225 protein-coding genes, 7 tRNA genes and 2 pseudogenes (2 of these 234 cut by a window edge) are annotated in these 230686 nt (G+C 37.4%); 100 read left to right on the top strand and 134 right to left on the bottom strand.

The window, feature by feature from the left end; translation table 11 throughout:
- From ACZZZC_RS17630 to ACZZZC_RS17660, 7 genes are all read right to left on the bottom strand, one after another.
- On the bottom strand, positions 1-958 hold the 5' portion of the coding sequence (locus ACZZZC_RS17630; protein WP_463487785.1) for a hypothetical protein. It extends 515 nt beyond the left edge of the window; 958 of the gene's 1473 nt are visible here — the first part of the coding sequence; its start codon is at positions 956-958; its stop codon lies off the left edge, out of view.
- A 17-nt stretch (positions 959-975) separates the two neighbouring features.
- A complete protein-coding gene (locus tag ACZZZC_RS17635; protein WP_463487786.1) occupies positions 976-3792 on the bottom strand; it encodes a TonB-dependent receptor in 2817 nt (938 codons plus the stop codon).
- Between the two features lie 331 nt (positions 3793-4123).
- Positions 4124-4831 carry an HAD hydrolase-like protein gene (locus ACZZZC_RS17640; protein WP_463487787.1) on the bottom strand — a complete coding sequence of 236 codons (708 nt, stop codon included), beginning with the start codon at positions 4829-4831 and terminating at the stop codon, positions 4124-4126.
- 118 nt (positions 4832-4949) lie between these two features.
- Complete coding sequence (locus ACZZZC_RS17645; protein WP_463483356.1) at positions 4950-5531, bottom strand: helix-turn-helix domain-containing protein; 582 nt, start codon at positions 5529-5531, stop codon at positions 4950-4952.
- 263 nt (positions 5532-5794) lie between these two features.
- Positions 5795-6376, bottom strand: coding sequence for a peroxiredoxin-like family protein (locus ACZZZC_RS17650; protein WP_463483357.1), 582 nt, complete (start codon positions 6374-6376; stop codon positions 5795-5797).
- Positions 6377-6427: 51 nt separating this feature from the next.
- Positions 6428-6661: a hypothetical protein gene (locus ACZZZC_RS17655; protein ID WP_463483358.1), complete on the bottom strand. Its 234-nt coding sequence runs from the start codon at positions 6659-6661 to the stop codon at positions 6428-6430.
- A gap of 327 nt (positions 6662-6988) precedes the next feature.
- Positions 6989-7582, bottom strand: a complete 594-nt coding sequence (locus tag ACZZZC_RS17660) for a sigma-70 family RNA polymerase sigma factor (RefSeq protein WP_463483359.1) — start codon at positions 7580-7582, stop codon at positions 6989-6991.
- A 127-nt stretch (positions 7583-7709) separates the two neighbouring features.
- Here ACZZZC_RS17660 and ACZZZC_RS17665 point away from each other — a divergent pair, with 127 nt between their 5' ends.
- The 3 genes from ACZZZC_RS17665 to ACZZZC_RS17675 are packed head-to-tail and all read left to right on the top strand — an operon-like array spanning position 7710 to position 9982.
- On the top strand, positions 7710-8462 hold the full coding sequence (locus ACZZZC_RS17665) for a DUF1223 domain-containing protein (protein ID WP_463483360.1): 753 nt from the start codon (positions 7710-7712) through the stop codon (positions 8460-8462).
- Positions 8463-8505: 43 nt separating this feature from the next.
- A complete protein-coding gene (locus tag ACZZZC_RS17670; RefSeq protein ID WP_463487788.1) occupies positions 8506-9207 on the top strand; it encodes a cytochrome b/b6 domain-containing protein in 702 nt (233 codons plus the stop codon).
- Entirely contained in the window at positions 9191-9982 is a 792-nt protein-coding gene (locus tag ACZZZC_RS17675) for a molybdopterin-dependent oxidoreductase (RefSeq protein ID WP_463483362.1), read from the top strand. The genes ACZZZC_RS17670 and ACZZZC_RS17675 overlap by 17 nt, the downstream gene beginning before the upstream one ends.
- Before the next feature lie 31 nt (positions 9983-10013).
- Here the strand turns inward: ACZZZC_RS17675 and msrA are convergent, their stop codons facing one another.
- The 6 genes and pseudogenes from msrA to ACZZZC_RS17705 all read right to left on the bottom strand — a co-directional run bounded on the left by msrA (position 10014) and on the right by ACZZZC_RS17705 (position 14262).
- Complete coding sequence (gene msrA / locus ACZZZC_RS17680; RefSeq protein ID WP_463483363.1) at positions 10014-10679, bottom strand: peptide-methionine (S)-S-oxide reductase MsrA; 666 nt, start codon at positions 10677-10679, stop codon at positions 10014-10016.
- A 7-nt stretch (positions 10680-10686) separates the two neighbouring features.
- Positions 10687-11187 (bottom strand): annotated as a pseudogene (msrB, locus tag ACZZZC_RS17685) (peptide-methionine (R)-S-oxide reductase MsrB).
- A 546-nt stretch (positions 11188-11733) separates the two neighbouring features.
- Positions 11734-11931 carry a hypothetical protein gene (locus ACZZZC_RS17690; RefSeq protein WP_463483364.1) on the bottom strand — a complete coding sequence of 66 codons (198 nt, stop codon included), beginning with the start codon at positions 11929-11931 and terminating at the stop codon, positions 11734-11736.
- Positions 11932-12273: 342 nt separating this feature from the next.
- Positions 12274-12867, bottom strand: a complete 594-nt coding sequence (locus tag ACZZZC_RS17695) for an RNA polymerase sigma factor (RefSeq protein WP_463483365.1) — start codon at positions 12865-12867, stop codon at positions 12274-12276.
- Positions 12868-13006: 139 nt separating this feature from the next.
- The gene (locus ACZZZC_RS17700; protein ID WP_463483366.1) at positions 13007-13591 is read right to left on the bottom strand and encodes a fasciclin domain-containing protein; all 585 of its coding nucleotides are present in this window, start codon (positions 13589-13591) and stop codon (positions 13007-13009) included.
- A gap of 128 nt (positions 13592-13719) precedes the next feature.
- Positions 13720-14262: a DoxX family membrane protein gene (locus ACZZZC_RS17705; protein WP_463483367.1), complete on the bottom strand. Its 543-nt coding sequence runs from the start codon at positions 14260-14262 to the stop codon at positions 13720-13722.
- Positions 14263-14687: 425 nt separating this feature from the next.
- Here ACZZZC_RS17705 and ACZZZC_RS17710 point away from each other — a divergent pair, with 425 nt between their 5' ends.
- From ACZZZC_RS17710 to ACZZZC_RS17735, 6 genes are all read left to right on the top strand, one after another.
- Positions 14688-15089, top strand: coding sequence for a hypothetical protein (locus ACZZZC_RS17710; RefSeq protein WP_463483368.1), 402 nt, complete (start codon positions 14688-14690; stop codon positions 15087-15089).
- Between the two features lie 456 nt (positions 15090-15545).
- The gene (locus ACZZZC_RS17715; RefSeq protein ID WP_463483369.1) at positions 15546-15932 is read left to right on the top strand and encodes a LytR/AlgR family response regulator transcription factor; all 387 of its coding nucleotides are present in this window, start codon (positions 15546-15548) and stop codon (positions 15930-15932) included.
- A gap of 128 nt (positions 15933-16060) precedes the next feature.
- Positions 16061-16633 carry a hypothetical protein gene (locus tag ACZZZC_RS17720; RefSeq protein ID WP_463483370.1) on the top strand — a complete coding sequence of 191 codons (573 nt, stop codon included), beginning with the start codon at positions 16061-16063 and terminating at the stop codon, positions 16631-16633.
- Positions 16634-16707: 74 nt separating this feature from the next.
- Positions 16708-16899, top strand: coding sequence for a hypothetical protein (locus ACZZZC_RS17725; RefSeq protein WP_463483371.1), 192 nt, complete (start codon positions 16708-16710; stop codon positions 16897-16899).
- On the top strand, positions 16896-17525 hold the full coding sequence (locus ACZZZC_RS17730) for a mechanosensitive ion channel family protein (RefSeq protein WP_463483372.1): 630 nt from the start codon (positions 16896-16898) through the stop codon (positions 17523-17525). The genes ACZZZC_RS17725 and ACZZZC_RS17730 overlap by 4 nt, the downstream gene beginning before the upstream one ends.
- 59 nt (positions 17526-17584) lie before the next feature.
- On the top strand, positions 17585-18814 hold the full coding sequence (locus tag ACZZZC_RS17735) for a cation:proton antiporter (protein ID WP_463483373.1): 1230 nt from the start codon (positions 17585-17587) through the stop codon (positions 18812-18814).
- Positions 18815-18999: 185 nt separating this feature from the next.
- On the opposite strand, the gene ACZZZC_RS17740 is transcribed toward ACZZZC_RS17735, so the two are convergent.
- A complete protein-coding gene (locus ACZZZC_RS17740) occupies positions 19000-19233 on the bottom strand; it encodes a hypothetical protein (protein ID WP_463483374.1) in 234 nt (77 codons plus the stop codon).
- Between the two features lie 130 nt (positions 19234-19363).
- Here ACZZZC_RS17740 and ACZZZC_RS17745 point away from each other — a divergent pair, with 130 nt between their 5' ends.
- Positions 19364-20482, top strand: coding sequence for a cation:proton antiporter (locus tag ACZZZC_RS17745; protein WP_463483375.1), 1119 nt, complete (start codon positions 19364-19366; stop codon positions 20480-20482).
- A gap of 372 nt (positions 20483-20854) precedes the next feature.
- Here the strand turns inward: ACZZZC_RS17745 and ACZZZC_RS17750 are convergent, their stop codons facing one another.
- From ACZZZC_RS17750 to ACZZZC_RS17765, 4 genes are all read right to left on the bottom strand, one after another.
- A complete protein-coding gene (locus tag ACZZZC_RS17750; protein WP_463486280.1) occupies positions 20855-21265 on the bottom strand; it encodes a TolC family protein in 411 nt (136 codons plus the stop codon).
- A gap of 280 nt (positions 21266-21545) precedes the next feature.
- Positions 21546-22919 (bottom strand): PAS domain-containing protein, encoded by a 1374-nt coding sequence (locus ACZZZC_RS17755; protein WP_463483376.1) that lies wholly within the window; start codon positions 22917-22919, stop codon positions 21546-21548.
- Between the two features lie 414 nt (positions 22920-23333).
- Positions 23334-23413, bottom strand: a tRNA-Leu gene (locus ACZZZC_RS17760).
- 80 nt (positions 23414-23493) lie between these two features.
- Entirely contained in the window at positions 23494-23799 is a 306-nt protein-coding gene (locus tag ACZZZC_RS17765; protein ID WP_463483377.1) for a DUF3817 domain-containing protein, read from the bottom strand.
- 221 nt (positions 23800-24020) lie between these two features.
- Here ACZZZC_RS17765 and ACZZZC_RS17770 point away from each other — a divergent pair, with 221 nt between their 5' ends.
- Positions 24021-25178 (top strand): pepsin/retropepsin-like aspartic protease family protein, encoded by a 1158-nt coding sequence (locus ACZZZC_RS17770; RefSeq protein ID WP_463483378.1) that lies wholly within the window; start codon positions 24021-24023, stop codon positions 25176-25178.
- 512 nt (positions 25179-25690) lie between these two features.
- Positions 25691-26302: a GIN domain-containing protein gene (locus tag ACZZZC_RS17775; protein ID WP_463483379.1), complete on the top strand. Its 612-nt coding sequence runs from the start codon at positions 25691-25693 to the stop codon at positions 26300-26302.
- Between the two features lie 137 nt (positions 26303-26439).
- On the opposite strand, the gene ACZZZC_RS17780 is transcribed toward ACZZZC_RS17775, so the two are convergent.
- The gene (locus ACZZZC_RS17780; RefSeq protein WP_463483380.1) at positions 26440-26709 is read right to left on the bottom strand and encodes a DUF3072 domain-containing protein; all 270 of its coding nucleotides are present in this window, start codon (positions 26707-26709) and stop codon (positions 26440-26442) included.
- Positions 26710-27123: 414 nt separating this feature from the next.
- On the opposite strand from ACZZZC_RS17780, the gene ACZZZC_RS17785 reads away from it, so the two are divergent.
- The gene (locus ACZZZC_RS17785; protein ID WP_463483381.1) at positions 27124-28281 is read left to right on the top strand and encodes an alpha/beta hydrolase-fold protein; all 1158 of its coding nucleotides are present in this window, start codon (positions 27124-27126) and stop codon (positions 28279-28281) included.
- Between the two features lie 39 nt (positions 28282-28320).
- Here the strand turns inward: ACZZZC_RS17785 and hscB are convergent, their stop codons facing one another.
- The 25 genes from hscB to ACZZZC_RS17910 all read right to left on the bottom strand — a co-directional run bounded on the left by hscB (position 28321) and on the right by ACZZZC_RS17910 (position 53483).
- On the bottom strand, positions 28321-28860 hold the full coding sequence (gene hscB, locus ACZZZC_RS17790) for a Fe-S protein assembly co-chaperone HscB (RefSeq protein WP_463483382.1): 540 nt from the start codon (positions 28858-28860) through the stop codon (positions 28321-28323).
- A 75-nt stretch (positions 28861-28935) separates the two neighbouring features.
- Positions 28936-30324: an RIP metalloprotease RseP gene (gene rseP / locus ACZZZC_RS17795; RefSeq protein ID WP_463483383.1), complete on the bottom strand. Its 1389-nt coding sequence runs from the start codon at positions 30322-30324 to the stop codon at positions 28936-28938.
- A 29-nt stretch (positions 30325-30353) separates the two neighbouring features.
- The gene (locus tag ACZZZC_RS17800) at positions 30354-31514 is read right to left on the bottom strand and encodes a 1-deoxy-D-xylulose-5-phosphate reductoisomerase (protein WP_463483384.1); all 1161 of its coding nucleotides are present in this window, start codon (positions 31512-31514) and stop codon (positions 30354-30356) included.
- Positions 31515-31823: 309 nt separating this feature from the next.
- The gene (locus tag ACZZZC_RS17805) at positions 31824-33326 is read right to left on the bottom strand and encodes a GH3 auxin-responsive promoter family protein (RefSeq protein WP_463483385.1); all 1503 of its coding nucleotides are present in this window, start codon (positions 33324-33326) and stop codon (positions 31824-31826) included.
- A gap of 114 nt (positions 33327-33440) precedes the next feature.
- Positions 33441-34229, bottom strand: a complete 789-nt coding sequence (locus ACZZZC_RS17810; protein ID WP_265797878.1) for a hypothetical protein — start codon at positions 34227-34229, stop codon at positions 33441-33443.
- Positions 34226-35194 (bottom strand): glycosyltransferase family 2 protein, encoded by a 969-nt coding sequence (locus ACZZZC_RS17815; protein ID WP_463483386.1) that lies wholly within the window; start codon positions 35192-35194, stop codon positions 34226-34228. The genes ACZZZC_RS17810 and ACZZZC_RS17815 overlap by 4 nt, the downstream gene beginning before the upstream one ends.
- Before the next feature lie 72 nt (positions 35195-35266).
- Entirely contained in the window at positions 35267-36217 is a 951-nt protein-coding gene (locus ACZZZC_RS17820) for a glycosyltransferase family 2 protein (RefSeq protein ID WP_463487789.1), read from the bottom strand.
- 117 nt (positions 36218-36334) lie between these two features.
- Positions 36335-36940, bottom strand: coding sequence for a DUF4199 domain-containing protein (locus tag ACZZZC_RS17825; protein WP_463487790.1), 606 nt, complete (start codon positions 36938-36940; stop codon positions 36335-36337).
- A 13-nt stretch (positions 36941-36953) separates the two neighbouring features.
- Positions 36954-37622, bottom strand: a complete 669-nt coding sequence (locus ACZZZC_RS17830) for a hypothetical protein (RefSeq protein WP_463487791.1) — start codon at positions 37620-37622, stop codon at positions 36954-36956.
- Positions 37623-37743: 121 nt separating this feature from the next.
- Complete coding sequence (locus tag ACZZZC_RS17835) at positions 37744-39000, bottom strand: dihydroorotase (protein WP_463487792.1); 1257 nt, start codon at positions 38998-39000, stop codon at positions 37744-37746.
- Positions 38997-41036, bottom strand: a complete 2040-nt coding sequence (locus ACZZZC_RS17840; protein WP_463487793.1) for a vWA domain-containing protein — start codon at positions 41034-41036, stop codon at positions 38997-38999. Before ACZZZC_RS17840 ends, ACZZZC_RS17835 begins: the two co-directional genes overlap by 4 nt.
- Before the next feature lie 60 nt (positions 41037-41096).
- Positions 41097-41501: a hypothetical protein gene (locus ACZZZC_RS17845; RefSeq protein WP_463487794.1), complete on the bottom strand. Its 405-nt coding sequence runs from the start codon at positions 41499-41501 to the stop codon at positions 41097-41099.
- Between the two features lie 108 nt (positions 41502-41609).
- Positions 41610-42614: a TerC family protein gene (locus tag ACZZZC_RS17850; RefSeq protein ID WP_056849598.1), complete on the bottom strand. Its 1005-nt coding sequence runs from the start codon at positions 42612-42614 to the stop codon at positions 41610-41612.
- A gap of 15 nt (positions 42615-42629) precedes the next feature.
- On the bottom strand, positions 42630-44138 hold the full coding sequence (locus tag ACZZZC_RS17855) for a protein kinase domain-containing protein (RefSeq protein WP_463487795.1): 1509 nt from the start codon (positions 44136-44138) through the stop codon (positions 42630-42632).
- Between the two features lie 9 nt (positions 44139-44147).
- Positions 44148-45578 (bottom strand): PP2C family serine/threonine-protein phosphatase, encoded by a 1431-nt coding sequence (locus ACZZZC_RS17860; protein ID WP_463487796.1) that lies wholly within the window; start codon positions 45576-45578, stop codon positions 44148-44150.
- Positions 45579-45580: 2 nt separating this feature from the next.
- Complete coding sequence (locus ACZZZC_RS17865) at positions 45581-46633, bottom strand: TerY-C metal binding domain-containing protein (RefSeq protein ID WP_463487797.1); 1053 nt, start codon at positions 46631-46633, stop codon at positions 45581-45583.
- Positions 46634-46886: 253 nt separating this feature from the next.
- Complete coding sequence (locus ACZZZC_RS17870) at positions 46887-47372, bottom strand: hypothetical protein (protein ID WP_463487798.1); 486 nt, start codon at positions 47370-47372, stop codon at positions 46887-46889.
- Positions 47373-48008 (bottom strand): vWA domain-containing protein, encoded by a 636-nt coding sequence (locus ACZZZC_RS17875; RefSeq protein ID WP_463487799.1) that lies wholly within the window; start codon positions 48006-48008, stop codon positions 47373-47375.
- A 9-nt stretch (positions 48009-48017) separates the two neighbouring features.
- Positions 48018-48656 carry a vWA domain-containing protein gene (locus tag ACZZZC_RS17880; protein ID WP_463483397.1) on the bottom strand — a complete coding sequence of 213 codons (639 nt, stop codon included), beginning with the start codon at positions 48654-48656 and terminating at the stop codon, positions 48018-48020.
- Between the two features lie 6 nt (positions 48657-48662).
- Positions 48663-49094 carry a hypothetical protein gene (locus tag ACZZZC_RS17885; RefSeq protein ID WP_463487800.1) on the bottom strand — a complete coding sequence of 144 codons (432 nt, stop codon included), beginning with the start codon at positions 49092-49094 and terminating at the stop codon, positions 48663-48665.
- A complete protein-coding gene (locus tag ACZZZC_RS17890; RefSeq protein ID WP_463483399.1) occupies positions 49094-49753 on the bottom strand; it encodes a TerD family protein in 660 nt (219 codons plus the stop codon). The genes ACZZZC_RS17885 and ACZZZC_RS17890 overlap by 1 nt, the downstream gene beginning before the upstream one ends.
- A 14-nt stretch (positions 49754-49767) precedes the next feature.
- Entirely contained in the window at positions 49768-50319 is a 552-nt protein-coding gene (locus ACZZZC_RS17895; RefSeq protein WP_463483400.1) for a TerD family protein, read from the bottom strand.
- Between the two features lie 57 nt (positions 50320-50376).
- Entirely contained in the window at positions 50377-51042 is a 666-nt protein-coding gene (locus ACZZZC_RS17900) for a TerD family protein (protein ID WP_463487801.1), read from the bottom strand.
- Positions 51043-51058: 16 nt separating this feature from the next.
- Positions 51059-51634: a TerD family protein gene (locus ACZZZC_RS17905; RefSeq protein ID WP_463483402.1), complete on the bottom strand. Its 576-nt coding sequence runs from the start codon at positions 51632-51634 to the stop codon at positions 51059-51061.
- 283 nt (positions 51635-51917) lie between these two features.
- Entirely contained in the window at positions 51918-53483 is a 1566-nt protein-coding gene (locus tag ACZZZC_RS17910) for a L,D-transpeptidase family protein (RefSeq protein WP_463487802.1), read from the bottom strand.
- A 279-nt stretch (positions 53484-53762) separates the two neighbouring features.
- On the opposite strand from ACZZZC_RS17910, the gene hisG reads away from it, so the two are divergent.
- The 9 genes from hisG to ACZZZC_RS17955 all read left to right on the top strand — a co-directional run bounded on the left by hisG (position 53763) and on the right by ACZZZC_RS17955 (position 62755).
- A complete protein-coding gene (gene hisG / locus ACZZZC_RS17915) occupies positions 53763-54614 on the top strand; it encodes an ATP phosphoribosyltransferase (protein ID WP_463487803.1) in 852 nt (283 codons plus the stop codon).
- 59 nt (positions 54615-54673) lie between these two features.
- Positions 54674-55960, top strand: a complete 1287-nt coding sequence (gene hisD, locus ACZZZC_RS17920; RefSeq protein WP_463487804.1) for a histidinol dehydrogenase — start codon at positions 54674-54676, stop codon at positions 55958-55960.
- A gap of 206 nt (positions 55961-56166) precedes the next feature.
- Positions 56167-57207 carry a histidinol-phosphate transaminase gene (hisC, locus tag ACZZZC_RS17925; RefSeq protein ID WP_463487805.1) on the top strand — a complete coding sequence of 347 codons (1041 nt, stop codon included), beginning with the start codon at positions 56167-56169 and terminating at the stop codon, positions 57205-57207.
- Between the two features lie 4 nt (positions 57208-57211).
- Positions 57212-58345 carry a bifunctional histidinol-phosphatase/imidazoleglycerol-phosphate dehydratase HisB gene (gene hisB, locus ACZZZC_RS17930; protein WP_463483407.1) on the top strand — a complete coding sequence of 378 codons (1134 nt, stop codon included), beginning with the start codon at positions 57212-57214 and terminating at the stop codon, positions 58343-58345.
- Positions 58346-58572: 227 nt separating this feature from the next.
- A complete protein-coding gene (hisH, locus tag ACZZZC_RS17935) occupies positions 58573-59163 on the top strand; it encodes an imidazole glycerol phosphate synthase subunit HisH (protein ID WP_463487806.1) in 591 nt (196 codons plus the stop codon).
- 48 nt (positions 59164-59211) lie between these two features.
- Entirely contained in the window at positions 59212-59961 is a 750-nt protein-coding gene (hisA, locus tag ACZZZC_RS17940; protein ID WP_463483409.1) for a 1-(5-phosphoribosyl)-5-[(5-phosphoribosylamino)methylideneamino]imidazole-4-carboxamide isomerase, read from the top strand.
- 311 nt (positions 59962-60272) lie between these two features.
- On the top strand, positions 60273-61028 hold the full coding sequence (gene hisF / locus ACZZZC_RS17945; protein ID WP_463483410.1) for an imidazole glycerol phosphate synthase subunit HisF: 756 nt from the start codon (positions 60273-60275) through the stop codon (positions 61026-61028).
- Between the two features lie 149 nt (positions 61029-61177).
- The gene (gene hisIE, locus ACZZZC_RS17950; protein WP_463483411.1) at positions 61178-61765 is read left to right on the top strand and encodes a bifunctional phosphoribosyl-AMP cyclohydrolase/phosphoribosyl-ATP diphosphatase HisIE; all 588 of its coding nucleotides are present in this window, start codon (positions 61178-61180) and stop codon (positions 61763-61765) included.
- Between the two features lie 69 nt (positions 61766-61834).
- The gene (locus tag ACZZZC_RS17955) at positions 61835-62755 is read left to right on the top strand and encodes a WD40 repeat domain-containing protein (protein WP_463483412.1); all 921 of its coding nucleotides are present in this window, start codon (positions 61835-61837) and stop codon (positions 62753-62755) included.
- Positions 62756-62759: 4 nt separating this feature from the next.
- On the opposite strand, the gene ACZZZC_RS17960 is transcribed toward ACZZZC_RS17955, so the two are convergent.
- From ACZZZC_RS17960 to ACZZZC_RS17980, 5 genes are all read right to left on the bottom strand, one after another.
- The gene (locus ACZZZC_RS17960) at positions 62760-63218 is read right to left on the bottom strand and encodes a hypothetical protein (RefSeq protein WP_463483413.1); all 459 of its coding nucleotides are present in this window, start codon (positions 63216-63218) and stop codon (positions 62760-62762) included.
- Positions 63215-63421, bottom strand: a complete 207-nt coding sequence (locus tag ACZZZC_RS17965; RefSeq protein ID WP_463483414.1) for a hypothetical protein — start codon at positions 63419-63421, stop codon at positions 63215-63217. Before ACZZZC_RS17965 ends, ACZZZC_RS17960 begins: the two co-directional genes overlap by 4 nt.
- Before the next feature lie 69 nt (positions 63422-63490).
- Complete coding sequence (locus tag ACZZZC_RS17970) at positions 63491-69379, bottom strand: alpha-2-macroglobulin family protein (protein ID WP_463487807.1); 5889 nt, start codon at positions 69377-69379, stop codon at positions 63491-63493.
- A 102-nt stretch (positions 69380-69481) separates the two neighbouring features.
- Positions 69482-70198, bottom strand: coding sequence for a carboxypeptidase-like regulatory domain-containing protein (locus ACZZZC_RS17975; protein ID WP_463487808.1), 717 nt, complete (start codon positions 70196-70198; stop codon positions 69482-69484).
- Between the two features lie 34 nt (positions 70199-70232).
- Positions 70233-71018, bottom strand: a complete 786-nt coding sequence (locus tag ACZZZC_RS17980) for a C40 family peptidase (protein ID WP_463487809.1) — start codon at positions 71016-71018, stop codon at positions 70233-70235.
- A gap of 110 nt (positions 71019-71128) precedes the next feature.
- On the opposite strand from ACZZZC_RS17980, the gene ACZZZC_RS17985 reads away from it, so the two are divergent.
- Both ACZZZC_RS17985 and ACZZZC_RS17990 read left to right on the top strand, forming a co-directional pair.
- A complete protein-coding gene (locus tag ACZZZC_RS17985) occupies positions 71129-71578 on the top strand; it encodes a universal stress protein (protein WP_265797912.1) in 450 nt (149 codons plus the stop codon).
- Positions 71579-71592: 14 nt separating this feature from the next.
- Complete coding sequence (locus tag ACZZZC_RS17990; protein ID WP_463487810.1) at positions 71593-72846, top strand: serine hydrolase domain-containing protein; 1254 nt, start codon at positions 71593-71595, stop codon at positions 72844-72846.
- A 93-nt stretch (positions 72847-72939) separates the two neighbouring features.
- Here the strand turns inward: ACZZZC_RS17990 and ACZZZC_RS17995 are convergent, their stop codons facing one another.
- Positions 72940-73290 (bottom strand): 4Fe-4S dicluster domain-containing protein, encoded by a 351-nt coding sequence (locus ACZZZC_RS17995; RefSeq protein WP_056849573.1) that lies wholly within the window; start codon positions 73288-73290, stop codon positions 72940-72942.
- A gap of 78 nt (positions 73291-73368) precedes the next feature.
- On the opposite strand from ACZZZC_RS17995, the gene ACZZZC_RS18000 reads away from it, so the two are divergent.
- The 6 genes from ACZZZC_RS18000 to dnaJ all read left to right on the top strand — a co-directional run bounded on the left by ACZZZC_RS18000 (position 73369) and on the right by dnaJ (position 79403).
- Entirely contained in the window at positions 73369-74385 is a 1017-nt protein-coding gene (locus ACZZZC_RS18000; protein WP_463483419.1) for an acyl-CoA reductase, read from the top strand.
- 66 nt (positions 74386-74451) lie between these two features.
- A complete protein-coding gene (locus ACZZZC_RS18005; RefSeq protein ID WP_463483420.1) occupies positions 74452-76362 on the top strand; it encodes a gliding motility-associated C-terminal domain-containing protein in 1911 nt (636 codons plus the stop codon).
- 51 nt (positions 76363-76413) lie between these two features.
- A complete protein-coding gene (locus tag ACZZZC_RS18010) occupies positions 76414-76617 on the top strand; it encodes a hypothetical protein (RefSeq protein WP_057932355.1) in 204 nt (67 codons plus the stop codon).
- A 1-nt stretch (position 76618) separates the two neighbouring features.
- Positions 76619-77302 carry a cell division ATP-binding protein FtsE gene (locus ACZZZC_RS18015; RefSeq protein ID WP_056849569.1) on the top strand — a complete coding sequence of 228 codons (684 nt, stop codon included), beginning with the start codon at positions 76619-76621 and terminating at the stop codon, positions 77300-77302.
- 275 nt (positions 77303-77577) lie between these two features.
- Positions 77578-78159: a nucleotide exchange factor GrpE gene (locus tag ACZZZC_RS18020; RefSeq protein WP_056849568.1), complete on the top strand. Its 582-nt coding sequence runs from the start codon at positions 77578-77580 to the stop codon at positions 78157-78159.
- 83 nt (positions 78160-78242) lie between these two features.
- A complete protein-coding gene (gene dnaJ / locus ACZZZC_RS18025) occupies positions 78243-79403 on the top strand; it encodes a molecular chaperone DnaJ (RefSeq protein WP_463483421.1) in 1161 nt (386 codons plus the stop codon).
- Between the two features lie 71 nt (positions 79404-79474).
- Here the strand turns inward: dnaJ and ACZZZC_RS18030 are convergent, their stop codons facing one another.
- A complete protein-coding gene (locus ACZZZC_RS18030) occupies positions 79475-80425 on the bottom strand; it encodes a DUF3829 domain-containing protein (protein WP_463483422.1) in 951 nt (316 codons plus the stop codon).
- A gap of 204 nt (positions 80426-80629) precedes the next feature.
- On the opposite strand from ACZZZC_RS18030, the gene ACZZZC_RS18035 reads away from it, so the two are divergent.
- Positions 80630-81202: a 2'-5' RNA ligase family protein gene (locus tag ACZZZC_RS18035; RefSeq protein ID WP_463483423.1), complete on the top strand. Its 573-nt coding sequence runs from the start codon at positions 80630-80632 to the stop codon at positions 81200-81202.
- Here the strand turns inward: ACZZZC_RS18035 and tamL are convergent, their stop codons facing one another.
- Complete coding sequence (tamL, locus tag ACZZZC_RS18040) at positions 81203-83617, bottom strand: translocation and assembly module lipoprotein TamL (protein WP_463483424.1); 2415 nt, start codon at positions 83615-83617, stop codon at positions 81203-81205.
- Between tamL and ACZZZC_RS18045 the strand changes: the two genes are divergently transcribed.
- The 3 genes from ACZZZC_RS18045 (at position 83608) to ACZZZC_RS18055 (ending at position 84702) form a co-directional block, all read left to right on the top strand.
- A complete protein-coding gene (locus tag ACZZZC_RS18045) occupies positions 83608-84354 on the top strand; it encodes a TrmH family RNA methyltransferase (protein WP_463483425.1) in 747 nt (248 codons plus the stop codon). The two genes, tamL and ACZZZC_RS18045, sit on opposite strands and share 10 nt — an antisense overlap.
- A 69-nt stretch (positions 84355-84423) precedes the next feature.
- A tRNA-Cys gene (locus tag ACZZZC_RS18050) sits at positions 84424-84497 on the top strand.
- A gap of 34 nt (positions 84498-84531) precedes the next feature.
- Complete coding sequence (locus tag ACZZZC_RS18055) at positions 84532-84702, top strand: hypothetical protein (RefSeq protein WP_010602219.1); 171 nt, start codon at positions 84532-84534, stop codon at positions 84700-84702.
- 78 nt (positions 84703-84780) lie between these two features.
- Here ACZZZC_RS18055 and xerA read toward each other — a convergent pair whose 3' ends face one another.
- Positions 84781-85605, bottom strand: coding sequence for a site-specific tyrosine recombinase/integron integrase (xerA, locus tag ACZZZC_RS18060; RefSeq protein WP_463483426.1), 825 nt, complete (start codon positions 85603-85605; stop codon positions 84781-84783).
- Between the two features lie 210 nt (positions 85606-85815).
- Between xerA and ACZZZC_RS18065 the strand changes: the two genes are divergently transcribed.
- The 6 genes and pseudogenes from ACZZZC_RS18065 to ACZZZC_RS18090 all read left to right on the top strand — a co-directional run bounded on the left by ACZZZC_RS18065 (position 85816) and on the right by ACZZZC_RS18090 (position 90268).
- Positions 85816-86313: a hypothetical protein gene (locus ACZZZC_RS18065; protein ID WP_463483427.1), complete on the top strand. Its 498-nt coding sequence runs from the start codon at positions 85816-85818 to the stop codon at positions 86311-86313.
- A 190-nt stretch (positions 86314-86503) separates the two neighbouring features.
- Positions 86504-87067 (top strand): hypothetical protein, encoded by a 564-nt coding sequence (locus tag ACZZZC_RS18070; RefSeq protein WP_463483428.1) that lies wholly within the window; start codon positions 86504-86506, stop codon positions 87065-87067.
- A gap of 221 nt (positions 87068-87288) precedes the next feature.
- Complete coding sequence (locus ACZZZC_RS18075) at positions 87289-88017, top strand: hypothetical protein (RefSeq protein ID WP_463487811.1); 729 nt, start codon at positions 87289-87291, stop codon at positions 88015-88017.
- Between the two features lie 230 nt (positions 88018-88247).
- Positions 88248-88961 (top strand): hypothetical protein, encoded by a 714-nt coding sequence (locus ACZZZC_RS18080; protein WP_463487812.1) that lies wholly within the window; start codon positions 88248-88250, stop codon positions 88959-88961.
- Positions 88927-89351 (top strand): annotated as a pseudogene (locus ACZZZC_RS18085) (STM3941 family protein). Before ACZZZC_RS18080 ends, ACZZZC_RS18085 begins: the two are co-directional and overlap by 35 nt.
- Before the next feature lie 260 nt (positions 89352-89611).
- Positions 89612-90268 carry a hypothetical protein gene (locus ACZZZC_RS18090; RefSeq protein ID WP_463487813.1) on the top strand — a complete coding sequence of 219 codons (657 nt, stop codon included), beginning with the start codon at positions 89612-89614 and terminating at the stop codon, positions 90266-90268.
- A 137-nt stretch (positions 90269-90405) separates the two neighbouring features.
- On the opposite strand, the gene ACZZZC_RS18095 is transcribed toward ACZZZC_RS18090, so the two are convergent.
- The gene (locus ACZZZC_RS18095) at positions 90406-90765 is read right to left on the bottom strand and encodes a winged helix-turn-helix transcriptional regulator (protein WP_463487814.1); all 360 of its coding nucleotides are present in this window, start codon (positions 90763-90765) and stop codon (positions 90406-90408) included.
- Between the two features lie 125 nt (positions 90766-90890).
- On the opposite strand from ACZZZC_RS18095, the gene ACZZZC_RS18100 reads away from it, so the two are divergent.
- The 8 genes from ACZZZC_RS18100 (at position 90891) to ACZZZC_RS18135 (ending at position 98227) form a co-directional block, all read left to right on the top strand.
- Positions 90891-91682, top strand: a complete 792-nt coding sequence (locus tag ACZZZC_RS18100) for an SDR family oxidoreductase (RefSeq protein WP_463487815.1) — start codon at positions 90891-90893, stop codon at positions 91680-91682.
- 20 nt (positions 91683-91702) lie between these two features.
- The gene (locus ACZZZC_RS18105; protein WP_463487816.1) at positions 91703-92020 is read left to right on the top strand and encodes a nuclear transport factor 2 family protein; all 318 of its coding nucleotides are present in this window, start codon (positions 91703-91705) and stop codon (positions 92018-92020) included.
- A 204-nt stretch (positions 92021-92224) separates the two neighbouring features.
- The gene (locus ACZZZC_RS18110) at positions 92225-93247 is read left to right on the top strand and encodes a hypothetical protein (RefSeq protein WP_463487817.1); all 1023 of its coding nucleotides are present in this window, start codon (positions 92225-92227) and stop codon (positions 93245-93247) included.
- A 186-nt stretch (positions 93248-93433) separates the two neighbouring features.
- A complete protein-coding gene (locus ACZZZC_RS18115) occupies positions 93434-94147 on the top strand; it encodes a hypothetical protein (protein ID WP_463487818.1) in 714 nt (237 codons plus the stop codon).
- Between the two features lie 95 nt (positions 94148-94242).
- On the top strand, positions 94243-95724 hold the full coding sequence (locus ACZZZC_RS18120) for a hypothetical protein (RefSeq protein WP_463487819.1): 1482 nt from the start codon (positions 94243-94245) through the stop codon (positions 95722-95724).
- A gap of 259 nt (positions 95725-95983) precedes the next feature.
- Positions 95984-97012, top strand: a complete 1029-nt coding sequence (locus ACZZZC_RS18125) for a hypothetical protein (protein ID WP_463487820.1) — start codon at positions 95984-95986, stop codon at positions 97010-97012.
- A gap of 136 nt (positions 97013-97148) precedes the next feature.
- Positions 97149-97715 carry a DUF6620 family protein gene (locus ACZZZC_RS18130; RefSeq protein ID WP_463487821.1) on the top strand — a complete coding sequence of 189 codons (567 nt, stop codon included), beginning with the start codon at positions 97149-97151 and terminating at the stop codon, positions 97713-97715.
- A 149-nt stretch (positions 97716-97864) separates the two neighbouring features.
- Complete coding sequence (locus ACZZZC_RS18135; protein WP_463487822.1) at positions 97865-98227, top strand: DUF2200 domain-containing protein; 363 nt, start codon at positions 97865-97867, stop codon at positions 98225-98227.
- Positions 98228-98250: 23 nt separating this feature from the next.
- On the opposite strand, the gene ACZZZC_RS18140 is transcribed toward ACZZZC_RS18135, so the two are convergent.
- From ACZZZC_RS18140 to nudK, 4 genes are all read right to left on the bottom strand, one after another.
- A complete protein-coding gene (locus ACZZZC_RS18140) occupies positions 98251-99282 on the bottom strand; it encodes a quinone-dependent dihydroorotate dehydrogenase (protein ID WP_463487823.1) in 1032 nt (343 codons plus the stop codon).
- A 179-nt stretch (positions 99283-99461) separates the two neighbouring features.
- Entirely contained in the window at positions 99462-100112 is a 651-nt protein-coding gene (locus ACZZZC_RS18145; RefSeq protein ID WP_463487824.1) for an NAD(P)-dependent oxidoreductase, read from the bottom strand.
- 150 nt (positions 100113-100262) lie between these two features.
- A complete protein-coding gene (locus ACZZZC_RS18150; protein ID WP_056849551.1) occupies positions 100263-100673 on the bottom strand; it encodes an Rrf2 family transcriptional regulator in 411 nt (136 codons plus the stop codon).
- A gap of 127 nt (positions 100674-100800) precedes the next feature.
- A complete protein-coding gene (nudK, locus tag ACZZZC_RS18155; protein WP_463487825.1) occupies positions 100801-101385 on the bottom strand; it encodes a GDP-mannose pyrophosphatase NudK in 585 nt (194 codons plus the stop codon).
- A 240-nt stretch (positions 101386-101625) separates the two neighbouring features.
- Here nudK and ACZZZC_RS18160 point away from each other — a divergent pair, with 240 nt between their 5' ends.
- The 6 genes from ACZZZC_RS18160 to ACZZZC_RS18185 all read left to right on the top strand — a co-directional run bounded on the left by ACZZZC_RS18160 (position 101626) and on the right by ACZZZC_RS18185 (position 109450).
- Positions 101626-103533 carry an ABC-F family ATP-binding cassette domain-containing protein gene (locus ACZZZC_RS18160; RefSeq protein WP_463487826.1) on the top strand — a complete coding sequence of 636 codons (1908 nt, stop codon included), beginning with the start codon at positions 101626-101628 and terminating at the stop codon, positions 103531-103533.
- Between the two features lie 224 nt (positions 103534-103757).
- Positions 103758-105035: a type IX secretion system plug protein gene (locus ACZZZC_RS18165; protein ID WP_463487827.1), complete on the top strand. Its 1278-nt coding sequence runs from the start codon at positions 103758-103760 to the stop codon at positions 105033-105035.
- 140 nt (positions 105036-105175) lie between these two features.
- The gene (locus ACZZZC_RS18170; RefSeq protein ID WP_463487828.1) at positions 105176-106141 is read left to right on the top strand and encodes a formylglycine-generating enzyme family protein; all 966 of its coding nucleotides are present in this window, start codon (positions 105176-105178) and stop codon (positions 106139-106141) included.
- 35 nt (positions 106142-106176) lie between these two features.
- Positions 106177-107496, top strand: a complete 1320-nt coding sequence (locus ACZZZC_RS18175) for a Gfo/Idh/MocA family oxidoreductase (RefSeq protein ID WP_463487829.1) — start codon at positions 106177-106179, stop codon at positions 107494-107496.
- Between the two features lie 68 nt (positions 107497-107564).
- Positions 107565-108497, top strand: a complete 933-nt coding sequence (locus ACZZZC_RS18180) for an FAD:protein FMN transferase (RefSeq protein WP_463487830.1) — start codon at positions 107565-107567, stop codon at positions 108495-108497.
- 26 nt (positions 108498-108523) lie between these two features.
- On the top strand, positions 108524-109450 hold the full coding sequence (locus tag ACZZZC_RS18185; RefSeq protein WP_463487831.1) for a hydroxypyruvate isomerase family protein: 927 nt from the start codon (positions 108524-108526) through the stop codon (positions 109448-109450).
- A 60-nt stretch (positions 109451-109510) separates the two neighbouring features.
- On the opposite strand, the gene ACZZZC_RS18190 is transcribed toward ACZZZC_RS18185, so the two are convergent.
- A complete protein-coding gene (locus ACZZZC_RS18190) occupies positions 109511-111001 on the bottom strand; it encodes an alpha-amylase (protein ID WP_463487832.1) in 1491 nt (496 codons plus the stop codon).
- Positions 111002-111358: 357 nt separating this feature from the next.
- Between ACZZZC_RS18190 and ACZZZC_RS18195 the strand changes: the two genes are divergently transcribed.
- The gene (locus ACZZZC_RS18195; protein WP_463487833.1) at positions 111359-111880 is read left to right on the top strand and encodes an acyl-CoA thioesterase; all 522 of its coding nucleotides are present in this window, start codon (positions 111359-111361) and stop codon (positions 111878-111880) included.
- Between the two features lie 69 nt (positions 111881-111949).
- Entirely contained in the window at positions 111950-113140 is a 1191-nt protein-coding gene (locus ACZZZC_RS18200) for a cation:proton antiporter domain-containing protein (protein WP_463487834.1), read from the top strand.
- Here the strand turns inward: ACZZZC_RS18200 and ACZZZC_RS18205 are convergent.
- From ACZZZC_RS18205 to holA, 4 genes are all read right to left on the bottom strand, one after another.
- The gene (locus ACZZZC_RS18205) at positions 113130-113729 is read right to left on the bottom strand and encodes a hypothetical protein (RefSeq protein ID WP_463487835.1); all 600 of its coding nucleotides are present in this window, start codon (positions 113727-113729) and stop codon (positions 113130-113132) included. The genes ACZZZC_RS18200 and ACZZZC_RS18205 overlap by 11 nt on opposite strands.
- 47 nt (positions 113730-113776) lie before the next feature.
- The gene (locus ACZZZC_RS18210; RefSeq protein ID WP_265797946.1) at positions 113777-114181 is read right to left on the bottom strand and encodes an EVE domain-containing protein; all 405 of its coding nucleotides are present in this window, start codon (positions 114179-114181) and stop codon (positions 113777-113779) included.
- 130 nt (positions 114182-114311) lie between these two features.
- Positions 114312-114671, bottom strand: coding sequence for a VOC family protein (locus ACZZZC_RS18215; protein ID WP_463487836.1), 360 nt, complete (start codon positions 114669-114671; stop codon positions 114312-114314).
- 84 nt (positions 114672-114755) lie between these two features.
- Complete coding sequence (holA, locus tag ACZZZC_RS18220; RefSeq protein WP_463487837.1) at positions 114756-115778, bottom strand: DNA polymerase III subunit delta; 1023 nt, start codon at positions 115776-115778, stop codon at positions 114756-114758.
- Between the two features lie 124 nt (positions 115779-115902).
- On the opposite strand from holA, the gene ACZZZC_RS18225 reads away from it, so the two are divergent.
- Entirely contained in the window at positions 115903-116361 is a 459-nt protein-coding gene (locus ACZZZC_RS18225) for a type I restriction enzyme HsdR N-terminal domain-containing protein (protein WP_463487838.1), read from the top strand.
- 268 nt (positions 116362-116629) lie between these two features.
- Here the strand turns inward: ACZZZC_RS18225 and ACZZZC_RS18230 are convergent, their stop codons facing one another.
- The 7 genes from ACZZZC_RS18230 to ACZZZC_RS18260 all read right to left on the bottom strand — a co-directional run bounded on the left by ACZZZC_RS18230 (position 116630) and on the right by ACZZZC_RS18260 (position 128350).
- On the bottom strand, positions 116630-117820 hold the full coding sequence (locus ACZZZC_RS18230) for a Gfo/Idh/MocA family protein (RefSeq protein WP_463487839.1): 1191 nt from the start codon (positions 117818-117820) through the stop codon (positions 116630-116632).
- Positions 117821-119185: a 3-keto-disaccharide hydrolase gene (locus tag ACZZZC_RS18235; protein WP_463487840.1), complete on the bottom strand. Its 1365-nt coding sequence runs from the start codon at positions 119183-119185 to the stop codon at positions 117821-117823.
- A 107-nt stretch (positions 119186-119292) separates the two neighbouring features.
- Positions 119293-120648 (bottom strand): Gfo/Idh/MocA family protein, encoded by a 1356-nt coding sequence (locus tag ACZZZC_RS18240; RefSeq protein ID WP_463487841.1) that lies wholly within the window; start codon positions 120646-120648, stop codon positions 119293-119295.
- 15 nt (positions 120649-120663) lie between these two features.
- Positions 120664-121527 carry a sugar phosphate isomerase/epimerase family protein gene (locus ACZZZC_RS18245; RefSeq protein ID WP_463487842.1) on the bottom strand — a complete coding sequence of 288 codons (864 nt, stop codon included), beginning with the start codon at positions 121525-121527 and terminating at the stop codon, positions 120664-120666.
- A gap of 1062 nt (positions 121528-122589) precedes the next feature.
- Entirely contained in the window at positions 122590-125280 is a 2691-nt protein-coding gene (locus ACZZZC_RS18250; protein ID WP_463487843.1) for a valine--tRNA ligase, read from the bottom strand.
- A gap of 435 nt (positions 125281-125715) precedes the next feature.
- The gene (locus ACZZZC_RS18255; RefSeq protein ID WP_463483486.1) at positions 125716-126348 is read right to left on the bottom strand and encodes a Uma2 family endonuclease; all 633 of its coding nucleotides are present in this window, start codon (positions 126346-126348) and stop codon (positions 125716-125718) included.
- A 28-nt stretch (positions 126349-126376) separates the two neighbouring features.
- Positions 126377-128350, bottom strand: a complete 1974-nt coding sequence (locus ACZZZC_RS18260; RefSeq protein WP_463483487.1) for a heavy metal translocating P-type ATPase — start codon at positions 128348-128350, stop codon at positions 126377-126379.
- Positions 128351-128923: 573 nt separating this feature from the next.
- On the opposite strand from ACZZZC_RS18260, the gene ACZZZC_RS18265 reads away from it, so the two are divergent.
- From ACZZZC_RS18265 to ACZZZC_RS18275, 3 genes are all read left to right on the top strand, one after another.
- Positions 128924-130960, top strand: coding sequence for a M13 family metallopeptidase (locus ACZZZC_RS18265; protein WP_463483488.1), 2037 nt, complete (start codon positions 128924-128926; stop codon positions 130958-130960).
- Positions 130961-131229: 269 nt separating this feature from the next.
- Entirely contained in the window at positions 131230-132006 is a 777-nt protein-coding gene (locus ACZZZC_RS18270; RefSeq protein WP_463483489.1) for a DUF2625 family protein, read from the top strand.
- A 66-nt stretch (positions 132007-132072) separates the two neighbouring features.
- Entirely contained in the window at positions 132073-132672 is a 600-nt protein-coding gene (locus tag ACZZZC_RS18275; protein ID WP_463483490.1) for a hypothetical protein, read from the top strand.
- A 4-nt stretch (positions 132673-132676) separates the two neighbouring features.
- Here ACZZZC_RS18275 and ACZZZC_RS18280 read toward each other — a convergent pair whose 3' ends face one another.
- The gene (locus ACZZZC_RS18280) at positions 132677-133015 is read right to left on the bottom strand and encodes an MmcQ/YjbR family DNA-binding protein (RefSeq protein WP_463483491.1); all 339 of its coding nucleotides are present in this window, start codon (positions 133013-133015) and stop codon (positions 132677-132679) included.
- A gap of 113 nt (positions 133016-133128) precedes the next feature.
- Here ACZZZC_RS18280 and mnmC2 point away from each other — a divergent pair, with 113 nt between their 5' ends.
- The 8 genes from mnmC2 (at position 133129) to ACZZZC_RS18320 (ending at position 138688) form a co-directional block, all read left to right on the top strand.
- Entirely contained in the window at positions 133129-133803 is a 675-nt protein-coding gene (gene mnmC2 / locus ACZZZC_RS18285) for a tRNA (5-methylaminomethyl-2-thiouridine)(34)-methyltransferase MnmC2 (protein WP_463487844.1), read from the top strand.
- A gap of 119 nt (positions 133804-133922) precedes the next feature.
- Positions 133923-134870 (top strand): aldo/keto reductase, encoded by a 948-nt coding sequence (locus ACZZZC_RS18290; protein WP_463483493.1) that lies wholly within the window; start codon positions 133923-133925, stop codon positions 134868-134870.
- Between the two features lie 81 nt (positions 134871-134951).
- Entirely contained in the window at positions 134952-136061 is a 1110-nt protein-coding gene (locus ACZZZC_RS18295; protein ID WP_463483494.1) for an AI-2E family transporter, read from the top strand.
- Positions 136062-136064: 3 nt separating this feature from the next.
- Positions 136065-136361, top strand: coding sequence for a hypothetical protein (locus ACZZZC_RS18300; RefSeq protein WP_265797966.1), 297 nt, complete (start codon positions 136065-136067; stop codon positions 136359-136361).
- Positions 136362-136396: 35 nt separating this feature from the next.
- Entirely contained in the window at positions 136397-136846 is a 450-nt protein-coding gene (locus ACZZZC_RS18305; RefSeq protein WP_463483495.1) for a DoxX family protein, read from the top strand.
- 10 nt (positions 136847-136856) lie between these two features.
- Positions 136857-137663 carry a nucleoside triphosphate pyrophosphohydrolase gene (mazG, locus tag ACZZZC_RS18310; protein ID WP_463483496.1) on the top strand — a complete coding sequence of 269 codons (807 nt, stop codon included), beginning with the start codon at positions 136857-136859 and terminating at the stop codon, positions 137661-137663.
- 1 nt (position 137664) lies between these two features.
- Positions 137665-138060 carry a hypothetical protein gene (locus ACZZZC_RS18315; RefSeq protein ID WP_463483497.1) on the top strand — a complete coding sequence of 132 codons (396 nt, stop codon included), beginning with the start codon at positions 137665-137667 and terminating at the stop codon, positions 138058-138060.
- 37 nt (positions 138061-138097) lie between these two features.
- A complete protein-coding gene (locus ACZZZC_RS18320; RefSeq protein WP_463483498.1) occupies positions 138098-138688 on the top strand; it encodes a hypothetical protein in 591 nt (196 codons plus the stop codon).
- 134 nt (positions 138689-138822) lie between these two features.
- Here ACZZZC_RS18320 and ACZZZC_RS18325 read toward each other — a convergent pair whose 3' ends face one another.
- On the bottom strand, positions 138823-139197 hold the full coding sequence (locus ACZZZC_RS18325; RefSeq protein ID WP_463483499.1) for a YchJ family protein: 375 nt from the start codon (positions 139195-139197) through the stop codon (positions 138823-138825).
- A 78-nt stretch (positions 139198-139275) separates the two neighbouring features.
- Here ACZZZC_RS18325 and ACZZZC_RS18330 point away from each other — a divergent pair, with 78 nt between their 5' ends.
- Entirely contained in the window at positions 139276-140076 is an 801-nt protein-coding gene (locus tag ACZZZC_RS18330; RefSeq protein WP_463483500.1) for a tRNA pseudouridine synthase A, read from the top strand.
- Positions 140077-140130: 54 nt separating this feature from the next.
- Complete coding sequence (locus tag ACZZZC_RS18335) at positions 140131-140541, top strand: hypothetical protein (RefSeq protein WP_463483501.1); 411 nt, start codon at positions 140131-140133, stop codon at positions 140539-140541.
- 80 nt (positions 140542-140621) lie between these two features.
- On the opposite strand, the gene gyrB is transcribed toward ACZZZC_RS18335, so the two are convergent.
- Positions 140622-142580, bottom strand: coding sequence for a DNA topoisomerase (ATP-hydrolyzing) subunit B (gyrB, locus tag ACZZZC_RS18340; protein WP_463487845.1), 1959 nt, complete (start codon positions 142578-142580; stop codon positions 140622-140624).
- Between the two features lie 950 nt (positions 142581-143530).
- Here gyrB and ACZZZC_RS18345 point away from each other — a divergent pair.
- The 3 genes from ACZZZC_RS18345 (at position 143531) to ACZZZC_RS18355 (ending at position 145687) form a co-directional block, all read left to right on the top strand.
- Positions 143531-144130: an OmpH/Skp family outer membrane protein gene (locus tag ACZZZC_RS18345; protein WP_463483502.1), complete on the top strand. Its 600-nt coding sequence runs from the start codon at positions 143531-143533 to the stop codon at positions 144128-144130.
- 65 nt (positions 144131-144195) lie between these two features.
- On the top strand, positions 144196-144672 hold the full coding sequence (locus ACZZZC_RS18350) for a nucleoside deaminase (protein WP_463483503.1): 477 nt from the start codon (positions 144196-144198) through the stop codon (positions 144670-144672).
- Between the two features lie 244 nt (positions 144673-144916).
- On the top strand, positions 144917-145687 hold the full coding sequence (locus tag ACZZZC_RS18355; protein WP_463483504.1) for an EcsC family protein: 771 nt from the start codon (positions 144917-144919) through the stop codon (positions 145685-145687).
- On the opposite strand, the gene ACZZZC_RS18360 is transcribed toward ACZZZC_RS18355, so the two are convergent.
- Complete coding sequence (locus tag ACZZZC_RS18360; protein WP_463483505.1) at positions 145684-146085, bottom strand: RNA-binding S4 domain-containing protein; 402 nt, start codon at positions 146083-146085, stop codon at positions 145684-145686. The genes ACZZZC_RS18355 and ACZZZC_RS18360 overlap by 4 nt on opposite strands.
- Positions 146086-146272: 187 nt before the next feature.
- On the opposite strand from ACZZZC_RS18360, the gene ACZZZC_RS18365 reads away from it, so the two are divergent.
- Complete coding sequence (locus ACZZZC_RS18365) at positions 146273-147091, top strand: 2,3,4,5-tetrahydropyridine-2,6-dicarboxylate N-succinyltransferase (RefSeq protein ID WP_056849511.1); 819 nt, start codon at positions 146273-146275, stop codon at positions 147089-147091.
- Between the two features lie 32 nt (positions 147092-147123).
- A complete protein-coding gene (locus ACZZZC_RS18370) occupies positions 147124-148311 on the top strand; it encodes a glycosyltransferase family 4 protein (RefSeq protein ID WP_463483506.1) in 1188 nt (395 codons plus the stop codon).
- On the opposite strand, the gene ACZZZC_RS18375 is transcribed toward ACZZZC_RS18370, so the two are convergent.
- Entirely contained in the window at positions 148312-148878 is a 567-nt protein-coding gene (locus tag ACZZZC_RS18375; RefSeq protein WP_463483507.1) for a DUF4136 domain-containing protein, read from the bottom strand. It lies immediately after the preceding gene.
- Positions 148879-149074: 196 nt separating this feature from the next.
- On the opposite strand from ACZZZC_RS18375, the gene ACZZZC_RS18380 reads away from it, so the two are divergent.
- The 4 genes from ACZZZC_RS18380 (at position 149075) to miaA (ending at position 152882) form a co-directional block, all read left to right on the top strand.
- A complete protein-coding gene (locus tag ACZZZC_RS18380; protein ID WP_463483508.1) occupies positions 149075-149641 on the top strand; it encodes an L-threonylcarbamoyladenylate synthase in 567 nt (188 codons plus the stop codon).
- A gap of 110 nt (positions 149642-149751) precedes the next feature.
- The gene (locus ACZZZC_RS18385; protein ID WP_463487846.1) at positions 149752-151158 is read left to right on the top strand and encodes a CCA tRNA nucleotidyltransferase; all 1407 of its coding nucleotides are present in this window, start codon (positions 149752-149754) and stop codon (positions 151156-151158) included.
- 98 nt (positions 151159-151256) lie between these two features.
- Complete coding sequence (locus ACZZZC_RS18390) at positions 151257-151901, top strand: IS1096 element passenger TnpR family protein (RefSeq protein WP_265797982.1); 645 nt, start codon at positions 151257-151259, stop codon at positions 151899-151901.
- A 75-nt stretch (positions 151902-151976) separates the two neighbouring features.
- On the top strand, positions 151977-152882 hold the full coding sequence (gene miaA / locus ACZZZC_RS18395; protein ID WP_463487847.1) for a tRNA (adenosine(37)-N6)-dimethylallyltransferase MiaA: 906 nt from the start codon (positions 151977-151979) through the stop codon (positions 152880-152882).
- Between the two features lie 46 nt (positions 152883-152928).
- Here the strand turns inward: miaA and ACZZZC_RS18400 are convergent, their stop codons facing one another.
- From ACZZZC_RS18400 to rpsU, 22 genes are all read right to left on the bottom strand, one after another.
- Positions 152929-154203 (bottom strand): SGNH/GDSL hydrolase family protein, encoded by a 1275-nt coding sequence (locus ACZZZC_RS18400; RefSeq protein WP_463487848.1) that lies wholly within the window; start codon positions 154201-154203, stop codon positions 152929-152931.
- 11 nt (positions 154204-154214) lie between these two features.
- Positions 154215-155438, bottom strand: coding sequence for an OmpP1/FadL family transporter (locus ACZZZC_RS18405; protein WP_463487849.1), 1224 nt, complete (start codon positions 155436-155438; stop codon positions 154215-154217).
- Positions 155439-155528: 90 nt separating this feature from the next.
- Complete coding sequence (locus ACZZZC_RS18410; RefSeq protein WP_056849503.1) at positions 155529-155840, bottom strand: DUF3467 domain-containing protein; 312 nt, start codon at positions 155838-155840, stop codon at positions 155529-155531.
- A gap of 134 nt (positions 155841-155974) precedes the next feature.
- Positions 155975-160261 carry a DNA-directed RNA polymerase subunit beta' gene (rpoC, locus tag ACZZZC_RS18415; protein WP_056850016.1) on the bottom strand — a complete coding sequence of 1429 codons (4287 nt, stop codon included), beginning with the start codon at positions 160259-160261 and terminating at the stop codon, positions 155975-155977.
- 91 nt (positions 160262-160352) lie between these two features.
- Complete coding sequence (gene rpoB, locus ACZZZC_RS18420; RefSeq protein ID WP_056849502.1) at positions 160353-164156, bottom strand: DNA-directed RNA polymerase subunit beta; 3804 nt, start codon at positions 164154-164156, stop codon at positions 160353-160355.
- Between the two features lie 157 nt (positions 164157-164313).
- Positions 164314-164691, bottom strand: coding sequence for a 50S ribosomal protein L7/L12 (gene rplL, locus ACZZZC_RS18425; RefSeq protein WP_029279312.1), 378 nt, complete (start codon positions 164689-164691; stop codon positions 164314-164316).
- Positions 164692-164755: 64 nt separating this feature from the next.
- Positions 164756-165277: a 50S ribosomal protein L10 gene (rplJ, locus tag ACZZZC_RS18430; RefSeq protein WP_056849501.1), complete on the bottom strand. Its 522-nt coding sequence runs from the start codon at positions 165275-165277 to the stop codon at positions 164756-164758.
- 2 nt (positions 165278-165279) lie between these two features.
- A complete protein-coding gene (gene rplA / locus ACZZZC_RS18435; RefSeq protein WP_025143259.1) occupies positions 165280-165978 on the bottom strand; it encodes a 50S ribosomal protein L1 in 699 nt (232 codons plus the stop codon).
- Between the two features lie 20 nt (positions 165979-165998).
- Positions 165999-166442: a 50S ribosomal protein L11 gene (gene rplK / locus ACZZZC_RS18440; protein WP_010601094.1), complete on the bottom strand. Its 444-nt coding sequence runs from the start codon at positions 166440-166442 to the stop codon at positions 165999-166001.
- A 165-nt stretch (positions 166443-166607) separates the two neighbouring features.
- Positions 166608-167237, bottom strand: a complete 630-nt coding sequence (locus ACZZZC_RS18445; protein WP_463483513.1) for a hypothetical protein — start codon at positions 167235-167237, stop codon at positions 166608-166610.
- Positions 167238-167239: 2 nt separating this feature from the next.
- Positions 167240-168346: a SprT-like domain-containing protein gene (locus tag ACZZZC_RS18450; protein WP_463487850.1), complete on the bottom strand. Its 1107-nt coding sequence runs from the start codon at positions 168344-168346 to the stop codon at positions 167240-167242.
- A gap of 412 nt (positions 168347-168758) precedes the next feature.
- Positions 168759-169298, bottom strand: coding sequence for a transcription termination/antitermination protein NusG (gene nusG / locus ACZZZC_RS18455; RefSeq protein WP_029283241.1), 540 nt, complete (start codon positions 169296-169298; stop codon positions 168759-168761).
- 9 nt (positions 169299-169307) lie between these two features.
- Entirely contained in the window at positions 169308-169505 is a 198-nt protein-coding gene (gene secE, locus ACZZZC_RS18460) for a preprotein translocase subunit SecE (protein ID WP_025143264.1), read from the bottom strand.
- Between the two features lie 92 nt (positions 169506-169597).
- Positions 169598-169671 (bottom strand) — tRNA-Trp (locus tag ACZZZC_RS18465).
- 61 nt (positions 169672-169732) lie between these two features.
- On the bottom strand, positions 169733-170920 hold the full coding sequence (gene tuf / locus ACZZZC_RS18470; RefSeq protein WP_056849498.1) for an elongation factor Tu: 1188 nt from the start codon (positions 170918-170920) through the stop codon (positions 169733-169735).
- A 120-nt stretch (positions 170921-171040) separates the two neighbouring features.
- Positions 171041-171112, bottom strand: a tRNA-Thr gene (locus tag ACZZZC_RS18475).
- 76 nt (positions 171113-171188) lie between these two features.
- Positions 171189-171264: transfer RNA gene (locus tag ACZZZC_RS18480), tRNA-Gly, on the bottom strand.
- 88 nt (positions 171265-171352) lie between these two features.
- Positions 171353-171435: transfer RNA gene (locus tag ACZZZC_RS18485), tRNA-Tyr, on the bottom strand.
- 37 nt (positions 171436-171472) lie between these two features.
- Positions 171473-171545 (bottom strand) — tRNA-Thr (locus ACZZZC_RS18490).
- Positions 171546-171775: 230 nt separating this feature from the next.
- A complete protein-coding gene (hpf, locus tag ACZZZC_RS18495; RefSeq protein WP_056849497.1) occupies positions 171776-172123 on the bottom strand; it encodes a ribosome hibernation-promoting factor, HPF/YfiA family in 348 nt (115 codons plus the stop codon).
- Between the two features lie 14 nt (positions 172124-172137).
- Positions 172138-173022 (bottom strand): tyrosine-type recombinase/integrase, encoded by an 885-nt coding sequence (locus ACZZZC_RS18500; RefSeq protein WP_463483515.1) that lies wholly within the window; start codon positions 173020-173022, stop codon positions 172138-172140.
- A 158-nt stretch (positions 173023-173180) separates the two neighbouring features.
- The gene (rpsU, locus tag ACZZZC_RS18505) at positions 173181-173375 is read right to left on the bottom strand and encodes a 30S ribosomal protein S21 (protein WP_010601088.1); all 195 of its coding nucleotides are present in this window, start codon (positions 173373-173375) and stop codon (positions 173181-173183) included.
- Positions 173376-173540: 165 nt separating this feature from the next.
- Here rpsU and ACZZZC_RS18510 point away from each other — a divergent pair, with 165 nt between their 5' ends.
- The gene (locus ACZZZC_RS18510) at positions 173541-173915 is read left to right on the top strand and encodes a hypothetical protein (protein ID WP_463483516.1); all 375 of its coding nucleotides are present in this window, start codon (positions 173541-173543) and stop codon (positions 173913-173915) included.
- 97 nt (positions 173916-174012) lie between these two features.
- Here ACZZZC_RS18510 and ACZZZC_RS18515 read toward each other — a convergent pair whose 3' ends face one another.
- The 3 genes from ACZZZC_RS18515 to ACZZZC_RS18525 form a co-directional block, all read right to left on the bottom strand.
- Complete coding sequence (locus ACZZZC_RS18515; protein WP_463483517.1) at positions 174013-174189, bottom strand: DUF6496 domain-containing protein; 177 nt, start codon at positions 174187-174189, stop codon at positions 174013-174015.
- A 198-nt stretch (positions 174190-174387) separates the two neighbouring features.
- Complete coding sequence (locus ACZZZC_RS18520; protein ID WP_265797991.1) at positions 174388-175539, bottom strand: acyl-CoA dehydrogenase; 1152 nt, start codon at positions 175537-175539, stop codon at positions 174388-174390.
- A 370-nt stretch (positions 175540-175909) separates the two neighbouring features.
- Positions 175910-176809: a ComEA family DNA-binding protein gene (locus tag ACZZZC_RS18525; protein WP_463483518.1), complete on the bottom strand. Its 900-nt coding sequence runs from the start codon at positions 176807-176809 to the stop codon at positions 175910-175912.
- A 92-nt stretch (positions 176810-176901) separates the two neighbouring features.
- Between ACZZZC_RS18525 and ACZZZC_RS18530 the strand changes: the two genes are divergently transcribed.
- Positions 176902-178653 carry a lysophospholipid acyltransferase family protein gene (locus tag ACZZZC_RS18530; RefSeq protein WP_265797993.1) on the top strand — a complete coding sequence of 584 codons (1752 nt, stop codon included), beginning with the start codon at positions 176902-176904 and terminating at the stop codon, positions 178651-178653.
- Between the two features lie 178 nt (positions 178654-178831).
- On the opposite strand, the gene ACZZZC_RS18535 is transcribed toward ACZZZC_RS18530, so the two are convergent.
- Positions 178832-178954, bottom strand: coding sequence for a hypothetical protein (locus tag ACZZZC_RS18535; protein ID WP_463483519.1), 123 nt, complete (start codon positions 178952-178954; stop codon positions 178832-178834).
- Positions 178955-179575: 621 nt separating this feature from the next.
- On the opposite strand from ACZZZC_RS18535, the gene ACZZZC_RS18540 reads away from it, so the two are divergent.
- Both ACZZZC_RS18540 and ACZZZC_RS18545 read left to right on the top strand, forming a co-directional pair.
- On the top strand, positions 179576-180706 hold the full coding sequence (locus ACZZZC_RS18540; RefSeq protein ID WP_463483520.1) for a hypothetical protein: 1131 nt from the start codon (positions 179576-179578) through the stop codon (positions 180704-180706).
- A 125-nt stretch (positions 180707-180831) separates the two neighbouring features.
- Entirely contained in the window at positions 180832-181107 is a 276-nt protein-coding gene (locus tag ACZZZC_RS18545; protein ID WP_265797995.1) for a hypothetical protein, read from the top strand.
- 26 nt (positions 181108-181133) lie between these two features.
- Here ACZZZC_RS18545 and ACZZZC_RS18550 read toward each other — a convergent pair whose 3' ends face one another.
- Complete coding sequence (locus ACZZZC_RS18550) at positions 181134-181346, bottom strand: hypothetical protein (RefSeq protein ID WP_463487851.1); 213 nt, start codon at positions 181344-181346, stop codon at positions 181134-181136.
- 60 nt (positions 181347-181406) lie between these two features.
- Here ACZZZC_RS18550 and ACZZZC_RS18555 point away from each other — a divergent pair, with 60 nt between their 5' ends.
- Entirely contained in the window at positions 181407-181715 is a 309-nt protein-coding gene (locus tag ACZZZC_RS18555) for a hypothetical protein (RefSeq protein ID WP_463483522.1), read from the top strand.
- A 56-nt stretch (positions 181716-181771) separates the two neighbouring features.
- Here ACZZZC_RS18555 and ACZZZC_RS18560 read toward each other — a convergent pair whose 3' ends face one another.
- The 7 genes from ACZZZC_RS18560 to pheT form a co-directional block, all read right to left on the bottom strand.
- Positions 181772-183226, bottom strand: coding sequence for a hypothetical protein (locus ACZZZC_RS18560; protein WP_463483523.1), 1455 nt, complete (start codon positions 183224-183226; stop codon positions 181772-181774).
- Positions 183227-183310: 84 nt separating this feature from the next.
- On the bottom strand, positions 183311-186067 hold the full coding sequence (locus ACZZZC_RS18565; RefSeq protein WP_463483524.1) for a TonB-dependent receptor: 2757 nt from the start codon (positions 186065-186067) through the stop codon (positions 183311-183313).
- A gap of 150 nt (positions 186068-186217) precedes the next feature.
- Positions 186218-186733 (bottom strand): Mpo1 family 2-hydroxy fatty acid dioxygenase, encoded by a 516-nt coding sequence (locus ACZZZC_RS18570; RefSeq protein WP_463486281.1) that lies wholly within the window; start codon positions 186731-186733, stop codon positions 186218-186220.
- 671 nt (positions 186734-187404) lie between these two features.
- Complete coding sequence (gene rny, locus ACZZZC_RS18575; RefSeq protein WP_056849484.1) at positions 187405-188976, bottom strand: ribonuclease Y; 1572 nt, start codon at positions 188974-188976, stop codon at positions 187405-187407.
- Positions 188977-189272: 296 nt separating this feature from the next.
- Positions 189273-189563, bottom strand: coding sequence for a cell division protein ZapA (locus tag ACZZZC_RS18580; RefSeq protein ID WP_056849483.1), 291 nt, complete (start codon positions 189561-189563; stop codon positions 189273-189275).
- A gap of 33 nt (positions 189564-189596) precedes the next feature.
- Positions 189597-189887, bottom strand: coding sequence for a hypothetical protein (locus ACZZZC_RS18585; RefSeq protein WP_463487852.1), 291 nt, complete (start codon positions 189885-189887; stop codon positions 189597-189599).
- A 31-nt stretch (positions 189888-189918) separates the two neighbouring features.
- Positions 189919-192318: a phenylalanine--tRNA ligase subunit beta gene (gene pheT, locus ACZZZC_RS18590; protein WP_463487853.1), complete on the bottom strand. Its 2400-nt coding sequence runs from the start codon at positions 192316-192318 to the stop codon at positions 189919-189921.
- A gap of 164 nt (positions 192319-192482) precedes the next feature.
- Between pheT and ACZZZC_RS18595 the strand changes: the two genes are divergently transcribed.
- Together ACZZZC_RS18595 and ACZZZC_RS18600 are read left to right on the top strand one after the other, a co-directional pair.
- Positions 192483-192794: a nucleotidyltransferase family protein gene (locus tag ACZZZC_RS18595; RefSeq protein ID WP_463487854.1), complete on the top strand. Its 312-nt coding sequence runs from the start codon at positions 192483-192485 to the stop codon at positions 192792-192794.
- Positions 192781-193113 carry a HepT-like ribonuclease domain-containing protein gene (locus tag ACZZZC_RS18600; RefSeq protein WP_463487855.1) on the top strand — a complete coding sequence of 111 codons (333 nt, stop codon included), beginning with the start codon at positions 192781-192783 and terminating at the stop codon, positions 193111-193113. Before ACZZZC_RS18595 ends, ACZZZC_RS18600 begins: the two co-directional genes overlap by 14 nt.
- 7 nt (positions 193114-193120) lie before the next feature.
- Here ACZZZC_RS18600 and ACZZZC_RS18605 read toward each other — a convergent pair whose 3' ends face one another.
- From ACZZZC_RS18605 to rpsT, 8 genes are all read right to left on the bottom strand, one after another.
- Positions 193121-193315, bottom strand: a complete 195-nt coding sequence (locus ACZZZC_RS18605) for a hypothetical protein (protein ID WP_463487856.1) — start codon at positions 193313-193315, stop codon at positions 193121-193123.
- A gap of 3 nt (positions 193316-193318) precedes the next feature.
- Positions 193319-193507, bottom strand: coding sequence for a hypothetical protein (locus tag ACZZZC_RS18610; RefSeq protein ID WP_463487857.1), 189 nt, complete (start codon positions 193505-193507; stop codon positions 193319-193321).
- A 1-nt stretch (position 193508) separates the two neighbouring features.
- Entirely contained in the window at positions 193509-194903 is a 1395-nt protein-coding gene (locus tag ACZZZC_RS18615) for a radical SAM protein (protein WP_463487858.1), read from the bottom strand.
- Complete coding sequence (locus tag ACZZZC_RS18620; protein WP_463487859.1) at positions 194896-195300, bottom strand: prolipoprotein diacylglyceryl transferase family protein; 405 nt, start codon at positions 195298-195300, stop codon at positions 194896-194898. The genes ACZZZC_RS18615 and ACZZZC_RS18620 overlap by 8 nt, the downstream gene beginning before the upstream one ends.
- The gene (locus ACZZZC_RS18625) at positions 195269-195667 is read right to left on the bottom strand and encodes a hypothetical protein (RefSeq protein WP_463487860.1); all 399 of its coding nucleotides are present in this window, start codon (positions 195665-195667) and stop codon (positions 195269-195271) included. Before ACZZZC_RS18625 ends, ACZZZC_RS18620 begins: the two co-directional genes overlap by 32 nt.
- A gap of 10 nt (positions 195668-195677) precedes the next feature.
- Positions 195678-196514, bottom strand: a complete 837-nt coding sequence (locus ACZZZC_RS18630; protein ID WP_463487861.1) for an endonuclease/exonuclease/phosphatase family protein — start codon at positions 196512-196514, stop codon at positions 195678-195680.
- 1131 nt (positions 196515-197645) lie between these two features.
- On the bottom strand, positions 197646-198344 hold the full coding sequence (gene radC, locus ACZZZC_RS18635) for a RadC family protein (protein ID WP_463487862.1): 699 nt from the start codon (positions 198342-198344) through the stop codon (positions 197646-197648).
- 73 nt (positions 198345-198417) lie between these two features.
- Complete coding sequence (rpsT, locus tag ACZZZC_RS18640) at positions 198418-198672, bottom strand: 30S ribosomal protein S20 (protein WP_010603296.1); 255 nt, start codon at positions 198670-198672, stop codon at positions 198418-198420.
- Positions 198673-198915: 243 nt separating this feature from the next.
- Here rpsT and purN point away from each other — a divergent pair, with 243 nt between their 5' ends.
- A complete protein-coding gene (gene purN, locus ACZZZC_RS18645) occupies positions 198916-199494 on the top strand; it encodes a phosphoribosylglycinamide formyltransferase (protein WP_463487863.1) in 579 nt (192 codons plus the stop codon).
- A 335-nt stretch (positions 199495-199829) separates the two neighbouring features.
- Here purN and ACZZZC_RS18650 read toward each other — a convergent pair whose 3' ends face one another.
- On the bottom strand, positions 199830-200663 hold the full coding sequence (locus ACZZZC_RS18650; RefSeq protein ID WP_463487864.1) for a LytTR family transcriptional regulator DNA-binding domain-containing protein: 834 nt from the start codon (positions 200661-200663) through the stop codon (positions 199830-199832).
- A gap of 210 nt (positions 200664-200873) precedes the next feature.
- Between ACZZZC_RS18650 and ACZZZC_RS18655 the strand changes: the two genes are divergently transcribed.
- From ACZZZC_RS18655 to ACZZZC_RS18670, 4 genes are all read left to right on the top strand, one after another.
- Positions 200874-201254 (top strand): hypothetical protein, encoded by a 381-nt coding sequence (locus ACZZZC_RS18655; RefSeq protein ID WP_463487865.1) that lies wholly within the window; start codon positions 200874-200876, stop codon positions 201252-201254.
- Positions 201255-201376: 122 nt separating this feature from the next.
- Positions 201377-201955: a Crp/Fnr family transcriptional regulator gene (locus ACZZZC_RS18660; RefSeq protein ID WP_463487866.1), complete on the top strand. Its 579-nt coding sequence runs from the start codon at positions 201377-201379 to the stop codon at positions 201953-201955.
- Positions 201956-202071: 116 nt separating this feature from the next.
- Positions 202072-202521 (top strand): MauE/DoxX family redox-associated membrane protein, encoded by a 450-nt coding sequence (locus ACZZZC_RS18665; protein ID WP_463487867.1) that lies wholly within the window; start codon positions 202072-202074, stop codon positions 202519-202521.
- A gap of 101 nt (positions 202522-202622) precedes the next feature.
- Positions 202623-202919 (top strand): hypothetical protein, encoded by a 297-nt coding sequence (locus ACZZZC_RS18670; RefSeq protein ID WP_463487868.1) that lies wholly within the window; start codon positions 202623-202625, stop codon positions 202917-202919.
- 46 nt (positions 202920-202965) lie between these two features.
- On the opposite strand, the gene ACZZZC_RS18675 is transcribed toward ACZZZC_RS18670, so the two are convergent.
- The 3 genes from ACZZZC_RS18675 to ACZZZC_RS18685 all read right to left on the bottom strand — a co-directional run bounded on the left by ACZZZC_RS18675 (position 202966) and on the right by ACZZZC_RS18685 (position 208688).
- The gene (locus ACZZZC_RS18675; protein ID WP_463487869.1) at positions 202966-204330 is read right to left on the bottom strand and encodes a RagB/SusD family nutrient uptake outer membrane protein; all 1365 of its coding nucleotides are present in this window, start codon (positions 204328-204330) and stop codon (positions 202966-202968) included.
- A gap of 106 nt (positions 204331-204436) precedes the next feature.
- The gene (locus ACZZZC_RS18680) at positions 204437-207625 is read right to left on the bottom strand and encodes a SusC/RagA family TonB-linked outer membrane protein (RefSeq protein WP_463487870.1); all 3189 of its coding nucleotides are present in this window, start codon (positions 207623-207625) and stop codon (positions 204437-204439) included.
- Positions 207609-208688, bottom strand: a complete 1080-nt coding sequence (locus ACZZZC_RS18685; protein ID WP_463487871.1) for a TlpA family protein disulfide reductase — start codon at positions 208686-208688, stop codon at positions 207609-207611. The genes ACZZZC_RS18680 and ACZZZC_RS18685 overlap by 17 nt, the downstream gene beginning before the upstream one ends.
- 368 nt (positions 208689-209056) lie before the next feature.
- On the opposite strand from ACZZZC_RS18685, the gene ACZZZC_RS18690 reads away from it, so the two are divergent.
- The 3 genes from ACZZZC_RS18690 to ACZZZC_RS18700 all read left to right on the top strand — a co-directional run bounded on the left by ACZZZC_RS18690 (position 209057) and on the right by ACZZZC_RS18700 (position 212799).
- Positions 209057-209227 carry a hypothetical protein gene (locus ACZZZC_RS18690; RefSeq protein WP_463487872.1) on the top strand — a complete coding sequence of 57 codons (171 nt, stop codon included), beginning with the start codon at positions 209057-209059 and terminating at the stop codon, positions 209225-209227.
- A gap of 353 nt (positions 209228-209580) precedes the next feature.
- Entirely contained in the window at positions 209581-210096 is a 516-nt protein-coding gene (locus ACZZZC_RS18695) for a helix-turn-helix domain-containing protein (RefSeq protein ID WP_463487873.1), read from the top strand.
- Between the two features lie 537 nt (positions 210097-210633).
- Positions 210634-212799: an SIR2 family protein gene (locus tag ACZZZC_RS18700; RefSeq protein ID WP_463487874.1), complete on the top strand. Its 2166-nt coding sequence runs from the start codon at positions 210634-210636 to the stop codon at positions 212797-212799.
- 86 nt (positions 212800-212885) lie between these two features.
- On the opposite strand, the gene istB is transcribed toward ACZZZC_RS18700, so the two are convergent.
- Together istB and istA are read right to left on the bottom strand one after the other, a co-directional pair.
- The gene (gene istB, locus ACZZZC_RS18705; RefSeq protein ID WP_463487538.1) at positions 212886-213611 is read right to left on the bottom strand and encodes an IS21-like element helper ATPase IstB; all 726 of its coding nucleotides are present in this window, start codon (positions 213609-213611) and stop codon (positions 212886-212888) included.
- An 18-nt stretch (positions 213612-213629) separates the two neighbouring features.
- Positions 213630-215204 carry an IS21 family transposase gene (istA, locus tag ACZZZC_RS18710; RefSeq protein WP_463487875.1) on the bottom strand — a complete coding sequence of 525 codons (1575 nt, stop codon included), beginning with the start codon at positions 215202-215204 and terminating at the stop codon, positions 213630-213632.
- 406 nt (positions 215205-215610) lie between these two features.
- On the opposite strand from istA, the gene ACZZZC_RS18715 reads away from it, so the two are divergent.
- The 3 genes from ACZZZC_RS18715 to ACZZZC_RS18725 are packed head-to-tail and all read left to right on the top strand — an operon-like array spanning position 215611 to position 219052.
- On the top strand, positions 215611-216261 hold the full coding sequence (locus tag ACZZZC_RS18715) for a hypothetical protein (protein ID WP_463487876.1): 651 nt from the start codon (positions 215611-215613) through the stop codon (positions 216259-216261).
- A 35-nt stretch (positions 216262-216296) separates the two neighbouring features.
- The gene (locus ACZZZC_RS18720) at positions 216297-218099 is read left to right on the top strand and encodes an ATP-binding protein (protein WP_463487877.1); all 1803 of its coding nucleotides are present in this window, start codon (positions 216297-216299) and stop codon (positions 218097-218099) included.
- On the top strand, positions 218099-219052 hold the full coding sequence (locus ACZZZC_RS18725) for a hypothetical protein (RefSeq protein WP_463487878.1): 954 nt from the start codon (positions 218099-218101) through the stop codon (positions 219050-219052). Before ACZZZC_RS18720 ends, ACZZZC_RS18725 begins: the two co-directional genes overlap by 1 nt.
- A 444-nt stretch (positions 219053-219496) precedes the next feature.
- Here the strand turns inward: ACZZZC_RS18725 and ACZZZC_RS18730 are convergent, their stop codons facing one another.
- Positions 219497-219814: a DUF5763 domain-containing protein gene (locus ACZZZC_RS18730; protein ID WP_463488244.1), complete on the bottom strand. Its 318-nt coding sequence runs from the start codon at positions 219812-219814 to the stop codon at positions 219497-219499.
- Positions 219815-220379: 565 nt separating this feature from the next.
- Here ACZZZC_RS18730 and ACZZZC_RS18735 point away from each other — a divergent pair.
- Together ACZZZC_RS18735 and ACZZZC_RS18740 are read left to right on the top strand one after the other, a co-directional pair.
- Positions 220380-220919: a hypothetical protein gene (locus ACZZZC_RS18735; protein ID WP_463487879.1), complete on the top strand. Its 540-nt coding sequence runs from the start codon at positions 220380-220382 to the stop codon at positions 220917-220919.
- A gap of 134 nt (positions 220920-221053) precedes the next feature.
- Positions 221054-222487, top strand: a complete 1434-nt coding sequence (locus ACZZZC_RS18740; protein WP_463487880.1) for a DNA/RNA non-specific endonuclease — start codon at positions 221054-221056, stop codon at positions 222485-222487.
- A 160-nt stretch (positions 222488-222647) separates the two neighbouring features.
- On the opposite strand, the gene ACZZZC_RS18745 is transcribed toward ACZZZC_RS18740, so the two are convergent.
- The 7 genes from ACZZZC_RS18745 to ACZZZC_RS18775 all read right to left on the bottom strand — a co-directional run bounded on the left by ACZZZC_RS18745 (position 222648) and on the right by ACZZZC_RS18775 (position 227787).
- Entirely contained in the window at positions 222648-223352 is a 705-nt protein-coding gene (locus ACZZZC_RS18745) for an SOS response-associated peptidase (RefSeq protein WP_463487881.1), read from the bottom strand.
- A gap of 141 nt (positions 223353-223493) precedes the next feature.
- Positions 223494-224738 (bottom strand): Y-family DNA polymerase, encoded by a 1245-nt coding sequence (locus ACZZZC_RS18750; protein WP_463487882.1) that lies wholly within the window; start codon positions 224736-224738, stop codon positions 223494-223496.
- Positions 224716-225159 carry a LexA family protein gene (locus ACZZZC_RS18755; RefSeq protein ID WP_056849455.1) on the bottom strand — a complete coding sequence of 148 codons (444 nt, stop codon included), beginning with the start codon at positions 225157-225159 and terminating at the stop codon, positions 224716-224718. The genes ACZZZC_RS18750 and ACZZZC_RS18755 overlap by 23 nt, the downstream gene beginning before the upstream one ends.
- A gap of 218 nt (positions 225160-225377) precedes the next feature.
- Positions 225378-225551, bottom strand: a complete 174-nt coding sequence (locus tag ACZZZC_RS18760; protein WP_463487883.1) for a hypothetical protein — start codon at positions 225549-225551, stop codon at positions 225378-225380.
- Complete coding sequence (locus ACZZZC_RS18765; RefSeq protein ID WP_463487884.1) at positions 225544-225756, bottom strand: hypothetical protein; 213 nt, start codon at positions 225754-225756, stop codon at positions 225544-225546. The genes ACZZZC_RS18760 and ACZZZC_RS18765 overlap by 8 nt, the downstream gene beginning before the upstream one ends.
- Positions 225757-226630: 874 nt before the next feature.
- Positions 226631-227032: a DUF5675 family protein gene (locus ACZZZC_RS18770; protein ID WP_463487885.1), complete on the bottom strand. Its 402-nt coding sequence runs from the start codon at positions 227030-227032 to the stop codon at positions 226631-226633.
- Positions 227032-227787, bottom strand: coding sequence for a hypothetical protein (locus ACZZZC_RS18775; protein ID WP_463487886.1), 756 nt, complete (start codon positions 227785-227787; stop codon positions 227032-227034). Before ACZZZC_RS18775 ends, ACZZZC_RS18770 begins: the two co-directional genes overlap by 1 nt.
- Positions 227788-228078: 291 nt before the next feature.
- Between ACZZZC_RS18775 and ACZZZC_RS18780 the strand changes: the two genes are divergently transcribed.
- Positions 228079-228297: a hypothetical protein gene (locus tag ACZZZC_RS18780; RefSeq protein WP_463487887.1), complete on the top strand. Its 219-nt coding sequence runs from the start codon at positions 228079-228081 to the stop codon at positions 228295-228297.
- Positions 228298-228499: 202 nt separating this feature from the next.
- Here ACZZZC_RS18780 and ACZZZC_RS18785 read toward each other — a convergent pair whose 3' ends face one another.
- The 3 genes from ACZZZC_RS18785 to ACZZZC_RS18795 all read right to left on the bottom strand — a co-directional run.
- Positions 228500-229429 (bottom strand): hypothetical protein, encoded by a 930-nt coding sequence (locus tag ACZZZC_RS18785; RefSeq protein WP_463487888.1) that lies wholly within the window; start codon positions 229427-229429, stop codon positions 228500-228502.
- Positions 229430-229651, bottom strand: a complete 222-nt coding sequence (locus ACZZZC_RS18790) for a hypothetical protein (protein ID WP_463487889.1) — start codon at positions 229649-229651, stop codon at positions 229430-229432. It abuts the gene before it with no gap.
- 556 nt (positions 229652-230207) lie between these two features.
- Positions 230208-230686, bottom strand: the end of a protein-coding gene (locus ACZZZC_RS18795; protein ID WP_463487890.1) for a DNA/RNA helicase domain-containing protein. Its footprint extends 1705 nt past the window's final position; only the last 479 of its 2184 coding nucleotides appear in the window; its start codon lies beyond the right edge, outside the window; the stop codon is at positions 230208-230210.

The following is a 230686-nucleotide window of genomic DNA, read 5'->3' on the forward strand; positions in this document are numbered from 1 at the left end:
TCGGGGTGAAGTAGCTGCTAAAATGATAGTCATCATAATTTAAACCATTGGATGCATGAAGGTTTCTTACTGCAGCATGGAAGTTAGCCTGATTTGAATTATTCTCATAAATAAGCTCGAAGTATTTATTAAAAGACTCCATCAGCTCGGCATGTCCGTTGACAAGCATCCCAGACTGAACCCAGTCCTTCCCTGTCGGAATCCCGGTTGTTGCATGATCATCCACATTCCCAGTTGTACTGAAAACCGAATTTAAAACATCGACACCGTCTCCGGCATAATGACTAACGGTCATATATTTTGCATGCATCTGCTGATAAGCTTCAGGTCCCCAGCTAACCTTTCGCATCCTCAGATAATCTTTAACTTTTTTTGTAGGATCGCTCGTACAAGGATCTTCCATAAAGCCATTAATATAATTAAACACACTTTCTGAAACATCGAACTGGTAAACAAAATCAACTTTTACCTGGTTGAGCGCTGCTTTAACAATAGAATAAATTAATTTTTCCGAGCTCTCCCCACCATGATCGTTTCCTTTTACAAATCCATAAGATGCATCTGTTGGGTTAAAGCCGACATAAGAATTGAAGCCGATTTTATACATGGCAAACTTTACACGTACATCAGTTGCTGGATGGGCACTCTTATAGGCGATTGCCCTGTTCAACAGATCTCCATATTTAAAAATCGGGCTATTTTTGGTGTCCCCAACGTTTCGGGAATAGGCTTTAACCCTTACCAAACGGCCATCATAATTAAAGGTTGTTTCTTCGGAAACTGAGGCTAGTCCCAGCGCTGAACGATTGGCTGCCATGGCATATTGGCCTGATTTAATGACCATGGTTTCTGATTCTTTTTTTTCGCTGACCGGGCTAAGAGAAATGAGCTCATTTTCCTTGCAAGAACAGATTACGAATACAGACAGAATGATTATTGAAATATATAATTTTTTCATTTTTAAGGCTCTCAATATTAAAAACTCCAGTTTAAACCAACCCTGCCCCTTGCTGAATAATATTCAACCTGCTCGGGTCTGCTCTTAACGCCATGATAGTATCTAAGCGGCGCATTTGTCAGGTTATTGGCATCCACCAAAAGCGTGATGTTTTTGGGGAAATTATAAGACATATTCACATCTAAGTGAAAATCCTTATCCTGGTAACGATCTGCGCCGTTGTTATCCCTAATTTCCACCAGAAAAGCCTGGCGATAATTGGCAGCTATACGAAATGAAAAGCGGTCTTTTTCATAAAATATCGCTGCATTTACAATATTGGGCGATTGATTTAATAAGCCAATCTTTTCACCTGGCCTGTCATCAAGTGTTGTTTCAGACTTTGTGTAAGTATAATTAAGGTTAAGACCTAAACCACTTAAAATTCCTGGCAAAAAAGTAAACTTCTGGTTGTAGGCCAATTCAATACCATATAGCTTGGCATTTTCAGCATTCAGTGGCTGCGAAACCTGGTAATTGGCCGTTACCCCTTCAATGTTCTGGCTCTGGGTAAACGATTGAGAATACACTGCATCTTTAATACTTTTGTAGAACAATCCACCCGTTAGGTAGCTGGTTCCATTAAGATAATAACTCCCGATCAAATCATAATTCCAAGAAAACGTTGGACGTAAATCTGGATTTCCAAGTGCTATTGTGAGCGTATTAGGATTTACACGCGTCGTCGGACTAATCTCATTAAAAGCAGCTCTTGCAAAAGTTCTGGTTACAGCTGCCCTGATGTCGGCCTTTTCATTAGGTTTATAGATGAAGTGAAGCATTGGAAGTGCAGCAGGAACATTTTTGCTACCCGATACTGGACTTACTTTTTTAGTGATATCATTGTAGCTATAGCTGTCGGTTTTGTTTGACGTATATTCATACCTTAAGCCACCCACCATTTTGATTTCTGTATTCAGGTCCCATTCTCCCATAACATACCCGGCCCCAACTTTTTCAACAGCATCGTAATTACCGGCTGCATAAGAAGAATTAGTGGCATCGTTTGCAGTATAGGTAAGATTTTGGGCAACCGAAGGGATGCTGTAAGGATTAATAAATGAGCCAACTGTTGGATAATCAAACTTCAGGTTATCATAAGCATTATTAAGCTCTGGAAACCAATTTTTGGTTGGAAACTGCTCTCTTTCCCATAACGGAAGATAGGCTTTAGCTGCAGTGGTTTTGTAAACCCAGGTTTGATACCTGTAATCATATTTACTGCTTTTATACCTGAATTTACCGCCAAACTTCACAAGCAGATTACTCGTTGCCTGGTATTTGAAATCGAGGGCAGCAACCTTGTCGCTTTCGGTAATATTTCGGATTGATGTAACAAATCTATCTAAATAATAGTTATCAGGATTGTAAGGAGTAGTAGCAGAAAAATGGGGCTGGATGTTTTCCGGATCATCCCCTTGGTACCCTTGAGGACCATCACCTTTCAAAAACTTATAGTCCTTACCGCTAATATTTACCAGATTATCATATTTTACCGATTGTACCCAGTTTCCATAGTAATAGCCTCGATTTTCTTTGGTTGCCGAAGATGGTCCTTTATAGCCGGCCCATGATTTATACCATGCCAGTCGAGCATTCATGCTCAGTTTCGAGCTTAATGCAGATTCAATACCTGTTTCACCTCCATAATTTTTAAAATAATAATCCACAACATTCCATCTCAGTACAGCGTTGTTTGTTGCCCGATCAAAATAGTGCATCGTTTTACGGTTCCTTTCATTGTCAAGCAGTTCAGTGTAATATCCTCGGGCGTACCACTTTGTTCCCGGTGCAAGGGCATAGTCCAGAGAGGCATTCAATGTTTTGTTGGTCCTGGTTCCCTGATAATTTCTCACATCAAGGGTTGTTACATTATGAAGTTGATTACCATAAATTACCTCGTAATCATCTGTAGCATAAGTACGTTGATTAATACTCCCAAGAACTAAAAATCCAAGTTTGTTATTGAGCAGGCGATCCCCATATAATACGCTTCCATTATATCCAAACTTGTCATTTGGACGTTCCGCATACGGAATAGCACCCATTACACGAAAAGTTCTTTTTTCCGGAGATGTCCTGGTGATGAAATTGATAGTTCCACCGATTGCATCCCCTTCATAATCAGGTGTTATTGCCTTAACTACCTGTATATATTGAATCAGCTCTGCAGGGAGGATATCCATTGGAACAGTCCTATTACCAAGAAGATCTCCTGATGTTTTCGCAGCAGGCATACGGTCGCCGTTTATGGTTGTTGAGCTCCATTGCGAAGGTGTACCACGCACAGTGACGTATCTGCCCTCGCCCTGATCTCGGTCTATGCTTACTCCAGCAATTCGTTGTACCGCTTCAGCTGCATTAATGTCAGGCAGCTTGCCAATCGCATCGGCACTGGCAACATCCATTATGGCGGTAGCATTTCTTCTCATTGCAACTGCTTTTCGTTCTCCGGCGCTGTACATCCCCTTAACCACAACCTGTTGCAGGTCATTTCCAGAACTTAGTTTGATATTTCCAAGTAGGGATACTTTATTGTTAATGATGCTGACGGTTGTATCTTTCGTACCATAGCCGACCATGGAGATGGATACTTTATAATCTCCTGCTGGAAGAGAAATCGAGAATGAGCCATCAAGACTTGAAATGGTTTTTGATTTTGTGTTCTGAATATTAATCGTTGCATATGGTAGCGGTCCGGACTGATCGCTAACCGTTCCTCTTAATGTCCCTTGTGCAAAAGCCATGGTAAAGTTTGCACATACGAAAGCGATGATAATGTATAAGTTTTTCATGATTCTTAGATTTTACAACGTCTATTAATCATTGAAATAATCTCATGAATTCCAAGCCCGTTATAGTTCTGTTTGATCAGGGCTGTTTTTTCTTGTGTTAAGGGAATGTTTTCCATAACTTTGTTGAATGATTGTGATTTAAATTGATTGGACTCGATTTTTATTTCAGTTTGATAATGGAGATGTTCAAGCATCTCCATTTCTGTTTTATTGTATGTTAGAAAGATCTATTAAGATATTAGCGCACAACTAATGTTTAGCAAAACTAAACTTTGTTCATTAAGAGCATCTCTGACTTATGTTAAGTTTTGATTAAATAAGATCAGGCAATTCAATGAAAGTGAAGACCTGAATAGGAATCTATAACAGGCAAAAGATCAATCAAATTATTTATTACAGCGTGTGGATTTGCAGTTTTAAGCTGCGAGGCAGTATGGGCACCGGTGGTTATTCCGATACTCAGACCACACCCAGCATTCTGCCCCTCATTAATATCCACAATCGAATCGCCTACTTTGGCAACCTCTCCGCTATCTTTCACATTAAATGCTTGCATGGCAAACTTGATCATATCTGGATCAGGGCGGTTTCTACTTACATCCGAGGCTGTTACGAGTGCGTCAAATTCAATTCCAATCTTCCAGTTTAGTTTCTCCAAGATCGAGCATGCCGTTTTCCGATCGTAGCCTGTGTTTAGTACGGTAATAATTTTTCTTTCCTTAAGTGCTAAGAAGATATGCGTTGCATTAGGTTGGGGCAAAATGTCTGCTGTGTCATACGCCTTAGTTAAAGCAATAATGAAATGATCATAAATTTGAGTGACAAGCCCTTCGTCATGCGTGTTTGAAAAGTGAGAAAGAATGGAGCGGATAGCTTCCTTTTTTTCTTTTCCAGCACCTTGTTCCAACACCTGGTTTAAAGAGAATTCGAAACCTGTGGCATTGATAGATGTTTGTAGAGTTTTGTAAACGAGGTTATCTTCGTTTACTGTGGTGCCTGCCATATCGAAGACTACCATTCTTATTTTTTGCTCTGACATATTCAATAATTAAACTGAATGAATACACTTAAACTTTGAATAAGCATAAACATTGTTTAGCAAAACTAAACAATGTTTATAATCAATAAAACTTCTCTACATTAAGTTTTTGTTAAGTTTAAGAATTCTCTGTCTCAAAAAAATAAATTACAAGCATTATAGCAGTTTTTTTTCCTGTATTGGTCGGGGTATGAGAAATCCGACCATCAAATAAGAGAGAATCTCCTGCGGACAGTTGATAAAAATTGTTGCCTATATTATAGGATACATCACCACTGATGACATATTTATATTCGAAAGCTTGAGTTTCTACCATCGGCCTGCTTGCATTTGGTTCAAGCTCTAACAGTACAATATCTACAGTACCATTTTTAACGGATTGTGTAAAGATGCGCTGATAGGAAAAACCTAGTGCATCCTCTTTTTCAAATCTTTCGTATTCCGCAGATTTTTTAACGATGACAACGGTTGAATCATCAGTGTTCTTGAAGTCCTTGAAAAACACATTAAGGTCAATGTTTAGCGCTTTGATAATGTCGATAAGGACAATTAAAGATGGGATTGTTCTTGAATTTTCAATCTGAGATATAAGTCCTTTGCTTACATTAGCCTTATCAGCCAGCTCTTGCACTGTGATGTTTTGCTCACGTCTTTTCTCTTTAATCCTGTTGCTTATTTTTACTAAAGTATCTTGCTTCATATTTAGTTCACCTCAAATTGATTTTGTAACGTTCATCACAAACAAAGGTAAGTATACAAAGTTAAGTAATTATAAACACGAAAATATATGTGGTATTTTAAGAATCTTGAAACATTGAGTTAATATTAAATAATTGATAATGAGTTATCAAAGAAGTGATTATTTTGATTGATCTGAAAAAAGCTTAATGTAATTCTACGATAAAAAAAGACTTATTCGTTTTTCGCCTAACCTCGACCGGTTATTGCTCAAAACACACCAACTTAAAGCTCTTTCGTCAAAGTATTTACGGAAGCTCTTTTCTGATAATTTGGATCGAAATGCACAAACTTTATCCTTCCTGAACGATTAATGATGTAAGTTGCTGGTACTGGAAGCGTATGGCGTGTATTGCCATTATTGACTTCCAAATCAATCCCATAACCTTTATATTTTGAAAAAGTCGCATCATCCATCATGAAATTTACACCGTAAGCTTTCATAATATCATCATCCTTATCCTGTATAATGGAGAAACCTGCACTGGTTTTTTTTATTGTTTTTGAAATGTTTTCATTGGTTTCTGGGGTTACGCCAATCACATAAGCATCTTTGCTTGTAAGTAGCTGCAGGGAATCCTGAAGTTCTTTAATATGCTTGTTACAATACGGGCACCATTGGCCGCGGTAGAAAAAAAGCACTACAGATTTATGTTGTTTTAACAACGCTTGTAAACTGATCTTTTTTCCATTTTGGTCCGTCCCACTAAAAGCCGGGGCATTCGCTCCCACAACTAACCCCTTTTGAGCGTTTGCATTTAAAATTACTGCAACAAACAAGGCAATAAATAATATAATTCTTTTCATAATATTACAAATTTTGGCAGGAGAATTTAGAAAATTCCCCTGCCTGTTTTTTTACATTTTACTTTTCGACATTTTGTCTTTTGCTATTTTAGATTTCTCCATCTTGGCTTTTTTGGTCGAATCTGCCTTCATCTTCGACATTTTGCTTTTTTCCATCTTATCCATTTTCTTCTTGCCCATTTTATCCTGTTGAGGACTGTTTGCAAAGCTCGATGCAGAAAGACTTAGAGTTACCAACGCAGCAAGAACAATTTTAGCTGCAGATTTTAAGAATTGATTTTTCATGTTTTTGTGTTTTTGTTTCCCTTTTTGTCGCAACCTATTTGAAAACCTTACAATCAAAATCAATTTTTATTCATTTCTTTTTCGATTCTTTGTTTTAAGCTCCATTTGAAATCTTCGTCAAGCTTTAACTCTTCATTTTTGAAACCAACAAATAAGCGATTAATAAGTATGCTTTGTTGCTGAAAGGTCCTGCAAACGGAACAACCTGCAAGGTGTATTTTTAGTTGCAAGACCTCAGAGGCAGTAATCTTCGCTAATGTTTTTTTCTCTATCAGGAAAGTTGCCTGCCTGCAATTGTATATTATCTTCTTTAAAGCTCCGGTCATATCAATTCCAATTTTTTTGAAGGCAAGCCCTCAGGTTTAGTTTTGTGCGATGCATGATAACCCAAAAATTAGCATCGGTAAGTTTTAACTCAAGGCAAATTTTTTCAGAGGTACAATCATCCATGTGTTTCATCGAAAATACAGAAAACCATAACAGCGGCAGTTTTTTTAAGCAGCCTGTTAAAATATTCCCCAGTTCTTTGGTAAGCAACGGATTATCTGGTTCTAAGCCAAATGCCTGGGGTGCATGTACAGCATTCCAATGCCCGTTTGTTGCATTAAAAAAATCTATCTGTTCAGATTCTGACTGCCTAACTTCCTTCAACCCTTTTGATGCTTGTTTCCTGTAAAAATCAGCTATCTTATTTTTAAGGATTGCCGAAAGCCAGGTTTTTTCACTGCTGTTTCCTTTAAAACGATCCAATTGTTGTAGTGCAGCTAAAAAAGTATCCTGCACTAAATCTCTTGCTACTTCTTCATCTCTTAATCTCGACATGCCAAAGCGATAAAGGTAGTCAGCATATTTTTCAACCCAGGTTACCGGGTCGGGATGAAGTTGATTGGTTGCCATTAAACCTTGCTTTTCTTCATTCATCTTTTTACGTACATTGTATAAATATAGTGCTAACCGTTTAGTCGGCAGCAAATTAAATTCCTTACAAATTATTTTATTTTTTGTAAGGAATAATTTAAACCAACGACTAAGCCTTTAAATGATTGCCATGGTTAGAAAGATAGTATTTGTGTTGTTCGCATTATCTGCGATAAGCTTAGCTTTCACTTTAAAACGAAAGAAACCTGCAGCGCCAGGTTTTGCAGTGATCGAACTATTTACTTCAGAAGGCTGCTCAAGTTGTCCACCTGCTGATGCGCTAATAGCGAGAATAGAAAAAGAAAATAAGGATAAACCTGTTTACATTCTTGCTTACCATGTAGATTATTGGGATAGATTAGGCTGGAAAGATAGCTTTAGCAGTGCCAGAAACTCGAAAAGGCAGCATGAGTATGCCAACTGGCTGCGTCTTAATAATGTTTATACACCTCAAATCGTTGTAAACGGAAGCGAGGAATTTATTGGCTCTGAGGAAAAAAGCCTTCGAAATGCGATTCAGAATGCTTTATCACAAACAAGCCAGAATCATTTGGAAGTTACCATTGAAAAACAGAGTCACACGGATATTTCTTTGAGTTATCAAACCGGCAACCAGATACAGAACAATAACCTGATTATAGCAATGGTAAGTCCAAACGCAACAAACAAAATCGAACGTGGGGAAAACAAAGGCAAAACACTTCACCATGTACAAATTGTAAAAGACTTTAAAACCGTTAACCTTAATGGTAAAGAGAATGGGTTGATCAATTTGATTTTAGGAAGTACAAAAAACGAATTGGAGATAATTGCCTTACTGCAAAATAGTAGAAGCGGACAAATAACTGCAGTTACAAAACTGCTCATCAAACCGCACAGCTAGTGGGTTTCAGACAAATGATTGCATTAATGTTATATAAAGTCTAATGAAAGAAATAAAAGAAAAACACGCCTTTTTGATGCGATGGACACACTGGGTAAATTTCCCTGTACTTGCAATTATGATTTGGAGTGGAATGTTTATTTATTGGGCAAATGATGCTTACGGAATCTCCATTTTTGGCATTACATACATTAAATTTTTTCCGGAGTGGTTTTATAATTACTTCCATATACCACAACGTCTTGCCGAAGGAATGGCTTACCATTTCTTATTTATGTGGTTCTTTTTTATAAATGGATTGCTTTACATCGTCTACACTATTGTTTCTGGTGCCTGGCGGGAACTTATCCCTCAAAAAAACACATTTAAGGAAGCGTGGTTGGTTTTACTTCACGATTTACATATCAAAAAAACCATTCCTCCACAGAAAAAATATAATGCTGCTCAACGAATTGCCTACACAGCGATTATATTAATGGGTTTTGGGTCTATCGTCACCGGACTTGCCATTTACAAACCAGTCCAATTTTATTGGCTTTGCTGGCTTTGTGGCGGTTATCATTTTGCCCGGATCATTCATTTTGCACTCACTATTGGGTACGTACTTTTCTTTGTGATACATATTGTCCAGGTTGCACTTGCGGGGTGGAATAATTTTAGGTCGGTTGTATCAGGCTTCGAGGTCATAGAAAATAAAGAGAAAGTTAAAGAAGAAAAATTATCAGAACATGGAACAGCCGACTAAAAAGAAAGTAAAAGCACCGCTCAGTATCGAACAGAAAATAAAACGCCGCAATCTTATCTCTTTCGGTGTATTTTTCACCTTGGGTGGTGGTGCGGTTGCAGGTTGGAGGTGGTTGCTCCATTCACCTGAAGAGACGGCTGGAATTACCGGCGGCGCAAAACAACCTTTAAGAAGGGCATTAAATAAAACGGAACTATTTTTTCGAAACTTCTTTAGCAACAACCACCTGGTTAAAACCTACGACAAAGAACGTGCAGCAAAAACCGTTCGCGTAAATAGCTTGATTGGTATTGAAGATGATGAGGATTTTGATGAGAAAAACTGGAAACTTAAAGTCAGAACCGGGGCAACCGACTTGTTACACATCGGCATTGAAGAGATAAAAGCTCTACCAAAAACGGAAATAGTTTTCGATTTTAAATGCGTAGAAGGCTGGGACCAAATTCAACATTGGGGCGGTGTTAAACTCAGTGATTTCTTGTCGCATTTTAAACTTGATAAGTTATCAGAAAAAAATTATATGGGGCTTGAAACCCCAAATGGCGAATACTATGTTGGTCTGGAAAGAGACAGTGTTTTGCATCCGCAAACCATTTTGGCCTACGAAATGAACGGTGAGCCAATTACAAACCAGCACGGAGCACCGCTTAGGCTCATTATTCCTGTTAAATATGGCATTAAAAACCTAAAACGGATTGGGCTGATGTCTTTCAGCGACCAGCGCCCAAAAGACTACTGGGCAGAACAAGGCTATGACTATTATTCTGGCCTGTAAAAAAGGCGAATAAAAAAATCCCGATTTCTCGTCAGCTTTGGTCCTTGAACTCCGGTTTAATCAGTGCATTCATGCTTTTCCTGAGCTTTAGTACCTTGGGTCTGGAAACACTTTGAATATAACCACTATTAGGATTTAGCTTGTAATAGTTCTGATGGTAGTTTTCTGCCGGATAGAATACTTTGAAAGGTACCACCTGGGTAACGATTTTATCGCTATAATGATGAGCAGAATTTATCCTTGTCATTACCTGTTCCAATGTTTTTCTTTCTTCAGAATTTCTGTAGAATGCAACCGAACGGTAATCCGCTCCTTCATCGGGACCCTGACGATTTAGCGTGGTTGGATCATGAGCATAAAAAAATGCCTCTGAAAGCTGGGCATAGCTGATTACCGTAGGATCATAATAAACCTCAACAGATTCCGCATGCCCTGTATTATCCGAACATACCTCTTCGTAGGTAGGGTTTTTTACCGTCCCCCCAGAATATCCCGAAACAACCCTATCCACTCCTTTCAGTTCGCTCATACCCTCGGCCAATGCCCAGAAACATCCACCGGCGAAAGTTGCCACCTTCTGATTTGGCTTTGGGCTGGGTAAGTCCGCAAAGCGCTGCTGATTCTTTTCTGTCGTTACATCCATGCATGACGAAAGGAAAACCAGTCCAACCAGCCATATTTTAAATATTTTCATCATTATCAATTTATTTAGATGGAATGAACTTTAGCGCATAAGAATTCATACAATACCGCTGACCTGTCGGTTCGGGTCCGTCATCAAATACATGTCCCAGATGCAGCCCTGTGCTTGCCTCGACAACTTCATCTCTTAGCATTCCATCTTAGGTATCACGGACAATTTTAATAGCAGTGGGATCAATTGGCTTAAAAAAACTAGGCCAGCCCGTGCCTGATTCAAACTTAGTATCAGAGCTGAAGAGTGGTTTTCCCGTAGCGGCACTTACATAAATCCCTTTTTTGTGGTTGTTCCAAAACGGGTTTTTGTATGGCGTTTCGGTTGCACTGTTAACCATAATATCATAAGCCCGTGCAGAGAGTACCTGCTTCCAATAAGCTGCTGTTTTTGCCTGTGGATATTTTTTGATATCTCTTGAGGTTGTATGGTTATCTGATGGGTTGTTCTGCCCACAGGCATTTAATGCCAGTCCTAGAAACAGTATGCTTAATAATTTTAAATTTCTCATATCTCGATTAGTCGTTAAAAAACTTAAATCCTTACAAAAGCCCAGGAGATATTTTTATCTAAAAGGCTGATATAATTTAATTTACGAATAAAGCACCATGCTGGTTCTTCATAGGATTGTAAGTATAAACCCTACTCAAGCCCCCCAGCCGGCAGAAAATAGAATACTGGGTAAAAGAGACTAAACAGGCTTTTACAATAAAGGCTGAGCTGGCTTAACTCTTATGTGAAATAAAGCATTAGATTTCCGAAAATTCTGAAAAGCCATGAGGTTTCGCTCCGAAAAAAGTGGCAATAGAGTAAGACCAGTGTCGACCACAGGGGTGTACTACATAAGAGAATTAATAAAAAGGCCATTTGAAACAAAATTTAATCTGTAATTGAATAAACCTATTTCCAAAGAGATTGTAATCCCTAAGATAAATAACGTTTTGAATGTTTCATTACTAATCGACCGCCTGAGAAACAGTTTTGTTCCGAAAATATGGCCTAAAAAAAGGGCTTCGGATAAAACCGCAAGCCCTCTTAAACATAAATTGATTTAAGACTACATTTTACTCATCGTATCTTTCATCATGGTGTCTGTCATCATGGTATCCTTCATCATCGTATCGGTCATCATCTTGTCGGTTGAAGCATCAACCATGGTAGTGTCGGTACCCGCATCAGCTTTTTTTTCTGAACAGGCGGCAAATGTCAAAGATAGTGTCAGGGCTAAAAAGCCTAATTTGAATGCATTTTTCATTTTGTTTTGTTTTGAAGTTTTACACTGATTAATTATGGGTTAATACGGCGTATAATTAAAAGGTAACCTATTTACAACCAGTAGGTTTACTAATACTCTCTAGTGATGTTTGATTCTAGATTTAACTAGCAGTATCCTATCGTCTCGAAATTTAGAAGCAATTTTTTTCTTAGAATTGACCAGCTTATGCTTTTCAAGAAAGGCTACGCAAAGATATTCTGGTTTCTATTGAGCGGTTAATTCCTACCAAATGATTTGGTCAATCTTCGCGAAGCTTACGGTCTACTCATACAAATCCGGGAAGAACAGAGAAAGCATTTAAGAATAACTTATTCTTGTCAACTAACTAGCCAATGAAAAGAAGCCCCTTAGAATCAATATGGCCTGTCTGATAGATGTTTTGACACTGCCAAGGGGCATATTTAGTTCTTCAGCAATCTCCAGGTGGGTATAGCCCCGATAGTAGCAGAGTTCGAGTATCGTTCGATGCTTCTCATTAAGTCCAAGCACCAGTTTTTTTAGCCCGATGGTATCCGTATTTACACTATGGCTAAAACTTTCCAGTTCATAATGATGGCCATCAATTTCGACGGTAGACTTGCTCTGCTTGCTTGATTTCAATCTAAGATAATCAAAGGCGGTGTTTCTGGTAATATTGAGCATCCAGGTGAATAACCGAGCTTTTCTTTCATCGTATAAAGGTAAATATCTTTTGATCTTTAAAAAAACTTCCTGTAATAAATCCTCTGCGGTTTCCTGTTGATTTAGAATTTTCATCAATACACCCATGAGGTTCGGCGCATACATTTCATAAAGTTGACTGAACGATCCTTCCCTGTTATCGAGTATGTTGCCCACTAATAGTTGCTCAGGTGTTTTGCATTTTAATTGTAAACGTTTGGCATTCGAAGATTGAGTAAGTATAAATGCATGCATAGGCTTGTTTTGATTTGGTAACACTGTCCCTGTCTCTTTGTTTTAGTTATTCCTCGGAGCTATGAATCATTTGTTCGGAAGCAAAATAGAAAAGCCGCTTCAGCTATGGAGCGGCTTTTACCAAATCCTATTTATAACCTTATTTTGGCATTAATACAGTATCGATTACATGTATTACTCCATTTTTCTGATTTACATCAGCAATGGTCACTGTGCTCATTCCACCTTTTTCATCTTTCAGAACCAGTTTTTTGCCTTCCATCCATGCCCAAAGCTTTCCACCTTGAACAGTTACCAGTTCCGCTTTTCCATTCCCTTTTTTAATCGCGGCTGCAATTGCTTTGCTGTCCATTTTACCGGAAACAACATGGTAAGTTAAAATTTTGGTTAAAGTAGCTTTGTTAGCCGGTTTAACTAAATTCTCTACGGTACCTTTTGGTAATTTACTGAAAGCTGCATTGGTTGGTGCAAACACTGTAAAAGGCCCTTTACCCTTTAAGGTTTCTACAAGACCTGCAGCCTTTACAGCTGCTACCAGTGTAGTGTGGTCTTTTGAGTTTACAGCATTATCGATAATATCTTTTGTTGGATACATTTTAGCACCACCAACCATTTTGGTGCCATCCATTTTAGAACCAGACATTTTATCTTGGGCCTGTACTGTTGTATTTACTGATAATGCGATAGCTACTAAGGCAAAAGCAGTTAAAAAAGTTTTTTTCATGGTATTTATTTTCGTTGTACAGTCATGTACGTAAATAAAGCGACCAGTGGTTTTTCTTTACGCAATAACTTTTTGTTAAGGAATACTGCTTCGTATATTTAACTGTAATCAGACAGGTTGGAGTCTTATTAAATATGTTCCAATCTCAGGATACGTCTGATCCTACCAAATCGTTTTTCTAATTTTGCCGATTTTTCTTCTGTTACAGGGCTGGTTATAATTTTACCACCCCTTAAAGTAGCACCAATTACAATGCCCGCCGATATAAGAACAAAGTTTTTTATAATATATTGACCCAACAGGGTAGGTACAAGCAGGGAATGATTAAAGGTTTCCTTGGGAAAGAATAAAAGGGGTAAGAAAGTACCCGCCATCTGTAGATAAAGTAAAATGAGGGTCAGCCTGAGCCAGGCTTTAGATATCAGCCCTAATCCAATGATACATTCCCATATCGCTAAAACCGGCATCGATATTTCGGGATTAACTGATCCAAAGGTTAATTTTAATATGGTACGACCGGCAATCTCTTCTGCAGAACTCACGCCTGGAAAGAACTTAAGTATTCCAAACCATATAAATATAATACCCAGACAAACCCGAAGAATATTCATGCCATTTCTTGCTTTCCAAGCTACAATTCTATTTTCTGTTAATGACTTGAATCCAAACATATCTATCTATTTATTCAAAATTTACATACGTGTATTACATACCGATAGTTTAGTCCCATAAGTTGTTTTATTTTTGAATAGTCCAGATTGTAAGAGTAAATCTTGAATTTTGCACAAACTAACAGGTCATAATCAATTGCAGATGAAAACCCCATAAAACTGAAAATGGATCTGAGTGGTCTGTGGCTAGCATATACTCCAAGAAGTTGCTGAACTCTGAATAAACGGTAATATCCACTCAAGTAAAGATATGGTTTGGTAAAACTTTTCTCTTACCGAGGCAACAATCTCCAGAAATACCAAAAGAATGCTTAGCAGGGATCAACCCCAACAGCAAGACAGCAAAGAGTTTTGAAGCTATTGGTTGGTAGGGTTTGGATTTCCCTATTTTATTTTTTGTATCTTGTCACTTACCGGTAACAGGAATGAGAAAAAAGACAAAAGAAAGATTTTTGAGAAGTTGTTTGCTGATTCTTATGCAAGCAGTATTTACCTGTGTCATTATTTTATCTTCCTCTGCTTTTAAACTTGTAATTCCATCATCCTCCATCTCGTGGGAAAAATCCAGATCTGAAACAGCCCATCATCTGGTTAAGCACTTAACTGCGAATGAAAAGATAGACTTCGCTCTTTCTAATGCGGAGCCGAGGCAAAAAAAGTACCGGAAAAAATTTCAGATGGGAGGAGATTCTTATATTGATTTCATAGCACAGGAAACATTTATCTTCAAGCTGGCAACCCAGTTTGCAGAACTTGCAATTACCTACCACACGCCAGATGTAACAAGCGCTTTGGCGTTATTCATTTACCGATTGGCTACCTTTTGATTTTTATAAACTAAGCACTTACTGTGTGCAGTCTTTAGTGATCATCGCTGAGGTTAAATTAGCTGTCGGGATTTGTCTACAGATAGATCAACAGCCTTTCCTCTGAATTTTCTTAACCCAGGAAAAGCCGAAACCTATAGCTTTCATTTTTGCCAGAATTTTGGTTTGATCATAGATTAAGACCTTAAATCCATTCTGCTATTTTACAAAAAGCGTAGATAAGATGTATTTACAATCCAAAAAAAGCTAGCTGATCAATTTAATTAATAGAAGGATCCACAATGGAATTAGCCTCCTATCAAAACATTGTTGTCTGGAATTGGGCCGGAGCATATTTCTGGCCCTTTTTCTTTTTGATTTGAATAATCGATTACAATCATATTAACCAGCAGAAAGCCAAATCACTTAGATCAAAAAAATATTAAACAAAATAAAAATAAATATACTTACCTCAAAATGAAATCAGCATCCCAATATAAATGTGTAATCATTGATGATGATGACAATGGCACCGAGCTCTTAAAAGAATATCTTCAGGCAGTACCCAAACTATCCCTTCTTGAAAGCTTTTTAGATCCGACAGCGGCTGTTCGAGCAATTAAAAATAATCAAGGGGTAGACTTTTTATTTCTCGATATTAACATGGAAATTTCCGGGCTTGATATCGCCAGAATTCTGAGGGATGATGTCCGCTTTATTGTATTTGTGACTGGGCATCCCGAACATGCACTCGATGCTTTCTCGGTAAACGCTGACCGATATCTGGTCAAACCAGTCAGCTTTCAAAAATTCGTAAAAACAGTTAATGAATTAGAATCTAAAATGACCAGAACAAACTGCTAACTTGTTTGTCTTCATACAACCTTAGGCTTAAAAAGAGACCGATTATTTTCTGGTATTCCCCTCTGCTATAAATTGGATTCAAATAATCCGGAAACGTCTTGGCCTTATACACATACAAACATCAAACGATGCGTAACACTAAACCAATAGATAGTCAGCAATCAACCCAATTGGGTACGCCGGTGGTTTACCGAAAGACCTTTCTTATTACGATCCTGATTTTCCTTGCCCTTATTTCCGGTCTTTGGATATGGAAAGCCGTAGAAAACAGGAGTATGCAATCTGAAAATGATAGGACCAATAGGCTTTTGAGAAGAAAAGTTTCGGTGCAAATGGATGCGAATTTAAAAGCACAACTTATATTGTTAGCTAAACCACTCGCCTGGGCCATTCGGGATAAAATGATCTCAGGGAACCGGCAGGCCATCAGTGTTTATATGAATCAGATGGTGAGAGAAAAAAACTTTGAGGAAATCTCTATTGTCGATCAACGCAACATGATTTTCCTCTCTACTGATAAAAAGGAAGAAGGAAAACCTTATTCAATTTTTTACAACAGCACTTTCTTACGAAGTGACAGTACCAGGATTTATTCACAGCGAGGCAGGTCGCTGGTGCTTACAACGCCTATATTAGGCCTGAATAAACGCCTTGGGACATTGTCAATCAGCTATCACATGCCAGCCTACACTGTCGATTAATTCATTGATCATGTACATTTCAAGGCTAATAAGTAATAAGGCAATTTCTATCAAAAATCCCCAACCCGAAACAAATGGATAAATCACTACACAAACCATCATTTAAATTAAATGAGCTACAGGCAACAGCAATATGCGGCAACGACATCAGCTCTTCCTGTCTGTATGTTGCAGCACTGACCATTTCCTACGCTGGTCAATATGCCTGGATTTCGCTGATCGTTGTGGGCCTTGTGCTCTATCTTTTTCGAAAGATAAAGCAGTGACCTCTATTCTTGCCGGAGCGGGAATCATTGGTCTGGCACTGGCGTTTGCCTTTCAGGATATTGCCTCTAACTTTATTTCCGGCATATTTCTTTCGGTGAGGAAACCCTTGTATGTTGGAGATATTGTCAAAATAAAGGATTACATGGGGAAAGTGGAAGAAATTAACCTTCGTGATACCGTCATCAAGACCTATCAGGGACAAATGGTCATCATCCCCAACAAAGATGTTTTTCAAAACCCTATCGAAAACTATACGTTATTGGGTAAAAGGCGCTTAGATCTGAATGTTGGAATCTCTTATGGTGAAGACCTGGAAAGCGTTAAATCACTAACCATCCAGGCAGTAAAAGATATAGAAGGACTGGTTGAAGAAGAGGAAGTGATCATGTTTTATACCGGTTTTGGTGACAGTTCGATTAACTATGTGATCCGGCTTTGGATAAATGTGCATGATAATGTTAATATTCTTGAAGTGCAAAGTCAATGTATCCTCAGAATCAAAAAGGTATATGATGAACATAATATTATGATTCCATTCCCTAGCCGAACACTTGACTTCGGAATCAAGGGAGGTATGTCATTAAGCGAGATGCAAGAAAAACATAGAAATGAATCGAAGTCATGATCTTGATTCGACGGGTGTCTTCAGTCGCCATTTTTTATCTATCAGTTAATTAAACGAAAATGAGCCAATATCTTTTACTGATGCTGATTGCCGGACTTGCAAGCATAGGTATGGCGTTTATCCCCAGCCTTGCCCGCAAAGTGAGGATGTCCTACTCTATCGTTTATGTTGCAATAGGAGCACTGTTATACCTGATATGGCCGAAAATCCTCCCCTCGCCCTTGCCGCAAAAAGACAATGCGCTGGTGGTTCACCTCACCGAGCTTATTGTCATCATTTCGCTGATGGGTACTGGAATTAAGATCGATCGAAGTTTTTCTTTCAGGAAATGGTCCACTCCACTCCGGCTGATCTTAATTGCTATGGTCTTATCGATCGTGATATCGGCATTGCTTGGCATTTTTGTTTTAGGGATGAGTGTTGCAGCTGCATTGCTACTAGCTGCAGTATTGGCGCCAACAGATCCGGTTCTAGCCGCTGATGTACAGGTTGGACCGCCAAACGAGCGTGGAAAGTCCGAACCCCGGTTTGCACTCACTTCAGAAGCGGGACTCAACGACGGACTGGCATTCCCATTTACCTGGCTAGCGATTGTTGTTGCATCTGAAGGCATCACTACGTCTTCAATATGGCACTGGGGCTGGTTTTACCTTGTTTACAAGATTGCCGCAGGACTGATTGTTGGCTGGCTTTGTGGCAAACTGGTGGGCTACCTGGTTTTCTCCATATCTGAAAAATACCGCTTATTAAAACCTTCTGATGGGTTTTTGGCCATTTCGCTTACGCTTGTTACCTACGCAACGGCTGAATCACTTCATGCGTATGGCTTCATTGCGGTCTTTATCGCCGGGTTAACTTTGCGGCATTATGAAAAAACTCATGATTATCATCGGCAGCTTCACTCTTTTACCGATCAGATGGAAAGGATGTTACTTGCTGTGCTCCTGATTTTTTTTGGAGGGGCACTGGTAGGTGGTATACTGGCTCCATTGACCTTTAAAATGGCGATGGTCTCGCTTGCATTTGTGATGCTGGTACGCCCTGTCACCGCCTATTTGTCCCTGTTAGGAAATCCAACCCCCTTAAAAGAAAAGCTCGCCATTAGTTTTTTCGGCATCAGAGGAATGGGATCTATATATTATCTGGCGTTTGCATTTGGTGAAGTCAAATTCGACCAACAGGAAGAGCTCTGGGCAATCGCAGCCTTCACCATTCTGATTTCTATTGTGCTCCATGGCATGAGTGCAACCCCTGTAATGGGAAAACTCAGCAGTAACCGGGATAAATAGAATCATTTCCGATTTAAATACCATTTCATATGCTCTTTTTTCTTAAAATAAAAATGAATAATGGTAATACAGCGGCTAAAAAATGTTTTAAGTGCTCATTAACGTGCAAGATTATTTTTTCTCTTAGGTTCAGCTTTTACGCAGCTAGACACCTTGGTGAGCGATTTACGGCATCAAGCATCTTTTCAAAAGCGGGTATTCGTTTGCGCACAAAGCTGTAGCATGATATGGTTAAATTCCATGTTGACCAATCGGTCCTGCTTACCATAATCGCAGATGGGATAAGCGCATTCAGTGAAGATTTCCTCAACACTTTTTACCCTCATAATAATCCTCAAGCGTTTCTCATCATCATAAATTTCTCCTTCGGGATGATTTTCGCTCCTGGTACGGGAAATAAAGTAAGTCTGAATTAACATCACAATTCAAATTCAAATTAGCAAAAGGCTTTAATTGACTATATTCGGGCTATTCAATCATCACGTTCTCGAAAAAGACCATTTAAGCAGAAGTGGTATGGAATTAAGAAAATCAAATTACTAATCTAGAATGAATACCCAGGAGATCATAGCCATCACGATTGTACTAGCCGCCATATTTGCATATATTAACCATCGCTTTATTAAATGGCCACCCACCATTGGCATCATGGCACTCTCACTCATCTCCTCAATTTTATTGGTGACGATTGGAAATTCAAAATCATTGCTATCAGAAAAAGCAATCTCATTAGCAACATCCCTGGATTTTCAGGATGTACTGATGAATTTTATGCTAAGCTTTCTACTCTTTGCCGGGGCGATCCATATTGATGCAAGCAAATTGAGAGCCGAACGCTTGCCGGTACTGGTATTAGCTACTGTGGGAATACTGATATCAACTTTTGTAGTTGGGGTTTTGGTTTGGCTGTTGTTTGGCTGGTTTAACATGCCAATCCCGCTGATTCATTGCCTGCTTTTCGGAGCGCTTATTTCCCCTACCGATCCGATCGCGGTGCTTGGCATCCTTAAAAAAGCAAATATTCCGCCAAGCCTGGAGCTTAAAATTTCCGGAGAATCATTATTCAATGACGGGGTTGCGGTAGTGGTGTTTGTAAGCTTGGCTGAAATTGCCCGCTCAACCAGTGGCGACTTTTCAATTATATCCATCGGTAAATTGTTCCTGGTCGAAGCGCTGGGCGGCATTTTTTTCGGTCTCCTGCTGGGTTATATCGGATACTGGGCCTTAAGAAGTATTGATGACTACAAGGTGGAAGTATTAATAACACTTGCTATTGTTTCCGGCGGATACTTTTTAGCGGGCAGACTTCATGTATCAGGTCCACTGGCTATGGTTATTGCGGGAATTTTTACAGGAAATAAATCCAGAAGAGAGGGCATGTCCGACCTGACCAGAGACTATCTGGGCAAATTCTGGGAGATGGTTGATGAAATCCTCAACGCTGTACTGTTTTTATTTATTGGTGTAGAAATGCTCATCATCAAGATCGATCCGACAGTATTCTACATCGGAATAATCAGTATAGCGATCGTACTATTCGCCAGATGGGTCTCGGTTTACCTACCGGTTTCACTAATGCGTTTTAAAGTCAGGTTTGAAAAACATGCAGTGAAGATCATGACCTGGGGAAAAGAAGTAATTCTAATTGATGATCACGATCTGTCGTAAGCCATGGTTTAATATTAAAGTCCTAATGATATTACTGATGATTAGATTATAAGATCAGTTATATAATATCTAATTTAAATTTTACCGTTTATTATTGAATTTAAGACTGCAGTTTCCGTACATCGACGAAACTGATGAAAAGTTTGATTGCTCGTCTGAATAACAACATCATCTGACTAGTTCAGATACTCTGCTATAAAACCTCAACCAAAAGATTTGCGAGGGTATTTTAACAACCATCTCCATACAGGAGCAAGCCGCGGTTTGCTTTTGAAATCATTCAGGCATATGATCAAAAAAGAGCGACCAGCTTCTTTAAGTAATCATTTGATGAAAAGGCAAAAACCCGCGACTTGCTTTTTTTAGCCACCCTTATCCACCCAATGACCGGTATAAGCCGATCAAGGCAGCATAAGAAGCCTGTTTAAGGTCTACCTGCTCCATTTCAGCATTTAACACACTGCCTTGCGCAACAATAACTTCTAGAAAACTGGCATAACCTGCCAGGTATAGATCATTTGCCGTGGAAACCGCATTCTTTAATTCTGCGACTTCCGTCGTTTTATAATCATATGCCTGTTTATAATTCTCCAGTGCAGAAAGCTGCATGGTTACTTCCTGGTATCCATTAATTAAGCTTTGCTGATACTGGTAAAATGCCGTTAGCTGAGTAGCATTAGCAACCAGATTGGCATTTTTCAAACTTGCCCGATTTAAAATCGGAGCCGTTAAGCCGCCTAAAAAACCTGCAGCCAGTGAGTAACAGAATTGAAACTTAAGGATTGTTTATTGGTGAGAAGGGATCTACGAAGGATGCCTGTGATCAATAACGCAAGTTGTTGAATCATTCTAATTACTTGCCTATGATGCCGAGAGTATTATTCATTATTACCGTACCCAATATCTGATGTTAGTTTCGATATTCCGTCTCGTACTGGTAAGATCTTCATTTTTAAGAATAGCAGCAAATCCTGAGGCGATGAATTAATGATAGGAAATAGTAGGGCGCATAGGCATGAACTGTCATACCTTCCTTAACTGCGGTCACGAAAGCATTTCCATATTATTGATCTAATTTATCACCTGCGATTATTTTATTAAACCCGATGATATGAGAAGCCAGACCATTTGCATCATACATCGGTTTCCCATACGCCTTTAACCAATGGATGGAACCATCTCGCCATCTAACCTGATATTGGGCCTGATAAATTCCATGTAGGGAAACAGCTTCGTCAACAGCACGCTTGATCTTTTCCCGGAATTCGGGCAATATTGCTTCAAAAAGATCCTTATAGCTGAACGGCTCAAATTCGCCGTAACCATAGTTTTTTTTCATCTGCACATTGGCCTCCATCTGCCCAGAGGCAAATTCAACAATTGTATATCCCAGGCCAGTATCTTCAATAGCATTGAGCAGCACTTCGTTGGCCTGTTCGCTTATTTTTTTTGAGAAAATCTGGCTAGTGACATCATCGAGAAGAAAAATAATGTTATCAGGCTCATCACCCATCCTGCCAACAGGCTGCAGGGAGAGGTTTGCATAGATATACTTTGGCCCATCCTGAAAGTTTATCAGCACACTTGCTTCCTCAACATGATAAGATTCGCGTGATAAATAAACTCTTTTTAGCAAAGTCCCGAAATCTTCATTATTTACGCTCGTGATGAGTTCATCAAGATATTTTCCCGATAGGTTTACTTTCCCGAAGTAATCCTTAATCCTATGGTTTGACTGCCAGATCCTTTTTTCTGCCCCTGAACAGATGCCCATAGCTACAGGTGCTTGCTGAAAGATCATCTCAAAACTATCCAGTACGTTTTCCAGTACACTATTTGCATTGGTCACTGCCTCCTGATAATCCATCAGATTGGACATTTTTTCAATTACTTTTTCATTTTCTGATATCAGCTTGACATTTTGCAAACGTGTCTGTGCATCTTCGGATACAGCAATCCATAGGTTCATGCGATCGGTCAAATCTTTTACAAATTTGACCAACAGCGACTCCCGTTTCAAATATGAACCAGATGATTGGTTACTCATCAACCACAGCGAGCCGATATTGTAGCCATCTTCTGTAACAATGGGTAGGCCAGCACAGTAATCTATGCTTTCCCCGAAGATTGCTGAAAACGCTGCAGTATGTTGATCATCCTCAATAATAGTTACTTCATCAGGCTTCAATAGTTCGCCAAGCAAACCCTTGGTTCTAGGCACTAATCTTTTACAAACCGTACCGAATGTGGCTTTAATATATATCTTTTCATGATCTATTAAAGTAATTGCGCAAACTGGCATTTCAAATGTTTCACAAGCGAGTTCTGCAAAATATTCAAGGTTATGTTCAGAAGGGCTGCAGGTGATTCTATATCGGTTTAACGTGGCTAATCTTGCGGCCTCATCATAACCCAGCCTTTGTTCATGTATTTTCATTCAATTATCGGATCACTAAACGAATATTATTTAATTTCAATCGGAGAGTGCGAAATTTATTCATTACTGAAAATAAATCTAGTGTATTTTTCCATGAATATGATTGCTTTTAAAAAACTTTTATTTACACTTTTATTCCATTGGATCATTAACGAACTATAAATAAAATCCCAAACAAAGATGAACCTATTGACCGAAGTCTACCAAACCTCAATAAAATTTATCATAAAGGTAATATCACACAGAAGCATATTCTAATGCGGGGGGGGGCAAAGATAACCTGTTCTGGGGTGACGATATGTTTAGAACCGCTTTTATCGACCCAACATTCAATGATAACATCTTGAAAGTCAAGCAAAAAGGGTTGCTTGTTAATGAGCAACCCTTTAAGGTTTTGGGCTTGAGCCCGGTTAGTACCCAGCGCCGGAGTCGAACCGGCACGGTTTCCCACAGGTGTTTGAGACCAGCGCGTCTACCAATTCCGCCAGCTGGGCATGTGTTGGACGGGGTTGCAAATGTAGAGAACGAAAGTTAAAATGCAAAAAATAATTTAAAATAATTTGTAATGCATTTATTATCGGGCACTTGCATTCTCCGGCCTTTCATCTTTTAGCTTCCTATCTACAATAAACGGTGCAAAAGGCAACAATGAAGCTACAAAAATAAGTAGCGCTTTACCAAATTTCCATTTTTGTTCCTGCCAGGCAAGAACCAATGTAGCAGCATACAGTACAAACAACAAACCATGAGCCCAGCCCGTATATTTAACATATAGTGGCAAATCGGCAAAATACTTTAGTGGCATCGCAACGAAAAGCAAAAGCAAATAGGAAATTCCCTCTGCTACTGCCACCTTTCGGAAAATGGATAGTGAACTCATAAAATCTGATTTTGAGTCGAAAGTAACCCAAAGGAATGCACAAACAAAAAGTAAAAAATGATTTTACACTTTGATGTTGCAATAGAACACTATCCCCTCACCTCTGCCAAATAGATGGAAATCAATTTTTACTTTCAGCCCAATGTATTATTGGTGAAATCAATCAACATAAAGAAAACATTTCAATAATTATTTTCATCTTTAGGGCTGAACTATTTTAAATGAAAGCGCTCATCACTATACTATTATGTGCTTTGTCTTTGTATGTACAAGCGCAAACTAAAATTCCGGTAATTAAAGCTGGAAGCAAGTCTGCCAAAATTTATGAAGAGGGTAATTCAGTTTCATCATGGGGAATAGATCCTAAAACCTCTCCCGATATTTATACCACTAATAAGATTACCAAACGAAAGAAAGTTACTTTCAAAACCGATATAGATTCCGTTACCTTGTGGGTTAAGCCTGGCGAGCAAATAGATTTCATCGTATTGCTGAACGGTAAAGACTCTTGCTTAACAAGGATTAAATCTCCTGCAATCAAAAATTTTAGCAATCTGAAGCCAGAATTGCATGACTCCATTCCTTTCCGCCTTAATCAATACAATACCAATCTGATTGCTGTTTTCTTCAACCACCAGGATTCGCTTCAAATGAATTTCGATACTGGAGCAACGGAGATGTCATTAACTACCGATGCACTTACAAAAAAAGCAAAGTCCAATCCTGAATTATATTCTCGCCTATTGGACATAAAACTGGGAAACCGAACTTATCAAAGCAAAGTTTATGATACGCAGGTTGTGGGTCATGAGGCTGATGGCTTATTGGGCTGGGACATTTTCGACGGAATGGTGGTGGAACTCAATTATGATAAAAAGCTGATGGTTATTCATTCTAAAATGCCGAATAACATCATCAATAATCCCAAAACCTCCAGATTTAAGATCAAATACATCAACAACAAACCTTTTATCGAAGGATTCATCTTTCACGATAAGCAAGCTTATAAAAACTGGTTTCTCTTTGATACGGGTTATCAGCGAACAGCCATGTTGGATAACAACTTGCTCAAAACAGATAAATTTCCAACGGAAAAGATGGAAGTAATTAAAAAGGTAATGATGCGTGGAACCCAAAACAATGAAATTCCTGTGATTACGGCGAAACTTCAAAAGCTTAAACTTGGAAAATCTGTTCTTGAAAACATACCTGCGCAACTTTTAGGATCAGCTAAACCCATGCCTGGGATAAATATTCACATCCTGGGTTCTGATATCTTGAAACGTTTCAATACTTATATTGATTTGCAAAAGGATCTAATTTACTTAATGCCTAATCAATTGTACGGCATGAACTATGCTGATCAGAACAAAAGCTAGTTCTTCTAACCTAGCCCCCACAAATCATCTCGTTCTTCCTTCCGGTTCTTGTTTTTAAAAGACGTATCGCTGCCGAACGGCAACCCGCTGACCACGTTTTCCCTACCTGCTTGCCGCTTTTTTCACAAGCTTCCTTACCAGCTAAGATTACCTACAACCATAGCATCCCTATTGCATCCCTAAGGCAGGATGAAGGCATGACAAAGGCAGGATAAAGGCATTTTAAGGCATAGATAAAAATGTTAAACTGAAAACTGAAAACTCATAAGCCAGAAGAACCCGCTCGAAAATCTCTTTTTAACAAACAATTATATCTATTAAAGGAGAAAGCCTCATTACGCCGATCATATTCTAAAACTAAAGGCCCATACCAACACTTTTTCGTCGACAAATTACAGGCGTTGGTCTGATGCTTTCTTTGGCTGGTATAAAAGCCCATTTTCAACTGAAACGTTTCCTGGGTGACCACGTCTTATTATCAGAAAACATTAAGAAACTTAAAATATAAAGTCATGAAAAATTTAACAAAAGCATTATTCGCAGTAGCATTAACAGCAGTAGTATTTACCTCTTCAGCAATGAGCAGCGCTGCTTCAGAACCAGTAATTAAAGAAACTACAGCTACCGTAACTCCAGGCTTTAACAGAATTTGGGTTAGCGGCAACGTTAAACTGGTTTTAACAAAAGGAAAAACTCAGCACATTTCAGGTGCCGAAAATTTCGACGCCAGCAAAACTTCAGTGAACAGTGATGGAAAAACCTTATTTATCAATTCGATGGAGCATAACCTCGTAACCATCAATATCACCATGCAGGATTTGGAAAGAATTGAAGCTTACGGACAATCTATCGTGGTAACCAGCAACAATTTCGATGTTAAAAACCTACAGTTATTTTTGCACCAAAGTGCAACAGCAAAAATTAAAACTACCGCAGCCAGCTTGTACACCGTAGTGAATGAAGATGCGGTATTAAAACTAAACGGAAAAGCAGAGGAAAGCACCTTAATTGCAAGCAACATGAAAAATGTAAGCACTAAAGATTTTGCTACTCTAAAATCAGCTACCTACCATTCAAAAGCAATGATGGAAGCAGAACAAAATGCACTTGCATTAGCCAAGTAATCAAAGAATCCTAATAACACCTAAAAAAATGCCCCATGAAGTAAATACTTCATGGGGCATTTCTTTTAAAATATAACTTAGGTAAACTAGTTGAAAATCGGATGTAACCGCATCATGATCATGACAACAATCGGATCCTATTGATTAGATTCCAATCCTCTACCTGTTTTGTGTTGCAGTTCATCGATCCTTTTTGATGCTTCTGACTTAGACAAAGTTTCATCAAAAGATTCACCAGCTTCATCAGACAGGGTTTTTAGATACGACTGCTGTGCACCAGTCATCGGCTCATCTCCTGTTGTCCAGTCATCAGGATTTTTCACTGTATTGGAGCCTGTTAAACCATTGTGTTGATCATTGGCAGAATTTTCATTCTGAGGAGTTTGTTTTTCTTCGTTAGTATTCATGACATGATTGTTTTAATGTTCAATTTCAACACTAAAACAAGAGGCAATGTTTTGTTTATTCCGATAACGAATCGGAATACTGATATACAACTAACAAATAAAATCAGGCGCCTGAAGTATCCGCTTAGTATCCGGTTCCCCGGCCGCCCCTTGGACTAAATTTGCTTTGAAATGCCGGACATGTTCTTTGCGAACAAGCTGAGAATAAAGTTAAAAGTATTAAGACAGTGAAAATGTAAGCGAGCTTCATGGGATCTTTTTCTTACAAATTTCAGCTTCTGCTTTCATTACTGAAATAGTCTTTTATGGCTACAGAAAAAAATCTTCTGTTAACAAAATCGGTAACATTCTCAATGCAATATTTTCTTATTTGAGCTTATAATATTACCTTGATGCTGCTATATAAATCTTCCAATGAAAAATTTCATCCTCGCCTTTTTACTCATCGCTTCTTTTAGATTATCTGCCCAGGAAAACTTAAATTTTGGCAAACAGAAGGAACTTGTCTCACCAGAAATTCATACTGATAAAAGTGTAACTTTCCGATTGTACGCACCACAGGCAAATAAAGTAGAACTGCAAGGCGATATGCTTAATCAAACTGGAAATGCACAAATGCAAAAACAAGGCGACGGCATCTGGACTTACACCACTGCTCCATTAAAATCGGAATTATATAGTTATTCATTCGTGTTAGATGGTGTAAAAACCAGAGATCCGAGCAATGTGTACCAGATCAGAGATGTAGCTTCGGTAGTAAATGTGTTTTTAGTGGGCAATGGAAAAGCAGATCATTATGCAGTGACTGATGTTCCCCACGGCACCCTGGCTAAACGATGGTATAACTCGCCAGGAAACAATATGAACAGAAGATTAACGGTTTACACTCCACCTGGCTACGAAAGTGGAAAACAAAAATACCCTGTTTTGTACTTGCTTCACGGCATGGGTGGCGATGAGGAGGCCTGGGCAGCACTCGGACGTACGGCTCAGATTTTGGATAACCTGATTGTCAAAGGAACCGCCAAACCAATGATTGTGGTAATGCCGAATGGCAATGTGGCACAACAGGCAGCGCCAGGTGAAGATGTAAAAGGACTTTATAAACCCACCATGCAACTTCCACATACGATGGATGGAAAAATGGAAGAAACCTTTGGCGATATCATTAAATTCATAGAAAGCAATTATCGGGTAAATGCCAATAAATCGCAAAGAGCCATTGCTGGTCTTTCTATGGGTGGCTTCCATTCCTTACATATCTCCAGGTTTTATCCCAAAACATTCGATTATGTCGGGCTATTCTCTCCCGCTATTATGCCCTTCGGAAAAACCAATTCTCCGGTATACGAAAATATAGATGCCACCTTAAAAAACCAGTTTAGCAATGGCTTAAAACTATATTGGATAGGGATTGGTAAAACAGATTTCCTTTACAAAACCGTTTCCGATTACCGCAATAAACTAGATAGTAATCAGATGAAATATACTTATGTCGAAAGTGAAGGTGGGCATACCTGGGCAAACTGGAGAGATTACCTCGTTCTTTTTGTACCGCAGCTGTTTAAATAACAAAAAACATCTCCAGGAACGGAACTAACAATCAAGCAATTAGTTTTTCGGTAAACGCTCCCTGATTCTGGATATATATTTCTGACGATAAAAGATGTCTTTGATAGCGGGTAGTAAACTTTCTGCATTAGCAGGACTTTCATCAAACTGTTTAACCAGTTTATCCAGCTCGTTTTCGAGCTGCTGCTCAATAACATCTACCTCGCCCCGCACCTGCGATAATTTGTCGGCATCAGGCTCAAATTCCAGATCCATCAGCGCTTCATTCACCTCCATCATTTCCATCAAAAAACTTTGAGGTAATTGATATCCTTCATCAGTTTCTACAATTCCTTTAAGTTCCAACACATATTTCAATCTTCTTTTAGCATTGCTCAAAGTTTGGTAAGCTTTATTGTTCAGAGTGGATAAAGTCAAAACCTCCTCTTGTTTTTCAGCGCTTTCATTCGCGTAAAAATCTGGATGGTATTGCTTGCTCAAAGCATAAAATTTAGCTTTTACCTGCTGCTGATCGGGATTGAACTGCACAGGCAATTCATAGAACTCGAAATAATTAGGCTGTTGCGTTTGCTCACTCATAATAGGATATAATTAAAAAGCCGCAGATGCAGCTCGAAATCAAACTGCATCTGCGGCAATATTATTAATTTGATTTTACTTCCCGAAAGATTTTAAAATATCATTACCAAAAGCAAACACCATTAAACAAATGAGGATTACAAAGCCTACAATCTGTGCTTTCTCCAAAACCTTTTCGCTTACTGGTTTGCGTTGTACCATTTCAATAAGTAAAAACACTACGTGGCCTCCATCTAAGCCTGGGATAGGTAATAAGTTCATAAAGGCCAGTGCCATGGAAATTAATCCGGTAAGCGTCCAGAATTTTACCCAATCGAAGGTTGAACCATAAACTTTGGCAATGCCAATCGGACTGCTGATGTTACGGGCGCTTAATTTGCCAGTGATCATCTTCCCAATGCCTTTCGCATTATCTAAAAAGGTACTGTAAGCCATTGTTGCACCAATAGGTAGCGATTCGGCAAAGCCAAAACTTACATGCGCAGTTTCTGGCATTTTAAATCTCGGCCCAATTCCAATTGTTCCGTCTTTACTAACATTCACATCGAAATTGATTTCCTTTCCGGCTCTAAGCGCAGCAATATTTATCGTTTTACCCTTGTTTGCAAAAACCTCATCTTTAAACTGATCAAAGAAGGTAACCGGTTTTCCGTTAACAGCTAAAATGCTATCTCCTTTTTTAATCCCAGCGGCATATGCCGGATAAACTGGTTTTGTATAGGGCCTTTTGAACAGTTTATCGAAAAACGATTGTTTGTCGGCTTTTTCATCTGGTTCCAAAACGGTTTCCACTCTTGCCATTCGGTAACGTGGGGCAATAAAGTTTTCTTTATCGTTTTTAGAAAGTTTGTTTAAAATAGTATCCGGAACAGAAATATAAAGCGTTTGATTGCCACGCAAAATGGTCAGCTGTGCTCCATCAAACAATACTTTACTAGAAATGGCGTCTTCAAATTTTATCAGCTTACTTCCATTGATGGCCAGAATTCTGTCTCCATTTTTAAGCCCGATTCCTTTTCCTATCGAACCTACAGAGATTCCATCTGTTAACTTTCCATTTACGGTATAGGTTTGTCCATATTTAAAGGTAAGCATCCAGAAAATAATTACACCTACAACTATATTGACAATAATACCGCCAAGCATCACAATTAAACGCTGCCAGGCTGGTTTCGAACGAAATTCCCAGGGTTGGGCAGGCTGAGCCATTTGCTCGGTGTCCATACTTTCGTCAATCATCCCCGCAATTTTCACGTAGCCACCTAATGGCAACCATCCCACACCATATTCAACATCTCCTTTTTTGAAGCTGAAAAGTTTAAAACCCCATGCATCAAAAAATAAATAAAACTTTTCTACTTTAATGCCAAATGCTCTTGCTGCAAGAAAATGCCCTAATTCGTGTAGTATTACCAATAAAGACAATCCGAGCAACAGCTGCCCCGCCATAATCAATCCATTCATATTTGCTTATAAAATTTTTATGTTAGATGTTAAACTTTACTTTTTGTTACTAATTCGCTGGCGAAGATACGGCTATGTTTGTCAGTTTCTAAATAATCGCTCAATTGTGGCTTCTCAATGAAACTAATCTCTTGCATACACTGCTCAATTACTTCGCTCATTTGCAGGAAACCAATTTTATCCTTTAAAAAAGCTTCAACTACAACTTCATTGGCCGCATTTAAAATACATGGCATGTTTCCTCCCTTCCTCAAAGATTGAAATGCCAGTTTTAAGTTTCTAAAGGTTTCCATATCTGCCTGCTGGAAACTAAAATTTGGATAATCCAGAAAGTTAAAACGTTTAAAATCGTTTTTTAGCCTGTCGGGATAATTTAAAGCATACTGAATAGGCAATTTCATATCCGGAACGCCCATCTGTGCCTTCATTGATCCGTCAGTAAATTGAACAATGGAATGAATAATCGACTGCGGATGCACAATCACGTCTATTTGATCTACTTCAAGATTAAACAACCACTTTGCTTCAATTACCTCCAATCCTTTATTCATCAGCGAGGCCGAGTCGATGGTTATTTTCGCACCCATTACCCAATTGGGATGTTTTAAGGCTTGCTCTTTTTTTACTGAAGATAAAAATTGCTGGTCTTTACCCAGAAAAGGACCTCCGGATGCAGTAAGATAAATTTTTTCGATTTCATTCTGCTCCTCACCTACCAGACACTGAAATATGGCGGAATGCTCCGAATCAACCGGAAGGATTTTAACCCGGTATTCCTTTGCTAAATTTGTGATATACTCTCCAGCGACAACAAGGGTTTCCTTATTGGCAAGGGCAATATTTTTTCCTGCTTTTATTGCGGCAATAGTTGGCTTCAAGCCCACTGAACCCATCAATGCAGTAAGCACAATATCGCTTTTTGGAAAAGCAGCAACTTCTGACAATGCTTCCTCGCCTGCTAAAACTTCGATGTTAAAAGACGATAATGAATCCTTTACGTACAAATATTGGCTTTCATCACAAATCACAACGGTTTCGGGCTTAAATTCCCGTGCCTGCTGGATAAGCAACTCAGCATTTTTAAGCGCAGACAATACAGAAACCTTAAATATTTCAGGATGATCCCGAACAACTTCGAGTGCCTGTGTGCCTATACTTCCTGTAGAACCTAAGATGGTTATGTTTTTCAAATTTTATTCTTTTATTCAATTCTTCTTTGGACAGGTATAATCCAATATACCTTCCGCCCAGCATTGCCTGAGTACTGTATCTTCGTTCACCTCAATCCGGCCTAACAAATTTTTGGGAATGCAGTACCCCAGCTTCAGCACAAACTTTAATACAAAAATTTTCAGCCGGTGTTTTTTGTTTCTTTTTTGACATCAAAAAGAAAGAAGCCCGTCCGGCTAGGACAAAGTAAATATCACGCCATCGCTAGAAGCCCTTTATCAGGAAAGGACAAATGAGATTGCCACGTCGTGCCTCCTCGCAATGACGATCTACTTAATAATGTATCCCATCAACTCATCAGCCAACTTCCTATCATTACTCAATCTTGGCACTTTGTTCTGTCCGCCCAATTTACCTTGGCTTTTCATATAATTTACAAAAGCATCTTTTTGCAAAGTACGTATAATTAACGGCTGAAGGATATTCCCTTCAATGAGGTCAAAGTAGTAAATATTTTTCTTTTGCAAAGCCTGATCAACTTTTTTGCTAAACGAGATCATATCTTTTGGAAGCGATGAAAACTCCACAAACCACTCATGATAAGGAAGTTCACCAGCCTTCGGATTAACCTGAGGCGCCACTGTAAATTCCGTAATCTCCACTTTTTCTTCGTTTGCCACAGTTAACAAGGCATGCTCTACCTCTTCTCCAATTACATGTTCGCCAAAAGCGGAAATAAAATGTTTAATACGCCCTGTAACGACAATTTTGTATGGATTTTTGGAAACAAACTTAATGGTATCGCCAATGCTGTATCCCCATAAACCTGCGTTTGTATTGAGTACGAGCGCATAATTGGTTTCTAACTCAACTTGGCCAAGCGATAAACGAGTAGGTTTTTCGTTGTGATATTCATCCGCTGGAATAAACTCATAAAAAATCCCGGCATCAGCCAATAACAGCAAACCTTTATCTTTTTGCGAATCCTGATAAGCAATAAAACCCTCAGATGCGGGGTAAGTTTCAATCGAGTCGATTCTCTTGCCGATGCTTTGTTCTATTTTCGCCCGATAAGGTTCGAAGTTCACTCCGCCATAAATAAACAAGCTGAAGTTCTTAAAGATGTCGGCAATTTTCTTTCCTCCGCTCTTTTCTGATAGTTTATCGAAATACATCTGCACCCAAGGTGGAATACCAGAAATTAAAGTCATGTCTTCGCTGATGGTTTCATCTACTATGGCATCTACTTTTTGCTCCCAATCTTCGATAATGTTGGTTTCATAAGAAGGCAATCGGTTTTTCTGCAGATAGCCAGGAACATGGTGCGCCACAATGCCTGACAAACGACCAACGTTGATTCCGTTTTTCAGCGTCAGCACAGGACTCCCTTGTAAAAAAATCATTTTTCCGTTTACAAAATCTGTTTTACCAGTTTCATGAATATAAGTAAGTATGGCATTCCGAGCAGCTTTGATATGCTCAGGCATCGATTCCTTAGAAAGCGGAATATATTTTACGCCAGAAGTTGTTCCTGATGTTTTGGCAAAGTAAAGCGGCTTTCCTGTCCAAAGCACATCACTTTCGCCTGCAACAACCCGATCTACATATCCTTTTAAAGCTTCGTAATCGCGAATGGGAACATTTTCTTTAAAATCCTGATAGTTTTTTATCTCCGCAAAGCGATGGTCGTTCCCGAAAGCGGTATTTTCCGCCGTTCTGATAAGATTTTGAAGAATTTTATCTTGTGCCTCAACGGCATTCTTTTTCCACTTATTAATTTGCCATACTGCAAATGCTGCAAAAGGTTTACTTAACGCCGCTTTTAACCCCATATCTCCAAACCCTTAAACGGGCTTCTCCTTTCTAATGTTAATATTCAGTTCGTTAATAATAAAAAGCATAAAATTTACTCTGTTTTTAACGCTCCCATTTTGGAGAGCTGAGACCTAAACGATATTGTGTAAAATATCTGGATGTTCATCGCCCTTATACTCTCCTGCAATTTTACGGTAGGCTACTGTTAATGCCACACTCGATAACGGAACAATAATAAATGAGCTTAAAATATTTACGGCGAAGGCTACAAATGGCCAGTGTAACATGTTAAACACCAAATAAATTAAATAACCCCCACCTAAAACCAGTAGCAATAAAAGAATTTTAGTGAAATTTCCTTTGGTAATGGCAAGACTTAGTTTAATAGATTCGAAAGGCGCTACATTTTTATCGATGATGAAAAACGGAAAAAAAGAAATCCTAAGCCAGGTGATAAATATGGCCACTATACCTACCGAGATGGCAACGTTTTTAATCACATCTAAACTTAAACCTGTGTAGATAAACGGAAACGCAACTAAGATAACCACCAGATAAACACCTAAAATACAACCAACAAAATAGAGTGTAGCGATAAGAAAGCGAATAATTTGCTGCCGTGTTGGAAGTGTATCTACAATTTTGACATCATTTTCCTCATCATCCATTAAATGAAAAATGTATTTGAATAGCGATAAATTGATGGTAAAATAAAGAAAGACAAAGATAATGGCCATTACAGCACTCAACGCTTTGCTTACATCTTTAATAAAAAATGCCATTAAGCTGGATGCGCTTGCAGTGATAAACATCAGAAAGCAGAGCGTAGCGATAGAAAAATAGTGTTTTCTGGTAATGCCCCATGCTTTTTGAATAACATCGTTAACGGCAAAAGTGCTTTCTTTTAGATAATTGATCATTGTTGTTTGAATACCACTCGTTTAAATAAATCCTGTATAAATCCTAAACCATAGGCGGTTAGTTGGATGAACGAAGATATAATGCTCAAAAATGCAACTTTTAACGATTTATTTACAGCCCAGGAATGAAAAAATATCAACATAAAGTACACCAAAAGCAGAAAGTTACAAACATAGGCTAATGGCGGATAGATGAAGTTACATAAAATGGTAAAGCCAAGGCCTACGGTAAATACTGCCGGAAAAAAGTGGACCAATTTGAGCTCTTTTGGGAAGTGTTTATAAATATTAATCCTTGCCCGCCCGAAAAAGTGCAATTGTTTATAAAACTGGCTAAAACTAGTTCTGCGTTTGTGGAATACTTTAGCCTCTGGAATTAATCCGATTTTAAAGCCAGCTTCATGGATCCTGATGCTATACTCGATATCTTCCCCTAACCGGGTCAAAATGAAACCACCAACTTTTTCCCAGGCCTGGCGGGAAACACCCATATTAAAACTTCGGGGATGAAATTGGCCAACATGTTTTTTGTTACCTCGAATTCCACCGGTTGTGAAAGGCGATGTCATGGCATAGCTAATGGCTTTTTGTACTGGAGTAAAGCTTTCATGTGCAGCATCCGGACCACCGTAGGCATCTAAGTCGTGCTCGTAAAGATAGTTTCTCACAATTTCCAAATAATCTGGCGGAACCAGAATATCAGAATCGAATATGATGAAATAATCTCCTGAAGCCCGCTCAAAAGCATAATTCCGGGCAAAACCTTGCCCTGCGTTTTCTTTGAAATAATATTTTATATCGAGTTTTTCCGCATAAGAATCTACAATTGTCTTCGCATCATTTTTAGAACCATCTTCAATCACCAAAACTTCAAACTGTAAAAAAGTTTGTTTAGTTAAGGTGTACAAAAGTTCGTCGATTTCTTGCGGACGATTATAAAGCGGAATGATTATAGAGAAAAACATGTAAAAAGGTTGAAGGTTGAAGGTATAAAGGTTGAAGGTTATGGCGGCTAACGCCCTCCGCCTTCTTCCCTTCTACTTTAATTCCTTTTCTATTAAATATTGATTTCTTTCTGGTGCGTTCCGAGATAAAAGTTCGGCAATAAAGCCTGCTAAAAACATCTGCGAACCCACCACTATTGCCACCAATGATAAATAAAATAACGGCTGCTGAGTTACATCGCGATAGGCTAAGCCTTTCCAAATGAGAATCTGCTTTTCTACAAGTACATAAAGTGACATGACAATTCCTAAAAAGAAACTCAATACTCCTAATGAACCGAAAAAGTGCATAGGCCTTTTACCAAATTTACCAACAAAGAAAATAGAAAGTAAATCTAAGAAACCATTAATAAATCTGCTAAAGCCAAATTTAGTTGTTCCGTATTTTCGAGCACGATGCTCTACAACTTGTTCTGAAATCTTATTAAACCCTGCCCATTTCGCTATTACCGGGATATAGCGGTGCATTTCTCCATACACTTCAATGGTTTTAACCACATCGCTCCGGTATGCTTTTAACCCACAGTTGAAATCGTTTAATTCAATTCCACTCATTTTACGTGTGGCTGCATTAAATAATTTAGTCGGCACTGTTTTAGTGATGGGATCGTAACGCTTTTTCTTCCAGCCAGAGATCAAATCAAGTTTCTCTTCTTTAATTCGACGGTATAATTCTGGAATTTCATCTGGACTATCTTGTAAGTCGGCATCCATTGTAATCACCACATCGCCTTGAGTAGCCTCAAAGCCAACATTTAATGCCGCAGATTTACCGTAATTTCTTCTGAATTTGATACCCTTAATAGCTGGATTTTGTATTCTAAGTGTTTCGATAACTTCCCATGATCGATCAGTACTTCCATCATCAACTAAAACAATTTCATAGCTGAAATTATTTTCAACCATCACTTTATCAATCCAGGCCGTTAATTCGGGCAGCGATTCATCTTCGTTAAATAAGGGTACTACAACTGATATATCCATTGTTAAGCATAAACCTCGCAGGTTTTAAAAACCTGCGAGGTTTGTTTAAAGTAAAACGTGCAAATTTCATCAAATTAAATGATAAAACCTGCACGTTCGAAATTTTGTAGATAGAAATTAGATTTCTGAGTTGAAATCTTCGAATCTTAATGGTTTTTCTCGTTTAAATATTGCTGCAAAAATCAATGCAAAAACAAATATTATTGAAATCGCGATTGTAATATTCTTAAAAACAGACTGTGGTGTAAGCTCATTTTGCTTGGCGAATTGCTCATCCATCTTTTTACCCTCTTCATCTAACTTTTCTTGTTCAGTGCCCTGATTTTTCATAAATATCAGAGTTGTATCCTTTATATGCTCCTGCATCTTTTCGGTAGCACTAGGATCGATTACTTTGGTATAAAGTAAATTCAAAGAGAAGGAAGCAAGCCATCCTACTAAAAAAACAATGAAAATTGATTTTAAAGCTTGCTTGAAAGTCCAATATCCGCCTATATTTTTACGGAGATTTTTTAACACAAAGACAGACAAAACAATTGGACCTACAATTAAAAATACTAATGGATAGATAATAACCATTGTCCAAAAAGAATTTGCGGTTTGCATTAAGAATAGTAATGCAATTCCTAAAACAAACATTGCTAAACCTAATATTAAACCACTTTTAAATATTTCTTCGTAAACTTTAGGCTGTGCATCGTTTGAAATTATCTGCTTTTCCATCTCAAGATTTAATTTAGTTATTAATGGTTGTAATCAATATATAAGTAGCCGAATCGAACGATTTGTTACTGCTAAATTGAATTAATTCTTTTGTTGTGGTTGCACTGCCTTCTACATCAAGAAAAAAAGCCATAAAAGGAACAAATAATTCTTGCATTTCTTCGCTAATGTTAAGCGTTGGAGCAGTTTTACAAATCTCTTCCACGCTGCTCTCAGCTAACTGCTGATTGCTAATCATTTCTTCGTAAATTTCAAATTCATCTTGAAATTCATCATCTTCAACCAGTAAAAACTCTTTTAAGAAATCGCCCAACTCTGGCTCAATATCTTCATCTTTACATTCTTTGATGTATAAAAGAAGGTTTAAAAGCTCCGTTCCTCTATCAATTGTTTCTTCCTCTATATTAGCCCATTCATCGCTTTCTAAGTAATCATCTTCTAATTTTTGAACATCGCTGCTAAAGAAATTAACCATCAATAAATCGAAAAATACCTCACGCAATTCTTCAAATTTTGGATGCGAATCGAACACTTCGTCAAAAGCAACAACTTTGTCCATGAACTTCACATCCAGTTCGAAAGCCGCAATGAGTTCTGTTTCGAAACCCTCTACGTTGATAGCCGCGACTTCAGCATATTTATTTAACGATGCGACAAGCGCCTTTTTTACTCTGTTATCCATATTTTAAAATTTAAATGAGCAAAGATGAAAGAACAATGATTAAAGCTAGTAAGCCTAATAAAATTTTCTCCTTGCTTAATCTTCACCAATGCCCCTTAGTTTGTTCTTTGTTCCTTATTCTTTAATCCTTAAACAATTGTTGATTATTATAAACTAATGTTACTTTTCCGGTTAGCTCTGTTCCTAAAAGTGGACTATTAGCAGATTTTGAATAGTTATTTGCCGCATTATATAGCCATTTTTCATTCGGATTATAAACCGTAAAATTAGCTACAACACCTTCTTCAATTACAGGAATATTTAAATTTAGCAATTTACGTGGGTTAATCGCCAATTTCTCCGCAATTAAGCTGGCGTCCAATCCTGCCTTTAACAATAATGGAAGAACGGTTTGCAACGCAATGATACCGTAATGTGCAATTTCAAACTCTACATTTTTAAATTCAATTTCCTCAGGACGATGTTGCGAAGTGATGGCATCAATTGTACCATCTTTCAAACCTGCGATAAGTGCTTTTACATCAGCTTTGCTACGTAATGGCGGTTTCACCTTGTAATTGCTATCGAAATCTGTCAGCAAATCTTCCGTAAAAACCAAATGGTGTGCTGTAACATCGCATGAAATTTGAACGCCATCTTTTTTCGCCTTGCGTATTAAAGCAACTGAACCAGCCGTAGAAATATTGCTGATGTGAATTTTTGTTTCATTGTACTGCGCTAAAAAAATATCGCGGGCAATATGCATTTCCTCGGCCAAAGCTGGCAAGCCTTTCATGCCTAAAAGAACCGAATTTTTACTCTCATTAATTTGCGATTTGCCTGCAATCGATTTATTTTCCGGGTAAACCATCAGCAAAGCATCAAAACCCTTGGCATATTGTAAAGCACGACTCATAAAACCATCGTCTTGCAGCGCTTTGTCGCCATCGGAAAAAGCGACAGAACCGGCCTGCTGCATATCAAACAGTTCTGCCAATTCTTTAGCCTCCCGATTTTGACTGATGGCTCCTACCGGATATACATCAACCAGATTATTTTTTGCTTTGTTGATGATATATTCTACCTGCGATTTTGATTGAATAACCGGATCGGTTTGCGGCAAAAGTGCCAAACCAGTAAAACCACCAGCCCTTGCAGTAGCAGTTAGAGTTTGAATATCTTCTTTAGTTTCGAAACCAGGATCGCCGGCAGCGCAATTTAAATCGAAAAAACCGGGAGTTAAGAAAGAACCTTCAGCATCAAAAACGTTTTCTTCTTTTTCTGGTGATAGTTTTCCTATGCTTTGAATTTTACCATCAATTACCCGAACATCGCATTGCTGCTTATTAAAACTACTTTGCGGATCGGCAATGGTTACATTTTTAACTAGGAGATTCATATTGTTTTTTTAGGGTTGTTAAAAAATCGAATGAGCAGAATTTCAGCAGCAATAAAAATCAGCGACAAAATTAGACAAAGTTTCCATAAAGTTTGTCCGATTTTATTAGCACCTGCAATTAATTTTACCGCATCTTTATCAGCATCAAATACTTTCAAATTACTTTCAGCCGCAAGATTATCCAATTCTGTTTTACTCAAATAATGCATATCAGATTCCGTTCTACCGCTATTAAAAGCATAAACAGAAATCAGGGAGTCGCCCAAGGCAAGGTTATAAAAGCCCGCACTTTTTATTTGATCGGCGACATAAATAAGCGTTTTGCCATTAATCTGACGGATTTCAGGGATTGCCTCGAAGTTTTTAGCGCTTAGCTTTAAGGTTTGATTTTTACCCAAATTAATTTTCTTGCTGGCCAATGCATTATCGTTTCCAAGATTATAATACAGTGCTGTTTCATTGCCAGCGTTTAAAGCCAAACGGTACATTAAAGGAACAAAAACCGGGTGCCGAGCTAAATTCCCATCAACAGAGTTGAGACCCGTTGCCGATAAATAAACGGCGCCATTACCCACGCCGTATTTAGCGAAGAAAAGTTTCCCACCCGGAAAGGTTAGGATATTTTCCTTGTTAGCCGAATTACTTTCTACAAAAGAAAAATATCGTTGAGCTACTGGCAAATCGAGATTTTTAGGAATGTCTTCGAAAACAGTTTTAAAAATCGGGTTCTGTAAATCAATCTGATCTACTTTAGTTTCCGTAGTATTTAAATTCTGAACAATGGGTAACGACAATCCACTTAAAAAAGCATTGTAGGTTTGTATATTGGCATCTAAATCCGGGAAAATTGCAATGGCTCCCCCTGCGTTCAAATAAGTCTTTAACTGTTGTGCCAAGCCACTAGATGGATTTTTCAATCCGTTAAGTACAATTAAACCGTAATTAGCAAAACCACCGTAATTAATATTGTTTTCTCCATTCTCAGTGAGTTTGTAATAATTGTCTGCAGCAAAAAGCGCTTTGATATAATTTCCTGCGGTCGCTCCATTAATACTCAACACAGGTAAACTTTCATCAACCTTAAAGCTGAAAGATAGCGTATCATCAAACGTAACCGGGAAATCTTTAATGGCTATTTGCCCCTTTTGCCAGCCTGCTTTCAAGCCGGAAAAGCTCAAAGTATCCGTTTTAGTTTTTCCTGCTGGAATAGTCATTGCACTTAAACCTTTCTGCTGGTTGTTAATGCTTAGTTTCAAAGGAATATTTTTCGCCTCCTCATCAGAATAATTTTTTAATTGAACAACAAGTTTCTCACTTGCACCCGGCTGGTGGTTAGGAGAAAGTGTCCACACACTATCCACAGCAACATTTGGTAAACCAGTAGCATTCAACTTTATGAAAGCATATTGGATGTCTTTCTTTGTTGATAATGTTGGTCCTTTAGCAATATTTTTCTGAAAATCTGAGATAATAAAACTGTATTTGTTGACTGAGCCAGTTAAAACATTGCCTTGCCGGTTTAATATCTGCTGAAGATTTCTATTTGCAGCCGAAATTTGAACATCGTCAAGTGCTTTTAAAAACTCATCTGCATTTAATAATCTTTGATGTTTTCCCTCAAAATCATTTGTGAGAAGTTGAAAACGATCATTTACCCCGAAGCCTTTGATTAACTCTTTTGCTCTCCGTTTCGCCTCATCCAATAGATTGCCATCTTTATTAATGGCCTCCATACTATAAGAATTATCGATATAAATGCTAATTGAGTTGTTCTGGTTGGTAGTTTTTTGACCTTTGAGCGGGATATAAGGTTGCGCAAATGCAAGTACAAGGAAGATTAATGCTAAAATCCTCGAAAATAAAATCAGTAAATTTTTAAGCTTTTCTCGTGATGAATTTTGTTGCTCAACTTCTTTTAAAAGCTGAACATTAGAGAAATAAACTTTTTTAAATTTTCGGAAATTGAATAAATGAATGATGACCGGAATTGCAACCGATAATAGTGCGAAAAGAAAGCCCGGATAAAGGAAATTCATTAAAAACCAAAGATAGAAAAATTATGGAAAGAGGCGAACTTCAATTATAATAAACTAGTTCTAATACGCAAACCCCGGAAATTCAATATTTACGATTTTCCACTGATCATTATGCAGTGCAAAGTACAGCTTAAACGGACCGCTTACAATTTTTGATTGTTTCTGAATCACATCTCTATAACCGGCCACACCTTCTACAAAACCCATTCCTTTCCCATCGGCTAACAACTCAAAATTAACATCAATAATATCATATCTACCACCAACATATTCATCAGATTTACCAAAAATTCCTTTCAGCCGGCTAACAATAATTCCTTTGCCAATCACTTTATTACCAGGTAAAATAAAGAAATCGTTAAGCTCTTCAGTAATCGATTTAGACTGTTTAAACCATGAGTTTATGAATCTAATGGCACTATTAACGATGTCGGCTTGATGATTAAAGGTAATATTATCTTGCATGGTAATCTCTCGAAAAGTAATCGACCGGTAAAAACCGGTCGATTAAAAACTTGGCGAAGTTAACTATTCTTTAGTGTTTCTCTAATTTAATAGCGGCAATAGTTGCTTCTACGCTACCTTTTCCTCTTCTTCCTTCTCTGGAAACATGACCGATAAAATTACCGATATGATTAACACACCTCCAATAACAATCAGCGAATAAACTGAATCGATGTGGAAGAATGGAGCAATAATCATCTTGATCCCAATAAAAGACAGGATAATTGCCAATCCGTATTTTAATTTACTGAACAAATGAATGAAGTTATCCAATAAGAAAAACAAAGCACGTAAGCCCAAAATGGCAAAAATATTTGAAGTATAAAGGATAAAAGGATCTTTAGAAATCGCAAAAATAGCAGGGATAGAATCGACTGCGAAAAGCAAGTCGGTAAATTCGATTACCGCGACAACAACCAATAATGGCGTGGCTAATTTCACCCCATTTTCCATGGTAAAAAACTTGTCTCCGTCGTATTTATCGCTTACTCTGAAAAACTTCCTCACTAATCTTGCTCCGCGGGTGTTATTATAGTCTTCATCATCGTTGTCATCATCAGCCGACCACGACTTAATTCCGGCATACACCAGGAATAAACCGAACAGCGTCATAATGATATTGATGTCGTATTTGAATCCAGCCACACCAAACAGACTCAAAATTTTATTTAAGTAGGTTAATTCAATGAAAAAGGCGCCAGAAAAAATAAAAATCGCCCTCAAAACCAAGGCACCAATAATTCCCCAAAATAGCACTTTGTGCTTGTTTTCATTGGCAACATCAAAAAACTTGAAAACCAGAATAAAAACGAAAAGGTTATCTACAGAAAGTGCTTTCTCTATCCAGTAAGCTGATTGAAACTGGGTGAATTTATCAAAACCCAACTCATAATAAACAGCACCACTAAAAATCATTGAAAGAGAAATCCAAACGATTGACCAAGTGATGGCTTCTTTATTGGATATGGTGTGGCTTTTTTTGTTGAAGAGACCTAAGTCAATGATCAGCATTATAACAACCACTACTGCAAAGCCTGCAATTAAAAGTGGGTGATCAAACATGTTATTATTCATTATAGTTATTTTGGTTTATTTGTTTGCAAGCGTTATTAAAATTACCCTTCCACCATCCTCTTTAGATAGTAAAAGCTTCTTTCCATTTGTTAGTTCGACCATCGAACCGATAGGAATTTCCTTTTCTTCAGTTTTATCTACCAAAGATGTGAGTTTTTGGTTAACTAACACCCATTTTCCTTCGTGAAAAGTAAAATAACCCACTGGTATTTTTTGTTCGTCTGTTAGTTTTTCATTTCGAACCACATTTCTGTTTACATGCCACTGAAACAAGTATTGATTATTGTACACCATCAATCTGTGGTTTTCAGGTTTCCAAACTGAGGGCTGAAATTGATAATATAAATCCAATATGGGCAAAGTTCCTTTATGGCTGGTACCGCAAAACGGACATTTTGGGATAGAGGTATTGTCGAAAACATACCATTTCTGATCGCAATAAATATTGCTGCATTGCTGCATTAAATCTGTAGTTTTAAGCAAAGCGATTTCCCACTCCTCTGCAGTTGGGCGCTGCATAGGATTGTGCAAACCATCAATAAAAGCCTTATCAAAAAGTGCTTTTAAGTATGGCCCGGTAATGGTATAAGGTATTTTATTTACGTCAGCCCAATAAGTATCCCATTTGGAAACCTGATTCATTTTTGGACGATTTGATGAATCTGTTGGATGTTCTACAAACAATGCCTTCTCTCCCATACTCAACAAATCGTCCTTTTCGGTGTCCAGATCATGAACCTTGCCGCCTTTTAAGGGATGCCGATGCAGCAAATACATATAAATTAAACAAGCTAAAGCGTGTAAGTCTGTTAACCGGTTTGGTAATTTCCTGGCGGGATCGTTTTTTTCCAGATGTTTAGTAGCCAAAACTTCCGGAGCGATGAAATCTGCAGTTCCAATTACTTCGGCTTGGAATATGCCAGGAACAACTAAACCATCTAAATCAATCATACAGGCAGAACCCGTTGAAGGATCTATTAATACGTTGTTGTATGATAAATCGGAGTGAGAAAGTCCCATTTGGTGCATTTTTTTTACCCCACGGGATAAATTAACGCCAATTTGAAAATAGTTAAGCCATCGGCCTAATTCATTTTGATCTAAACTTAAGGGGAACTGCCTATTTCTAAACTTGGCTGCGGCAAACCATTTTCCAATTTTTTCTTCCCCTTTAATTAAATCGCTTGAGGTATAACCTTTGGAAAAGAAAAATTTAGAATTGTAAATCGGAACAATAATTCCAATGCGATCATGAGTTTCGATGATATCAGTTGGCCAACGATAAATTTCTTCTAAATAATACTTTCCAGCCTCTTTGGTTTCTATCTGATTGAGGTATTTAGTAACTATTTTGGTCAGCCTTTCTTTTTGATTGAAATCTTGTTTCTCTTTAAAAATCGCAACAACGTACTTTCTATCCGGGCTAAAATAAACATTCTTTGCAGTTCCACTTTTCGGATCGCCATTATCTACATATTGATAAGATTTGCCTGTAAGGGAAGATTTAACGGTAATTGTAGACATAGTTTCTCTCTAAAAAATAACAGCTAAAGTTCGATCATCGTGATTACCGGGACTCCAAAAATCCATCCATGCAGATAGCTGATCAGCAATTTTTTCATTATCAGACTGGAAATTGACTCCCGCACCATCTTCATTGTTGCCCTTCAAATCTTCTACAAATGTTTTCCAATTTTCTAGCTTTTCCAGATTGGCTTCCACAACAAATTTTGCATCATAAATTCCATCGGTCATGAGCATAAGATAAGAGAAATCTTCGATTAATGTAAAGCCAAAACGAGTAGAAAATTTTTCACTCGTAAAAATTTCCGGCATGGTGATAAATCTTGTTCCTCCACCAAATTCGCCAACATCGAGCCAATTCATTAACTTGAGGTCGGTTAAATCTTTGTTCAATAAACCTATCGGACAATCGCCTACGCCAAATGTTAATATGGCATAACCGAAATCGTATTTTTTAAAAAGTGCAAAAATCAAGGTACTGTGAAAATCTTTTAACGGCCTTTCTGTTTTTGTAGCGAACTCTTCTATTTTATAATGGGCGAATTGAGCTGCCTTTGATAGGTTATTATAAACGAAATGGCTAATCTTTTTTTGTGCATCCTCTCCTATTTTATGATGATAATCGAAAAGAATCTGATCAAAACCCCTAAGTTTCTCTTCATTTAAATGATCGGAAAAATATTCGATTACAGCGTCACAGGCAATTTTCGATCCTTGGCGAGCTAATTTTGCACTTCCAGCACCATCAGCAACACAAACTATACTCCAGCCGTTTTCGTCAAAGTTCTTGAAAGCATAATCATCATCTCTAAATGAACCCACGTTGGCATGGCTTCTTCCACGTTTTGAAGCCACAACAATATGTTTATCGCCTATCGGCTGAAAATCATTTGTATTATCCTCTTTCCAATAATTAGCAACTTTCCAATCTTCATCTTTGCCCTCATTACTGGCAATATTTTTCCATAAAGATTTTGGATTGGCATTCACAACTAAAGAAAGCATTTTTTCATGTGCCTCGGTATCTAAATCTTCCCCTAAAACATTAAACTTCATTTTAATTTTGAAATCGCCACTTAAGCTCGGGTCGCCTTCAATTACATTTAAAGTTGGGTTGAAAGTTAAACCATATTGCTCCAATCCCTCAAATTCAACATTTGTGATATCACTGAAACCTAACTTTTCAAACTGTAGGTTTGCATAATAGGGTTTCCCAACGGTTGCATTTGGAATGACAATTTGCTTGGCTAAAATATCTTCGATTTTGTTTTTCAAAATCCATTTATCTACCATAATTTGTTGCTTTTTTTTAATCAATTTTACGGCATCAATATTAAATGTTTCGTTAACATATTTTTCAAAAATATGCTGCCTTGCGGCTGAAACCTCAATGTTTTTGCTCTTGAGCAGATTTTGTATGTATTGTTTAGTTTCGAGCATGATTAACCCTGTGCTCTTCCTACATCAAAGCCACCTTCTCCATATCCATAACTACCAAAATTACCACACCAAGGGCAAGTACTCATGGGTTCGTTGCCGATACAATGTATTTTTTGGCATACACAAACTGCCAATCCAAACTGATTGCCACAACATGGACAAGCGGGTGCTCCAATCAACTCTTCGCTATTCACTTTCTGCTGTACGGCACTTTCATCGCAGTACTCATAGTAAGAATTATCTACTTGAAAGCCGCCCACCAACCGATAAGCTTGTGTTTGTAAATTCAGACCTTCAAATCCCGATTCATTCATTACCTTTCGGTATTTCATTAAGTAAGGACGTTTGGTATTTTGGCATTTGGCCGATAACACTACATAATTGTTATCGATATATTGCGTATTTGCTGGTGCTTTTGAAATATCGATTTTTGAAAGGGTATCACCATCCATCTTAGCCAGTTCAAAGCCCGATTTATTATTTTCTACACTGATACTACTCGTTTTAATGGAATCTGTTACCCATTTGAAAAACTTGTTGTAATCTTCGCCAGTGGCATTTTTAAAATGTAGTACATTTTCTGTTAGTTCGGATAGCACTCGGGTGTCCGTACTATCGCCAAAAGAAATAGCCACCATATTTGCAGTACGTTGCCAGTTTTGCTTCCACTCAGAAATTGCTGTTTTAGTATCATCAGTGGGTACACCATCGGTAAACAAAAATACGATAGGTTTCCAATCCCCCTTTTGTTCCATGGTGGTTTTTACAATATCTTTTCGCATCTGGTACATTAAATGCCCTAGGCCCTTACTTAATGAAGTGCCCCCACCAATTGGAAATTTTGGTGGGTAAAAACTCACCACCTCCTGCAATGGCACTAACGTTTTTGCCTGGCCTGCGAAAACAATAATCGAGATCCATACGGTTTCAATGGCATAAGGATCAGTTTTTATAGCTTTTATGATAGTCGCCATACCTTCTTCAACCTGCTGGATTTGGTCTCCAACCATCGATTCGGAAATATCTATTAAAAAATAAATGGGTAATCTTCTCATATTAAAAATAGTTGTTTAATAGCAAAAGTATAATCAGTAATACAATCTGAGTCATATCAACCGCCAAGCCTTGCCCTACTTGAAATGGTTTTATTAAAGTTTTTAGAAAATTAAGAACAGGCTGAAAAAATACCTTGAAAAAAATTAAATGCACTTTTATATCTGGTATTTAGCTTATCCTTATGGGGTAACAATTTTGAATATAAAAACAGGCCAACTATTAATACATTTAGAAAAATCCTGAAGGCTAAAATCATACAAAAATGGATTTCCGAATTTCTCCAGCAATGATTTTGTAGCTATCCTTTACACGTTCGTTATAGCTGGAACAGCCATAAATGAGTATATTTTTGCTATCTCCTAAATGGTTGATGGAAAAGTAAGTAACCACATCATTATGAACTTCCTTCATTTCTCCGGTTTTGGTTTTGCGATCAAAAACATCTACAAATCCGACGCTTAAGTACAAACAGTTGCCCGCCAAACGGGTAGCCAATAAACTAAATTTCGCATGATGACTATTTCTCAAAGTACGTTCAATGTGATGCAGATTTAATTTATCAACGCTAAAAGTTTCGTAGCAATTTACTATTCCATCTAAAGTCCCATCTTGAAAAGGATCAAGCGGTTCGTTGTAGCTGTATTGCGCAGGAACATTGTGGTCTTCTCCACCAGAGGATATTTTAACAATAAAACCAATGATGGTAATTGCTAAACTGATTATGCCAAGTACGTCCATTTAGATTACCATTGTTATTTCGCTTGGTGGGGGCGGTAGTGCTACACTTTCTCCCGTTCCCTGGCTTTTGTTACCTTGTTCGATGGTTTCTGAAACCCATTTAAAAAACTGCTTCAGTGTAGAACTGTCGGCAGTATCCAAATGAACAACATCAGGTGTGAGTTCTTTTAGAAGTGCATCATTTGCAGAATGTCCGGCAGCACAGCCAACAATTGCGCCGAAGTTTAATGATTTTATTTTTGGCACCATTTCACGATACAACTGCAAATCGCTAGGTTTTCCATCAGTGAAGAGAAATAAAAGCGGCTTCCAATCTCCCTTTTGCGTAGCATTCCCTTTGATCAGATCATTTTGAACTTTCTCATATAACATATCCAAAGCCTGGCCTGTATGGGTTGGGCCACTTTGCGGACAAGTAATTTCAGGAAGCTGAAAAGATGCTAATTCGGTTAAAGAAACGATTTCTTTCACCTCACGATCGAAAGTGATCATCGAAATCCAAAGCGAATCCAGTGCCTGTGCATCGGTCCTCAAAGTATTAATCATCCCACTTAAGGCGTTGTTCAAAGCCTGTATCGGCTCTCCATACATGGATCCTGAAGTATCAATTAGAAAGTAAACAGGTAGTCTTCTCATAATTTTCTGTTAAACAACGATATTCAACTCAGATGGTGGCGGAGGAAGTTCTTTCAGCAAACTAATTTCCTTCCCTGCATCTTCAACTTTTGTAGAAGTTACACCAATTGAAGCCGTTACCCATTGAAAGAACTTGCCAATACTCGCAGAATCTGCTGTATCTAAACTTACAACATTATCTGTAATTTGTTTAAGCACAGCGGTATCTGCCCCTGATCCTGCTGCACAGGCAACAGTGAAAGCGACTTTTTGCTTCTTAAATTCAGCCAAACCGGGCAACCAATCATCGGTTGGTACGCCATCGGTCATGATAAAAACTAATGGCTTCCAATCTCCTTTTTGTTCGGTTGTAGTTTTGGCTACTTCATTTTCAATTCTGTTGGAAACCAATCGTAAAGCTTCGCCTAAAGCCGTAACTCCAGTAGCTTTTAAATCGACCATTTGGAAAGATGCCAAATCGGTGAGCGGAATGATTTGTTGCGCAACACTATCAAAGGTGATCACACTTAAAAAAGCGGTTTCAATGGCTTGAGGATTTTGTCTTAAGGAACTAATCATCACCTGAACTCCATTTTTAACGGCTTCTATAGGCTCTCCACTCATCGAACCTGATGTATCTAGCAGCAGGTAAACGGGTAATCTTCTCATATAAAATTATTGAGGAATATTGTAAGTGTTGGCGGTTTCGTTGTTATTATTTGGCACATTGTAAGTGCTACCATTATTATTTTGTCCAGGAATATTGTAACCAGTTCCTGTACCATAAGTAGGATCGTTTTGATTTATATGCGAAATAATTTCGGCAGTATAATCTTTGCCTCCACTTAAAATAGTATAAATATTTTGTATAGTATAAACCGGACCCCATGGAATTCCCCACCATCCTAAGAAAAAGTTGGTAAACAAATGCCCCAAACCAGGTACCACCCTACTTTTACCGGGATGGATAAAATGGAAATCAGATGGATTATTGAATGTCATCACCACTACTGAGATGCAATATTTATACATTACAAATTTTCCGCCCTGTGCTACCAAACTTCTAATTTGATCGCCAGATAAGCCTTCTATATTTTTAATGTTCATTACAAATAAGATTTAATAATTAAATGGATGGTTTGCCCTAAAAATGTATCAGGTGTTGGATCGCCAATGGCGTCGAATTTCCATTCATCATTACGTTTGTACAATTTGCCCAAAATCAGCGCTTTTTTACCTGCATAACTTTGTTCGGCAGAAACGTTGTAAGACGCAAAAACTTCTTTCACCTGTGTCGGTGTACCTTCATACATTCTAATTTTTGAATATGGAATTTGAGAGAAATCCTCTTTCCCAACATTATTCAAAAAGAAAAATATTTTAGAAACTTTTGGGTCAATTTTAGCTAAATCGACTGTGATAATCTCATTATCCAATCCATCATCGCCACCAGAATCTCCTTGCAAGTCATCGCCAGTATGCCTCAAAGCACCATCCAACGAAACCAATTTCCCTTTTGGCAAACCAAATTGCTGTAAAAAATCAATATTGTACAGCGGCGAGTAGATATGATCACACAAATTGTTGTTTTCATCGATTAGAATGCAACTTAAATCTAAATCTACGCTTTGTTTATTGGTAGATAAGCCGAGAAATCCTTTTGTTTCTATTGCTCCCCAGTTAACGCCTACACAAAAACTGGTGAGTTTCGCACCGGTTTCTTTACGTAAATCAATTTTCTGCCCTTTTGATAAATTAATAGCCATCCTTTAGTTTAGTTTTAGTTATACTTATTCAAGAAAAATTCAAGCCCATCTTTCATCCCGGCACCTACGGCCTCAAATTTCCATTCGTTATTTCGTTTATAAATCCTTCCAAATTCTACCGCTGTTTCAATTGAAAAATCTTCTTCCAACTCATATTTAAGTATCTCGGTTTTGGTACCATCGAATATTCGGATATAAGAATTTCTGATTTGCCCAAAATTTTGTCGCCTGTTTTCAGCATCGTGAATGGTTACCACGATACAGATTTCAGCAGCAGTTGCTGCAATTTTTGAGAGGTCGACTTTTATTTGTTCATCATCACCATCGCCATCACCAGTTAAATTATCACCAGTGTGTTCAACCGCCCCATCTGGCGTTTTCAAATTATTGTAGAATACGAAATGCGCATCGGATAATAATCTCTTATTTTCACCTAATACGAAAATCGAAGTATCTAAATCGAAGCTAGTACCAGTTGATGAACTATTGGTATCCCAGCCTAATCCGACTGTAAATTGTGGAGCACTAATTGATTCTCTTTGCCCCTTTTGCAGGTTAATTGCCATATTTGGTTGTATTTTAGCTTGAAGTTATCTTTGCTGAATTTGTGTTATAAAATCTATTTAGTTCGCGTATTTTTTTAAAACTTCCAAAAAGCTATCTGTTGGATGAGGCTCTCCAATGGCTCGGAATTTCCAGCCATCATCTTTACGATAGGCCTCAGCAAAAACCATTGTACACATACCATTTAACGAAGCATCGCCAGAAAGGCTGTATCTCGTAATTTCTTTCCCTTTTGCATCAACCGCTCTGATAAAGGCATTTTCAACCATGCTAAAATGTTGGTTGTTCTGCCTCCCTTGATAAATCGAAACCACAAAAACAATCTTTTGATAAATGGGATTCAAGGCATCTAGTTTAACAATAATCTGTTCATCATCGCCATCGCCCGCTCCTGTTCTGTTATCACCAGTTAGCCAAATATTACCCGATGGATGTCTCATGGAGTTAAAGAAAATAACATCTCCTTCGAAAAGACCAACCTGACGGCCGTTTTGGTTAACGGTTCTGCCCAAATTCATGATCTTATCGTTTCCATCGAGCAGAAAAGCAATGGCGTCTAAATCGAACTCTTCCTCCTTAGGACCAAAAAGTTTCCCTAAAAAGCCTGTGTTTTTTTGTCGGACATCCCACCCCAAGCCCATCGTCACTTTTGATAAATCGAAAGATTCCCCTTTATCATTTTTTCGGAGATCAATAGTTTGACCTTTTACTAAGTTAATAGCCATACAGAGCGTTGTTAATTTATTTTATAATTTGACCTTTGAAATATTTTGATAAAAAGAAAGATAAATCTTCACGATACCCGATTCCTGAAGCTTCGAATTTCCATTTACCTTCACGTTTATAAAGTCTGCCAAATTCTACACCAGTTTCAATAGAAAAATCTTCGCCCAACTCATATTTTGCCACTTCTTCACCGGTGCTATCATCAACTATTCGGATATATGAATTTCTAACTTGCCCATAATTTTGTTTCCGCGTAATGGCATCATGGATGGTTACTACAAAAAGAATCTCCTGGATATTGGTATCAACCTTCGACAAATCAACCTGAATACTTTCATCATCGCCTGTAGCGCTATTTCCTCCTGTCGGATCATCGCCTGTATGGTGTAAGGCATGATCAGGTGAATCTGTATTGCCATAGAAAATGAAGTACTCCTCCACAGGAATTAGTCTGTTTCCATCAATCATAAAAGCCGAAGCATCCAAATCGAAATCATAGCCAGTACCTTCATTTGGATCCCAGCCTAAACCAACAGTAATTTTAGATAATCCGATATCAATTTTTTGTCCTTTTTGTAAATTAATAGCCATTGTTAAATTTAGTTTTTGATGTTTTATGTTGTAAAAAATGAGATGTACGCGAAACTCAGCTACATAAAAATGCAGCGAGACGCTGAAAAGATCGAATCGGATTAAAGCCGACGCAAACAATCGTAATAAAATAAATAGGGATAGAATTGGTTACAGCGACAAGGGTTGAGCGCTAATTTTTACATCCTGTAACTGGGTTTATCTGTTTAAATGTTTCCTAACAAATATATTATTTTGGATTTTAATTGCAAATTTCCTACTCAAAAATGTTGTAAATTTTGGGCTACAATCCATACTTTTTCATGGCTACCCAAAGCTTTTCGTCCATTTGATAAACATCAGGGCGATATTCTATTTTATTGTTCTGAGCCCAGGCTGTGAAATAAGTAATAATTAATGGTACTGGTTTTTTTGGACCAAACCAAGCTGGTTTAAGTTTAAATGCTTTCGTGGTATCGGCTTTCGCTGCCATGCGCTTTTTGTACCATTTGTTATGCGTACTGTCAACCGGTGGCAAATCTACCTCTGCCCTAAGTTTATCATAGGTGTAACCATCGCCAACCAATTTTTCGGCAAACTCAAGTGGCTTTTCTACACGAACGCAACCATGGCTAATTGCTCTATTTGTTAGGTTAAAACCGTTCTTGTTATTTGTATCGTGAAGATAGATGCTGGAGCTATTATCGAATATAAACTTAAATTTCCCTAAAGCATTACCACCGCCTGAACCTTGCTTAAACTTAAAAGGAAGTTTATCGCGTGAGTACCTGCTCCAGTTTATCGTATCCGGCTCTCCGATAAGTTTATCTTTATAATAAACGTTAATGTTGCTGTTTGATAGATAGTAGGGATCCTTTCTGGCCATCCAATAAATTTCGCTTTGCGCAATACTAACGGGAATATTCCAAACCGGGTTGGCCTGTATAGAATTAATTTTACTAAACAACAATGGGGTTTCATGGTTTTTAGGCTTATCATCTAAATTTCCAGATTTGACAAATGCCTTCAACTTATCGTCGTAACCACTTTCGCGTTTACCACCCACACAAACTTTCATCGATATTACCGTATCTTGCTTATCAAACCAGGTAAGTTTAAAATCAGGAATGTTTACTTGGACATAATTGTCGCCGGTCTCAGGCATTTTCCAACGAAAACGCTCCATATTTAAGAGCAAAATACGTTTTTCATCCAATGCATCGGCCTTTAAGTATGCCTCTTGTAAAGCTTTATATTGAGCTGATTTCGGCTGAACTATACGTAAGGTATCAATTAAACTTTCAGAAGCCAGGAGCTTTGTCATCCCCAAACTATCTGGCCGCTTTACTTTAATATAATATCTGGAGAAGATATTGCGAGGGTTTACAACACCGTATTTTAAATAATTATTGTAATTAAGGTAGGCATTAGCGGATAATAATTCCAGCTTTGCAATTACCGGATAAGTTTCCTCAACATTTTTAAATTTGTTTGCCGCTAACTCAGCTAGTAAACCTTTTATTTCTTCAGTTTTAAATATTTTCGGATTAAACCCATGCACTTTACTATTTTCTAAATACGCAACTAGTGAATCTAATTCCCCATCGATGTAGAATTTTGTCACCAATTTTGGCTCATTAGTCGTGGAAGTATAATAAGCTTTAATAGTTTTAGGGTTTACAAATGATTCTGATAAACTATTCATAGTGGAAACAAACACGCTATCGAAAGCAACAGTATCAAAATCTTTATAAATCTTATTTTTAAAATGTTCCGATAGCACTTTGCCAATCGCTGGTGGCTGTTTAAACCATCCACAGGCAGCAATACAAATAATTATAGGGATAAAAAGAAAGCGAAAGTTTTTCAAAGCGTCGAGTTTTTAGTGTAATAAGTGAGCAACAGCAATTATAAAAATGCAAATGAGGCAAATTAAGTGCCATTATTTTTTGATTTACCGATGCAAACGTTATATTTGCCAATGCATATCAGCTAAAGTATTGATACTGGCAGAAATAAATATATGAATTTAACTTTGAACCATCACTTACATTTACACCATCGCCGATAGGCGATATGATATGTTTGTTTTGTACTTCAAAACTTTTTTTCCGTAAAATTATTTCTTGTTCATTCTATATTCAATACTTTGAAAACACTAAAAATTGCTATCCAAAAATCGGGTAGGTTAAACGAAAAATCCGTAGAAATATTAAAAAATTGTGGTCTTTCTTTCGAAAACTACAAGAGTTCATTAATATCGACTGTTCAAAATTTTCCATTGGAAATTCTTTTTCTCCGCGATGATGATATTCCAGAATACGTTCAGGATGGCATTGCCGATTTAGGTATTGTTGGCGAAAATGTGATCACTGAAACTCAGGCTAAAGTTGAGTATTTACAAAAGCTTGGCTTTGGAAAATGCACCCTAAAAATTGCAGTTCAAACTGGTAGCCAAATTCAAAATTTGGATGATTTAAATGGCAAAGCCATCGCTACTTCTTACCCGGTAATTCTTGAAAAATTCTTAACAGAAAAAGGAATAAAATCTGATATCAGAACCATTTCTGGTTCGGTAGAAATTGGCCCGGGTTTAGGCTTGAGCGATGCCATTTTTGACATCGTTTCTACTGGCGGAACGCTTAAAAGTAATGGACTAAAACCATTCGCAGATGTGATGCAATCCGAGGCAATTTTAATTGGAAATAAATCGATTTTAGATAACCCAGAAGTTGCAGAATTGCTGCAAAGAATCCGTTCGGTTTTAAGCGCAAAATCTAACAAATATGTGGTGCTTAATGTATCGAAAGACAACCTGCAAAAAGTTGTCGATTTATTGCCAGGTGTTAAAAGCCCGACAATAGTTCCCTTGTTCGAACCCAACTGGGTTGCTGTTCATTCTGTAATTGCGGAAGAAGATTTCTGGGACAAAATCAATAGCCTAAAAGTTGCTGGAGCGGAGGGAATTTTAGTGATGCCAATTGAAAAAATTATCACTTAAAATAGCACAAAAACCTCTAAATACCTATTAACTATTAGTTAATTTAAAATCATAACACCTTGAAAGTCTACAATTATAAAGATTTATCTACATCAAAGATCAAGGAATTGTGTTCGAGACAAATTGAAGACGATAAATTGGTTGAAGAACGCGTTGCAGATATCATTAAAACAGTTAAAAGTGATGGCGATAAAGCACTCTTTAATTTCGCCAAAGCATTTGATAAAGTAGAATTAGAAAAGCTTTATTTAGATGCAGAAGAATTGAAAGTCATTGCATCAACCATTCCTGCGGATGCGAAACAAGCAATTGAAACAGCTTATCATAACATCAAAACTTTTCATCAATCTCAACTAAAAACTGAAGATAGAATTGAAACCATGCCTGGTGTGATTTGCTGGCGAGAATCCAGGGCGATTGAAAAGGTAGGCCTGTACATTCCAGGCGGCACTGCTGTTTTACCAAGCACTTTCTTGATGTTGGCTACACCTGCAATAATTGCTGGCAGTAAAGAGATCATAGTGTGCTCACCCCCACAAAGCGACGGCAAAACTAATTGTTACCTCGCCTATTGTGCTGTGCTTCTAGGTATCGAGAAAATCTATCTCATTGGCGGTGCTCAAGCTATTGCCGCAATGGCTTTCGGAACGGAAACTGTGCCCCAAGTTTATAAGATCTTTGGTCCAGGAAACCGCTATGTTACAACAGCAAAAACGATGGTTCAAAATAAGGTTGCAATAGACATGCCCGCAGGCCCATCAGAGGTTTTAGTGATTGCTGATGATACTGCCAATCCGTCATTTGTTGCCGCTGACTTGCTAGCTCAAGCAGAACACGGAGTTGATAGTCAATCAATTTTGGTTTCTACCTCAAGTGAGTTCATAGATGATACTCTTCAAGAACTTCAAAAACAGTTATCTGATTTACCTAGAAAGGATATTGCAGCGAAAGCTATTGAAAATTCTTACGTTGTTTTAGTCGATCATTTAGATGCTGCAATGGAATTTTCTAACGAATATGCGCCGGAACACTTGATTTTGGCTACAAGCAATTTTGAGAACCTTATTCCATTGATAATCAATGCTGGTTCGGTATTTTTAGGAAACTTTACTCCAGAAAGTGCTGGTGATTATGCATCAGGAACAAATCATACTTTACCTACAAGTGGCTTTGCTAAAGCTTATTCGGGTGTGTCAACTGATGCTTTTCTTAAAAAGATAACTTTTCAGCATTTGTCGGTAAATGGATTAGAGAACATTGGAAATACTGTTGAAACACTTGCAGCTGCCGAAGGCTTGCAGGCACATAAGAATGCGATTACAATAAGATTAAAGAACAAGGATTAAAAAACAAAGATTTAAAGCAAAAAGTAGAACTAAGGCTTAAACACAAAGTCACTCATTTTTGCTGATGGTTCCTTTATCTATCACACACAATAAGATTAAATAACAAGGATTAAAAAACAAAGATTTAAAGCAAAAGTAGAACTAAGGCTTACACACCAAGTCATTCATCTTTACTCCTTGTTCCTTTACTATCACACAGAAATAACATGGACATTAACGAATTAGTAAGAGAAAATATAAAAAACCTTAAACCATATTCTACTGCCAGAGATGAGTTTAAAGGACAAGCATCCGTATTTTTGGATGCCAATGAGAATAGCTATGGTTCTCCCCTACCCGCAAATTATAATCGCTACCCAGATCCACTACAATTGGATTTAAAAGATGCCATTAGTAAGATAAAAGGCGTGCCTATTGATAATACCTTCTTAGGCAATGGAAGTGATGAAGCGATAGATTTGCTTTTCCGAGCGTTTTGTAACCCAGGAAAAGACAACGTAATCGTTCTTCCACCAACGTATGGCATGTATGAAGTTTCGGCAAATATAAATGATGTAGAAATTCGCAAAGTCAGCTTGCTGCCAAATTTCCAATTAGACATGGAAAAGATTGCAGAAACGATTGATAAAAACACGAAATTAATCTTCATTTGTTCGCCAAATAATCCGACAGGAAATTCGATAAACCGCGAGGATATTGAAACAATTTTAGCCAACTTTAAAGGCATCGTTGTGGTTGATGAAGCCTACATAAATTATGCTCGACAAAAGACCTTTATTCAAGAGCTAACCGAGTATGCAAATCTGGTAGTTTTACAAACTTTCTCGAAGGCTTGGGGGCTTGCAGCTTTGCGTTTGGGAATGGCGTTTTCATCGCGAAAAGTGATTGATGTTTTGAACAAAATTAAGCCTCCTTACAACATCAATCAGGCCACACAAGATTTAGCTTTTGAGGCGTTAAAAAATATTGCGCAAGTTAACGATTGGATCAAAGAATCTGTCGCCGAAAGAGACCGAATTTCCTCTGATTTGAATACGTTAGATATTGTTAAAAAAGTCTATCCATCTGATGCAAATTTTATACTAGTTGAAGTGACGGACGCAACTGAAATTTATGATAGTTTGGTTGATGAAGGCATCATCGTTCGCGACCGTTCGAAAGTAACTTTGTGCGAAGGTTGTTTACGAATTACCGTTGGAACAAGAGAAGAAAATGATAAACTATTATCCATTTTGAAAACGAAATAAAAAGATGAAGAAAGTATTATTTATAGATCGCGACGGAACCTTAAATATTGAACCGGAAGATGAGCAGGTAGATAATTTTGCGAAGCTGAAATTTTATCCACGGTCGTTGTACTACCTATCCAAAATTGCAGCAGAGATGGATTATGAATTGGTGATGGTAACGAATCAGGATGGATTGGGAACACCATCAAATCCAGAAGAAAATTTTTGGCCAATCCATAATTTCATGCTGGATACTTTTGCAGGAGAAGGAGTAAATTTTAGCGAAATTATTATTGATAGAACTTTTGCAAAGGATAATGCCCCTACCCGCAAACCCGGTACGGCTTTACTTACTAAGTATTTAAATGGCGATTACGATTTGCAACACTCATACGTAATTGGTGATAGGTTGAATGATGTGGTACTGGCCAAAAATTTAGGAGCGAAAGCTATTTTTCTACGCCAGAATGATGCACTCGGGTCTACAGAAGCTTTAGATAAACATGAAACCTTGCTTGACATCATCATCCTGGAAACGCAAAAATGGGAGGATATTTACAATCTTTTAAAAGCAGGAAGCAGAAAAATTAACCACGTTCGCAAAACCAACGAAACCGATATTACCATTAATTTGGATTTGGATGGCACTGGGAAAGCTAAAATTGAAACAGGTTTAAACTTTTTCGATCACATGCTGGATCAAATAGCCCGGCATGGTAGTGTTGATTTGGAGGTTATTGCCAAGGGCGATTTACACATTGATGAACACCACACCATTGAAGATACAGGAATAGCACTTGGTGAAGCTTTTGCTCAAGGATTAGGCAATAAATTGGGCATCGAGCGCTATGGTTTCTGCCTCCCGATGGATGATTGCTTGGCCCAGGTTGCCATTGATTTTGGTGGCCGCGACTGGATTGTTTGGGATGCTGAATTCAAACGTGAAAAAGTTGGCGATATGCCGACGGAGATGTTTTACCACTTCTTCAAATCTTTTAGCGATGCTGCGAAATGTAATTTAAACATAAAAGCAGAGGGCGAAAACGAACATCACAAAATTGAAGCTATATTTAAAGCGTTTGCAAAAGCAATTAAAATGGCGGTTAAACGTGATGCAGAAAAGATGGTGTTGCCAAGTACAAAGGGAGTTTTGTAAGGTAGAGGGCTGAAAGTTGGAAGGTTGAAGGTTAATGCACAAACTTCAAATTATAACCCTGATAGCAGCGAACACGTATCTCGATTTTTCATCGGGAGAAACGAATAGCTCCAAAGGAGTGCCTTTGGCACAGGACTACGGCACCAATGAAATACTGACATTCGTTTTCAAATTTTATAAAAAAGTGTCTTGTCTTGATACTCGATACTAAATACTTGATACTAATTATGATTGGAATAGTGAACTACGGAGCGGGGAATATTTTTTCTTTAACCGCAGCTTTAGAAAGGCAAAACATCACTTACGGAATGGTAAATACGGAGACTGATTTAGACAAATACAGTCACATTATCATCCCTGGAGTTGGCCATGCGGGTGCAGCAATGAAAAAACTGGAACAAACCGGTTTAGTTGGTGCCATCAAAGCCTTAAAAAAACCTGTACTTGGCATTTGTGTAGGCATGCAACTCATTACCGAACATTCGGAAGAAGGAGATGCTGAACTATTGGATATTGTACCGGTGAAGACTAAAAAGTTTGATAAGGCATTGCAAATCAAGATTCCACATATGGGCTGGAACGATGTTGAGCATAAAAACAATTCATTGTTTGAGGGTGTTGAAGATAATGCACAATTTTACTTTGTTCATTCGTACTTTATTGAATATAACCCTACTTTTGACATCGCCTCTGCCAACTATGGACTAAAATTTTCGGCAGCAGTACAAAAAGATAACTTTTACGGCGTTCAGTTCCACCCGGAGAAATCGGGAAAAGCTGGCGAACAGATATTAAAAAATTTTTCAAACTTAAGTTGAGGAATGGCTTTAGATAACTTTTCACTTTCAACTTTTAACTAAAAAAAAATGTATATAATTCCTGCAATTGATATTTTGGACGGAAAAGTAGTCCGCCTGCGAGAAGGCGATTACAATCAGAAAACCGAGTATGATGTTTCTATTGCCGATATGATAGAAAAATATCGTTCGAATGGAACTGATTTTATCCATATCATTGATTTGAATGGTGCAAAAGGCGATTTCAGCAACCAGAAATCACTTTTCGAAATCATTAAAAAAACCGAAATGAAAGTCCAGTACGGCGGTGGAATCCGTACAATTGAGCAGGTAACTAATTTGCTCGATGCAGGAATTCACCGTGTGATTGTAGGTACGCAAGCGATTACCAATCCTGATTTCTTGCAGGAATTGAGCGAAGCTTTTGCCAAAAAAGACAACTATGCAAACCGTATTGTGATCGCCATTGATGTTTTGGACGAAGTAATTAAATATTCTGGTTGGATGGAAAGCTCGCCAATTAAATTAATGGATTATGTTGATAAATGTTTGGCTTTAGGCTTCTTCCGTTTTTTATGTACAGACATTAGCAAAGACGGGAAATTAGGTGGAGCAGCAGTAGATTTATATAAAAAATTGCTTGATCATTCGCCAATGATTAAATTAATCGCATCTGGCGGTGTAAGTTCGATGGAAGATATCCATGAATTAGCGAAATATCCTATTAGAAGTGTAGTGGTTGGAAAGGCGATTTACGAGGATAGAATTACCATTGAGCAGATCAAAGATTGGAATTTGAAGATGTTGAGTAGTATATAAGTGAATGAACTCAAAGAAGCTGTTAATAATTGGGTTAATATTAATACCTATTAGCTTCGTAATGTTTCTATGGGGAATGCACATGTTTACCTATGTAGGTAATTATACAAAGTTTATGGGAGTTAGTGGACTCTGGTGCTTCCTTCTCTGTATACCGACTTTTATAATTGCCTTAGTTTTAGTAACAATTGCATCTAGAAGAAAAGATAAAATTTAACAAACTCATCATTGCGAGGCACGAAGCAATCTTACAACGATAGCTAGGTGCTTTAAGATTGCTTCGTACCTCGCAATGACGAAAATATAAAACAATGCTTTCAAAAAGAATAATCCCTTGTCTTGATGTAAAAGACGGTCGCACAGTTAAAGGTGTCAACTTTGTTGATTTACGCGACGCTGGTGACCCGGTAGAACTTGCGGCTCAATATGCGCAGCAAGGTGCTGACGAGTTGGTGTTTTTAGATATCACTGCCACTCATGAACGTCGTAAAACGATGATTGAGATGGTGAAATCGGTTGCCAGACAATTGAACATTCCTTTTACAATTGGCGGCGGAATTACTGAAATTGCCGATGCAGAAGCTTTATTAAATGCTGGCGCTGATAAAATCAGTATTAACTCTGCAGCAGTAAAAGACCCACAGTTAATAGAAGATTTAGCCAAAACTTTCGGGGTTCAATTTGTAGTTTTAGCAGTTGATACCAAACATATTGATGGCAAAAACATTGTTCATTTAAATGGAGGAAGATTGATAACCGAACTAGAAACTGAAGCCTGGATTAAAAGAGCTGAAGATTTGGGTGCCGGAGAAATTCTTTTAACCTCAATGGACCATGACGGTACAAAAGCTGGGTTTGACTGCAACTTGTTAAGCAAGATAAACCAGATGATTAACATTCCAATCATTGCATCTGGCGGAGCAGGAAAAACGGAACATTTTACAGAAGTTTTCCAAAAAGCTGGAGTTGATGCTGCTTTAGCTGCATCAGTATTTCATTATGGGGAGATTTTAATCCCAGATTTGAAACAAGAATTAAAGAGGAACGGAATTCCTGTTAGGATATAAAAAATTAACTCGTCATTGCGAAGTTTTTGTCATTCTGAGTGCAACGAAGAATCTCGATGGAGATAATACAAATCCTGAGATTCCTCCTATCGTCGGAATGACAAAAGAGGATTGCTTCGTACCTCGCAATGACGGAACTAGAAAACACAATGAATATAGATTTTAATAAAAGCGACGGCTTAGTTCCAGTAGTGATACAAGATGAGCAAACATTAGAAGTGCTAATGTTGGGTTACATGAATGCCGAAGCATTTGAAAAAACACAAGCTGAAGGTAAGGTAACTTTCTATTCTCGCTCTAAAAACCGCTTGTGGACCAAGGGCGAAGAAAGTGGCAATTTTCTTTTCGTAAAATCTATTCACATCGATTGCGATAATGATACAATATTAATCAAGGCCAATCCGGTTGGTCCAACTTGCCATACAGGCAGTAGAAGCTGCTTTAAAACAGATTACAATCAGAACTTCATTTTCGAGTTGGAGAATATTATCAATGATAGATATGAAAACCCTGTTGAAGGCTCATACATCAATAAAATGCGCAGCAAAGGCTTGAACAAAATAGCGCAAAAGGTTGGCGAGGAAGGTGTAGAAACTGTTATCGCGGCATTGGCAGAAACTGAAGAGGATTTGATTGGCGAAGCAGCTGACTTACTTTTCCACCTGACTTTTTTATTGAAGGAAAAAGGTTTATCGATTAAAGATATTGCTAAGAAATTAGAAAGTAGACATAAATAGATGTGAGATGTGAGTATTGAGATGTGAGACAATCGCAATTCGCAATACTCATTACGCAATACGAATAAAATGCTCAAACACCTACACACTTTTCCTGGCCATCAAAATCCGGTTTATGCTTTAGCAAATGCTGATGAGAATGGTATTTTCTATAGTGCTGGAAATGACAAAGGAGTTGTAGAATGGTCGTTAGATAGCATGGCTTTCGTAAAGGTAAAAACGCCTGTACAAAGTTCGGTTTACAGTTTGCTTAGCTATAATAATTTGTTATTCATTGGCGAAAGAAGTGGGGCATTTAGTGTTTATGATTTAACTAAACAGGAAATCATCAAGAGAGTAAATGCGCATTTAAAACCAATTTTTGATATCCAAATAGCCAAAAGCAAAAACGAATTATTAACTACAGGTGAAGATGGTTCGGTTGCAGTTTGGTCGCTAAATGATTATTCGGAAATTTATCGGTTTCACGTCGCTTACGATACAGTTAGGTGCATTGCTATTTCTCCTGATGAAACTGAAATCGCCTTTGGCTGTAAAGACCACCTAATAAGAATTTACAATTTGGCGGACTACAGTTTAAAACAAGCTTTGGAAGGTCATTCATTACCCGTTACCTCTTTAGCTTATCATCCTACTGGAAAATACTTAATTTCAGGAAGCAGAGATGCGCAACTAAAAATATGGAATTGCTCCCAAAGGGATGCCTATGGCACTAATTACGAATTGGTACAAACTATTCCAGCGCACATGTTTACGATTTACAACATTGTCTTTCATCCAACCCTACCCTATTTTGCAACGAGCAGTCAGGATAAAAGCATTAAACTTTGGGATGCTGAAAACTTTAAGCTTTACAAAATTTTAAGTTTGGAAAAAGGAGAATTTGGTCATACCCATTCCATCAATAAGATCATTTGGAGTAAGGATGGAAAGTATCTAATTTCTACGGGAGATGACAGAAAAGTGATGGTTTGGGAAATGGAAGGTTAGGTTTCTAACTTTTTCGTTTTTTCTCAAGATCAGAAACATCAGCAATATCGATCTTTCTACCACTTGATTTTTTATTCTTGATTAGTTCATCAAGACCAATATAATAAACGCTTGTGCCTTCGTCTAATTGTATTTCTAATTTTTCCGAATAGGCCTCCTCAAATTCTACTCCATCAATACTTGTTAAAATATCTATTCTTAATGGTGGATAACCTATTTGATTTATTAAATTTGGTTTAGAAAAATCTTCATGCGTAAATCCTAAAGAAGCAAACCCAAAATCATTTATTACAGAGACCATTTTTAGGGAATTATCTTCCGATATATTTATCCAAACATCTAAATCACCAGTAAACCTTGGCTTACCATGAAAAGCCATCGCATACCCACCAACTACTAAATATTGTACATTATACTGGGTTAGCAATTTTAGGAAATCTTCAAAATCATCTGAAAGTATCATTTTTTTAATACAATTTTTTTAAACTTAGTTTTATCCATTCGCTGACCAGGCTTTAACGCTTGCTGGATTAAATAAGTAACGGCACTAACTCTTTCTACTGGTGTTTTGGTAAGCCAATAGTTTAGATCTTCAAAAGATTGGTCATGTTCGTGCATATTAAATTTATTCACTACCATTGCCATTTTTCTCACTTTTGGTTCCATATTATTAAATTTCTTGCTTAACAAATATAAAGAAAAATCGTGTTAAATAATTTGCAACCGCAATGCTCCCTAATTTATCTCCACCTTCTTCAGCCCTTCTCTTCCGTAAAAAACTGGAAAATACATCATCTCTGCTTTTGCTGGATTTAACACATAAGAACCAGAATATCTTGGCATTAAATCTATGGTAAAAGTATATTTACCTTGTTTAAGTTTGGTGCAGAAAATTGAAGTTTTGTTTTTGAAATATTCACGATGCGTTTCTATCCCCCAAAAATTCTGAACTTTATTTTCGTAACTGCAACCCGCCGGAATAGGAATTTCAATCATCACATAATCGGCATCTGCTTTTACCTCAACTTCTACCTTTAAGGTAGTTATTTCTCCAGCCTTTAAATTGCTTACTGCATTTCCTTTTTGTAAGAGCGTGCTACGAACTACAAAATCCTTTTCAACTTTTTTCGGATTAACATTTTGAAATTGCTGATAAGCCGTAAAATACACTGCAGAATTACCTTTCTTTTCCACTTTTAAATCAGTAGGATTTTCGATTACTTTATCGAAGGGAAATTGGGCAATTACTTGTTCGTTAACCCTAATTGAAACAGGTTCTTTCTTCTCGTTTGTTTTAAGGAAAGCAGGCAAAATCGTTTCCAAAATCATAGAAGCTTCATAAGTATTTCGCCATTGACCATCTTTACGTTGCTCTAAAAAGTAAAGCGCTATTTTTTCCAATTCATTTTCGTAACCGCCTGCATTTTTTAAAATCCGATAAGCCAATAAAGTATTTTGAATGCTATTATCCCAAAAACGGATGCTTTCTTCTCCCCAATAAATACTACCAAACATGGTTTGTTTTTTAAACTTGGTTAACACACTTAAATCTATTTTCAAACCTGCCATCTGCCTCAATTCCATCATCTCTAATACCTCAAAAGTAGATGCTTTTGTTTCTCTCTGTTTCGCAGCTAAAAGCGTTGGAGACAAACCTGCATCACGTTTTTTTTCTTTCTCCTCAAATGCCAACACCCAATCTTTAATGTAATTTTTGCCATCCAGCAAGTGCAAAAGTTTAATTACCTGGATATCGTTATAAGTTGGTTCATCTGTTAATTTACCAACTAAATAGCGTTGCAATAACGCTTTGTTTAAATCGACAGTGTAGCCATCCTTTTCAGCTTGTAATAACGCCTCAACTACATGCAAGCTAATCCACATTTGCTCTTCGCTATCTTGCCACCAGCCCCAAGTTCCTTGCGGTTTTCTATTTTGCTGTAGTTTTTTAAGGATGAAAGTGATGTCTTTTTCGTGAGTAAATTTTTGATCTAAGTATTTGCGAACTCGTTTTTCTAACAATAACGATTTCAATTTAGAAGCCAATTGCTCATTACACAAATACTCGTAATTGCGCAGTTTGGTCATCTCATCTAACAAAGTTGGAAATACTGATGCTTCCGCTCGAAGCGTTATTTTACCTAAATTTTTATCAAATGCATAATTGATAATGGTATCTCTGAGCAAAGCTGAAAAATAGCCTTTGGTTTCTTTTACGCCAGCTTCAAATACCGGAATTTTTCGGCGCTCGCCATCAAAGTAGCCATTCTCCTGCGCCAAGGTATATTCAAAATTTAAGCTGTCTTTAGAATTTACGGTAATACCCAAAGTATCAATCAGTGAATTTTTAAAGTTAACCGTAGAATTTCGAAGTTCCTTTCCGTTGTATAAAAATTTACGAATGCCAGTTTCTTCCAGCGGTGTGTAATTCATCAATTTTCCAATAACATTAATGCTATCGCCAACAACGGCAAAAAGTGGCGAGACAAAATTGGCACTTAAAGATTTAAATGATTTAATACTTCCTTCTGTATAACCCGTTTGTTTATTGCCATTCATCGCGATTACACGTGTTTTCCATTTGGTAATATCATCTGGAAATTTCACGGTAAACTTGGCCACACCATTTTCATCTGTAATTAATTTAGGTTGCCAAAAGCCCTCATCATTAAAATTTGTACGCATGGTTTGTTGTTGCGAAACCACTTCTCCAGCGAGATTAGTTGCTAAATTTCCCTTTTTACTTTTGACGATAATTACCCCGTTTGCTGCTTGCGAACCATATATAGCTGTGGCACTTGCATCTTTTAAAATTGTAACATCTTTTACCAAATCCTTATCTAAACTACTGATATCGCCGTCAAAAGGCACTCCATCTAAAATAATTAATGGTTTTTTGTTGGGAGATAAAGTTGATGAACCTCTTACCATTACAACCTGCTCAAGTAAAACGCCAGCAGATTTACCTTGCAAGGCATAATCGAGCTGATTAGAACTTATAGACATAGTTGCACTAGCCATCATATTTTGTTTTCTAACCGCTCCGTAACCAACCACTTCAACCCCTCTTAAATTGTTATCAATTGTATCGAGTAAAATATCTCCAACTGAGCCATTTACTATATCAAATACTTTATCGTAGTATCTTGTGGTTGATATTTTTATAGCTCCTTTTTCTGGTGTTTTAAAACTAAAATATCCTTTAGCATCGCTAATGGTTTTTACATCTAAACCAACAACCTGCACCACAATACCCGCTATTGGTTTATTCGTTAGGCTCGATAAAATTCTACCTTTCACCGTGTTTTTCAATTCATTTTTATCGAAGATATAGGAGTTGAAAAATAACTTGATTTTTTCAGTAAGATCAGCGCCTCCCTCTCCACTATAATGTCCTATTTTTGGTGTCGATTTTATAGTGCTATCCAATTTTTGGCTAAAATCATCAGGGTGTACAACCTTAAAATTGTTCCATTTGTAATAATTTGCACCATATGGCTTCACGTTGATATCATCTGTAATAAAATAACTATTATCTTTTAATAAAAACAGAATTTTGTATCTACCACTTTCTAAAACATCAGTATTGATTTCCCCTTTATAAATACGCAAAAAATTGGCTTGGTCAGGTTTAAAAAGGATTAAATTTTTGATGTAGGGAATGTGATTGGTAAATGCGGTATCAATATCGTACCTCAACTTGCCTGTATCTTTTTGTCCGATTAAACTTGCATTGTAGAAAAGTTGTGTGGTTCTACTTCGCAAATCCATAAAATCTAGCCAAATTTTATCAATTTCATTCTTCTTTAAGGCGTATTCATTAGCAATATTGGTATTTCCACTACTCGCACCACCATATAATTTAGTATCAAATGCATATTTAGTCGTATTTGATTTCTGTTTAATTAAGCCCGGCTCAAAAGTGTAGGTATAACCAGCTTCTTTTGTGAAATTCTGATGCCATTTTTCATTGTTAAACTCTAAAACATTTTCTCTTATCGGGCCAATTATAAGTTCTTTTTCAGTTCGGTTATTTGGGTTGATTAATAGACGAGTATCAGATGTTACTGCCGAAATGGTTGTTTTATTTAGGTTAAAGTTATTGGCAACTTTAATCATGTAATTATCCAGTTCCTGGCTTTCTTGTGCTGTAAGCGTAGTTGGTTTGCTTACCGTTACCAATTTATTAGTGGTATCTGCCAAAATGCTAAAAATTGTTTTTTTACCTGCCGTGATATTGTAATTATTTACAGTTATTAATTTATCTGCAGTGCGGATTTTAAAATTGTGATAACCAGGTTTTACCACAAAAGAGTAACGTTGCAATTGTTGCGCCTGATTAAAAAACACAGGCACATTATCGATATAAACAATGTTGGCAGGCAAAATTGCACCATCTAAAACCACAAAAGGAGCAACTTGTGTAGTGGTGTCATTAGTAGTTTCAATTACATTATAAATTGGTTTGGGATGCATAAACCTGAAATACTCAATGGTATCTAACCCTAAACTTTTGCTCCATTTTGTCCAGGTAAGCTGATCTAACTTTGCGCTAACGCTCCCGCTAGCTTCATCGGCCTCTATTTTAATTTTATTGGTTTTGTGCGCTAAGTATTTTCTACCCAAATAAGGCAACCTCACATCAGGAACATCCGTAAATTTTGCAGTAAATGCTTGTGCAGTCACATCCGTTTCTGGAACCGGTTTATGGTTAATATCTGTAACCTGAACCAACATATTCACTTTTTGCCCAGGATAAACCATGTCTGGCGCAATCAGTTTTAGGTTCAACTGGTAAGGATTATAAAATGCACTTACCTCGCTGGTCTCTTCATCGCCATCCCAAAAATAATTGATGCGAATATGGCTGGCTTTTTTACTATCGTTTTTGATCAGTGTATCCAAATTGTTGGTATATCCTCTTAAAAAAACCTTGTTATCTGCAAAAATGGTATACCAAAAAGGCACTTTATGCTCATTTATAACCACCACACGCAAACTATCTTTATTTTGCATGGCGTTAATTTGCAATTCTGGATTTAATTTAGTGATATCAATTGTGGCCGTATCTTTTGGGGTTTCAACTTCAACGTATTCGGCTCGATAATCAATTTTAGTGATGTAAGGCAAAGTAATATTTTGAGAATTGATCACCACATCATCTTCAGTATAACTAATCATTTTAGCCGACTGTGTTTCGCTTTTATTGTTTACCACATAAGAAATTGCCAAACTATCTTTCCTAAATTCAGATTTTATCTCAACAGCTTTAACAGACTTTTCTGCTTTTTTCCAATCGTTATAGGTTAAAGATTTTGATGCCGTCCTCACTTCGTTATTGCTGTTTAAAAACTTAGCATTTAAGTTAAAACTCAAGTTAGCTCTCGGAAAAATATCAGCAGGTAAAACAAGTTTAGTTTCGCCAACGGGATCTAAGGTGATGTTTTTTTGCCAAAGTGTATCGGGCACAAAAACCTTTTTATCCGTATAATAATTGACGTAACTAGTGGTTAATATAAGTTCTACCCTGCCATCAGGAACGGCCAATTCATTTTCATCTGTCGCTTTAAAATAAACGGTTATTAAACTGTCTTTTGTTTGCTCATTTCTATCTGTTCGTAACGCAAAATCAAGCGATTTAAGTTCATAGTCTTCATAACGGAAATTATTGCTGATGCGGAATGCTTTCTTCGGCTTTTTAGATTTTTCTTCCAAACTAATGCCATAATTCCTATCCAATTTTAAGTTTAAAGTATCAGCAAGCACAAAACTATATTCGTAACCTCCACTTTTATAAGGGTTTATTGTAGCTAAGTTTTTTTTTACATCGTCAACCTGCAAAATTACTTCTGCAGGCCTGTTTTGGATATTTCCGCCTTTGGCATTAATAATAAAAGCTTTAAATTTTACGGTGTCAAGCGGCTTGTACATAGGCTTGCTAAACACCATATAACCTGCATATAAAGGCTCAACGCCACGTTTCTTTTTAAAAACAGTTTTAAACGGTTGCCAAAAATATTTTACTGGAAACGAATAAGCTATTTTTTTAAAGAATGGCCAGTCTTCCCTATCGTCATTATAGTAATTTCTATCATCAACATCGTACTCAAAGAAATTACTTATACCTTCATGTACAACCCTAATAATACCTTCTTCCTTTGGTTTACCTTTTTCCTTGCTGTGTGTACTTCTGTATAATTTCGTTTTACTATCGTAAACTGCTCGTTTTTTACCATCAATTTCTACAAAAGCATTGGCAATTAGATTTCCTTTTACGTCTGTTATGTAAAACTGAAAATCCTTTTCATTATTAATAAATTGGAGTAAAACATTGTTTTCGCTATGCAAACTCGAATTAATAGCGGCTCCGCTGGCATCTACAAGCAAGTAATTCCCATAAGGTAAATCTGCTTTTTTATAGTCTTTATCATAATCAGAACTGATTAAGGTATGGTAAAAACTATCGTTTGTTTTTTCCTTGCTTAAGACACTAACTACCTCAGCATCATTAATTTTATAAACAAAGGTAGCATAGCTGGCTTGCTTGCTTTTGGATAGTTTGTTTTGACTGAAACTCGGAGTAAAGAAAACTAGAAAACTGATGAGCGTAAAAAGTAACTTCATAAAAATGATTTAGAATTGATTTCAAATTCTTTATAAAAAACACGGAATAATAGCGGGATATTTTATTCTTATCAGGGATGATAAGCAATGGAACTTGATTATTTAACCATTGAGCATGCTCTTGAATCGATTTAAGATAGTTGGAGTTTTAATTACTCCGAAACCACCTAATATAGCATATTTCATCTTCAGGACTACAGTGATATTTTCAGTTTTTTTAAGATTTACTTTGAAACTTCGGCTTTCAAATCCTACTGCGGTAAACTCTAACACCAAATTATTTTTGAAGTCATTTTTATTTACTTTCAATTCGAAATTACCTTCTTTATCGGCAACCGTAGCAATGGTCGTTCCTTTTACTCTAACACTGCCACCAACAAGAGGCAAACTTTCATCACTATCAATAACTCGTCCTTTTATCGTGATAAGCTCTTTTGCAGATAGCGCTGTTCTTTTTTCTGTTTTGTATTTCTTCTCGTCAGTTTGATATGTAGCATAAGATTTACCAATCGCATTGCCCAGTTTCGGAAAACTTAAAAACGCCATTAGAGATGCGGCAATCAAACTCGGCTTAAATTGCCTGATAGAAAAGTTTGCTTTCAAATCAATCAACCGATTAATTTGCTCAGGATTAAACCTTCCGCAACCTGTATTTTGATTGTTGGTAAACCACGATTTTAAATCGCTATCAGAAAATTGTGTAAAATCGGTAACCGACTTCTGGCATGAACCGCAAAATCGCCCAGACCGATCAGCCTGCATGTTCAACCATTTCTCATTACAAGGATTGTTAATTAAAATTGTAAACGGTGCTGCCATAAAATCAGTTTACACCATGATGCAACTTTATTATTTATTCCACAAACCTTTTAATAATTCGCAACTTATGGCTGTAAACTCCTAATTCTCTATTAAAAATCCCCTGATCATCAATTGGATCAATTTTAACTTTTGCTGATGAGTGGATAATTTCATTCGGACTCAGCATAATACCAACGTGTGTAATTTTACCCTCAGCATTATCAAAGAAAGCTACATCACCAGGTTTAACTTCCGCTAAAAATCCAACTAATTCGCCTTGTTCTGCTTGCTGTGAGGCATCTCGGTTTAACTTAATATTTAACAGTTTAAAAACAGTTTGTACAAATCCCGAACAATCAAAGCCGAAAAGGTTACGTCCACCCCATAAATAAGGGATATTCTGGAAAAATTTAGCTGTGGATTCGATTTCAGTTTTAAAATCTGTCTTCGACTTATCATGAGGTTCAAAGTTAACCTTGAACTTTTCTTCGCCGGCAAAACAATAGCCATTTGCCAAATACGGGATATTACTCGCCGGACTTAAATGATAAACACTACCATCGGCAGCTGTTAAAACATTATTGAAACTTAAAGGAGCCAATAATTCACAACTATTCATTTCTACAAATTGTGCATGCGAAATTGCAGCCAATTGTCTAAAATCCATCCAGCCTTCGTAGCCATCGTAGCCATTTTTTACCAGCCACCATCTATCATCTTTTCCAATAACCTCTACGTGATCGCCGAATAACAACTGCGAAACTATTTCTGCTCTATCTGATGGTTCAGCCCTTAAAGGAGCTACTGCAATTCTACAAATACCGTATTGATTTTCCATTTAATTCTGCTCGTTGAATTGGAAGTAAAACTAACAATTTACAATCAATGCCTAACATTTTGAATTCAAATTTGTTATTTTTATGATGTTCACATTTAAATCTGCTCGTTATGAATTTTAAGAAGATATTAATTGCTGTAGATAATAGCACTTGTTCGGAAAAAGCTGCAAAAGCAGGATATGACATGGCTGAAAAGTTTGGTGCTGAGGTTGCATTGGTAAACATTATTGAGCCGATCCCTGCCAATGTAAACCCCGATTTAACGCTAGCGCCCGTTTTTTTAGAAACTTACGATAACAGCGAAGAAAACAGCCATATCTTACTGAAAGAGATGGAAACCAAATTCGGTAATGGGATAAAAACAACTTATTTGAGTGTGGTAGATACCGCCGCTCACGGCATTATTCAACAATCTGATGAGTGGGGATCTGATTTAATTGTGATAGGAACCTACGGCAGAACTGGCTTGTATCACTTTTTAATGGGAAGTGTTGCGGAACATGTGGCAAGAAAATCTGCTTGTCCGGTATTAATTATTCCTAATAAATGCGACATTTAGGAAGACACTTTATTATGATTAAATTTTTGCACGTTCCGGTTCTTTTCCTGTTGCTTACGTTCAATAGTTCGTATGCACAACTAAATGAGGTTAAAACTTCCCTATCATCAAAAGAACTTTCTAAAATTGATAGTCTTTTCAAACAATATCTTGATAGCGGATGGATTAAAGGCATCACTGCAAACATTGCTGTTGACGGAAAAACAGTGTATAACAAGGCTTATGGAAATCAGCTGAATCGTCCGTTTAAAACAGATGATATTTTGAGAATTGCCTCGCAAACTAAGGCCATAACCTGTGTAGCAGTGATGATACTTTTTGAAGAGGGAAAATTTACGCTAGATAATCCCATTTCTAAATTTATTCCGGCATTTAAAAATCCGAAAGTGCTTGATAAGTACAATAAAAAAGATGGTAGCTATACCACCGTGCCAGCCAAACGCGAAATAACCATTCGGGATTTACTTACACACACTTCAGGTTTAGGATATGCGCAAATAGGATCGCCAGAGATGAACGCCATATATGCTAAAGCTGGTATTGAGGCTGGCTTTGTGATTAATAAAAAACTTTTGGAAACCGAGATAAATAAATTAGGGAAGCTGCCACTAGCCTTGCAGCCCGGCGAAAAGTGGCAATACAGTCTCGCTATGGATGTTTTAGGGAGATTGGTAGAAGTAACTTCAGGTTTAAGTCTGGATCAATTTTTTAGAGAAAGAATCTTCCGCCCTTTGGAAATGAAAGATACCTACTTTGCGTTGCCCAACGAAAAACAAGAACGATTAGCAACGGTTTACACCGAAGATGAAACTACAAAAACTGTAAAACCTTGGGTAGATGGTGCGTTTCCAGGTGCAACCGTTAATTATCCGATCAATAACAACGGCTATTTTGCTGGCGGTGCCGGTTTGGTTTCTACTTCAAAAGATTACGGTTTATTTCTCCAAATGCTGTTAAATAATGGTGAATTAAATGGAAAAAGAATATTGTCTAAACGAAGTGTAGATTTGATGACCACAAACCAAATTGGCAATATTCCATTTGGCGATAATTATTTTGGTTTAGGTTTTGAAGTGATATCAGATAAAGGAAGTAAAAAACTCGGCCAAAGCGCCGGTTCATATGGCTGGGGAGGCTTTTTTGGATCCAACTTTTGGGTAGATCCGAAAAAGAAAATTGTTGCTCAAATTTATGTTCAACAATGGCCACTTTCTCACGGCAAGTTGAGCGAGCAATTTAAATCGCTTGTTTATCAGGCTACTCGATAATTATTGGCACAAAAAAATCCCGAATTTCATCGGGATTTATATTCATCTTAAACTTTAAATTTTGTGGAAATTTAAAACCTTATAGTCACAATCTTAATTCTCCTGGTGTAACCAGGCTTTTTTCGCAAGTAACTCTTCTTCCGTTTCGCGAATATCCTCATCGTCTACGCAACAATCTACCGGACAAACCGCAGCACATTGTGGCTCATCATGAAAGCCTTTACACTCCGTACATTTATCAGATACAATGTAATAAACTTCATCAGAAACAGCTTCTTGCGAAGAATCAGCTTCGATTTGTTGATTACCAAAATCGATGATACCATTTAGATTTGTACCATCAGAAAAACGCCATGCAGTACCGGCATCGTAAATTGCGTTATTAGGACATTCTGGTTCGCATGCCCCACAATTTATACACTCATCTGTTATTTTAATTGCCATGTTTTCGTCTAATTCTTTTGCTTAGTTTACCTTTGCGATGCAAATATAGCACTTAATCACTTAATAATAATTCTAAATATGTCAGGTTTAACTAAAGAAAAAGTAATAATTGCCTTCAAAAAATTAGGAATAAAGCTTACAAACCCTACTGACATACTAGGAAATGCAATTTACGCTGCAGAAAATAGCAATGCCTGGTTTACCGCAGAAAATATAAAAAAGTCTTTATCCTCATTTGCAGAGATGTTAAATGAAGCTGATGTTGACGAATGGTTCAAAACGATCAGCTTCAGTTCTTCACCAAAAAAGATTGGTTTAATCCTGGCAGGGAACATTCCTATGGTTGGTTTTCACGATGTTTTGAGTGTAATTGCAACAGGAAATATTGCACTAATTAAGCTTTCTTCATCTGATGATAAATTAATTAAAGCTGTTATTGCTGAGTTGATAAACATTGAACCGGCATTGGCAAGTAAAATTGTATATGTAGAACGATTAAAAGACTTCGATTCAGTTATCGCTACTGGAAGTAATAATTCATCGCGGTATTTTGATTATTATTTTGGCAAGGTGCCAAACATCATCAGAAAAAACAGAAATAGCGTTGCTGTAATTAATGGCACTGAGACAAAGGAAGATATCGAAAATCTGGGCAATGATATTTTCGACTACTTTGGTTTAGGCTGTAGAAATGTTTCAAAAATATATCTTCCTAAAGGCTACGATATTGCTAACTTTTATGAAGGCATTGAAAGCTTCCAACCCATTATTAATCATTTTAAATATAATAATAACTACGATTACAATAAATCTATCTATTTGGTAAATGCGGCAAAACATTACGATAATGGATTCCTATTATTAAAACAGGACGAAAGTTTGGCATCGCCTTTGGCTGTTATTTTTTATGAAGAATATGAAAATATTCAAGAAGTAGAAGAAAAATTAAGTTTGCATGCAGATAACATTCAATGTGTAGTTACAAAGGAAAGTTTGACTATTAACACATTCCCATTTGGAGAAAGTCAGCACCCTAAGCTCTGGGATTATGCTGATAATGTAAATACCGTCGAATTTCTGAATACTTTGGCCTAACGCTTTTCTTGTAGGCCTATTTTTCAGTAAATTATTCACATATTCGTTTAACGCTCATTACTAGCCATGCTAAAACCAAATAAAATAATCTTAATTCTGCTTCTATTTCTTAGTGGGATTAAATTATTTGGGCAAGAGTGTACAGGGGCATTGGGCGACCCCGTGATTAACTTCGACTTTGGGCGTGGCTCATCGCTTTTCGGGCCATCGTTAGGAGGCATTACCAACTATAAATTTGTTGCTGGTACTCCCTCCGATGGAGATTATACCATTTCTAAAAACACCTTCGGTATGCTCAATCAAACGAGTGGTTGGCACCAAATTACCAATCATACACCTAACGATCCGGATGGTTATATGATGATTGTTAATGCCTCTACGAACCCGGGTATTTTTTATCAGACTAATTTACCCTCATTATGCTCAGGTACAACATATGAATTTGCCGCCTGGGCAATCAATATTTTAAACTATTCAGGAAAAAAGCCAAATCTTACTTTTCAAATTGAGACCAAAATGGGTCAGATTTTGAAAACCTATATTACTGGCGATATCTTAGATGGCCCTATCCCTCAATGGATTAAATATTCTACTACATTCACAGTAGGAACAGAAACTGATCTTGTGCTTAAAATCATCAACTCTGGTCCGGGTGGTGTTGGAAACGACTTGGCTTTTGATGACATTACTTTTAGAGCATGTGGTCCTGTAATTACTCAGAAGATAGACAATAGCGAAAATGTAAATGCTAATTTATGCGAAGGACAAAGTGCTAATTATCAGTTGGAGGCCAATGTCTCTAATGATGTTTATGTTAACCCAAGATATCAGTGGCAATTGAACACTGGAAGCGGATGGAACGATATCGCAGGTCAAATAGCCACTACATACACAGCCATTTTCAATAATGCAACCTCAGGCATTTATCAATATCGTTTAGTTGCTGCAGAAGCCGACAATATAAATTCAGTAATTTGCAGGGTTGCATCTCAGCCTGTTACGATTAATGTTACCGCCTACCCGATAGCAAAGGCAGAAAATTCAGGCCCTGTTTGTATCGGCGAAACTATCCAGTTAAATGCATCTGGCGGAACGTCCTACAGCTGGAAAGGACCAAATTTTTCTTCAACTGATAAAAACCCAACCATTTCAAACGCCACCAAAGCAATGTCCGGAGATTACGTGGTAACCGTATCCACCAATGGTTGTACAAACACAGCCACAACGTCCGTTTCTGTGCTTGATCAACTATCAGTTTCTACCAACATTACAGAAGCTACCCTTTGCGAGGGAAATTCGGTCGCACTTTTAGCTTCGGGGGGAACAGCCTATAAGTGGACTCCAATAGCTGGACTCTCTGATCCAACCATTCCAAACCCCATTGCCTCTCCCAACGACAACACCGTTTACCGTGTTGAGGTTTCAAACGGCGGATGTGTAGATTATGCCGACATCAGCATTTCGGTAATAAAAAAGGCTGTTGCCGATGCCGGAAAAGATGTAAAAATCCTTACCGGACAGTCAACTAAACTTAACGGAAAGATTACAGGTGATTATGACTATTTTTACTGGACACCAAGTGATTACTTAGACGACCCACTAAGTTTAAGTCCAACAGCAACGCCTCCAACTGATATTACTTACACCTTAACCGCTGTACCTAAGTTTGGTTGCTCAACCGGGAGTGACGATGTATCGATAAAAGTTTATCCAAAAATCGTAATCTCCAATACCTTTTCGCCAAATGGCGATGGAATAAATGATATTTGGGAGATTCCAGCTGCTTACGCCTTTCCGAATCCTGTTGTCAAAATTATTAATAGAAACGGACAATTGGTTTACCAGAGCACCGGCCCTTTTAAACCCTGGGATGGGAAATTGAATGGAAAAGATCTTCCCTCTGCTGTTTATTATTACACCATCTACTTTAATAGTGACTTCCAAACCTTTAGCGGCTGGATCAATCTGATTAGATAAAAAGCCATTCTTGCTTTCGCTTATCGTTTTGAAATGCTATTTTTGAGCACAATGTATATCGTTAAAGTTAAAGGCATCGCCAAAATTCCAGATTACGTACAATTACGAGATGATAAGTTTACCTTATTGGCTTACTTTAGGGTAGATCGGCCAGATAAATCTTTGGAAAAACTGGGTTTGGGCGACAAACAAGAGTACATTATGGAAATGGTTAAAGATTTGCCTTTTGGGCAAATTGCTAAATTAGAAATATAAAATGGCAGGACACGCAGTAATTCATTTAAGCAATGTTGATGTTTTTCAACAGAAACACTTAGTACTCTCAAACGTAAATTTACATATCGAAAAAGATGAATTTATTTTCTTAATCGGTCAAACAGGTTCGGGTAAAAGTAGCTTACTGAAAATTTTATATGGCGATTTACACATTGGCAACGGCGAGGGAAATATTGCTGGTTTCGATTTAAAAAATTTAAAAGAAAGCCAAGTGCCGTTTTTACGCAGAAAATTGGGCGTAGTTTTTCAAGATTTTCAGTTGTTAACGGATAGAACCATAGAAAAGAATCTGGAGTTTGTTTTAAAAGCCACAGGTTGGAATGATCAAAAACTGATTGACGAGCGTATTAAAGATGTTTTGGATAAAGTGGGTTTACGTTCGAAGATCAAGAAAATGCCACACGAAATTTCTGGAGGCGAACAGCAACGTATTGTAATTGCAAGGGCTTTACTTAACGACCCGGAAATTATTTTGGCCGATGAGCCAACTGGAAATTTAGACCCAGAAACTTCAGAAGAAATTGTAACACTTTTAAAGCAAATTAGCCAGGGCGGAACTGCTGTTTTAATGGCTACCCACGATTACCATATTATCCGCACTTTTCCATCCCGTATAATTAAATGCGAAAATGGAGTGGTGCTCGAAGGCGCACAAATAGCCTAATGATTTTAGAGTTTAGATTTACGATTTTTGATCCGGCACCTGCCGTAAGAATTTTATGTTTGGTTATTTCAAAATCAAACCTATTAAAACCGTCGTTTGGAATCACAAACTTAAGTCCATCCATTTTGATTTCTGCCAAATCGTAAATCAAAAATCTACAATCGTATTTCTTCTGTCAATCTGTTCAGATAAAGCCACATAAATCTGACAGCTTGGCTGATTTACGTTTATGGCAAAATAGTTGAGATTATCACAAAAAAATTCAGCCTAGTATTATGTTTAATAAGAAGAAAAATAACGATAAAGAAGAAAATATAATGAATCCTGAAAATTCATCAGAAAATGCTGCTGAGAATGCAGAAAATACTGATGCCACTATAAAAGAAACTGAACAAGCGCCAGAATTATCTGTAGAAGAAAAATTGCAAGCTGAGGTTCAACAACTTAACGATAAATACTTGCGTTTATATGCGGAGTTTGATAATTACAAACGCCGTACTCAAAAAGAACGCGTTGAGTTGCTACAAACTGCTGGTAAAGATGTAATCGTATCATTATTACCTGTTTTGGATGATTTTGATCGGGCATTAAAAGCCATGGAAACTGCTGCTGATGTTGCACCAGTGAAAGAAGGAATTCTATTAGTGAGCACTAAATTGAAAAATACACTATCACAAAAAGGTTTAAAAGATGTAGAAAGCATCAATCAACCATTTGATACAGATTTTCATGAGGCAATTACCAATATTCCTGCACCTACCGAAGATTTAAAGGGAAAAGTGATTGATGAAGTTGAAAAAGGTTATACATTAAATGATAATGTAATTCGCTTCGCTAAAGTTGTAGTTGGAGCGTAAATTAATTATTGAATGTTTGAAGGATTGAATGATTATACATTCTATCACTCGATCATTCAAAATTCAATCATTTTAAAAAGAAGATGAGTAAAAGAGATTATTACGACGTGTTAGGCGTTAGCAAAAGTTCGGCTGCCGACGAGATAAAGAAAGCCTATCGCAAGATGGCCATTAAGTATCACCCAGATAAAAACCCTGGTGATAAAGCTGCTGAAGATAAGTTTAAAGAAGCAGCCGAAGCTTACGAAGTGCTAAGTAGCCCGGAAAAAAAGCAACGCTACGATCAGTTCGGGCATGCGGGTGTTGGTGGTGCCAGTGGCGGTGGTTATGGTGGTGGCGGAATGAACATGGATGACATCTTCAGTAATTTTGGAGATGTTTTTGGTGGTCATAATCCTTTCGAAAGCTTTTTTGGCGGTGGTGGCGGTGGCCAGCAACGTGGCCGCAGGGTAGCTAAAGGCTCTAACCTGCGTATTAAAGTTAAGTTAACACTTGAAGAGATTGCCCATGGTGCAGAGAAAAAAATCAAGGTTAACAAATTAATTGTTTGTAAAACTTGTGATGGCTCTGGAGCAAAAGACAAATCATCCGTAAGTACTTGCGGTACTTGTGGAGGTAGCGGACAAGTGCGTAGGGTAACCAATACCATTTTGGGCCAAATGCAAACCGCTTCTACCTGCCCTACTTGTAATGGTAGCGGTCAACAAATTACTGCAAAATGTAATGTTTGCCATGGCGATGGCGTTGTACGTGGCGAAGAAACCATCACCATCAACATTCCTGCGGGTGTAAGCGAAGGCATGCAGTTAAGCATGAGTGGAAAAGGTAATGCAGCACCAAATGGCGGTATCCCTGGAGATTTGATTATTTTAATTGAAGAAATTCCTCACGAAACATTAAAACGCGAAGGTAATAACATAGTTTACGATTTACATTTAAGTTTTGTTGATGCTGCTTTGGGCATGAGCCTTGAAGTGCCAACAATTGATGGAAAAGCGAAAATTAAAATCGAACCTGGAACGCAGAGCGGAAAATTGTTACGCTTAAAAGGAAAAGGTTTACCAGAAGTAAACTCTTACCACAGAGGCGACGAAATTATTCACATCAACATTTGGACACCTAAAGCTTTAAGTAGCGACGAACGCAGTGCACTTGAGAAATTACGTGAATCTCCAAATTTTAAGCCGCAACCAGGTAAAAACGATAAAAGTTTCTTCGAAAGAATGAAAGAATATTTTGAGTAATTAATTATCGATAGAACATAAAAAAAACCGATGGCTCTCGCTATCGGTTTTTTCATTTTCAGGCACTCCAACTAGTCAACAAAACTGTTGTAACTAGTGCGCATATATTCGTGCTTTCTAATTAAATTTTCTGTATCATTTTCTGTTATTTTACCAGATGTTGCAGCATCCCTCATCACCTTTTTGGTTTCTATTAAAAACTCTTTAAAGCTTTCGTTAAAACGCCTGAAAGAATCATCCTTACCTGGATACTTAGCTGCATTTGGAGCATCCATTTCTGTATGTTTTTTGTTTTGTGCTTCCAATGCGGTGTACGCAGTCTTTATTTTAGCTTCATCAGCTTTATAATTTTTCGTTTCCAAAATTAGTTTATTAAAATCAGCTACCGCTTTACGGTCATCTTTCATCGCAAAAATATATTCTTTAAGGGGATGCGTTTTCAAAATAATTCGTTCTGCATCATCACCAATTACTTCTAATTTCGTTAATAATTGATCATCATATTTGTAATAAGTTTTACTCATTGCATAAATGGAATCAACAAGCGCTTTGCCTTTTATACCTTTATCATCTTTGAAATCTTCGGCTTTAATATAATCGTCAAGCGACTTATACGTATTTTTCATTTTTTCAAATGATTCATTTAGTGCCAATACATTATCCTTAAAAAACTTCTGATCTTCACCGCTTAAAACTTTTGGTGGAGTTTCAGGTTTCATGGTTGATTTGCTAAAATGCGGAACGGAAAAAGGTGTTATAATACCTATAAACGCATATTGATTATTAGGTTGTTCCAGTCCTCTGGCAATGCGCTGCACATTGCTCTCCATGCTTTTCAAATAGGTATTGTTTTTATCTGTGTAGGCAACTAAAACGTTGTTATATTCTACTATTTGATTGGCCTCATCATTACTGGCCTCGGCATATTCGGTTTTAGCATTTCCATCTTTTTTATCGCCGCCTTTACATGCAGAGAATGAAATCGCTGTTGCGACAATTAATAGTTTGATAGGTAGTTTCATCTTTAGCTTTTGGTTATATCTGATTTATTAATTAAATGGCAGTTGTTTTTAAATAAATGCTTAACAATAATAGCTTCGGGATGTTTGTTGAAACAAATGCTTTGTTTGAGGGATGACTAATCAAAACTAAATTTTATTCGCCTTTAAACGAAATTTATTTTCACTTTAAAATTATTTTTACTAATTATTTTAGTAATTTTAATTATGAAAAATTTGTTTTTGGTATGTTTGATCCCTCCGAAAGACATTGTGGACGATATTGATAATTTGAGAAATTTTATATCTGAAAAGTTTAAAGTTTTCGAATCTCTTAAACGCCCTGTACACCTTACTTTATATGATCCGGTTAAGATAACCTCACTTTCGCAAGAGGATTTTTTTTTCAGCGCACTAAATAATGCTGCCTATTCCGAGTCGTTTGAGCAAATTTTATTGAATTTCAATTCCTTTCCAGAGCATACATTTTACATAGATGCACAACAAAATCAAGGCATTATGAATTTGAAGAAACAAATAGATGAAGAACTTAAGCCGATGAAATTAATTGAAAAAAATAGGCCGAAATTTAATCCACACGTAACATTAGCCTTTCGAGACCTAAAGCCAGAAGTTTGCCGGGAACTTATTACTGAGTTTAAGGATCGTAAGTTTAAAAGGAAATTTTTAGTTTCAGCCTTTTCAGTTTATAAACATGATGGCAAAAGATGGCAGGCCTTTAAAGAAATTCCATTTAAATCTCCATCAGAAAAGCCGAAACCACTAACACTTTTTGGTTGATTAAAAAGGCATACCGATACCAAAATTATACTGAACAAATCGATAGGTATCTGGAGCATGCGTTAAGTTATATTGTTCTTTAAACGCTTTTGATCCCGAAAACATTTTGCCGATTACCCATTGATCGCTACTCCCAAATTGTGGATCTTTTAATTTCAAACCTACATCAAACCTGAAAACAAAATACTGAACATCGTAACGCAAACCAAAACCAGTACCGATAGCCACTTGTTTAGCCAGTCTACTCAATTTAAAAACGGTTAGTTCATCTAATTCGGTAACCTGCTGACTGATTGATTCCCCTAAACGAACATTCCAGATATTACCAGCATCTAGAAATGCTGCTCCTCTTAAGGTTGCTCCAAAAAACTTTTTTGCCAGTGTAAAACGATATTCAAAATTGGTTTCAAGGCGCATTGTTCCCAATTGATCTAAGCCAAATAACGCCTTTCTTAATGTCTCTGAACCAATAACTTCCCTGTTGTAATTACCTGGTCCAACAGTTCTAGCCTGCCAAGCCCTTAAACCACTAGATCCACCGGCAAAAAACTGTTTCTCAAACGGAATACCTGTTAAAATAGAATTCCCGTAAGAGTAGGCAATTCCAGTATTTAGGCGAGCAATAAACTGCCTTTCTCCTCCCAAATGTTTATACCATCTTAAATCTACCTCTGGCCTAACATATTGGTTAAAAGGCAGACCGAGAATACGTGCAGGATTGTCATTGGCCGGATCGCTATCCGATCCGCCAAGCTTGGAAATGCCTTGCAAAAGGTTTCCAGCAATATCAATATTTGCCCTTAAATAAAAGAATGTTCGCAATTGATTTAACTTATCTGCATTTAAGGTATAACTGTACTTCATCCCTAAAGTTAAATCCTGACGCCTTAACAATGTTGCATAATAAAGGTTATTTGCCACTTCATTTACATCCAAACTATCACTTAAATTACCAAAACGATATTCGAAATTTAAAGGCGTAAAGGAATGCAGCTTTGATTTTGTTTCAAACCAATCGTAGGTGATCGAGTTGATAAAAATATTTCGAACGGAGACATCTTTCTGCAAGGCATAAATATAACTGGACGAAAATGTAGTATGCGGCATACCATTTCCTCCCAATACCGGATTGTAAAACGGAATAATTAGGCGTGGAACGGTAATACTTGCACTAACCGAGAAATCGCGTTGATAAATATCTCTAAATGGAGATGTTCCATTGCCTATCCGAGATTGTAACCCACCTTTTACCTGAAACTCAAATCGCTCTGCGCCCCTAAATAAATTGTTGTTGGTATAAGTATTACTGATATTAATGCCCACTGTACCACCATTAAAAGGCACTTCACCCTCTATCCTATTGCTCATCACCTTTTGGGGCGTAACCATGATAATTGGATTTATTTTATTGCCCGTGCTATCGCGATTGAAATAATCAATTTTAACATTTTTGAAAATATTCAATTCGTACAAACGATCGTAGGTTAAATTTTCATTTCTAATATCGTAGAGTTCGCCCTGTTTTAAGAAATCATAGCGAAGAATAGGGTTTTTCCTATATCTTTTCGATAAATCGGTAAATGAAACACCGCCAGCGGTATCTCTGTTTACATAATTACGCAACGAATCTGGAAAACCATCCGGACTAGGTGCAATAATCATATAGGTTGTGCCGATTTTGTACTGTTTGTGCGGCCCCGTCGCCGGGTTGGTAATATTTAAACGCAAATTTACTTTTTGCGGCTGTTCGGTTTCAATCACATCGAAATTTACATAAGGACGTAAGAAATAGAAGTAGCCATTTTCTTTCATCACCCGGTAAATCTGTTCACGCTCATACGTTAACGAATCTACATCATAGCGCATACCTGGATGTAAACGCGTAAAACTCGATTTATTTCTATCATAAACATCCTTAACTGATTTACTAAAGATGGAGTCGCTCAGTTTTGCTACATACGATGCCTTACCCTGGTTTGCCTTAAAATCAATTTCTGCTTTCTTATTTTCTACTTTAATTTCAGCGGCAACCTTTGCATCGAAATAACCTTTACCCGTTAAAAATTTCTGAATCTGATTTCTTGATATTTCTACCAGTGCACTATCCAAAATTGCCGGAGGCGTACCAAAAGGTTTGATGTTATTGGTTTTATAACGGCCATCTTTAGTATTAAACAAATTGTATAACGGTACGTTTATGCTAAAAGCCGATGGCGGACGAATATCTTTTTGAACATAATTATAAGCCTGCTCCTCAAATTGCGCATCTACACTATCAATTGTAACCTTTTTCACAATTGATTGATAATCGGGAATATACTTTGTAGAAGAACAGCTCTGAATTAAAACAATAATAAATAGTAATATTGCAGTGCTTTTCAGTTTTATATTTATCAAGTATTGGTATGCTTTCAAAGTCTCAAATTAGTTTTATAAAGTCATTGCATCAAAAAAAATATCGTAAAGAGCACGGTTTATTTTTGGTTGAAGGCATAAAATCGATTCAAGAATTTACCCATTCGAGCTACCAAATCCACAGCATATTTTACAACAGCGAACAATCCAATTTGTTACCCAAATTGCCTGCAAATATAAACTTATTTGAAGTAAACAACGTTGAATTAGGTAAGATTAGTACTTTGCAAACGCCACAAGGTTTTTTGGCGATTTTACATATGCCGAAAGACCGAAAAATAAATCCAAAATCGTTGCAAAATCAATTTACATTGATGTTGGATGGTGTTCAAGACCCAGGCAATATGGGCACCATTATTAGAACAGCAGATTGGTTCGGCTTTGATAAGATTATCTGCTCTGAAGATACCGTAGAGGCTTATAACCCTAAAACTGTACAAGCCACGATGGGCTCTTTGGCCCGGGTTGAAATTTATTACGAACACCTACCATTATTTTTAGAATCCAACAATTTGCCAGTTTTTGGTGCGTTGCTGGATGGCGAATCTATTTACAAAACCAATTGGGGCAACGAAGGCTTAATTGTGTTAGGCAATGAAGGGAAAGGAATTTCTAGTGAGGTGATTAGTAAAATAAATAAGCCAGTAACCATACCGCGAATTGGAGCAGCCGAATCTTTAAATGTAGCAGTAAGTGCAGCAATTTTTTGCGCTGAATTAGTGCGGGTTAAAAATTAGACTGATAATAATTAAGATATTATTTGCGCACTAATTAATAATTGCTATTTTTGCAACCTTGAATTTCAAGGTCGAGTGGCCGAGTGGCTAGGCAGAGGTCTGCAAAACCTTCTACAGCGGTTCGAATCCGCTCTCGACCTCCATTTGTACAAATAAAATAATTAAAAGGTTATTACCATGGCAGTTACCAGATTAAAAAGAAAAGACAGAAGGAATAAAAATACAGCTCACCAAGAGGTAGCATTTTTAAAAAGAGCAACTAACATTGAGTTAGGAAGTCGCTCTGCTCAACCTAAAAACGATCAATTAGCTAAAAACAACGCTGTTTTAGCTGGTTTAGCAAAATAGTTTTTAGCGAGTTTTCTCGAAAACATTTAAAGCATCCTTCTGATCAAAGGATGCTTTTTTTATGCACTATAAATTTTGTTAAAAATCAAGTGGGCTTTGAACCCTCTGCTTTGCAACATCGGTAATGTGGGTATAAATTTGCGTCGTATTTAAACTATTATGACCGAGAAGTTGTTGGATATATCTAATATCCGTTCCATTTTCTAACAAATGCGTAGCGAAACTATGGCGTAAAATGTGTGGAGAAACTTTCTTTGTAATTTTTGCTTTTGCTGCAGCTTCTTTCAAAACTATTTGCACACTTCGAGGCGAATATTGTAAACCAGATTGCCCTTCGAATAAATACAGCTTTGGGCGACATAATTTGAAATAATCCCTCAACAATGGCAGCACAGTTTGTGGCAGCATCACCTGCCGATCTTTCTTACCCTTTGCCTGATAGATATTAATTACCCCATTTTTTGAATCAATATTATTGATTTCTAAATTAATTAATTCGCTCAATCTTAAGCCACAACCATATAATAAACTTAAAATCGCCTTATGTTTCAGATTCTCAACTACGCCAAGTATTTTCTTCACTTCATCTTTATTGAGGTACTTGGGTAATTTTTGTTCAGTTCTTTTAGGAAACAGGTAATCTATTTTCAGAGATCGCTCAAAAACCATTTTGTAGAATAACTTTAAACTCCCAATTAAATGTTTTTGATAAGCCGCCGAAATATTCTTTTCTGTAATCGTTTTGTACAAATACTTTTCAATTATGTTTTCATCGACGTTCTCTACACCGATTTGGCTATTTTCTTTAAAAAAAACAGACAAGGCCGCACGGTAAGATTTGATAGTAGAAGCGCCATACCTGGCAATTTCCATTTTTTGCTTGAAAATTTCTGAATATTTCATATTAGGCTATAAGTGCGTAACATTCGTAAATCCAAAAAATATGATTTCAAACAATAGGGCTAATACATTGAAGATAAACAAAATGCAAGCTAGAAAAAATTTTTAGTAATCTTATTTGCGAATGTTATTTAATGCGGCTTTGCGAAATGCGTAAATTTAGATGTTGTGTGCTATTTTATTCCGACCATTATGTAAACGCAATAGAAAAAAATGAAATTAGTAGACGGCAATACAATAATTTATAGAAACACGCCAATGTTTGGTTATTTTCTATTTTGGACATTGACGTTCTTTTGTTTATTCGTCGGCTCAACACTTTGGGCAACTATGATATGGGTAGAAAGCTATTATTATATTCATACAGAGGACATTTTTTTTAGTGTGGGTCTTGCTTTTTTAGGACTCATATTTCTGATAGGAACATATAAATGCACAAAAAATTTAGTTTATATTTATAAAGAGAAGCCAATATTTACCCTTAATAAAATTGGAATAAAGTATTATGTCGACCGATTGATCAATTGGACTGAAATCGAGAAAATTATTTTGCAAAAAGACTTTGATGTAAAATATTTGACAATCTGTTCAATTGACAAGACACAAATAAGTTATCAATTGGATGCTACACAAACTACAGAGTTTAACAATCTACAGAATTTTAAAACTTGTTTAAATAAATTCCCAGTGAAGGTTGAAATTGATGAGTGAGGATGATAAAAACAGCACACAACAGGGTTTTGCGTCAGGCGGGCTGAAGTGCAAAATTCAATAGCAGTTTTTCAATTAAACATCAGTAATAAAACCAGTATTTGTGCTTCGATTTCCCGCCCGAACGCAAAGCCCCGAAACGTTGGCGGTAATTTTATAGAACGACACCACAGAACTAAAACGACAAAATATGGACATTAAAGAATTTAAGGAAAATTGGGGTCTGACAGCAATTCCAACTGAATTAGAGAAACTAATTTACTTTCAGACAAATATCTCTTCTTTTGAAAATTACTCACAAGGTTTTGGAGTATTAATTGACAACAAAACTGGTCTTGAAAGTTGGAGTGAAGACGTATCATTTTTAGAAAAATTATTTCCTTTTGCACAAGCAAATGGTTCGGGTTCTTTTTATGCAATTTGGAATGACGGAACGACTAAACCTATCAACGAAATGCCGATTGTAGTGTTTGGAGATGAAGGCGGTGTGCATATTATAGCTAAAAATATTTTGGAACTTCTTCATTTAATAACATTTGACACAGAAATTTCAGTTGATTTTGAAGAAATCTATTTTTATAAAGACGAAGACGATTATGAAGAAAGCGAAGATTTGAATGAATTTTTAATGTGGCTAAAAGGAGATTATGGTTTAGACCAAATTAAAGAGCCTTCTGAAATTATTGGCTCTGCACAAGAAAAATATAAAGAAGCGTTTGACAAATGGTTTGGACAATATTTTGACGCTGAATAAACAAAAACTACCGCCAATAAGGGTTTTGCAATAGTGGGGCGAAACTGTCACAAAGTGATGCCTTTGGCCCAAGTTCAACAGTTGTTCTTCAGTCCAACTTTTGTACAAAATTGAAGATTTCCCGATGTAAAATCGGGACAAGTAGTGCTTCTATTGCCCCACCATCGCAAAGCCCCGAAACGTTGCCTGCCATTTTACAGAACCACCAAACACAACAAGAAATGAAAATAGAACTTTACCCAACTTTTGACAGCGTTTTTACTGACGGACAATTAAAAGGAATATTTTATCCTTTATGTGGAATCGAACTGAATGACGAAAAAAACACAAAACTATTTTTCGTTTCATCAAATGGAATTTGGACAAACGAAAGTAATTCGACCGAAAATAATAACAATACTTACACGAAATTTAACCTTGTAGAAAATAAATATCAATTCAATGGAAATATCAAACTATACAACGGACACGAAACCGCAAAACAAATTTTTCAAATATTAGAAACTGACTTTGAAGAAAATGGAAAAAAATATTTGGACAATAAGACTAAAACAGAGGAATATATAAATCAAGCTAAATTAAAAATTTCAATTCCAGAAAGTACCGAATTTAATTTTGATTATTACATTCAAACATTTTATGAATTTTCAATTAACAAACTAAACTTTCAATTGACAAATGAATTTGGGGCATTTAGAGAAATAATTGATGATTGGGGAAAATCAGAAAAGAAATCACCTATCGTTTATGAAATTTCATCTGACAATAATTCAAGTTTTGCTGACATCGAAATAAACGCTGAATATTTGTTTCCTAAAAGTATCAACCTAACTGACTATGAAAAAATAGGACAAGTTATCGGTTTTGAATTTTTTACAGACGGAAATGACAGTATTCTACTTTATAACAAAAATGACAAAATAGTTTTGAGTATTAACAGCTATTCATAAGAAAAAAACGGCAGGTAACAAGGGTTTTGCAATAGTGGGGCGAAACTGTCACAAAGTGATGCCTTTGGCACAAGTTCAACGGTAGTTCTTCGATTGAACTTTTGTGGAAAATTGGAGATTTCCCGATGTAAAATCGGGACAAGTAATGCTTCGACTTCCCGCCCGAACGCAAAGCCCGGAAGCGTTAGCGGTAATTTTGAGACCTGCACACAATAGCAAACACAATAAAAATGAATAAAATCTTACTGTTTTTAAATTTAGTCACGCTTTCTTCTTGTAATGGGCAAATGAACAATACTACCGAAAGCTATTCCCAAAAAGTAGAATATGGACTTAAAGGTAATGTAAAAGAAATGAAAAAGTATGTTTGCAAAGTAGAAAACAACAAGATTCCTCTTGATACCACTAACTTTTTCCGTAGCTATATCAAAACTTTTGATGAAGATGGAAATTCTGTTGAATACAATAGTTCAAACAAAGACGGAAAAAATACAATCCATATGAAGATGATTTTTTCAGGAAAAGGTAAGGATATTAGTTACAAAGAGACTGTTTCATTTGATAAAACAAAAAAACAAGAAAAAGAATATAAATATGTTTGGTCAGACGATTTTACCTACAAAATTGTTGATATAAATGATGGAAATTATAGTCAAACTCAAACTATAAAACTGAACAAAGAGTTTAGTATCATCGAAGATAATTTCAAACAAGGCGATTATGAATCCTTAGAAAAAAGAGAAACGATAGTAAAAAACAACAAAATTGAAAAGATAAAATCAACTATCACAACTAAAACTGATGATAAAGCCGAAATCAGTTATCACATAGAAATAGTAAAAAAATATGATAAATACGATAATCCCACTATTATCTACATCTACAATACCTTAGATGAAACACAATTAAGTGATATTATTTTTCAAGAATACATTTATTATTAGGCATAAAAAATCGTATTTAATTTTTGGTTGGCTTACCGTTTATGGCGCCAAAAAAATATTCAGAAACAACACTGGACTTATCATTGATAACGATGGAATAAACGACAAATCTGCTCTTTTAAGTGTTGGCTTTATTAAATGGGATGAGATTACGAAATAAAGACAGAAACCTATCAGAACTCAAAATTTCTACTCGTTTTTGTGACAGATCCAAATCAATTTTTAGAAAACGTAAAAGGACTAAAACGAAAAATGATGCAAGGAAATATGAATACTTACGGAACTCCTCTTTCGATAAGCCCAAACACTTTGAAATATGACTTTAATGCACTTGAAAAATTATTGCAGGAAAGATTAAACGAACACCAAAATAAAACGCCGAACCTTTAATGAAGTATAAAGTAGAGTTGTGTTGAAGTTGCCTGCCATTTTATTGACCAATATCTTACAACAATGAGCGAACAATTAAACATGATTAAAAGCAAACTGTAACACCTTAAAATATTCGACAAAGACCTGAAATTATTTGGTGCAGACACGCACGAATATTTGCTCAACAATTGACGATATTTGCTTCCCTACCTACTCGCTGAGATTGCGTTACTTTTGCAAACCCGAAACATTAGCGATCACGCGAAAAACTTCTAAAAATGAAAAACATTTTAATTATAATCTGTTCCATAGCATTTCTAACGAACTGCAATCGATCGCAGAAACAAACTGTTGGCGAAAATGACAGACTTGAACTAGTTCCTGAACCAGACAAGGCGGAAAGATTGAAGTATGAAGCGAATGAAAAATTAAAAAATTCAACTTGCATCTTTAACGATCCTGACACCTCACTTTGTGGAATAGTTTTAAGAAATGCAGCGAGTGCTACTAAACTTGTGGGATCAAATAATACCATTGATAAATTAGACCACTATCAGTTCTATTCAAACCTTGAAAGCGAAACACTCACATTAACACAACATCCTGGAGATAGCAAAAATCAGATTTCAATTATTAAAGTTGAAAAATCTAGTAAGGCAAGCTACGGATTTAAATCGCTAAAAATCAATAGATTTACTACAGAGAAAGGGATTAAATTAGGTTTAAAAAAAAATGAAATCATTGAAAAACTGGGAAATTGTTATAGACCGATTGACAGTGCAAAAGGTTATATTGAGTTGTATTATGAAATTGAACAACCTAAAGACAGTAAGTCGAAAATTCTAGCAAATAACAATATGCCTAAATATTTTGCGAGCTATAAATTATGGAATAACCGATTGGAGAAATTTGAATTCGGGTTTGAATATCCCTAACATACAAAGCCCAAACAGCTATTAGATTTTCCAAAAGCGATTCAAAATTATGAAGTAATTGAACTGCTACTCTTGAACCCGCAAGAATTGAAAAGTCGACGCGATGTGCAATTACCAGTAAATACTCCATTAGCAAATTATTGATTCTCTACTTTTAAAATGAGATTCCGCAATCGTTCTTCATGTTCGTCTCCCCAGTTACCCAAAGCAGAAATTACAGGAATTAAGGTTTTCCCAAAATCTGTTAAACTGTATTCAACTTTTGGAGGAACAACAGGGTAAATAACTTTTGAAATTAATTCGTGTTCTTCCAATTCTTTTAACTGAATATTTAGAACCCTGCGTGAAGCCTCTGGTATTTTCCTTTGCAATTCACTGGGACGTTTATGTCCTTGTTCAATAAACCAGAGCAAACGAATTTTCCATTTGCCATAAAGCACCTCACCAATTAAATCAAGGCCACAATTTAGGTTCAATGGAATTTTTCTGTCTTTCATAAAGCAAACTTAGTTCAATGTTCCAAATTGTACAATAGGGGAAAAATTTAACCCTATGCAATTCGATATTCTGTACTTGTTCAAACCTTTTGTATACACCAATTTTGCCCATAAATAATTATACAATGGAACAATTTAATTTTAGCAATGAATTATCGGGCAAAATTGCCTTGGTAACAGGAGGCACAAAAGGAGCTGGAAAAGCGATAGCGGAAAGGCTTTTACAAGCTGGCGCAACCGTTATTATTACAGCACGAAATGCACCTGAAAAAGAAAAAAACAATTTGCATTTCATTTCTTCCGATTTGAGCAAGGCAGAAGATTCACAAAAAGTAGTCAACGAAGTACTTTCTACTTATGGCAGGCTTGATATTTTAGTCAACAACCTTGGTTCTTCAGTAACGCCTGCTGGTGGCTTTGCTGCTTTAAAAGATGAAGATTGGGAATCGACGCTACAAGCTAACTTACTTGCTCCTGTACGATTAGACAGAGGATTTTTACCACAAATGATTGAACAAAAAAGTGGTGTCATCATTCATATCGCCTCTATACAAGGCAAACTTCCATTATACGATTCTACGTTGCCTTACGCAGCTTCAAAAGCAGCATTGATCAATTACAGTAAAAGCTTATCAAACGAAGTGACGCCAAAAGGAGTTCGAGTACTCACTGTATCACCTGGATGGATCAATACTACAGCATCAAAAGCATGGCTGGGTGAAATTGCAAGAAATGCAAACAGCAGCATAGAAGAAGCTCAACAAGGAGTCATGAATGCCTTAGGTGGGATACCGTTTGGCAGACCTGCAGAATCAGAAGAAGTAGCGGAATTAGTTGGCTTTTTGGTTTCGCCAAGAGCTAATTATTTAACAGGAACCAATTTTGTAATCGACGGGGGAACAGTACCCACAATTTAATAATCTAAAAGAACAAAAATATGAACTTACCAAAAGTAATCACCGATTTAGTAACAGCGCAAAACAATTTTGATAGCATAGCTTATGCCAATTGTTTTAATGAAACAGCCGTAGTTTTTGACGAGGGCAAAACGCACAATGGAAGAAAAGAAATAGAAAATTGGATAGAAAAAGCCAATAAAGAATATCAAGCCTTAATGCAACCACTCGAATATCTAAATGCCGATCAAATATTAAAAACGGAAGTTTCTGGTAACTTCCCCGGAAGTCCTATTGTTTTGGACTATCACCTGGAGATAAAAGACGGTTTGATCCAATCTTTAAGAATTACTGGTTAATAAAAATTTGGGGCGCAAGCCAAATTGACCAATTCAATTATTAATCAACATCAATTCTTTTCCCCAATCTGCTAAATTGATCGCTCATTCTAGCGGTAGTTTGGGAAAAGATATTTAAACCAATAACAATTGGTTATGGCCGAATTCTTTACATAGCCAAACGAATTATAATTCACCTGCCATTTAAATTAATTAAGCATTATTTTGAGCAACCAATTAGATAGTGCTATGATGTACAAATTGATTACCCTGGCTTCAGCTACTTTAAGTTTGCTATCAAACGTTTCGCCTGCAGAAAATAATTATAACGCAAACCTATCGGATGGCACTGTTCGAAACACTATAGGCAGATCAAAAATCTTAAAAAACCAACTTAATATCTTTAGGGTGGTTGCCATAGGAGATAAAAACCCAAAAGCTTTTATCTCGGTTTCTGATATTTATAACGACACTTTAGCCATACCATCAACTTACGTTAACAATCAAAAAAACATTTCATTCGATAAACTGAAGTACTTCGAGCTACAGGCAGCTTACCGTAAAAAACTGCTCAAAGGAACGTTTATAAAAGAAACCGATACGGTATTTATGTACGATTATAAACTGAACCAACTGACTAAAACTCCGGTTGTTCAGTTAAAAGCCGTTGCGCACTTAACGCCCTACGCGGATAAAGGTGAGCAAATTACGATATGGGATTACATGGTTGGTTTTGAGGTTGGAGACAAGCTGTTAAAAAAATCGGCTTCAAATTACTATGAAAATCTACTGGTCTATATCGGTAGCAATAATCCGTTCTTGCTGGGGAAAATGCAATTGGTAAAATGGAAAGAAATCAATAAAAAACAATTCCCTATTTCAAATCATAATACGTTAACTAAGGACGGTAAAGAAGCCTATTATAGTTTTATAGGTGGTTCAGTTATCTATTATATTAAAGATATTTTAACCGACGGAACCATAACCGAGAGGTATTTTATTGCAATCAGCACAAAAGGTAAAGTAGTTTTGAAAAATGAGAAATTTACAAATAGTGAAGGATCATCATTAGCTCCTCTAAATTTTGTGGCTGGAAATAAAGAAGAAAATCAATGGGCAGGTTACCTGTTTAAAAACAAACCAGCTGTTATTTTCGGTTTCGAGTACCATTCTTTTGGTTGCCCAAGCATTATTGTATTAAACAAAGCCTCTGGTAATATCGCCATCAACTGCGACAACCGACATTAGGTATTACAGTTTTTACGTACTCCTCGAAAAATGTAAAAACAAACTCTCCCACTCTCATTTCAAATATTCAACAGATTGGAACGAATATAAAATAAAGGTCTACGGATAATAACAACGTCTTATTCTTGTCGCATCAAGGTGTATTTTTATTTAGTTAATCTACATACACCTATTAAACTAAAAGACATGAGCACCACACTTATTATCGTTCTCGTTGCCATGGTGGCTATATACGGAGGCATTTTCTATTTTATGCAGATAAAAAAGAAGAAGCAAGCAGAGATGTTTCTCAACACAAATTTTAGCGCAGAAATGAATAAAGCCGCCATTTATAAAAGCAACTTTTTAAATGGAGAGCTCTCCTTTATCAGTGAACAGATGGAAGGCAAAATGATTGATGCCTTTAATTATGCCAGTCTAAATTATACAACGAAAGATTCTATTAAAGATAGCCTGAAGGATAGCTTAAAGGGAATGGCAACGTTAGGAACAGTCAGATTTCATTCCGTTCAAACCCCGAAATATCTGGTTTTAAGCGGAGATGATTTACACCTGTTTGACACAGATACTGATGGAGAAATCTCCAGCCATTTTGTTTTCAAACCTGCTCGTTTACTGGTCTCGTCAATTACCGAAATTCCGCTTGAAGGAACAATAAAAGCATATGCCAGGCAAAAAGGAGATCAAGTTAAAGCTTTTAGAATTTCGTTGGCTACTGACGAAGATCCGATACAGCTTATCCTGTTTTCTGCATTGTTATTCAGCTATCCTAACACAGGTTTAAGTGCTTTTTCATTGAACGTACAAAAAAACCTTGAAGAAATTATTATTGGCAATGATTTCCTTAAAAAGTTGGGCGATCGTTATCCAAACCTAAGGGTATCGGGACTAGTGGCTTAGCATCCTTAAATATCTGATTACAAAGTCTATCTCAATCAGATATTATATTAGCCTACCTAGGCTATTCGTTCTTAAATCAATCAACGCAAAAAGACATGAAAATAGTAAATCTTATCGCATTAATGAATTTAGTAATCGTTTTGGCTTCTTGCAACGGACAAGAAGCAAAATCAAATGACCAGAATAACCAGCTCTCAACAGATACCGTGAATCAGTTCGTGATCGGAGGTTACATGATCATGCCCAAACTAAAAGAGGTTCGGGCTTATAAAATGATTGGTGGTGCAAATTGGGATGGCTTCACTTTTGAGAAAGATCCAAAAATTGATTATGATAAGACGACCCTCTTAGCCATTGGGAACAGCATTTTTTTTAAAGAATACTTCCCTTTCAAATTTGATTTAGACAAGCTAAAAATCATTCTACGTGATGAGTTTTACTTCCTCTGTAGAGACGACAAAAATATTTATTATACATCTGAACGAATTAAGGCTGTTAAAGTTGACATTTCAAATTTCACTGCTGTTAATGATTTTGTTTATAAATCCAAAACAGATGGAAAGCTATATTTCCTTGATATCAAATCTTATGCGCTCGCTCCGGTAGCCATACCAGTTGATGAGCCATCTTTGAAACATATTGCAGCAAATTATTTTTATGATAAAAACGGGCTATATTTCTTTGGTGAACATTCTAAAATCAATTCAAAAGGCTATTATGACGACCATGTAGATCAATCGGAGAAGCTGATGGATGGAAGCAATACAGTGCGAGTGATCTCTAAAAAATACTTCTCTTACAACAACCAGGTTTTCGCGATTGACGATAACTCCATCAAGAAGCTAAATATAGATCAGCGTAAAATAATTGAAATTAAAATTAATGATACAGAATCATTTATTACGGATGGAAAATCGATCTATAGTGATTTAAACTACGGCTATGATGATAGTGGACGTAACGAAAAAGGCTATTATGGCATTTGGTACCCAAGCCTTTACTCCAACACTAATCTTCAGAAGATCTTCTCTCCTTCCCTATATTTCCAAAGAGAAGGTAAGGCCGTAGTCTTCAATAAGTATGACCCAAATACTTTCCCAGGGCTCTTTGTCAAAATTGACAATAAAAATTATTTATTGACAGACAAAAAGAAAGTGGAAATAGAGCGGGTACTATTTTACAATCCAGAAACTAAGAAAAATGAGGTGTTTGAAGAAAAGTATATCAAAACGTATGCTTTAGACGGATTTATGCAATATAAGGACAAGCTATATTTTAATGGAATGCCTGTTGAAACTTCAAAGCTGAAAATGGAGAAGTTAAGACAAATTCCAAACAGTAATTACCTTACTGATGGCGAATCAATCATATACCTAGGTAATATAGGGGGCTATAGCAGTGTAACGAAGGGCGGTGTGGAATATGCAGTTTTTGATGACTTAATTTTAAAAAACGTTTTTACAGATAAGATGAAAGCTGTAAATCCTGATTTAATCACGGATGGTATCTCTTTAATCAGCAGGGCACAAATAGTGAAAATAAAAGATCTGCATCTTAACGTCAAGATCTTGGAATAATCATCTGCAAAATCTGATAATTCTTTCATCAATTGCCGCTAAAGATTGAAAGGTTTAAAAAAAATCTTGTCCTAAAGCGCAACTATCTAAAGTTTCAGATCTCAAATTTTAATTTTATAAGTTCTGATCTCATCAACGAATAATAGGTGAACCCCGACAAATTCTAAAATAAAGCTTGCGAATCCTAATTAAATTAATTCTGATAAGCGCTAACGCTTATCTTATGTAATGTTAAATTAAATCAAAAAATCCCATAAACATGAGTGCAATAAAAACGTTATTACTGCTTTGTTTTACTTTCTTATTGATAAGTTGTAGTTCGCAGGAAAAGGAAAGCTACTGGAAAGTGAGTGACATTTACAGAGAAAATAAAGAACCATTTAGGGGGCTTAACGGCGACCTGATGCAAGAGGTAGTAGATTATAATTTCCACTTTATAAAGCGAAATGATAGCCTATTTTTTGAACTCCCCGAAAAATTCACAATTGACATAAAAAAACTCAAAAATTTTCGTCAGCTCCAAATTCCTAATAAGGACTATTATGAGATCTATGCAAACGAGTTTGATGGTGATGCTTTCAAAATCAAATTTAAAGATAATGCTACACTTTCGGGCTCGAAAAATACGATTCTAGAATTTAAGAAGATTAGTAAGGAAGAATACCTTAAAAGTATTAATGATGCAGTTCTTCTTCAAAAAGAAATGCAAAAAAAAGTTGAAAATTTGAAGCTTGAGCTAGGCAAAAACCCTCAAATTGTTCTGAACCCGATCACTAAACTGTCGCAAAAAACAGATACCTTAATAAATAATCAGGGAAGGGAAATTCTCATTAAAATCCCGAAAGAAATTGAGATTAAAGAATCAGGAGACTTAAAAAATCAGGTTTTTGGAAACATCAAAATTGGAACTTTAAAAGACCGCTCTATTATTTATGATCTTCACCATAAAGAAAATGATTTCGGATTAAAGCAACTTACCATCTGGATGTCGACAGATACAACAGCTTTTAATATGGACAGCTTTTTGGCCAGCCAGCCCAATATCTTAACTTATAAACGTGACAAAAATAGTGTAATAGGTTACGAAATTGTATTTGATGAAAGTAGCAATCAAGCAGTTGTGCAGTCTTTGTTCTGTTTAAAATACTATCAAATAGAAAATACACATATCTTCATTTATGGCGATGCATATCGATCGCAAATGGAAAACGTGGACAATAAAGCGGAGATGAATAAGATTTTGAATTTTAATTATTTGCTCTCTGAAAATATTTCCATTGCTCAATAACATTTTAAACCCACTATTAAAGCCTAAAGTTTAATTTATCAATCCAAAACCTATAAATGATGAATTCGCAAACTATAGAAATTATCGAGGCCAATACTTCGGTAATGTATAACCAAACCAACTAAACTTTATCGCCATGAGCAATCCACTATTAGAACCTATTCACGGGGTAAGCATACAAGATTATGCTGCGATTTCAGCAAAAATGGCTTCTGGAATTGATGTGAAAGACATTTGCAAACTACTAGGTATCGAATTTGCGGTTTTTGAAGAAGCTTCAGCAATTTGGATTACAAGGATGCAGGAAGACCACACATTTGAAGTTACCATGGAATTTGGAAAATATTTCGGAGAGGCCGATCAGCATCCAAAACTTGGAGGCGTACAGGCAGCACTTACAGAGGAAGGTGCAATAAACCTGGAAAAAATGAAGACGGACCGCTATTTTTATGAAGAATTAAATGGTGCCAGGCAAGCCGCTTATGAATATGGTGTTGATGGGGCACAATGGATCGAAGAAAAATTTGGGATTAACCTGGGCGACTTCCAGGCCGTAGCCATGCAATGGATGCCTATCACGAATGATGAGCCTTTTGAAACTTTAGACTTGTTTAATAAATATCGAGAAGAAAAGCAAAAGGAATATGCTGCAATTTTTGCAGCAGAACATGGGGGTAATCTTGCGGATGATGTTGAATTTTAAACCAAGCCGAATAATTGCTGAGCGGTTTTATGCATGCTTGAAATTCGAACACGGATACGAATAGCTTTTTATGATTCGACTTTTGAAAACTAAAAGCAATATATTTTTTTCGTTTTTTCTTATTTTTATCCTTCAGAAAAACTGGAAAAATGAAAGAAAATGCATCTCATAACGAAAAAATTGCCAGGTTAACTTTTGCAGGGGTATATCCACACTATGTAACCAAAGTTGAAAGCAAAGGCAGAACAGAACAAGAATTAAAACAAGTAATAGAATGGTTAACTGGATTTGATGAGCACAAACAGCAGGAGCTTGTCGACCGAAATGTGACATTCGAAACTTTTTTCGAGGAGGCTAAACTGAATATGAATGCTGAAAAAATTACAGGTGTAATTTGCGGCTATCGCATTGAGGAGATTGAAAACCAATTAACTAAACAAGTAAGATATTTAGACAAGCTAGTTGATGAACTGGCAAAAGGCAAAAAGATGGAGAAAATATTAAGAGTATAATCCCCTTAGATCTTTTAACAACCCTACTTAACCAAACTTTTGCAAATTGATTTGATTAGTCCGGGACCTTCGTAAATAAAACCAGTGTAAAGCTGAATCAAACAGGCACCAGCGTCCAATTTATCCTGGGCATCTTTTGGGGAATGGATTCCGCCAACACCAATAATCGGAAAAGCTTTTTGCGATTTTTCTGAAAGATACCGAATCACTTCCGTAGAACGTTCTTTCACTGGCTTACCACTTAGGCCGCCCATTTCTGCGGCTAAAGTTTTTTCGGTGGCCAAATTTTCACGGCTAATAGTTGTATTGGTCGCGATAATGCCTGCTATTTTTGTTTCTGCTACAATTTCAATAATATCATCGAGTTGCGCATCTGTTAAATCAGGTGCGATTTTTAGTAAAATTGGTCGAGAGATATCGTTTTTTCTATTTCGTTGCTGCAGTGTATTCAAGATATTTTTCAGCGGTTCTTTTTCTTGAAGTTCTCGCAAGCCTGGAGTATTTGGCGAGCTTACATTCACTACAAAATAATCTACCACATCAAATAGTCGATCAAAACATTTAATGTAATCACTTGCGGCATCTTCATTCGGCGTTGCTTTGTTTTTACCGATGTTTCCACCCACAACTATATCCGGATGTTTATCTTTAAGCAATCGCAAACGCTCTGCCATTACATCAACGCCCTTATTATTGAAACCCATTCTATTGATTAAGGCTTCATCATTTGGCAAACGAAACATGCGTGGTTTATCGTTCCCTGGCTGTGGCATTGGCGTTACTGTACCTACTTCGATAAAACCAAAGCCTAGGTTGCTTAAAGCCTCCACATACTCACCGTTTTTATCAAAACCTGCAGCTAAACCTACCGGATTTCTAAATTTTATACCGAAAACCTCCTTCTCCAAACCTCTTATATGAACATCGAAACTGCTGCGAATAATAGTTTTACCCAAAGGAAACTTATCATTAAACCACTTTAATCGCTTAACAACGAAATAATGAACATTTTCGGGGTCAAACTTGAAGAATATTGGTTTAATAAGGCGATACATGCCACGAAGATAAATAAAATATGGAAAATGGAAGGTAATGGAAGATGGAAAATGTTAGGCGCTTAATATAAATGGATAGCAATTTAACTGACGATTGGTATCTGTTCGCAAATCGTCAGTTGAAATTACATTATTATATTTCACATCAAGTTTCCATCTCCCATTAATAATTTATTTCCTTAGTACGCGGCAGTAAATTGCTCTTGATGATGTGCATCATTCTCCAGTTCATCTGCCAAAACGATACTTAAATCTTCAACAGATAAAATTGAGCGACCCTCTTCATTAAAAACCGGTGAAGTTTTACCTAAACGATATTTTCCGGTTTTACCGATTGTAATACCTGGATGCATTTCAATAGCGGGACTGAAAAACACCCAATCCAATTCTTTTTCTTGTTTTAAAGTATTGAAATAATCTCTTACAGCGGAAGCTCCAGGATAAATTTCCTTTGGAAAATCGGGACCATCAACCAGCTGATTTCCGTCAATTTGCAAAGTTCCGGCACCGCCGATAAAAATGTAACGTTTTACTCCCGATGCTTTTACTGCTTTCAGGATTGCCTCTGCCCCAGCCAAAGTATCATCGTAAAGATTTGGATTAGTCCAACCCGCGTTAAATGCGCTTATTACCGCATCTGCTCCCTTTAAAGCCTCTGCAAGTTGATCGGTATCCAAAACATCTACCGCAACTTTGCTTACTTTTTCGTCAGCGTTTTCAATTTTGGTGGTGTCACGGGCAATGGCAACCACTTCGTACCCACGGCTAACTAATTCATTTAAAAGGGCTTTGCCTACAAATCCTGAGGCGCCTATTAGTGCTACTTTCATGTTATTTTATTTTAATTGGTGAATATTTGATTGTTGAATGAGTGATTATTGTAATGAGTGATGTTTGCAATGAGTGAATTTTGAATGAATGAATAAGATTAGAAGATCATAACTGAAACTTATTTTATTACAGTTTTTGATAAAAAATTTTTATTTAAATTTTAATGCGAAATCAGCCAGTGTCTGCGTTGATAAATTTTCGATCAACGCGTTTTCTGCATCGCTGTAAAGTGTATTTAAGTGTTGATTAATTTGTTTCCCTATCGGGCATTTAGGATTTGGCTCGTTTTTACTTTGCCCCAGAATATTATTGTTTTTAACCGCCTGATAAACTTCACCGAGATTAATTTCAGAAGCGCTTTTTGCCAAAAATGAACCTCCGCCTTTCCCCTCTTTGCTATCAACAAAACCATGCTTACGTAAATTAATAATCTCCTTTCTTACCAGTACAGGATTAATGTTAATACTTCCAGCCAGGTAGTCCGAGCTCACTACTGCACCTTTCGCATCATCGAGCAAGGTTAAAATGTGTAAGGAAATCGGAAAGCGGCTGTTATTCATTCTGTAATTGTTTTTATTACAGTACAAATGTAAGGAGATTTATTTAACATCAAAATAAACTGAGATTTTTTTTTAGAAAAGTATATGAGACCCCGAAAAGTTAGAATGAAGCAGATAGCCGAGGCAATTAGCCCATCAAATCATTTATTTTTGCATACTGCAATAATATGATGGTTTTGCCATCTTTAATTTCACCGGTTGCAATCATTGCCAGGGCACCTGAAAATGGGAGTTCTAAAACCTCAATATTCTCTTGTTCTTCGTGATGGCCGCCACCGTCGCTTACTTTCATCTCTTTTGAATATTCTGCTACGAAAAAATAAAGAATTTCGGTAACAGAACCAGGTGACATGTAGGCTTCAAAAACCTTTTTAACCTCGCTAATTTTGTAACCTGTTTCTTCTTCAGTTTCGCGTTTAATGGCCGTTTCAGGATTATCTTTATCTAGCAAACCGGCGCAGGTTTCAATTAACATTCCGCTCTCATTGCCATTGATGTAGGTTGGCAAGCGAAATTGACGGGTTAAAATAACCGTTTGATTTGCTTTGTTGTATAGTAAAATTGTAGCACCATTTCCCCGATCATAAGCTTCGCGTTCCTGCGTTTCAATTACTCCACCTTTGGTTTTATACTCAAATTTGATTTTGTTTAAAGTGTACCAGTTATCTGATAGGATTTCCTTGCTAATAATTTTAACGTTTTCGTTGCTCATGGTGGTTTGGTTTTGAAACCAAATGTATTATTATTTTATTGGGGATGACTATTGAAATAGATTCTTGCCTGTTCATGATCATTTAACTTTGAAGACCGATTTTCTCGATTTCGCCTAAAAAACAGAAATTATAGTTTCTTTGCTTTCCTAAATCTGAAGAAAACTGGCTATATCAAGCTAACTTCCTATTTAATTTTAGAAATAAAACAAGCCTTTAAAATTCGTACTTTTGCAGCCGAAATGATTTCAATAAATAATTTAACATTCCTAATTGGCTCAAGAGCCTTATACGACGAGGCGAACTGGCACATTAAACCCGGTGATAGAGCTGGTTTAATTGGCGCCAACGGTACAGGAAAATCAACACTTTTAAAAATAATTGTTGGCGAGTATGCGCCTAGTTCAGGTACGGTTTCTATGTCTAAAGACTTAAAAATCGGCTATTTAAACCAGGATTTGCTTTCTTACGATTCGCACCATAGCATTTTGCATGTGGCCATGGAAGCTTTTGAGCGCCAAAACCAGCTGCACGACGAGATTGAAGAGCTACTGAAAAAAATTGAAACTGATTATAGTGAAGAAGTTTTATATAAGCTAAGCGACAAGCAACAGGAATTTGAAGCTTTGGATGGCTATAACATCGAATATAGAGCAAATGAAATTTTGGCAGGTTTGGGTTTTAGTACCGCAGACCAACACCGTCCACTAAATACCTTCTCTGGAGGATGGCGTATGCGTGTAATGCTGGCCAAAATTTTATTACAAGACCCAGATATTTTACTTTTGGATGAGCCGACCAACCACATGGATCTACCTTCCATTAAATGGTTAGAAACCTACTTGGCGAGTTTTGAAGGTGCAATTGTAATCGTTTCACACGATAGGTATTTCCTTGATAAAATTGTAAACCGTACAGTTGAATCCCGCAAAGGAAAATTAAACGTTTATGCTGGAAATTACAGTTTCTATGTTGAAGAAAAAGCACTACGTGGAGAAATTCAAAAGGGTGAGTTTAAAAATCAGCAGGCAAAAATTAAGCAGGAAGAGCGTTTAATCGAACGTTTTAAGGCAAAAGCATCGAAAGCTAAAATGGCGCAATCGCGCATGAAGGCTTTAGATAAAATGGAACGCATTGATGATGTTGATGATGATAACCCGACGGTAAACTTCAGTTTTAAATTTACCAAACCATCAGGCCGACATGTAGTTCGGATTGAACACGCCACCAAACATTATCCTAATGTTCACATTCTTCAAGATGCTGAAGCAGTAATTGAAAAGGGTGATAAAATTGCCTTGATTGGTGCGAATGGAAAAGGAAAATCGACCTTATTAAGGATGATTGCCGGCACCGAGAAATTTGAAGGTTTCTGCGAAACCGGTCATAATGTAACCACTACCTTTTTTGCCCAGCACCAGTTGGAGTCGCTTCATCTTGACAATGCCATTTTGGAAGAACTACAAGCTTTTGCCCCGAAACATACAGATACAGAGTTACGTAGTATTCTAGGCTGCTTCCTGTTTACAGGAGATGATGTTTTCAAAAAGATTAAGGTGTTATCTGGAGGTGAAAAATCTCGTGTTGCTTTAGCAAAATCATTAACAACAGATTCGAACTTTTTAATTCTCGATGAGCCTACCAACCACTTAGATATTCAATCCGTTAACATCTTGATTCAGGCTTTACAACAGTTTGAAGGCACATTTATAGCCGTTTCTCACGATAGGTATTTCCTGGATAATGTTGCAAATAAAATCTGGTTTATCGAAAATGAACAGATTAAACAATACCCTGGTACCTATGCCGAATATGAAGAGTGGAACAGCAAACGTGAAATTCCGGTATCGAAACCTATTCCGGTAAAAATGCCTGAAAAGAAGAAAGAAGACCCAAAAGCTGTTGCGCCAAATACCGCCAGTCAATTAAAAAAATTGAATGATGGATTGAAAAAAGTAGAAGAATCCATTGCAGAACTGGAAGCAGCCGTAAAAAATATTGAAGCAGAATTGGCTGATGAGAATGTTTACAGCAAAGCTGATAAATTGGCCGAAGCCAACAAACGTTATTTAGCTGCTAAACAGGATTTAGATAGCAACCAAACGAAATGGGAAAATTTAGCTGCCGAAATTATGGAGCTGGAAAGCTAGTGTTTGCCGCAGATTAAAAAATTATGCCACAGAAAAAATTCTGTGGCTTTTTTATTGTTGTTCTTTGCCACGGAGACACAGCAAACGAGAGCAAAATCTTCTAATGACACTTATGCGTTAGTTTAGAGATACGATTCAATAACATACATAATGCGTTTTAAAACAATTAAAAAATATCTGTGGTTATCCTTTTCATCTGTGGTTAATACTATTTACTTTTAACCATGCAAAAACTAATTGTAATACTTTTATTTTTCATCCCCACCCTAAGCTTTTCACAAACCGATAAAAACTTCGTTTACGAGAATAAAATATACCTCCCAAATATTAAAACGGTTCTTTGTTACAACAGCACCCGTGAGCAAAGTTTGCCGGTTATTCAGTTAAATTCATCAGAAACCATTACCTTTTCATTCGATGATCTGCTGGCAGGAACTAAAAATTATTGGTATTCTATAGAGCATTGTACCTCAGACTGGCAACCTTCAAGAATATCGACAATAGATTATTTAGGCGGCTTTAATGATGATAGAATCATCTATTACCGTTACTCATCAAACACCACCAGGAAGTATACCCACTATGAATTAAATTTCCCCAATACGCAGATACAGCCAAAAATTGGCGGAAATTATTTATTAAAAGTTTACCTCGATGGCGATAAAAATCAGCCAGTGGTATCGCAGCGTTTTTATATTGTAGATAATCAGGTGGCCGTGGCAGCAGAGGTTACCAAATCTATGCAGGTGGCAGATCGGAATACAAAGCAAAAGATCAATTTCGCCATCAATCATAGCATGCCAATTCCTAATCCTTATCAGGATTTGAAAGCGATTGTGATGCAGAATTTCAACTCCAATACCGCACAACTAAATACCCGTCCCTCATTTATCCGTCCTAATCAACTTGTATTTAATGATTTGACCACCAACGATTTTTGGGGTGATAATGAATTCAGAAAATTTGACACCAGAAGTTTACGTTACAAAGCCGATAATGTGAAGGATATTTATCGCGATAGTGAATCGGTAAACGTAATGCTTTTTCAGGATGCGCCTAGAAATACCGGTGCTTTTGCCAACCAATATGATGAGAATGGCAATTTCTTCATCAAGAATACTGATGGAAGAGACGACAAAACTGAAGCCGAATATATGGGCGTACTTTTCACATTGAATGCTCCTGCCCCATCAGCCAATGGCGATGCCTATGTAATTGGTCGTTTTAACAACTATGCTTTAAGTAAAGAAAGCAAAATGATTTATGATACAGGGCGCAAACAGTTTTATGCCAATATTATGCTGAAACAAGGGCTATACGATTACGAGTATGCCTGGTACAATAACGAAACCAAGACTTTGGAAAGTCAGCCTTTTGAAGGCTCCTTTTTCGAAACAGAAAACACCTATCAGGTTTTTGTGTATTATCGTCGCCCTGGTGCACGATGGGAAACCTTAGTTGGTTTTGCCAATATCAGTAATAAAGCAGTTGATAGGCGCTAGTGCGGAGAACTGCGATTAATTGTCAACTATACCTTTATTGTTACATTAAATTTCGTCAGTTTAATATTGGTTAATTACTTTAGTAATCAGATTATTGAGTAACCGTAAATGCTTTTCACAAGGCATTTCTAACCAAAATTATGTTTAAACCAATTTTCGCATTTGCATTAATTTCAATTAGTTGCCTGCAAGTCTATGCTCAGGAAACTCCAAAATCGTATACCCAGAATATTAACGGCACCAGGTTGAGCTTTGACATGGAGCCAATTCCTGCAGGTACATTTTATATGGGAAGCAAAACTGGAAAACCAGATGAACAACCCGTTCACCAGGTAAAGTTAGCTGCTTTCTGGATGGGCAAGTACGAAGTAACCTGGAATGTTTTCGAACCTTTTTTGTATCGTAATTTCGAAAAGCAAGCCAGTACAGCGGCTATTCCAGCAGAGGTTGATGCGGTTACACGGCCCACAAAGCCTTATCTGGATATGACTTTTGGTATGGGAAAAGACAACCAGCCAGCAGTGGGCATGACCCAATATAACGCTATCCAGTTTTGTAAATGGCTGTATGTACGAACCGGTATTTTTTATCGCTTGCCTACTGAAGCAGAATGGGAATATGCCTGCAAAGCAGGATCCAGCACAGCATATTCTTTTGGCAATGAGGCCGCGACATTAAGTGATTATGCCTGGTTTGCCGATAATAGTGATAATAAAACACATCCGGTAGGACAAAAGAAGCCAAATGCCTGGGGTCTGTTTGATATGCACGGCAATGTGAGCGAATGGACCTATGATCAGTATGTTGCTGATTTCTATAAACTCGCCGAAAGTAAAATAGCGGAAAACCCTGTTGCTAAGCCCGAAAAGCTATACCCACATGCTGTTCGCGGCGGCTCCTACGATGAAGCAGCTGAAAATCTTCGATCAACAGCCAGGCTGGCTTCCGATCCATCCTGGAAACAGCTTGATCCGCAAATTCCGAAAAGCAATTGGTGGTTTCCAGAGGCACCTTTTGTTGGCATGCGCCTGGTTCGTCCGGTTAAAGCCCCAAGTAAAGCAGAAATAGAAGCTTACTATAATAAACAACCTATAAAAGATTTATAAACCGAACTGATAAAACCACAAACCCAAAATCAGGAATGAAAAACGAACCAAACACAAACGATAGAAGAGATTTTTTAAAATCATCTGCCTTGCTCGCTGGTGGCGCTATGTTAAGCAGCATTCCGCTTGCCGGAGCCTATGCTTCGGGAAGCGATACCATTAAAATTGCCTTAATAGGCTGTGGAGATAGAGGTACGGGTGCAGCATTTCAAGCACTAGGTACTAAATTCAACATCAAACTCGTAGCTATGGCAGATGCTTTTCAAGATCGTTTGGATAGCAGTTACCAATCTTTAAACACCAAATTTGCCGACAAAATGGACGTGCCTAAAGAACGTCAGTTTGTTGGTTTTGATGCTTATTTGAAAGCAATTCCTTTGGCAGATGTAGTATTGCTCGTAACGCCTCCTGGTTTCAGACCAATCCATTTTGAAGAAGCCATTAAGCAAGGAAAACACGTTTTCATGGAGAAACCAGTTGCTGTTGATTCACCGGGAATTCGAAAAGTTTTAGCCGCAGCAGAAATTGCCAAAAGCAAAAAGCTCAACGTTGTTGTCGGTTTGCAACGCCGTTATCAAGCCAACTATCGCGAAGCGATGAAACGCGTTCAAGAGGGCGCCATTGGCGATATCGTTTCTGGTCAGGTATTTTGGAATAGTGGTGGTGTTTGGGTGAATCCGCGTAAGGCAAATCAAACTGAAATGGAGTACCAGATGCGAAACTGGTATTATTTTAACTGGCTATGTGGCGATCATATTGTGGAGCAGCACGTCCATAATATCGATATTGCAAACTGGATAAAAGGTACACATCCTGTTTCAGTGCAGGGTACGGGAAGCAGGGCCTGGAGAACTGGAAAAGATTATGGAGAAATTTATGATAATCACGCTGTGGAATTAACCTATGCAGATGGATCAGTGGTTTATAGCCAATGCAAACATTTCGAAGGCGTTCCTAACCGGGTGGACGAAACTTTCCAGGGTACTAAAGGAAAAATTTATTTATCAGCCGGAAACCAGGCAAAGTTGTGGGATTGGAAAGGGAATGTAATTTATAATCACAATACAAAAGGAAATGCAAATCCATACCAAACTGAGCATGATGAGCTTTTTGATGCCATCTCAAAAGGGGAGTATAAATTTGATAACGCTGAATATGGCGCTCATAGCACTTTAACCGGGATAATTGGCCGATATGCAACTTATTCTGGGCAAACCATTAAATGGGATGAAGCCTTAGCTGCCGACAATAGTTTAATGCCCGAGCGTTTTGCTTGGGACGCAAACCCTAAGTTGATGCCTGATGCGAATGGGTTATATCCAATTGCTATGCCCGGAAAAACCAAGGTGTTATAGTTGAAATAATGTACCGATATCTGTTTCTCTGCCTTCCGTTAATCTTTTCGATTTTCAGTTCTAAAGAATTGAACCAATATAAGATTTCGGGTTTAGCCCAGGGAACAGACTATCACATTATGTATTATGCTGCTGACAGCGTTGCTACCAAAAGCGGAATCGATAGCTTATTAAATGAAATTGATTTATCGATGTCTCTTTACAAAAAGGGCTCACTCATCAACCAATTTAATTCATCAACAAAGGGAGCGAAACTCGACACCTATTTAAATACTGTTTTAAAAAGAAGTTTTGAAATTAATCGTGATACCAAAGGCATTTTTGATATCACTGTGGCTCCACTGGTTCAAGCCTGGGGATTTGGTCCTGCAGAAAATAACAGGGAACCAGGTGCCGAAGAAATTAAAACCATTTTGAAGTGCACAGGAATGGAGAAACTGAAACTGAAAAACAACATGCTGTCAAAATCATCACCTTGTGTAAATATCGATCTTAATGGCATTGCACAAGGTTACAGTGTGGACCTGATTGCAAATTATCTAACTAAAAAAGGTATTAAAAGCTTTGTAGCCGAACTGGGTGGTGAAATTAGAATTGCCGGCCCTAAACCAGACGGAACCGCAATGAAAATAGGCATTGAGGGACCAGGTAAAGATGGCACACCAGTAATCAGGCATATTGCAGTTTTAAATAGCGGAGCGATTACAACATCGGGCAACTATAGAAAATTCCATCAAAGCGGGCGAAAAAAAATCTCCCATTTAATTGATCCGAAAACGGGTTATCCTTTAAATAATGAAATGATCAGTGTAACCGTATATGCTCAAGATGCCATTACAGCCGATGGGTATGATAATGCCTTAATGGGCATGCATCTAGATGATGCTTTAAAATTTGTAGCCAATCGAAAATACCTGGAAGCTTATTTTGTTTACCGAAAAAAGGATGGATCTGTAGCCGATACCTTATCAAATGGATTTAAGAAATTAATTAAAAACTAAGTCTTTACATTTTTAAAAACCAACAAATGAAAAGAAGTGAATTTATAAGAAATAGCCTGTTAACTGCTGGCGCAATTACAGCAGGAGCTGGATTTACAGAAACCTTTGCTGCTGAAAAATCGACCGCGATATTGAGCGACAAAACTTTTAATATGGATTATGCGCCACACCAGGGGATGTTCGCTAATCATGCTGGTAAAACTTTTCTCGATCAAATTCAATTCATGTACGATAAGGGCTTTCGCTCTATTGAAGACAATGGTTACTTAAACCGACCCGTGGAAGAGCAAGAAAAGATTGGTGCTTTGTTGGCTCGACTTGGAATGCGAATGGGAGTTTTTGTTGTAGATGGCGGCGATAACTGGAAAACTTCTTTAACCACGGGTAAAAAAGAGTTTAAGGATAAATTTGTAGAAACCTGTAAAAAATCGGTTGAAGCAGCCAAAAGGTGTAATGCGAAATGGCTTACAGTTGTTCCGGGTTTTTATGAGCGCAACTTGCCCTATGGAAATCAGTTTGCAAATGTAATTGATGCGATGCGAGCCGGGGCCGAAATTTTCGAACCACATGGCTTAATCATGGTATTGGAAACACTAAGTGATACGCCAGAACTGTTTCTGCAGAAAACTAACGAAACTTATGCTGTATGTAAAGCCGTTCAAAGCCCGGCTTGCAAAATTTTGTACGATATTTACCACATGCAGCGCACAGAAGGCGATTTAATTAAAACGATCGACCGTTGTTGGGATGAAATTGCCTATATCCAAATTGGTGACAATCCGGGTAGAAAGGAACCTACCACTGGAGAAATCAACTATAAAAATTTGTTTAAGCACCTTCATAAAAAAGGCTATAAAGGTGTGATGGGCATGGAACACGGAAACTCGCAACCCGGAAAAGAAGGCGAGTTAGCTGTAATTTCTGCTTATAGAAAAGAAGATAATTTTTTGTAAAAGTTAGAAGGTAGTTAAAAGGTCGGGATTAGTATCTCGACCTTTTAACTACCTTCTATATTATTCGGTTTTTAAAACCCAAACCGATACGCTACCGGCGTTACAGTGAAACTCTGCCCAGCCATTTTCATCAATTACGACTTCCTGTTCTCGATATCCAAGTGCATCAACAAATGTTTTTCCAGCAAAATGCTGCCCTATTTCCATCGTTTTAAATCCCTCTTCACCTGTGCTTAATAAAACCGCAACCCCACTATTTTCGTGTTCCTCATCTCCAGCTCTTGTCCAACCTACACAGTTGTTGTGGTCAAAATAATCGCGTTGCTCCCCGTAAGCTAAATGAGCTCTAATTTTTGTCATAATGTCCAGGCCTGGTAAAATAGCGAGGTCGATATGTGTATCTTCTCCTTCCGGATTTTTATCATCGTAAATCCCACCGTATAAATCCGGGAAAAACAAACACGGAATTCCTTGCTCTCTTAGTAAAATGATGGAATACGCCAATGGTCTAAACCAGAATTCTACGTAGCTTTCCAAGGCTTGCAAAGGCTGAGAATCGTGATTATCAACAAACGTTACAGCAAGTTCAGGCGAGATGGAAATCAGTGTATTATCAAGAATAGTACGCATATCAAAGCCGTTTCCATCCTTACTGGCAAGGAAGAAATTATGATGCAGCAGGGAATCAAAAATCTGAGTTTTGCCTTCCATTAACCGCAGGTATTCTTCTTGCGATTCGGTATTTTCGACATTCCAATCTTCGGCAACAATAAAAAACTTCTTATTAAACTTTGCCTCCAGATGGTCAATCCATTCCTTAATAAAATCAGGATTAATGTGTTTAACCGCATCCAACCTAAATCCATCTATGTTGGTAGTTTCCACAAGCCACTCTCCCCAATATTTCAACTCCTCCACAACGGCACGATTGCGGTAATCAATATCATCGAACATCAGGTAATCGTAATTACCCAATTCAGTAGATGGAACTTCTTCAAAACCTTCGCCCAGATGATTTTGGATAGAGTAAATTGCAGTTTCTTTCAGATCTTCTGCCCAATCTACTCCGCTAAAACATTGATGGTCCCAAATGAACTGTGAGTATTTCCCTGCCCTATTTGGAAAAGTAAACTTGGTCCACGCTTCAATTTCAAAAATATCGCTGGTGAATTCATTTCTATTATCAGGATTAACGGTTCTCACAGGCACTTTTTCCAATTCATCGCCTCCGGCTTTATGATTGAAAACGATATCTGCAACGGCTGCAATTCCTTGATCTTGAAGGGCCTTAATGGCTTTCAAATATTCGTCTTTAGAACCATAACGTGTGTTTACACTTCCCTTTTGATCGAATTCTCCAAGATCGAAAAGGTCGTAAACATCATATCCAACTGAATAGCCACCTGTACTCGCTTTATAGGCTGGCGGTAACCAAACCCCAGTTACCCCGATTTGTTTCAAATGCGTAGCTTCTTGCGCTACTTTACTCCATAAATTTTGTTCTTCATTGTAATACCAATGAAAATATTGAATTAAGGTTTGATTCTGCATTAATTTAATTTTAAGATATGATAACATGAGTTTCTGGCAATTGTTTTTCCAGAAATGTAAGCTAAAAGTAAATCGGTAAGTATTTAAGGAGATGGTTTAAAGATAGTCGAATTTATAGTTAAAATATATCTAGCACAGTAAACAGGCGGGGCAATTTGAACTGCCTATTGTAACTAAACCTGATTTAACGGAAATCCTTTTAAAATTTAAAGCATATTCTTGGAATGAAGTACCAACAAATTTTAAAAGATTGTATTGAGAGCAGGACGAACGTTAAGCAGAGGAAGAAGCTTTGCTTTTCAAATGATTAATGGAATGCTGATTTAAGGCACATTTTATTTACTTTTGCGCTTGAATATGAGCTTAAAAAAGAAATTTGCCAGGGAGAGTTTTACCATTATGAATGAACTGGTATTACCCAACGATACCAACACACTCAACAATTTAATGGGTGGGCGTTTATTGCATTGGATGGATATTGCTGCAGCTATTTCTGCTCAAAAACACTGCAATCGTATTGTAGTGACTGCTTCTGTGGATAACGTTTCTTTTAAACACCCCATCAAATTAGGCGATGTAATTACCATTGAGGCTAAAGTTACCCGAGCTTTTAATACATCGGTAGAAGTGAGGCTGGATGTTTGGGCAGAAAATATTCCCAGTGGTGCACGCCAGAAAAGTAATGAAGCCTATTATACTTTTGTAGCGGTAGATCAAAGCGCCAGAACCATTCCGGTACCCGAACTTATTGCCGAAACTTCAGAAGAAATTGAGCTTTTTGAAGGTGCCCTAAGGCGAAGACAGTTGCGCCTCGTTTTAGGTGGTAAAATGAATCCGGACGATGCCAGCGAATTGAAAGCGCTATTTTTTAAAGCATAATTTTTACAAAAAACTTCTTGGTGCTTAACATGTTTGTTTTATTTTAGTAGCTTAACATTCGCTCAAAATATGACTACATATACCATACTGATAATTTTAAGCGGATTAGTTATCTTCTCCTATCTGTTTGATTTAGTGGCAAGTAAAACTAAAATACCATCGGTTTTACTATTGCTTTTGCTAGGCATTGGCCTTCGTTTTTTAGTAGAGAACTTAAAAGTTCAAACCTTCAATTTTCTATCCATTTTACCAACTTTAGGTACCGTTGGATTAATTTTAATTGTTTTTGAAGGTTCATTGGAGCTTAAATATGATCGAAATAAAAACAAGGTTATCAAGAGTGCATTTTTCTCTGCACTAACGGTGTTACTCGGCACTGCCACCATTATCACCGTAATTATTTACCAAATTTCGCATAAAGATTTATATACCTGCATTGCTAACGCCATACCTTTCAGTGTAATCAGTTCTGCCATCGCCATTCCCTCCGCAGCAGCGTTGGGTGGTAAGGATAAAGAATTTGTGGTGTACGAATCTTCGTTCTCTGATATTTTAGGGATTATCATTTTTAATTTTGCCATTACCAATCATTCCCTCACCACATCGGCATTTATTGGGCTAGGTTTAAGTACATTTTTGATTATTCTTTTATCGGCAATTGCTTGTGTTGTTTTATTGTACATCATGGGTAGATTGGTGCACCACATCAAGTTTTTCTTGATTATTTCCATTTTGATACTCGTGTATGCAATCGGTCAATCTTATCATTTATCGTCGCTGGTATTAATTTTAAGTACAGGATTATTTTTAAATAATGCCGATACCATTCAAAATGTGTGGTTCAGAAGTGTATTTTTATACAAAAATCTCTCTGCTGATTTATCTCAACTGTACCAGTTATCAGCAGAAAGTGCATTTATTTTAAGGACCTTTTTCTTTGTTATTTTCGGTTTTACCATGAACATAAACGAACTTAATAATTGGCCCATTATTGCCAACGGACTTATTATTTTAGCCTCAATTTATGTGATCAGACTTATTTTCCTGAAGATTTTTAAGAAAGATTCGATTGCCCCGATTTTATACATTGCCCCGCGGGGATTGATTAGTATATTGCTTTATTTCAATTTACCAGCTTCGCTGAAAATTGCTGAAGTAGGAACATCATTCTTGTTTTTGGTAGTATTGGGATCTAGTTTGGTAATGACTTTAGGAATAGCATTTAGCAATAAAAAAGTAGAGGAAAGCACTACGGCTTAAAGCCCGCCGACAATGCTTTAATTTTGTTAAGCTCGGCCAGGGTATTTAGATTCTGCTGATAATAAACCGAATAGTAATTAAGTGCTTCCAGTTGACTATAATCAAACCCTCTGCGGAATTTATAGTTAGCAATGCTTGGATTTATATTGTGCAAAGACCCGGCAATAATATTTGCAACGCCTTCCATCGCTGTTCCAAATATTGCCCCACCAACAGCTCCAGCAAGTTCTTCATCTGGTGTAGGCTCTTCTCTTCCCCATTTGTCTACCGGTTTTCCTTGCTGGTTGGTGTATTTGTATTCATTGGGATCTTTCTTTCCAACGTATTTAAAAACGTAACTCTGCAATTCGTAGCTTGCTTTCGTTACCCTTAATTTTATTGACTTTATTTCGGATGTTTTTATTTCATGATATTTTTCGTCAGAATAAAGCAGAACCGTTTGAGAATCTATTTTAAAGAACAAGCCTTTAATTTTGCTGTCATTCGTTTTTACAATGGCAATGTAGGGTTTAATTCCATCCGAAATTTGCGCTTTGCAAAACAACGTACTGATTGATAAAATAGCTACAAATAGTATTCTTGTTTTCATAATACGGTATTTAAAACTGAAATAATTATCATGGATTTGATAAAAATTTAACTGCCCATTTCTAAAATCTTATCAAATTCTTCCGCTTTTAGCGGCATTACAGAAAGACGCCCCTGGCGAACCAATGAGATATCAACCAAACTAGGTTCAGCTTTAATTTGCTCAAGAGACACAGGGTTTTTTAAGGTTTCAACCGGCGATAAATCTACCACAACCCAATTGGCATCATCAGTTGTCGGATCCTGATAGAATTCTTTCACCACCTTGGCAATTCCAACCACATTCTTACCTTCGTTGCTATGATAGAAAAGAACCAAATCGCCTTCTTTCATGGCTTTTAAATTATTTCTAGCCTGATAATTGCGCACACCATCCCAAAAAGTTCTTCCATCTTCGTTAAACTTTTGCCAGCTGTATTTGAAGGGTTCTGATTTTACTAACCAATGATTCATATAAAGATTTAAGATTCAAATCTACAATTAAGAGTTGATTTTATAAACCAGAATCCTCATAAAATAACAATGGCGATTCTGTTTTAGAAACGCCATTACGATAAATTCTATCTGAAAATCTTGAACTACGTTAACCTTCAAATGTTGGATTTTCTATTAATCCAATTACATTTCCAAAAGGATCAAAGATGCTGCCCACCCAAATTGGTCCACCTACGTTATTTGGCGCTTGATGAATTTCGACTTCCAATTCGGTAAAACGTTCAAAAGTTTTTTTAATATCATTAACACCCCAGTAAGTGATAGAATGGTTGCCATTACTGTAAGCTGAATCATCAGGATCTAAGCCTAACTCAAAACCTCCAATGTTATAGCCAACATAGTAAGGTTCATCAAAATAGGGTTCAATATCGAAAATCTTTTTGTACCATTTTTTGGCAGCAGTTAAGTCGCCAACATAATAAACTATCGTTCTTAATCCTTGTAGCATAGGGTTTAGGGTTTAGGGTTTAGGGTTTAGGGTTTAGGGCAACCTTTCGGTTTGAAAATTGTTTCTTGTAAACTGAAAACTCATCTAGTGTACTATCTTAAAAACCAATTCTTTAAGAAGTTCGCCATCGCTAACATTGCCCGAACTTTCTAAGCCTTTGCTTTTCAAATCGTATTCTCTGAGCAAGCTAATTACCTGAAAGACTTTTCCGGTGTGGTAATTTCTGGCGGCAACTTCATAATCTTTTATAAAAAAAGGAGGAACACCCAAAGCGGATGCCGCATCTGCCTTATTTGGTATATAATGATATTTCAAAAGCTTGGTAAAGTAACCACCCAAATTAGCTAACACCATAACGGTGGGATTTGCTTTTGGGTTACTGGCAAAATAATTAATGATTTTATTACATTTCAAAACATCACGAATAGCCAAAGCTTTCTGCAGTTCGAACACATTATACTCCTTACTAATGCCAATATTTTTCTGCACTAAATCCGTATTGATGGTTACATCTTTAGGTACATTCAGCATCAGCTTTTCAATCTCATTCGCAATTTTAGAAAGATCGGTTCCTAAATATTCGGCCATTAAAGCCGAGGCTTGCTGATCGATTTTATAACCTTTTTCTTTGATGAAATCTTCAATCCAGGGAACAAGTTTATAATCTCTAACAGGATCTGATTGAAAAATCAAACCACTTTTATTAATTGCTTTATAGATTTTTTTACGCTTATCGAAGTTCGCATACTTATAAGCAAGTACTAAAATGGTACTAGGCAAGGGTTTTTCGAAATAATTGAGCACAAATTCTGCCTCTTTACTCCCAGCATCTTCTTTTCCCCATTTTAAGTCCTGCGCTTCTTTTACAATTACCACCTGATAATCAGACATCATTGGATATCGCTTCGCGGCGCCTAAAACCGTCGCCATATCCGTATCCTTTCCATACAAAACTGTTTGATTAAACCCTTTTTCGGCATCATTCAACAGCTTGTCTTCAATATAATCGGTTACCTGATCGATATAATAAGATTCTTCCCCGTGTAAAAGATAAACAGGTTTGAATTTTCGGGCTTTAATATCTTTTATAATTTCGGCAGCAGTCATTGCCGTAAAATTACAATTTAGCTTTTATGATTTTGATAAATGTTTATAAACAATATTAACTTTGACCATTATTAATTACAGGGCATTAGTAGCCCTAAACTAACAACTTCCGATTCACGACTGCATGTTCAACCCTACTCCACTTAATCTTCCGCCGTATCCGTTTAAAATTATCAGGAAAGATGATGTAGTTTTTATTTTCGATGAATTAAGGAAGAAACATTTGGTATTAACTCCCGAAGAATGGGTGCGGCAACATTTTATCCAGGACTTAATCGCCAGCAAAAAATTCCCAAAAAGCCTGATTCAAATTGAAGGAGGACTGGTTCTGAATCAACTGCAAAAGCGAAGCGACATTCTGGTTTATAACACAGCCGGTGAAAAGTTAATGCTTATTGAGTGTAAAGCTCCGAAGGTTAAAATTACGCCTTCTGTGTTCGATCAGGCATCACGATACAATTCCATACACCAAGCCAAATGGATTGTTTTAACTAACGGTTTGCAGCATGTTTATGCCAAAATGGATTTGGATAAAGGAAGCTTTGCTTTTGCACAAGAGATGCCGGATTATTCTGATTTGTGATGTTAACTATTAGAAATGTCAGTCTGAGCCTGTCGAAGACCTTATTCATACAACATCCCTTGACGAGCTACAATTGACGCTTTTTTTCCTTCCTTTGCGATTCCGATTCTTCATCGGGAAAAGCTTCAGAGGAGTGCCTTTGGAACAATCTCATTTGATAGCACACTGCCTAGAATGAGATTGCTTCGTACCTCGCAATGACGACCGTTCTTAACGTTATTTATATTGCTTTTAGGAAATAGATTAACCCTCAGGATGACAAATATCCTTACAAACTATACTCCTTTTTCCAAACCTGTTTATTACCAGAATAGATGGCCTCATTACACATGGCCACGCAAATAGAAGCCTGCGTGCCCGTATTGATATTAGATACCGGCTGTGCACCACTTCTAATTGATTGATGAAACTCGTCAAGAGCATAGTTGGTTCCATCCATCGTGGGCTTATCCAAAATCGGGATTCCACCATCTTTGTTGATCACAATTTTGGTAGCACCGGTTACGCCGTCAACAATTCCCAATTCCTTTCTGGTTACTTCCTCCGGGTAAAAAACGCCTGTATTGGTGAGCAACGAAACGGAACCTTTTGTTCCTTTAATTTTAAATAGATAACCATCATGTGCATTGCCACAGGTGGCGCCAAAATTTCCAATCATTCCTTTTTCCTGATACCGCAAAGTTGCCTGGATGTTATCGTAAGTTTCTCTTCCATCTTTAAAAATATCTATCCCTCCCGAACCCATAATTTCATCTGGCTGCGTCTCAAAGGCCCAATTAATGAAATCGATTTGGTGAGATAAAAGTTCTGCAGCTAAACCACCGGAGTATTCTTTGTACATCCTCCAATTTATTTTTCGCTCCAAATCAGCACTCGGAACACTTCTTCGCCAGGTTCCGTTCCTATCCCAGCGGCAATCAATCTGCGAAACCTTGCCCAGGTAACCACTTTGAATCATATCCTTAACCTTGAAATAAAGCGGCGAATACCGGTATTGATAACCCACCTGAAAAATCTGTTTAGGATATTTTTGAACCAGCTTTTTTAACTCCAGTGCCTGGGCAATATTATAGGTCATTGTTTTTTCTACATACACATGTTTACCAGCCAGAACTGCGTCTTTTGCAATTTTAAAGTGTTCGCTTAAGGGTGTGGCAATAAAAACAGCATCTATATTTTTATCATCTAAAACCTGCTTGTAATCCTTTATAGGCCGTGCATCGGCAGGAACGTACTTTTCTGCCTCTTTGAGTCTAAAATCTAACACATCGCAATAAGCTACTGCCTTAAATTTTGCAGGCATTGATTTAATAACAGATAAAACCCCTTTGCCACGATCGCCACAACCAATCATTGCAATATTGATTACTCGATCTGTACTAAACGCGTACAAAGCATCGCCAACTAATAATCCCGAGGCTAAAGCTGCCGAACTTTTAACAAATGACCTGCGATGCATTTATAATTTCTTTATTTTAATAGTTCTGAAATCGACCTTATTTCCATGATCCTGAAGCAGAATATGCCCTTTTGGCGCTTCCCCAAAGTTTTTCCAATCTTTGTATTTACTTATCGCAACCAGCTTTTTAAACTCTTCGGATCCGCGAACATATTCCAAAACCTTAACCCCATTTAAATAATGTTCAACTTTGTTATTTGGATAAACTACTAAACGGCCATTGTTCCAGCTGCCAATTGGCCGAAGATAGCGGGCTTCTTTTTTAGACGTCATTAAATCGTATAAGGAGGCCAACGTTCGGTTTCCGTCTCTGCCTAATTTCGCATCGGGGTGCAATACATCATCTAAAACCTGATACTCCAAACCGATAGCCGAACCTGTATTTTTTTCACTCAGCGTAACGAAATACTTTACCCCACTATTTGCTCCAGGGGTAAGCTTAAATTCGAACGACATATCGAATGCGGCAAACTCCTCTTTGGTAACGATATCACCGCCATTTGTAGATTCTGCTCCGCCAGATGGCTCTACACTAATTACTCCATTTTCAATTTTCCAACCCTTTGCCGGGAAAGTTGTTTTGTACGCCCCAACCCACCCGGCGTTGCTTTTACCATCAAAAAGGAGTTTATATCCTTCTGATTTTTCATAACCAGACAAAGTATTTGGGGTTAAATTCACCGTATATATTCCTTTCGGAAAAGATTTCGACTTCAATCCTTCTGTTTGAATATTGATGTTTTTGAAATAAACCTTTTTCCCGTCGTTTTCCAGGTTATTTCCAATGCCATGAACCTGCAACCCAATGAAACCTGATTGATCCAGCGTGTCAATTACATAGGCAACGGGAGTTCCGTTTACCCAGGTTTTTAATTCGTTGCCAATGTTTTCTATTCTATAGTGATTAAACTCATTCTTTTTATAAAGCGGCTTAGCTGACGGATTTAATTCCAAGGGATAAAGCCATAATCGCCTGGCTTCATCATAAATCCCACCCGTCCACGATCTCTGCGTAGGGTCTATTTCCATTTGTCTGCCGTACACTAATCCTCTCCCGTTATTTCCCTCAGGCTTAATATGACTTCGGGTTTGCACTCCAGAGTTTGTATTTTCACCTTCCAGCTTAATATCGATTTCGAGCACATAATCGCCGTATTCCTTTTCGGTAATTAAAAATGAATTTGGTGTTCCTTTAGTCATGGTACCCACTATGGCTCCATCTTCCACTTTGTAAGGTGCTGTTCCGGCTACGGCTTTCCATCCGTTTAGTGTTTTACCATCAAAAAGCGGTTTAGCTTTTTGTGCAGCGGCAGATAAACTAATAATTGAAAGCGCAAGAATGCCGTATGTTTTAATGTTTAACATGGTTTTGAATTTGTCGTCATTGCGAGGTACGAAGCAATCTTAATGCTTTGGGCTTAGATAGCAAGTTTCTAAATCGCTTCATTTCTCACAATGATGATGTATTGAAATTAATATTTAAAAATTTTTCCGTTTGCAATCACTTCTTGTCTGTTTTCATCAAAATTTGCTTTCGCTCCTGTACGAACCGCAGCATTCGTCATGATGTTGGCAATGGAGTGCGAATAGCCAGCCTCTACCGGAGCATTTGGCGTTTTACGACTTCTAACGCACTCCATCCAGTTTCTCATATGACCGGAAGTAAGTGAATCGCCGCCCATATTTGCACCTGTAGCTGCCTTTATTTCGGTTTTACTCAAATCAAAATTTGGCAGCAGGTTGGCTTTCATGCCCATCGCGGCAGCTTCCTTTTCTTTTAATCCACCTTTTGGAGATACTTTATTGGTAATCAAATTTAATTCACCGCCATTGGAGTAATAAACTTCTCCAACATCGCCAACGCTGTTTTGCATTCTGGAAGTGAAAGTAACCTGAAATCCATCTTCTGTATTGGGCTGACCATAATCGAAAACTGCAACCATCGAATCCCAGTTCCTGCGGCCATCTTTCCAGGTGTAAATTCCACCGTTAGCCACCACACTTCTCGGATGTTTTAAATTAGTAAACCAATGGACCGTGTCGATCTGGTGAGACATCCACTGCCCTGGCATTCCTGATGAATAAGGCCAGAATAAACGATACTCTAAATACTTGCGTGGATCGAAGGCTTCATTTGGCCGGGTTAACAGAAACCTTTTCCAATCTATATCTGCCTCTTTTAGCTTCGCCACTAATTCAGGCCTACGCCACCGTCCGGGTTGATTTACGTTCCAAACCAAGTCTACAGCGGTAATCGGACCGAATTTTCCCTCCTGAATAAACCTGGCAGCGTTTGCATAATTTTCACCGCTTCGTCTTTGAGAACCAATCTGAACAATTCTATCGGTAGCTTTGACAGCTTTAAGTGCTGCTTTTGCATCATCCATCGTCTCGGCGAAAGGTTTTTCTACATAAGCATCGCAATTGGCTTTGACCGCTTCAATGGTATGCAGCGCATGCTGAAAATCGGCTGTACTGATAATCACAGCGTCCAAATCCTTCATGGCATACAGCTCGTCGTTATTTTTACAAGCTTTAATATCATGTCCGAACTTTTCTTTGAGATGGGCAATACCTAAATCCCGGCGGTAGTTCCATAAATCGGAAAGACCAACAATATCGAAATTCAATTCTTTGTTGTGATTTAGAAAACAAGGCAGCAAAGTATCTTTAAATCGATCTGAAAACCCAACCACACCAACTCTAACTCTATCGTTGGCACCGATTATTCGTCCGTAGCTTTTGGCACTCATACCCATTGTGCCAGCGTAGGTTGCAGCAGCAAAAATGGCAGATTGTTTAATAAATTTTCTTCTGGAGTTTTCCATGGAATGATTGAGTAATTAGTTATTATAAACGTTTTCGATTTGTTTGCTTAAGTATTTGAGGCAGAATTTGATTTGCTCTTCCGAATAGTTGCTTCCTGCCTCCACGAAAATTGGCCCTTTATAGTCAGCCGCCTTTAGTGCCGCAAGGTATGGCGTAAAATCATCACCCTTAATTCCGGGCAATGTCCGCTCTTCATCCTCCGCAATTTCGCAGTGAATAAGTAAATCTTTTGCATCAATAATATTTTGAGGAGGCTCGTGCTCGCGTCGCATGTGGAAAATATCTGCGTTAAGCCTGAAGTTGGGATGGTTAACTGACCTGACAATTTCAGCTGCCGATTTCACCGTATTGATAAAATTGGTTTCTTTACTTTGAAGATTCTCTAGCGCTATTTTAACATTGTATTTGGCCGCAATTGGTGCTATCTTTTTACAAAGTGATACAAATGCACCTGTCGCTTTTTTAACATCGTAACCATCAGGTAATCTACGTGCTCCCCCACTTCCTAAAACAATCACACTAACTCCAGCTTTTTGGGCACGGCTGAATAGACTATCCACATAGCCAAGTACAACTGGCTCATTAACATCCGGACCGGCGATTTTCATATTGCCCGGAAACATCACATTGCACATATATAATTTCGATCGCAGTTTACTGATCGCCTGAAGATTACTATTGAATTTCTCTTCCGATAGCGAAGGCGAAATCATTTTGCCAACAGATTCTCCAATCAACTTAAATCCAGCGGCATGAATTAAACTATCTTTTTCTATCATGGCAACGATACCAAGTGGAACCAAAGATTTACTGGCCGATTGAAAACCAAACACAAAAGGGGAAAGAAGAAGTATAAGGATGATCGTTCTTAGTTTCATGTTCAATTTTGATTGAAAGATAGCTTCTACATCTTTTTTGAGACGTAAGATGCTTTGCTATTCCATTTGGTTAGTGGTTTTTAAGCCATATATATGCACAAAATAAGACTTTTAGTGGAAAAATATTAAAACGGTTTAGTAACATTTTAGAAACGAGGGAAGAAAGTTGGTGTGCTGCCCCGAATCTTCGCGAGCAACAAATTATTCAAAACCTCACCCTATTAAAGGAAGAGATTATTGTAGATGTAGTGCATCCCTCTCCTTGAAGAGAGGGAAATGAAAGTTGGCAGTTTGAACCTATGTTGAAAAGGCACAATCCGCAAATCCCTCTCTTCAAGGAGAGGGAGAGCAAAACAATTGCCGAACCACAACCATTAATAGGGTGAGGTTATTAAGCTCTAGAGGTCTCTTAGAAATTCATTTTATTCATAAACCTCATCCTATGAAAGGAAGAAGTTATTGTAGACGTAGTGCTTCCTTCTCCTTGAAGAGAGGGAAACGAAAGTTTGCAGTTTGAACCTATATTGAAGAGGCACCATCCGCAAATCCCTCTCTTCAAGGAGAGGGAGAGCAAAACAGTTGCCGAACCACAACCATTAACAGGGTGAGGTTATTGAGCTTCGAAGTTCTCTAAAAATTATTTTCTTAAAAACCTCACCCTATGAAGGAAGAAGTTATTGTAGACGTAGTGCATCACTCTCCTTGAAGAGAGGGAAACGAAAGTTCGCAGTTTCAACCTATGTTGAAAAGGCACAATCCGCAAATCCCTCTCTTCAAGGAGAGGGAGAGCAGAACAATTGCCAAAGCACAAACATTGATAGGGTAAGGTTATTAAGGCTTAAAAGTTCTCTAAAAAATTATTTTCTTAAAAACCTCACCCTATGAAAGGAAGAAGTTATTGTATATGCAGTGCATCCCTCTCCTTGAAGAGAGGGAAACGAAAGTTCGCAGTTTGAACCTATGTTGAAAAGGCACAATCCGCAAATCCCTCTCTTCAAGGAGAGGGAGAGCAAAACAATTGCCAAACCACAACCATTAATAGGGTGAGGTAGTTATAAAACGCTAGCCAAGCATTGACAGGCTTTCCTCAATAATCTTGATCTTTGCTTCTGCATCTGCCTTTTTATTGCGCTCGTTTGCAATAATTTCTGGTTTGGCATTTTGAACGAAACGTTCGTTGCTCAGTTTGGCATCAACCGATTTTAAGAAACCCTGTAAATAAACCAAATCAGCATTTAAACGGGTGCGTTCTGCATCAACATCAATGTTTTCTGTTAAGGGAATAAAAAATTCATCTTTACCAGCCATAAAAGCTGTTGCACCTGCAATCTTATCATCCACCATTTCAGCTTCAGAAACGTTTGCTAATTTGAATATCACATTCAACCATTTCTTATAGTCAATCTCAGAATTCACTTTTAAACTTAAAGGCAAAGCTTCTTTCGGAGAAATCTGTTTTTGATTACGAACATTTCTAATTTCGGCAATTACAGTTTTAATCACCTCCGCGTCTTTCAATAAACTTTCGTCTATTGAGCCACCTTTCGGATATTCGGCAACGATACAGCAATCCATCTCTCCCCGTTCAGCAAATAAATCATCATGCCATAATTCTTCCGTTAAGAAAGGCATATTAGGGTGCAATAACTTAATGATATTCTCAAAAAACGAGATGGTTGCTTGATAACTTTCAGCATCAATTGGCTGTTGATAGGCAGGTTTAACCATTTCTAAATACCAGGCACAGAAATCATCCCAAACCAGCTTGTAAGTGATCATTAATGCTTCTGATAAACGGTATTGTTTAAAGTTCGCCTCAATTTCTACAAGCGCTTCGTTGAAACGATTTTCGAACCATGAAATGGCCTGTGAATTTGGACTCTCTAAGCTTTCATCAACTTCCCAACCTTTAACTAAACGGAAAGCATTCCATATTTTCGATACGAAATTTCGTCCCTGTTCGCAGTAACTTTCATCGAACATTAAATCATTTCCTGCTGGAGAAGACATTAACATGCCCACACGCACCGCATCGGCTCCATACTTTTCAATTAATCCTATCGGGTCTGGCGAGTTACCTAAAGATTTAGACATCTTACGACCTAACTTATCACGCACAATCCCCGTTAGATAAACGTTCGTAAATGGTTTCTTACCCATAAACTCATGTCCGGCCATGATCATCCGTGCCACCCAGAAGAATAAAATTTCAGGTGCCGTAACCAAATCATTGGTTGGATAATAGTAATTGATATCTTTATTATCAGGATTTTTAAATCCATCGAAAACCGAAATTGGCCACAACCAAGAAGAGAACCAGGTATCCATTACGTCCTCATCTTGCCTTAAAAATGGCTCAAGCTGATCCTTAAATCCAGCTTTTTCAGTTTCTGAATAATTTTCGTCTAAATGTTTTTTCTTCCAGAATTCTTCTAAAGCTTCGTCTTTCGTTTTAGCAACTACCCAGTTTCCTTTATCATCATACCAGGCCGGAATACGTTGCCCCCACCAAAGCTGACGGGAAATATTCCAATCACGAACGTTCTCCATCCAGTGGCGATAAGTATTTTCGAATTTATTCGGAATCAGGTTTACCTCACCGTTTAAAACGTCTTCCAAAGCCGGCTGAGCCATTTCTTTCATCTTTACAAACCACTGCATAGAAAGTTTTGGTTCAATCGCAGCATCTGTACGCTCAGAAAAACCAACCTGCGATTTATAGTCTTCAACTTTATCCAGGTGACCCGCCTCTTCCAGCATTTTGGCAATTTTTTTACGGGCAACAAACCTGTCCTCACCCACTAAAATAACTGCCAGTTCATTCAAGGTTCCATCATCATTCAAGATATCGGTTACGGGCAAGTTGTGTTTCACACCTAGCTCATAATCGTTCAAATCATGTGCTGGTGTAACCTTTAAACAACCTGTACCAAACTCAATATCAACATATTCATCTTCGATAACCGGAATTTCATGGTTCACTAGTGGCACAAAAACCTTTTTACCTTTTAGGTGAGTAAACCGTTCGTCATTCGGGTTGATACAAATTGCGGCATCAGCCATTATCGTTTCCGGACGCGTAGTTGCAACAACAAGATATTCAGAAGTCTCGTCTCCGGATTCAGCAGTCTGTTCACCAACGATAGTATAGCGAATATAATATAGTTTTTGGTTTACTTCCTTACGGATTACTTCCTCATCAGAAACAGCCGTTTTACCCGCTGGATCCCAATTTACCATCCGGATACCGCGATAAATCCAGCCCTTTTTATACAAGTGAATAAAGGAATCGATCACGGCTTCAGAAAGGTCCTCTTCCATCGTGAAACGCGTACGGTCCCAATCGCAGCTTGCGCCTAATTTCTTTAATTGTTCTAAAATAATCCCGCCGTATTTCTCTTTCCACTCCCAAGCGTATTTCATAAATTCCTCACGGGATAGGTCTTTTTTATTGATGCCCTGCTCCTTTAACATCGCTACAACCTTTGCTTCGGTTGCGATAGATGCATGGTCAGTTCCCGGAACCCAGCAAGCATTTTTGCCTTGCATACGGGCTTTACGAATCAACACATCTTGAATGGTATTATTTAACATGTGCCCCATATGCAGCACCCCGGTAACATTTGGCGGTGGAATTACAATAGTGTAAGGTTCACGCTCATCAGGCTCGGAATGAAAAAACTTTTTCGATAGCCAATAGCTATACCATTTATCTTCTGTTTCTGCAGGATTGTACTTCGTGGAAATGCTCATGAAAAATTATTCAGTATCAAGTTGAGTGGCAAAAATACGTTTTTAGGGGCAAAACTTAAAGTAGAATTCATTTGAAAAGCCAGGTCTGCATTTCATTACAAAGTCAGTCCTGCTTTTCGTTGCAATCTTTTTGCGAAAGTCAGTCTAAGCTTGTTTAAGGCCTGCATCAAAAAGTATTTACACTACAATCCGGTTTAGAAAATTCTGTCTGCTACACTTTTGATCGTTCGGCCAATGCAAATACCACATTTTGGCTGAAGCCAACCAACGAAATTTAAAAGATCAGGCAGCTAAAGCAGCCTACAATGAAATGCGAATAAATTATCGGGTTTTCATTTCATTGCCGTTGGTTTCAACCAACGGAAAAAATTAGAAATCTTCTTGTAACTCTCTAAGTTCATTGCCGTTGGTTTCAACCAACGGAAAATTAAAACCCTAATCCAAATCTGCAAAAACATCATCCAAAAGAAGCTCGAAGCCAGGCAAAACAGAGGAAGTAATTTTTTCGCTCAGGGTAAATATTTTTGAAGGCTGAAATTTACCAATATCGTTAAGAGTATAAATAAGAATGCTTTGATCACTTTGGCTAACCACCCAATATTCTTTCACACCAAACTCTTCATAAACCTGATATTTATTTAGCAATTCCTTTTTGTTATTCCCCGGAGATAGAATTTCAACAACAATATCAGGAGCGCCAATGCAACCGCGATAATCCAATTTACTTTTATCGCAAATTACACAAATATCAGGCTGGAGCACGGTAAAAACATCCTTATCAGCTTTACTTTCCTTCGGGAAGCGAACGTCAAAAGGAGCAGCATAAACTTTGCAAGGCTGGCCTTCCAAAAAGTTCCCAATTTTTATGAAAATGTTTCTAGATATTTCCTGATGTATGCGTGAAGCCGCAGGACTCATCTTAAAGATTTTTCCTTTAATCAGCTCTACTCTCTCTTCAAAAAGCCAGCTTAAGTAATTTGCATAGCTATAAGTTAACGATGCATCAATATCATTGAATTGACGAACAGGTTCATCGTGTATTTCAGGATATGGAATTGGCTCAGACATAACCAAATATACTCAATTCTGTAGTAAATTAAAACCGCATCTTTTGAATCCTGACGGCGTTCAAGATAGCCAATAATGCTACTCCAACATCTGCAAAAACTGCTTCCCACATCGTTGCCACGCCACCTGCACCCAAAATTAAGACCAATGCCTTTACTGCGAAGGCCAAAACTATATTTTGAATGACTACTTTCCTAGTTGCTTTACCAATTTTGATTGCAGTTGCAATTTTCGACGGCTGATCAGTCTGAATTACCACATCTGCTGTTTCTATCGCCGCATCGCTACCCATAGCACCCATCGCCATACCAATATCACTGATCGCTAAAACAGGCGTATCATTTATGCCATCGCCGACAAAAGCTACAACTTTAGTTTTATCTTTTTTAATTTCTTCGAGTTTAGCAACCTTATCTTCCGGCAGTAAATCGCCGAAATAAGAATCAATACCTAAAACACCAGCCACCTTTTTTACAATCGATGTTTTGTCTCCACTTAACATGACAACCTGTTTTACGCCATTTTCATGCAATTGTTTAATGGCCAATACTGCATCCTCTTTAATTTCATCGGCAATTAAAACGTAGCCCGCATATTTTCCATCTACGGCCATTACCACAATACTTTCTTCTATATTATTTATTTTTGTGTCGAAACCAATTTTAAATTTCTCCAGAAGTTTAACGTTTCCGGCCAGAACTTCTTTGCCGTCAACAACCCCTTTTAAACCCATTCCAGCAATTTCTTCGATATTTTCGGCAGAATGAATATCTTTTTTCGCGGCATATTCTACAATGGCTTTTGCAATAGGGTGTGTAGATTTCCCTTCAACAGCAGCTAATAATGTTATAAATTCCTCTTTATCAATTAAACTCTCTATCTGCTGAACGTTGAACACACCTTTGGTAAGTGTTCCGGTTTTGTCCATTACAACTGTGTTTAGTTTGGCAATCAGATCTAAAAAGTTGGAGCCTTTAAACAAAATTCCATGAGCAGAGGCGGCACCAATTCCACCGAAATAACCAAGGGGGATAGAAATAACCAAAGCACAAGGACAAGAAATAACCAGGAACACGAGTGAGCGGTATAGCCAGGTTTGAAAATGATAATCTCTACCCAAAATTAAAATCGGGATAGTAACCAGAGCCAAAGCTAAAAAGAATACGATTGGCGTATATATTTTAGCAAATTTACGGATAAACAATTCTGTTTTTGCCTTACGGGTTGTGGCATTTTGTACCATCTCTAAAATCCGCGAAAGCGCACTATCTGCAAAAGCTTTGGTTACTTTAATTTCAATAACTCTATCCAAATTCAGCATTCCCGCTAATACCTTTTCACCTTTATTAATGGTTTTTGGCTTACTTTCACCTGTTAAAGCAGCGGTATTGAAACTGCTTTTTTCTGATAACATTTCGCCATCTAAAGCGATTTTTTCACCGGCTTTAACTTGAATAGTCTCCCCAATGGCTACTGTTTCCGGATTTACGGTTTCGTATTTCCCGTTCCGCAACACGCTGGCTACATCAGCCCGAACATCGAGCAAGGCAGAAATATTTCTCTTCGCCCGGTTTACCGCAGCCATTTGAAAAAGCTCGCCGATGGTGTAAAATAACATGACCGTAACGCCCTCAGGGTATTCGCCAATAGCGAAAGCGCCAATGGTTGCGATAGACATTAAAGAAAATTCGGTAAAAAAATCTTTGGCTTTAAAAGTTTCCCAAACCTCTTTTAAAACCGGAATGCCTACAGGTAAGTAAGCTACAATATACCAATACGGACGAATGATTTTAAATGCATCGATCTTTAAAAAATTATCGAACACAATACCAATAAGTAACATGAATAACGTTACTGTTGCGGGCAAATATGCTTTAAAAGATGACGGATCGCCGCCGTGATCATGATCGTGCTCATCACCCTCTGCGTGCTTATGCTGGTGCTGATCTTGGTGTGCTTTGCTACTGCAACACTTATCTTCTTTATCGTGTGGATGACTCATTTATTTCTTTTTCTTTGTGAAAAGCAACATCAGTTCCTCTTCGGTTTCTGTGTTCCCGCTACCGTTTCAAATCCTCACCCGATGAAAAATCGGGTTCCGGGTTTTCCACTTTATCGGGTTTAGGTAGCTAAAATAGATGCACAATTTAAAGTTAGCTAAACCCGACGAGAGCGATACCCTTTTTTGTTGCATTACTTCAATGCTTCTTACGGCAATCACAAAAAAGGTAAAGCGTACGGCGGGACTGTATGGTTGGATAAGAGACTAAACGCCCATTTCCGAATCTTGTTTAAATAATAGGTAATCTTTCAAATTTAAACTTTATTCTAAATCATTCTTAATAGCTAAAATTTTCTGAAGTACACAATAAAAGATGTTAAAAAATGTTAATACTGTAATAAGATTCAAAAATCATGAAATCCTTAAAATTCCATTTTTCGCCAGCTGAATTTATTAGACGTTTGGGCTTAGCCAAAATTTACTATTGGTTTAACAAGTAATATTCTTGGTATATTGTTTCAGTATTAATTAGTATTTCATAAATTTCGCTGTTAAAACTAACTTTAAAAGCGAATGAAATACCAAAAATTGAAAAGTTATTTTGCAGGGCTAGCTATAGTTGCTGCTGCCTTTTCTGCAAATGCACAAACCACCAGAAAATTTATCGACCCGGCAAATATGGATTTATCCGTAAAACCAGGCGATGATTTCTACACTTACGCAAGTGGTGCCTGGATAAAAAACAATCCTGTTCCGGCAAAAGAAACCCGCTGGGGATCATTCAACGAGCTTCGCGATTTCAATATTAATGCCGTAAAATCCTTAGTAGAAGAAGCTGCCGCAGACAAATCTGCGCCTGCAGGTTCGGTGAAACGTAGAGTGGGCGATTTTTTCGCTGCCGCGATGGATACCGTTGCCATAGAAAAATTAGGCTACACCCCTATTAAGCCCGATTTAGAAAAAATTAAACAAATTAAGGATATTCAAGGTGTGCTTGACCAGGTGGCTTACATGCGTGTAAGTGGAATTGGCAGCCCAATGTTTGGCCTTGGTGTGGGTCAGGATCGTAAAAACGTTAACAAATACATGGTTAACATTGGCCAGGGCGGAACCACTTTACCTGATCGTGATTATTACCTGAAAGATGATTCAAGAAGCGTAAAAATTCGTGAAGCCTATAATACTTACATTACCACCCTGTTTACTTTAACGGGAAGCACACCTGAAGAAGCCAAGAAAAAGGCAGAAACGGTATTTAAAATCGAAAAGCAGTTTGCTGAGGCACAAATGAGCCGCTTAGAGATGCGTGATCCTTATGCAACTTACAACAAACTTACTGTTGCTGAATTGAACAAAAAAACGCCTGACATTAACTGGGCAAATTATTTAACCAAGTTTAAAATTAAAGGTCAGGATACTTTATTGGTTTCTTCGCCTAAATTTATGACCAGCCTTGACGGGATGTTAAAATCTATCCCTGTTGCAGACTGGAAAACTTACTTAGAATGGAACGTTTTAAAAAGTTCTGCCGGAAGTTTAAGTTCTCCATTTGTTAAAGCAAGTTTTGCTTTTACCCAGGCGCAAACTGGTCAGAAAGTTCAAACACCGCGTTGGCAACGCATGTCATCTCTAACAGATGGCACTATTGGCGAGTTATTAGGTCAGTTATATGTGGCTAAATACTTTAAACCAGAAGCTAAAGCCCGTATGGATGCCATGATTGTAAACCTTCGCAAAGCGTTCGAAATCAGAATTAAAGGTTTAGAGTGGATGAGCGATGAAACTAAGAAAAAAGCGCTGGAGAAACTTGCCGCGTTCGAACCTAAAGTGGGCTATACCACTAAGTGGGAAACTTATACAGGTTTAAACATTAACAGAGGAACTTATTTCCAAAATCTTCGCAATGCAAGCGTTTGGGGTTACAATGAAAATGTTAACCGATTAGGCAAACCGGTAGATAGAACTCGTTTCGGGATGACGCCGCCAACAGTGAATGCTTCTTACAGCCCAACAATGAATTCGATTACCTTTCCTGCCGGGATTTTACAATTTCCATTCTTCGATCCAAATGCAGATGATGCTTTAAATTATGGTGGAATTGGCGCAGTAATCGGTCATGAAATGAGCCATGGATTTGATGATAGCGGCAGCCAGTATGACGCAAAAGGTAACTTAAAAAACTGGTGGACTGCTGAAGACCGTAAAAAGTTTGAAGAAAAAACAAAAGCTTTAGGTGAGCAATTTGATGCCTATACTGTTTTAGATACTGTTCATGTAATCGGTAAACTAACAATGGGCGAAAATATTGGAGATTTAGGTGGACTAAACGCCGCTTACACTGCATTTAAAATGACTAAACAAGGGCAGAGCAATGAGAAAATTGATGGTTTTACACCAGATCAACGTTTCTTCCTGGCTTGGGCACAGGTATGGAGAGGAAATATTCTTCCAGAAAGTGCCGCTCAGTTAATTAAAACAGATCCACACTCACCTGGTCCGTACCGTACAATTGGTGCTCCGGTAAATATGGATGCCTGGTACCAAGCGTTCGACGTAAAACCTGGCGATAAATTGTACAAAAAACCAGAAGACAGAATTAGAATGTGGTAACACTGAAGCAGATGATTTAAAGATTGAATGCGAAAGCTCTCAACATCAGTCTTTAAATCCCTATAGTTTTTCATCTCGAAGAGGAATATCAAACCTATCATGCAAACGTCCCGGGTATCCGGGACGTTTTGTTTTACCAGGGTTTTCTGCAACATGTAGCAGTTAAAACTATATTCATCTATAACTTAAGAAAGCTGATCAACAAAAAATATGGTTAGTTTAGTAAATATTAAATATCATCCTATCTTTGAATAACATAAGTATCATACATGAGAAGCATTATTAAAGCACTTTTTATTTTAGGTTTAGCATTGTCATCTAATATCAGTTTTGCACAGGATAACTTGATCAGCCTGGATGCTCTAATCAACAAAACCGATCCTGCGTGGCCATTGGTTAAAAAGTGGATTGATGCGGCAAAAAACAAAGTTGAGGTTCTGCCTGTAGATTCTGCTAAAGCGAAACAGACTTTATATAACGCTCAGGTTTCTACCTATGCCACCCTCGGATCTGTAATTTACAATACCGGAGGTATCATGGTTGATAATGGTTGGATTAGAATTTTAGGATCAGGAAGTGGGCGTTTAAACAGAGATATTGCCAGCTGGAATAAAGAAAAAACCATTAAAGAATATGGTGATAAAATCCCCTACCTATTAATTGCCGACGATGCAATTGGCGGGTTTTTCGCTATAAATTATGGTGGTTTGGGTCCCGATATTAAAAATGTTTATTACCTCGAACCGAATACGTTAACCTGGCAACCGCTTGGAGCCGGATATGGAGAATTTTTAATTTTTTGCTTCGATAGCGATTTAAATAAATTTTACAAAGGCTTACGTTGGAGCACCTGGAACCAGTTTATTGGAAACCTGGAGGGAACCAAAACCTACAGTTTCCGACCATACTTGTGGGAAAAGGATACTGACATAGAAAAATGCAGTAGAAAGCTGGTTGGTATCGAGGAAATGTATCGTTTTAACATCCTAAAATCAAAAGAACTTAACGCAGATGCGGGAATCAAAAAAGACGATTCAAAACAGTAAAAAAATTATATTTATCAATTATTTTTTCCAAATACATCCCAACCTAATACATCCCAAAATTAGATTATGAAAATTTGGGTAAATAATGATAAAGGTGATGATACGATTATCGCTTTTGCAAACAAAATGATTTATAAGGGAAACCCGATCTCTTCTGAAGTTGATAATTACATTTTTGATTTAAATAGTGGTAAAATTCCAACAAAAAAATTCAGAGGAATTCCATTAAGCTATTTAAAAAGTATAAATACCGAAGTCGGAAGTTCCTCAATAAATCTTGAAGGTAGAGGAGGTTCAGACTATTTATTAATTAAAAATCAAAAAGTTAAGGAAGAAATCTTCAATTATTTAAAGGAAAACATTGCCAATACAACCTTAATTATTGATGAAGAGTCTTCGCGAAAAGCTGTTGAAAAACCACTTATTGCGCTGGCTGTAGTTTGGTTATTTTTTATTTTCTCTTTTACAATGGCTCTTAAGATAGAAGGCGGAAGTAATTTTGAGGTATTAAACGGCCATTCAATTTTAGGTATAATTTTTATTTTAGCACAGTTGGGCACAAAAAGATTAATAATTCTATTCTTATTTTTAGCTGCTATAACGACTTTTGCTTTTATTAAAAAAAGAAATAAACCACCAGTTATTTACAAGATAGAGATTGGATAATATATCAAGCATATTTAGCCTGTGTTTTCTTCGGAAGTTTGGCTAATACCAAAGCTCTTGACTGTGCTACAAGACTTTTCAGTTCCTTGTCGTTAAGCACATCCAAACTGGCAACCTGAATCCATTGGCGTTTTGCTAAGTGATAGGCTTGTGCAATTCCATCTCTCGCAGTCAAGGCATCGAAATCGTCAGGGTTGCATTTAATGGAAAAACTTGATCCGGAATCAATTGCGACGATCACATAAATCTTCTCCTCAATCATGAAACACAAATGATCCCATTTCATGCCTTCGGTAGTACCTGGTAAACTTAAACAGTATTCTCTAAATGATTCGATATCCATTATTCTTTGGTCTTGATGGTGAACAAATGCAAATTTCACTATGTTTGTACCTGATTACGAAAGTAACAATTCTTCTCTTAATCATGAGAATCTTATAATCCTTTATCCTGGTCATGAATATTCTTACCCAAACCGCCGACGGTTCTAATACACTTTACAACGAAACGATAGGCGAACATTATCATAGCAAACACGGCGCCTTGCAAGAAAGTAAACATGTTTTCATCAATGCTGGCTTAGCACATGCTGCGACTGAAAAAACTGAAATATCGATTTTGGAAGTAGGCTTTGGAACTGGGCTCAATTTTCTCTTGAGCTTCGATTATTGTAAGCAAAACCAAATCAAAGTTGATTATGTGAGCATTGAAGCATTTCCACTTGCCATAGATATGTTAAACGCAACAGGTTACGCTGCATTCGTATCGCCAGATATCTGGGAAAATTTTATCACCAACTATGAGCAAAGTTTAAAATCGAAGCAGCATTTATCTTCGCACTGCGATTTAGAAATTGCGCACACCGAACTTGCAACTTTTACTACCGATCAGAAATTTGATGTAATTTATTACGATGCTTTCTCTGTTCAACACCAGCCTGAAATGTGGAGTGATGAAATTATTGCCCATGTTTGCAGTTTTTTAAAACCGGGCGGAACTTTTGTAACCTATGCCATTACCGGGAAACTTAAAAGAGCCGTGAAAGCTTGTGGTTTCTCTGTCGAAAAGCTACCTGGAGCACCAGGAAAAAGGGAAATGCTTAGGGCCACCAAAGGAATGGAAAATGAATAATAGGGTAAATATTTAGCGTCAGTCCTCACCTATCCTTTCTGACACAAATCCGACTGGCTGAAAAAACCACTTTAGTACATAATTGTTGACCTTATACTAATCATCATTATTATGGAATTATGGAAAAAAGAACTTTAGGAAAAACCGACTTAATTATAGCGCCCATTGCATTTGGAGGGAACGTATTCGGCTGGACAATAGACGAGCAAAAATCATTTGAAATATTAGATCACTTCGTTGAAAGTGGATTCAATTTTATTGATACCGCTGATGTTTATTCGACATGGGTTCCTCGTAATAAAGGCGGTGAATCAGAAACGATAATTGGCAACTGGCTAAAAAAGACGAACAAGCGCCAGGAAATTATAATTGCTACCAAAGTGGGCTCTGACATGGGTCAGGGAAAATCACTTAAAAAAGACTATATCATTAATGCTGTAGAGCATTCGCTTTCGCGTTTGCAAACGGACTATATCGATTTATATTTTTCACATTTCGACGATGAAACTACGCCTGTTGATGAGACATTGGGAGCCTATGAATCACTAATTAAGGCAGGAAAAGTACGGTGGCTCGGTGCCTCGAATTTTTCGGCTGATCGTTTAAAAGAATCTTTGCTCTTCTCTGCAAACAACAATATTCCACGCTACGAAGTTTATCAGCCCGGCTACAACCTTTTTGATCGGGAAGAATTTGAGCAATCACATGAAAAAATCTGTCTCGACCATGGGCTTGGTGTTATCACTTACTATTCCCTGGCAAGTGGATTTTTAACCGGAAAATATCGCAGCGAAGATGACTTGAAAAAAAGTCAGCGAGGTGGTGGTGTTAAAAAATTCCTAACCGAAAGAGGTTTTAAAATTTTAGATGCCCTAGATAAAGTTGCAGAAACGCATGGCGTTGAGCAAGCATCGGTAGCATTAGCATGGCTACTGCAAAGGCCTTCAGTTACAGCCCCCATAGCAAGTGTTACTGATTTAAGTCAGCTGAAATCGTTTACGGAAGCAGCAAATCTAAAACTCACTCCAGAAGATATTTCTCTTTTAGATCAAGCGAGCAGCTATTAAAAATATTCTCTTATATTTAAATGCCCGATTAGTGAAACAATTAATCGGGCATTTTGTATTAAACAGGATTTTTATATAACCATGAAAGAAAAACTCACTTTTCTACCCAAGCTCGCCCTTGTATTGTTCTGTTTAATAAGTTTAACCTACATCGCTATTTTAGGGCATTCGTTGTTGGCGCCACTTTTATTTTCTTTTCTGATGGCAATTCTACTTTTGCCAGTCAGTAACTTTGTGGAGCGAAAATTTGGATTCAAGAGAAGCCTTTCTACCATCTGTTCCGTTATTGTAATGATTGCCGTAATCGGTGGAATAGTTTACTTTTTTGGCAACCAACTGAGTTCACTATGGGCAGACTGGCCCCTGCTGAAAGAAAAAGCGAATGTTTCTTATCACGAGTTACAGAAATGGATTTCAACTACCTTCCATGTAAATACTGAAAAGCAGCTTGCTTACTTAAATGATAGCACTGAAAAAGCACTCGCTACCAGTGCCACCATTGTAGCCACTACCCTGGCCACATTATCATCAACCTTGCTGTTTATGGGTTTTACGCTACTTTTCACCTTCTTTATACTCAACTACCGCCGCGTACTTTTCACTTTTTTAACCTCGGTTTTTGCAGCACAACACAAAGAAAAGGTTACCGAAATTGTGAACCAAATACAGTTCATCATCAAAAAATATATCATCGGTTTATTTTTACAAATGTTAATCGTAACGGTTTTGATGATCACCGTACTAAGTTTACTGGGGGTAAAATACGCTGTTTTACTTGGCCTTGTGGCCGGCATCTTCAATGTTGTACCCTACCTCGGTATTTTCTTTGCTTTGCTGGTAAGTTGCTTAATTACTTTTGCCACTGCCGGCGCAGGTAAAGTACTCCTTGTTTTAATCGCTTACATTGGTGTTCATGCTATTGATGGCAATATACTGATGCCTCTTGTAGTAGGTTCCAAAGTAAAAATCAACGCATTATTTGCCTTTATTGGCATTATAGTCGGCGAGATGATCTGGGGAATATCAGGCATGTTTTTATGTATTCCATACTTAGCTATTTTAAAAATTATTTTCGACCGCGTAGATACCTTGAAACCCTGGGGCATTTTAATGGGTGAAGAACATAAACCGGAAAAAAAGAAGCGGGTGTATCGCATTACGAAAAAGATTAAATTAGAAGAAAAAGATTAACAAATGCCTGAAAATAGGTCACCTCACATATTAAGTACATCAGCCAATTTATTAGGAATTTGCTTCATCGTATTAACTTCGCTAAAGAAATTAAACCTGGTAGATGATTCTATAATTGATGAATTTGCGGTAGTAGCAGTGATGCTTTTTATGACGAGTTGCATATTATCATTCATATCAATGCGAAGGGAAAGACAAGAAAGTCAGAACTTGGAAAAAGTTGCCGATTTTGTTTTTTTAACGGGCTTGGTCGTGCTATCTGTAGCCACTATTTTAATCGCCTTCAACTTAATCAAGTAATTTTGCCAGGTGTCATTTATTATTAACTGTATAAAGTGAAACCTCTATTTATTCTTCTTGTTGTTTATATAGCTTTGATGGCCTTTGGTGGCCATACCGCCTTTGATAAAGGCGATATTTTCGCAGGAAACATCGCGATGGCGGTGATGTTGCTATTTACTGCAATTGGGCACTTTAAATTTAAAACTTCCATGGCTGCAATGATTCCGCTATTTATACCAAAAAAAGTAGAAATTGTAATCTTTACAGGAATATTGGAAATTGCTTTTGCCGTTGGACTTTGTATTGAAAGTAGCCGCTATTATTCCGGAGTCGGTCTGATCGTTTTCTTATTGGCAATATTGCCAGCTAATATTTATGCTGCAAAACATCAAATTAACTATGAAAATTTATATCAACCGGGGCCAGGTGTAAAATATTTATGGTTTAGAATTCCTTTTCAGTTTTTCTTAATCGCCTGGGTTTGGTACTTTAGCATTCGCTAATAAAAATACCATGCCGAAGAATCCTATTCCTGTTACCGCAAATAATCCCGCTGGCGCTTTTAACCGCCTACTAACTGTTTTAGATACCTTACGTACGCAATGTCCGTGGGATAAAAAACAAACGATGGAAACCTTGCGCCACCTTACCATTGAAGAAACTTACGAGTTAAGTGATGCCATACTGGAAGGCGATTTAGAGGAAATCAAAAAAGAACTAGGCGATGTAATGATGCATTTAGTATTCTATGCAAGAATCGCTTCAGAAACCGACGCTTTCGATATTGTTGATGTTTTAAATGGTGTTTGCGATAAGCTGGTTAATCGTCATCCTCATATTTATGGTGATGTAGAAGTAGAAAACGAGGAAGACGTAAAAAGAAATTGGGAACAAATCAAACTAAAAGAAGGCAATAAATCGGTTTTAGCTGGCGTTCCAGCATCATTGCCCGCCTTGGTAAAAGCTGCCAGAATTCAGGAAAAAGCCCGCGGAGTTGGTTTCGATTGGGAAGACAAAAGTCAGGTTTGGGAAAAAGTTGAAGAAGAACTTCAGGAATTTAAAGCCGAATTTAATGTTGCAGATCAAACCGCAATAGATATAGACAAGGCAGAATCAGAATTTGGTGATGTGCTTTTTTCATTGATCAATTATGCCCGATTTATCAACATCAACCCTGAAAATGCTTTGGAAAAAACAAATAAAAAGTTTATCAAACGTTTTCAATACTTAGAAACCAAGGCAAAGGAAAATGGTAAAGCCCTGGCAGATATGACGCTGAGTGAAATGGATATTTATTGGAACGAAGCAAAGAAATTGTAGCATGAATTTAGGAGAAAACGAAGTACCGAAAAATCTAATTGGTATCATTACTTTTAATGTTACTGCAACGCAAACTGTTGATGGAGGTGTTATTCCGTGGATTAACATAAGCAAGGCAAATGAGGAAATCTTGAATCTGATAGATGCTGATGAAATAGTGATACCTGAACATGAAATTACTGTTGTTATCGATTACCCGCTAACAAGCCCAACATCTTTTCAGTTGTTTTCAGCTATCGGTTTCTCCCGGAAGTTATTACTGATAGAAATTAGAGAGCAGTTTTTAAGCCTAGCCAAAGCAAAAACATTAGATGTTTCAGCAATTGATTTGGTAGCCTTGGATGTTTACAGAACCAATTCTGGTAAAATCGAAATCACTTTGGATATTGATGTTTAAACAAAAGTTTAATGTAAATTAAAAACTAAACGCTCCTATGAAAAATTATCTTTTTTTAATTCTGTTTTTTCTATCAATTATTAGCTGTGTAAATAAACAACAGAAAAGTATTGAAAACATTAGTAAAAGGGAACAGGATGCTGTGAATAAGCAAACGGCTGATTTAGGCGAATTAATCGCATCCATTCCATTTGAAGTTAAAACAGACAATAAGGATTTTGAGAATGGAACGGCTCCTTGGGCAAGAATTGACAGCATAGATCAGCAACTTCCCAGGCTTATTGATGGAGACAAGAAGATAATCGAGCAGGAGGAGGTTACCCTGTTAATCGATTATCCTTTAACCAACGAATATCGAAATACTTTTTTCAGCAAAAATGGTTTTACAAGAAAACAGCTTCTTAAAATAGTTAGTGATACATATCATAAAATTTATGAGGAAGAGGAAGCATCTGCAAAAGTTAAGACCATACCCATCGAAAAAAGAAAGCAACTGATTAATAGAAATCAGACTGACGGAAAATATGGGATCTGGGGTCATGATATAGCGGATCTTGTACTGTCAGAAATCTCAATTTACAAGAATGCTAAAGGGAAAGTTTTCTTGGTATTGGGTATTGAATCATAATCTGCCAAAATGATCCATTAACATGATACCATTTTTCACCTTCCAATTTGGAAAATTAGGAAGTTAAGGAACGGGATAAAGAAAGCAATGTCATATTTTCGACAGAAGTGGAGAAATCTTAAAACCTGACAGATTTAGTAAAAAACACCATCAACATAATACCATTTACCCTCTTCGAATTTGAAGTTCGATTTTTCATGGAGCACATCAGTTTGAAATTTGTTATTCAAATAATAGGCCTTGAATTCAACTTTATCATACGCTGCTGATATAATTTCTAGCTTAAGCCATTTGGTATTTTCAGCACTTTTTAGATAAGCATCTTTCGAATTTCCTTTACGTTTACTGATGTGCGTGGTTTCGAAAAGGTAATCTGCATCTGCTATAACAAAGGCCGAATATCGAGAACGCATAAGCATCTCGGCGGTTGGCGCATTGGTGACTTTTAAATGGTATGGCTGGCAGCAATTTTCATATTCTAGTTTCGTTCCGCAGGGACAAATCATCATTTAGCTTTCGATTAACGAACAAATTTAGGATTAAATATTTCCTCTGCTAAAATTTCCGTAAAATTGCACTGAAAAATAATGAGGTATTTCTTTCACATTGCATATCAAGGACAGTACTTTAGCGGTTGGCAGAAACAGCCTGGCGTTAAGAGTGTACAAGAGGTTATTGAGCAAACCCTTTCTAAAATATTAAAGTTGCCAATTGCTATTAATGGCTGTGGAAGAACGGACGCACATGTTCATGCAAGCCAATTTTTTTTTCATGCAGACATAGAAAAAGCGATTGATTTTGATCTGCTTTACATATTAAATAAAGCGCTTCCCTATAACATTGCTGTGTTCGACATTATCAAAATGGAAGGCAAGCCACATGCCCGTTTTGATGCCGTTCAACGCAAGTACGATTATTTTGTACACACCTACAAAGATCCTTTTCTGAGTACTCAAAGTTCATTTTACCAGGTGAGCGATCTTAATTTTGACAAAATGAAAGCTGTGGTAAAGCTTCTGCCAAAATACAAAGATTACCGGGCTTTTTGTACGCATCCAGATAAGTATGAACATACCATTTGCAATGTAATGGAAGCCGATTTATCTGTAAATCCGAAAGGAGATCGTTTCCGGTTTCACATTGCAAGCAACCGTTTTCTGGGCAAAATGATTCGCATTACGATGGGTAAAATTCTAATGGTAGGTAAAAATGAGCTGAGTGTCGATGAGTTTGAAAATGACCTGATCACCCTGCAAGCATCAAAATTATCATTGCCAGCGCATCCTACAGGGTTATATTTATCAAAAGTAACCTACCCCTACCTAAACCTAGAACCTAGAACTGATTTTATTAGTCCGTTACTAGGAACTGAATGGATTTCAGTATAATTGTAGCATTTTGAATGTCAGTTTCGTTTTACCAATAAAACAAGAACAACAATCATGAAAACGCTTAGCTACATCCTCCTTTCAGTTTTATTAACTAGTTTCGGTTGCAAGAAAAAGAACCTAGAAACCAATTCAAGCATCGAATTTGCGTTGAACAAATCGCAGATGGTTAATTCTGCGAACGTCACAGTAACCAACATCACCGATAACCGATGTCCTCCTAATGCAGATTGTATTACCGCTGGTAAGGCTGAGGCGCAGCTCTCGTTAAAGGTTAATGGCGAAACCAAAGATTTAACGCTGTGCATTGGCGGAGATTGCAACAAAGCCGGCTTATCAGATCAACAAACTTTCAGTGTTGCAAGCGTAAATTACACTGTTAAACTTGTTGAAGTAAATCCATACAATACTTTTGAAAAAGTGGTTGTTCCAAAAACGGTAAAGCTGCAAGTAACAAAAATGTAATCTCGATTTAAGTCTATAAAAAAACCTTTAAGATTTAGAACTCTTAAAGGTTTTTTATTTGCATTCAGCTTAAAGCTTATCTAAGCGTCAATTTTGGCATATTTTGCATTACGCTCAATAAACTCCCTACGTGGGGCAACTTCATCGCCCATTAACATAGAGAAAGTATGGTCGCATTCTGCTGCACTTTCAATTGTGGCTTGCAATAAAGTACGGGTAGCAGGATTTAATGTAGTATCCCAAAGCTGCTCAGCATTCATCTCACCCAAACCTTTGTAACGTTGAATGTGTACACTATCTTCTTTACCAGCACCTTTTAAACGTTGTACAGCAGCATCGCGTTGTACGTCATTCCAGCAGTATTCAAATTCTTTACCTTTTTTAACCTGATAAAGAGGTGGTGATGCAATATAAACGTATCCTGCTTCAATTAAAGCCCTCATGTAACGATAAAAGAAAGTCAGGATCAACGTTGTAATGTGCGAACCGTCAATATCAGCATCCGTCATGATTACGATTTTGTGATAACGAAGTTTCGTCATGTTCAAAGCCTTATCATCTTCTGGCGTACCAATGCTTACGCCTATAGCCGTAAACATATTTTTGATCTCGTCGTTTTCGTAAATTTTGTGCTCCATCGCCTTTTCTACGTTCAAAATCTTACCCTTTAAAGGCAAAATAGCTTGAATGTTTCTATCACGACCTTGTTTAGCGGTACCACCCGCCGAGTCGCCCTCTACCAGGTAAATTTCACATATTTCAGGATCACTGTCAGAGCAATCGGCTAGTTTTCCTGGCAAGCCAGAACCACCCATCACACTCTTACGCTGAACCATTTCACGAGCTTTACGAGCCGCAGCACGTGCCGTAGCAGCCAAAATAACCTTGTTGATGATCATTTTAGCTTCCTTTGGGTTTTCTTCCAAATAAGCACCTAAGGCCTCACCAACAGCGATATCCACAGCACCCATTACCTCACTGTTACCCAACTTAGTTTTGGTCTGCCCTTCAAATTGAGGCTCTTGAACCTTAACAGAAACTACAGCAGTTAAACCTTCTCTAAAGTCATCGCCGGTGATTTCCATCTTCAGGTTTTTCAACAATCCTGATTTATCAGCATAACTTTTTAAAGTACGTGTTAAACCTCTACGGAAACCGGCAATGTGCGTGCCACCTTCATGTGTGTTAATGTTATTTACATACGAGTGAACATTTTCCGAGTAACTGTCGTTGTATTGGAAAGCCAACTCAACAGGAACACCATTTTTTATGCCGTCAATATAAATTGGTTCAGGTAAAAACGATGCACGGGTACCATCTAAAAATGTAACGAACTCTTTTAAACCACCTTCAGATTGAAAAACTTCTGACAAAAATGAACCATCTTCCAACGTTTCACGCTCATCAGTAAGTGTTAATTTAATTCCTTTGTTAAGGAAAGCCAATTCGCGTAAACGACTGGCAAGAGTATCATATTTATATTCAGTAGTTTGCGTAAAAATAGTAGCATCCGGACTAAAAGTTACGATCGTACCACGTTTATCAGTAGTTCCAACTTCTTTTACATCATATTGCGGAACACCAATTTTATATTCCTGCATCCAAATTTTACCTTCGCGATGCACTTCTGCCTTCAAATCGGTAGATAATGCATTTACGCAACTTACCCCAACACCGTGTAAACCACCAGAAACTTTGTAAGTATCTTTATCAAATTTACCACCAGCGTGTAAAACCGTCATTACAATTTCAAGCGCCGATTTATTTTCTTTTGTATTAATACCAGTCGGAATACCACGACCATTATCTTCTACTCTGATCGAATTTCCTTCTAAAATTCTAACGTCAATAGTATCTGCATGACCGGCCAAAGCCTCATCAATCGAGTTATCTACAACTTCGTAAACCAAGTGGTGCAAACCTTTTACACCAGTATCACCTATATACATCGAAGGGCGCTTACGCACCGCTTCCAAACCTTCTAAAACCTGTATATTATCTGCCGAATAATTTGACTTTAAATCTTGTTCTTCGCTCATATATTAATTAAAAACTATAAGTATCAAAAATACGGAAATTTTGGCAATTAAACTAATATGTGGATAAGTTTTAAGACGTTAAAAACTTATCCATAAAACGGCTTATCGGGCATTTAAACGAGGATTTGGAAAGCAAAACCAGCTCTTCCGATGGATGTCAGTCCCGCTGTCCATTACAAGGCTCAATGAAGAATTGAGCGCTTTCCATTTTCATCGGGTTTAGGTGGCTAAAATCTGCAACTATTCATAACGAAATCCGAATAGATCGCGTCAAAAACATGAGACGTTCCTACGGAACGAAATACCAATTTTATATTTTTTTCTACCGAGGAGACGTCCCGATGGGACGAAGCAAGTGGTAAATAGCGGCAGTGCTGATATAACAACATTTCAATTTGGCTTAGTTTGTTTCTCACATTTAGCTAGTGATATTAGCCTTAATTGAGATACTAGAAAAGAAAGCAAGGCATTTTTCGTTCCATAGGAATTTTTCACGGTAAAAAAAAACACCAAATGATGTCGTTCCGTAGGAACGTTTTATTGGTAGAAAACGTTTTATCGGTAGAAAACATTTGATCAGGAAAAAACAAGCGAAGCATTCTTTCGTTCCGTAGGAACGTTTCCTGCAAAAAAAAACAATAATTTAATTCATATCCTTTGAAACGTTTCGTGAATCTTGAACCCTGCAACCACAAATTTAAGCACTACCAGTGCCACCTAAACCCGACAAAAGCGAGCACGAATCCCGATTTTTTTTATCGGGAGAAGTAAAGCGGCTGGCGGGACAAGCTTTAAAACAGAACACCACATTTGCTTTTCAAATAATAATTGACAACTAAACTTCGTTAAATCAACCTATAAACGATTATAATTGAAAAGTTTATGGGCAGAAACTATTTATTGCATACTTAATTATCATTTTTATCTTTGCTGAAATTTATTAAACAATAATGGAAAGAAGAACCTTTAAAACCTTTGGTTTATTTGCGACTGCTGCTTTAATTACAGCATTTTCTGCATGTCAAAACAAAGACGCTAAAACAACTGAAACTAAGAAAACAGATAGCACCACAGCAGCAGTAGCGCCGAGCGAAAAAATTGTTTACGTTAACTCTGATTCTTTATTAACTAAATACGAATACTTCAAAGATTTGAAAGTAAAATTTGAAGGTAAAACCAAAAATGCTCAGGCTGATATGCAGGCTAAAGGTCAGGCCTTTCAAAGAGAATTGGCTCAATACCAACAATCTGCTCAAACTTTATCTGCTGATCAACGCAAATCGACTGAAGAACGTTTAGGTCGTAAACAACAAGAATTACAAGCTTACCAACAAAATGCTGGTGCAGCTTTACAAAATGAGCAAGCAGCCGAAAACGAAAAACTTTATGATAAAGTTGCTGACTATTTAAAAGGTTATGCAAAAGAAAAAGGCTATAAAATGGTTTTAACCTACTCTAAAGGTAATAGCGCAATTTTATTTGCTGATGAAACTTTAGATGTGACTTCGGAAGTGATTAAAGGCTTAAACGCCCAATACAGCAAGAAATAAATTTTAAATAGATATATAAAAATGCCCCGATTCATCGGGGCATTTTTTTTGCTTAAATATTTATCATGGAAAACGATCACAAAGAATTTATGCGCATGGCGATTGCGCTATCAATACAAAATGTTACAGAAAGTATTGGCGGACCATTTGGGGCAGTGATTGTGAAGGATGGAAAGTTTGTTGCTGGCTCGGCCAATAAGGTTACTTCTACCAATGATTCAACAGCACATGCGGAAGTTTCGGCCATTCGTTTAGCCTGCCAGAAATTAAACACTTTCGATTTAAGTGGTTGTGTAATTTATACGAGTTGCGAACCTTGCCCGATGTGTTTAGGAGCCATTTATTGGTCGCGGATTGAAACAATTTACTTTGCAAACACTAAGGTTGACGCAGAAAATATTGGCTTCAGCGATAAATTTATTTACGAAGAACTGGAAAAGCCAATGGATAAACGGTCGTTACCTGTGGTACAAATGATGCGAGATGAAGCGATGCAAGCATTTAAACTCTGGGGCGATTCAGCAATGAGAATAGATTATTAAAAACCAGGTTCAGCAAAAAGCTGAACCTGGTTTCGCCGCCGATAATAAATTTTAGTTTGAATTTCTTCTATCATGTAAGCACTTAACACGTCAAATCTTGCAGTGTTTAGCATCCACAAATACATCCAAATCTCCTTGTCTTAAGGCCCTGTAATGATTTCCTAGATAAATAGACTTAAAGTTGAACTTAAAACATCAATCAAGAATTAAAAATTTAAGGAACAATTTTTGCAATAAATGCAATATGAATTACGAACAAAAAATAACGAGTGAAGTTGATTTCTGGAAATTTAAAATTTTACAAAAGCCATCACTTTTTAATAAGGTGACTAATTCTGTTCAAAAAAAAATTAACAGTTATATTCCTGATAAAGTTCACAATGCCATAACCATAGCGATAAAACAAATGGTTAAAGCCGTACTTTTTGGTTCTACATTTACCACTTCAAAACCATTAACAGATTTAACATTGATGCATCGAGAAGCATTAATCAAACAAAAAATTGAAAGCTATAAGAAAACAGGCGCAGCGGAAGGTGGAATTACGGGAGCTGGAGGATTCTTGATGAGCTTGGCTGATTTTCCTCTATTGCTGGGCATTAAAATGAAAATGCTTTTCGATATCGCTGCCGTTTATGGTTACGATGTCAAAGATTATCGCGAACGTTTATTTATCCTTCACATTTTTCAACTGGCATTTTCCAGCAAAGAAGAGAGCCAGAATATTTTTGTTAAAATGCAAGATTGGGATAATAAAGCACATCAACTTCCAACAAATATCGATGAATTTGACTGGCTCACCTTTCAGCAACAGTACCGAGATTATATTGACCTGGCTAAGCTGGCTCAAATGCTACCCTTTGTTGGTGCTGCAGTGGGTGCGGTTGCAAATTACAAATTGATCGATAAGTTGGGAAAAACTGCAATGATGAGCTATAGAATGCGCTTTTTCAGCATGCAGTATGCAACAATAAGTACCGAAGAAACCGACAATCGAGATTTGAGAATTAGTTAATCTTCATCTTCAAACAAACCACTAATTAAGTCGTCAGTCTCTCTCCGATCTTTTTTAGTTGGTCGGCCAGTTCCCCGATCTCGCTTTAAGTTAGGCGAGTGAAATGCTGATTTAAAAGCATGGGTTTCCTCTAGCGGTGTTAGATCTTTGTATTTAGTTAAGGCAGTTGGTGAATCTGTTCTGTTATAAGAAAAATCAACAACTTCAATCACTTTCTTCTCTATTCCTTTTGATACCTGATAAACATCGCCAATCTTCACGATAGCTGAAGGCTTTATATTTTGCCCTTTTAATTTCACACGGCCAGCTTTACAAGCTTCAGTAGCCAGGCTTCGAGTTTTAAACAACCTAATCGCCCACAAGTATTTATCTATCCTAAGTTTTTCCGTTTCCGCCATGATGCTTTGTTAATTGGTGTTGTTTACGAGGTGCATATCCTAAAATTCAAGTGTCTGACTTATAAAAACCAAAGTTAAACAACCTAAACTAAAAACGAAACCACCAACCTAATCAAAAAAAACCAAACACCTAAAAATCTAAAAAACCAAAAAAATTGAGTTATTTTGCGTAAAATTTAAAAACATCATGTATTCAGATTTAAAGAAATTAATTGAAGCCGCTTGGGAAGACAGAACTCTTTTAAAGTACAGCAACTATTGCGAAGCTATTGAAACCGTAATTTTAGGATTAGATAAGGGTGAAATTCGCGTTGCTGAACCAGTTTTGAACTCTTGGGGCATTAATGAATGGGTAAAGAAAGCGGTAATTTTATATTTCCCAATTCGCGAGATGAAGGAAATAAAAAGCGGACCATTTGTTTACCACGATAAAATGGACTTAAAAACCGATTACAAAGCAACTGGAGTTCGTGTAGTGCCAATGGCAAGTGCTCGTTACGGTTCGTTTTTGGCTAAGGGCGTAATCATGATGCCATCTTATGTAAATATTGGTGCATATGTTGATGAAGGTACAATGGTCGATACCTGGGCTACTGTCGGTTCATGTGCACAAATCGGAAAACGGGTTCACTTAAGCGGTGGCGTGGGTATTGGGGGTGTTTTAGAACCAGTACAGGCTGCTCCAGTAATTATTGAGGATGATGCGTTTTTAGGTTCAAGAGCCATTGTAGTGGAAGGTGTAAAAGTAGAAAGAGAAGCAGTCCTTGGTGCAAACGTGGTTTTAACTGCATCAACTAAAATCATCGATGTAACTGGCCCAACGCCTATCGAATATAAAGGTATTGTTCCAGCTCGTTCAGTTGTAATTCCAGGTAGCTATACTAAAAAATTCCCATCAGGAGATTATCAAGTTCCATGCGCTTTAATTATCGGTAAACGTAAAGAAAGCACAGATAAAAAGACTTCACTTAACGATGCGTTGAGAGAAAATAATGTAGCAGTATAGTAATTAGTTAAGAGTTGAAAGTGGAAAGTAACATGATGCAAGAAAATCGCAAAAGTTTGATTTCTCTGCAAGAGAACTTTCAACTTTCAACTTTAAACATTAAACTCCGAATTGGTTTCGACGGTAAACGGGCCGCGAATAATTTAACGGGGTTAGGCAATTATAGCCGATCGTTAATTGAAGCCTTATCCGAACAATTTCCTGAAAATCAATACCTCGTTTATTCGCCAAAAGTAAAATCTTCAAGGCAGATAGATGCTTTTTTCGAAGCGGAAAACATCAAGCTAAAACTGCCAATAAACGGTACTTTTTTGTGGCGCTCACTAAATATTCTGAAAGATTTACTGAGAGATAAAGTTCAGATTTTCCATGGCCTAAGTCATGAAATTCCTTTCGCTATTCAGCATACAAAAATCAAATCCATTGTTACGATTCACGATTTAATCTTCCTACGTTATCCGCTGTACTATAAATTTATCGATCGGAAATTGTACGAATGGAAGAGCAGATCTGCCTGTGAAAGAGCTAATCAAATCATCGCAATAAGCGAAAAAACGAAGGCTGATATCATTGAATTTTATGGCATAAATCCTGGAAAAATTGAAGTCATTTATCAAAGTTGCAATGATAGCTTTAAAACGGCCTTTCCTCAAACTACCCTTGATAAAATCCGAACCACTTATAAACTACCGCAGAAATACTTACTAAATGTTGGTACCATTGAAAATCGGAAAAATCTCAAACTGATTGTCCAAGCATTGAAAGATGTTAACGAGGAATATAAGTTGGTAGTTATAGGAAAGAAAACAGCCTATTTTAAAGAAGTAGAAAAGGAAATTAAGCTTTTGGGATTGAGCAACAGAATTATTTTCCTTAAAAACATCCCTTTTGCAGATTTGCCAGGCATCTACCAAATGGCTAGTGTATTCGTTTACCCCTCTTTTTATGAAGGCTTTGGGATTCCCATTATCGAAGCCCTGTATTCTGGAATACCCACAATTGCGGCGAGTGGTTCTTGTTTGGAAGAAGCTGGCGGGCCAGACAGTATTTATGTCAACCCCAATGATCCCGAAGGTTTATCAGCAGCAATAACTAGGGTCCTATCATCTTCAACTTTACAAAACGAGATGAAAGAAAAAGGGCTGGAATTCGTTCAAAAATTCAACAGCCCTTTGGTAACGCGGCAATTAATGAATTGCTATCAAAAAGTTTTAAGCTAATTATTTAGCGGCAAGTGCATTTGGCGGATACTGCGCCAAAATCTCTCTTACGCCTGTATACAATCTTTCTTCTCGTTTATTTAAATTATCAAGGTTAAAGCCAGAGCCTCTTCCATGCCAAAATAATATTTTTTTGTTGGGATCTAAAAAGTCGATAATGATGGTCCCTTCTATATATTGGTTAACATAAGTTGGACCACCGCCCCAACCCCAGCCTCCCCAGCCACCACGCCAGCCCCAGCCGCCGCCCCAACCCCAACCACCAAAGCCAGAGTTGTACATGTCAGTTTTTTCTCTTCCTACCACAACAAGGTTTACCAGCATACTCGGTTTATCAGCTTTAACAAATCCTTTTGCGTTCATTTCAGCTTCTACGGCTGCCATCAATCTACGTTTATCAAGATTATTAAGCCTTACTCGCTCAATTCCTTTGTCGTAGAAGTTATAAGTTTTGTAAGCGGTGAAATCTACGTTTTTATCGTAGTCGGATGCTGTCCTAAGACTCGAACATCCTGTTAATGCCAATACAACTGTAAATAGCATTAGTAGTGTTTTAAATGTTTTCATTTGTGCGTTGTTTTTATTTGAATAACCTGAAATAAATATAGTGATTTTGTATGTACAAAAATACTGAGATCAATAATTTTACATTTTTATTGTCAATTAAAAAACGAATAAATATTGATTTAGTTTTAGCTTATAGCGCTTAGCTTTAGGATATTATGAAAATTTAACATTTGATAGAAAAAGCTAACTTTGCAGTATGCTAAAAGATGAAATTAATAGAGCCTTAGAAGTGATTAAAAACGGCGGAGTAATCCTCTATCCTACTGATACCATTTGGGGTTTAGGCTGCGATGCAACGAATGCTGATGCAGTAGAAAAACTGCTTAAAATCAAGAATCGGCCAGCAGAAAAAAGCCTGATTGTGCTTTTGGATGTGGACAGCAAGCTTCAAAGCTACGTTAAAGAAATTCCTGAGGTGGCCTATGATTTAATTGAATACGCAGAAAACCCCTTGACAATCATTTTTTCTGATGCAAAAAATTTAGCTCCAAATGTGATCAACACAGATGGAAGCGTGGGTATTCGTATAGTTAAACACGATTTCTGTACGCCCCTTATTCAGCGGTTTAGAAAGCCTGTAGTATCAACATCAGCGAATATAAGTGGCAAACCATCACCACAGTTTTTCGATGATATCGACCCTGAAATTATCGAAGCTGTTGATTATGTGGTAGACTTTCAGCAAGAAGACCGCAGCATCAAAAAACCATCTACTATCATGAAACTCACGCCAAGCGGTCAATTTGAATTTATCCGCAAGTAAATTTTAGTACTTTTGTAACCTATTTAAATCGCCTTCGCCCCTAAGTTTTCAGGGATGTATGTGTATATGCTAATCCCAAATGATCAGGATAGCATGACGATTTCAAAACTATGCAGCAACATCTTCAAAACCCAATTTTTAAAACACTATCTGCCATTGCGGATAAAAATAACACCGAAGCCTATGTTATTGGGGGTTTTGTGAGGGATTTATTTTTAAACCGACCTTCGAAAGATATCGATGTGGTTGTGGTTGGCAGTGGCATTGAATATGCCGAAGCCGTTGGTAAAAAGCTAAATAGCAAAGTGGCTATTTTTAAAAACTTTGGCACTGCAAATATTAAATATCAAGATTTAGAAGTCGAATTTGTTGGGGCGAGAAAAGAATCTTACCGATCAGATTCCAGAAAACCCATTGTAGAAGATGGTAGTTTAGAAGATGATCAACTCCGCAGAGATTTTACGATCAATGCCTTGGCCATTAATTTAAACGCCAATCATTTTGGCGAACTGTTAGATCCATTTAATGGAGTCAGAGATTTAGAGAACAAGCTCATCCGTACGCCATTGGATCCAGAAGTAACTTTTTCTGATGATCCATTACGTATGATGAGGGCTATTCGCTTTGCCGCTCAATTGAATTTTGATATAGATCCGGCTGCCTTAAACGCAATTAAAACGCAGAAAAAAAGAATTAGTATTGTTTCCAAAGAGCGAATTACGGATGAAATGAATAAAATCATTTTATCACCCGTTCCTTCTATCGGTTTTAAACACCTGTTTGACACCGGACTGCTGGAGATTATCTTCCCTCAAATGGCCCAGCTTTATGGTGTAGAAATTATTAAAGGAAAAGGACATAAAGATAACTTTTACCATACGCTTGAGGTATTAGATAACATTTGCGCAAACACTGATGATTTGTGGCTACGCTGGGCTGCAATTCTGCATGATATTGCCAAGCCCGCTACCAAACGTTTCGAAGAAGGCCACGGCTGGACGTTTCATGGCCATGAAGATAGAGGAGCGAAAATGGTTCCGAAAATCTTTGCTCAGCTTAAGCTTCCATTGAACGAAAAAATGAAATTCGTGCAAAAGCTCGTTCAATTACATTTGCGTCCGATTGTTTTAGCCCAGGAAACCGTAACCGATTCTGCAGTGAGAAGACTTTTATTCGATGCTGGTGAAGAGATTGAAAGTTTAATGATGCTGTGCAATGCTGATGTTACCACCAAAAACGAATATAAGAAAACCAAATACCGAAGAAATTTTGAACTGGTTAAGATAAAGCTTAAAGATGTTGAGGAACGTGATCAACTTCGTAACTGGCAACCACCAATAACAGGACTTGATATTATGGAAACTTTTGGTTTACCAGCAGGTAAAGACGTGGGGCTAATCAAAAATGCGATACGCGAAGCTATCCTCGAGGGAGAAATTAAAAATGATTACTATGAAGCATATCACTTTATGCTAAATCAGGCAAAACAAATGGGTTTAAATCCTGTTAATAAGTAATTTAATGCCCATACATCAATTAAACGCAACCTTTTTATATTTTTTGTTGTTTGTGGTAATATAAATTAACTTTATTTTTACGGTTCCAAAATACAATAATGGCTATTTATAAATTTAGAATTACTTTCGAAGATTTTGATGATGTTGTGAGAGAGATCGACATTAAATCAAACCAAACTTTTGAAGACCTGCACAAGGCTATTCATAAATCTACTGGTTACAATGCCGAGAAACCATCATCATTTTACGTAAGTACTGATAATTGGCTAAAAGGTGATGAAATTGCCTACCTACCCAATGAGCGAAAAAAAGACCGGGTAGTTTTAATGGAAAATTCTAAGTTAAGTGGTTTTATTGAAGATCCTCATCAAAAATTTTATTACATCTATAATTTCGATCGACCTTACGATTTTCATGTAGAATTAGTGAAAATAGTTTTAGATCCTGATCCGAATATCGAATATCCGTTTTTAGCAAAGAGTACTGGTGAGGCTCCTAAAATTATGGAGCAAAATGGGCCGCAATCGGTGGACCCTCGAGGTGCTGTTGCAGCAGCAAGTGAATTTGATTTTTTAAATGAAATGAACTTTGTTCCAGAAGATACAGACGAATTGGAAGCAATGGGTGAAATGGGAATCAATGAGAAAGAATCAGATGATGATGAAGAAAGTGAAGATGATGAATTTGGTGACGAATTCTCTGACGGAGATAACTTCGATGATGATCAAAAAGAGGATTATTAATCTATCCCATAATTAAAGTAAACTTAAAGCTGTCAAATATTTAAATTTGACAGCTTTTGTTTTTAAATCCAGTTTATGCCGAATAAAAAGACGCTAATATCTATCGTTGGTCCAACTGCAATTGGCAAAACAGCTTTGGCTATTCAAGTTGCTCAACACTTTAATACCGAAATTATTTCGGCAGATTCTCGTCAATTTTTTCGGGAGATGGAGATTGGTACCGCAAAACCTTCTCCTGATGAACTTGCTGCCGCAAAACATCATTTCATCAATTCACATTCTATTACTCAGCTGTTCAGCACCGGCGATTTTGAAGTGGAAGGCCTGCAAAAGCTAGCGGAAATTTTCGATCAGCATCATACAGCGATCATGGTCGGCGGATCTGGCTTGTATGTGAATGCGCTAATTAATGGTTTGGATGAAATGCCAGAAATTGATTTATCTATAAGAGAAAAATTAAATAAACAATTTGAAATAGAAGGTTTGAGTAGCATTCAGGAACAACTTTCTATCCTTGATCCCGAATATTTTGCGAAGGTGGATCAAAATAATCCGCAGAGAATGATCAGAGGCCTGGAAGTATTTTTATCCACTGGAAAAAAACTTTCATCCATGCTTTCTGCTACAAAGAAAGTACGTCCGTTTAATATGATTAAAATTGGCTTGAATACCGACAGAGCCATTTTATACGATCGAATTAATCAGCGTGTTGATCAAATGATTGCTAATGGTCTGGTAGAGGAAGTGAAATCTTTATGGAGTTTCAGAAAATATAACGCTCTCAACACCGTCGGTTACAGTGAAATTTTCGACTACCTGGATGGCAAAATCGAATTAGACGATGCCATTAATGCCATTAAACAAAATACGCGAAGATTTGCAAAAAGACAGTTGACTTGGTTTCGTAGAGACGAAGAGATAAAATGGTTCGAGCCTAATGACACGGAAAATGTGATTGGCTATATTGAAGGTAGATTATAAATAGAAAAGGATTCACATATGGTGAATCCTTTTTTATAGAAGTAGATTATTTATCGGGGAACTTCACACCTCTATATTTCGTAATATCTATGGAAGGAATGGTAGAATTGTATTTGCTATTAATGGCATCAATAAACACATTTGCAATTACCGCGTTTCCTCTTGGGGTAAGGTGAACACCATCCAATGAAAATGCGCCACCAGTGATAAAAGCCGAATTAATATTAATTCCCTGAATAGCGATACCGGCTTTAACCATATTTAAATAAGTGTAAGTATCAGCGACTGCTAAACCTTTACTATTAGCAAGCGATTTAATTGTACTGTTATAGCTGTTTACATAATCTTTAACACGTATAATTTCATCTTTATCTAACACCCAATTATTAGCAATAGGATTTCTTGGATCCAGCCCATAAGGGATTGTTCCCGTGCCAAATAAACCGGCAGTTTGAAAAGGTAAACGAATCAAATCTTCACTGGTAGCGGCTCTAACACCAGTTCCGGTTTGAATAAATACTGCAACGGCAGCAGGATTTATCGCTTTTGCAGCAGCTAATAACGCAGGTACTGTTACTGTATTAAAGTAAGGCACGGCCGTAACATCAGGAATAGTTCCTACCACCCCTTTTTGACCGCCAGCAGTTAATGCATTTATTAAATTAGAATACAACATTGAAAATGTAGCTTTATCCGTTAACACATTTGTTGCGTCGGTGGTTACGCCTCCATTTGTGGCCCAACCCAATGCATCGTTATTTCCTAACCATAAAGAAAAAAAGCTGTGATTTCTTCCTTGTATAAATTGAAAATAAGTTGTTGTTCCTACTTGTGTATCACTGAGTAAACGCTCCATATACATATTGGCAGCACTGTAAGGGGCCGCAAAAGCCAAGTCAACACGCATTCCCGGTATGCCCAGGTTCTGAACTTCTCCGGTATACTTTGCCAAGTGGGTCGCATCGCGATAAGCAAGATTCGTGGTAACATTGGCCAGAGTTGGACTTCCATTTACCAAAGCCGATAAGGTTAAATAGCCAGAACCATTTGCTTGAGCATCAGCGAAAAATGGCGAGGTGAAAGCTCCACCGCCCACACTACCCATTTGCGCAGCCAATAAATTCGGATAGGCTACTTTTTGCCCCTCGAGGTAAAGGCCACCGTCTGCAAAACCAGCAGTGAGTGAATTCCCAACAGCAATATATTTACTGAAATTTGCTTGCCCCGCGGTGGTGCCTGCAGGCGTTTCAATTTCTGGCTTACATGAAGCTGCTAATAAAACAACGGCAGCGAAAAGACTATTTAATATATATTTTTTCATTTAAATTTCTCCTACCACTTATAAGTTAATGAAAGACCAGGTGCATAAACTAACGTTTTGAAAGTACCATCTAAACCAGTTTCTATATTTTTTTGCTTACGCGATTGAACATCTTCAAAGAAAAACGAAGCATTTACTTCAAAACGGCTTGTCGGTGCATAGCCTACACCAGCACTTAGAATATAACGATTTGCGTCTGGAGCTTCTGGCGTAACATATCCATCCTGAACAGGAGAAAATGCATAACCCACGCCAGCTCTTAATGATACTTTTTCAGATGCTTTGTGATTTACACCTAATTTAAACGAAGATCCATCACGATAATTACGGGCAGATTTCGTATCGGCCAAAGCAGAAGTATTCACAGCATAATCAAAAGCCAATTCCTCGTAAATCCTCCACTGTACCCAACTCGCATCAAATGCAAGAGTAGTACTTTTTGAAAGTGGAATACCAATACCTAGAGTTGTTGTAGATGGCAATGGCAATTCTGCGTTAAAAGTATTTCCGGCTGGGAACGATGATCTTAGTGATTCGGGAACATCAAAAGTTGCCGATCCACCCTCCAATTTGGTAATCACTTTTGATTTATGAACCACCGCAAAGGTAATATTGCTTAATGTGTTAATGTATAAACCTGCGTTCCACCCATAACCGCTTCCAGTTCCTTCCAAAGTGGCGTGTCCAGAGCGTCCATCAGGATAATTCACAGGCAACGCCCTTTGTAAATTAACATCTCCGTGGTTATAAACGAAGCCTGCTCCAACACCAATCCGATCGGTAATTTTAATACTTAAGGTAGGTTGAAAATAGATTGCCTTCAGGTTTAATGATGTTAATGCATATCTGCCAGACCAATCATTACCCCAGTCTACCAAACCTCCAAATGGAGTATAAACACCTAAACCAAACTTCCATTTATTTGATTTCGGCCCCCAAACGGCATAAGCTTCAAAAGGCGGTGCAATTTTATTTTTAACGTTTTCAGTGATGTTTGAGCCGTTTTGTTTAAAAGCAGATTTAAAAAGTAACGGATTAACTCCCGCAGAAATAGAATTTATTTCTAAAAAAGTAACAGCTCCGGGATTGAAGAATACAGAAGCTTCGTCTAAAGCCAGTGCCGACCCGGCGCCAGCCATTCCTATTTGTTTTTGTCCCTGTAAATTGACCTGGAAACCTTGTCCCAGCACCCATAGCGGAGCAGAAAATAATAAGGCTAATAAAAGTTTTCTCATAGTTTAATATATGGTTATAGCAGAAATGCCTACTATGCTAACATAGCAAGCAAAAATTTGTTTTTAAGATGACCTTGAAAACTTTGCAGGTTACGCTTGCGCGGTAGGCCCTCCAAAACCCATCGGAAACGGCGGTTCCTCTTGCGTTTTGATTCTACCATTTACCGCTTCAAACTTCTGGATATTATCATCCAAAGCAACAAGTAATCGCTTGGCGTGTTCTGGCGTTAAAATAATTCTTGATTTAACTTTTGCCTTCGGAATTCCTGGCATTACACGTATGAAATCCAATACAAATTCGGTATTGGAGTGTGTGATAATGGCAAGATTCGAAAAAATTCCTTCAGCAATTTCTTCAGATAGCTCTATGTTTAATTGATTTTCGTTTTGTTGTTCTTCCATGATGTGGTAAATTTTGCACTGTTCTTAATAGAGCATTTAAAGGTAATATTTTATCATTAAGACTAAAAAAATATTTAAAACAAAAAGGGCTGCTTCAAATAAATGAAACAGCCCTTTTAAAAATATGAAGTTTATTATGCCTCTACTTCTTCTTGTTTCGAAGCCAATAACTTATCGTATTCTTCTTGAGAACCAACAATGATTCTTTCGTAACCACGTACACCAGTACCTGAAGGGATCAAGTGACCAACGATCACGTTTTCTTTCAAGCCTAACATGTTATCGCGTTTACCTGCAATCGCCGCCTCATTTAATACTTTCGTAGTTTCCTGGAACGAAGCCGCAGAAATGAACGATTTAGTACCTAATGATGCACGTGTAATACCTTGTAAGATAGAACTTGCTGTTGCTGGTCTTGCATCTCTAACCGTGATCTGTTTTAAATCTTTACGTTTCAATTGAGAATTTTCGTCTCTTAATCTACGCAATGATACAATTTGACCTGGTTTTAAATCTGTCGAGTCGCCTGCATCTTCCACAACTTTCTTGTCGTACATCGCATCGTTCTCTTCTGCAAAATCCCAACGATCTACAGCGTTATTTTCTAAGAAAATAGTATCGCCTGGATCTTCGATGTGAACTTTCTGCATCATTTGGTGAACAATTACCTCAAAGTGCTTATCGTTAATTTTTACACCTTGCAAACGGTAAACCTCTTGAATACCATTTACTAAGTATTCTTGAACCGCTGCCGGGCCTTTAATTGATAAGATATCTGCAGGAGAGATTGAACCATCTGATAAAGGCATACCTGCTTTCACAAAGTCATTATCCTGTACAAGGATGTGTTTCGACAATGGAACAAGGTATTTTTTAACTTCACCATCTTTAGATTCGATTGTAATCTCACGATTACCACGTTTAACACCACCTAAAGTTACTACACCATCAATCTCAGTTACTACAGCTGGGTTTGAAGGATTACGAGCCTCAAATAACTCCGTTACACGAGGCAAACCACCTGTAATATCTCGGGTTTTACCAGTTGCACGAGGAATTTTAGCGATAATCTGACCAGTTTGAATCGCTTCGCCTTCATCAACTGAAACGTGAGCACCTACTGGAATGTTATAACCTTTGATAAATTCACCTTTCTTATCTACAATTTGAACAGAAGGGTTTTTAGTTTTATCACGTGTATCAATAATTACTTTTTCACGGTGACCAGTTTGCTCATCTGATTCTTCACGGAAGGTAACACCTTCAATAATAGCATCAAACTGTGCTTTACCTGCAAATTCCGAAAGGATAACCGCGTTGTATGGATCCCACGAACAAATTTTATCACCTTTAGATAATTTATCTCCTTCTTTTACGAACAAGAAAGCACCATAAGGAATGTTGTTGGTAACAATCACTCTGCCTGTACCTGGCTCAACAATTTTAAACTCACCTGAACGACCCAATACTACTTGTACTGTACCATCTTCAGTTTGCGTATCAACTGTACGGATATTCTCGAATTCGATAACACCATCAAACTTAGCAACAATGTTTGATTCTGCAGCAATGTTTGATGCAGTACCACCCACGTGGAAAGTACGAAGTGTTAACTGTGTACCCGGCTCACCGATTGACTGTGCTGCAATTACACCTACTGCCTCACCTCTTTGGACACGTTTACCAGATGCTAAGTTACGGCCATAACATAATGCACAAACACCACGTTTAGCTTCGCAAGTTAATACTGAACGAATTTCAATACCTTCTAAAGGCGATTCTTCGATCAATTTAGCAACTTCTTCATTAATATCTTCGCCAGCACCTACTAACAATGTATTATCCAAAGGATTGTATACATCATGTAATGAAGTACGACCTAAAATTCTATCAAATAATGGTTCAACGATATCTTCCTGATCTTTTAAGGCAGTAGTATACATACCTCTTAAAGTACCACAGTCGTTATCGTTAACGATCATATCTTGAGCAACGTCATGTAAACGACGAGTTAAGTAACCCGCATCCGCCGTTTTTAAAGCCGTATCCGCCAAACCTTTACGAGCACCGTGAGTAGAGATAAAGTACTCTAATACCGATAAACCTTCTTTAAAGTTTGATAAGATCGGATTTTCAATGATATCACCACCTGAACCTGATTTTTGAGGTTTCGCCATCAAACCACGCATTCCGCAAAGCTGACGAATCTGCTCTTTAGATCCACGTGCTCCTGAATCAAGCATCATGTAAACTGAGTTAAAACCTTGGTTATCTGACGATAACTGAGTCATAACGAAAGTAGTTAACCTGTTGTTGATACGAGTCCAGATATCTATAATCTGGTTGTAACGTTCGTTGTTGGTAATGAAACCCATGTTATAGTTGTTTCTTACCTCTTCAACTTCAGCTGCAGCTTGCTCTAATAAAGTATGTTTTTCTACCGGGATGTTTACGTCTTGTAAGTTGAACGATAAACCGCCTTGGAAAGCCATTTTGAAACCTAATTCTTTGATATCATCTAAGAATTGAGAAGCACGGGCCATACCAGTCATTTTCACTACTTCACCGATAATATCTCTTAACGATTTTTTAGTTAATAATTCGTTGATATAACCTACCTCTTCAGGCACCAATTGGTTAAATAATACTCTACCAACAGTAGTTTCAGTTAATTTATTAACGATAGAACCATCGTTTTGCTTAACATTTACCCTTACTTTGATGAAAGCATGAAGATCTAATTCTTTCTCATTGTAAGCAATAATTACTTCCTCTGGAGAATAGAAATTAGAATCCTGTCCTTTTACTACTCTTGTATCATCGGTTCTACGGCCTTTAGTAATATAATAAAGACCCAAAACCATATCCTGAGAAGGTACTGTAATTGGTGTACCATTTGCAGGGTTTAAGATATTGTGTGCAGCCAACATTAATACTTGGGCTTCCAAAATTGCCGCGTTACCTAGTGGTAAGTGGACAGCCATCTGGTCACCATCAAAATCGGCGTTGAATGCAGTACACACTAATGGGTGTAACTGGATCGCTTTTCCTTCAATTAATTTTGGTTGGAAAGCCTGAATACCCAATCTGTGTAATGTAGGTGCACGGTTTAATAATACCGGGTGACCTTTCAATACATTTTCTAAGATATCCCAAACTAATGGATCTTTTCTATCAACGATTTTCTTTGCAGATTTAACTGTTTTTACCACACCACGCTCAATCATCTTACGAATAATGAACGGTTTGTAAAGCTCAGCAGCCATATCTTTAGGAATACCGCACTCGTGTAATTTAAGGCTAGGCCCTACAACAATTACCGAACGAGCTGAATAATCCACACGTTTACCTAATAAGTTCTGACGGAAACGACCTTGTTTACCTTTCAAAATATCTGAAAGTGATTTCAAAGCACGGTTACCTTCAGTTTTTACCGCGTTAACTTTACGTGAGTTATCGAATAACGAATCTACAGCTTCCTGTAACATACGTTTCTCGTTACGTAAAATTACCTCTGGTGCTTTAATCTCGATCAAACGTTTTAAACGGTTGTTACGGATAATTACACGACGGTATAAATCATTTAAATCTGAAGTTGCAAAACGACCACCTTCTAATGGAACTAAAGGACGTAATTCTGGTGGAATAACCGGAACGATTTTAACAATCATCCACTCAGGGCGATTCTCAATACGTGTATTAGCACCACGGAAAGCTTCAACAACCTGAAGACGTTTTAAAGCCTCATTTTTACGTTGTTGAGAGGTTTCGTTAGCAGCCTGGTGACGTAAATCATAAGACAAAGTATCTAGATCAATACGCTTTAATAAATCTTCTAATGCTTCAGCACCCATTTTGGCGATGAATTTATTAGGATCTTTATCGTCTAAGTATTGGTTCTCTTTAGGTAATTTATCTAAGATATCTAAATATTCTTCTTCCGTTAAGAAGTCCATATAATTGATACCTTCTTCGGCCATTAAGCCTGATTGAATAACTACGTAACGCTCGTAATAGATAATTAAATCTAATTTTTTAGTAGGTAAACCTAATAAATAACCGATTTTGTTTGGTAACGAACGGAAATACCAGATGTGTGCAACAGGAACCACCAAAGCGATGTGTCCCATACGCTCACGACGTACTTTCTTCTCTGTTACCTCAACACCACAACGATCACAAACAATACCTTTATAACGGATACGTTTGTATTTACCGCAATGACATTCGTAATCTTTTACCGGACCAAAAATACGCTCACAGAACAAACCATCACGCTCAGGTTTGTAAGTACGGTAGTTAATGGTTTCCGGTTTCAACACCTCACCGCTTGAACGTTCCAAAATAATTTCTGGAGACGATAAGCTAATCGTGATTGATGTGAAATTGCTTTTTAATTTATTATCCTTTTTGTAAGACATATCTCTTTCTTTAATGATCGAAGGATTGAGTGATTGAATGATTGAATGACAGTTACCCATCATTCACTCATTCACTCATTCTTTCATTCAATTAGTCTAACGTAATATCTAAACCTAAACCACGTAACTCGTGAACCAATACGTTAAACGATTCTGGAACACCTGGAGTTGGTAGGTTTTCACCTTTAACAATGGCTTCGTAGGTTTTTGCTCTTCCGATTACATCATCCGATTTAACGGTTAAGATCTCCTGAAGAATATTAGCTGCACCGAATGCCTCTAATGCCCAAACCTCCATCTCACCAAAACGCTGACCACCAAACTGGGCTTTACCACCCAATGGCTGTTGTGTAATTAATGAGTATGGTCCGATTGAACGGGCGTGCATCTTATCATCAACCATGTGACCTAATTTCAACATGTAGATAATACCTACAGTTGTAGTCTGATCGAAACGCTCGCCTGTTAAACCATTGTATAAGTAAGTTTTACCTGAAGCAGGAACGCCGGCTTTAGCAATCCACTCTTCTACCTCTTGGTGTGTAGCGCCATCAAAAATTGGAGTTGCGAATTTCACACCCAATTCCTGACCTGCCCAAGCCAAAATAGTTTCATAGATCTGACCAAGGTTCATACGTGAAGGTACACCCAGTGGGTTCAACACAATATCAACCGGAGTACCATCAGCTAAGAAAGGCATATCTTCATCACGAACAATACGTGCTACAATACCTTTGTTACCATGGCGACCCGCCATTTTATCACCTACTTTTAATTTACGTTTTTTAGCAACATAAACTTTTGCCATTTGTACAATTCCCGATGGAAGCTCATCACCTACACTAATCGCAAATTTATCGCGTTTGTAAGCTCCAAGTTCTTCGTTAACACGGATACCGTAGTTGTGAAGCAACATTTTAATCATCTCGTTTTTGTCATCATCAGTCGTCCATTTGTTAGGGCTGATGTGCGCAAACTCAAGATCTGCTAAAATTTTCTGAGTAAATTTAGCGCCTTTAGGTACTAATAATTCTTTGTAAATATTAAATACACCTTGAGATGTTTTTCCATTTACAATAGTGAATAATTTGTCTACTAATTCTGCTTTTAACTTCTCAGTAATGTTATTATAGCTCTTATCTAATTTCTCAATTGCCGATTTTTCTTCAGCTTTTGTAGTTTTCTTAGCACGGCTGAATAACTTAGTATCAATTACCACACCTTGAATTGAAGGAGGAGTTTTTAAAGACGCATCTTTAACATCACCTGCTTTATCTCCAAAGATTGCACGTAGTAATTTCTCTTCTGGTGAAGGATCAGATTCTCCTTTTGGAGTGATCTTACCAATTAAAATATCACCTTCTTTTACATCAGCACCAACACGGATAATACCGTTTTCATCTAAGTCTTTTGTAGCCTCTTCAGAAACGTTCGGGATATCTGGTGTTAATTCCTCTTCTCCACGTTTAGTATCACGTACTTCTAATTCAAACTCTTCAATATGCAATGAAGTGAAAACGTCATCACGAACAATACGCTCGTTGATTACAATCGCATCCTCAAAGTTGAAACCCTGCCAAGGCATGAAAGCCACTTTCAAGTTTCTACCCAATGCCAATTCACCGTTTTCTGTTGCGTAACCTTCGCAAAGCACTTGTCCTTTAGTAACTTTCTGACCTTTCTTAACGATTGGTTTTAAGTTGATACAAGTATTCTGGTTGGTTTTTTTGAACTTAATTAAACGGTAAGTTTTGCTATCACCTTCAAATGAAACTAAACGATCATCCTCGTTACGCTCATATTTAATAGTGATTTCGTTAGCATCTACATATTCAACAACACCATCACCTTCAGCGTTGATCAATGTTCTTGAGTCACGGGCAACGCGACCTTCCAAACCTGTACCAACAATTGGTGCCTCAGGACGTAACAATGGTACGGCCTGACGTTGCATGTTCGATCCCATCAAAGCCCTGTTCGCATCATCATGTTCCAAGAACGGAATTAACGAAGCAGCAATTGAAGTAATCTGGTTAGGTGCAACGTCCATTAAGTCTAATTTCTCAGGCTCAATAATCGGGAAGTCACCCTCATAACGTGCTTTAACGCGTGGTGTTATAAAGTTACCTTTATCATCATATTCTGCATTAGCCTGAGCGATGGTTTTACCATCTTCATCTTCTGCAGATAAATAAATAACGTCTGAATCAACCACTACCTTACCATCTTCAACACGTTTGTATGGTGTTTCGATGAAACCTAAATTATTGATTTTTGCATGCACACAAAGTGATGAAATTAAACCAATATTTGGTCCCTCAGGAGTTTCGATAGTACATAAACGACCGTAGTGAGTGTAGTGAACGTCACGTACCTCGAAACCAGCTCTTTCACGTGATAAACCACCTGGGCCTAAAGCTGATAAACGGCGTTTGTGTGTAATCTCTGCTAATGGATTCGTTTGATCCATAAACTGAGACAACTGATTTGTACCAAAGAAAGAGTTGATCACTGATGATAACGTACGGGCGTTAATCAAATCAGTTGGTGTAAACACCTCGTTATCGCGAATGTTCATACGCTCACGGATTGTTCTAGCCATACGGGCTAAACCAACACCAAATTGTGCGTACAACTGCTCACCTACCGTACGTACACGACGGTTTGATAAGTGATCAATATCATCCACTTCTTCTTTTGAGTTGATCAATTTGATCAAATATTTAACAATAGCGATAATATCTGCTTTTGTTAAAACTTTAACCTCATCAGGAGTATTCATTTTCAATTTACGGTTGATGCGGTAACGACCAACATCACCTAAATCGTAACGTTTATCCGAGAAGAATAAACGATCAATGATACCACGAGCAGTTTCCTCATCAGGTGGTTCCGCGTTACGCAAAGCACGATAGATGTTTTCAACAGCTTCTTTCTCTGAGTTAGAGGTATCTTTTTGTAATGTATTATAAATAATGGTATAATCTGCCTGACTAGCGCCATCTTCTTTTGATAAGATGATGCTTTTCACGCCAGCTTCGATAACCATATCAATGTGTTCGTCTTCTAAAACGGTTTCTCTTTCAAGAATCACTTCATTACGGTCGATAGAAACTACCTCACCTGTATCTTCATCTACAAAATCTTCAACCCATTTCTTTAAAACTCTTGCAGCCAGTTTACGACCGATATATTTCTTTAAACCTGATTTACTAACTTTTACTTCGTCAGCAAGATCAAAAAGTTCTAAGATGTCTTTATCAGAATCGTAACCGATAGCACGTAATAAAGTGGTAACCGGGAATTTTTTCTTACGATCGATGTAAGCATACATCACGTTGTTCACGTCAGTAGCAAACTCGATCCATGAACCTTTGAAAGGGATAACACGGGCAGAATACAATTTGGTTCCGTTAGTGTGACGGCTTTGGCCGAAGAACACACCTGGAGAACGGTGTAATTGCGAAACGATAACACGTTCTGCACCGTTGATAACAAATGTACCTTTTGGTGTCATATACGGGATCGTACCTAAATACACATCCTGAATAATGGTCTCAAAATCTTCATGTTCAACATCGTTACAAGAAAGCTTAAGCTTTGCTTTTAATGGAACATTGTAGGTTAATCCACGCTCAATACACTCATGTATATCGTAACGTGGCGGATCAACAAAATAATCAAGAAACTCTAATACGAAGATATTTCTTGAATCTGTTATTGGAAAGTTTTCAGCAAACACTTTAAACAAACCTTCGCTAGAGCGATCGTCTGATGTGGTATCTATCTGGAAAAATTCTCTGAATGATTGCAATTGCACATCCAGAAAATCCGGATAGTCTATAATGTGCTTACTAGTTGCAAAATTTACTCTTTGTTCGACTGTCTTTGCCAATGGACTAAAAGATTTTAGTTTAAGAATAAACTATTTGTTTGGTTCGGATTTTAAACAGGCTCATTAACCAAACAAAATGAGATGTTTATAAACAGGTAAAGACACCGACATTTTCAGTCGGTGTCTAATACATTTTTAGCCTAGCTAAATTAAGTGATTACTTAATTTCAACTACTGCTCCAGCTTCTTCTAATTGTTTTTTAAGAGCTTCTGCTTCGTCTTTAGTAACACCAGCTTTTAATTCTTTTGGTGCTCCATCAACTAAGTCTTTAGCTTCTTTCAAACCAAGACCTGTTAAGTCTTTTACAAGTTTAACAACTGCTAATTTAGCGCCACCAGCTTCTTTAAGAATTACATCAAAAGATGTTTTTTCTGCAGCAGCAGCAGGTGCATCACCACCAGCAGCAGGACCAGCAACTACAGCAGCAGCTGCAGGCTCGATACCATACTCGTCTTTTAAGATTTGAGCTAATTCGTTAACTTCTTTAACGGTTAAGTTTACTAATTGCTCAGCAAACGATTTTAAATCTGCCATTTTATTAAGATTTTAAATTTTTACGTAAAATAATTTTGTTTTATTTGCGAACTTAAGGTGTTCGTTAACCTTCTCTTTCTTGAAGAGTTTTAACAATTCCTGCAATTTTGTTACCGCCTGATTGAAGCGCAGATAGAACATTTTTAGCTGGTGATTGTAATAATCCAATGATATCGCCAATAAGCTCTTCTCTTGATTTTAAGCTTACTAAGTTATTCAATTGATCATCACCAACATATACTGATGAATCTATGTATGCGGCTTTAAGCACAGGTTTATCAGAAGTTTTTCTCAAAGTTTTAATCAACTTAGCCGGAGCGTTTGCTGTTTTTGAGAATAATAATGATGATGAACCTTTAAGCGCTTCGTATATCTCAGAAGCATCGCCATCTAAACCTTCAATCGCTTTGCGAATTAAAGAGTTTTTAGCAACCTTCATAATGATATCACCTTCGAAACATTTGCGGCGGATGTTATTAATCTGCTCAACAGAAAGGCTAGAAGTATCAGCAATATAGAAATTGCCATACTCTTGCATTTGTCCTTGTAGTTCTAAAACTACGTCGTTTTTTTCTTCTCTGTTCATGATTAAATCCCCGCTACTGATTTAGTTTCAATTGCAATCCCAGGACTCATTGTAGAAGACACGTGAATGCTTTTAAAATAAGTTCCTTTTGCAGCAGATGGTTTTAATTTTGAAATTACTTGAATAATTTCAAGTGCATTCTCATAAATTTTGTCTGCTGGGAATGATACTTTTCCTATCGAGGCGTGTATGATACCCGTTTTGTCTACTTTAAAATCGATCTTACCTGCTTTAACCTCAGTTACAGCTTTACCAACTTCGTTAGTTACTGTACCTGATTTTGGGTTAGGCATTAAGTTCCTTGGACCTAAAACACGGCCCAATTTACCTACCTTAGCCATACAAGCTGGTGTAGTGATAATAATGTCTACATCGGTCCAACCACCTTCAATTTTAGCAACATACTCGTCTAAACCAACGAAGTCTGCGCCAGCTGCTTTCGCTTCTTCTTCCTTATCAGGAGTTACCAAAGCTAAAACACGTACAGTTTTACCTGTACCGTGTGGTAAAGTAGCAATACCACGTACCATTTGATTGGCTTTACGCGGATCTACTCCTAAAGATACATCAATATCAACTGAAGCATCGAATTTAGTAGTAGTGATTTCTTTTACCAAAGCAGCAGCATCCTTCAAAGTATAAGCTTTACCAGCTTCTATTTTAGCATGTGCCTTTTTTTGATTTTTAGTTAATTTCGCCACTGTTGTAAACTGTTTTTTAATTAATTGTTCCAGGGTGCGTCACCAGAAACGGTGATTCCCATACTGCGTGCTGTTCCAGCAACCATACTCATTGCAGATTCGATTGTAAATGCATTTAAATCAGGCATTTTATCTTCAGCAATAACTTTAATCTGGTCCCAGGTCACCGACCCAACTTTCTTACGGTTAGGCTCAGCAGAACCACTCTGTAATTTAGTAGCATCTTTTAACTGGATAGCTACCGGAGGGGTTTTGATGATGAAATCGAATGACTTATCAGCATAAACAGTAATTACAACTGGCAATACTTTACCTGCTTTATCTTGGGTACGAGCGTTGTACTGTTTGCAAAACTCCATAATGTTCACCCCTTTAGCACCTAATGCAGGTCCTACTGGTGGCGATGGATTTGCCGCTCCGCCTTTGATCTGTAATTTGATCATTGCACTGACTTCTTTTGCCATTTTGTGTTTTTTGTTTATTTAAAACTCAATGTTAAATATTGGAAGCATGTAACATTTATTTTCCTTATAGTTCCTATAAAACTTAAAGGACTGCAAAGATATGGATAATCTTGCAGTCCTACAATAGATTAGGAAAAATATATTTTATATTATATCTTTAAGTTTTTAATACCTAGTTTCCACTTTGAAATATGTATCAAACAGATCCCATAAATCTATAATAGCTTTTCTCCCTTTTCTACCAGGACATTTTTTATTATAATAATCTGGTGCATAAAAAAATAATTCTTTAATACTATCTTTAGTAATAAGATGTAGATAAATCTCACCACCATCTGATATTGCGTACCTAGAATGTTTTTCACCACAGCCTTCTCCATCAATCTTATCATCGTTAATATCCCACATTTTTAACTTGGAAGATTTAGACCAAAATTGATTTAAACTATCTAAACTTAAATAATGGGGGTTAAAAAATATGTTAATGTCAACAGGTATAAAATATATCAAATTTCCATTTTTCTTTAAAAACATATCTCTAAATGCTTTTGGAATATTTTTAACCTTATGATCCAGTTTTGTATTACTTTTATAGGTATAGGTTGTTATGGTGTCCCCTACCTTACTCAAAATTCTATAGCTTGGAATATTAAAAGTACCTACAAATTGTAATATATAAGTACTGTCTGCATTTTTTTGAAAAAATTCATGCAGGGGGGTTATGCCTACGTTATTCTGTGCTTTAGCATCCAAAGAAAAAAAACTAATTATAAATAAACAGATTATAACTCTCATAATTATTGTTTTTTGGGGCATAAAGGTGTACTATTATCGGCAAAACCATAATGATGAGCATTTTCCAAACCTTTCATTGTAGAAAAGTCCATTGTTAGATTTGTTGCTCCAATTTTAAAAGTATCATTCTCATAATTCTCTTTCCATAATGATGTACCTTGAACACCGCTCCAAGCCATTGCAGTAGCTTCTTTTAAATCTAAGTTAGGATAAATAGATTTCATAATATTTACAAACGGTGTAATATAATTTTTAGAAATATCCTCATGATTTTGTCCATGATTAATAGTGCTCCCTTTTTTATACTGTAGGTAAGCATGCAATGTTTCATGTATTATGGTTGCAAGAGCATATTCTTGTGTTGAGTTCTTTAACACATCTTCATTTAGTAAGATTGAACACTTGAAAATGCCCCCATCATAATTATATCCTGTAGTTCTGCCATCAACTACTTTCCCTTTATTATCATATAGTTCGGGTACGTTACTAATACCTACTTTTACCTTAGTGTTCGCATCCAAACTGGATATAATTTTACTAATTGTATCTGTAAAGTTTTTGCCACTTACTCCCTTTGCTTTCGCAAGTGCAGTCTTTAAACACTCATTGGTTAAACTATCAATAATCTCCCTATTTACGTTATTTTCTCCTGTTCCAGTGCTACTGCCACCACCATAAGAATTATTTCCCGTACAAGTAGTATATAAATAACTCTCAGAAATAACCTGTCCAGTATTCCCATTAAAAGTTGTCCAGTACCAATCTGTACATATTGGCTCAACAGGTACTTCTGGTGGTGCTTGCATAGTCATTAAAAGTTTATCTCTTAGCCCAATTGTTCCATTCTGAAAAAACTTAACTTTCAGTTTCGAACTGACCTTACCGTTAATAAATTGCTGTCCATATTTAAACGTGTGTGCAGCATCTAAAACTAAAACATTGCCGGTAAAATTACTATTCAAATCTTTTCCACCTTGAAATATAACTGTCAAATCTCTTATCGTTTCAGGTAAATCAGCATTTACAACTTCTATTAACTTAGCTGAATAACTTCCTAGTGAATCAGCAATAATCAATTGTGAAACAACCCTATTATTTCCTGTTTCCAATTTGAAATTTGAAGGCATAATTAAATAATTTATCTCCTTATCTTTAAATATCTCGACTTTATCTCAATTAGGTATATAAAAAATATTTTTCTCTGACGAAAACCAACTCGTTGCATGTGAAATGAGTTCAGTGTTTGAAATCATACTTTCGCTTTTCTTACACGAATTAAAGATAAATAACGAACCTACCACCGAGCAGCAGAAGAACACAAAGGGTTTTGAAAATAATCTTTTCATTTTGTTAATTTAGATTCTTAGAATAAATGACTTTTTGAGAGATGAGATAAATGAATATACTAATAAAACTTATTTTACAAAATACCATGAACGCAAAAAGCTTTTCTTTTTAAGAAAAGCTTTTATAATATCTTAGTAAAATTCGTAATTCTTAAATTTACAATCGTAAATCCCTTTATTCTTTTTCTACTTGCATATAGTTAAGTTCCAATGGTGTTTTACGACCGAAAATCTTAACCATTACTTTTAATTTTTTCTTCTCTTCGTTCACTTCTTCAATCACACCAGAGAAACCATTGAAAGGTCCATCCATAACTTTAATACCTTCACCAACATAATAAGGCACATTCATAGTTTCGCCTTGCTCGCTCATTTCATCAACAACACCTAAAATACGGTTAACCTCTGCCTGGCGCATTGGAATTGGATTACCGGCTTTATCGCCTAAGAAACCAATAACACTGTTAATGCCTTTAATGATATGCTCTAACTCTCCATCTAATGTTGCTTCGATTAAAACATAACCAGGATAAAAGTTACGTTCTTTGGCAATTTTTTTACCATCTTTCATTTGGTAATATTTTTCCATTGGTATTAAAACCTGAGGAACCAAATGAGAGAAACCTAAACGGCTGATCTCAGCATCAATGTATTGTTTTACCTTCTTTTCTTTACCGCTAACCGCCCTTACAACGTACCACTTTAGATCGCTCATTAGTAAATATTAATTAGAAAGTGATTTATAAAAAGTATCTAACACAAATGTAGAGCCTTTATCCATTGCAAAAATAACCAATGCAATAATTAAAGAAGCCACTAAAACAAGAATCGCAGAGCTTTGCAACTCTCCCCAAGTAGGCCATGTAACCTTATTGGTCATTTCATCGTATGATTCTTTTATAAACTCAACTACTTTAGCCATATTTATTATAATGATTAAATGATTGAATTAGTGAGTGAGAGAATGCTTAACATTCAATCATTAAAACATTCACTAATACAATCATTATTTTTTGGCACGGGAACAAGGATTCGAACCCTGATCAAAGGTTTTGGAGACCTCTATTCTACCGTTGAACTATTCCCGTGGATAAAATTAGCTAATCAGCATAGAAGCCAATTAGCTAATTTTTATATAATAGCTTAAAATTAAGCTAAGATTTCAGTTACCTGACCAGCACCTACTGTTCTACCACCTTCACGGATAGCGAAACGTAGACCTTTTTCCATTGCGATAGGAGAAATCAATTTCACAGAAATTGTAACGTTATCACCTGGCATTACCATTTCAGTACCTTCAGCTAGTGAAATTTCACCAGTTACATCTGTAGTACGGAAATAGAATTGAGGACGGTATTTGTTAAAGAATGGAGTGTGACGACCACCTTCAGCTTTTGATAATACATAGATCTCAGCTTTGAAATCAGAGTGAGGAGTTACTGAACCTGGTTTACAGATTACCATACCACGACGGATATCAGTTTTCTCAATACCACGTAACAATAAACCTACGTTATCACCAGCTTCACCGTAATCTAAAATTTTACGGAACATCTCAACACCAGTTACTGTAGATTTTAAGTTCTCAGCACCCATACCTAAGATCTCAACTGGATCTCCAGAGTTTATTACGCCACGCTCAATACGACCTGTAGCAACAGTACCACGACCAGTGATCGAGAATACATCTTCAACAGGCATTAAGAAAGGAAGTTCAGTTAAACGTGGAGGAATTGGAATGTAGCTATCAACAGCATCCATTAATTCCATAATTTTACCAACCCATTTAGCATCACCGTTTAATCCACCTAATGCAGAACCTTGGATTACTGGAATATCATCACCTGGGAAATCGTAGAAAGATAATAATTCACGAACTTCCATTTCAACTAGTTCTAATAATTCTGGATCATCAACCATATCCACTTTGTTCATGAATACAACCAATGAAGGTACACCAACCTGACGAGCTAACAAGATGTGCTCGCGAGTTTGTGGCATTGGACCATCAGTAGCAGCAACAACGATAATTGCACCGTCCATTTGAGCAGCACCAGTTACCATGTTCTTCACATAATCCGCGTGACCTGGACAGTCAACGTGTGCATAGTGACGGTTAGCTGTTGAATACTCAACGTGAGCTGTATTGATTGTAATACCTCTTTCTTTTTCCTCTGGAGCAGAGTCAATTGAATCGAATGAACGTGCCTCAGTTAAACCAGCATCAGCCAAAACTTTTGTAATAGCTGCTGTTAAAGTTGTTTTACCGTGATCGACGTGACCGATTGTACCGATGTTTAAGTGCGGTTTACTGCGGTCAAATTTTTCTTTTGCCATTTTATTTATAACTAATTAGTAGGTTAACTTTTTATTATTTTTATTTTTTGTTATTTCAACACAAAAAACCTTGTCTACTCTGTAATATATAACAGATTTAACAAAGCTTTATTACACCTGAGCCAACTATGGGAATTGAACCCATGACCTCTTCCTTACCAAGGAAGTGCTCTACCGCTGAGCTAAGTCGGCTTTTCCAATTATCAATCTTCAGTTTTGTCAGTTATCATAAAACTGCAACCTTTAATTGCCAACTGCTCAACTTTATTGGAGCGGAAGACGAGGTTCGAACTCGCGACCTATAGCTTGGAAGGCTATCGCTCTACCAACTGAGCTACTTCCGCTTTTAACAAATGATAGAATGATTGATTTGGGAATGATTGAATTACTATACTCACTCATTTTCTTATTCACTCATCCACTCATTAATCGTGGGGAGAGAAGGATTCGAACCTTCGAAATCTTGCGATAACAGAGTTACAGTCTGTCCCATTTGGCCGCTCTGGAATCTCCCCTACTTTATTTTAAAATACCAACACTTTAAAATAAAAGAGCCTCCTATCGGAATCGAACCAATGACCTACTGATTACAAGTCAGTTGCTCTACCAGCTGAGCTAAGGAGGCTTTTAATTTTGTGCAATGATACGAAAAATCTTCATTTTTCATACTATTAGCGTGTTTTTTAAAAACTTTAATCTTTTAAAAGAACTTACCTTTTCTTTGTTGCTTAACACCGTTTCCGAAAGGGAATGCAAATATACACACTTATATTTCACTTCAAAATAAATTTGAAAAAAAATAGCGAACATTTTTTGTTCGCTATCCTATAAATTATACTTTATTTAAATATACACTTAATAATCAGTCGCTTCGCTTTCTGTTAAAATTGCTTTATGTTCACTTAATTTTGCACGTGTTTTTTCTTTGTGCTTCGTGATTTGTTTCCTCAACGACTCAATCGCTAAATCAGTCGCCTCTTCAAATGATTTACATTGTTCTTTAGCGAAGAGTGTTCCACCCGGCACAATGAGTTTAATCTCACTGATCTTATTGGCTTCATCCTCTACGTTCTCTAATTTTAAATACACTTCGCCGCTAATGATCTGGTCAAAAAACTGATCTAGCTTGTTTGCCTTTTTCTGGATAAAGTCTAACAACTTACTATCTGCACTGAAGTGGATTGATTGAACTCCGATTTTCATTTTTCCTCCTTTTTTTACGCCTTTGGATGGGCTTGTTTATAAATTGTTTTTAATCTTTCGATTGAATTGTGGGTGTAAACCTGGGTTGCAGCCAAGCTGGCGTGGCCCAAAAGTTCTTTAATGGCATTTAAATCTGCTCCTGCATTTAACAGGCTTGTCGCATAACTATGCCGCAACACGTGTGGACTTTTCTTTTCATTGGTTGATATGTGGTTTAGGTATGAAGTTACAATACGGTATATTAGCTTTGGATATGCCGCTGCACCTGTATTCGTAACGATTAAGTTAATCAAATTGTTATTAAAATTCTGCAATTTTTTTTGATCAATATAGCTATTGATCTGATTAATAAGTTGTTTATTTACCGGAATAATTCGCTCCTTATTTCTTTTACCCAACACCTTAATCGTTCCTGAATAAGTATCTACATCAGCTTCTTTTAGTTGAATAAGCTCTGCAAGGCGGATTCCTGTACCAAAAAGCAATTCGATAACCAAATGATCTCTAACAGACTCGAAACTATTGTCAAAATAATTTTCCGAATCAAGTAGAACGTTCATTTTCTGCGAATCAACAAATACCGGAAGACGTTTTGGAATTTTAGGAGCCTTGATTAAAAGTGTAGGATTTTGATTTACCTGCTCTTCCCGCATTAAAAACTTATATAAACTTCTTAAAGCAGAAATTTTTCTGTTGATTGTGTTCTCTGAAGTTTTTCGCTCCATCAAATCAACCATATAGCTTCTAATGTGCGTATGCTTAACTTCTGTGAAGTTTATTTCGAAAGTGGCGTGAATGTATTGCTCAAACTGATCCAAATCAGTTTGATAGGAAGTGATGGTATGCGAAGAATAGCGCTTCTCGTGAGTTAAATAGGTAATAAAACTTTTTAGCAACATGCAATATCTCCTGCTAGGTATAGATATGAAGTTACAAATTGTTTTGATATAAAGAAATCATTAACTAATTGTTTATTGTAAAGATTTCGATGATAGCCTAAATCAAAAAAGTCCCGACCTAAAAGATCGGGACTTTAATATTCTATATCGTGAACAACTTATGAAGTTGTATCTTGATTCATATTCTGAATGTAAACAGCATGTTTAATTTCAGTACGACGAGCAACGGATTTTTTCTCGTATGCTTGGCGACTACGTAGTTCTCTCAATACACCAGTTTTTTCAAACTTTTTCTTGAAACGTTTTAGGGCTTTATCTAATGATTCGCCGTCTTTAATGTTAATAATGATCATAACGCTGAAATACCTCCTCTCGTGGTTTTTAAATTATTCCCCTATTAGCGGGGCTGCAAATGTAAGTAAATAATTGAATATGAGAAAGATTTTTAAAAACAAATTTTATTCAAACATTAATTGTTTTATAATGATCTTTAATTACTTTTAGTGATACTTTAATATATGACAACCGGTAAGAAAACAATCTCGATCATTGCAGTTTTAGTAATTATTATTTTAGGCATAGTATTTTACTATCGTTATTTCTTCGTGTTCGGCGAAGGTGTGAAAGCTGGCGAGCTAAACTTTGTTGTTAAAAAGGGTTATATCTTCAAAACCTACGAAGGAAAAATAATTCAGAGTGGTTTGAGATCACGGACTACCGGAAGTGTGCAAAGTAATGAGTTCGAGTTTTCAATTGCAAACAAAGAACTTGCTGAAAAGATGATGGCCAATAGCGGTAAATTTTACGAGCTGCATTATAAACAATACAATCATGCTTTACCCTGGAGAGGATTTAGCGAATATGTAGTAGATAGTATTATAACCGCTAAGTAGTCTTTAGTCTTTAGTCTTTAGTCTTTAGTCTTTAGTCTTTAGTCTTTAGTCTTTAAATTAACTGACCTTTGCTCAACTTGTTTTCCAAATAATAGGTTTAATTTTTCTTTTTCGGAACTTTTGCGCCTTCTTTTTTCGCCTCGGATAAACCAATCGCTACCGCTTGCTTCTTGGACGTTACTTTCTTGCCAGATCCTGTTTTAAGCTTTCCCTCTTTCATCTCATGCATGGTTTCCTCTACTTTTTCACCAGCTTTTTTCGAATATTTTGCCATAGCTTTAGTTATTAGTCGTTAGTCATTAATCAAAACCGCCGTTAACAAAGCTTGGTTTTAAAAATTTAGCAAAAAAAATCCGAAGGTGGTTAAACACTCCGGATTACTCATAATGTATATTTGGTTTAATAACTTTGAGATCGAGGTTGAGGAATGAACTTTAGCCTAAATCTTAGCCACTTCCCTTTCCTTTCTTAATTAATTTAAAATCTCTCTGGCGATGACAATCTTTTGTATTTCTGATGTGCCCTCTCCTATTGTACACAATTTACTATCGCGATAAAATTTCTCTACCGGGAAATCTTTGGTATAACCATAGCCACCAAAAATCTGAACCGCCTCTGTAGCCACTTTAACGGAAACCTCCGAAGCGAAATATTTAGCCATAGCCGATTCTTTCGTCATCGGCAAATGCCTGTTTTTTAAATCAGCTGCCTGACGGATTAGTAATTCTGAAGCTTCAATTTCAGTTGCCATATCAGCTAGTTTAAAACTTATAGCCTGGAAGCTGGAAATAGGTTGTCCAAATTGCTGGCGTTGTTTCGAATAAGCAACTGCAGCATCAAAAGCACCCTTTGCAATTCCCAATGCTAATGCGGCAATAGAAATCCTTCCTCCATCCAACACTTTCATAGCTTGTTTAAAGCCTTCGCCTACATTACCCAACACATTGGCTTTAGGCACACGGCAGTTATCAAAAATCATTTCTGTAGTTTCTGAGGCCCGCATACCCAATTTATTTTCCTTTTTGCCGGCCGAAAAACCTGGCGTTCCGCGTTCCACCACAATTGCAGAGATTCCTTTCGAACTTCCCTGCTCCCCTGTTCTTACCATTACAACTGCAATGTCGCCACTTTTACCATGGGTGATCCAGTTTTTTGCGCCATTAATAATGTAATCATCACCGTCTTCAACGGCAGTGGTCATCATCCTTAATGCATCAGATCCGGTATTGGCCTCTGTTAAACCCCAGGCTCCAATCCATTCGGCAGTAGCTAGTTTTGGTAACCACTTTTGTTTTTGCTCCTCATTGCCGAAAGCCAAAATATGCCCTGTGCAAAGTGAATTGTGTGCAGCAAGTGATAATCCAATAGAACCACAAACTCTCGCCACCTCGACAATTACATCAACATATTCTTGGTAACCCAAGCCCGAACCACCGTATTCTTCAGGAACTAAAACACCCATTAAACCCAAATCGCCTAATTGCTTAAACAACTCTACAGGAAAATGTTGCGCTTCATCCCATTCCATAATATTTGGACGTATGTTTTTCTCAGCAAAATCGCGGACCATTGCCTTTACATTTTGTTGAGTTTCTGTTTCTGAAAAATTAAAGCTAACGCTCATTAAGTTTATATTTTAAGTTAGTTCTGGCAATTATAAACAATTATTTTATAGTTAATTGCCATTATAAATTTGCATCAATGCAGAATGAAATGGTATTCGGTTCAATAACATTAATGATTAATTTTAAAGGTATAAATACGGTATAGCAGCTATTTTATATTTTTTAGTTCATTACGTATGAATTTTAGTTATTTGAAAAGGTTTAAATTAAATAAACCCGATTAATCGGAAATACTTTTTTTTTGAAGCAACCCTAAATGTACTGTCATGCTGAAGCACGAAGCAGCTGCAACCGAAGCATGACAAAAGTTAAAAAAAGATTGGGGTGAAAGCGGGACTATCGAAACCGATTAGCACTTCGATTGCTTTTCTAAAAAGAAATATAAGGTGTAATCTTATCGATTACTTCTTGATTAAGGATTAGGACTTTCTTTAAATCAGCCGGATCACTATAATTTCCATGCTGCTTTCTGTATTGGATAATGGCATTAATTTGTTTGTAGGAAAGATATGGATTTCCTTTCAAGTCGTTAAATTGTGCGGTATTAATATTGATAATTTTTAGCGCCATCGGACTTACTGAAATCTGATTTTTAATCTCCTCGTAACGAACCGAATCTAAACCATAAACTTCCATTAGCTGCTCTTTTTTATGGAAACCGCCTAAACGTTCCCGATACTTTAAAATTCGATTAGCAAATGTGCCACCAACACCTTTTATTTCATCAAGCTGGGCAGAATCTGCAGTATTGATATCGATAATTGTCGGAGGTTTTTTAACATACTCCTTTTTTTCAAAACCGAGATCTTTCTTTGGATAATGGCTGGACTGATTCTCAATACTAACAAATGGAAATAGTTTTCTATACATCTCTGGCGAAATCGTGTACATCTTTTGAAGATCTTCAGCCTTATAGAATTTACCACCTTTATTAGTATAGTTCACAATAGCTTGTGCCTGTTTTACAGATAAACCTAAAGATTGCCATCCTTCAACACTTAAACTATTCGGATCAAAATTAAATAGTTTTACCTTCCTGGATCCTCCTGATCTTTCAATTCGATCTCTGGTATAATGAAAATCTTGTTGGTCGGTTATTTCTAATTTATGGATTTTGGCTAGTAAATCAGGACTGTCCTTTTCTACCGTTTGCACCTTCTCGTATATAATAGGTATCGCCTTTAATATGATGATAATAAATATCAACAACAGTAATCCATTGAATTCGCCCTTACTGAAACCAAAATGTTTATTGAGCCAAATTCTCATGTGTGATATGACGTGTGTATTATAAATATAAATCTTATTTTTGGGATTGCAAAGCTCACGGGTTTTAGCTATCAACAATCTAAGAATATTATATGAAGATCATTACTACTTCTGAGTTTGCGAAAGCAACCAAGATAGATAAACTCGGTGTGCCAGGTTTGGCCGGCTTGATGATGGAGCTCATGAAACTGAATGACATTAACGATGTTTTTGCTCAAAATCAACACTTTAAAGGCTTAGAATTTGTAGATAAAATTTTGGAAACTATTGGAGTTTCTATTGAATTTGACGAAGATGATTTAAAGAGCATTCCTAAAACGGGGCCATTTATTGCCATTGCAAACCATCCTTATGGCGGGGTTGAAGGTTTGGCCCTAGTGAAACTTTTATGCACTGTACGTCCGGATGCGAAGGTAATGGTCAATTTCATTTTGAAAAAAATACCTAATCTAGATGAATTTTTTGTAGCGGTAAATCCCTTTGAAAATGTACAACACTCATCGAGCATAAGCGGTTTAAAAACTACTTTCGATTTACTGAGAAATGGAATACCAATAGGAATATTTCCTGCGGGTGAAGTTTCTACCTTCAAATTAGATGCGCAACAAGTTACCGATAGAATGTGGCATCCGGTAGTTGGGAAGTTAATCGCGAAGGCAAAAGTGCCGGTTGTTCCCATTTATTTCCATGGTAATAATGGCGTTTTATTTAATATTTTAAGTTTTATTCATCCTACCCTTCGTACTGCTAAACTTCCATCCGAGTTTTTAAACAAACAAGGTTTAACCATCAAAGTTCGTGTTGGAAAAGCGATCGCTCCATCAGAGGTTTCGCACATGAATAGCAGTAACAAGTTGATGGATTTCCTTCGTGCCCGCACCTATGCGCTTGGCGTTGGTTTAGATCAGGAAAGAAGGTTATTTAATCCGCTTAAATTATTCAAGATAAAGAAAAAGCCAGCAGAGATTATTGAAGAGACTTCTCGTGAGTTGATTAAGACCGAAGTGAGCAAGTTGGAAGATTTTAAAGTATGGACAGAAAAAAACTACGAGGTTTATATTGTTCCCACGCTAAAAATTCCAAATGTTTTACGGGAGATTGGGCGACTTAGGGAAATTACCTTTCGCGAAGTTGGTGAGGGAACCAATAAAAAAATCGATCTCGATAATTACGATATTTATTACAACCACCTATTTATTTGGGATAAAGATCTGGAGAATATTGTGGGTGCCTACCGCATTGGAAAAGGCGATGAAATTTTAGAAAGCATGGGTCGTAGAGGTTTTTATCTTTCCGAACTTTTTAAAATGAAAGATCAATTTTACCCTATGCTAAAACAAGGCATTGAACTGGGCAGATCGTGGATCAGAAAAGAATATCAGGGTAAACCGCTTCCATTATTTTTATTGTGGAAAGGTATTTTAAAGTATCTTATTGATAACCCTCAATATAGATACATGTTCGGACCGGTAAGTATTAGCAACAGTTTTTCTAAATTTAGTAAGGCCCTGATTGTTGATTATATCACTAAAAACCATTTTGATTATGAAATGGCGAAATACGTTAAGCCACGTAATAAATTCAAAGCAGATTTACTTCCAATTTCGACCGACACATTGGTTGATAGTAGTGAATCTTTTAAAGATTTAGATAGCATTATTGGCGACATTGAAAATTCGCATATTAAAATTCCTGTTTTATTAAGGCAGTACATGAACTTGAATGCAAAGATCATTTCTTTCAATATAGATCCGAAATTTTCAGATTGTCTGGATGGTTTCTTAGTGGTAGATACACATAATATTCCGCCAGAGATGTTGGAAAAACTCGGTAAAAACTTATAGCTTTAAAATAAAAATACCCAGACATCCATCTGGGTATTTTTGTTATCAACTAACCTAAACTTTATAAATACTAACCAAATATTTATGCCACAAATATGAGGATGTATTGTTAAGAAGAAATTAACTTAAGATTATAAAATGGATGTTTTTAAAGGTAATTGTCATCATAGCTATACAATTATTTACGCACCATAATAGCTGTTTGCTTTCCATCGCCAAGCTTAAATGCTTCCTTACTAAATAAAACAAAACCATTATCCATAAAAACGATTGCCTGCGCTATTTTCTTTATAAAAGGCATTGATAACTACTTCTCACCTCTCGGCATTGATGGCTGGTACTGGATCATGCAAAAGCTAATCAACTTTTCGAAGCTGACAAACCGCCAGGACAGAAATAGGCGCTATCCTCAATCACTCAATTTCTCTTAATAAATTTTGGTGTAAACATTCAACCATCGTTTCTTTATCGTGATGGCAATTGTCTCTTCTATAATTGATGATATGTCAATATCGCTAATGCGAATGGGTTTCGTTTTTTGCCTTTTGCGTTTAGGCACATGATTGATTTAACAAAAAAAGGTTACAACAATCGCTGTTGTAACCTTTATCTAAATTAACGCTCTCAATCTTTATGATTGTGATGCAAGGCTCTCACCCCTTGCGTTGGCAAAAGTATAATTTATGTTTGAATTAACAACAAAAATTTTTAAAAATTTCTACCTAATTTCCTATAGCCGCAAATCTGTGTTAAATATAGGTGAACAACATCCAGAATTCTTAACATAAAGAAATTGTTGATTTTAAGTTAATAAGATGTAAATTTAATGTAACCAAATATTAATGAATTGAAATCAGGCTTTTACATAAATAAATTTCGACAAGTACTGCTCACATGCTTGCTGCTTTGTGGAATTTCCGTAATGGCTCAAAATCGATCGTTTGAATTTTATGATGGTACTTTTAACTTCAATTTAGATTCATCATTAATTATTTCTACCGTTAATAAGCCAACGACTGCCGAGGCCCTAAACTTTTATAATAAAATCGAGTCAGCAGATACCCGAACAATCATTTCAGCACTTAAGGCTTACCAAGAAAAACACCATCTTAACGATTGGATCTACTATCAACTGATCAGGAAAACGGCCGAAGAGATTAGCCCGAAGGCAGAGAATTATTTTCGTTATACGCTTTACAAATGGTATTTACTAAGTAAATGCGGCTACGATGCCAGAATTGCAATCGGCAACAATCAGATTGTATTTTATGTAAATAACGATGAAGATATTAGCGATATCCCTTTCTTTATGATTGATGATAAAAAATATATGTGCTTAAATTATCACGATTATGGGAAGCTATTTAAGCAGAGTGTTTACGTTCCTGTTAAAATTAAGATACCAGAAGCCACCAAACCCTTTTCTTATAAAGTAACGCGAATGCCCGAGTTTAAACCTGAAACTTATGAAGAAAAGGATCTTCAATTTAGCTATAAACAAAAGGTTTACCACTTTAAATTAAAAGTGAATGACGAAGTGCAAAAGATATTTAAAAACTATCCGGTAGTAGATTACGAAAGCTATTTTAATATTCCATTGAGTAGAGAAACCTACAGCTCTTTGATTCCAATTTTGAAAGAAAACACCAAACACCTGGATCAAAAAAACGGGGTTGATTATTTAATGCGATTTACCCGATATGCTTTTTTATATGAAGATGACGGCCAGAATTTCGGTAAAGAGAAAAGATTGTCTCCAGAGCAAACTTTACTAAATAAATATAGCGACTGCGATGACCGGGCAGCATTATTTTTCTTTTTAGTAAAGGAAATCTATAATTTACCGATGATTGCCTTGCTCTACCCTACACACTTAACAATGGCCGTTCAGTTCGATAAACCCGTAGGGAGTTTCATTACCTATCAGGGCAAAAAATATTCCTTCTGTGAACCTACCCCACAAACGCAAAATCTAAAAATTGGCCAGATTTCAAGTAATCTAAAAAATGCCAGTTACGAAATTGTTTACGCATACGAGCCAATCAAAAAATAGTCGTATTTCGATAATTGATGTTAATTTAATATTAACAAAACGTAATCTTATTGCTAAAAACCGAAACTATACTGCTTTTACGGTACTTTAGTTCACTAAATAATTTTAGTTTAAAAACAAACCCTATGTCGGCAGTCATTTATAATATTTTAAAAGAATTTTTTGTTGAGGTTCATGGCCACCCGGTTAAGGCCAGAATTATGTCGCCGATTAATGACGAGAACAGCTTCAAGTTTCAAATTAGCCACTATTTTAAAAGCAAAAGTGATGCTGATGCAAATGAGCCGGCAGCAACATTTACCTCTTACGCCAACGCGGAAAGACATTTGTTAGCTTACCTGGAAGCCTTTCAAAACACCTTGGATTTAGGTGGCGAGATAGCTGAAGGAAGTAATTTCTAAATATTTTCCTTATCGTCTTTTTCTGGCTAGATTTCTTCATCGATCATTTCCTGCTCGAATTTCTTTTTGTCTTTTTGGTTTCTCTTAATGATAAATACAATTAACAGAACCACCATTATGGCCACTACGATTACAACTGGCAAATTTACACCCATGGTTATTTCTTTAGTGATGAACAGATCATTATAAATATAACACAAAATATTTTTGATGTTAACTCTCAATCCTACGCTTAACATAATCATAATATTAATTTAACTTCACGAAATTTTATCTTTGGAGAAATCCATATGAGTTAAATGAAGAAGAATAAATCCAGGTCGAAAAAGCAATCGGCAAGCAAAAAATTACGTAAAGAATTAGAATCTAAATTAGCAATAGCATTTAACGAAGTTGTAAGCCAGGTAGGTAAAGCCAAAAAGACAGATAAATTGATAGAGAAGTTTGCGAAACAACTTTCGAAGAAAGTGACCTTATTGCAACAAGACGATTCTATTACACCTTTTATAAAGGAAGATGATAATTTACTCGTTACAGCAGTTGATGAGGCGATTGAAAAGAAAGTGAGTAAAAAGAAAGATAAAACGGATGCAAATAAAACCGCATAAAAAAAGGGTCAGAAATTAATTTCTGACCCTTTTTTATATAGTTTAACTTCTCAAAATTATTTCACTGCGCCTGGAGTAGTATACGCTAGTACTTGAGGATCAGCATCAGCCCATCCAGAAGCCCAATTTACCGAACCAAAAGCACCTTTATAATCTACCTTATCAAAGAAAGTATTAGAAACTTTAGCATTAGTAAATGATGCTCCAGTTGCTGCCGCTGAGTTAGCCGACAAAGTGAAGTTTGCAACCGCTGCCGATCCACTTGCTGCGAAATCTGTTCCGTATGCATACGGAGTATTAAACAGTGTGCTTGCGAAAAGCGCTGATCCAAAAGTATTATCAGCACGTAACTTAGATTCAATAGCTGCTGCTACTGCTGTATTACTTACACTTACTTCGGTATTTTTTATACCGTAAATTAAGTTATTAGCAATAACCATATTTCCTGTAGTGAAATTTGCTGAAGTAGAACCAGCAGTTATAACTTTCGTGTCATCAATGTAAATTCCGATTGGGAAACCAGAAATTACTGAGTTTAATAAGCTCATTGAAGAGTTACGACGGATTTGAGCACCATGGTAAAAGTTAGCATTGTAAGAACCACCAGCAGCTTTAATCGGACCTAAAATAGTTACGTTAGAAAATACTGCAGAAGTTTTTGGCGATTGATCTGTACCTGTTGCATTGTTATCAGATTCGAAACCATTAGATTGAGATTGATCGGCAACAGTTGAAACACGTTGTGCCAACGCAAACTGAACATTACCAGAGTAACCAAAATCTGTATCAAAATCATCATCCCAGGTACCAATAGCCAATAAGTGTTTTGCATTTACAGTACCACCGAACCATTCAAATGCATCATCTCCTGATCGATAAACTTGAACATAATCTAAAGTAGTGCCATTACCAACACCTCCCATTGTTAACCCGTTGATCTCATTATCTACTGAATAAGCAATACCACCAAATTCAATACGTACATATTTCATTACACCAGAGTTATCAGCTGCATCAGCACCACCATAATAAATATATGCTTTTTCGTCTTTTCCAGTAGGTTGAACCAAACCACCTTCAATTTTAACATCTGTACCTTGGTTTACTGGCGCTTTACCTAAAAGGATAATACCACCCCAATCTCCTTGGCTACGAGCACCTGCTCCTAAAGCCGAAGTAAATACAATTGGTTTATCAACTGTACCAGTTGCATTGATTTTTGAACCACGAGTGATAATTAACGTTCCTTTAGAAGCTTTATCTCCTTTGATAATTGTTCCTGGCTCAATAGTTAAAGTAGCGTTGTTACTTACAAACACAAATCCTCTTAATAAATAGATCTTACTTGCCGACCAAGTTGTATTTGCTGAAATTTCTCCAGATACTTCTACAACATTTGAAGTTGAACCAGTTGGAACATCAGTTGCAGGTCCTTCTACAATAATATTCTTCTTGCAAGAAGTTGAGAATAAAACCACCGCTAAAGCAAGTAGTAGAAATTGGTTTTTCATTTTTTTTGTTTTAAATGTTTTTTTTACAAAGAGATACTTTTAATTTTTCTTCAGGATTAAAATCCTGTTAACATATTGTAAAGACTAAAAAGAGTAGTTGAATGATAATGAAATATTTGTACCGCTTTTGTAAGAGGTAAAAGTTTCGTCTCCACCGTTACCTACACTTCCATTGTATTTTTTATCTCCGTTATAATCGAAGTATACTGTGTTTCGTTGGTTTAAGATATCACCAACATTCAGCTTCACCTCACCTTTAGATTTAAGTACCTTGTAGCTTGCTTGAAAATCGATTACATCTCTCGGGTTTTCCCAGGTACTAGGGAAACGGATACCACCTGCCTGTACTATTCTTCTTCCAATTTTATTGTAAAGAATATTGAAATTTAACTTGTTATCTAAAGCACTGTGCTGTAAACCTGCATTGATTAAATATGGAGATTGACCAACCATTGGACGAGTTTTATCAATATAATCTTGATCTGTTGGATTGGTTACCTTAGATTTAATTATGGATAAATTGAAATAAGCAGTGGTATTTTTAAAGAAGCCTTCATCATTAATGAAGTTTAAATTCTTTCTACCCTCAAACTCTAAACCATAAACATAAGCTTTTGGTGTATTGAAAAAGGCAACATCAACAGTTGATAATACATCATAACGATAAGTTTCAATCGCATTTGTAAAACGCTTATAAAAAGCAGAGACTGAGAAAAGCTGTCCTGCTTCTGGATAAATTTCATAGCGTAAATCAAAATTATCAATAATCGATCTTTTCAAATTTGGATTACCAATAATATTGCTCAATTGTTCGTAGTCATAATAAGAATTTAACGAAAGTTCTCTAAATTCCGGCCTTGCCAATGTACGGTAGTAAGCGGCACGCAAATTGGCTTTTTTAGTTAGGCTGTAAGTTAAGTTCGCAGATGGGAGTACGTCAAGCTGGGTATCATCAACGTAAGTGCTCAACGTATTCATTAACTTCACATTATAGTTTTCAACCCTTGCTCCATAAACTGCTCTAAAGTTTTCGCCAAATTTTTGATCAAGCATTAAATAGCCATAATTGGTAAACGAGTTAGCATTGTAATCATCTAATGGTCCACCAACCTCGGCCAACTTGTAAACACCAGACTCTATTAATGATTGAGAATAGATTTCAGTGATTGGCAAAGATCTGATCTGAGTTTGTAAGTCGATATCGTTAGTTTGTAATTGTGCCCCCACAAAACGAGCATTGAAAGTTCTTTCACGATATTGTGATCCTAACCCCACTTTCATAGTAGTAGAAGCATCAAACAATTTGAAAGGTGTAATGTAATTAGCCTCTCCAGAATATAAATTCTCGTTCAAATCAGAAAACAACCTCGTATTTTCCTTACCCAAAGATGTGATATTTGCTTCATAAGGAACTGAAGGATCATTTTGAGAAGCGAGAGCTTTTTGGTAATTAAGCTTTAACTGGTTAGGTTGATTATTAGTAATATTACTATATGATGCCGTCCATTTCAGTTTACTATTTCCTTCGCCTATTTGATGATCACCTTCTAAAGTTGCCTTGTAAAGAGATTTCTGCATAATATCATATGCATAGAATTGATTAAGCGTATTGGCATCTCTAATACCTGTACGAACAGTATAATTGTCGTCGTAATTTTTATTGTAGATGTTTTTGAAACTAATTTTATTCTTTCCAAAACTATAAGCAAAGTTAGCTAAACCCCCAACATTTGTCGAAAACCTATATTGATTATCGTTATAGTTGTAGATATAAAAATTACGTTCGTTGTTCTCGTAAATCGTTTGCGCATTCCTGTAAGTTGCAGAAATCATTGCACCGAACTTATTCCCATTTTCAAAGTTTTTCACTCTACCTAAATTGAATTGATAATTTTGAGTAGGTAGCGCAGTTGTAGTTTTAATAGAATTATCTGTAGGAAAAGATTTTAAAGCTGCAATATTTTTCGCGTTAGATAACGTTCCCGCAGCGATTGCTTCACGAGTAGGGAAATTTTCGGCCAACTGCTTCCCGCCATCTTCATAACCTAAGTAGGCAAGTGCATTTTTCTTTGTACCTAAAAAATCTTTAAATGTAGATTGAGAATTGTAACCATATCCAACACCAAACGACAAGAAGTTTTGATCTGGAATATCTTTAGTTACAATCTGTACTGCACCTCCTGCAAAATCTGCTGGCAAATCTGGTGTAGCCGTTTTACTTATCGTAATTTTATCTACCAAGTTTGATGGTACAATATCAAAAGAGAAAGCTTTTCTGTTAGCTTCAGTACTTGGTAAAGTAGAATTATCAAGTGTGGCCGTATTATAACGATCACTTAAACCGCGTACAATAACAAACTTGTTATCTTGAATGGTTGCGCCACTAACACGTTTTAAAACATCAGAGGTATTCCTATCTGGTGACTTTTTGATTTGCTCGCTTGAGATCCCATCAGAGATTAATGCACTATTTTTTTGCTGAGCATACAATGTATTAATAGACTCTTGCTTAAAAGAAGCTTTAATAACAACCTCTTGAAGATTCTGTCCACCAGCCTCAGCCAATGTTACACTCAAGTTAGTAACAGCAGGTCCTTTTACATCAACATCAGACACTTCTTTAGTTTGATATCCAACGTAAGAAAACTCCAAGGTGTATTTTCCTGAAGCCATTGCTTGCAATGTGTAATGACCATCAATATCAGTCGATACGCCTTTAGCAGTGCCCTTAATTTTAACCGTTACCCCAATCAAGGTTTCACCGGTTTTTTTATCGGCTACCGTTCCAGAAATTTTACCAGTTTGTGCGTAAGCTGCAATGCTCAGAAATGAAATCAGCATGACTAATGCCGACTTTTTAAAAATTGTGATTAAGTCCAATTTGCCTGTATTTAATTTTAGGCAAAGCTATTACCACAATGTTAGCTGTATGTTAGATGTTAATTAAGCTTTGTTTAGCTAAAGGTTAATTTAATGTTAGCTACTTTTAGGTTAGTATCTTATACCCGTTTTCTTGCAGATAAAGTGCAATAACCAAATCGGACCGATTAACAGAAACTTAACATCATCTAAAAAAGATGGTTTCTTACCCTCAATTTTATGCCCAATAAATTGACCTACCCAGGCAGCGACAAATATGGCGGCATAAATCGCATAAGCTGTCCCGCTTCCCAAACCAACAGCCTGCTCTATTTTCACAATGACATAACTCATTAACCCTACCACCCAAATCATTAAAAAAAACAATACAGGCGAGAGCGTGAAATAGTAATATAAACTAAATGCCAACAGAAAAGAAGCCCAATTGAAGAAGCCGTTGTAATTGCCTAAAAAACCAATGTGTGGAAATGGAATTTGCCAAACCAAGCCCAGTAAACTAAAAACAATCAATGGAACACAAATCCAATGCACTAGTTTATTGGTCGGATTTTGGTGGCTTTCCGCATACTTATCAAAAAGTACATCAACAGGGCGTTTAGGTTCAATTTGGATAGTTGGTTTGCTCATGGTGTAAAAATATGAAAAATGTTGGAGAAAGCGTACCGTGAGCTTGTCATCCATTAGAAATCGATTTTTCATCGACTGAAGCCATCTCGTAGTGTTGGTTTAATATAGATTGCTTCGGCTCGCTCATTCCCTGCCTCGCAATGACGAACTTTTTAAAAATTAGCACCAATGCTAATTATCTCTTTAATCTGCGGGAAACCTAAATAGATAATTGCATTGGGCTAAAAATCCCCCCGCAGATCACGGTGATTTTCGCAGATAGGAATTTTATCATCTCATCCGCCGTCATTTCGAGCGAAGCCGAGAAATCTTTGAAATTAACACGTCCCGAGTACAGGTCTAAAAGATATTTCCCTTCCACTGTGTTTTCAGTCGAAAAAACGATCTAAAAGACAATTCATCAAATAAGATCTGCGTTAATCTTTTTAATCTGCGGGAAACCCAAATCTATAATTGCATTGGGCTAAAATCCCCCCGCAGATCACGGTGATTTTCGCAGATTAAAAGAAGTTTAAATCGCCTATCACATGTCAACCCCAGAAACCAAAAAAGCGATGGAAAAAATTCCATCGCTTAATTTTTTGTTTATTAAACCACTCGTCATGCTGAATTCAGTTCAGCATCTTTTCTATTATTAAGATCCTGAAACAAGCTCAGGATGACGATTTAATCTATTTTGCGAATGCTACCGAACGTGTTTCACGGATTACAGTAACTTTGATTTGCCCAGGATAAGTCATCTCCGTTTGAATACGTGTTGAAATATCCGCAGCTAATAATTCTGCCTGTGCATCCGTAATTCTTTCGCTTTCTACAATCACACGAAGTTCTCTACCTGCCTGGATGGCGAAAGTTTTCTCTACTCCAGGATAAGACAAAGCCAGTTCTTCAAGATCTTTCAAACGTTTGATGTAACTTTCCACTACCTCTCTACGTGCACCCGGACGAGCACCTGAAATCGCATCGCAAGCCTGAACGATTGGAGAAATCATCGAAGTCATTTCTATCTCGTCGTGGTGGGCACCAATTGCATTGCAAATTTCTGGATGCTCTTTATATTTTTCGGCTAGTTGCATTCCTAAAATTGCGTGAGGCAATTCCGGGTTATCGTCAGGCACTTTACCAATATCGTGTAATAAACCAGCACGTTTAGCCATCTTTGCGTTTAAGCCCAACTCAGCCGCCATTGTAGCACAGAAATTAGCTACCTCACGCGAGTGATGTAAAAGGTTTTGACCATAAGATGAACGGTAACGCATACGGCCAACCATTCTGATTAACTCGGGGTGCAAACCATGAATTCCTAAATCGATTACCGTACGCTCGCCAATCTCTACAATCTCATCTTCGATTTGCTTTTTGGTTTTCGCTACAATTTCTTCAATACGGGCAGGGTGAATACGACCGTCAGTTACCAAACGGTGTAAAGCCAAACGGGCAATCTCTCTTCGTACCGGATCGAAACCAGATAAAATGATCGCTTCAGGAGTATCATCAACAATAATTTCAATACCAGTCGCAGCTTCTAAGGCACGGATATTTCTACCCTCTCTACCAATCACGCGACCTTTAATCTCATCACTCTCGATATGGAAAATAGAAACCGAATTTTCAATCGCAGCTTCTGTAGCCGTACGTTGAATGGTTTGGATCACCACTTTTTTGGCTTCTTTGCTTGCAGTTAACTTTGCTTCATCAACAATATCTTTTACCTGCATCATCGCTTGCGTGCGGGCTTCTTGCTTTAAATTCTCTACTAATTGCGCTTTAGCTTCTTCAGCAGAAAGGCCAGCAATCGTCTCTAATTGTTTCAGGTGTTGATTTTTTAACACTTCAACTTCTTCTTGTTTTTTAACTGCAAGTTCAGTTTGCTTTTCTAAATTGGCTTTTTGCTTATCTAGTTCCTGCTCTTTTTTGTTGAAGTTTTCCATGCGCTGATTTACCGATTGCTCTTTCTGCTTCATAGTATTCTCACGCTGATTGATGGAATTATTTTTGGCATTCACTTCTTGTTCATGCTCTGCTTTTAACTGCAAAAATTTCTCTTTTGCTTCTAAAAGTTTATTCTTTTTTAAGATTTCTGCATTGTTCTCTGCATCCTTTAAAATCTTTTTCACCTTGTTTTGGGCTGCAATTTCCTGCCCTTTTAACAGGTTGCGCAGTAGGAACCTGCCTACCGCTATACCGATACCTAAGCCTGCTATTAAGGCAAATATGTATCCTAGAATTTCCGTTATCTCCATTTTGTTTTTTAAGTAAAAAAAAACCGCAACTAATTTTTTTAAAGTCTCATCATTTTAAACCTCAACTAAGCATAATTGGGATTTAAGCCATTTTCAGGTGCATAAAGCAGATGAAATACGCCCTCTTAACCCCATAGATATTGAAGTGTTAAGTTTTATAAATTTGAAACTCAAAAAACTAGCCGCGGCTATGTTTTTATGCTAATTAGAGCGACGCCATCCTGAATTTATTCCAGGAACTTAACTGTTAAGACTCTGAAACAAGTTCAAAGTGACAAATCGCCAAAGAACGAACCTTATTTTGTAAAAAAACCGTTGAGTAAAATATCCAACTCTTCAACTTTATCAGCAACGGCAGTATCTTGGTTTTGCACTTTATTTTCCGTTCTTAATACAGCGGTTGCATAATGCAAAACTGCCATAGAAAGAAGATCCTGCTTATCTCTAACCGCATAATTATCTTGATAATCTTTTATGCGCTCATTGATCATTTTAGCCGCCCGTCTCACAATTTCTTCCTCTTCTGTATTCACCTTAAGTGGGTAAATACGGTCGGAAATGGTTATTTTAATCGAGATTTCTCCCATTTGTTAGCTTAGTTTCTGATTTCTTCGCATCATTTATTTTTTAAGTAATGCGATACTTTTATCAATCTCCCGCACAAAATCGTTAATTTTTTGTTTAATATCAAGCGACTTTTCACTTGTACCCTCAATACTTTTGGCCAATTTAGTAACCCTTAATTTTTCTTCAAGTTCTACATTTTTGGTTTTCGATGTATCAAGCGCAACTTTTAACGATTGATTTTCAAGCTTTAATAAATCATTTTCTTCTTGTAATGCATTACATAACTCAATTAATCGAGCTGTTTTTTGTAATACCTTATCTAATTGATCTGCAACAGAAGTCATGAATTTATTTCTAAAAATACGAATTTATATTTTATTTCCTAATTTCTGCACCCGCTTGCTGGGTTAAATTCGCGATTAATTTTTGCATCGTATTTTCGATCTGCTTATCAGTCAGCGTTTGCTCCTCATCCTGCAAAATGAAATTCAACGCGTAAGATTTTTTACCTTCCGGTAATTTGTCACCTACATAAACATCAAAAACACCAACTTCTTTGATCAATTTTTTATCTGTTTTAAAAGCAATTCCTTTTAGGGTATCAAAAGTTACGGCCTGGTCAATCAGCAACGATAAATCTCTGCGTACTTGCGGATACTTGGAAACCTCTTTGTTAACGATTTTATTTTTCCTTACAATATCCAGCAAAGTTGCCCAATCAAAATCAGCATAAAAAACCTCTGCATTCACATCTGCAAGTTTACGGTCCGCCTTGCTTGCTGCACCAAAACTAACTAGCGTTTTGTCTCCACGGAAATATTTAATTCCATAAGCGAAGTTTTCATCATTCAAAACATCAGTTTGATAACTGGAAATCCCTAAACGATTGATAATCGCATCAACGGCTGACTTCAAATTATAGAAACCTACCGATTTGGAGTTTTGATTCCATTGCTCACTTTGTTTTGCACCAGATATTAATAACAATAACCGCGGGCGCTCTACATATTGTTCGTTAATTAAATGATAGGTTTTACCAAACTCATAAAATTTAACATCAGCATTTTTGCGGTTTTGATTATGAGCGACACTCTCCAGCGCTGGCATTAACATGCTTTGACGCATTACATTTAAATCGCTGCTTAACGGATTTAAAATAAAAACTGCTTCATCTAGGTTTTTAGAGTAGGTTGATTTTGTTAGTGAATTACACATAATTTCAGCATAACCGTTGGCACTTAATAAATCTGCAACGGTATTATGTGTATTTTCTTTCTCTGGCTTTAAACTGTAAGACAATGAAGCATTTACTTTTGAAGGAATAGCAATATTGTTATAACCATAAATCCGTAAAACTTCCTCTGTAATATCGCATTCGCGGGTTACATCTACTTTAAAAGACGGCACTCTCAAAGCCAGAGTATCATCAGATGTACTGGTTGCGGTAATTCCTAACGCGGTAATGATATGCTTGATTTCTGCGGATGGAATATTTGCCCCAATGAGCTTATTGATGTTGTTATAACTCACTTCAAACTCGAAAGGACGAATGTGATTAGGATAAATATCAGAAACTGACGATGAAATTTCGCCTCCAGCCAATTCTTTAATCAACAAGGCCGCATATTTCAAAGCTGTAACCGTAATTTCCGGGTCAGTACCACGCTCGTAACGGAAAGACGCATCAGTTTTTAAGCCATGCCTTTTTGCAGTTTTACGTACCGAAACCGAATTGAAATAAGCGCTTTCTAAAAAAATATTCTTTGTGTGAGTATCAACACCTGAAGTTTTGCCACCGAAAACACCTGCAATACACATGGGTGCATCTGTATTGCAAATCATCAAATCATCGGCACTTAATTTGCGTTCTACATCATCAAGGGTTACAAAAGGCGTTCCTTCAGCAACTTTTTTAACGATTACTCTTCCGCCTGCAATTCTATCGGCATCGAAAGCATGTAAAGGCTGGCCAAACCCATGTAACACGTAGTTGGTAATATCTACCACATTATTAATCGGGCGAAGACCAATTACTTTAAGTCTATCTTTTAACCAATCTGGAGATTCGGCAACCGTGACTCCGGAAATAGTCAAGCTACTGTATCGTGGACAGGCTTCTGAATCTTCAACCTCAACCGGGATAACCAGATTTTCATTATCTGTTTTGAAAGCAGAAAGATCTGGCATTTCATATTCGCTTCTGAAATAGGCAGCTAAATCTCTGGCAACACCCAAATGTGAGGCTGCATCAGCACGATTTGGCGTTAATCCGATCTCAAAAACAAAATCATCATCCATTTTGAAATGGTCTTTAGCACGAATACCGATTTCGGTATCCTCATCCAAAATCATAATTCCATCGTGAGATTTACCCAAACCGATTTCATCTTCCGCACAAATCATTCCCTGCGAAACCTCGCCCCTGATTTTCGATTCCTTAATTTTAAATGGCTCACCTTCCAAAGGATAAACGGTTGTTCCAACGGTAGCAACCACAACTTTTTGCCCGGCTCCCACATTTGGTGCACCACAAACAATTTGAAGATTTTCTTTGCCGCCCACATTTACCGTCGTTACACGTAAACGATCGGCGTTAGGATGTTGCACACAGGTTAAAACCTCGCCAATAACCAAACCCTCAAGTCCGCCAACAACAGGCTGAACCTGATCAACACTTTCTACCTCTAAACCTACATTGGTTAAGATTAAGGAAAGTTCTGCCGGCGTTTTGTCTATTTTAACAAATTGTTTTAACCAGTTATATGATATTTTCATTTATTGAGATTTGAGATTCCAGACAAGAGATTTTAGACATACCACATCTAAAACAGTCGTTCAAGAATAATAAAACGCAAAGATAATATTTAAAGATGAAACGTTTTAGAAATTGAAAAACATTGAATGATTAATAATTTTATTTATTAAGACTATATTTGTTTATGAGCACTACTGTTTATAACAAAGCAACTCTTTTTAAGAAACTTCAGAGAAACGCGGAGAAAATAAAGTCTTTCGGAGTAGAAAAGTTGGGTGTATTTGGCTCTTTTACTACCGATCGAATTACTGAGGATAGCGATATCGATTTTCTTGTGGAATTTGATCCCTCCAAAAAAAGCTTTGATAATTTTATTGAGCTATCTTTCTACCTAGAGGATTTATTAAATCGCAAAGTCGAATTGGTAACACCACAATCATTGAGTAAACATATTGGTCCTTATATTTTACAACAGACTCAATATGTCAGCATCTAATCGTGAGTTGATTAAACACATTTTAGATGAAATTGACTTCATTCTTGAGCAAACAAGCTTCAAAAGCAAAGAAAGTGCAATTACGGATCCGGTCCTTTCAAGAGCTTTGATCAGGAGTTTAGAAATTATAGGAGAAGCTAGTTCTAAATTAGACGACGATTTTCGTGCGTTATACCCTCAAATTGAATGGAGAAAAATTATTAACACAAGAAATAAGCTTATTCACGATTATTTTGGAGTAGATTATGATATCGTTTGGGATATTATCATCAATAAGCTACCAAACCTCAAACATTCGTTAACAGATTCCATTTATTGAGGTTAACCTACCGCCCGATGCTTAAATTGGATAAAATGATGGCACAAGCCCCGCCGCCGATCACGATCATAATTACCGATATAATGATCAACATTAATCCTGGCTTCACAGGTTGATTTCTGGAAGATCTGATGATCACCTGAACTAAACCAACGATAAACAATACCGCCACCGCAAGCCAGTAAAAAATAATTAGCCCCATAGCCTATCCGTTAGCGAGTAACACCGCACAAGCACCGCCACCAATTACAACCAGTATAATCGACGCGATTAACATTTGTACCCCCAGCTTTGTAGGTTCGTTGTTGGATGATTGTACAATGATGGTGATAATCCCGCCGATAAACAGTCCGACAATGGCGAGGCCATAAAGAAATAAGAGGATAATGACCATATCAATTCATATTTAGTTTTTCTCTAATAGTGTCGATCTTGTGATCACGATAGAAAATGTTCATCGTTTCAAAAGGCACCATCTTATATTTATCACTTACAATGTGAACGCAAGATTTCTTCACTGCTCTTACATCAAAATCAAGCGGATCCATAAAATTCATGATGATGATGCGGAACAGATTATCGTAACTTAAATTATCTGATTTCACCCTCGGTAAACAACACATCAATTCTCCAAAAGTATCCTCCGCACAATCTACAGAAACACCGGTACTAAATAAATTTAACATGTGCTCCTTCAACTTTTCGTCATGCTCAAAAACGATGGTATTTTTGGAGTTGTTCAATAAATCTTCAGGGTTGATTAAATGTGTCATTGGGATCACTTCATCGCCGATTTTGAGTGCATAGGCCATGCAAAGGGCATCTGGGTTACAAGGAACCGGAATTAAATCTTGCGGGGTAAAAGTAGGATACTGTTCATATATCTTCCTTCGAACCTCCGTTAACGTAATTCTTCCCTTTTGGTCATTGTAATCGTCATTCCTCCCGGCAACCTGTGTAGGTTGAAAAGTTACCCCACGAACGCAACGCTGTTTAAGTGCGTACTCCAGAATATCTCCGATTTCGTGATCGTTTAGGCCGTTTTGTAAGGTTACCACCAACGTTGTAGATACATTAAACTGGTTTAAATGATCTATTGCTTTTTTCCTCACTTCGGTTAAATCTTCTCCCCTTAATTTGGTTAACACCTCCGCACTAAAACTATCAAACTGTAAATAGATTTCGAAGTCGGGCATATAAGAGGCCAGCTTCTCTACAAAGGAAATATCTTTAGCTATCCTGATCCCATTGGTATTTACCATTAAATGTTTAATGGGCTTGGTTTTCGCCAGATCCAATATTTTAAAAAACTCCGGATGCACGGTAGGTTCGCCACCAGAAAGCTGAACTACATCTGGCTCTCCTTCATTTGCAACCACCACATCCATCATTCGTTCAATTTCTTCCAGTGTACGATGACGGCCATAATGTGGCGACGACATGGCGTAACAAGTTGGGCAGGCTAGATTACAACGATCGGTTACTTCGAGAACGGTTAAACAGGAATGCTGCTCGTGATCGGTACATAAACCACAATCGTACGGACAACCGTAATGCACCTTCGTATTAAACTTAAGCGGCATTTCCGATTGTTTGTTGTAATTTCTAATTTGCTTGTAGTACTCCACATCATCAGCAATCATCACCTTACTATCGCCATGCGTTTTACAATTTTTAAGCATGAAGACTTTCGCGTCCTGAAAAACAATTTTCGCATCGCAAAGCATCAGGCATTCCGGACAAAGACTCTTGGTATAATCGTAATAAATATAATCCCTGGTGTTAGCCATATAGAACGTTTTTAGTAAAAGCTGATTTCGATATTCTGATGATGAATTTATAATAATAAGCAAAAATCAGCAAAGCAGACCAATGAATGCTGCTTAAATTTAGAAATAATGATTGATACGGCTTGATAAATTCGATGAAAAATCTAAATAAAAAATAGAGTATCATAAATAATTTAAAACGATCTCCATTGATCAGATTCTTGCTTTTTAGTGAGTTAAAGAAGAATAAAAGCACTATCAAATAAAACATTTCATAGAGCATAATCGGATGTCTCTTTATCCCATCGCCCAAATCCATTCCAGTAAATAATTGGGTGGCGATACCAAAAGTCGGCTCATCTATTCCCATTGAAAAACAACCGATTCTACCAATGAATAATGCAATTATAATCGGCACAACATAAATGTCTCCCGAAGCAATATGAACGCCGATGATTTTTTTTAATAAGCTCTACACCGAACAAACCTCCAAGCAAGCCACCAATAATAGTTTTACTTTGATAAAGAATGGAAAAATTGAGCTGTCCCAATATCGCCGGAGTTTCTAAAACCGCTACCACCCTCGAGCCGATCAAAGCACCCACCATCGCCCCAAGCATGATCCATAATCTGTTTTCATCAGAAATGGGATCAACAATCCCCTTCTTTAAATAATAATATACCCGAACACCTACAATGAAGGCCAGGGTTTCAAACAAGTAATGATAATGGTATTGATCACCAAAAAGTTCGAATTGAAATGGAAAGGGCGAGTCGGATTTCAATAGCTTTCAGTTAGAACCACAATCTAGCAAACACTGGTAAATGATCGGATGGATATCTTTTATCTTTACTGTCAGACAGTACAGCGAATTTTTGAACTTTAAAACCGTTGTTTACAAAAATATAGTCGATTCTATTTTTTAAATCGCTGTTAAAATCAAAAGCGTTGAACGTTCCATTCGGACCATACGCGGGCTCTATACTGACTTCTTTTGCATCAGTTAAAAAAGATTTTATAGTGGCAATGGCTTCGGTTTCTGGAGTTACATTTAAATCACCCGTAAAAACAACCGGCAAAGTAGGGGCAATTTCCTGTATTTTCCGTTTTAGAAGCTTGGCAGATTCAATCCTCGCCTTCACACCAATGTGATCGTAATGGGTATTAAATACCAGAAATTCTTTTTTGTTGATTCTATCGTAAAGCCTCACCCAACTGCATACCCGGTTTAATGCGGCATCCCAGCCTTTTGATGGCACATCTGGTGTTTCTGAAAGCCAGAAAGTCCCTCCGTCTTTTTTGGTAAAGCGATCTTTATCATAATATACCGCGGAAAATTCTCCTTTGCGTTTTCCATCCTCACGCCCCACACCAACTACATCAAAATTGGAGTTTTCTAGCAAGGCATCAAATTGTTCAGGCAAAGCCTCTTGTACGCAAAGGATATCAGCATCGTGGAATTTTACCAGCGCTTTCACATTTTCCTTACGGTTAGGCCAGGCATTTACACCGTCTGATGCTACATTTAAACGAATGTTATAAGTAATAATGTTAATTGGCGCTCCTTTCTTTTGGGCAAAGGTTACAACAGAAATAAGTATTAAACAGAATAAGGTTTTAAAGAATTTCATAAGATGGGTTATTTTTTCAATTTGCCAATATTACTAATTTAGTGTTAATTCAGTTTTAAGTAGTCAAATTGTTATAAATATACTGGCTGAGATTAATCGACGCATACATCTTCTTGAACACAAAACATCACCAGGGCGTCTCGACCGGAGTGCAACGAAGCGGAGAGATCTTTGAACTTTGGTGTGGCTTTATACTAGTTTAAAAGATTTCTCGGCTTCGCTCGAAATGACGACGCCCTGCTATCCGGCATAGGAGCTGATGGAAGAGCCTGTCCCGATTTACCTTCGGGAGAAAAACCTCTATCCGCCTATCGGCACCTTTCTCCTTAAAGAGAAAGGCTCGTAAAAGAATGCCATCTCCTCATTGCTATAATAACCCTGCTTCCCGGCATAAGATATGATGGAAGAGCCTGTCCAGATTTATCTTCGGGAATAGACCGTTGAAACTTATGCACTAACTTTCAATTATCAGGCACAAGGCAACGCGTTCTGTTCCGACCCTTCGTCGGAATACTTGCGTTGCCGCAATGGAAGTTTCGACAAGGATAGCCGACATCAGATGCATCGGGAAGCCTTGATTGTTGGTTACCTTTTTATCAAGAAAAAGGTAAGATGCCGCCGCCGATGAGGCGAAAGAGATCCTTCGACTACGCTCAGGATGACATAATGATTTGATTAAGAATCGCTTAAAAGATCTCTCCGCTACGGTCGAGATGACGACGCCCTAAAATAGGCCCTCGCTGTAGCTGCCCTGCTATCCGGCATAGCCAATTTTGGAAGCAGAAAGCAGTGGAAAACGAGCACAAACATTCAAAAACCAGTAGTCAAGGAAATTTGCAGCCGAAAAGGAAAAAGCCAGGGCTGGCCTCAAATTACCGATAATAGTTTTCCGCTAGCTTTATGCAAACAAAAGAGGCAAGCCTTGGGCTTTTGTTTCTTTTGGGCCAAGCCAAAAGAAAAAGGCCGCCGCCGATGAGGCGAAAGAGATCCTTCGACTACGCTCAGGATGACATAATGATTTGATTAAGATCGCTTAAAAGATCTCTCCACTACGGTCGAGATGACGACGCCCTAAAATAGGCGCTCGCTATAGCCGCCCTGCTGTCCGACATAGCAGCTGGTGGAAAAAACCTAAATCAAATCCTCATCTTTATAACTATAATAATAATCGTTCGCAAAAATCAAGTGATCAACTACATGCAGTCCCAGCATAGCTCCAGATGCGACAACATCTCTGGTAAGTTTATTATCGCTTTCACTGGGTTTTAAATTTCCCGATGGATGATTATGCGCCAGAACGATATAGGCCGCATTATTTTCAATGGCTACTTTAAAAATAATCTTTGGGTCGGCCACCGTTCCAGCTTGCCCGCCTTTGCTAATTAAATGCTTGCCAATAATGTGATTAGATCGGTTTAGCAATAAAATCCAAAACTCTTCATGGTTAAGATCAGCAAAGGTGTGGTGAAGGTATTTATGAACGTCGCTGGATGCGGTAATTTGGGTAAGCTGCTCTTGCTGTGTTTCCCTTCTTCGCAAACCAAGTTCCAAAGCGGCCACTATCGAAATTGCTTTCGCCTCCCCTATGCCTTTAAACTTCGAAAGATCTTGAATAGATGCCTTTCCAAGTTTGGTCAGGTTGTTATCGTAAAACGCTAAAATTCGTTTACTTAAATCTACAGCTGTTTCATTTCTGTTGCCCGATCCAATTAAAATTGCGATCAGTTCGGCATCGGTTAAATGCCTGCGACCATGCTGTAAAAGTTTCTCTCTTGGCCGATCTTCTTCCGCCCATAATTTGATTCCTAACTTTTGATCGTATTCATCCATAATTTTTTACGCAAAAAAGGCATCCCAACTTTTGGTTGGGATGCCTTTTACTAATATCGTAAAAAAAATTAGCTTATGCTAAACCGTTAACGAATTTCGTTAATTTCGATTTGTTGTTAGCTGCTTTATTTTTGTGGATGATGTTCTTTTTAGCTAAACGATCTAACATAGAGATCACTTTAGGCAATAAATCTGAAGCAGATTTTTTATCTTCTGCAGCACGTAATCTCTTGATGAAAGTACGGGTAGTTTTTGCCTGATATCTGTTACGTAAACGTTTTGTAGCGTTTGCTCTAATTCTTTTTAATGAAGATTTATGATTTGCCATTTCTATTTAGCCTTTTATTTTTTCTTAATCGTTTCCTATAATTCGGGTTGCAAATATAGAGTTTATGTTTTTAAATTACAAAACAATTTAACTTTTTTATCCACATAAATTGCAACACATTTTCCAACAGCAAAAATACATTAAATTTATTCATTAATAACACTTTAACCCAGCTTAATAAAAATTTACTTCTATTGAGAAAACCTGCTTAAAAATACTATTTTTGGGGAAAACGATTTTTGAGTGAAAAAACGAATAGCCATTTTCGCATCCGGCTCAGGCTCTAACGCCCAAAAGCTAATGGAGCATTTTAAACGCAGTAACGACATCGAAATTTCTTTGGTATTAACTAACAACGCTGATGCTTACGTACTCCAAAGAGCAGATAACTTTGAAATCCCCTCCCACATTTTCGATAAGCACGAGTTCTACAAAACGGAAGAGGTGATCAATTTACTGAAAAATTTAGATATCGATTTCATTGTTCTTGCAGGTTTCCTTTGGTTAATTCCTCAAAATTTAATAACCGCTTACCCGGGAAGAATCATTAATATCCATCCTGCAATTTTACCGAAGTTCGGAGGAAAAGGAATGTATGGCGACCATGTACACAACGCGGTAATGGCTGCCGGCGAAACTGAAGGTGGCATCACTATTCATTATGTAGATGAAAACTATGATGAAGGAGAATATATTTATCAGGCTAGATATAAAATAGACAAAGGCGACAACCTGGAAATGATCAAATTTAAGGGGCAACAATTGGAGCATCTACATTATCCAAAGGTTGTTGAAAGTCTGGTAAAAAAAATAAAGAAATAGCCAAGGCCTATCCGGCATAGGAGCTAATGGAAGAGCCTGTCCCGATTTACCTTCGGGAGAAAAAACCTCTATCCGCCTATCGGCACCTTTCTCCTTAAAGAGAAAGGCTCGTAAAAGGATGTCACCTAATTGCTATAGCCGCCCTGCTCATCCGACATAGGAGATGATGGTCAGGAGAAAAACTATATGTTCTATATGCCTATATGGCTTAAAACCTAAATAGTTTTGATCTTTACAAGAGGAAAAACTGAGAGAGATTTGTCTCTTTTGGCAATTTCGTCTGTACTTGGTTAAATAGTGCATAAAATGAAGCTTACAGTAAGCTTAGGCAATCGTCAATCACCTTCATCAGGCCTTCCCTTCAAATCGCCTACTCGCTCAAACCATTCTTTAAAATCTTTTGATCTCCGCTGTGCAACCATCAGTGCTCTTTCTTTAAATTCGAAGCACAACTTAAGCTGCAAAATATTCGAACTATGATTTTCATAATGACTGATAGCAGCACGATGAACAATCTCCGATCTGCTTATCAAAAAGTAATGCTCATTAGGCAATTCATTTATCGTCAGCTCCAGGGTTTTATCCCAGTGCACCTTTTCACCCCCAAACTTTAGCACAAAATTAGATTTGCCATCACTAAATATAACCGCAGGTGCTTCCGGGCCGGCAATAGGAATCGGCGCTGGCTTATTATTGGCTAAGTTTCTGCGTAAAGGGCTATTTTTTAGTTTCAATAGATTTAAAATCAGATAATAAGCATGAACAAGTGCAACTAGAAAAATAACGACCGTAAAATCATATTTAAAATAATTAGCAACCAGAATAGAAGTATCTCTAACCATAAAATAAAAAGTTGCAAACATCACAGCCAGACAGATGGAAAAGAATACGAGTACCCCTTGAATTAATAGCCGCTTCTCTATCGCCTTTCTCCAGGGATAACGCAAGTCAAAATAATAGCTTATTTGGGTAATAAATTCACTCATCGAAATCGCAATTATAATGCTTCCTATACAAGAAAGGTAAAATCCATAATTATGCAACATATCCAACAGATCGTCCTCACCAAAAAAAACTAGAAAAATACCTGTAAGGGTGGCGCAAACGATCCTGATTTTACAACGAGGATAAATACCCGCATCGCTGCGGAAGAACTTCGCTATGAACATGAGAATTTAACTTAGATAATCAAATTAAACAGAATGCTCTAATTTAAAGATTTAACTATAAATAAAACATATCAAAAGGCAGTTTATCGCTCATCCTCATTTTTTATATCACCCATCAATAAATCCGCCTAAACCTGCTTTAAAAGCACTTTTCAATGATAGGTTTGCTGGAAATATGCACGAAGCATATATCACCTTAACAAATTAATCATGGAAAAATTACCTTTATCTCAGGAAGGCTTTGATAGTCTTCAAAACAGATTGTACCAACTATCCAATCAGGAACTACAAATTCAATCAAATGAAATTACAGTAAACTTTCCGCGGTGGATAAGTGAACATTTTGAGCTCAGTACACAGCAAATTGATCACCTGAAATCACTCCCGGCAGCTGCGCTAGAACAATTGTCGTCGCAAACTGCTATTGCTATTCAGGGGAGGCTAAATGTCTCATTAATCAAACCAGATGTAAAGCCGATTAATTCTTACGACAGTAAATACATCAAAACAGCCAGCCAGGTTCAGGTCCTGGCCTCAGATGATGATGAATTTGAAGCCGAAGGCGAATTAGTCATTCAGATCGGTTACTAATCTGTAAATCATCCCTATTTATAAGAATTAGATTGAAGGTGCCATCATATTTCCAATTCCTAAGTCCCAAATCATTTGGGCAAGGCTCGCTTGCCCAATTTTAGCAAGTAAACCTTAAACAAATGACTGCAATACAAAATTTCATCAACCATATCCACCAATCATACCCTATCTCCTCCGACCTGGAAGAATTCTTAATCACATCACTTCGGGAAAATAAATACAGTAAAAACCATACATTGCTAAATGTAGGCCATCTCCCAAAAGAAATCTATTTTCTGATTAACGGATCAGCAAGGGTCAGCTACTTCAACGCGAAAACACAAAGCGAAAACATTCTCTGGTTTTGGCTACCACAACAGATTATTCTCCCTTTGGAAGGCATCGCTAGAAATTACAAGTCCGAAACTTCGATTATACTTAATCAAACCACAACTGTAATCAGCCTTTCCCTAGTACATGTGAAATATTTACGTCAGCTCTTCCCAGAATTTGTTAACGTTGGGCAATCAATCCTGGAAGAATTAATCAAAAAGTTAGCGAGTCACCTACAATTGGTTAAACACGCCAACGCCAGGCAACGCTATCAGTTCATTCTCGAAAATCAACCCACCATTCTGGATATGGTCAACCTCAAAGATGTCGCCTCATTTCTGGGCATGTCACTCAACACCTTAAATCATATTCGGGCAATCAAATAATTAAAGCTAATGGCAGAAAAACAGGCAAGCACCCACTTTGGCATCAAACATAAAGAAACATCGTCAACATACTGCCTGTTAGATATTTATCATACGTCCACACCAAACTAACTTGCATGTATCAAACAGAAACTAAAATGAACAAACAACACCCATTGTTATTGATTTGTACGACAATCCAGTTGATGTTTTTCTATGCAGCAATATCAAAATGGATGGCTTTCGAAAAGTTTGTGGGCGAAATGCATGTACAACCCATTCCACATAGTTGGTCTATGCTTCTGCCATATCTTCTCCCACCCTTCGAAATCCTCATCGCCCTTAGCTTGTTTCCTCCATTTCAAAAATGGGGTTTATGGCTGTCAACATTCACCATGTTAATCTTCACAACCTATATTGCTTCAGGTTTATTAAATTTTCTTGGTACAATACCTTGCAGTTGTGGCGGTATCCTGGGCACTTTATCAATAAAAACCCACCTGCTATTTAACCTGGTCTTTTTAGCACTTTCTGTTTGGGGCATATTCATCATTCAAAGAAAGGAGGTCAGGGAATTAAGTAACTAAAAACCGGCGTGAACAAGGTTCGGCAATGGAAATACTAAACAACCAAATTACCGGAGGCGAATTGAGTAGCCTTTTAAATCCTAAACTAAATTTTAAATTACATGAAAAATTACATTTTCGGCCTGGCGGCCATCGCAATCGCATTTGCAGCAAGTGCATTCACCACCAACTTAAAAACACCAACACAGTACCATTACAAAAGCAGTTCCGCTAATATTACGGATATGCGCAATATATCAAATTGGGAACAGGTTTCTGGTAGCACTTCACCTTGTGCCTCAGGCGATAATGTTGTTTGCCGCATTACTTACGATGGCAATTTGGCTGCTTTCGATTCTTATTTAGATACCCAGTCTGCAGATGATCTATTAGATCAGGCAGACGCAACTAAAGATTAGGCAAAATCAGCTGTACCCGTTCGGGTACAGCTTTTATTTCAAATGCCTATCTTGGATTGGGAGAGATACCCGTTAAACTAATAATCCCTTCAGGTATAGCCATCGCATAACGCAGATCATTGGGCTTCAAAAAGGACTGTCCCTGATTAGTTGCTCTACTAATGCTAATATTTCCTCCAATTCGATTTAAGCGCTTCAAGTCTACCCAGCGCAATCCCCTCATCACCAACTCTTTCCGCCGTTCAGTCAATATCTTATCAATTACCTCCTGCTGAATGGAACTTTGAAAGACTGGATAAGAAATATTTTTATTCCACCGCATTTTCAATAAAAAATTCACGTCACTGAGTGCTTCAGTAAGCAGTCCTTGTCTGGCCAGTGCTTCCGCCCTATTCAGATACATTTCGTCAACAGCAACCCCTGCGAAGAGGGCTGTTGAACCGGTATAATTTCCTTTGAACGACCGTGTACCATTGGCGTTTGTCCTAAAAAATATCGTCCTCCGTAAATCAGCAGTAGCATATTGATTATAAAGTTCATCCACAATATAAGAACGTGCCTGGTTTAATGCTGTTGTTGTAGTCATACTCCAGTAAAACAATGTTTCTCCTCCGTATTGCGGAAATGGCGCAGTTGAGCTTGTGCTCAATGTATTAAAATCCAAAAGTTTATTGTTCAGGTTCAGCGCAGAATCGGCATAAAATCCCGCCTCATGAAATGCATTCATGGCAATAAATGCCCTTGATAACATAGCATATGCCGATACTTTCGATGGGCGCATCACATGCACCTGGCTAACAGGCAATAAGGCTGCAGCCTTTTTCAAATCTGCAATTGCCTGAGAATAGCTTTCTGATACACTAGGCCTTGTAGTGAACTCGTTAAAATCTATGCTAGTTCGGATAGGCACCCCATAGGGCGAACTTTGCGCCGAATCGTGTGCTGGCGACCAGATAAAAGCAGCATGCAACAATCCGATTCCTTTATGAAAATAAGCCATTCCAGCTATATTATCCCATTCTGCACCATTCATAGCTGTTTTAGGTATCTTCACAATCTGTTCCAAAACCGTATTCCCGTAGTAAACATTGCGGTAAAGATGTTGCCAGCTGTTCGATCCCGGATCGAATACGTAATCTGCCTGCCAGCTATACAACCTCCTATCGCTTTCACGGGTCACACCAGATAAATTGGCGTCTGTGATATAGTAATCATCAGAAGCAACTTCCCCGGCATAGGCCGCAGCTTGGTTTAACCTTAAATAATCATCCATCAGACTCCTTAAATCATCAAGGGTCTGCGGTACGGCCAAAAGCTTATTTGATTTGGCCTCAAGATATTTTTCACAACTGGCCAGGCTCAATACAAGCCAAAACCCTGTGGCAATCAAAATCAATACTTTATATTTCATAATCGTTACTCTTAATAGATAATTTCAATTAATACTTTGTCCTCCACTCCAAGCTCCATGCTCCAAGCTCCAAACCCTCAACTCCAAACTCCCAACTCCCAACTCATTAATACCCCGCTCTCAATCCGAAGCTAAAAGTCTTTGATGGTGGTATGGCACCGATCTGATAGTCTGGATCAATACCTAACTGATTTGCCCTCCATAAAATTCCCAGATTAGAAGCACCTGCGGTAAGCTGTAGCCGCTTCAAGCCTATACGTTTACTAAACCTTTCATTAAGCGTATAACTCAGGTTTACAAAGGCCAGTCGGATATGATCTCCTTTTTCTACCAGTACGTCACTCATGTTATAAAATTCATCCCTGCTGCTTTCAGCCGGATAAACCGCCGAAGGTACCTGAGTATTTATTTCATCTCCTGGCCGCTGCCAACGCATCGAATAATCACTATGCCCGGTGCCCTGGTTATAGAGATTGCTATAATTAATACCCTGCCTCTTAAAATAATAACCTAGCTTATAAGTCACCTGTACATCAAGGGTCAAATTTCGGTATCGAAACTGATTGCCCAGCCCGCCAAAAACTGTTGGGAAAACCGATCCGCTATAAACCAGATCATCAACGGTGGTAGCAGTACCTGTAAGGCTGGTATAGTTGGTACTGATTACACCTGTCTCATAACCCTGAGGATTTCCATTAAGCGGACTAAGTCCTCCAAAACGATAAGAAAACATGGCATAAACAGGATAACCCGCCAACGGACTAACAGAATTACCAGTGCTAACCAGATTTTGTCCACTATAAGACGGCAGGTAGTATTCCAATATTCTGTCCCGGTAAATACTAAGGTTAAGCTGACTATTCCATTGAAAAGCCCCGCTCATGTTTCGGCTGTTCAACATCAGATCAATCCCCCTGCTTTGTATCTTGGCCACATTTTTAGTCAGTGTAGTACTAGGCACCGCCGTGTAATCAACCAGAGCAGTTCCATATAAATCAGTAGATTTCTTGGTGTAAGCGTCTATACTACCACTAAGTCTCGACTGAAGAATATCAAAATCTACTCCGGCATTGGTGGTAGCAACTTGCTCCCACCTTAACTCGGGGTTGGCATAAGTATTAAACCGGGAAGCATTTGTTCCGGTAAAAGGAGAAGCACCTGTACTGATAATCGTGGCCAGTGCCGATCTTCCAGGGTCAACATTACCACTCTTGCCATAACTCAGCCGCAGTTTCAGGCGGTTAAATACTGCTGATGTATAAAATCCCTCGTCAGATATAATCCATCCCGCACCAACTGACCATAAGGGCTTCCATTTATCATTACTCGCCACCCCGAAAACATTTGAAGCATCACGCCTTACGCTGGCATTCAGCAGATAACGGTTTTTATAACTGTATCCTGCATTTCCATAAAACGAAACAAATCGGGTCAAACGTTCGCCCAACGCATTATTTCCTGGAAAGATAAAGTCGCTAAAACCGGTAACGGAATTAGGATAAGGTGTCGTAAAATCCACATTGCCATAAGCAAGCGTTTCTTCTCGGTAACCATAGCGTTGGTTGGCCGCAGAAATATTCTTTTGGTTACTCACTTCGCTTCCACCCAATACGGAAAAATCATGTGATCCGAAACGCTGGCTCCAGTTCAGCTGCCCCCTCAATTGTTGGCTCGTCATAACGCCTTCTTCCAAGCCTAAAATTCCGCCCATGGGTACTTTGTAAATGGTGTTTGCCCCATTAATTTGCGTATATTGGTTTATGGCCAGCCTCGCCATATAACTTTCCGGATCATAGTAGTTTCGGTTACTGCTTCGCTGTTCTTCATAGCGGTATTGCACCGAAGCTTCAAGCCCTTTAAGTATCTTGTAATTCACCCCAATGTTACCCATCAAATCACCAACTTTAACACTCAAATCCTGATGTTGGTAATCATCGGCAGGATAATAATTCCAGTCCAGATACCCTTTCATAGAATTTAAATAGCTCATAGAATAATTCTTCGCCACAGCCACGAGGTTTCCCTGGGCATCCCTCACACTTAAATAAGGGAATAGCTGATTACTCCCGTTTGCCAGATCCTGATAACCGGCCCGGCCGTTTCCGTTCTTGGTTCCGGTGTAAAGCCCCTGCCAGCTGATGCTCAACCGATCACTTAAACGCAACATGCTTTTATAATTAAAGCTAAGTCGGCTCCCTGCCGCTCCTAAGTCCGAAATGTTACGGTCATAACCAGCACTAACATATGTAGTCAGCTGCTCTCCCCCCAATTGTAAACTGATAGCATATTGTTGCCTGAATGCTTTTTGATAATTCGATTCCAGTAGAGTCTTCCTGACATCATTTCCCTCCAACATACTCAAAGCAGTATTCAGATCTTCTGTACTAATTTGCCCTTTACTATTCGCAACCAGCAATTCTACAACAGGCGATAAAGGCGGCCGCAAAACAGAATTAATATTTGCATCGTAGAACCCCATCACATAAAGATCTTTCTCCAGGTCTATAAAATCGGCCGACTTCAACTGTTGCAAGTACAATAGATCTGGCTGCTCAGTAAGATTAACATTTCCACTAAATTCGATTGCCAATGGCGTATTCCGTTTCCCTTGTTTAGATGTCATCACAATCACGCCGTTCCCAGCCCGTGCGCCCCAAATCGAGGTGGCAGCCGCATCCTTTAAAATAGTAATGCTCTCCATATCATTAGGGTTCAGATTTTCAACGTTGCCCTGATACGGAAAGTTATCCAGTATAATTAAAGGTTGTCTGTTGCCGTTAATCGTACTCAATCCCCTAACCATCAGGTTTCCGCTAAGGTTCGATCGCCTGTCTACACTTACCCCATTTGCAATTGCTTCCAGTCTGCTTAAAACATCCCCACTAAATTGCCTGTCAAGCTGCGCCTGATCCAGTTGAACAAAAGAACCAACGCTTCGCTCCTTGCTCACTTTCTGATATCCCGTATTTATGGTTACTTCTCCTAAAGTTTGGCTATGTTCAATCAGCCTGAAAGTTAAGGTGCCAGATACAGGTAAACTAATTTCCTGTACAAACGCCTCATAACCCAGGCAACTAACTTTAAAAATATACTGCCCGGCTTTCAACCGATAGTTGAAAACGCCTGAGGCATCCGATGCTAGTTTCACATTACCTGGCGTAATCAGAACATTCGCCCCTCGAATGGCTTTACCATTTGCGTCAATAATTTTACCCGATGTTCTTTCCTGAGCGGCCAGTCTGAAAAAGCAGCAGAACAACCCCACGGTTGCAATCATTTTATTTAACTTTTTCATTTCTCTTTCTTGGAGGTTGAGTGTGATCAATAAGTTGCTTTATAGTTTCTGCCGTTAGTAAATCGTGATGTATAAAACCAGAAATCCTGCCATGTCGACCAATAAGGACACTGGTAGATAAATACTTAAAAGGCAAAACCGTTTCTAAATATTTATCCTCTACGATAGTTGGGGTACTACTTAGATATTTGTCGCCCAAAACATCCTTCAAGGCTTGATCGATTTGTGAGATTTTATCCTGATTTGAGGCCGTAACCACTGGCACGACAACCATGTCACCTTTAAACCTACTGCTTAAGCTGTCAATTAAGGGAATAGCTGTACGGCAACTGCTGCACCAACTAGCCCAAAAATCAATAAGCATTACTTTCCCTTTAAACCTTTCGAGCGTAGCAGTTACAATCTTGCCTTTATCAAGAAAACGATGCTCCTGCTTCCAAAAAGCCGCTGGCAATTTATCCCCAACCATCAATTTCGCTATTGGCTTATTCGCCTGTTGTGCTCGCAAAGGAATATGATAAGCCAACAATAAGAAAGACAATATGGCAATACGCCCCAGCTGTTTGCGCAACAACCGAGTGAGCCTGATCTCAGCAAAAGAAAGCCTGCCAAGTAAAGAAAGTGAACAAACCTCACCCCCTGCCTTCTCCTCGAAGCGTGGGAGCTCAAAGCGCCTAGCATATCCCTCGCTAAAACCATTACCATATAGGTTAAACGCACTGAAAAAATCAGCAAACCCCTGCACTAACCTCAACCCCAACCCCCTATTACTTCGCCCGCTTTTCCCAAGTAACGGGAAAAGATAATGGCAAATGGAAATGCGGGCAGAATAGAGCCTAGCCTGTTCCGCCCTTTGCGGAACCAAGCTCGAGCTTTTGCCATTTTTTTGCGCAAAGGCCTCGTGCGACAAGTTGCATAGCTGGAAAAGCAAAGGGCTTTGCGTACTTTGGCCCTCCAAAGTTCGATGCCCGCCGGCATAGAGGCAAAAGAAAACCCCCTTTATTTTAAGAATTTTCAGCCATACCAATCCCATTACGATGGCTATCGTTATTTTTTGAATCATAAATTTTGTATTAGTTTGTTTAGTTAATCGTTAATAATTGATGCAGCTCAACAGTTACCCCGAGCCCTACCGAAAACTTAAGTTTCAATCTACCTCTTTAGGCTAACAATTTTTTGAGCCATTTTCAACCGTATAGGTATTTAGCCCATATAGCTTTGTCATCCTGAGCTTGTCGAAGGATCTACCCACCTTTCCACTCCACTTGTCATCCTGAGCCTGTCGAAGGACCTACCCACCTTTCCACTCCACCTGTCATCCTGAGCCTGTCGAAGGACAACTTTCCAACTTCACACTCCACTTGTCATCCTGAGCCTGTCGAAGGACAAAACCCTGCCCGCTCCCAAACGATTATCATTAACCTTAACATTATGAAAAAAAGGGAACGAAACAGGGCTTGCCACCTTAAACTAAACAGGGTTCTTCGGCTTCAACGCATACAAATAATCAAAAGGGCACTTTCTGGGATGGCTAACATGTTGGGAGTAATTTGGGATGAAGGTGAACGCAAAAACAAGCACCGCCCTGGGATGGGGCAATGAAAAAAATTGTACTTGTTTGTTCATTTGGTTCATAACTGTTATGTAACGAACCTCTTGATACGAGCACTATAATAGGCTCTAAATACCATCTACCAGGCTTCTCACGGCCATGCCAACGGAATTACAATAGAGCCTATAGATCTATAGTGCACGTAAAAATATGCAAAATATCACTACAGGCATAAATCTATTGCCTCGTTGGCTGTTGATTGTGAGAATTTGGTAGCCGAGACTCTTAAATTAATACCTATTAAAGAGTTTAATCTTTAATTATAATGCTAATATAATTAATCGTGACAATAAAAACAAATATTTAATGAATTTGTCACGATTTCACTCAGTCATTTTATTGGATGATAGAAAGCTCATCCATAATAAGCCAAAATGTTAGAGCCATTAGAAAGGCCCTTAAACTTTCTTCAAAGCGATTCTCTGAGTTAATAAATATATCAATAGCGACCTTGGCAAATATTGAGTCAGGCAAAAAAACGTTCCGTTTGGAATCACTTACCGGAATAATTGATATACTCTCAATCCCGTTAAAGGAACTAAGTAATGTAGACTACAATGTAGACGAGAATTTGCGTGAAGATCTCATACGTAAGTATGAAAGTAATCCAGATATAAAAGTAATTCTTGGATATAGCCCATCCATTGCCGAAGTTTTAAAGAATAAAGTTTTGAATACAAAATTTCTAGATAGCCCGAAGGAAACAAATGAAATAAGATCATTTCTTCTAGAGATGGGCATTGACTTTAAAGCCAATTCGTTACACATAACTTTAAAAAGAATGCCTAATTTAATTGATGTGTTACCACATGCAACTAAAAAAGGCACATTCCTATATCAAAAAAGAAAACAGCTTTAATAGCCTGCTAATTCCGACTGATTTTCCATCAAACTCATGTAATTATTTAATCTCGATTTGTTTTAATGATCGAATTACGATTTGTGGCTTACTCTCATAATTAATGATACGACCGTTTACACAAATACGTTTGCTGAGATATAAATTCGACGGCTCGATATTCAATAAGTACAAATCCTTTTTGTAAAGGACCAATGTTAATTTTTGATCTGGATAGTTGCCCCCCATGTTAACAAATGTTAAATGAGGCAAGACTTTTATGCTGTAAACGGAATCACATATTGAAACCTTCTGGCCAATATGTTTCGAGGCACTATCATTAAGGATTTGTTTTTGAGCTTTCGCTACGGTAAAAATTAGGAATGGAAATTAAAAGGATTAGTTTTCCATGATTAAATATAACATTTTCTTATGAATAAGAATGTATCCGTAATATTTACAGAAAGAGCACATCTGTATTCTCTGTTATGTTGAAAATTTACTAGCCTTTTGAATTATAGAATTGGTAGATTACGTCCGAATATCAAAACAAATTAAATGACTCTCAATATACCAGAAGATCTTAAAAGAAAGATTAAGCAGAATAATTTTGTAATTTTTACAGGAGCTGGAATATCTCTAGCAGCAGGCCTACCTAGTTGGAATGTATTAGTTGATAAAATCTTAGATGGATTAGGTTCAAAAGAACCCAAAGGATTAAAATTTAAAGAAGCACTTAAAGATGATCTGTTTACCCCAATCGAGGTTTTAAATAAAATAAGTCATTTAAAAGAAAGTTCAATTGAGGTATTCTATCAAGAATTAAAAAAATATGATAGTAATAATCCAACTCCTATTCACAAGAAATTAGGCGATTTATCTGATAAAATTATAACAACAAATTATGACAACTTATTAGAAAAATCACTTTCAGGCCATGAGAAAATTGTTTATACAAATAATTACAAGGTTGCCAAATTGTCTGAATTTGAAAAATACATATTTAAAATTCATGGGGATATAGATGAGCCAGATCGATGTATCTTATTCCCATCAGAATATGAAGAGCTTTATTCAATTGATGAAAAATCATCAACTTTTGAATTGAAAAAAATCATTTCTGATAAATCAATATTATTTGTTGGATTTAGCTTAAACGACCCATATATTAATTACGTTTTCAATTACATCAGTGGTTTATATTCAGGATTTACACCTGAACATTTCGTAATTACAAGTCAGAAAGATAAAAGTTGGCCTAACAAAGTTACACCTATTTTTATTGAAGATTTTGATCAAATAGATGAATTATTAGATGAGTTAATTTCTATTAAAATCGAGCAGAAAAATGAAATAAAAGAATTACAAAGCCATTTAGGGAATCAGCCCAAGGAAACTATAATTGAATTTTCTCAAGGCTCAGAATTTGATTCACCACCAAATAATAAATTTTGGGTAGGGCGAAGTAAAGAGATCGTGAATATTGGCAATGATAACTTTAAAGTCGTGTTTATTACAGGTATTGGTGGGCAAGGTAAATCTGCTTTAGCAGCGCATTTTCTTCGAAATTATTTTGATTCTAAGATTTATGAATTTGGTGATTGGAGAGACTTTAAAGAGGAAACCAATCGGTTTCAAACTAAGCTAATGTCTTTGATAAAAAGATTAACGAATAATTCCAAGGTTGTTAATCTTGACGATATGAATGCGAAAGATTTAGTAGATACTTTCTTTTACTATCTTGAAAAACGTAGGATTGTTTTTGTTTTTGATAACGTTGATAGTTACATTGACCTTGAAACATTTAAACCAACAGGAAGTTTAGGCTATTTCTTTGAACAGATATTAAATAGAGACCACTATTCGAAATTCATATTTACATGTAGACCTTTTATTAGAGAAGAAGGTATTAATTTTTACCAGATTTCCTTAACGGGATTATCGGAAGAAGAATGTAAAGAATTGTTTGGGCTTTATAACATATCCATCAATAAATCACAACTAAACTCCTTAAGTATTAGGGCACATAAAGTTACAAGAGGCCACCCTTTATGGCTGAATTTAATTGCGGGGCAAGCCATTCGAGGAATCGAAATTGTTAATGATTTTATTAATCGTGTAGAAAAGAAATCATCGTTCGATGAAGATAATTTTTCTGCAATCTTATCAGAAAAGATTTTAAATGAAGTTTGGACCTCATTGAATGATAAACAAAAAACATTAATTAGAGGGATATCAGAAACAGTTAAGCCTGAAAGGGAAGAAAATTTAAGAAGTATACTCGATAGTGAATTGAATACTAATCAATTTAATAAGGCATTGCGTGTTCTAAAAAACCTGAACTTAGTTGAGATTTTAAGTGATGAGGAAATAGAGCTGCATCCCCTAGTTAAAGAGTTTGTTTTAACTAAATACCCAAATAATGAAAGAGCTAAATTCATAACTCTTTTCGTTCAATATTACGATAAATTTATTTATGTCCTCAAACCAAAATTAAATTCCAATTTGACAATTAGTGAGTTTCAAAATTGGACTTCTAAAATTGAATTGCAGATTAACAAAAAAGATTTTACTCCTGCACTAATTTCTTTAGAAGAGGTCAGTTCAGCGATACTCACTTCTGGATTCTTAGAAGAATATTTAAGAGTAGCTGAATTGCTATTCAATACTATTGGTTGGAAAGATGGATATTCCGAGAAAAGTTTACCAGTATTTCCGCGTTGAAACCTTACCAGGTTTTCCGACACAAAGGTTACCAGCGATAGCTGGTTTATTATAAGAGTTGCTTTTTTGTTTAACAATAATAAGGTTTATTTTTTCTTTCTCAAAGATTCGCCCATGAGTTCAACTTTATGTGCCGATGCTGTCAGTCTGTCAAGTATTGCATCTGCAAGGCTCGGTTCGTTAATGAACTCATAATATTTATCCAGCGGAAGCTGGGAGGTTATGATGATTGAACCATTTCCATACCTGTCTTCAAGAATATCAAGCAGTCCAAGTTTTGCATCATGGGAAAGCGGCTTGAGTCCAAAGTCATCTAGAATAACAACTGCATGTGCAGCTATATTTTTGATCCACTTTAGGTAGGTTCCGTCAAGTTTTGCCTGCCCGATAGCCTCCAGGAATTTATTCATGGCAAGATATAGTACTTTGTGTCCCATCAAGCAGGCATTCCTTCCCAGAGCACAGGCAAGGTAACTTTTCCCGCAACCGGTTAGCCCATGAATAAGGATATTCTGAGATCTATTGACCAGACTATCATCAGATAACTGGCCAAGCATCTCTCTGGTCAGTCCACGTTCCGGTTTGCAGATCACTTCCTCAAGCAGCGCATTGTAACGAAGCCTGCTGTTTTTCAACAACCTCTCGGTTCGATGAAAGTTGCGATGTTCAATTTCAGCCTGACAGAGCATTGCTACCAGTGAATATGCATCTTCCTGTTGATGACTAGGTAGGTTTAACATGGCCTGATAACGTTTTGCCATGCCGGGTAGCCTAAGTGAATTAAGCTGATCCAGTGTTGATTGTTTATTCATTTTATATGGAATTGATTTCTAGTTTAGCGTCTCATATGCTGCCGCTCCCCTGTGATTGCCATGGTCGGGGATTGGTGAACCTTCCGGAGCAGTATCCTCCTGGAGATCCATATTGTTGGATAGGATATTGTTTAGTACCCCATAATTATATTTATATCCTTTTAAGGCTCTCTTGCAGGCATTCTCAACCCGCACCGCTCCAAAGGAACTTATCAGCCTAAGTATTCCAAGGCATGGCCCATAAGCCTGATGAATGGAGATCTTACTTTCCATCAGCTTACTGAAGAACTGATGGGTGGCCTGGCCGTTTTGCTCGGCTTTCAGTAAATAATAATCAGGATCCCAACCACGCCTTTCAGCAATCTTTCTGTGATTTTCCGGCATATGCTCCAGATCTGTGGTATAGCCATGCTTTTTAAAGCTTCGCTTGTGTATCGCAACTCGTTCAAGTTGATAATAGATTTCCACATGGTCTGAATCATAAATGATGGTTACGCTTTTGCCCAGATAAGCAAATGGTACGCTGTAGAAATGCCAGTCTTCACCGACCACTACATGATAGTTCTTCTGAACCTTTGCTTTTGTGTGGTGGGACAGCTCGAATGGATGAGCGGCCAGGGGCTGCAATAGTGGCTTTTCCTCAGTCTCAAAGAGATTTATCCGACTATAGCTCTTTTTCTGGAAGTTTAACTGGTGGTGCTCGTCTACCTTTTTAAGAATAGCCCTGTTTAGTTCGTCCAGACTATAGAAGCTTTCATTGCGTAAAAGCGCAAAGACCCTTCTATAGAAAATGAGCACCTGATTCTCAACCGATGGTTTATCCTTTGGCCGACCCGGACGGGTGGCCAAGAGGCCTACTTTATTATGCAATGCCCATTGCTCCAGTAGCTCAGGAAAAGTAGGTTCATATTTACATGTCCTTATCACCCATTGTTTCATATTATCAGAGATAATGTTCAGCGGAGCTCCCTGGAAATAATCCAACATCTTGTTGAGACCACCGATAACATTAACCAGGGATGCATCCGGAAGCGCCATAACAAAGCAGTAGCTACTGAATGGGAGTACTCCAACCAGAACAGGACATTCTATTACCTCACCGCTATCGCGATCAACATAATCAAGTCTTGAGCCTGCAAAATCAATCTCCAGAAGGTGACCTGGCTTGTGCTCCATACGCATACTGGGCTTTCTTGAGGAAAGCTCAATATCCAGAAGTTCGCAGAACCTTGAATACTGAAACCCTGATGGATATAACTTTAGGTACTCCTGCCATAACAAGAACCTGGTAACACCAACACGCTTAAGTTCAAGAAGGAAATAACCAGCCTGTTGCTGAAAATGAAACTTTCTTAGATCGATGGGCTCATCCTTTTGTTCCTTTTGGGAATGGACAAGGGTATTTAAATCATGGTCTCCCATATTAAAGAGCACATCGTAATCGGTGCCGGTAGCCTTAAGCAATTTCGAATAGAGATGAATGGTCGGTCGGGAAACCCCTGTTTGCCTGGCGATCTCACGCTCAGAGTAACCACGTTTAAGAAACAGGAGTATCTGTCTTACTTTTTGCATACTGAGTAGTTTATTTGCCATCTCTATATAATTTGATCCTGATCAAAACTATAAGAAACGGTAGTAAATCACTCTTAATGGTAAACTTTGCCGTGGAATAAGTGGTAACCTTTGTGTCGGAATGTCAGGCGGTTAAGAGCCTTGAACCGTTACAAATGGTAAACTTTGCTCCGGAATACCTGGTAAGTTTTGAAATGGAATACCTGGTAATATTTCCTTCCGAATGCCGGTAAGCTATGCAGCGGAATAGCTGGTAATATATCCAGCGGAATGGTGGTAAACTATAGAGCGGAATATCCAGAAAGAAGCAATAAGTCAAGAATACCCCTATTTCAATTCGCAATTTCTTGTTCTAACATCTACTCAAACTCACTTAGGCAAGTATGAAATATGTGATCAAAATCTTGACAAGTATGCAAATTTGATTTTGGGCAAAAGTTCTAATTATTTATCCTATTGTAGCCAGAGGGCTTACTCACTATGGTATAGAGGGCAATTCGAGGATGCTATTGCATTTGCTGAAGAGGGCGTATATCTTTTGGCAGAATCTAATCTCCCTGATAACTATAGCCTAAGACATAATAATGCTTTGATTTTACGAGACATTAAAAAAGGTGATAGCGTTAATAAGGCATTAGATCATTTTTTAATGAATGAAAGTCTAGAAGAGATTTTAAATAAAAATAAGATCAATTTTGATTTTAGTGGTCACTATTATGGAAATATCGGAAAATGCTTAGAACATCTAAATAGATACGACGATGCTTTATTCTGTTATTATGTTTCTTTAAAATTACTGCTTAAGGAGGTTGATACTTATTCCATATTAAATATTGGATACGCATGTAGTTGGATTTCTAAACTACTAATTGAGGAAAAGAAATACAAAGATGGATTGTACTTTTTGAAGTATGCTATAAATTGTTGGGAAAAATCTTCGCCACAGAAAGCAAAAAATTTAAGGCATCTTTGGAATAATATCAATTTTGATAAAACTACTAAAGATTCTATAAATAATTTAATAATATGGAAGGTTGAGGATTATTGTAAAAGCTATCTAGGAAAACAATTGTTATAATCAAGCTTTTTCCAAATATCTTAACTTTCACCATCATGAAAATAGCAGCTTTTTATATCCCCGCAGGATATCAGCCGAATTTATTTGGTTCAGGGCATTCAGATATGACCATTAATTTAGGGGGTAAATTTCTCTATACCTTAAATGAAGGACTCATTACTTCAGTTGTCGAAAATCCAAATTATCTGGATGACATTCTATCTAAACATATTTCACTTTTTTCCTGCGTAGTAGGTAGTAATGGAGGAGGAAAAACTACGCTACTTAACCTTATTGGTAATGCCTACCATTGCAAATATGTAGTAGAGGATGAAAATGGGCATTATGAGGTGAAAGATCATATTGAGGACGTTCATCGGATTTACTATACTCCCTATCTTCATCACAAAACACTCGATGCAGTAAGAAATAATTTCAAAGATCTTTCCAAATACACGCTTATGAGACTTGATAATCACGGCGACAGTGGGCAATTTGAAAGCTTTTTAGAAGTGCATCATTCAGAAAACATCAAACGATGGATAGGTTTTAATCATTTTTATATCAGAAATGAAATACAGGAATTGCGATTGCCAACATTCAGTGATGTAAAAATTAAATTAAATCATTTTGAAAATTCGGTGTATTCACCTGATCATTTTCATGACACCGCATATCAATTAAGAGGGCCAATAATAAGTCTGTTCAATAAGATAAAGGCAGAGCAAGAACAAAAAGAATCAAATATGGGCCTTGGATCTAAACCTCCTAAAGAAGAAGCAATAAATATCAGTAACTTGATTAGATTTGAATACGATCTTTATGAAGCTTTTCTTGGTAAATTCGTCTCAATACTCGAAAGCTGTGGAAATAAGTTTTTAGATGAAGGTTATATCCCTGATGATTATGAAGAGATTTTTGCAAAATTAAATATAAGAGAGGCCTTGGAATGGCTTTTAGTCAATTCTGGAGTAGAACTCGGTGAAGATAAGTACAGTTTCTCCTCTCATAAATCAGGACTCGAATTAATTGATTATATAATTAGTTTAGTTAACAATGAACGTATAACTGACAATTGGCGAATCATCGAAGTCAATGAAAATCAAGCGTATCAAATTATTGAACTATATGATACATTTAATGAGTCTTTCGTCAATAGTTGGTTTGATTATGACAGGATGCCTATGTTTACCTTTCTTCCGCAGATTATTTTAAGTTCTGGTGAACAGGGGCTCCTGAATCTTTTCAGCACATTATATTACCACGCAAGAAATATTAAAAACAATGTGGACATTGATTATCACTCTTCAAATTCTTTGGAAAAAATAGATGATAACATTATGCTATTATTAGACGAAGGAGATAATGCCTTTCATCCCCAATGGAAGAAGGAGTATGTTAAGATGCTGAGAAAAGTCGTACCACTAATATTCCCTGCTTATGAAATTCAAATTATTATCACCTCGCACGATCCTCTGACCCTTTCTGATTTCCCAAAGAATAATGTGGTATACCTTGAACGTTCGGGCAACCGAACAATTCTAGGAAATCCCAAAAATAAGCGCACATTCGGTGCCAATATATCTGACTTGCTAAAAGACTCTTTTTTCATTTCAGACGGTCAAATCGGTAGTTTTTTGGCAAGCATCATTGACCATATGGTCAATCGAATTAAGCAAGGAAACCTTTCAGAAAATGCTATAAGAGAAATGGAACGAATTATTCATTGTCTCGACGAACCAATCTTAAAATTTAAACTTGCTGAAATGTTATCAGAAGCATCTGGAACTGGACATTTTGAAAAGCGGCTTATTGACGAAGAAATCTTAAGACTAAATGAAAGGAGGGGTAGAATATAATGTTTTATATCGACCAAACTAGCCAGGCTTTCGACGATGCAAAGCAGGCGCACTACAAAAACATTCGCTACATCATTAGAAAAAAGCTTCAGGGAAATGCATTCACAGAAATTCACCCTATCGGCCTAGCTCAGGAGATCAAGAAGGTAACTGGCATCCACTCTTCGATTGAAAAATTCTTTTTAAATGATAAGAATATGAAGACTGTCCTCATAGGAAAGCCAGATGAACTGGACAAGATTAAGTCCAAATTTAATACAGTAAAAATGCGAGAGAGCATTAGAAAACTGATACGTTATGATTCATTTATTGATACCGATAAAGATAAGACTTTCCGTTTTTACCATGCTTATGACTTTGCTCAAAACATGGATATACCAACATGCGTATACTGTAACCGACTTTATACCCATACCATTATCCCATCCCAGGGAGAATATGTTGCTAGAGCAACTTTAGATCATTGGTTTCCGAAAAGTACCTACCCGCTATTAGCTCTATCCTTTTATAATCTGATACCAAGCTGCAATGTATGTAACTCAAGTGTTAAAGGAACTGCGAATTACACCTTGAAAGATGTCTTTCACCCCTATCATAAACATAGGAATCCAAATGAAGTAATGGACTTTAAATTTTCCTATGACCTGGAAGACCATAGGACTGCGACCAGAAAGTTAATTTCAAATAATACATTTACGGCCAAGAGTCTATCGGTTATGAAATTGAATGATATTTACAAGGTTCATAATGAGGAAATCAGGGAATTAATATACCTTAAAAAAGCTTATTCTGAAAGTTATTTATCGTCTTTGCAAGGTCTATTACAAACCAGTGTTTCTCCTGAAGAGGTTTATAGACTAGCTTTCGGCGTTTATCTTGAAGATGAACATTTGATAAAACGACCACTTAGCAAGCTTAAAAAAGATATCCTATCTGGACTTGGCATTATATAACAATCAGCTGTTCAAAATGTTAAGTGTAACATTTCAAAGTAACAATGAACGCAGATTTGTAATCTGCTTCCAGAATGTCTTATAAGCCTAGAAGTATGACCTCAGCTGGCGCACGCGTGTGCATATTTAACTCCTTACTCTAAAAAACATCAACTTAAACAGCACTCGAAAACTCTATCTTACAAAAATGCAAACTACAAACAGCTGAGTATTATTTAGAGTTAAAATCCAAAAATCTTATACGCTAGTATCAGCTCCTGTTCATTATAATTCACCCATGACACGCATGCATTAGCTAGGCCCTTTGTTTACAGAACATTCGATATAGTATCCTGTCCCTGCTGGTCGAGATTTGTAATCTCTTCCCCTCGATGTTGCACGCGTGTCGAGTGTATATCAATATTAGAATGGTTTCTTGTATTGATTTGCATTATAATCGCAACTTTACTTCCGATGCTGCCAGCAATAGCCACTTCCATTCCCACTTCTTTTGCAACGACTCCCTTTCTTAGTCAACGCTTTGCATTGCCCCACGTAGTTTGCACTCTGGCTATTACTGGTTTTCTTAACAGAACTAAATGAATTGATATTTCGGGAGGGTTTAGGAGCGCCTACACCGCAGCTGCCGCCAGCACCACAATGTTTGCACCGGCTGCAATTGGAGCAGGCCGAGCACGAACTGTACCCGTAACAGGTAGCAACGGGTTCTTTCGGTTTCGGTTTTTCAGGTGTAAAGTTTAACAATGTTAAACTCAAAACCATTACGATGAGCGTTTTCAATGGGGATGATTGCTTTAAATAAAAGGTTTAAAATAGTAGGTTTTAACACCATCCGCAATACTGAATAATGAGTATTCGCCTTTAGCATTAATTATCGCTAAATATATAGATTAGCTTTTCCAATTAATTACGGGAAACCGTAAAACTTTTAGGAATATATGTTTATATTTGTTTTGTCATTCCTGACACCTTGCCATTATCCCAATTATCCCAATATCCATCTGGTTTCAGATTATAAATCATCCCTACATGATTTTATAAACCAATTAAGGCTTTAATGTATCAAATCTTTACGCCTGCTTTCAAAATAAACCAATGAAAAAACCAAGCATGATTTACGCATTGTTGGTAACAGCGCAGCGTTTCTCCTACAAACCCAGTCTGGTAATTATCGGGATCAATCCCAGAACCATATTTCAGATTGAAAGGCGTAATAATTAAAAATACACAAGTATTTTTACGGGTTTGCGATGCAGAATAACTGGGAAATAGATTAGGCAAACAGGCCGAAATAAGTCATAACCTCCACCATTTTAACCCTCAATGAATGAATAAAATCCCCATAGTGATATATCCAGATAAGCCCTTGCAAGTGCCCTTCTATAAAATTTATTTCCCATGGCTTGATCTCGCGATTCTTGCTATACTGTTGTATGGTCAAGTTTGGCTTACATCCCCCTTAAAACAATATAAGTTAATGAATAAGGGCGTTACAGTGGCTGCCACAGTAACTAATAAAGACGAATTAGCCCAAAATGGTGGTTTGATGATTCAAGATGTGCGTTACACTTTCTCAACTAAAAAAGGTCAGTCATTGCAATCAGCTTTTATAAGTCCCTACGGTATGTACCGTCCGCTAGATAAAGATAAGAATACAGTAGCAATCGTATATCTCCCCTCAAATCCATCGCTCAGTCAGGATAAACAAAGCTTGGCCCAAAACATTAATGATTTAATATTCAGAATTATATTAATGCCTTTTGTATTTGTAGTAATTGTTTACGTCATCATTGCATTTTTTATTCGGGAAGATATAAAAGCCAAAAGGCTTAACCGATTGGACAAAAAGATACTGGGTTTTGATTAAATCTTAATTCGCATGCTATTGATATTCTAACTAAGTTGTTAATATTAATTTAACACCAAGCATATTTTTTCTTCATACCTTCGTCATTCACTTAAATGATCTGATTAACGCCCCCCTTAGACATTTAAAAAGTAATGAAATTTAAAAACATCTTTATCTATTCAGGATTAATTGGCATCCTGTCACTATCCGCATGTTCGAAGAAAACAGCAATTGAAGGCGAAACGCCTGTAACACCTCCCAAAGCGCCAACCGCTTACGCCATTACGGAAACTTTTGAATCTGGTACCAAAGGTGGTTATGCCTTAGATAGCGTACAGCTTTTAACCGGGAAATGGACCATGAGTGATGCCCTTATTGGTAACCTTGCAGCAGATGTCAAAAATGGCGCAAAGTCCGTTCGCTTAAGAGCAGGCTACTTGTCGATGAACTTTGATGTAGCGGGCACACAGATGATTTATATTTCTCATGCTAAATACGGCACAGATGCCAATTCCACTTGGCAACTGCTGGCCTCCACCGATGGAGGAAAGACCTTCGCACAATTGGGTTCAGATATTGCCGAAACCAGTACAACTCTCGTTATTGATTCATTCAAAGTGAGTACTACCGGTAAAATCCGTTTCCAGATTAAAAAGGTAGGTACCACCCGAATTAACATTGATGATATAATCTTTAAAGGTACTGGCGATCCTGGTATTATTGTAGGCGCACCAGATACCGATCCTGCCGACAATGGCAATACAGGAACGGCTGCTCCGGGGAGAGGAACACCAGAAGCAGGCGCTGATGCGCCGCCAGCAGGCGGTGATAATTCAAACTTATTGTTCGGAAATCCTTCAGGTGCTCAGGCAACAATTGTTTCAGCTGAAAATTACCTCATCGATCAAAAATATTATGTAGAAAGTTATAGCATGTCTCGCGGTACACCTAACTGGGTGAGCTGGCACTTAGACCCAAATAACTTTACCGGAACAGCAACAAGGCAAAATGATTTCGCCTCATTTACAGGTTTGCCAACAAATTGGTACCAGGTACAAAGCAATAGCTATTCAAATTCCGGCTTCGATAGAGGCCACAATTGCCCAAGTGGCGATCGTACCAGTTCAAGTACAGCCAATTCGGCAACATTTTTAATGACTAACATGATCCCTCAGGCCCCAAATAATAATCAAAAAACCTGGGAATCTTTTGAAACCTATCTTCGTGCCCAGGCATTAAACGGCTATGAAGTATATGTAATCATGGGCAGCTATGGTACAGGTGGCATTGGCTCAGCCAGCGCATCAGTAATCAATACCATAAACAATGGAAAAGTAACAGTTCCGGCAAATGTTTGGAAAGTAGCAGTATTGCTAAAAACTGGAGATAACGACGTTAGCCGTGTTACATCATCAACCAGGGTAATTGCTATCAATACACCTAACATCAATAGCACCACCGCAAGCTGGAAAGATTATATAGTATCAGTTCGTGATATTGAAAGTGCAACAGGTTACAATCTGCTTTCTAACTTACCACAGAATATTCAGGATGTGGTAGAGAAAGCGAAAGATCCGGGTAACTAGAGGATTATCAAACTCGTAGGGGCTATATCTTTTTATTTGCCTAGCCGATAAGAGTAGCGCAAAACCGCATCTGATTGATTTGATGCGGTTTTTTTTATTTTATTCAACTACATTCAGTTGTTGTATGTTACAAAAATCTTTAATTATAACCCTAACCCATTTAAATATCATCATCCGTATTTAGGGGTAACAGTAAATCGGGATCATTATTAGGTTTTTTCCCGGTAGATACAGCATTAACCCGCTTGCTTATCTTAGTCCGTTTCATCAATTCCCCAGGGAAAGTATCTAACACCATCATTTTGGTCTCAATGGGCAAACTTTTACTTAACCATATTTCTTCCTCTGCTTTAGTTAAGATCACTGGCATCCTTTTCTTGCTATGAACTTCGGCAACAAGTGCATTGGCCACCGTGGTCATAATACCATACGTGCGGAACTTTTCTTTTGTTTCCGGGTCTACCCATTGCGACCACAAGCCTGCAAAACAAAACAGTTTCCTCTCTTTTACGGTAAAGCGGTAAGGCTGCTTATCGCCTTTACCGTGTTCCTTCCACTCGTAAAAGCTATCAGCCATAACCAGGCAGGTTTTATGATGTACCAATAAAGGCCGCCAGGTTTTAGATTCCATTGCGGTTTCGCTTCTAATATTCCAACTATCGAAGCTCAGCTTTAAATTTGCTGCGCTATGCGGCACAATCCCAAAGCGCATTTGCTGGATAACATCTGGCTCATCTGCAGTAATGATCAAACCCATTTGAGTAATAGCTAAATTATAATTCGGGCTCCATTCACCTTGTATTTCATAAGGATGTGCTTTCAAAATTTCTTTTTCTTCAGCAGTAAGGGTATAACGTGCACACATAATAGTTTTATTATTTATAACCTAACAAAATTCGCCGTCAAGCTGTTTTACGCCCCTCCTTGGGTTTGTTAATATCCTTTATCTGATTTAAAGTTGCAGCTTCTTTCAATAAATATTGTTTTATTAAATCTAACAGTTCTTTCATCTAACTTTAATAATATCTTTCCAATTCGTGGTATAACACGGTTTTAAAAATTCCCGCTTCATTTTCCACTTTTGTTGCCCCCCTTCTCCGGCAAGCCGCAGCGTTCCTGCGCCATAATGGAGATTTAGCTGATCTAATACTTGCGAAACCCGATCATGCTTTAACCCTTTGTATTCACTAAATATATTTAATTGCACCTCAGTTTCCGGGATTAATCCTGTGGCAGTTACCTCAACCTTCTGGAACATATACCCCCTCAGATAAATCTTTTGCAACCCCAATAAGGCAACCTTAACTAAATCTAATGTGTTGTTTATGGGATGGTCCAATGGCATCGTAATAGATGGAAAAGCTTCTAATGCCGCTGGACCAAATTTATTGGTCAGCAACCTTACAGAAATTACACTGGCACAAAGCCCCTCCCTTCTCAATTTTACGCCCAACCTGGCCGCGTAGCTCGAAGTAGCTTCTTTTAACTCGGTGTAGTCAGTAGTTAATTTCCCAAATGCCCTGCTGGTACACATACCTTTTTTTGGATCAAGGGCGGTTTTTAAAGGGATACAACTTTCCCCCCACAGCTCACGCCACATCCTTAGCCCTACAATAGTCATATGTGCTTGTACCCAGGCCATGGGTAGCGCCCTGAACTGTGCAGCTGTTTCAATTCCCTCTTTAATGAGTTTATGGCTAAACTGCCGCCCTACCCCCCATAAATCTTCTACAGGGTAATCAACAAGCGCTTTACTGATCTGCTCTTCGGTTTCTAATACCATCACCCCATTGTGTTTTTTAGAGGTTTTGTTCGCAACCTTTGCCAGTACCTTCGTTGGGGCAATGCCAACACTAATGGGTATACCTGTATGTTGGATAACGGTATCACGCATTTCTTTCCCATAATTTTGAAGGCAATCATAACCTTTTAATCCTAAGAAACATTCATCTATACTATACACTTCTACATCAGGCGTAAACCGGGCCAGGTTTGTCATCACCCTGGCACTAATATCGCCGTATAAGGTATAATGGCTGCTAAACACTGCAATATTATGCTTAGCAATCTCATCTTTGATTTTAAAAAAGGGTGCCCCCATCTTAATACCACAGGTTTTTGCCTCATCGCTACGGGCAATTACGCAACCATCATTATTGCTCAGCACCACCACTGGTACCCCATTGTATTGTGGTTCAAATAAGCGATGGCAGCTGGCATAAAAATTATTACAATCGGCCAGTGCGAACATGGGTTGTTAAGGTATGTGGTAAACAAGTCCAGGTAACTGCCCCAAATACTGTAACTTTTCGCCTGGTTACATTTAAGCAAGCATCCATCGTATCATTCAAGCAAAGAAAAATGCTTTCGCCTTGAATCAGTAATCTTCTGGTGAGCCACTCATCCTCTACACAACATACAATCAGCATCCCGGAATTCACAGGTACAGTCTTATCAACCACTATGATGCTACCTTTCATAATACCATAATACCGCATTTGGTCGTCATCCGCTTCGAAATAAAAAGTATTAGTCGGATCTTTCACGATGCGTTGAGCAATATGCAACCTGCGTTGTTTGTAATCTTCAGCCGGCGAAATAAAACCCGATACGCGTCCTGGATTTTCAAGAGGCTCCAATTCGTGCCTCGGCAACTCTAATTCTCTTATCATAAAATTGTGCTTTGAACACAAAATTACTAAAAATATTAGTAATTTGTAAGTGAATTGTTAACACTCCGATAAGTGGTAGAACATTCTCATTTACGATGGAACAGTTGTGATGTTGACATTAAAGGCCTTGCCGAATTTATTCGACCAAATACACAAATAAAAATTACGGGTGCACATTTCTGCGCACCCGTTCCAATTGATTAATGAAATTTAGTTACCTACTGCTTTTCCCTTGTTTTAAATAGCCATTGTAAAACCCTACTAACAAGAAAGCTGACAGCAGCACCTAAGGCAGCCAACAAAATGGTTTGCAAAACGCTACTTTGGATTTGCCCGATCAAACTGAACGAAACGCCACCTAAAACACCCATTTTAGTCTCGGCACTATTCATAAGTTCCCGGTTTTTCGATAGCCTTTACAATACCAGCCATTAAGGCGATGTATTGTGCAATCCGTGAAACTTTCTCCGGTAATTTTAATGGTGGTGCCAGTAGGATACCTGCCGTACTGCCAGCAATGCCCACTACCCGTCTTACAATTCGCAACCAACCTTTCCCCGAAGATTGAGTTACATTCACATTTAATTTATTTTTCAATTCCACTATAAAAATTAACTCTACTAACCAAACTACCCTCCGTTTTTTTAGGACATACTAATCCTGTTTTAAGCTCCATGCTATTTGCACCCGGCATTCCGGCCTAGGAGATGATCGAAGAAGAAACCGCTAAAAGCTTCCGAGATAATTCTCCTGTTAAAGACAAAGCGGCAACGCGTTCTGCCCGATTCTTCATCGGGTACCTGTGTTGCCGTAAAAAAGCTTTTAGCAGGTTTATTCAAGATCAGATCCACGTGTCCCGATTCATCAGGATGCCTTGATGTTATTAATCGTTTATTATTGTTTTTTAAAGGTATTAATGAGCTCGCTGAAGGGCTCGGTTTGTTTCTTTTTATCAAGAAAAAGAAAAAAGCCATTCGGCGGCAAGCCGAGGCAAGCCCAAAGCAAAGGCAAGACCATGTAATAAAGCCAAATCCTTCCATAAGGGTATCACCGATAGCAATCACAACAGTTGTCGTTAATACACTTACCTCATCGCTACAACTGCGTTCCGGCCTAGGAGATGATCGAAGAAGAAACCGCTAAAAGCTTCCAAGATAATTCTCCTGTTAAAGTCAAAGCGGCAACGCGTTCTGCCCAATTTTTCATCGGGAACTTGTGTTGCCGTAAAAAAGCTTTCAGCAGGTTATTCAAGATCAGATCCTCGTGTCCCGATTCATCAGGATGCCTTGATGTTATTAATCGTTTATTATTGTTTTTTAAAGGTATTAATGAGCTCGCTGAAGGGCTCGGTTTGTTTCTTTTTATCAAGAAAAAGAAAAAAGCCATTCGGCAGCAAGCCGAGGCAAGCCCCAAGCATAGGCAAACCAATAAGATTAAAAGTTATGCAGGGAGACTCCCTGCACAACCAATCTTACTTTACCGAAGTAATCACCAGAAACACTTTTTCCCCGGCATCCAAAACAGGATAAACCAAAGCCTGAAGCCTTTCCAATGCGATACGGCTATAGTTACCCTCACCCTCTCCGGTACACTTACTCACAGGTGCAATGCAACCCTGCAGCTCTCGCAAAGCAAAGTTTGCTGGATGAATGAGGATAGCCTCGCGGTTGGGTACAATGCTCAGCGCCAACTGCAAACCATGCTTCGTATGTTGCCGTTTGATCAGCAAATAGCGTCCTTCCGGTATACAGCTGATATTGCGCTTATTGTTCCGCCAGGGCAATTCGATGCTTTCACAAACCAACTTCCCCTGATAACTGATTTTTCCATTAGTGCCACCCTTAAAATAAGTACGGCTTAACAGCAACTCCATTACACCCCTTGTATTTGCACTAATGATAAACCATTGTAAGCACCGTTACTTAAAGGATAGTCAAAACCGTTTACCCTTTGGTAAAAACTAATCCCTAACAGTAGAAACAGAGGGTTGGTACTCGCAGCGGGTATTTGGGCACTCAATGCTACCGCAGCCACATCAATTGCTTTCACATCAATCATGTCACTTTCACTGGTATTGAGTTGAAATACCTCCCCTTCAAAGTTTAGTGCAGCACCGGCAGCACTGATTCTAAAGTGAGTAGCACCCTGGGGCGCATTGATCAGATCCCTGGCACTAAAACCCGGAAAATCAATACTTAAAACACCTGTTGCCCGGTCAATAGCAGTTTCATAAACCACATTGATGGTGGTACTGATTGGTGCCTTAATGTTAAATTCGAAACCAGTAAGCAATTCCGTTTCTGCATCCAGCACCATGCGTAAACCACGTTCGTTTACCGAGTCAGCCTGGATAACCTTCAACATCTCTTTCATCAGTCGGTTCGTAACCGCCTTATCAGCAAGCTGATTGGTTAACACCTTAAACGCTAGCCTTAAAAATTTACCTGCCTTGGTTGCCCGACCAAACTCAGCCATGTTCTCCCTTGTACGCAGATACCTCGGATCATTAGCAATCCGGCTGGCATCAACACCACCTTTTTCTCTTGCTAAATAACCGTTCCTTGTTTTGTAAAACGTCAAATCCCCGATTCGTCCGTTTAATTTAATGATTCCTTCCTGACGTGCCATAATATATGTCTTACATCTGGACACAAAATTGCAGCATCCTCAATAATGCCAGGTCGCGAAAGAAAGCTTTCGCAGCTTTTGGTAATATTTAATATTAAATAAAAGCTTTTTATAGTTCTGCACATCAAATAGTATCATTTAGCAGTTTTTACTACTTTGAAAACCTATTTTAATTGCCTAATTTGGATTTATATTAAATCTCGTTCTTTTATTACTGCTTTAGGAAGGATAGTTTTTAATTTTTTAAGGCTATGGCACCTCCGGTACTGTTGCGGTCCAATTCAACCTCACATGAAAAGAGTATGTATTTATCCGAAAGATGTTAGTATTTTAACAGGTAAAAGCTTAGCCCAGGCACAGAAAGTGCTCAGAAACTTACGCTTTATATTAAACAAACGTAAAGACCAATTGATTACGTTCGAAGAATATGCAGAATATTCAGGTATAAACCTCGCACTGATCCAAAAAATCTGCCTGGCCATACCGCTGATGGCCTTAGTCGACTGTTAAAAAACAATAACCCGCCCATCATCCCCGGGTTTTGTTTTTAAGCTAAGTACAGATAACGTAGTGTTTTACGCTACTCCCTGTCGATACAAATGCTCTTAAAGTTTCGTTGTATGAATTATTATATTTACTAAGATAGCCGAATTAAGTGCTAATCAGATTAGCAATCAAAAATAATTATATTACATTATCATATTCAAATTGCCTAAGAATTAGTAATATTCTCAAGCTCCAACGTTGATAAATCAGTTATTTTTGGATTTTTAATTGATTCAAACTTGGATATTATATCGCTGTGTTTTGTTATTAGATCTCTTGCAATTTCTTTTTTAGAAATGCCATTCTTTTTTAGGTAATCCTCGTAATCTTTATAATAAATTTTACCGTGTTTATTCTTTAAATGAGTTACTGCGCCAGAATATTGAATTATTGTTTTGAAGCCATACGAAACAAACTGGTCAAGCGTGCATATGGCTCCCGATTTAGAGGAAATAAAAACTTTTGGTATAAAAATGATAGTATTCCCATTATATTCTGGAAGTGTGTAATTCCTTGTTATCCAAATTTTCCCAGCCAAATCGAAAATTTTAAATGTTTTTTTTGTGGTTGAAACTATACCGCATTTTTTACATTGATCATTCGTATACTCAATTAAAGCGTCAAGATTAATGCTAACACATATATCAGATATTCTATCATAGCTAATGTTATCTATACCCAATTTAAGAGTATTGAAAGACATTTGATTTTTCACATAAGCTTGTTTAAAAAATGCCAATGAGTTTAGAAAGATCGGCTTCATTTTTTTTCCAATTGACACCCCATAAGATTTTCCAGTGGAATATCCTAGCCGAGTATCATTACATTCCTTAATACCATCTAATAACTTTAGTCCCATTGTTGTGTTTTTCTTTACAGCAGTTGTAAATAATGCTAGTAAGAATCCACTTAAATTATCTGCTATTTTTTTGCCAACCTTTGTAGAAGAATGCTTAAGAATTCGATTATAATCAAAAAAGGCCAAATTATCTTCATCTAGATCCACGTTAAAAAAATCAATGTCTTGCTGAGTTAATCCTTTCTTGTCGAGCCCAAAAACAGAAATTATTGTGTTAGTTGCTTTGATTGTACTCATTTATCTCTTCTCCTTTCTAACACCCTTGAAAGGTGTTCCATCCTGTTTCACATCCATAAACTTACCTGTTTCAGTATTTCGTTTAACCCATTGTTCAGTGGTTGGATTAAAAGTTTGGGAGCGTTCTTTCACTGCTCCAGGTCGACGGTTATCGCCGGGTTTGCCATTTGTAGCCATGCTATAAAATTTAACAATAGGAATTAATGCCCAATAACTGAGCATATTTAATTATTTCCAGAAATTTTGCAAGGCTGGTATCCCCAAGGTTTTAGGAGAAAAAAGAATACGATTTTGTAGTGCGAGAAAGTATAATAGTTATACTTTTGTGCATTCTAAATAACGAGGCTATCTCAATATTCGTTTCTAATTCCCTTAGTACGAATGATAAATTTTATTAAGCTCAGGATATGTCGAAGTTTCCTGAGCTTTTTATTTTTATCAAACCAAATTAAAATCTTGTCAGACTTCAAACACAAATTTAAGTAAAACTGTATAATTAGTTTGACGCAAATTGTTAACAATCAGCGCCATTGCTATTAATAATCAATCACAAGACTGTCAGATATTTTATAAAAAAAAGCTAACTAACTATAAATCAATAGTTAGAAAATAAAAATTAATGTTAACAACTTCCAACAGCCCTTAATATTTGATTCTAATTTTGAATAAAAATAGTCTTTAATTATTTGCTATTTTACGGGAAACCGTAAGATAAACAGTGAGTTATGAACAGGTCGAGATGTAAATTTCAATAATCATTTAAGGTAAAGTTATTTTTTCAAATTAATATCCGCTCAAAAATCCCAATAACTTTTAAATCAATAGTTTCATCATCTCGTAAAACGAGAGGTTTAAAATACTCATCAGTCGATAGAGGGTGTAAGGTAATTTCCTCATGCACCCAACTATCATCAGTTTGGGTTTTCTTGCTTCTATATTCTTTAATGGTATACTGGCCACCTAATTCTTTATCATAGATATTTGTTGATTCGACCAAGCAAATCAATCCACTACGTGAGCCACCATTATATTTTTTAAATAACGCAATCGATCCGTTAGGAATAACTTTATTCATAGATTCTCCAACTATCTTGCAGGCAAATAGGTCCGGATTTGTCCTTAAGTTTTCAGGCAGTTCTAAAAAGCTAATATTTTCAACTTGCTGATAATCAGAAAATGAACCCGCAGCAATATTTAAATCATAAAAAGGAATGCATTGCCCGTTGATTTTGTTAGGATGTATGTTTAATAGCTTCA

Source organism: Pedobacter sp. AC212 (assembly GCF_979258625.1).

What these genes read in the sequence shown, in the direction of transcription:
- ACZZZC_RS18300 (WP_265797966.1), top strand. Translation starts at nt 136,065, where the DNA reads ATGCCTGAAAATAGGTCACCTCACATATTAAGTACATCAGCCAATTTA.
- ACZZZC_RS18065 (WP_463483427.1), top strand. Translation starts at nt 85,816, where the DNA reads ATGAAATTAGTAGACGGCAATACAATAATTTATAGAAACACGCCAATG.
- ACZZZC_RS18280 (WP_463483491.1), bottom strand. Translation starts at nt 133,015, where the DNA reads ATGGATATCGAATCATTTAGAGAATACTGTTTAAGTTTACCAGGTACT.
- gyrB (WP_463487845.1), bottom strand. Translation starts at nt 142,580, where the DNA reads ATGAGCGAAGAACAAGATTTAAAGTCAAATTATTCGGCAGATAATATA.
- ACZZZC_RS18185 (WP_463487831.1), top strand. Translation starts at nt 108,524, where the DNA reads ATGAAAAGAAGTGAATTTATAAGAAATAGCCTGTTAACTGCTGGCGCA.
- rplJ (WP_056849501.1), bottom strand. Translation starts at nt 165,277, where the DNA reads ATGAACAGAGAAGAAAAAAACGACGTAGTTTTAGAACTACAAGGACAA.
- ACZZZC_RS18070 (WP_463483428.1), top strand. Translation starts at nt 86,504, where the DNA reads ATGGACATTAAAGAATTTAAGGAAAATTGGGGTCTGACAGCAATTCCA.
- ACZZZC_RS18125 (WP_463487820.1), top strand. Translation starts at nt 95,984, where the DNA reads ATGAGTGCAATAAAAACGTTATTACTGCTTTGTTTTACTTTCTTATTG.
- ACZZZC_RS18010 (WP_057932355.1), top strand. Translation starts at nt 76,414, where the DNA reads ATGTATATCGTTAAAGTTAAAGGCATCGCCAAAATTCCAGATTACGTA.
- ACZZZC_RS17835 (WP_463487792.1), bottom strand. Translation starts at nt 39,000, where the DNA reads ATGAATCTCCTAGTTAAAAATGTAACCATTGCCGATCCGCAAAGTAGT.
- ACZZZC_RS18240 (WP_463487841.1), bottom strand. Translation starts at nt 120,648, where the DNA reads ATGGAAAACTCCAGAAGAAAATTTATTAAACAATCTGCCATTTTTGCT.
- ACZZZC_RS18375 (WP_463483507.1), bottom strand. Translation starts at nt 148,878, where the DNA reads ATGAAAACATTTAAAACACTACTAATGCTATTTACAGTTGTATTGGCA.
- ACZZZC_RS18780 (WP_463487887.1), top strand. Translation starts at nt 228,079, where the DNA reads ATGAAAAGAGTATGTATTTATCCGAAAGATGTTAGTATTTTAACAGGT.
- ACZZZC_RS18755 (WP_056849455.1), bottom strand. Translation starts at nt 225,159, where the DNA reads ATGATAAGAGAATTAGAGTTGCCGAGGCACGAATTGGAGCCTCTTGAA.
- ACZZZC_RS18390 (WP_265797982.1), top strand. Translation starts at nt 151,257, where the DNA reads ATGGCTATTTATAAATTTAGAATTACTTTCGAAGATTTTGATGATGTT.
- ACZZZC_RS18410 (WP_056849503.1), bottom strand. Translation starts at nt 155,840, where the DNA reads ATGGAAGAACAACAAAACGAAAATCAATTAAACATAGAGCTATCTGAA.
- ACZZZC_RS18730 (WP_463488244.1), bottom strand. Translation starts at nt 219,814, where the DNA reads ATGGTTTTGAGTTTAACATTGTTAAACTTTACACCTGAAAAACCGAAA.
- ACZZZC_RS17985 (WP_265797912.1), top strand. Translation starts at nt 71,129, where the DNA reads ATGAATTTTAAGAAGATATTAATTGCTGTAGATAATAGCACTTGTTCG.
- ACZZZC_RS17850 (WP_056849598.1), bottom strand. Translation starts at nt 42,614, where the DNA reads ATGAATAATAACATGTTTGATCACCCACTTTTAATTGCAGGCTTTGCA.
- ACZZZC_RS18330 (WP_463483500.1), top strand. Translation starts at nt 139,276, where the DNA reads ATGAGGTATTTCTTTCACATTGCATATCAAGGACAGTACTTTAGCGGT.
- ACZZZC_RS17720 (WP_463483370.1), top strand. Translation starts at nt 16,061, where the DNA reads ATGCGTAACACTAAACCAATAGATAGTCAGCAATCAACCCAATTGGGT.
- ACZZZC_RS18350 (WP_463483503.1), top strand. Translation starts at nt 144,196, where the DNA reads ATGGAAAACGATCACAAAGAATTTATGCGCATGGCGATTGCGCTATCA.
- ACZZZC_RS18525 (WP_463483518.1), bottom strand. Translation starts at nt 176,809, where the DNA reads ATGAGAATTTGGCTCAATAAACATTTTGGTTTCAGTAAGGGCGAATTC.
- ACZZZC_RS18670 (WP_463487868.1), top strand. Translation starts at nt 202,623, where the DNA reads ATGAAAAATTACATTTTCGGCCTGGCGGCCATCGCAATCGCATTTGCA.
- ACZZZC_RS17690 (WP_463483364.1), bottom strand. Translation starts at nt 11,931, where the DNA reads ATGAAAAATGCATTCAAATTAGGCTTTTTAGCCCTGACACTATCTTTG.
- ACZZZC_RS17815 (WP_463483386.1), bottom strand. Translation starts at nt 35,194, where the DNA reads ATGTTTTTCTCTATAATCATTCCGCTTTATAATCGTCCGCAAGAAATC.
- mnmC2 (WP_463487844.1), top strand. Translation starts at nt 133,129, where the DNA reads ATGAATATTCTTACCCAAACCGCCGACGGTTCTAATACACTTTACAAC.
- ACZZZC_RS17700 (WP_463483366.1), bottom strand. Translation starts at nt 13,591, where the DNA reads ATGAAAAAAACTTTTTTAACTGCTTTTGCCTTAGTAGCTATCGCATTA.
- ACZZZC_RS17650 (WP_463483357.1), bottom strand. Translation starts at nt 6,376, where the DNA reads ATGAAAAGAATTATATTATTTATTGCCTTGTTTGTTGCAGTAATTTTA.
- ACZZZC_RS17995 (WP_056849573.1), bottom strand. Translation starts at nt 73,290, where the DNA reads ATGGCAATTAAAATAACAGATGAGTGTATAAATTGTGGGGCATGCGAA.
- ACZZZC_RS18260 (WP_463483487.1), bottom strand. Translation starts at nt 128,350, where the DNA reads ATGAGTCATCCACACGATAAAGAAGATAAGTGTTGCAGTAGCAAAGCA.
- rpsT (WP_010603296.1), bottom strand. Translation starts at nt 198,672, where the DNA reads ATGGCAAATCATAAATCTTCATTAAAAAGAATTAGAGCAAACGCTACA.
- ACZZZC_RS18605 (WP_463487856.1), bottom strand. Translation starts at nt 193,315, where the DNA reads ATGGGGCTAATTATTTTTTACTGGCTTGCGGTGGCGGTATTGTTTATC.
- ACZZZC_RS17780 (WP_463483380.1), bottom strand. Translation starts at nt 26,709, where the DNA reads ATGAATACTAACGAAGAAAAACAAACTCCTCAGAATGAAAATTCTGCC.
- ACZZZC_RS17900 (WP_463487801.1), bottom strand. Translation starts at nt 51,042, where the DNA reads ATGGCTATTAACTTAGTAAAAGGTCAAACTATTGATCTCCGAAAAAAT.
- ACZZZC_RS18565 (WP_463483524.1), bottom strand. Translation starts at nt 186,067, where the DNA reads ATGCTGATTTCATTTCTGAGCATTGCAGCTTACGCACAAACTGGTAAA.
- secE (WP_025143264.1), bottom strand. Translation starts at nt 169,505, where the DNA reads ATGGCTAAAGTAGTTGAGTTTATAAAAGAATCATACGATGAAATGACC.
- ACZZZC_RS18610 (WP_463487857.1), bottom strand. Translation starts at nt 193,507, where the DNA reads ATGGTCATTATCCTCTTATTTCTTTATGGCCTCGCCATTGTCGGACTG.
- ACZZZC_RS18120 (WP_463487819.1), top strand. Translation starts at nt 94,243, where the DNA reads ATGAAAATAGTAAATCTTATCGCATTAATGAATTTAGTAATCGTTTTG.
- ACZZZC_RS18690 (WP_463487872.1), top strand. Translation starts at nt 209,057, where the DNA reads ATGAAAAAAAGGGAACGAAACAGGGCTTGCCACCTTAAACTAAACAGG.
- ACZZZC_RS18145 (WP_463487824.1), bottom strand. Translation starts at nt 100,112, where the DNA reads ATGAAAGTAGCACTAATAGGCGCCTCAGGATTTGTAGGCAAAGCCCTT.
- holA (WP_463487837.1), bottom strand. Translation starts at nt 115,778, where the DNA reads ATGACTGCTGCCGAAATTATAAAAGATATTAAAGCCCGAAAATTCAAA.
- ACZZZC_RS18345 (WP_463483502.1), top strand. Translation starts at nt 143,531, where the DNA reads ATGGAAAGAAGAACCTTTAAAACCTTTGGTTTATTTGCGACTGCTGCT.
- ACZZZC_RS18160 (WP_463487826.1), top strand. Translation starts at nt 101,626, where the DNA reads ATGATTTCAATAAATAATTTAACATTCCTAATTGGCTCAAGAGCCTTA.
- ACZZZC_RS18135 (WP_463487822.1), top strand. Translation starts at nt 97,865, where the DNA reads ATGAAAGAAAATGCATCTCATAACGAAAAAATTGCCAGGTTAACTTTT.
- ACZZZC_RS17810 (WP_265797878.1), bottom strand. Translation starts at nt 34,229, where the DNA reads ATGATCAATTATCTAAAAGAAAGCACTTTTGCCGTTAACGATGTTATT.
- ACZZZC_RS18775 (WP_463487886.1), bottom strand. Translation starts at nt 227,787, where the DNA reads ATGGCACGTCAGGAAGGAATCATTAAATTAAACGGACGAATCGGGGAT.
- ACZZZC_RS18400 (WP_463487848.1), bottom strand. Translation starts at nt 154,203, where the DNA reads ATGAAAAAATATATATTAAATAGTCTTTTCGCTGCCGTTGTTTTATTA.
- rpsU (WP_010601088.1), bottom strand. Translation starts at nt 173,375, where the DNA reads ATGATCATTATTAACATTAAAGACGGCGAATCATTAGATAAAGCCCTA.
- ACZZZC_RS18210 (WP_265797946.1), bottom strand. Translation starts at nt 114,181, where the DNA reads ATGAATCATTGGTTAGTAAAATCAGAACCCTTCAAATACAGCTGGCAA.
- ACZZZC_RS18290 (WP_463483493.1), top strand. Translation starts at nt 133,923, where the DNA reads ATGGAAAAAAGAACTTTAGGAAAAACCGACTTAATTATAGCGCCCATT.
- ACZZZC_RS18585 (WP_463487852.1), bottom strand. Translation starts at nt 189,887, where the DNA reads ATGACTTCTGTTGCAGATCAATTAGATAAGGTATTACAAAAAACAGCT.
- nudK (WP_463487825.1), bottom strand. Translation starts at nt 101,385, where the DNA reads ATGAGCAACGAAAACGTTAAAATTATTAGCAAGGAAATCCTATCAGAT.
- ACZZZC_RS18360 (WP_463483505.1), bottom strand. Translation starts at nt 146,085, where the DNA reads ATGGCGGAAACGGAAAAACTTAGGATAGATAAATACTTGTGGGCGATT.
- ACZZZC_RS18615 (WP_463487858.1), bottom strand. Translation starts at nt 194,903, where the DNA reads ATGGCTAACACCAGGGATTATATTTATTACGATTATACCAAGAGTCTT.
- ACZZZC_RS17640 (WP_463487787.1), bottom strand. Translation starts at nt 4,831, where the DNA reads ATGTCAGAGCAAAAAATAAGAATGGTAGTCTTCGATATGGCAGGCACC.
- ACZZZC_RS18745 (WP_463487881.1), bottom strand. Translation starts at nt 223,352, where the DNA reads ATGTGTGCACGTTATACCCTTACTGCTGAAGAAAAAGAAATTTTGAAA.
- dnaJ (WP_463483421.1), top strand. Translation starts at nt 78,243, where the DNA reads ATGAGTAAAAGAGATTATTACGACGTGTTAGGCGTTAGCAAAAGTTCG.
- ACZZZC_RS18665 (WP_463487867.1), top strand. Translation starts at nt 202,072, where the DNA reads ATGTATCAAACAGAAACTAAAATGAACAAACAACACCCATTGTTATTG.
- ACZZZC_RS18215 (WP_463487836.1), bottom strand. Translation starts at nt 114,671, where the DNA reads ATGCTACAAGGATTAAGAACGATAGTTTATTATGTTGGCGACTTAACT.
- ACZZZC_RS18760 (WP_463487883.1), bottom strand. Translation starts at nt 225,551, where the DNA reads ATGAATAGTGCCGAGACTAAAATGGGTGTTTTAGGTGGCGTTTCGTTC.
- ACZZZC_RS17870 (WP_463487798.1), bottom strand. Translation starts at nt 47,372, where the DNA reads ATGGACGTACTTGGCATAATCAGTTTAGCAATTACCATCATTGGTTTT.
- ACZZZC_RS18515 (WP_463483517.1), bottom strand. Translation starts at nt 174,189, where the DNA reads ATGGCAAAATATTCGAAAAAAGCTGGTGAAAAAGTAGAGGAAACCATG.
- ACZZZC_RS17980 (WP_463487809.1), bottom strand. Translation starts at nt 71,018, where the DNA reads ATGGAAAATCAATACGGTATTTGTAGAATTGCAGTAGCTCCTTTAAGG.
- ACZZZC_RS17665 (WP_463483360.1), top strand. Translation starts at nt 7,710, where the DNA reads ATGGTTAGAAAGATAGTATTTGTGTTGTTCGCATTATCTGCGATAAGC.
- ACZZZC_RS18335 (WP_463483501.1), top strand. Translation starts at nt 140,131, where the DNA reads ATGAAAACGCTTAGCTACATCCTCCTTTCAGTTTTATTAACTAGTTTC.
- ACZZZC_RS18200 (WP_463487834.1), top strand. Translation starts at nt 111,950, where the DNA reads ATGACTACATATACCATACTGATAATTTTAAGCGGATTAGTTATCTTC.
- ACZZZC_RS18675 (WP_463487869.1), bottom strand. Translation starts at nt 204,330, where the DNA reads ATGAAATATAAAGTATTGATTTTGATTGCCACAGGGTTTTGGCTTGTA.
- ACZZZC_RS18190 (WP_463487832.1), bottom strand. Translation starts at nt 111,001, where the DNA reads ATGCAGAATCAAACCTTAATTCAATATTTTCATTGGTATTACAATGAA.
- ACZZZC_RS18195 (WP_463487833.1), top strand. Translation starts at nt 111,359, where the DNA reads ATGAGCTTAAAAAAGAAATTTGCCAGGGAGAGTTTTACCATTATGAAT.
- rplL (WP_029279312.1), bottom strand. Translation starts at nt 164,691, where the DNA reads ATGGCAGATTTAAAATCGTTTGCTGAGCAATTAGTAAACTTAACCGTT.
- ACZZZC_RS18270 (WP_463483489.1), top strand. Translation starts at nt 131,230, where the DNA reads ATGAGAAGCATTATTAAAGCACTTTTTATTTTAGGTTTAGCATTGTCA.
- ACZZZC_RS17960 (WP_463483413.1), bottom strand. Translation starts at nt 63,218, where the DNA reads ATGATACTTTCAGATGATTTTGAAGATTTCCTAAAATTGCTAACCCAG.
- ACZZZC_RS18385 (WP_463487846.1), top strand. Translation starts at nt 149,752, where the DNA reads ATGCAGCAACATCTTCAAAACCCAATTTTTAAAACACTATCTGCCATT.
- ACZZZC_RS17890 (WP_463483399.1), bottom strand. Translation starts at nt 49,753, where the DNA reads ATGGCTATTAATTTATCAAAAGGGCAGAAAATTGATTTACGTAAAGAA.
- ACZZZC_RS18130 (WP_463487821.1), top strand. Translation starts at nt 97,149, where the DNA reads ATGAGCAATCCACTATTAGAACCTATTCACGGGGTAAGCATACAAGAT.
- ACZZZC_RS17860 (WP_463487796.1), bottom strand. Translation starts at nt 45,578, where the DNA reads ATGCTCGAAACTAAACAATACATACAAAATCTGCTCAAGAGCAAAAAC.
- ACZZZC_RS17725 (WP_463483371.1), top strand. Translation starts at nt 16,708, where the DNA reads ATGGATAAATCACTACACAAACCATCATTTAAATTAAATGAGCTACAG.
- ACZZZC_RS17975 (WP_463487808.1), bottom strand. Translation starts at nt 70,198, where the DNA reads ATGGCAGCACCGTTTACAATTTTAATTAACAATCCTTGTAATGAGAAA.
- ACZZZC_RS17715 (WP_463483369.1), top strand. Translation starts at nt 15,546, where the DNA reads ATGAAATCAGCATCCCAATATAAATGTGTAATCATTGATGATGATGAC.
- ACZZZC_RS18510 (WP_463483516.1), top strand. Translation starts at nt 173,541, where the DNA reads ATGACAACCGGTAAGAAAACAATCTCGATCATTGCAGTTTTAGTAATT.
- ACZZZC_RS18725 (WP_463487878.1), top strand. Translation starts at nt 218,099, where the DNA reads ATGTTTTATATCGACCAAACTAGCCAGGCTTTCGACGATGCAAAGCAG.
- ACZZZC_RS18500 (WP_463483515.1), bottom strand. Translation starts at nt 173,022, where the DNA reads ATGTTGCTAAAAAGTTTTATTACCTATTTAACTCACGAGAAGCGCTAT.
- ACZZZC_RS17660 (WP_463483359.1), bottom strand. Translation starts at nt 7,582, where the DNA reads ATGAATGAAGAAAAGCAAGGTTTAATGGCAACCAATCAACTTCATCCC.
- ACZZZC_RS17765 (WP_463483377.1), bottom strand. Translation starts at nt 23,799, where the DNA reads ATGAGTTCACTATCCATTTTCCGAAAGGTGGCAGTAGCAGAGGGAATT.
- ACZZZC_RS18090 (WP_463487813.1), top strand. Translation starts at nt 89,612, where the DNA reads ATGAAAAACATTTTAATTATAATCTGTTCCATAGCATTTCTAACGAAC.
- ACZZZC_RS18545 (WP_265797995.1), top strand. Translation starts at nt 180,832, where the DNA reads ATGTCGGCAGTCATTTATAATATTTTAAAAGAATTTTTTGTTGAGGTT.
- ACZZZC_RS18700 (WP_463487874.1), top strand. Translation starts at nt 210,634, where the DNA reads ATGACTCTCAATATACCAGAAGATCTTAAAAGAAAGATTAAGCAGAAT.
- ACZZZC_RS17740 (WP_463483374.1), bottom strand. Translation starts at nt 19,233, where the DNA reads ATGTTAATTCAGACTTACTTTATTTCCCGTACCAGGAGCGAAAATCAT.
- ACZZZC_RS17775 (WP_463483379.1), top strand. Translation starts at nt 25,691, where the DNA reads ATGAAAAATTTAACAAAAGCATTATTCGCAGTAGCATTAACAGCAGTA.
- ACZZZC_RS18600 (WP_463487855.1), top strand. Translation starts at nt 192,781, where the DNA reads ATGTCAGCATCTAATCGTGAGTTGATTAAACACATTTTAGATGAAATT.
- ACZZZC_RS18055 (WP_010602219.1), top strand. Translation starts at nt 84,532, where the DNA reads ATGGCAGTTACCAGATTAAAAAGAAAAGACAGAAGGAATAAAAATACA.
- ACZZZC_RS18225 (WP_463487838.1), top strand. Translation starts at nt 115,903, where the DNA reads ATGTTCAACCCTACTCCACTTAATCTTCCGCCGTATCCGTTTAAAATT.
- ACZZZC_RS18365 (WP_056849511.1), top strand. Translation starts at nt 146,273, where the DNA reads ATGTATTCAGATTTAAAGAAATTAATTGAAGCCGCTTGGGAAGACAGA.
- ACZZZC_RS18095 (WP_463487814.1), bottom strand. Translation starts at nt 90,765, where the DNA reads ATGAAAGACAGAAAAATTCCATTGAACCTAAATTGTGGCCTTGATTTA.
- ACZZZC_RS18000 (WP_463483419.1), top strand. Translation starts at nt 73,369, where the DNA reads ATGTCAGGTTTAACTAAAGAAAAAGTAATAATTGCCTTCAAAAAATTA.
- ACZZZC_RS17635 (WP_463487786.1), bottom strand. Translation starts at nt 3,792, where the DNA reads ATGAAAAACTTATACATTATCATCGCTTTCGTATGTGCAAACTTTACC.
- ACZZZC_RS18075 (WP_463487811.1), top strand. Translation starts at nt 87,289, where the DNA reads ATGAAAATAGAACTTTACCCAACTTTTGACAGCGTTTTTACTGACGGA.
- ACZZZC_RS18325 (WP_463483499.1), bottom strand. Translation starts at nt 139,197, where the DNA reads ATGATGATTTGTCCCTGCGGAACGAAACTAGAATATGAAAATTGCTGC.
- ACZZZC_RS18170 (WP_463487828.1), top strand. Translation starts at nt 105,176, where the DNA reads ATGTTTAAACCAATTTTCGCATTTGCATTAATTTCAATTAGTTGCCTG.
- hisB (WP_463483407.1), top strand. Translation starts at nt 57,212, where the DNA reads ATGAAGAAAGTATTATTTATAGATCGCGACGGAACCTTAAATATTGAA.
- ACZZZC_RS18595 (WP_463487854.1), top strand. Translation starts at nt 192,483, where the DNA reads ATGAGCACTACTGTTTATAACAAAGCAACTCTTTTTAAGAAACTTCAG.
- ACZZZC_RS18555 (WP_463483522.1), top strand. Translation starts at nt 181,407, where the DNA reads ATGAAGAAGAATAAATCCAGGTCGAAAAAGCAATCGGCAAGCAAAAAA.
- hisIE (WP_463483411.1), top strand. Translation starts at nt 61,178, where the DNA reads ATGAATATAGATTTTAATAAAAGCGACGGCTTAGTTCCAGTAGTGATA.
- ACZZZC_RS18520 (WP_265797991.1), bottom strand. Translation starts at nt 175,539, where the DNA reads ATGAGCGTTAGCTTTAATTTTTCAGAAACAGAAACTCAACAAAATGTA.
- ACZZZC_RS17655 (WP_463483358.1), bottom strand. Translation starts at nt 6,661, where the DNA reads ATGAAAAATCAATTCTTAAAATCTGCAGCTAAAATTGTTCTTGCTGCG.
- ACZZZC_RS17990 (WP_463487810.1), top strand. Translation starts at nt 71,593, where the DNA reads ATGATTAAATTTTTGCACGTTCCGGTTCTTTTCCTGTTGCTTACGTTC.
- ACZZZC_RS18320 (WP_463483498.1), top strand. Translation starts at nt 138,098, where the DNA reads ATGAAAAATTATCTTTTTTTAATTCTGTTTTTTCTATCAATTATTAGC.
- ACZZZC_RS17905 (WP_463483402.1), bottom strand. Translation starts at nt 51,634, where the DNA reads ATGGCTATTAATTTACAAAAAGGACAAAAAATTGATATCGGATTATCT.
- ACZZZC_RS17955 (WP_463483412.1), top strand. Translation starts at nt 61,835, where the DNA reads ATGCTCAAACACCTACACACTTTTCCTGGCCATCAAAATCCGGTTTAT.
- ACZZZC_RS18265 (WP_463483488.1), top strand. Translation starts at nt 128,924, where the DNA reads ATGAAATACCAAAAATTGAAAAGTTATTTTGCAGGGCTAGCTATAGTT.
- hisA (WP_463483409.1), top strand. Translation starts at nt 59,212, where the DNA reads ATGTATATAATTCCTGCAATTGATATTTTGGACGGAAAAGTAGTCCGC.
- ACZZZC_RS18740 (WP_463487880.1), top strand. Translation starts at nt 221,054, where the DNA reads ATGAAATTTAAAAACATCTTTATCTATTCAGGATTAATTGGCATCCTG.
- msrA (WP_463483363.1), bottom strand. Translation starts at nt 10,679, where the DNA reads ATGATGAAAATATTTAAAATATGGCTGGTTGGACTGGTTTTCCTTTCG.
- ACZZZC_RS17830 (WP_463487791.1), bottom strand. Translation starts at nt 37,622, where the DNA reads ATGGATAACAGAGTAAAAAAGGCGCTTGTCGCATCGTTAAATAAATAT.
- ACZZZC_RS17895 (WP_463483400.1), bottom strand. Translation starts at nt 50,319, where the DNA reads ATGGCAATTAACCTGCAAAAGGGGCAAAGAGAATCAATTAGTGCTCCA.
- ACZZZC_RS17875 (WP_463487799.1), bottom strand. Translation starts at nt 48,008, where the DNA reads ATGAGAAGACTACCTGTTTACTTTCTAATTGATACTTCAGGATCCATG.
- mazG (WP_463483496.1), top strand. Translation starts at nt 136,857, where the DNA reads ATGCCGAAGAATCCTATTCCTGTTACCGCAAATAATCCCGCTGGCGCT.
- ACZZZC_RS17840 (WP_463487793.1), bottom strand. Translation starts at nt 41,036, where the DNA reads ATGAATTTCCTTTATCCGGGCTTTCTTTTCGCACTATTATCGGTTGCA.
- ACZZZC_RS17745 (WP_463483375.1), top strand. Translation starts at nt 19,364, where the DNA reads ATGAATACCCAGGAGATCATAGCCATCACGATTGTACTAGCCGCCATA.
- ACZZZC_RS17820 (WP_463487789.1), bottom strand. Translation starts at nt 36,217, where the DNA reads ATGGATATATCAGTTGTAGTACCCTTATTTAACGAAGATGAATCGCTG.
- ACZZZC_RS17705 (WP_463483367.1), bottom strand. Translation starts at nt 14,262, where the DNA reads ATGTTTGGATTCAAGTCATTAACAGAAAATAGAATTGTAGCTTGGAAA.
- ACZZZC_RS18250 (WP_463487843.1), bottom strand. Translation starts at nt 125,280, where the DNA reads ATGAGCATTTCCACGAAGTACAATCCTGCAGAAACAGAAGATAAATGG.
- ACZZZC_RS18015 (WP_056849569.1), top strand. Translation starts at nt 76,619, where the DNA reads ATGGCAGGACACGCAGTAATTCATTTAAGCAATGTTGATGTTTTTCAA.
- rny (WP_056849484.1), bottom strand. Translation starts at nt 188,976, where the DNA reads ATGGAGATAACGGAAATTCTAGGATACATATTTGCCTTAATAGCAGGC.
- ACZZZC_RS18115 (WP_463487818.1), top strand. Translation starts at nt 93,434, where the DNA reads ATGAGCACCACACTTATTATCGTTCTCGTTGCCATGGTGGCTATATAC.
- ACZZZC_RS18165 (WP_463487827.1), top strand. Translation starts at nt 103,758, where the DNA reads ATGCAAAAACTAATTGTAATACTTTTATTTTTCATCCCCACCCTAAGC.
- radC (WP_463487862.1), bottom strand. Translation starts at nt 198,344, where the DNA reads ATGGATGAATACGATCAAAAGTTAGGAATCAAATTATGGGCGGAAGAA.
- ACZZZC_RS18080 (WP_463487812.1), top strand. Translation starts at nt 88,248, where the DNA reads ATGAATAAAATCTTACTGTTTTTAAATTTAGTCACGCTTTCTTCTTGT.
- ACZZZC_RS17645 (WP_463483356.1), bottom strand. Translation starts at nt 5,531, where the DNA reads ATGAAGCAAGATACTTTAGTAAAAATAAGCAACAGGATTAAAGAGAAA.
- ACZZZC_RS18580 (WP_056849483.1), bottom strand. Translation starts at nt 189,563, where the DNA reads ATGGGAGAAATCTCGATTAAAATAACCATTTCCGACCGTATTTACCCA.
- hisC (WP_463487805.1), top strand. Translation starts at nt 56,167, where the DNA reads ATGGACATTAACGAATTAGTAAGAGAAAATATAAAAAACCTTAAACCA.
- tuf (WP_056849498.1), bottom strand. Translation starts at nt 170,920, where the DNA reads ATGGCAAAAGAAAAATTTGACCGCAGTAAACCGCACTTAAACATCGGT.
- ACZZZC_RS18790 (WP_463487889.1), bottom strand. Translation starts at nt 229,651, where the DNA reads ATGCTCAGTTATTGGGCATTAATTCCTATTGTTAAATTTTATAGCATG.
- ACZZZC_RS18140 (WP_463487823.1), bottom strand. Translation starts at nt 99,282, where the DNA reads ATGTATCGCCTTATTAAACCAATATTCTTCAAGTTTGACCCCGAAAAT.
- ACZZZC_RS17805 (WP_463483385.1), bottom strand. Translation starts at nt 33,326, where the DNA reads ATGGGGTTAAAAGCGGCGTTAAGTAAACCTTTTGCAGCATTTGCAGTA.
- ACZZZC_RS18530 (WP_265797993.1), top strand. Translation starts at nt 176,902, where the DNA reads ATGAAGATCATTACTACTTCTGAGTTTGCGAAAGCAACCAAGATAGAT.
- ACZZZC_RS18570 (WP_463486281.1), bottom strand. Translation starts at nt 186,733, where the DNA reads ATGAGCAAACCAACTATCCAAATTGAACCTAAACGCCCTGTTGATGTA.
- ACZZZC_RS18105 (WP_463487816.1), top strand. Translation starts at nt 91,703, where the DNA reads ATGAACTTACCAAAAGTAATCACCGATTTAGTAACAGCGCAAAACAAT.
- istA (WP_463487875.1), bottom strand. Translation starts at nt 215,204, where the DNA reads ATGGCAAATAAACTACTCAGTATGCAAAAAGTAAGACAGATACTCCTG.
- ACZZZC_RS18100 (WP_463487815.1), top strand. Translation starts at nt 90,891, where the DNA reads ATGGAACAATTTAATTTTAGCAATGAATTATCGGGCAAAATTGCCTTG.
- ACZZZC_RS17865 (WP_463487797.1), bottom strand. Translation starts at nt 46,633, where the DNA reads ATGAGAAGATTACCCATTTATTTTTTAATAGATATTTCCGAATCGATG.
- ACZZZC_RS18630 (WP_463487861.1), bottom strand. Translation starts at nt 196,514, where the DNA reads ATGAAATTCTTTAAAACCTTATTCTGTTTAATACTTATTTCTGTTGTA.
- ACZZZC_RS18540 (WP_463483520.1), top strand. Translation starts at nt 179,576, where the DNA reads ATGGCTCAAAATCGATCGTTTGAATTTTATGATGGTACTTTTAACTTC.
- ACZZZC_RS18315 (WP_463483497.1), top strand. Translation starts at nt 137,665, where the DNA reads ATGAATTTAGGAGAAAACGAAGTACCGAAAAATCTAATTGGTATCATT.
- ACZZZC_RS18255 (WP_463483486.1), bottom strand. Translation starts at nt 126,348, where the DNA reads ATGTCTGAGCCAATTCCATATCCTGAAATACACGATGAACCTGTTCGT.
- ACZZZC_RS18030 (WP_463483422.1), bottom strand. Translation starts at nt 80,425, where the DNA reads ATGAAACTACCTATCAAACTATTAATTGTCGCAACAGCGATTTCATTC.
- nusG (WP_029283241.1), bottom strand. Translation starts at nt 169,298, where the DNA reads ATGAGCGATCTAAAGTGGTACGTTGTAAGGGCGGTTAGCGGTAAAGAA.
- ACZZZC_RS18750 (WP_463487882.1), bottom strand. Translation starts at nt 224,738, where the DNA reads ATGTTCGCACTGGCCGATTGTAATAATTTTTATGCCAGCTGCCATCGC.
- ACZZZC_RS18370 (WP_463483506.1), top strand. Translation starts at nt 147,124, where the DNA reads ATGATGCAAGAAAATCGCAAAAGTTTGATTTCTCTGCAAGAGAACTTT.
- ACZZZC_RS18685 (WP_463487871.1), bottom strand. Translation starts at nt 208,688, where the DNA reads ATGATTCAAAAAATAACGATAGCCATCGTAATGGGATTGGTATGGCTG.
- ACZZZC_RS17695 (WP_463483365.1), bottom strand. Translation starts at nt 12,867, where the DNA reads ATGCATGCATTTATACTTACTCAATCTTCGAATGCCAAACGTTTACAA.
- ACZZZC_RS18535 (WP_463483519.1), bottom strand. Translation starts at nt 178,954, where the DNA reads ATGCCTTTTATAAAGAAAATAGCGCAGGCAATCGTTTTTATGGATAAT.
- hisH (WP_463487806.1), top strand. Translation starts at nt 58,573, where the DNA reads ATGATTGGAATAGTGAACTACGGAGCGGGGAATATTTTTTCTTTAACC.
- ACZZZC_RS17675 (WP_463483362.1), top strand. Translation starts at nt 9,191, where the DNA reads ATGGAACAGCCGACTAAAAAGAAAGTAAAAGCACCGCTCAGTATCGAA.
- ACZZZC_RS18785 (WP_463487888.1), bottom strand. Translation starts at nt 229,429, where the DNA reads ATGAGTACAATCAAAGCAACTAACACAATAATTTCTGTTTTTGGGCTC.
- xerA (WP_463483426.1), bottom strand. Translation starts at nt 85,605, where the DNA reads ATGAAATATTCAGAAATTTTCAAGCAAAAAATGGAAATTGCCAGGTAT.
- ACZZZC_RS18020 (WP_056849568.1), top strand. Translation starts at nt 77,578, where the DNA reads ATGTTTAATAAGAAGAAAAATAACGATAAAGAAGAAAATATAATGAAT.
- ACZZZC_RS17670 (WP_463487788.1), top strand. Translation starts at nt 8,506, where the DNA reads ATGAAAGAAATAAAAGAAAAACACGCCTTTTTGATGCGATGGACACAC.
- ACZZZC_RS18235 (WP_463487840.1), bottom strand. Translation starts at nt 119,185, where the DNA reads ATGTTAAACATTAAAACATACGGCATTCTTGCGCTTTCAATTATTAGT.
- ACZZZC_RS18230 (WP_463487839.1), bottom strand. Translation starts at nt 117,820, where the DNA reads ATGCATCGCAGGTCATTTGTTAAAAGTTCGGCAGCTTTAGCCTCGGGA.
- ACZZZC_RS18445 (WP_463483513.1), bottom strand. Translation starts at nt 167,237, where the DNA reads ATGAGAGTTATAATCTGTTTATTTATAATTAGTTTTTTTTCTTTGGAT.
- ACZZZC_RS18175 (WP_463487829.1), top strand. Translation starts at nt 106,177, where the DNA reads ATGAAAAACGAACCAAACACAAACGATAGAAGAGATTTTTTAAAATCA.
- ACZZZC_RS18655 (WP_463487865.1), top strand. Translation starts at nt 200,874, where the DNA reads ATGGAAAAATTACCTTTATCTCAGGAAGGCTTTGATAGTCTTCAAAAC.
- ACZZZC_RS17785 (WP_463483381.1), top strand. Translation starts at nt 27,124, where the DNA reads ATGAAAAATTTCATCCTCGCCTTTTTACTCATCGCTTCTTTTAGATTA.
- ACZZZC_RS17845 (WP_463487794.1), bottom strand. Translation starts at nt 41,501, where the DNA reads ATGCAAGATAATATTACCTTTAATCATCAAGCCGACATCGTTAATAGT.
- ACZZZC_RS17710 (WP_463483368.1), top strand. Translation starts at nt 14,688, where the DNA reads ATGAGAAAAAAGACAAAAGAAAGATTTTTGAGAAGTTGTTTGCTGATT.
- hisF (WP_463483410.1), top strand. Translation starts at nt 60,273, where the DNA reads ATGCTTTCAAAAAGAATAATCCCTTGTCTTGATGTAAAAGACGGTCGC.
- istB (WP_463487538.1), bottom strand. Translation starts at nt 213,611, where the DNA reads ATGAATAAACAATCAACACTGGATCAGCTTAATTCACTTAGGCTACCC.
- ACZZZC_RS18005 (WP_463483420.1), top strand. Translation starts at nt 74,452, where the DNA reads ATGCTAAAACCAAATAAAATAATCTTAATTCTGCTTCTATTTCTTAGT.
- ACZZZC_RS17770 (WP_463483378.1), top strand. Translation starts at nt 24,021, where the DNA reads ATGAAAGCGCTCATCACTATACTATTATGTGCTTTGTCTTTGTATGTA.
- ACZZZC_RS18550 (WP_463487851.1), bottom strand. Translation starts at nt 181,346, where the DNA reads ATGTTAAGCGTAGGATTGAGAGTTAACATCAAAAATATTTTGTGTTAT.
- ACZZZC_RS18380 (WP_463483508.1), top strand. Translation starts at nt 149,075, where the DNA reads ATGCTAAAAGATGAAATTAATAGAGCCTTAGAAGTGATTAAAAACGGC.
- ACZZZC_RS17880 (WP_463483397.1), bottom strand. Translation starts at nt 48,656, where the DNA reads ATGAGAAGATTACCCGTTTACCTGCTGCTAGATACATCAGGTTCGATG.
- ACZZZC_RS18355 (WP_463483504.1), top strand. Translation starts at nt 144,917, where the DNA reads ATGAATTACGAACAAAAAATAACGAGTGAAGTTGATTTCTGGAAATTT.
- ACZZZC_RS18770 (WP_463487885.1), bottom strand. Translation starts at nt 227,032, where the DNA reads ATGGAGTTGCTGTTAAGCCGTACTTATTTTAAGGGTGGCACTAATGGA.
- ACZZZC_RS17735 (WP_463483373.1), top strand. Translation starts at nt 17,585, where the DNA reads ATGAGCCAATATCTTTTACTGATGCTGATTGCCGGACTTGCAAGCATA.
- pheT (WP_463487853.1), bottom strand. Translation starts at nt 192,318, where the DNA reads ATGAAAATATCATATAACTGGTTAAAACAATTTGTTAAAATAGACAAA.
- hpf (WP_056849497.1), bottom strand. Translation starts at nt 172,123, where the DNA reads ATGAAAATCGGAGTTCAATCAATCCACTTCAGTGCAGATAGTAAGTTG.
- ACZZZC_RS17885 (WP_463487800.1), bottom strand. Translation starts at nt 49,094, where the DNA reads ATGAACATTAAAAATATAGAAGGCTTATCTGGCGATCAAATTAGAAGT.
- ACZZZC_RS18735 (WP_463487879.1), top strand. Translation starts at nt 220,380, where the DNA reads ATGAATAAAATCCCCATAGTGATATATCCAGATAAGCCCTTGCAAGTG.
- ACZZZC_RS17755 (WP_463483376.1), bottom strand. Translation starts at nt 22,919, where the DNA reads ATGAAAATACATGAACAAAGGCTGGGTTATGATGAGGCCGCAAGATTA.
- ACZZZC_RS17825 (WP_463487790.1), bottom strand. Translation starts at nt 36,940, where the DNA reads ATGGAAAAGCAGATAATTTCAAACGATGCACAGCCTAAAGTTTACGAA.
- ACZZZC_RS18205 (WP_463487835.1), bottom strand. Translation starts at nt 113,729, where the DNA reads ATGAAAACAAGAATACTATTTGTAGCTATTTTATCAATCAGTACGTTG.
- ACZZZC_RS18245 (WP_463487842.1), bottom strand. Translation starts at nt 121,527, where the DNA reads ATGAAACTAAGAACGATCATCCTTATACTTCTTCTTTCCCCTTTTGTG.
- miaA (WP_463487847.1), top strand. Translation starts at nt 151,977, where the DNA reads ATGCCGAATAAAAAGACGCTAATATCTATCGTTGGTCCAACTGCAATT.
- rpoC (WP_056850016.1), bottom strand. Translation starts at nt 160,261, where the DNA reads ATGTCTTACAAAAAGGATAATAAATTAAAAAGCAATTTCACATCAATC.
- ACZZZC_RS18650 (WP_463487864.1), bottom strand. Translation starts at nt 200,663, where the DNA reads ATGTTCATAGCGAAGTTCTTCCGCAGCGATGCGGGTATTTATCCTCGT.
- ACZZZC_RS18035 (WP_463483423.1), top strand. Translation starts at nt 80,630, where the DNA reads ATGAAAAATTTGTTTTTGGTATGTTTGATCCCTCCGAAAGACATTGTG.
- ACZZZC_RS18405 (WP_463487849.1), bottom strand. Translation starts at nt 155,438, where the DNA reads ATGAGAAAACTTTTATTAGCCTTATTATTTTCTGCTCCGCTATGGGTG.
- ACZZZC_RS17965 (WP_463483414.1), bottom strand. Translation starts at nt 63,421, where the DNA reads ATGGAACCAAAAGTGAGAAAAATGGCAATGGTAGTGAATAAATTTAAT.
- rplK (WP_010601094.1), bottom strand. Translation starts at nt 166,442, where the DNA reads ATGGCAAAAGAAGTCAGTGCAATGATCAAATTACAGATCAAAGGCGGA.
- ACZZZC_RS17970 (WP_463487807.1), bottom strand. Translation starts at nt 69,379, where the DNA reads ATGAAGTTACTTTTTACGCTCATCAGTTTTCTAGTTTTCTTTACTCCG.
- ACZZZC_RS18660 (WP_463487866.1), top strand. Translation starts at nt 201,377, where the DNA reads ATGACTGCAATACAAAATTTCATCAACCATATCCACCAATCATACCCT.
- ACZZZC_RS18695 (WP_463487873.1), top strand. Translation starts at nt 209,581, where the DNA reads ATGATAGAAAGCTCATCCATAATAAGCCAAAATGTTAGAGCCATTAGA.
- ACZZZC_RS18275 (WP_463483490.1), top strand. Translation starts at nt 132,073, where the DNA reads ATGAAAATTTGGGTAAATAATGATAAAGGTGATGATACGATTATCGCT.
- ACZZZC_RS18295 (WP_463483494.1), top strand. Translation starts at nt 134,952, where the DNA reads ATGAAAGAAAAACTCACTTTTCTACCCAAGCTCGCCCTTGTATTGTTC.
- ACZZZC_RS18680 (WP_463487870.1), bottom strand. Translation starts at nt 207,625, where the DNA reads ATGAAAAAGTTAAATAAAATGATTGCAACCGTGGGGTTGTTCTGCTGC.
- hscB (WP_463483382.1), bottom strand. Translation starts at nt 28,860, where the DNA reads ATGAGTGAGCAAACGCAACAGCCTAATTATTTCGAGTTCTATGAATTG.
- ACZZZC_RS17855 (WP_463487795.1), bottom strand. Translation starts at nt 44,138, where the DNA reads ATGTCTACAATTACCGTTAAATCTTCCCTTACAGGCAAATCTTATCAA.
- ACZZZC_RS18560 (WP_463483523.1), bottom strand. Translation starts at nt 183,226, where the DNA reads ATGAAAAACCAATTTCTACTACTTGCTTTAGCGGTGGTTTTATTCTCA.
- ACZZZC_RS18720 (WP_463487877.1), top strand. Translation starts at nt 216,297, where the DNA reads ATGAAAATAGCAGCTTTTTATATCCCCGCAGGATATCAGCCGAATTTA.
- ACZZZC_RS18045 (WP_463483425.1), top strand. Translation starts at nt 83,608, where the DNA reads ATGCTTTCAAAGTCTCAAATTAGTTTTATAAAGTCATTGCATCAAAAA.
- rseP (WP_463483383.1), bottom strand. Translation starts at nt 30,324, where the DNA reads ATGAATGGATTGATTATGGCGGGGCAGCTGTTGCTCGGATTGTCTTTA.
- ACZZZC_RS18150 (WP_056849551.1), bottom strand. Translation starts at nt 100,673, where the DNA reads ATGAATAACAGCCGCTTTCCGATTTCCTTACACATTTTAACCTTGCTC.